The 230,686-nt window shown below is 68.1% G+C and carries 166 protein-coding genes, 5 pseudogenes and 1 riboswitch (1 of these 172 cut by a window edge); of the genes and pseudogenes, 97 read left to right on the forward strand and 74 right to left on the reverse strand.

Annotation, left to right across the window (positions count from 1 at the left end; translation table 11 throughout):
• Positions 1–110 precede the first annotated feature (110 nt).
• The 8 genes from AB0B98_RS10845 to AB0B98_RS10880 all read right to left on the reverse strand — a co-directional run bounded on the left by AB0B98_RS10845 (position 111) and on the right by AB0B98_RS10880 (position 9,328).
• A complete protein-coding gene (locus AB0B98_RS10845) occupies positions 111–800 on the reverse strand; it encodes a hypothetical protein (protein WP_357362032.1) in 690 nt (229 codons plus the stop codon).
• A gap of 313 nt (positions 801–1,113) precedes the next feature.
• The gene (locus AB0B98_RS10850) at positions 1,114–1,965 is read right to left on the reverse strand and encodes a replication-relaxation family protein (RefSeq protein ID WP_357362033.1); all 852 of its coding nucleotides are present in this window, start codon (positions 1,963–1,965) and stop codon (positions 1,114–1,116) included.
• A gap of 203 nt (positions 1,966–2,168) precedes the next feature.
• Positions 2,169–4,634, reverse strand: a complete 2,466-nt coding sequence (locus AB0B98_RS10855; RefSeq protein WP_357362035.1) for a DUF87 domain-containing protein — start codon at positions 4,632–4,634, stop codon at positions 2,169–2,171.
• Positions 4,634–6,385 (reverse strand): DUF87 domain-containing protein, encoded by a 1,752-nt coding sequence (locus tag AB0B98_RS10860; RefSeq protein ID WP_357362037.1) that lies wholly within the window; start codon positions 6,383–6,385, stop codon positions 4,634–4,636. Before AB0B98_RS10860 ends, AB0B98_RS10855 begins: the two co-directional genes overlap by 1 nt.
• On the reverse strand, positions 6,382–7,272 hold the full coding sequence (locus tag AB0B98_RS10865) for a PrgI family protein (protein WP_357362038.1): 891 nt from the start codon (positions 7,270–7,272) through the stop codon (positions 6,382–6,384). The genes AB0B98_RS10860 and AB0B98_RS10865 overlap by 4 nt, the downstream gene beginning before the upstream one ends.
• Positions 7,269–8,174, reverse strand: coding sequence for a hypothetical protein (locus tag AB0B98_RS10870; protein WP_357362040.1), 906 nt, complete (start codon positions 8,172–8,174; stop codon positions 7,269–7,271). The genes AB0B98_RS10865 and AB0B98_RS10870 overlap by 4 nt, the downstream gene beginning before the upstream one ends.
• Before the next feature lie 23 nt (positions 8,175–8,197).
• On the reverse strand, positions 8,198–8,500 hold the full coding sequence (locus AB0B98_RS10875) for a pilin (RefSeq protein WP_357362042.1): 303 nt from the start codon (positions 8,498–8,500) through the stop codon (positions 8,198–8,200).
• 633 nt (positions 8,501–9,133) lie between these two features.
• A complete protein-coding gene (locus AB0B98_RS10880) occupies positions 9,134–9,328 on the reverse strand; it encodes a hypothetical protein (RefSeq protein ID WP_357362043.1) in 195 nt (64 codons plus the stop codon).
• A gap of 277 nt (positions 9,329–9,605) precedes the next feature.
• Between AB0B98_RS10880 and AB0B98_RS10885 the strand changes: the two genes are divergently transcribed.
• Positions 9,606–9,989 carry a hypothetical protein gene (locus AB0B98_RS10885; protein WP_357362044.1) on the forward strand — a complete coding sequence of 128 codons (384 nt, stop codon included), beginning with the start codon at positions 9,606–9,608 and terminating at the stop codon, positions 9,987–9,989.
• Between the two features lie 45 nt (positions 9,990–10,034).
• Here AB0B98_RS10885 and AB0B98_RS10890 read toward each other — a convergent pair whose 3' ends face one another.
• Positions 10,035–13,991: an AAA family ATPase gene (locus tag AB0B98_RS10890; RefSeq protein ID WP_357362046.1), complete on the reverse strand. Its 3,957-nt coding sequence runs from the start codon at positions 13,989–13,991 to the stop codon at positions 10,035–10,037.
• Positions 13,992–14,208: 217 nt separating this feature from the next.
• Between AB0B98_RS10890 and AB0B98_RS10895 the strand changes: the two genes are divergently transcribed.
• Positions 14,209–14,757 (forward strand): hypothetical protein, encoded by a 549-nt coding sequence (locus AB0B98_RS10895; RefSeq protein ID WP_357362048.1) that lies wholly within the window; start codon positions 14,209–14,211, stop codon positions 14,755–14,757.
• A 1,328-nt stretch (positions 14,758–16,085) separates the two neighbouring features.
• On the opposite strand, the gene AB0B98_RS10900 is transcribed toward AB0B98_RS10895, so the two are convergent.
• Complete coding sequence (locus AB0B98_RS10900) at positions 16,086–16,859, reverse strand: hypothetical protein (RefSeq protein ID WP_357362050.1); 774 nt, start codon at positions 16,857–16,859, stop codon at positions 16,086–16,088.
• Positions 16,860–17,254: 395 nt separating this feature from the next.
• On the opposite strand from AB0B98_RS10900, the gene AB0B98_RS10905 reads away from it, so the two are divergent.
• From AB0B98_RS10905 to AB0B98_RS10940, 8 genes are all read left to right on the forward strand, one after another.
• Positions 17,255–17,713 (forward strand): hypothetical protein, encoded by a 459-nt coding sequence (locus AB0B98_RS10905; RefSeq protein ID WP_357362052.1) that lies wholly within the window; start codon positions 17,255–17,257, stop codon positions 17,711–17,713.
• Complete coding sequence (locus AB0B98_RS10910) at positions 17,706–18,548, forward strand: DNA methyltransferase (protein WP_357362054.1); 843 nt, start codon at positions 17,706–17,708, stop codon at positions 18,546–18,548. Before AB0B98_RS10905 ends, AB0B98_RS10910 begins: the two co-directional genes overlap by 8 nt.
• A 508-nt stretch (positions 18,549–19,056) precedes the next feature.
• On the forward strand, positions 19,057–20,379 hold the full coding sequence (locus tag AB0B98_RS10915; protein WP_357362056.1) for a hypothetical protein: 1,323 nt from the start codon (positions 19,057–19,059) through the stop codon (positions 20,377–20,379).
• A 166-nt stretch (positions 20,380–20,545) separates the two neighbouring features.
• Complete coding sequence (locus AB0B98_RS10920; protein WP_357362058.1) at positions 20,546–21,574, forward strand: DUF4192 domain-containing protein; 1,029 nt, start codon at positions 20,546–20,548, stop codon at positions 21,572–21,574.
• 4 nt (positions 21,575–21,578) lie between these two features.
• Complete coding sequence (locus AB0B98_RS10925; RefSeq protein ID WP_357362060.1) at positions 21,579–22,031, forward strand: hypothetical protein; 453 nt, start codon at positions 21,579–21,581, stop codon at positions 22,029–22,031.
• Between the two features lie 251 nt (positions 22,032–22,282).
• Positions 22,283–22,561, forward strand: a complete 279-nt coding sequence (locus AB0B98_RS10930) for a hypothetical protein (protein WP_357362062.1) — start codon at positions 22,283–22,285, stop codon at positions 22,559–22,561.
• A gap of 282 nt (positions 22,562–22,843) precedes the next feature.
• Positions 22,844–23,521 carry a GGDEF domain-containing protein gene (locus tag AB0B98_RS10935; protein ID WP_357362064.1) on the forward strand — a complete coding sequence of 226 codons (678 nt, stop codon included), beginning with the start codon at positions 22,844–22,846 and terminating at the stop codon, positions 23,519–23,521.
• Positions 23,518–24,813 (forward strand): hypothetical protein, encoded by a 1,296-nt coding sequence (locus AB0B98_RS10940; RefSeq protein WP_357362066.1) that lies wholly within the window; start codon positions 23,518–23,520, stop codon positions 24,811–24,813. The genes AB0B98_RS10935 and AB0B98_RS10940 overlap by 4 nt, the downstream gene beginning before the upstream one ends.
• 214 nt (positions 24,814–25,027) lie before the next feature.
• Here AB0B98_RS10940 and AB0B98_RS10945 read toward each other — a convergent pair whose 3' ends face one another.
• Positions 25,028–25,243, reverse strand: a complete 216-nt coding sequence (locus tag AB0B98_RS10945) for a hypothetical protein (RefSeq protein WP_357362068.1) — start codon at positions 25,241–25,243, stop codon at positions 25,028–25,030.
• A gap of 362 nt (positions 25,244–25,605) precedes the next feature.
• Here AB0B98_RS10945 and AB0B98_RS10950 point away from each other — a divergent pair, with 362 nt between their 5' ends.
• Complete coding sequence (locus AB0B98_RS10950; protein WP_357362070.1) at positions 25,606–25,953, forward strand: hypothetical protein; 348 nt, start codon at positions 25,606–25,608, stop codon at positions 25,951–25,953.
• A gap of 145 nt (positions 25,954–26,098) precedes the next feature.
• Here AB0B98_RS10950 and AB0B98_RS10955 read toward each other — a convergent pair whose 3' ends face one another.
• The 4 genes from AB0B98_RS10955 to AB0B98_RS10970 form a co-directional block, all read right to left on the reverse strand.
• Positions 26,099–26,632, reverse strand: a complete 534-nt coding sequence (locus tag AB0B98_RS10955; protein ID WP_357362072.1) for an AAA family ATPase — start codon at positions 26,630–26,632, stop codon at positions 26,099–26,101.
• A 374-nt stretch (positions 26,633–27,006) separates the two neighbouring features.
• Positions 27,007–27,465 carry a hypothetical protein gene (locus AB0B98_RS10960; RefSeq protein ID WP_357362074.1) on the reverse strand — a complete coding sequence of 153 codons (459 nt, stop codon included), beginning with the start codon at positions 27,463–27,465 and terminating at the stop codon, positions 27,007–27,009.
• 228 nt (positions 27,466–27,693) lie between these two features.
• Complete coding sequence (locus AB0B98_RS10965) at positions 27,694–28,401, reverse strand: SDR family oxidoreductase (protein WP_357362075.1); 708 nt, start codon at positions 28,399–28,401, stop codon at positions 27,694–27,696.
• Entirely contained in the window at positions 28,398–29,318 is a 921-nt protein-coding gene (locus AB0B98_RS10970) for a transcriptional regulator (RefSeq protein ID WP_357362077.1), read from the reverse strand. The genes AB0B98_RS10965 and AB0B98_RS10970 overlap by 4 nt, the downstream gene beginning before the upstream one ends.
• A 906-nt stretch (positions 29,319–30,224) precedes the next feature.
• Between AB0B98_RS10970 and AB0B98_RS10975 the strand changes: the two genes are divergently transcribed.
• The 10 genes from AB0B98_RS10975 to AB0B98_RS11020 all read left to right on the forward strand — a co-directional run bounded on the left by AB0B98_RS10975 (position 30,225) and on the right by AB0B98_RS11020 (position 45,244).
• Entirely contained in the window at positions 30,225–31,433 is a 1,209-nt protein-coding gene (locus tag AB0B98_RS10975) for an FAD-binding oxidoreductase (protein WP_357362079.1), read from the forward strand.
• 1,201 nt (positions 31,434–32,634) lie between these two features.
• Positions 32,635–34,080 (forward strand): APC family permease, encoded by a 1,446-nt coding sequence (locus AB0B98_RS10980; RefSeq protein WP_357362427.1) that lies wholly within the window; start codon positions 32,635–32,637, stop codon positions 34,078–34,080.
• Between the two features lie 11 nt (positions 34,081–34,091).
• Positions 34,092–35,063, forward strand: a complete 972-nt coding sequence (locus AB0B98_RS10985) for a hypothetical protein (protein WP_357362081.1) — start codon at positions 34,092–34,094, stop codon at positions 35,061–35,063.
• Positions 35,060–36,274 carry a histidine decarboxylase gene (locus tag AB0B98_RS10990; RefSeq protein ID WP_357362082.1) on the forward strand — a complete coding sequence of 405 codons (1,215 nt, stop codon included), beginning with the start codon at positions 35,060–35,062 and terminating at the stop codon, positions 36,272–36,274. Before AB0B98_RS10985 ends, AB0B98_RS10990 begins: the two co-directional genes overlap by 4 nt.
• 10 nt (positions 36,275–36,284) lie before the next feature.
• Entirely contained in the window at positions 36,285–37,055 is a 771-nt protein-coding gene (locus AB0B98_RS10995) for a methyltransferase domain-containing protein (protein ID WP_357362083.1), read from the forward strand.
• A 328-nt stretch (positions 37,056–37,383) separates the two neighbouring features.
• The gene (locus tag AB0B98_RS11000) at positions 37,384–37,518 is read left to right on the forward strand and encodes an FxLD family lanthipeptide (RefSeq protein ID WP_357362085.1); all 135 of its coding nucleotides are present in this window, start codon (positions 37,384–37,386) and stop codon (positions 37,516–37,518) included.
• A 95-nt stretch (positions 37,519–37,613) separates the two neighbouring features.
• Positions 37,614–40,661 carry a lantibiotic dehydratase gene (locus tag AB0B98_RS11005; protein ID WP_357362087.1) on the forward strand — a complete coding sequence of 1,016 codons (3,048 nt, stop codon included), beginning with the start codon at positions 37,614–37,616 and terminating at the stop codon, positions 40,659–40,661.
• A 44-nt stretch (positions 40,662–40,705) separates the two neighbouring features.
• Entirely contained in the window at positions 40,706–41,920 is a 1,215-nt protein-coding gene (locus AB0B98_RS11010) for a lanthionine synthetase C family protein (RefSeq protein WP_357362089.1), read from the forward strand.
• A 14-nt stretch (positions 41,921–41,934) separates the two neighbouring features.
• A complete protein-coding gene (gene fxlM / locus AB0B98_RS11015) occupies positions 41,935–44,022 on the forward strand; it encodes a methyltransferase, FxLD system (protein ID WP_357362090.1) in 2,088 nt (695 codons plus the stop codon).
• A 124-nt stretch (positions 44,023–44,146) separates the two neighbouring features.
• Positions 44,147–45,244 (forward strand): hypothetical protein, encoded by a 1,098-nt coding sequence (locus tag AB0B98_RS11020; RefSeq protein ID WP_357362092.1) that lies wholly within the window; start codon positions 44,147–44,149, stop codon positions 45,242–45,244.
• Here AB0B98_RS11020 and AB0B98_RS11025 read toward each other — a convergent pair.
• Positions 45,241–45,408 (reverse strand): hypothetical protein, encoded by a 168-nt coding sequence (locus AB0B98_RS11025; protein WP_357362094.1) that lies wholly within the window; start codon positions 45,406–45,408, stop codon positions 45,241–45,243. The two genes, AB0B98_RS11020 and AB0B98_RS11025, sit on opposite strands and share 4 nt — an antisense overlap.
• 341 nt (positions 45,409–45,749) lie before the next feature.
• On the opposite strand from AB0B98_RS11025, the gene AB0B98_RS11030 reads away from it, so the two are divergent.
• The 4 genes from AB0B98_RS11030 to AB0B98_RS11045 all read left to right on the forward strand — a co-directional run bounded on the left by AB0B98_RS11030 (position 45,750) and on the right by AB0B98_RS11045 (position 54,837).
• Positions 45,750–48,437: a DUF4357 domain-containing protein gene (locus AB0B98_RS11030; RefSeq protein ID WP_357362096.1), complete on the forward strand. Its 2,688-nt coding sequence runs from the start codon at positions 45,750–45,752 to the stop codon at positions 48,435–48,437.
• A 558-nt stretch (positions 48,438–48,995) separates the two neighbouring features.
• Entirely contained in the window at positions 48,996–50,573 is a 1,578-nt protein-coding gene (locus AB0B98_RS11035; RefSeq protein WP_357362098.1) for an N-6 DNA methylase, read from the forward strand.
• Positions 50,539–51,759 carry a hypothetical protein gene (locus tag AB0B98_RS11040; protein WP_357362100.1) on the forward strand — a complete coding sequence of 407 codons (1,221 nt, stop codon included), beginning with the start codon at positions 50,539–50,541 and terminating at the stop codon, positions 51,757–51,759. Before AB0B98_RS11035 ends, AB0B98_RS11040 begins: the two co-directional genes overlap by 35 nt.
• 3 nt (positions 51,760–51,762) lie before the next feature.
• Complete coding sequence (locus tag AB0B98_RS11045; protein ID WP_357362102.1) at positions 51,763–54,837, forward strand: HsdR family type I site-specific deoxyribonuclease; 3,075 nt, start codon at positions 51,763–51,765, stop codon at positions 54,835–54,837.
• Between the two features lie 272 nt (positions 54,838–55,109).
• Here AB0B98_RS11045 and AB0B98_RS11050 read toward each other — a convergent pair whose 3' ends face one another.
• Complete coding sequence (locus AB0B98_RS11050; protein WP_357362429.1) at positions 55,110–56,501, reverse strand: hypothetical protein; 1,392 nt, start codon at positions 56,499–56,501, stop codon at positions 55,110–55,112.
• Positions 56,502–56,779: 278 nt separating this feature from the next.
• Here AB0B98_RS11050 and AB0B98_RS11055 point away from each other — a divergent pair, with 278 nt between their 5' ends.
• Positions 56,780–59,350 carry a DEAD/DEAH box helicase gene (locus AB0B98_RS11055; protein ID WP_357362104.1) on the forward strand — a complete coding sequence of 857 codons (2,571 nt, stop codon included), beginning with the start codon at positions 56,780–56,782 and terminating at the stop codon, positions 59,348–59,350.
• A gap of 639 nt (positions 59,351–59,989) precedes the next feature.
• On the opposite strand, the gene AB0B98_RS11060 is transcribed toward AB0B98_RS11055, so the two are convergent.
• The 3 genes from AB0B98_RS11060 to AB0B98_RS11070 are packed head-to-tail and all read right to left on the reverse strand — an operon-like array spanning position 59,990 to position 62,186.
• Positions 59,990–61,375, reverse strand: coding sequence for a ThiF family adenylyltransferase (locus AB0B98_RS11060; RefSeq protein ID WP_357362106.1), 1,386 nt, complete (start codon positions 61,373–61,375; stop codon positions 59,990–59,992).
• Positions 61,372–61,737, reverse strand: a complete 366-nt coding sequence (locus tag AB0B98_RS11065; RefSeq protein WP_357362108.1) for a hypothetical protein — start codon at positions 61,735–61,737, stop codon at positions 61,372–61,374. Before AB0B98_RS11065 ends, AB0B98_RS11060 begins: the two co-directional genes overlap by 4 nt.
• A complete protein-coding gene (locus AB0B98_RS11070) occupies positions 61,737–62,186 on the reverse strand; it encodes a hypothetical protein (protein ID WP_357362110.1) in 450 nt (149 codons plus the stop codon). The genes AB0B98_RS11065 and AB0B98_RS11070 overlap by 1 nt, the downstream gene beginning before the upstream one ends.
• 159 nt (positions 62,187–62,345) lie before the next feature.
• On the opposite strand from AB0B98_RS11070, the gene AB0B98_RS11075 reads away from it, so the two are divergent.
• The 4 genes and pseudogenes from AB0B98_RS11075 to AB0B98_RS11090 form a co-directional block, all read left to right on the forward strand.
• On the forward strand, positions 62,346–62,855 hold the full coding sequence (locus tag AB0B98_RS11075; protein WP_357362112.1) for a helix-turn-helix transcriptional regulator: 510 nt from the start codon (positions 62,346–62,348) through the stop codon (positions 62,853–62,855).
• Positions 62,852–63,412, forward strand: a complete 561-nt coding sequence (locus AB0B98_RS11080; protein ID WP_357362114.1) for an ImmA/IrrE family metallo-endopeptidase — start codon at positions 62,852–62,854, stop codon at positions 63,410–63,412. The genes AB0B98_RS11075 and AB0B98_RS11080 overlap by 4 nt, the downstream gene beginning before the upstream one ends.
• 498 nt (positions 63,413–63,910) lie before the next feature.
• Positions 63,911–64,513, forward strand: a complete 603-nt coding sequence (locus AB0B98_RS11085; protein WP_357362116.1) for a hypothetical protein — start codon at positions 63,911–63,913, stop codon at positions 64,511–64,513.
• 220 nt (positions 64,514–64,733) lie between these two features.
• A pseudogene (locus AB0B98_RS11090) lies at positions 64,734–64,860 on the forward strand (IS481 family transposase); the annotation flags it as partial.
• Between the two features lie 38 nt (positions 64,861–64,898).
• Here the strand turns inward: AB0B98_RS11090 and AB0B98_RS11095 are convergent.
• Positions 64,899–66,683, reverse strand: coding sequence for a hypothetical protein (locus AB0B98_RS11095; RefSeq protein ID WP_357362118.1), 1,785 nt, complete (start codon positions 66,681–66,683; stop codon positions 64,899–64,901).
• A 615-nt stretch (positions 66,684–67,298) separates the two neighbouring features.
• The gene (locus AB0B98_RS11100; protein WP_357362120.1) at positions 67,299–68,339 is read right to left on the reverse strand and encodes an endonuclease/exonuclease/phosphatase family protein; all 1,041 of its coding nucleotides are present in this window, start codon (positions 68,337–68,339) and stop codon (positions 67,299–67,301) included.
• 406 nt (positions 68,340–68,745) lie between these two features.
• On the opposite strand from AB0B98_RS11100, the gene AB0B98_RS11105 reads away from it, so the two are divergent.
• Positions 68,746–69,411, forward strand: a complete 666-nt coding sequence (locus tag AB0B98_RS11105) for an HNH endonuclease family protein (RefSeq protein ID WP_357362122.1) — start codon at positions 68,746–68,748, stop codon at positions 69,409–69,411.
• A gap of 52 nt (positions 69,412–69,463) precedes the next feature.
• Here AB0B98_RS11105 and AB0B98_RS11110 read toward each other — a convergent pair whose 3' ends face one another.
• Together AB0B98_RS11110 and AB0B98_RS11115 are read right to left on the reverse strand one after the other, a co-directional pair.
• A complete protein-coding gene (locus AB0B98_RS11110) occupies positions 69,464–69,655 on the reverse strand; it encodes a hypothetical protein (RefSeq protein WP_357362124.1) in 192 nt (63 codons plus the stop codon).
• A 136-nt stretch (positions 69,656–69,791) separates the two neighbouring features.
• Complete coding sequence (locus AB0B98_RS11115; protein WP_357362126.1) at positions 69,792–70,226, reverse strand: hypothetical protein; 435 nt, start codon at positions 70,224–70,226, stop codon at positions 69,792–69,794.
• Between the two features lie 191 nt (positions 70,227–70,417).
• Here AB0B98_RS11115 and AB0B98_RS11120 point away from each other — a divergent pair, with 191 nt between their 5' ends.
• The 6 genes from AB0B98_RS11120 (at position 70,418) to AB0B98_RS11145 (ending at position 81,237) form a co-directional block, all read left to right on the forward strand.
• Entirely contained in the window at positions 70,418–70,939 is a 522-nt protein-coding gene (locus AB0B98_RS11120) for a hypothetical protein (protein ID WP_357362128.1), read from the forward strand.
• Between the two features lie 408 nt (positions 70,940–71,347).
• Positions 71,348–71,812 carry a hypothetical protein gene (locus AB0B98_RS11125; protein ID WP_357362130.1) on the forward strand — a complete coding sequence of 155 codons (465 nt, stop codon included), beginning with the start codon at positions 71,348–71,350 and terminating at the stop codon, positions 71,810–71,812.
• Positions 71,809–74,253, forward strand: coding sequence for a hypothetical protein (locus AB0B98_RS11130; RefSeq protein WP_357362132.1), 2,445 nt, complete (start codon positions 71,809–71,811; stop codon positions 74,251–74,253). The genes AB0B98_RS11125 and AB0B98_RS11130 overlap by 4 nt, the downstream gene beginning before the upstream one ends.
• 54 nt (positions 74,254–74,307) lie before the next feature.
• A complete protein-coding gene (locus AB0B98_RS11135) occupies positions 74,308–75,621 on the forward strand; it encodes an HNH endonuclease (RefSeq protein WP_357362134.1) in 1,314 nt (437 codons plus the stop codon).
• Between the two features lie 361 nt (positions 75,622–75,982).
• Positions 75,983–76,303 (forward strand): hypothetical protein, encoded by a 321-nt coding sequence (locus AB0B98_RS11140; RefSeq protein ID WP_357362136.1) that lies wholly within the window; start codon positions 75,983–75,985, stop codon positions 76,301–76,303.
• 392 nt (positions 76,304–76,695) lie between these two features.
• Positions 76,696–81,237, forward strand: a complete 4,542-nt coding sequence (locus tag AB0B98_RS11145; RefSeq protein WP_357362138.1) for a hypothetical protein — start codon at positions 76,696–76,698, stop codon at positions 81,235–81,237.
• A 54-nt stretch (positions 81,238–81,291) separates the two neighbouring features.
• On the opposite strand, the pseudogene AB0B98_RS11150 reads toward AB0B98_RS11145, so the two are convergent.
• The 3 genes and pseudogenes from AB0B98_RS11150 to AB0B98_RS11160 form a co-directional block, all read right to left on the reverse strand.
• Positions 81,292–81,658, reverse strand: a pseudogene (locus AB0B98_RS11150) (leucine zipper domain-containing protein); the annotation flags it as partial.
• 1,115 nt (positions 81,659–82,773) lie between these two features.
• Entirely contained in the window at positions 82,774–83,973 is a 1,200-nt protein-coding gene (locus tag AB0B98_RS11155; RefSeq protein ID WP_357362140.1) for a restriction endonuclease, read from the reverse strand.
• 347 nt (positions 83,974–84,320) lie between these two features.
• Positions 84,321–84,584 carry a hypothetical protein gene (locus AB0B98_RS11160; RefSeq protein ID WP_357362142.1) on the reverse strand — a complete coding sequence of 88 codons (264 nt, stop codon included), beginning with the start codon at positions 84,582–84,584 and terminating at the stop codon, positions 84,321–84,323.
• A 189-nt stretch (positions 84,585–84,773) separates the two neighbouring features.
• Between AB0B98_RS11160 and AB0B98_RS11165 the strand changes: the two genes are divergently transcribed.
• On the forward strand, positions 84,774–85,427 hold the full coding sequence (locus AB0B98_RS11165) for a DNA-binding response regulator (protein WP_357362144.1): 654 nt from the start codon (positions 84,774–84,776) through the stop codon (positions 85,425–85,427).
• Here AB0B98_RS11165 and AB0B98_RS11170 read toward each other — a convergent pair.
• From AB0B98_RS11170 to AB0B98_RS11185, 4 genes are all read right to left on the reverse strand, one after another.
• On the reverse strand, positions 85,333–88,926 hold the full coding sequence (locus AB0B98_RS11170) for an AAA family ATPase (protein ID WP_357362146.1): 3,594 nt from the start codon (positions 88,924–88,926) through the stop codon (positions 85,333–85,335). The two genes, AB0B98_RS11165 and AB0B98_RS11170, sit on opposite strands and share 95 nt — an antisense overlap.
• A gap of 32 nt (positions 88,927–88,958) precedes the next feature.
• A complete protein-coding gene (locus AB0B98_RS11175) occupies positions 88,959–89,651 on the reverse strand; it encodes a hypothetical protein (protein WP_357362148.1) in 693 nt (230 codons plus the stop codon).
• A 120-nt stretch (positions 89,652–89,771) separates the two neighbouring features.
• Complete coding sequence (locus AB0B98_RS11180) at positions 89,772–92,399, reverse strand: hypothetical protein (RefSeq protein WP_357362150.1); 2,628 nt, start codon at positions 92,397–92,399, stop codon at positions 89,772–89,774.
• Entirely contained in the window at positions 92,396–93,883 is a 1,488-nt protein-coding gene (locus tag AB0B98_RS11185; protein ID WP_357362152.1) for a hypothetical protein, read from the reverse strand. Before AB0B98_RS11185 ends, AB0B98_RS11180 begins: the two co-directional genes overlap by 4 nt.
• Before the next feature lie 2,190 nt (positions 93,884–96,073).
• Here AB0B98_RS11185 and AB0B98_RS11190 point away from each other — a divergent pair.
• Positions 96,074–96,319 (forward strand): hypothetical protein, encoded by a 246-nt coding sequence (locus AB0B98_RS11190; RefSeq protein ID WP_357362154.1) that lies wholly within the window; start codon positions 96,074–96,076, stop codon positions 96,317–96,319.
• 71 nt (positions 96,320–96,390) lie between these two features.
• A complete protein-coding gene (locus tag AB0B98_RS11195; protein WP_357362156.1) occupies positions 96,391–97,116 on the forward strand; it encodes a hypothetical protein in 726 nt (241 codons plus the stop codon).
• Positions 97,117–97,133: 17 nt separating this feature from the next.
• Here AB0B98_RS11195 and AB0B98_RS11200 read toward each other — a convergent pair whose 3' ends face one another.
• Positions 97,134–97,769, reverse strand: coding sequence for a hypothetical protein (locus AB0B98_RS11200; protein WP_357362158.1), 636 nt, complete (start codon positions 97,767–97,769; stop codon positions 97,134–97,136).
• A 66-nt stretch (positions 97,770–97,835) separates the two neighbouring features.
• Between AB0B98_RS11200 and AB0B98_RS11205 the strand changes: the two genes are divergently transcribed.
• The 5 genes from AB0B98_RS11205 (at position 97,836) to AB0B98_RS11225 (ending at position 110,670) form a co-directional block, all read left to right on the forward strand.
• Positions 97,836–98,093 (forward strand): transcriptional regulator, encoded by a 258-nt coding sequence (locus tag AB0B98_RS11205; RefSeq protein WP_357362160.1) that lies wholly within the window; start codon positions 97,836–97,838, stop codon positions 98,091–98,093.
• A 608-nt stretch (positions 98,094–98,701) separates the two neighbouring features.
• Entirely contained in the window at positions 98,702–99,004 is a 303-nt protein-coding gene (locus AB0B98_RS11210) for a hypothetical protein (RefSeq protein ID WP_357362162.1), read from the forward strand.
• Positions 99,005–99,301: 297 nt separating this feature from the next.
• Positions 99,302–102,886 (forward strand): LamG domain-containing protein, encoded by a 3,585-nt coding sequence (locus tag AB0B98_RS11215; RefSeq protein WP_357362164.1) that lies wholly within the window; start codon positions 99,302–99,304, stop codon positions 102,884–102,886.
• Between the two features lie 234 nt (positions 102,887–103,120).
• Positions 103,121–109,519 carry an RHS repeat-associated core domain-containing protein gene (locus tag AB0B98_RS11220; RefSeq protein WP_357362166.1) on the forward strand — a complete coding sequence of 2,133 codons (6,399 nt, stop codon included), beginning with the start codon at positions 103,121–103,123 and terminating at the stop codon, positions 109,517–109,519.
• 170 nt (positions 109,520–109,689) lie between these two features.
• Positions 109,690–110,670 carry a hypothetical protein gene (locus AB0B98_RS11225; protein WP_357362168.1) on the forward strand — a complete coding sequence of 327 codons (981 nt, stop codon included), beginning with the start codon at positions 109,690–109,692 and terminating at the stop codon, positions 110,668–110,670.
• Positions 110,671–111,307: 637 nt separating this feature from the next.
• On the opposite strand, the gene AB0B98_RS11230 is transcribed toward AB0B98_RS11225, so the two are convergent.
• The 3 genes and pseudogenes from AB0B98_RS11230 to AB0B98_RS11240 all read right to left on the reverse strand — a co-directional run bounded on the left by AB0B98_RS11230 (position 111,308) and on the right by AB0B98_RS11240 (position 113,918).
• A complete protein-coding gene (locus AB0B98_RS11230; protein ID WP_357362435.1) occupies positions 111,308–112,090 on the reverse strand; it encodes a hypothetical protein in 783 nt (260 codons plus the stop codon).
• A gap of 390 nt (positions 112,091–112,480) precedes the next feature.
• Positions 112,481–112,841: pseudogene (locus tag AB0B98_RS11235) on the reverse strand (transposase family protein); the annotation flags it as partial.
• Between the two features lie 726 nt (positions 112,842–113,567).
• The gene (locus tag AB0B98_RS11240) at positions 113,568–113,918 is read right to left on the reverse strand and encodes a hypothetical protein (protein ID WP_357362169.1); all 351 of its coding nucleotides are present in this window, start codon (positions 113,916–113,918) and stop codon (positions 113,568–113,570) included.
• 101 nt (positions 113,919–114,019) lie between these two features.
• Here AB0B98_RS11240 and AB0B98_RS11245 point away from each other — a divergent pair, with 101 nt between their 5' ends.
• The 3 genes from AB0B98_RS11245 (at position 114,020) to AB0B98_RS11255 (ending at position 121,196) form a co-directional block, all read left to right on the forward strand.
• Positions 114,020–116,824, forward strand: coding sequence for a hypothetical protein (locus AB0B98_RS11245; RefSeq protein ID WP_357362171.1), 2,805 nt, complete (start codon positions 114,020–114,022; stop codon positions 116,822–116,824).
• A gap of 546 nt (positions 116,825–117,370) precedes the next feature.
• Entirely contained in the window at positions 117,371–119,875 is a 2,505-nt protein-coding gene (locus tag AB0B98_RS11250; protein WP_357362173.1) for a hypothetical protein, read from the forward strand.
• A gap of 226 nt (positions 119,876–120,101) precedes the next feature.
• Positions 120,102–121,196, forward strand: coding sequence for a hypothetical protein (locus AB0B98_RS11255; RefSeq protein WP_357362175.1), 1,095 nt, complete (start codon positions 120,102–120,104; stop codon positions 121,194–121,196).
• A 455-nt stretch (positions 121,197–121,651) separates the two neighbouring features.
• On the opposite strand, the gene AB0B98_RS11260 is transcribed toward AB0B98_RS11255, so the two are convergent.
• Positions 121,652–122,407, reverse strand: a complete 756-nt coding sequence (locus AB0B98_RS11260; protein ID WP_357362177.1) for an SUMF1/EgtB/PvdO family nonheme iron enzyme — start codon at positions 122,405–122,407, stop codon at positions 121,652–121,654.
• Positions 122,408–122,734: 327 nt separating this feature from the next.
• Between AB0B98_RS11260 and AB0B98_RS11265 the strand changes: the two genes are divergently transcribed.
• Complete coding sequence (locus AB0B98_RS11265) at positions 122,735–123,109, forward strand: VOC family protein (RefSeq protein ID WP_357362179.1); 375 nt, start codon at positions 122,735–122,737, stop codon at positions 123,107–123,109.
• A gap of 228 nt (positions 123,110–123,337) precedes the next feature.
• Here the strand turns inward: AB0B98_RS11265 and AB0B98_RS11270 are convergent, their stop codons facing one another.
• Positions 123,338–123,940 carry a hypothetical protein gene (locus AB0B98_RS11270; RefSeq protein WP_357362181.1) on the reverse strand — a complete coding sequence of 201 codons (603 nt, stop codon included), beginning with the start codon at positions 123,938–123,940 and terminating at the stop codon, positions 123,338–123,340.
• A 27-nt stretch (positions 123,941–123,967) separates the two neighbouring features.
• A riboswitch (SAM riboswitch) is annotated at positions 123,968–124,088 on the reverse strand.
• A gap of 493 nt (positions 124,089–124,581) precedes the next feature.
• The gene (locus tag AB0B98_RS11275; protein WP_357362183.1) at positions 124,582–125,511 is read right to left on the reverse strand and encodes a LysR family transcriptional regulator; all 930 of its coding nucleotides are present in this window, start codon (positions 125,509–125,511) and stop codon (positions 124,582–124,584) included.
• 72 nt (positions 125,512–125,583) lie between these two features.
• On the opposite strand from AB0B98_RS11275, the gene AB0B98_RS11280 reads away from it, so the two are divergent.
• Entirely contained in the window at positions 125,584–126,537 is a 954-nt protein-coding gene (locus AB0B98_RS11280) for an EamA family transporter (RefSeq protein ID WP_357362185.1), read from the forward strand.
• 258 nt (positions 126,538–126,795) lie between these two features.
• Here AB0B98_RS11280 and AB0B98_RS11285 read toward each other — a convergent pair whose 3' ends face one another.
• The 5 genes and pseudogenes from AB0B98_RS11285 to AB0B98_RS11305 form a co-directional block, all read right to left on the reverse strand.
• Positions 126,796–129,537 (reverse strand): immunoglobulin-like domain-containing protein, encoded by a 2,742-nt coding sequence (locus AB0B98_RS11285; RefSeq protein WP_357362187.1) that lies wholly within the window; start codon positions 129,535–129,537, stop codon positions 126,796–126,798.
• Between the two features lie 655 nt (positions 129,538–130,192).
• A pseudogene (locus AB0B98_RS11290) lies at positions 130,193–130,463 on the reverse strand (transposase); the annotation flags it as partial.
• 315 nt (positions 130,464–130,778) lie between these two features.
• Positions 130,779–131,204 (reverse strand): hypothetical protein, encoded by a 426-nt coding sequence (locus AB0B98_RS11295; protein WP_357362188.1) that lies wholly within the window; start codon positions 131,202–131,204, stop codon positions 130,779–130,781.
• Positions 131,205–131,324: 120 nt separating this feature from the next.
• Positions 131,325–131,537, reverse strand: coding sequence for a DUF1737 domain-containing protein (locus tag AB0B98_RS11300; RefSeq protein WP_357362190.1), 213 nt, complete (start codon positions 131,535–131,537; stop codon positions 131,325–131,327).
• 121 nt (positions 131,538–131,658) lie between these two features.
• Positions 131,659–132,390: a hypothetical protein gene (locus AB0B98_RS11305; RefSeq protein WP_357362191.1), complete on the reverse strand. Its 732-nt coding sequence runs from the start codon at positions 132,388–132,390 to the stop codon at positions 131,659–131,661.
• Between the two features lie 349 nt (positions 132,391–132,739).
• On the opposite strand from AB0B98_RS11305, the gene AB0B98_RS11310 reads away from it, so the two are divergent.
• Entirely contained in the window at positions 132,740–132,874 is a 135-nt protein-coding gene (locus tag AB0B98_RS11310) for a hypothetical protein (protein ID WP_357362437.1), read from the forward strand.
• A gap of 53 nt (positions 132,875–132,927) precedes the next feature.
• On the opposite strand, the gene AB0B98_RS11315 is transcribed toward AB0B98_RS11310, so the two are convergent.
• Positions 132,928–133,332: a hypothetical protein gene (locus AB0B98_RS11315; RefSeq protein ID WP_357362193.1), complete on the reverse strand. Its 405-nt coding sequence runs from the start codon at positions 133,330–133,332 to the stop codon at positions 132,928–132,930.
• A gap of 315 nt (positions 133,333–133,647) precedes the next feature.
• Here AB0B98_RS11315 and AB0B98_RS11320 point away from each other — a divergent pair, with 315 nt between their 5' ends.
• The gene (locus tag AB0B98_RS11320; RefSeq protein ID WP_357362194.1) at positions 133,648–134,814 is read left to right on the forward strand and encodes a helix-turn-helix domain-containing protein; all 1,167 of its coding nucleotides are present in this window, start codon (positions 133,648–133,650) and stop codon (positions 134,812–134,814) included.
• A 312-nt stretch (positions 134,815–135,126) separates the two neighbouring features.
• Here the strand turns inward: AB0B98_RS11320 and AB0B98_RS11325 are convergent, their stop codons facing one another.
• Complete coding sequence (locus AB0B98_RS11325; RefSeq protein WP_357362196.1) at positions 135,127–135,621, reverse strand: hypothetical protein; 495 nt, start codon at positions 135,619–135,621, stop codon at positions 135,127–135,129.
• Positions 135,622–135,742: 121 nt separating this feature from the next.
• On the opposite strand from AB0B98_RS11325, the gene AB0B98_RS11330 reads away from it, so the two are divergent.
• Both AB0B98_RS11330 and AB0B98_RS11335 read left to right on the forward strand, forming a co-directional pair.
• On the forward strand, positions 135,743–136,180 hold the full coding sequence (locus tag AB0B98_RS11330) for a DUF6188 family protein (RefSeq protein ID WP_357362197.1): 438 nt from the start codon (positions 135,743–135,745) through the stop codon (positions 136,178–136,180).
• Between the two features lie 131 nt (positions 136,181–136,311).
• Positions 136,312–136,689 (forward strand): hypothetical protein, encoded by a 378-nt coding sequence (locus AB0B98_RS11335; RefSeq protein WP_357362199.1) that lies wholly within the window; start codon positions 136,312–136,314, stop codon positions 136,687–136,689.
• A 473-nt stretch (positions 136,690–137,162) separates the two neighbouring features.
• Here the strand turns inward: AB0B98_RS11335 and AB0B98_RS11340 are convergent.
• The 3 genes and pseudogenes from AB0B98_RS11340 to AB0B98_RS11350 all read right to left on the reverse strand — a co-directional run.
• Positions 137,163–137,321: pseudogene (locus AB0B98_RS11340) on the reverse strand (IS5/IS1182 family transposase); the annotation flags it as partial.
• A gap of 998 nt (positions 137,322–138,319) precedes the next feature.
• A complete protein-coding gene (locus AB0B98_RS11345; protein WP_357362201.1) occupies positions 138,320–138,808 on the reverse strand; it encodes a Scr1 family TA system antitoxin-like transcriptional regulator in 489 nt (162 codons plus the stop codon).
• A 972-nt stretch (positions 138,809–139,780) separates the two neighbouring features.
• Positions 139,781–141,028, reverse strand: coding sequence for an MFS transporter (locus AB0B98_RS11350; RefSeq protein WP_357362202.1), 1,248 nt, complete (start codon positions 141,026–141,028; stop codon positions 139,781–139,783).
• 436 nt (positions 141,029–141,464) lie between these two features.
• Here AB0B98_RS11350 and AB0B98_RS11355 point away from each other — a divergent pair, with 436 nt between their 5' ends.
• The 8 genes from AB0B98_RS11355 (at position 141,465) to AB0B98_RS11390 (ending at position 157,224) form a co-directional block, all read left to right on the forward strand.
• Complete coding sequence (locus tag AB0B98_RS11355; protein ID WP_357362204.1) at positions 141,465–142,217, forward strand: response regulator transcription factor; 753 nt, start codon at positions 141,465–141,467, stop codon at positions 142,215–142,217.
• A gap of 5 nt (positions 142,218–142,222) precedes the next feature.
• A complete protein-coding gene (locus AB0B98_RS11360) occupies positions 142,223–143,062 on the forward strand; it encodes an aminoglycoside phosphotransferase family protein (protein ID WP_357362206.1) in 840 nt (279 codons plus the stop codon).
• Positions 143,063–143,226: 164 nt separating this feature from the next.
• Positions 143,227–146,454 carry an amino acid adenylation domain-containing protein gene (locus tag AB0B98_RS11365; RefSeq protein ID WP_357362208.1) on the forward strand — a complete coding sequence of 1,076 codons (3,228 nt, stop codon included), beginning with the start codon at positions 143,227–143,229 and terminating at the stop codon, positions 146,452–146,454.
• Positions 146,447–148,702: a beta-ketoacyl synthase N-terminal-like domain-containing protein gene (locus AB0B98_RS11370; RefSeq protein ID WP_357362210.1), complete on the forward strand. Its 2,256-nt coding sequence runs from the start codon at positions 146,447–146,449 to the stop codon at positions 148,700–148,702. Before AB0B98_RS11365 ends, AB0B98_RS11370 begins: the two co-directional genes overlap by 8 nt.
• Complete coding sequence (locus tag AB0B98_RS11375; protein WP_238668638.1) at positions 148,702–148,968, forward strand: phosphopantetheine-binding protein; 267 nt, start codon at positions 148,702–148,704, stop codon at positions 148,966–148,968. Before AB0B98_RS11370 ends, AB0B98_RS11375 begins: the two co-directional genes overlap by 1 nt.
• Complete coding sequence (locus AB0B98_RS11380) at positions 148,968–152,360, forward strand: amino acid adenylation domain-containing protein (RefSeq protein WP_357362212.1); 3,393 nt, start codon at positions 148,968–148,970, stop codon at positions 152,358–152,360. Before AB0B98_RS11375 ends, AB0B98_RS11380 begins: the two co-directional genes overlap by 1 nt.
• Positions 152,357–155,239, forward strand: a complete 2,883-nt coding sequence (locus tag AB0B98_RS11385; protein ID WP_357362214.1) for a type I polyketide synthase — start codon at positions 152,357–152,359, stop codon at positions 155,237–155,239. Before AB0B98_RS11380 ends, AB0B98_RS11385 begins: the two co-directional genes overlap by 4 nt.
• Entirely contained in the window at positions 155,236–157,224 is a 1,989-nt protein-coding gene (locus AB0B98_RS11390; RefSeq protein ID WP_357362216.1) for an amino acid adenylation domain-containing protein, read from the forward strand. Before AB0B98_RS11385 ends, AB0B98_RS11390 begins: the two co-directional genes overlap by 4 nt.
• Positions 157,225–157,483: 259 nt before the next feature.
• Here AB0B98_RS11390 and AB0B98_RS11395 read toward each other — a convergent pair whose 3' ends face one another.
• The 3 genes from AB0B98_RS11395 to AB0B98_RS11405 form a co-directional block, all read right to left on the reverse strand.
• Positions 157,484–159,172 (reverse strand): hypothetical protein, encoded by a 1,689-nt coding sequence (locus tag AB0B98_RS11395; RefSeq protein ID WP_357362218.1) that lies wholly within the window; start codon positions 159,170–159,172, stop codon positions 157,484–157,486.
• A gap of 702 nt (positions 159,173–159,874) precedes the next feature.
• Entirely contained in the window at positions 159,875–161,404 is a 1,530-nt protein-coding gene (locus tag AB0B98_RS11400; RefSeq protein WP_357362220.1) for a PIN-like domain-containing protein, read from the reverse strand.
• A 376-nt stretch (positions 161,405–161,780) separates the two neighbouring features.
• Entirely contained in the window at positions 161,781–162,542 is a 762-nt protein-coding gene (locus tag AB0B98_RS11405; protein ID WP_357362223.1) for a hypothetical protein, read from the reverse strand.
• A 552-nt stretch (positions 162,543–163,094) separates the two neighbouring features.
• Between AB0B98_RS11405 and AB0B98_RS11410 the strand changes: the two genes are divergently transcribed.
• Positions 163,095–163,403, forward strand: a complete 309-nt coding sequence (locus AB0B98_RS11410) for a hypothetical protein (protein WP_357274925.1) — start codon at positions 163,095–163,097, stop codon at positions 163,401–163,403.
• Between the two features lie 285 nt (positions 163,404–163,688).
• Here AB0B98_RS11410 and zwf read toward each other — a convergent pair whose 3' ends face one another.
• Positions 163,689–165,182 (reverse strand): glucose-6-phosphate dehydrogenase, encoded by a 1,494-nt coding sequence (gene zwf / locus AB0B98_RS11415; protein WP_238668620.1) that lies wholly within the window; start codon positions 165,180–165,182, stop codon positions 163,689–163,691.
• Positions 165,183–165,516: 334 nt separating this feature from the next.
• On the opposite strand from zwf, the gene AB0B98_RS11420 reads away from it, so the two are divergent.
• A complete protein-coding gene (locus AB0B98_RS11420) occupies positions 165,517–166,050 on the forward strand; it encodes an SUKH-4 family immunity protein (protein WP_357362225.1) in 534 nt (177 codons plus the stop codon).
• A 550-nt stretch (positions 166,051–166,600) separates the two neighbouring features.
• Here the strand turns inward: AB0B98_RS11420 and AB0B98_RS11425 are convergent.
• Positions 166,601–167,560, reverse strand: a complete 960-nt coding sequence (locus AB0B98_RS11425) for an AraC family transcriptional regulator (RefSeq protein WP_357362227.1) — start codon at positions 167,558–167,560, stop codon at positions 166,601–166,603.
• Positions 167,561–167,663: 103 nt separating this feature from the next.
• On the opposite strand from AB0B98_RS11425, the gene AB0B98_RS11430 reads away from it, so the two are divergent.
• The 10 genes from AB0B98_RS11430 to AB0B98_RS11475 all read left to right on the forward strand — a co-directional run bounded on the left by AB0B98_RS11430 (position 167,664) and on the right by AB0B98_RS11475 (position 184,483).
• Positions 167,664–168,521, forward strand: a complete 858-nt coding sequence (locus AB0B98_RS11430) for an NmrA family transcriptional regulator (protein WP_357362229.1) — start codon at positions 167,664–167,666, stop codon at positions 168,519–168,521.
• Entirely contained in the window at positions 168,518–169,021 is a 504-nt protein-coding gene (locus AB0B98_RS11435; protein WP_357362231.1) for an anthrone oxygenase family protein, read from the forward strand. The genes AB0B98_RS11430 and AB0B98_RS11435 overlap by 4 nt, the downstream gene beginning before the upstream one ends.
• Positions 169,022–169,248: 227 nt before the next feature.
• A complete protein-coding gene (locus AB0B98_RS11440) occupies positions 169,249–169,788 on the forward strand; it encodes a GNAT family protein (RefSeq protein WP_357362233.1) in 540 nt (179 codons plus the stop codon).
• Positions 169,789–170,411: 623 nt separating this feature from the next.
• A complete protein-coding gene (locus AB0B98_RS11445; protein WP_357362235.1) occupies positions 170,412–173,291 on the forward strand; it encodes an AAA family ATPase in 2,880 nt (959 codons plus the stop codon).
• Positions 173,292–173,442: 151 nt separating this feature from the next.
• Positions 173,443–174,468, forward strand: coding sequence for a hypothetical protein (locus AB0B98_RS11450; protein ID WP_357362236.1), 1,026 nt, complete (start codon positions 173,443–173,445; stop codon positions 174,466–174,468).
• 151 nt (positions 174,469–174,619) lie between these two features.
• Positions 174,620–176,896: a TOMM precursor leader peptide-binding protein gene (locus tag AB0B98_RS11455; RefSeq protein WP_357362238.1), complete on the forward strand. Its 2,277-nt coding sequence runs from the start codon at positions 174,620–174,622 to the stop codon at positions 176,894–176,896.
• A gap of 80 nt (positions 176,897–176,976) precedes the next feature.
• Positions 176,977–178,440 carry a SagB family peptide dehydrogenase gene (locus AB0B98_RS11460; protein WP_357362240.1) on the forward strand — a complete coding sequence of 488 codons (1,464 nt, stop codon included), beginning with the start codon at positions 176,977–176,979 and terminating at the stop codon, positions 178,438–178,440.
• On the forward strand, positions 178,437–179,246 hold the full coding sequence (locus tag AB0B98_RS11465; protein ID WP_238643770.1) for an HlyD family efflux transporter periplasmic adaptor subunit: 810 nt from the start codon (positions 178,437–178,439) through the stop codon (positions 179,244–179,246). The genes AB0B98_RS11460 and AB0B98_RS11465 overlap by 4 nt, the downstream gene beginning before the upstream one ends.
• Positions 179,243–181,426: an NHLP family bacteriocin export ABC transporter peptidase/permease/ATPase subunit gene (locus AB0B98_RS11470; protein WP_357362242.1), complete on the forward strand. Its 2,184-nt coding sequence runs from the start codon at positions 179,243–179,245 to the stop codon at positions 181,424–181,426. The genes AB0B98_RS11465 and AB0B98_RS11470 overlap by 4 nt, the downstream gene beginning before the upstream one ends.
• 24 nt (positions 181,427–181,450) lie before the next feature.
• Positions 181,451–184,483 carry an ATP-binding cassette domain-containing protein gene (locus tag AB0B98_RS11475; RefSeq protein WP_357362244.1) on the forward strand — a complete coding sequence of 1,011 codons (3,033 nt, stop codon included), beginning with the start codon at positions 181,451–181,453 and terminating at the stop codon, positions 184,481–184,483.
• A 9-nt stretch (positions 184,484–184,492) separates the two neighbouring features.
• On the opposite strand, the gene AB0B98_RS11480 is transcribed toward AB0B98_RS11475, so the two are convergent.
• The gene (locus tag AB0B98_RS11480) at positions 184,493–185,272 is read right to left on the reverse strand and encodes a MerR family transcriptional regulator (protein ID WP_357362246.1); all 780 of its coding nucleotides are present in this window, start codon (positions 185,270–185,272) and stop codon (positions 184,493–184,495) included.
• Between the two features lie 324 nt (positions 185,273–185,596).
• On the opposite strand from AB0B98_RS11480, the gene AB0B98_RS11485 reads away from it, so the two are divergent.
• From AB0B98_RS11485 to AB0B98_RS11505, 5 genes are all read left to right on the forward strand, one after another.
• Positions 185,597–185,959: a hypothetical protein gene (locus AB0B98_RS11485; protein WP_357362248.1), complete on the forward strand. Its 363-nt coding sequence runs from the start codon at positions 185,597–185,599 to the stop codon at positions 185,957–185,959.
• 147 nt (positions 185,960–186,106) lie between these two features.
• The gene (locus AB0B98_RS11490) at positions 186,107–186,481 is read left to right on the forward strand and encodes a class IIb bacteriocin, lactobin A/cerein 7B family (RefSeq protein WP_238668604.1); all 375 of its coding nucleotides are present in this window, start codon (positions 186,107–186,109) and stop codon (positions 186,479–186,481) included.
• A gap of 27 nt (positions 186,482–186,508) precedes the next feature.
• Positions 186,509–187,675 (forward strand): YcaO-like family protein, encoded by a 1,167-nt coding sequence (locus AB0B98_RS11495; protein WP_357362250.1) that lies wholly within the window; start codon positions 186,509–186,511, stop codon positions 187,673–187,675.
• Entirely contained in the window at positions 187,668–189,065 is a 1,398-nt protein-coding gene (locus tag AB0B98_RS11500; protein ID WP_357362252.1) for a TfuA-like protein, read from the forward strand. Before AB0B98_RS11495 ends, AB0B98_RS11500 begins: the two co-directional genes overlap by 8 nt.
• A 10-nt stretch (positions 189,066–189,075) precedes the next feature.
• On the forward strand, positions 189,076–191,202 hold the full coding sequence (locus AB0B98_RS11505) for a radical SAM protein (protein ID WP_357362253.1): 2,127 nt from the start codon (positions 189,076–189,078) through the stop codon (positions 191,200–191,202).
• A 51-nt stretch (positions 191,203–191,253) separates the two neighbouring features.
• On the opposite strand, the gene AB0B98_RS11510 is transcribed toward AB0B98_RS11505, so the two are convergent.
• Positions 191,254–192,054 carry a helix-turn-helix transcriptional regulator gene (locus AB0B98_RS11510; RefSeq protein ID WP_357362255.1) on the reverse strand — a complete coding sequence of 267 codons (801 nt, stop codon included), beginning with the start codon at positions 192,052–192,054 and terminating at the stop codon, positions 191,254–191,256.
• A 94-nt stretch (positions 192,055–192,148) separates the two neighbouring features.
• Between AB0B98_RS11510 and AB0B98_RS11515 the strand changes: the two genes are divergently transcribed.
• Positions 192,149–192,625 carry a VOC family protein gene (locus tag AB0B98_RS11515; protein ID WP_357362257.1) on the forward strand — a complete coding sequence of 159 codons (477 nt, stop codon included), beginning with the start codon at positions 192,149–192,151 and terminating at the stop codon, positions 192,623–192,625.
• An 18-nt stretch (positions 192,626–192,643) separates the two neighbouring features.
• Positions 192,644–195,430, forward strand: coding sequence for an AAA family ATPase (locus tag AB0B98_RS11520; protein WP_357362259.1), 2,787 nt, complete (start codon positions 192,644–192,646; stop codon positions 195,428–195,430).
• A gap of 67 nt (positions 195,431–195,497) precedes the next feature.
• On the opposite strand, the gene AB0B98_RS11525 is transcribed toward AB0B98_RS11520, so the two are convergent.
• Entirely contained in the window at positions 195,498–196,133 is a 636-nt protein-coding gene (locus AB0B98_RS11525) for an SRPBCC family protein (RefSeq protein WP_357362261.1), read from the reverse strand.
• A complete protein-coding gene (locus tag AB0B98_RS11530) occupies positions 196,130–196,723 on the reverse strand; it encodes an SRPBCC family protein (protein WP_357362263.1) in 594 nt (197 codons plus the stop codon). Before AB0B98_RS11530 ends, AB0B98_RS11525 begins: the two co-directional genes overlap by 4 nt.
• Before the next feature lie 201 nt (positions 196,724–196,924).
• On the opposite strand from AB0B98_RS11530, the gene AB0B98_RS11535 reads away from it, so the two are divergent.
• From AB0B98_RS11535 to AB0B98_RS11580, 10 genes are all read left to right on the forward strand, one after another.
• Positions 196,925–197,686, forward strand: a complete 762-nt coding sequence (locus tag AB0B98_RS11535) for a DeoR/GlpR family DNA-binding transcription regulator (protein WP_357362265.1) — start codon at positions 196,925–196,927, stop codon at positions 197,684–197,686.
• Complete coding sequence (gene pfkB, locus AB0B98_RS11540) at positions 197,683–198,591, forward strand: 1-phosphofructokinase (RefSeq protein ID WP_357362267.1); 909 nt, start codon at positions 197,683–197,685, stop codon at positions 198,589–198,591. The genes AB0B98_RS11535 and pfkB overlap by 4 nt, the downstream gene beginning before the upstream one ends.
• Before the next feature lie 58 nt (positions 198,592–198,649).
• Positions 198,650–199,810: a PTS mannitol transporter subunit IICB gene (locus tag AB0B98_RS11545; protein WP_357362269.1), complete on the forward strand. Its 1,161-nt coding sequence runs from the start codon at positions 198,650–198,652 to the stop codon at positions 199,808–199,810.
• Between the two features lie 4 nt (positions 199,811–199,814).
• A complete protein-coding gene (locus AB0B98_RS11550; RefSeq protein ID WP_238668594.1) occupies positions 199,815–200,123 on the forward strand; it encodes a PTS lactose transporter subunit IIB in 309 nt (102 codons plus the stop codon).
• Positions 200,116–200,550 carry a PTS sugar transporter subunit IIA gene (locus tag AB0B98_RS11555; protein ID WP_357362270.1) on the forward strand — a complete coding sequence of 145 codons (435 nt, stop codon included), beginning with the start codon at positions 200,116–200,118 and terminating at the stop codon, positions 200,548–200,550. Before AB0B98_RS11550 ends, AB0B98_RS11555 begins: the two co-directional genes overlap by 8 nt.
• A complete protein-coding gene (locus tag AB0B98_RS11560; protein ID WP_357362272.1) occupies positions 200,547–201,587 on the forward strand; it encodes a zinc-dependent dehydrogenase in 1,041 nt (346 codons plus the stop codon). Before AB0B98_RS11555 ends, AB0B98_RS11560 begins: the two co-directional genes overlap by 4 nt.
• A gap of 9 nt (positions 201,588–201,596) precedes the next feature.
• Complete coding sequence (locus AB0B98_RS11565) at positions 201,597–201,872, forward strand: HPr family phosphocarrier protein (RefSeq protein WP_238668591.1); 276 nt, start codon at positions 201,597–201,599, stop codon at positions 201,870–201,872.
• Positions 201,865–203,538, forward strand: coding sequence for a phosphoenolpyruvate--protein phosphotransferase (gene ptsP, locus AB0B98_RS11570; protein ID WP_357362273.1), 1,674 nt, complete (start codon positions 201,865–201,867; stop codon positions 203,536–203,538). The genes AB0B98_RS11565 and ptsP overlap by 8 nt, the downstream gene beginning before the upstream one ends.
• A gap of 243 nt (positions 203,539–203,781) precedes the next feature.
• Complete coding sequence (locus AB0B98_RS11575; protein ID WP_357362275.1) at positions 203,782–204,765, forward strand: mechanosensitive ion channel domain-containing protein; 984 nt, start codon at positions 203,782–203,784, stop codon at positions 204,763–204,765.
• 157 nt (positions 204,766–204,922) lie between these two features.
• On the forward strand, positions 204,923–205,579 hold the full coding sequence (locus tag AB0B98_RS11580) for a DUF1345 domain-containing protein (protein WP_357275298.1): 657 nt from the start codon (positions 204,923–204,925) through the stop codon (positions 205,577–205,579).
• A gap of 61 nt (positions 205,580–205,640) precedes the next feature.
• On the opposite strand, the gene AB0B98_RS11585 is transcribed toward AB0B98_RS11580, so the two are convergent.
• From AB0B98_RS11585 to AB0B98_RS11610, 6 genes are all read right to left on the reverse strand, one after another.
• Entirely contained in the window at positions 205,641–206,489 is an 849-nt protein-coding gene (locus tag AB0B98_RS11585) for a hypothetical protein (RefSeq protein WP_357275301.1), read from the reverse strand.
• Between the two features lie 135 nt (positions 206,490–206,624).
• A complete protein-coding gene (locus AB0B98_RS11590; protein WP_357275308.1) occupies positions 206,625–207,032 on the reverse strand; it encodes a DUF2267 domain-containing protein in 408 nt (135 codons plus the stop codon).
• A 73-nt stretch (positions 207,033–207,105) separates the two neighbouring features.
• Positions 207,106–207,735 carry a TMEM175 family protein gene (locus AB0B98_RS11595; RefSeq protein WP_357275317.1) on the reverse strand — a complete coding sequence of 210 codons (630 nt, stop codon included), beginning with the start codon at positions 207,733–207,735 and terminating at the stop codon, positions 207,106–207,108.
• A gap of 195 nt (positions 207,736–207,930) precedes the next feature.
• The gene (locus AB0B98_RS11600) at positions 207,931–209,106 is read right to left on the reverse strand and encodes a zinc-dependent alcohol dehydrogenase (protein WP_357362276.1); all 1,176 of its coding nucleotides are present in this window, start codon (positions 209,104–209,106) and stop codon (positions 207,931–207,933) included.
• Positions 209,103–210,014, reverse strand: a complete 912-nt coding sequence (locus tag AB0B98_RS11605) for an SRPBCC family protein (RefSeq protein ID WP_357275338.1) — start codon at positions 210,012–210,014, stop codon at positions 209,103–209,105. Before AB0B98_RS11605 ends, AB0B98_RS11600 begins: the two co-directional genes overlap by 4 nt.
• A gap of 316 nt (positions 210,015–210,330) precedes the next feature.
• Positions 210,331–210,912: a type 1 glutamine amidotransferase domain-containing protein gene (locus AB0B98_RS11610; RefSeq protein WP_357275347.1), complete on the reverse strand. Its 582-nt coding sequence runs from the start codon at positions 210,910–210,912 to the stop codon at positions 210,331–210,333.
• Positions 210,913–211,152: 240 nt separating this feature from the next.
• Here AB0B98_RS11610 and AB0B98_RS11615 point away from each other — a divergent pair, with 240 nt between their 5' ends.
• The gene (locus tag AB0B98_RS11615) at positions 211,153–211,995 is read left to right on the forward strand and encodes an aldo/keto reductase (RefSeq protein WP_357275354.1); all 843 of its coding nucleotides are present in this window, start codon (positions 211,153–211,155) and stop codon (positions 211,993–211,995) included.
• Between the two features lie 12 nt (positions 211,996–212,007).
• Here AB0B98_RS11615 and AB0B98_RS11620 read toward each other — a convergent pair whose 3' ends face one another.
• The 8 genes from AB0B98_RS11620 to AB0B98_RS11655 form a co-directional block, all read right to left on the reverse strand.
• Complete coding sequence (locus tag AB0B98_RS11620; protein WP_357362278.1) at positions 212,008–213,132, reverse strand: hypothetical protein; 1,125 nt, start codon at positions 213,130–213,132, stop codon at positions 212,008–212,010.
• A gap of 249 nt (positions 213,133–213,381) precedes the next feature.
• A complete protein-coding gene (locus AB0B98_RS11625) occupies positions 213,382–214,641 on the reverse strand; it encodes an iron-containing alcohol dehydrogenase (RefSeq protein ID WP_357362280.1) in 1,260 nt (419 codons plus the stop codon).
• Positions 214,642–214,722: 81 nt separating this feature from the next.
• Entirely contained in the window at positions 214,723–216,183 is a 1,461-nt protein-coding gene (locus tag AB0B98_RS11630) for an NAD-dependent succinate-semialdehyde dehydrogenase (RefSeq protein WP_357362282.1), read from the reverse strand.
• 185 nt (positions 216,184–216,368) lie between these two features.
• On the reverse strand, positions 216,369–217,445 hold the full coding sequence (locus AB0B98_RS11635) for an ABC transporter ATP-binding protein (protein ID WP_357362284.1): 1,077 nt from the start codon (positions 217,443–217,445) through the stop codon (positions 216,369–216,371).
• Positions 217,445–218,512, reverse strand: a complete 1,068-nt coding sequence (locus tag AB0B98_RS11640; protein ID WP_238668583.1) for an ATP-binding cassette domain-containing protein — start codon at positions 218,510–218,512, stop codon at positions 217,445–217,447. The genes AB0B98_RS11635 and AB0B98_RS11640 overlap by 1 nt, the downstream gene beginning before the upstream one ends.
• Positions 218,512–219,423 carry a carbohydrate ABC transporter permease gene (locus AB0B98_RS11645; RefSeq protein WP_357362286.1) on the reverse strand — a complete coding sequence of 304 codons (912 nt, stop codon included), beginning with the start codon at positions 219,421–219,423 and terminating at the stop codon, positions 218,512–218,514. The genes AB0B98_RS11640 and AB0B98_RS11645 overlap by 1 nt, the downstream gene beginning before the upstream one ends.
• On the reverse strand, positions 219,423–220,322 hold the full coding sequence (locus AB0B98_RS11650) for a sugar ABC transporter permease (RefSeq protein ID WP_238668581.1): 900 nt from the start codon (positions 220,320–220,322) through the stop codon (positions 219,423–219,425). Before AB0B98_RS11650 ends, AB0B98_RS11645 begins: the two co-directional genes overlap by 1 nt.
• A gap of 47 nt (positions 220,323–220,369) precedes the next feature.
• Complete coding sequence (locus AB0B98_RS11655; RefSeq protein WP_357362288.1) at positions 220,370–221,755, reverse strand: extracellular solute-binding protein; 1,386 nt, start codon at positions 221,753–221,755, stop codon at positions 220,370–220,372.
• Between the two features lie 437 nt (positions 221,756–222,192).
• Between AB0B98_RS11655 and AB0B98_RS11660 the strand changes: the two genes are divergently transcribed.
• The 3 genes from AB0B98_RS11660 (at position 222,193) to AB0B98_RS11670 (ending at position 224,436) form a co-directional block, all read left to right on the forward strand.
• Positions 222,193–222,936, forward strand: a complete 744-nt coding sequence (locus AB0B98_RS11660; RefSeq protein ID WP_238668579.1) for a GntR family transcriptional regulator — start codon at positions 222,193–222,195, stop codon at positions 222,934–222,936.
• A gap of 89 nt (positions 222,937–223,025) precedes the next feature.
• On the forward strand, positions 223,026–223,595 hold the full coding sequence (locus tag AB0B98_RS11665; RefSeq protein WP_210781253.1) for a DJ-1/PfpI family protein: 570 nt from the start codon (positions 223,026–223,028) through the stop codon (positions 223,593–223,595).
• Between the two features lie 97 nt (positions 223,596–223,692).
• Positions 223,693–224,436 carry an alpha/beta fold hydrolase gene (locus AB0B98_RS11670; protein ID WP_357362431.1) on the forward strand — a complete coding sequence of 248 codons (744 nt, stop codon included), beginning with the start codon at positions 223,693–223,695 and terminating at the stop codon, positions 224,434–224,436.
• 112 nt (positions 224,437–224,548) lie between these two features.
• Here the strand turns inward: AB0B98_RS11670 and AB0B98_RS11675 are convergent, their stop codons facing one another.
• A complete protein-coding gene (locus AB0B98_RS11675; protein ID WP_357362290.1) occupies positions 224,549–226,120 on the reverse strand; it encodes an LPXTG cell wall anchor domain-containing protein in 1,572 nt (523 codons plus the stop codon).
• Between the two features lie 196 nt (positions 226,121–226,316).
• Between AB0B98_RS11675 and AB0B98_RS11680 the strand changes: the two genes are divergently transcribed.
• Complete coding sequence (locus AB0B98_RS11680; protein WP_357362291.1) at positions 226,317–226,658, forward strand: VOC family protein; 342 nt, start codon at positions 226,317–226,319, stop codon at positions 226,656–226,658.
• A 139-nt stretch (positions 226,659–226,797) separates the two neighbouring features.
• Positions 226,798–227,559, forward strand: a complete 762-nt coding sequence (locus tag AB0B98_RS11685; RefSeq protein ID WP_357362292.1) for a hypothetical protein — start codon at positions 226,798–226,800, stop codon at positions 227,557–227,559.
• A 71-nt stretch (positions 227,560–227,630) separates the two neighbouring features.
• Here AB0B98_RS11685 and AB0B98_RS11690 read toward each other — a convergent pair whose 3' ends face one another.
• Together AB0B98_RS11690 and AB0B98_RS11695 are read right to left on the reverse strand one after the other, a co-directional pair.
• Positions 227,631–228,314 (reverse strand): hypothetical protein, encoded by a 684-nt coding sequence (locus AB0B98_RS11690; RefSeq protein ID WP_357362294.1) that lies wholly within the window; start codon positions 228,312–228,314, stop codon positions 227,631–227,633.
• A protein-coding gene (locus AB0B98_RS11695; RefSeq protein WP_357362296.1) for a helicase-related protein crosses the window boundary here: on the reverse strand, positions 228,315–230,686 show its 3' portion. It continues 1,000 nt past the right edge of the window; 2,372 of the gene's 3,372 nt are visible here — the last part of the coding sequence; its start codon lies beyond the right edge, outside the window; its stop codon occupies positions 228,315–228,317.

The raw sequence follows: 230,686 nt of genomic DNA on the forward strand, positions 1-230,686 counted from the left end.
GGGGGCATGGTATCTTAACCCGTGCTAGTCCTTCGCCCGCGGCTGTTGTTGGGGCTCTGCCTGCGCCGGGCGGCCCGGGGCGTGCCCCCGCCCTTCGGTACTTCAGGCGGTTAGGCGATGGCGACGGCGCACAGTCGTGCGCTGGAGCGCAGGCCACGCAGGTAGGCGCAGGCTTCGTTGAGGAAGCGGAACCGGTCGGCGACGGAGTCGCTGGCCGGGGTGAGCAGGCGGCCTTCGGTGGTGATCAGCGCGTCGCCGATCAGCGCGATGCGCCAGTGCAGCCCGACGTAGGTGGCTTCGCCGGCCTGGTAGACGGACAGCTCGTACGGGTCGAAGGAGAGTGCGAGCATCGCCAGGACGCGTGGCTGTTGCTCGAAGCGGCGGCGGGCCTCGGCCACGCTGACCTTGGTCGGGTCGGCGTGGTGTTGGGCGAGGTAGTCCTCGAAGGGGCGGGCCGGACGGGTTGTTGCGCCGATGTGGGTGTTCCAGGCACGCCAGCGCAGGGCGGCGTAGTGGGAGGCTGTGGCGGCGGTGCCGGTCAGGTCGAGGCGCCCCTTGCGGCCTCCTGCGGCCATGGTGACCGCGCCGAAGCGGCGGGCGGCGTCGAGGAGGTAGTAGCCGAGGAAGCGGGTCAGCCAGCCGATGAGGCGGCGGTGGCGGACGTGGTAGCGGCGGGCGGGGGTGCCGTTGGCGTGCAGAAGATCGTTGACCTTCTCTGAGGCGGCGAACCAGTCGGTGTCCTCGCCGGGGGCGAAGCAGACGGTGATCACCGAAGCGGCGAGCGGGGTGGGCGTGGGCATGACGGGGTGCTCCCTTCGCGAAACAGAGGGCGTGGAGTGGGGATGCGCGGTGGTGCCACCGACGCGCGGCGTCTGGACCGGGAAAGCTGCCGTGCAAGGCGCGGGGCGTGGATCACGAGCCGACCGAGGGTGGGCTGTGGGTGATCCCGCTGGCGCGGGCAGATCCGAGGGGGACCAGAGGCGGCGGCGGTGCGAGCAAAGAAGAAGAAGCTGCACCGTAGCTGCGTGACCTGACAGCGCCGACGTTGTCAGGACTATCGATGATGCCTGTGAGCTGTGCTGACAGGGTCCGCCGTGTGCGTGCCAGGGTCTGTCAGGGCACGAAGACACCGTCGTCGTAGTTGGGGTTGTCCGCCACGGGCTGCCCGTGGTCGCTGGGCAGCTCGGCGAGCCGGACTCGGCCGGTGGCGTCCACCGGGAGCCAGACGGCTTCGGCCGGTTCGGCGTCGTGGGTGGCGGTCGCGACCGGTACGTCGCCGCGCTGGCCGCGCAGGAGTTGGTGAAGGTGCTCTTCGCGTTGCTCGCTGCTCAGCCAGAGCAGCACCGGGTAGCGGGGGCCGCCGCGGCGGATCAGCTGCGCGTACCGGTCGAGTTTGGCCACCACCCGGCCGAGGGGTTCGGTGCCGGTGTCGGCCTCCAGGAAGAACCCCACCGTGGCGTCGGCGACGCTCCACAGGCCGTGCCCGTCGGCGGTGATGGTGCGGAACTGCTTCGTGGTCATCGTCTCGGACCACCACCGGCCCAGCCGCGCCTGCGGGTACTGGCGAGCGTGCACGGTGAGCCGGACGAAGAACTCGTTGGCCATGAGCAGGTGGGTCAGGTTCGGGTTGGCCGAGAGCCGGTCGACGCTCTGACGGCTGGTGCGCACGGTGGGTTCGGGCCGACGGTGAGCGGCGGCCTGAAACCGGTGCCCCTGGTGGCCGAGCGTCCAGTGCCACGGATGACTACCACCCCCGGCGCGGGCGAACCGGAACCGGTCCAGCAGGCCCAGAGCGGTCAGCTCACCGAGGCGGATCTGACAGGTTCGTCGGGCGATAAACAGCGTGCGGTGAATCTGATCGGTGGTGAGGACCTGGTGGTCGTCGAGTAGCTGGAGAAGCCGACGGTCACGGCTGGTGATGTGGGGATAGATGGACAGGAGGCTGACCGATCGCGATTGCGGCATGTGGATACACCCCTGGAGAGAGAGTCCCGTAGGGAGTCTGGATGAGTTGATCTCGATTCCGGTGCTGGCGTCTGGCGGGTTGGGGCAGGTCAGGCACCTGACAGACCAGGGGCGTGGGACTCGTGTGGGGCCTCGTGTCGCGGACACCCCCAGACGAGTCCCCGGTGCTGCACCCAGCCGAGCCCCTATGCGAGCCGGAGTACTCAGCGGTCGCGGTCGGTCATGCGCCGCTTCATCGCGGTACGGGCGAGCTGCTGCATCGGCGGCTCACCACCGGTGCGGCTGTGGGCGGTAGCGCACTCCTGCCGGATCGCGGTCGCTTCACCCACCGGCGGCGCCGGCGGGTTGGTCACGAAGGTGAACGCGGGTAGCTCCCGGTTGCCGACCAGCAGCCGGGCGGCGGCGGTGTAGACGTCGAGGTGGGCGAGGTCGTGTTCGTCCAGCTCGGGTCTGGTGTGTCGGGACAAGTCCCGCGCGTCGGCGGGGTCGACGTTGAAGAACAGCTTCGTCCGAGCGTTGGCCGACACCCCGGCGGCGATGTCGTTGGGCAGTTGCGCCAGGTCCTGGTGCGCCAGGACGAGCCCGAGCCGGAACCCGCGGGCCTCGGCCAGCATGTCCCCGACGCTGCCGGGCAGCGTGAGGAAGTTGTGGCACTCATCCACGTAGAGGTTGGCGTCTTTGCGCTGGTCTTCGGGGATGCTGGCGCGGGCGATGGCGGCCTGCCAGACCCGGGCGACGATCATCGAGCCGAGGATGCGGCTGGTTTCCTCGCCGAGGATGCCTTTGGGTAGCCGGCAGAGCAGCACCCCGCCGTCGAGGACCCGGCCCATGTCGAACGACGAGTGGGCGTTACCGATCACCGATTTCACAAAGTCCCGCAGCAGGAAGGCCCGGAGCCGGGCGAGGACGGGTGCGATGACCTGGCCCCGGAACTGCTCGTTGATGCCGTCGTACCAGAGCCAGAACCCGCCGAGGCCGTCCGGGTCGTCCAGCCCATGGGTGAACCGGGCCCGGAAGTCCCGGTCCTGCAACAGTGACGGGACCAGGCTCAGGGTTGGTTTCGCGTGGCGCATCAGGGTGAGGCAAGCGACGCGCATGGTGTCGTCCATCCGGGGTCCCCACTGCCCTTGAAAGATCTTGGCGAAGATGCCGACGAGGTTGTCCACGGCCAGGTGCGGATCGCCGCCGTCATCGAGGGGGTTGAAGCAGCCGGGGTTCTCCTGGTCCGGGTCGATGATCACGATCTTCTTGGCGTAGGAGGCGGGCAGTCGGTCGAGGATGTCGGTGATCAGGTCACCGCGGGGGTCGATGACCACGGTCCCGCGCCCGGACTTGATGTCGCCGAGGATCATGTTCAGCAGCAGTGTGGACTTGCCGACGCCGGTCTTGCCGACGACGTGCACGTGCTGGCGGGCATCAGTGACAGTGAGGCCGATGCTGTGGTGGCCGATCTGTGAGCGGCCCAGCACCTTCACGCTCCGCCCGCCGGAGGGGACCTGCACGGGCGCCGGCACGGCCTTGGCCCTCGCCCGGTCGAGGCCCGGAACGGCAAGGTCTTGCGGCAGCGCGGCCAGGGCCGAAAGTTCCGGGACGGTGGCCAGGAACCCGCGCCGCAGTTGCCGTCCGGCGATCGTGGCCACCGGGTGGGGCATCTTCATCCGCCGCAGCCGGTTCGGGCCGGTGTACGCCGCGGCGGCCGAGGCGATGGTGTGCCCGAGCCCAGCGAGCCGTTCGCGGACCTGCTTGGCCCGTTCTTTGTCCACCGGTAGGCGGTCGGGGTCGGCGGCGACGGCGAACCGGACCGCGATCTCGAAGTGCGGCACCCGCACGGCCTTGTCCACGATGGTGCGGGCGTCGGCGGTGACTACCGGGTCCCGTTCGGCTGCCCGCCCCGTTGGGGTTCGTGCCGGGCTGTGCGGCCGGGACGGGCCGGGCATGAAGACTTCTAGGAGCCACAGCAGAGGTTCGATGGCCCAGCGCGTCGCACCCGAAACAGCTTGGGCGGCCATGTCGGGCCGCCCGTGGGGATGGTTGCTGGTGGTGGCCGCCGCCCGGCGGGCCGCCCGCACCCGGCGGGCGGGTGCCGGGCGGGCGAGGATCTGCACGCACGCGTGTTCGCGGTGGCGGACCTCGGCCCCGGCGGCAAGCAACGCCCGAAGCGGGTCGGTGTCGTGCTCGCTGCGCAGCGGCAGCCCGTCGGTGTGCTGCGGCCAATGCGCCCCGCCCACCTGCTCACCCACCTGGGCGGGGATCGGCACGGCGGCATCCGCGGTCGCGAGGGTCGCGGCGGGCCAGGCCGCCCGGACGGCGGCTTCGACCGCGCCGGGCGGCACGGTGCCTGGCACCCAGACCCGGATGGTCAGGGCACGGCCGGTCCAGGTGTACTCCCACCCGACGTGTGGGTACCCATACATCCTGCGTCGCCACACCGATGGTGTCAGCACGCCGGTGAGCGTTGTCCAGAACGCGGCGGCGGCCTCGGCGCTAACCTCCGGCGGTGCGGCGATGGTCAGCCACCGCGCGCCCGCCGCGAGCCGTTGGTGCCGCCAGGTGAGTAGCTGGTCGTGGCCTGACACCGCTGCGACGATCGCGGCGGCGGCGAGGAAGCCGAGCCATGGCCGGGCGATGATCCAGTGCCCGATGTCAGTAGGCCAGGTCGGGGTGGTCATCAGTCGGCCTCCCCGATCCCGGTTACGGCAAGCCTGTGCTCGGCCGCCGACCCCACCGCACGGAACGGGATCCGGCTACGACCGGCGACGAGGAGCCCCTCGCCGCGTGGTGCCGACAGCAGCAGCCGCGATTCCCCGGCGGTCAGGCCGAACGCCTCGGACACCGCGTCGATGGACTGCGTGCTCTGGCGCATCAGGACCTGCGTGGCGGCGTTGGACACCACGGCGAGGCCGAGGTCGGTCGACAGCACGTCGGCCGCGTCCTGGGTGATCACGCACAGGCCGGCGGACCGCTTCCGGGCTGCCTTGGCCATCCGGAACAGAAACCGGCTGCCTTCGCCGTCGCGCATCAGCAGCCAGGCTTCGTCCACCACGACGAGCTGCCGTCGCCGGCGGGCGGCGGTGGCGGGGGTGTCGATGCCCGACCAGATCGAGTCGAGCGCCAGCAGTGTGCCCACCGTGCGCAGCTCGTCGGGCAGGTGCCGCAGCGACCACACCACCAGGTGCCCTCGCGGGACGGTCGTGGTCGGCCCGTCGAACAGGGTGGCGAAGTTCCCGACCGTCCACGGTGTGAGTCGGGCGGCGAGCTGCCCGGCGGCCGGGTCGTCGTCGTCGGCGAGCATGTCGGCGAGGTCCCGCAGCAGCGGCGCGGGTTTCGTCCAGGTGGCCGGGTCGCCGTTGATCCCGGCGCGGGCGTAGGTGGCGGTGATAGCCCGGTCCAGGGCGGCGCGTTCGCCGGGCGGCGGTGCCGCACCGAGCATGACCGAGATCAGGGTGTGCAGGTACAGGCCGCGTCGGGTGAGGGTGTCGGCCCGGTGGTCGGCGGGCAGATCGAGCGGGTTGACCCGTACGCCCGGCTGGCCGAGCTGAACAACCGTGCCGCCAACGTGTTCGGCCAGGGGGGCGTACTCGTCTTCGGGGTCGATGACGGACACGACCGTGCCCTGATAGAGGTTCCGCAGGACCTCCAGTTTGACGAAGTACGACTTACCCGCGCCGGAGCGGGCCAGGACGACCGAGTTGTGGTTGTCCTGCGCCCACCTGTTCCAGATCACGACCCCGTTGCTGGTCGTGTTGACCCCGTACAGCAGCCCTTCGGGCGCGGCGATGGTGCCGAGGACTGGGGCGGCGAGGTCCGCCGAGGCGAGGGGGAACGCCGCCGCGAGGGCGGTGGTGTCGAGGATGCGGCGCATCCGTAGCGGGTCCACGCCGACCGGCAGAGTGGAGATCCAGCCCTGTTGGTGCCGGAACGTGGCCGGTTGCAGGTCCAGTAGGACGCTGGCTGCGGCGGATTTCACGCCCGCGGTGACGGTGCGCAGCTCATCGAGGGTCCGGGCGTGGATGGTGACGTAGATGCCGGTGTCGAAGAGCTTCGCCGCGCCGCGGGCGACCCGTTCAGCGAGGTCGGCGGCGTCGGCCGCTGCCGCCTCGACCGTGGGATCACCCAAGCGTCCCTGGTCGGCATCGAGGCGGCGTGAGGATTCGAGGCGGGCGCGCTGGCGCTTGAGCATCGGCGCGGCCAGTTGCGGCGCCACTGGGTCCAGGTGCACCGAGACGTCGACCCGTGCGGGGTAGGACAGCAGCGGGTCCAACCAGGCTGGGCCGACCTCGGCCGGATAACCGCACACCGCGTAGGTGGCGGCGTACCCGTCGCCGACCTGCACGTGCCACGGCGTGACCGACAACGCGGCGGGGGAGGGCATCGCCTCCCCGCCCGCGTCACTCGTCTTGGGCCTTTTCAACAGGTTCATGAAGTGCTCCGCAGGGTGATCGGGGTGCCGGGTACCGCACGTGGGCCAGGCACCGGCGGGGAGAACGGATCGACCGCGCCGGCGAGCGCGGCGGCGACAGCCGGCCCGTCCAGAGCTGCGGCTTCGACACCGAGCCCGGACAGCGCGCGCACCGCCGCGTCGGCCCCGAGCTCTCCGGTGACGACGGCGAGGACCTGCCGGCGCAGCGGATCGCGCTGGCTGTCGAGGTTGAGCAGGAACTCGGCGTAGTCGGCGGCGGCGGCCTGCAACGCCGGGTGCGTCAGTCGTGGTGCGTGGTCGGCAGTTGCCTGCGCGTAGACGGTCAGGTCGTGCCGCTGCGCCGCCACGACGATCTGCGCCGGCCCGGTCAGGCTGTTGAGGAACCGACCAAACCCCTCCAACAGCGCGCCCTGCTCACCGCCGGTGCGCAGGTGGATGTTCGTCGTGCCGCAGGCGATCAGGACCTTGCCGCTGCCCTCACTGGTCAGGACTCCGGTCGGGCTGACCGCCGTGACCGGAGAACGCAGCGGCGCCGGAAGGCTCGGCTGGCCGGCCACGACCGCGACCGAGCTGGCCCGAGCCCTACCCGGCGTGAGAGTGCGCGACCTGCGGCTGAGCGCGAATCCGTGCCGCAGCCACACGTCCAGCGGCAGGCCGTCACGGCGGCCGAGCGCCACCACGACCGCCACCGCGAACACGATCGCCCCGGCGACGATCCACGCCACCTGCGGCAGCAGCTGCCCGAACGTGCGGTAGACCCCGGACCCGACGAGGCCGGCAGCGCCGATAATGCCCAATTGCCGAAATGTCAGCCCGAACGCGATGCGGTCGGGCTCGTTGACGTTGGCCGGGACGACGGCGCGCGGGACGTTGTCTTCGATCGTCATCGCCCACCTCGCAAGGTGGCACGTCCAAGCCCGCCGAGCGGGAGACGGCGGGTGATGCCCTGGATGACCACTGCCCGCAGCAGAATCCCGCCGATGTTCGGCGACCCCTTGCCCGTGGCGTAGCGGCCCATCATCCCGGGGATCTTGACCGTCATCCACAGAACCACTGCGACCAGCAGTAGGTTCAACACGTCCGAGCCTGGCAGACCGATCAGGACCGGGATGCTCGCGTCCGGGTCGGTGAGCAGTTGGATGCCGGTGGAGAACGCGATGGCCTGCAGCACGGCGGTGCCGAGGCAGCCCAGCAGGCTGCGCCACCACAGGTCGGCGGTGGGTTGCGTCCAGGGCAGGCAGTAGCAGGCCAGCGCGACCGGGGCGAGCCCGGCCAGGATGACCAGCACCGCAACGCGGACGACCCAACCGGTGACGAGGGTGAACATCAGCCCGACGATCAACAGCCCGATGACCAGGGCGATGAGGGCGTTGGCAGGATCGATGAGGGCGGCGGCCACGTGAGTGCGGGCCATCGTGACCGCTTGCGTGGTCGGCGCCGCAGTGCCGACCATGGCCACCGTCAATGCGTTGGCCACATCGATGAGTACGGCGCACAGCGGGACCGCGACGTTCGACAGGATGAACGCGACGACGAGGCGTGGCACGAGTTCCTTGACGCCGTATCGGACCTCAACCGAACTGTTGGTCATCGTCACGACGCCGGCGACCAGCAGCGCGAGGACGTAGCAGGCGTTGACGACCAGGGCGCTTTTCGCGGCGATGGTCTGCACCTGCGGCAACACCGTGACGTCCGGCGACAGGAACATCGACGACGTCAGATAGGCCAGGAGCCCGCCGAGGAGGTCTTGCAGCCGATCGGCGAGCCATTCCACCAAGCCATTCATCATCCAATCGACCATGACCGCTGCCCTCAGCCGCCGATGATGCCCTGCAGCACCTGCAGGATCACGGGGGAGAGAACCGCCAACGCGTAGCCGATCAAGGCGGACTTGAAGTTGCCCTTCGCCTGCTCGACCTGGGCCGGGTCACCGCCGGCGGCCATGTAGCGGAGGCCACCGATGACCAGGAACATCGTCGCTACCAGCGCGATGATTCCCATGATCCACGCGGTGATCGAGGAGATGACGTCGTTGATGCTCTTGGGCGTCGGGGCCGGCGTCGGCGTGGGTGTGGCGGCGGCGAGGTCGGACAGAACTGACAGAGCTGTATGCATTGCGACGCTCCACAGGACTTCTGCGGGCCGCCGCGGTGGGGACCAGGGCGAAGCTTCGACTGGGCCGGTGGGGGCGCTCCTCCCTTGCTGTGGGCGAAGGGTTGCGGTGTCAGTACGCCGCGCCAGCCGTGCCGGACCATTGGCCTCACCGGATGGGAGATCCCCACCGGGCGGACATGCCATGGATGACATGCACCGCCTAGATCTCGGTTGTCAGACCGATCGAACTCGCCTGGCCCCTGTCACGACCTGACAAGACCAGTCAGCGACCCACGTAGTCCCCCTGCGACCGCTAACCGGAAAACCTGGCGCGGATCGAAACGCCAAGTGACCGTGTCGGGCCCTCGAACGAGACGGCCGTGTGCCGAGACCAGTAGGGGATCGACGTGCGGCACAAGAAGGGAGCCAAGTGAGTGCTCCGAGTGAAACTGGACGGCAGGTAGGCCGTCCTTCGGAGGGCAGCTATCCGACGCCTGCGGGATCTGACGGTCAGCGCGGGTGGTGATCCCACTTGTCAGATGCGGTGTGCGCGGCTATCCGAGGACTGGGCGCCGACACCACCGGCGTGGTGATCACACCGCAGCCCAAACCGCGCAAACGCCAGAAGTCACTGCCACCGAGCCTCATTGCCCCTTACGACACCGTCTGCAAAGGCACCTGTCGCAACGGATCCGCGTCGAGCATGTGATCGGACACCTGAAGAACTGGCGAATACTGGCCCGTTACCACGGCCGGTGCGAGCATTTCGACGCCACCATCCGCGACATCGCCAGCCTGCGATCCGACCACAACCACCGGCTGCACCGAGAACGACACCAGGCCGCTCAAGGCGTTAGCCGTAACTCAGCGCCGATGAGGCGACGGGCCCGCCCGGCAACTGTGCACGGGGTCGTTAGGAACGCGGCAGCGGCCATGGACGTGCGCGGCACGTCCCTCGCGCCGAACTGCTTCCTGCGACCAAGTGGCCTAATAACCACCACCGTACGGGTCTGTATCGCAGCGTACGGCGGCCGTACGGGGCGGCGGCGGAGCTTTCCCGACAGCTCTTCGACTCGGTGTACTCCAATTGTCCGGCGTCGCCGTGACATTCCGAAGGAGGGTGCTCATGTCTACCTCAACCCGTATCCGACGAGCGGCCGTCGCGGTCGGCCTGGCGGTCGCAGCCGCCGGTGCTGGTGTCGTGGTACCGGCCACGGCGGCCCAGGCCAGCTGGTTCGCCGCGACGACCGGCAGCAGCGGCGTGACGATCCGGGACTGCTACCACCCGACGAACCAGTCGCCGAGCACGAGCTGCACCTACGTCGCGTTCGTTCCGGCGTACACGCCGGTGCGGATCGTCTGCCAGCGCAGTGGACAAAACATCGGTGGCGACCCGGTGTGGGACTATATCGTCTGGGAAGGTGGCTCTGGCCGCCCCGAGGGGTTCGCGTCGGACTACTACATCAACACGGGCTACGCCAACTGGATCCCCGGCGTGAGCGGCTGCTGATGTCGGTTGATGGGGTGCGGGCGAACGCCCGCACCCCATCACAGTTCAACACGTGGGGCGATATGGCCAGTCAGGCACGTATTGCCGCCACTCCTGCGGCGTGATGGCGTCACCGACCGTTGCGCAGACCATCGCGGCGGCGTTGCGCGGGTCGGTGTGCCATAGCCAAGTGGTGTTGCCAGCACCGCCGGCTGCCAGCAGGTCGCCTTGGGCCTGGTAGTCCAGGGTGTATACGGCGCCAGTGGGCGCGGTAAGTGTTGCGGTGAGTTTGGGCTTGTCGGGGTCACGCACATCCCAAAGCCTTACGGTGCCATCGGTGACGGCGACCGCCAGGGTGCCGCCGTCGGGTGTGAAGACGGCGTTGTAAAGGTAGTCGGTCGGGCCCTGAAGTGGTGTACCTATCGGTGTCGGGTGTGCCGGATCAGCTAGGTCGAACAGGTGGACTGCGCTGTCGCCGCCACCCGCGGCGAGTGTTCGCCCGTCCGGGCTGAACGTTGCGAAGTATGCGTAGTGGTCCAAGGTGATAGCGGGGTTGCCAACCGAGGCAATGGCGCTGAGGTTGGAGATGTCCCACATGCGGATGGTCTTGTCGGCGCTGGCTGCGGCGAGCAGGCGGCCGTCTGGGCTGAATGCGACGCCGTAGACGTAGCCGGTGAATCCGTCGAGGGTGGCGACTAGGCGTGGGCTGGCTGGGTCGTGCAGGTCCCAGATCCGCACAGTCTCGTCGCGGCTGCCGGTAGCCAGCAGTTGGCCACTGGGATTGAAGGTCATGGCTTCTATCTGTTTGGAATGGGCCTGCAGAGGTTGGCCGACGGCGATCGCGTGAGCAGAGTCGGTGACGTTCCAGAGTTGGACCGTTCCGGAGCGGCCGTGGGCGACGGCGAGGAGGTTGCCGTCGGGCGTGTAGGACACGGAGGAGGAAAAGCCGTCCGGACTGGCTAGCGTGGTCGCAGACGGTTTCGGCCAAGTCGGATCGGTGACGTCGATGAGCGCCGTGCCGGCACTGCCCACGGCGAGTGTGCGGTCGTCGGGGCTGAACCGGGCGGCGCTGACTGTGTAGGGCATGGCCAGAACCGGGCCGGGTATCGGCCAGATGCGGGCGACGCCGTCGTTGGCGCTGGTGGCGACGGTGCGACCGTCAGGGCTGAACTTGACCGCGGTGACCGGCGCAGGATGGGGCAAGGTAGCGATGGTGCGGCTGCTGCGGATGTCGACAATGCGAACACCGAGAGCGGTGTCGGAGCTGGCGACGGCGACTTGTGCGCTGTCCGGGCTGAACGTAACGGCATTGATCCAGCTGGTGGCACCGGTGAGGGGCATGCCGAGCCGCCGTGGAGTGCGCGGGTCTGTCGTGGTCCATAGGTAGGCGGTGAAGTCCGCACTGCCTGCCGCGAGGATGTTGCCGTCGGGACTGAACGCAAGTTGGCCGACAGCCTTGGTTGGGCCATCGGCCGGGGTGGCGGCCAGGACCGGGTTGGCTGGGTTTCTGACGTCCCAGACACCGACGGATCCGGCTTCGGTACCGATGGCGAGAAACTGGTTACTGCGGTGGAAGGAGACGGACTTGCCGGCTCCGTTTCCGACGGACAGCGGCTGGCCAACGGGTGTCAAGGACCCGTTGTCCGCGACGGTCCAGATGCGGGCGGTGCCGCCGTCTTCTGCTTTGGCTGAGGCCCCTGCTGCTGCCAAGAGCCGACCGTCGGGGCTGAAAGTGACGGCGTGGGCCTTGCCGCCGAACGCGGGCACCGGTTCGCCGACGGGACGAGGACGGGTGAGATCCCGGAGGTCCCAAAGGCGGATCGTGCCATCGGCGGCGGCGGCCGCCAGCAGCAGCCCGTCGGGTGTGAATGCGAGGGCGGAGATGCGGCTTGCGGTGCCGGACGTCAGGCGGTCCAGACGGCGCGGATGCCCGTAGGTGGTTACATCCCACCGTTCAATCACGTCGTCGGCCGCCGCGACGAGCGTGCGCCCGTCGGGGCTGTACGTGATGGCCGACATGATGCGGTTGCTGTCGCCGGTGCCCATCCGGATGGCCGGCCGGACCGCAGTGGCGTCGAGCAGGCTGGAGCGTGCCTCGACGGTTGGCGCAATCTGGTACGCGGCGAGCGAGAGCTGACGAGCCAGCGATGGGTCTCGGGCGCGCAGTTGGTTAGCCCGCGTGGCGACCATCCGGGATTGAGCGTTGTTGCGTTCAACCTCGGCGGTGGTCTGCGCGTCGCGAGCGAGGTCGCGCTGTACGAGGGCTACCGCGGCGGCGACAATGGCGCACAGGAGCGAGATCGTCAAGGCCACCACTGCGGAGGTCCGGCGGCGAGAGCTGCGGAGGGTCTCGCGCATGCTCGCGCTGAGGAATTCGGCCGTGGGAGGCGGGACGTCGTCCGGGTTGGCGGCGGCCCAAGCTTTCGCGGCTGATAGGCGGGTGCCCTGAATCAGCCCGGACCTGTCGCGGTCTTCCTGACGCCATGCATCGGCCGCGGCGTCGAGCTGCTGGGCGATTACGAGTCCGTCTCTCCCTTCGGCGAGCCAGTGCCGCATTTGCGGCCATGCCGTGAGTAGCGCGTCGTGGGTGATCTCAACAGCGTCGGCATCCACCACGACGAGGCGTTGTTCGACGAAGCGGTCCAAGACATCTTCGATGTCGCTGCCGAATTTGGCGAACAATTCAGTGAGTGGCAGTCGACGGCGGGTGTCGGCGGTACCGACGTTGACCTGGACCAAGCTGAGGAACATGCGCCTTGCGAGTGCCTGCTGGAGTGGGGGCAATTCCCGGTAGACGATGTTGGCGCTTTCCGCGACGGCACCTTCCAGACCTCCCAGCGCCAGGTACGTCTCCAGTGTCAGATTCCCCTGCTGGCGCTTTTCCCAAGTGGTGTACAGCGCGTGGGATATGAGCGGAAGCGTACCGACCTCATGACCGGCGCGGCGTCCGCGGATGCCTGCGTCGCCGAGCAGCCGCTCGATCAACGCCGGTTCGACGTCGAGCTCGGCCTTCCGTGCCGGCTGGGTCAGCACCTCCCGCAGCTCGTCCTCGGTCATCGGCTCGACGGTGATCTGGCGGCCGCGGACGGCCCGGGCTAGGTCCGGGTGACTCAGCACCCGGCCATAGAAATCCGCGCGCAATCCCAGGATGACCAGCGCGCCGCCTGCCGTGCCCGCAGCGCACAACGCCGCGACGAACCGGTCGATTTCCACCTCGTCTGGACAGGCGGCGAACGTCTGCTCGAGCTGGTCGACCACGATCACGACGTGTTCGGCGTCCGCTGCCCGTGCCGACACTCGCCGCGTCAGCTCACCGCAGCGTTGTGGATCCTCCTGCAATATCCGTTCGACCTTTACGGCGTCCTCGCCGAGTTCGGTGCTGAGCGATCGGGCCAGTTCTACACAGGGGTGCTGAGTCACGGCGAGTTGCAGGACCGGCCATGCTGCGCTGCCGGGCAGCCCGCCGTCGCGCAGCGAGGCGACCAGCCCGGCGTTGACTAGCGAGGTCTTGCCCGATCCCGACGCGCCGACGACGAGCAGTATGCCCCCGCCGTCGACTCGCAGTCGCTCGGTCATGTCCAGCAACTCAGTGCGGAGCCTGTCGCGACCAAAGAACCACTCGGCATCTTCGTCGTTGAAGCTGCGCAGGCCCCGGTACGGCTCCGCCTCGCCGACGGGGCGGCCCTTGCGTGCCCGCCGCCACGCCGCCCACCACGCTTCAATTTCTTCCTGCCCTGGTACGCCGAGGAGGTTCAGGAGTCGTTCAAAGTGGATACGGCTCGCTGGCTGCGGCAAGGTACGGCCGGCGAACCAGTCCCCAAGGGTGCCGGACCTCGGCGGCGGTGCCACTCGGGGACGTGCCGTGCCATCACCGGCGTCCTCGGCGGCCCGCTCAAGCTGCGTTGCCAGTTCCCGGACTGAGTGTCCGGTCTCGCCCTTAAGCCGCCGCAGTCCGGCGACGAAGTCGTCGCGCGTCCGGATTTGGTAGGGGTCAGGGCGTTCGTGATCGACACTGCCGGTCACCACTGCTCCTCATCGAGGAAGAACAACTCCGAGTAACGGCGACGCTACCCGGGTGAGTGCGGTTGCGGACGTACGGCAGCTGTCGGGAATCCGTACGACCTTTCATTGCCGCCGCCTAGCCCGGCGATGAACAGGGCAAAGTAGACCTGGCCTGTCGCCGACTCAACACGCGACAGCTGGACGAGAGTCGATAGAACGAAGGGACTCGTGATCTTCCATGAACCGACTGAAGCGTAAAGTGATCGCCGTGGTCACGGCCATGGTGCTGGCAACGTTCGGCCTAGTGGCCGTCGCGATGCCGGCGAACGCCGCCGCCCCGTGCGGGGCCGGCAAGTTCGTCGAAAAGATCGAACGTGTCCCGTGGGACGACGATCAGTTCCAGATCGTGCTCACTCCCACCAGCGAGGCACGCTGGCACGCCGCCTTCGCGCTGGACCCGCGCGACGCTGTCGTCGAACAGTGGCACGCAATCCAGCGGTGTGTGCCCGGCCTGTACGGAGCGCTCGCCGACACCATCTGGGACCAGCTGGAGTGCCACCAGCTGAACTCGTGGATTATCTTCCCGAAGGAAGACGGGAACTGGCTGACGGGATCGACGTACGAGCTGGAGAGCTGGCGTCCGACCGTCGCCCGATGGGTCAACGGGCAGGACCTGATTGTCACCGAGTGCCTTAACCTGCTGGGCGCGGATCCGGCTGGTCCCTTCGGCAGCCCATTCCGGCCAGGCGCGGTGGACCTCCACGGCGCTTGGAGCAACATCGCCTGACCGTGCCATCGAAACCTGTAGGGCGGCGATGCACCCGACCGCGCGCCACCACACAACCCGACGACCATCCAGTCGCGGCAGGGATGAAGCCCATAGTCAGCCGCCGCATGACGTCGACAACAGGCATGCACCGCGATCATGCACCTCCACGCCGCCGGAGCTCCGCAGGAACGGCGAGCGGACGGCGCAAGCACTGCTTCACACCGTCGCCGCATGCCAGCCGAGGGGGATAGGCCGGGGCGGCGGCGACCGGGCGGGCGCAAACATCGCCGCCCGATCGCCGCCTGCCTCGCACAGGCGCAGGCCCGCCGACAGTCCGTCCAGCGTAGGCACCAGCACGTGTCAATCCGCCGAGGCCGAACAGGCTGGATCCGTACAACGCCCGGACGCTGTCGATGCAATCCGTCGCCGTGACCACTACGGCAAGGCTGGCGGGGGCCGGGCGCCTACAGTTCCGGGTGGGTGATGGACCAGGCGAATTGGCTCGGCACGGCCCTGGTTACCGACTGCAGCAAGTGTCCCGACAAGCCCGGCATGGCGGTTGCGACAGCAGCGGCAGGACGCCGTCCAGCAGGTTGGTCGCTCGTCGCCCAAGGCCCACTTCCGATGATTGCCGGGCCGCCGACATGGATTCCTGCCGCTCCGCATAAGGCCAGACATCCGCTACGGCTGCGCCGGTGACCGTTCCGCTGTACGGGCTCCGTCCGGATCGAACGTGACCACTTCCCGGTAGGTCTGAAGTCATCGACGGTTGTGAGGACACATTCGCAGCGCACCGACATGGTGATCTCGGTGCATTCGAAGGGAGTTGGATATGCGTAGAGCCGGGAACATGCTCCGTCGCGTCGCAGCATCGGCAACGCTGGTCGCGGCGCTCTCTGGCGCCGGCGTGGTTGCAGTGGCTCAGCCGGCTGCGGCGGCCGTGACTGTCTCGGGCGATGTTGTCTGCAATCAGGGCACCGGGCCTGTGGTGGGAGTCTGGATTCAGGCAGCCGGGGGATCGGGATGGGCGTCAGGCACGAGTGTCTTCAGCAAGTCAGGCGTAACGCCGCCGTGGACAGTCCATGTCGGCTGCGGCGGGTCGCCGTCGAACTGGAAGTACTCCGTCTACGGCGTGAAGAGCATTTCCTCAACGTTCGCAAACTGGGGCTGTTACCCGTTCGGGCCGCCGTTCCAAGCACCAGGTTGCTACACGCCTGCTAGCTAATTGGCGCAGCGACGCCACGCGCCCGCCGCCGAGCGGAGTCGGTTCGGCGACGGGCGTCATGGCCTCGGGCACGCGACGAGCATTGCCGCCCTGATAGTCGCTGTGCTCGGGTCTTCATCTGTTACGGCGTATCTACCGTATGAGCTTGGCCTGAGGGGCTCGGGCCGGACAGGTCGCCCCGCGTGACGGCGGCGGCTACGACCCGTTCGGCGCGGCGGCGGCGCATCCGCAGGGCTGGTCCGGTCACGCCCTTTTCGGCAGCCAGTTCCTCGATCAGGGCGTCGCCGAACCGGGTGGCGCTGATCAGTTCCGCGGCTTCGGCCGTGATCAGGCCGGCGGCGGCTGCCCGGCCGAGCAGCAGGTCCGGATGCCCGTAAGGCATTCTCGGTGAACGCGACCCGGTGGACAGGTGCAGCGGCAGTTCCTCGCCGTCGTCGGCTCTAACGATCGCGGCTCCAGCGCGCCAGGCCGCCCAGCACAGCCGCAGCCACAGTCGGGGCGGATCGAGGTCCGCACTGCGCAGAGATTGCAAGAAGCCGGCTAGGACTTCGGAGTCGACGTCGTCGGCGTGACGCGCGTAGCCGCGGCTGATCTTCGCCGCGAGGTGCGTTAGCGCGGGCAAGGCCACGCCGATCGCGCCGACGACCCAGGCCGGTCCCCATTCGCGGGCGTGGTGGGCCAGCTGCCGCCACAACTCGTCGGTGCTGTCGCTGTCGTAGCGCCCGAACATGAGCAGCTTGCGTAGCTCGTTCAGCGGCATCGTGGTGTCTGGCAGGCCCGGCACCGGCCGGGCGTCGAACACCAGCGGTGCGGGTTCGCAGGTCAGCAGATCGAAAGCTTTCTCGGCGGTGGTCAGCGCCGTGCTGGCCGTTCTCACGCGGGTGGTCGTTGCCATGGTGATGTCTCCCTTGACGGGGCCGCTTCGCCCGGTGCGAAGGCTCCGAGACCTCCGATTGGGGCAGCCCGGCCTGACAGCATGAGCGTTTGTCAGACCCGGATAGGTCGTGACCGGTCGTGTCAGGTTCGCCATTGTGTTCATCACCGCCGGCACGCTGACGTGGCTGTCAGATCGGCCCGATTGACCGGTGCTGTCAGGTCAGGGACGGGTTCGATCGGCCTGTCAGCGGCGCACTGGGGATCGTCAGTACGTCCGCCGGTTCGGGGGCCACCGCGCCCATGACCAACAGAAACCATCACCGTGCGCCGGTTCCCGTGGGGGACGTGGTGCCCGGCGACCCGCCCGTGCCGATCACTGTCTGGCCGGTCCCCGCCCCGCATGAAGGGGAGACCATGTCCAACGCGATGGGGGTGCGGTTGGTCTACAACCTCACTCACCCGTCCGACCTCATCGTCGATCTGGTCGAAGGACCGCAGTTGGCGCGCGCGATCATCGCGGCGCACCGCCGCAGTCAGCTGCAGGCGACCCGCCAGGTCGGCTGGGGCCGTGAGCCGGCGACGCTGATTGTGACTGGCTGGCCGGTTGCCGACGCCTCTGCGGTCGAGTTCTTCCTCCGCTGCCGCGTTCATCTCGTGGTGGGCGGCTGCGTGGCGGTGTTGCTGGCCCACGGCGACGTCGCCTTGCCGGTCGACGTCGTCATCGCCGCGAAGCGGGCCGGGCTGGCGTACCTGCAGCACATCGTGGCGGCCGATCGGCCGCCCCGGCGTGGTCAGCAGGCGCAGTTGGCCATCCACACCGACGTGCTGATTTTGACCCGCAGCGCGGTAGGGGGCGGGGGCGCCGATGGCTGAGAGCCTGCCGATCACTTCGCTGTGGCTGACGTGCCAGATACCCGCCCGCGACCAGCGGCGAGGCCGCTACGTCCGGGAATCCTCCAGCCATCCGGCCAAAATGTTGCCTCACCTGGCCGCGCACGCCATCAGCAAATACACCGCGCTGGGCGACGTGGTGTTTGACCCGATGTGCGGGTGCGGCACCACGTTGGTGGAGGCCATGCACGTCGGCCGGCAGGGCATTGGGATCGACATCGAGCCCTCCTACACAGCACTCGCCGAGGCCAACGTCGCCCTCGCCGCGTCGCAGGGCGCTGCCGGCACGGCCACGGTGATCACCGGGGACGCCACCAATTTGCTCGACCTGGTGCCCGCGTCTGCGGTCGGCAGGGTGAGTCTCGTGCTTACCTCGCCGCCGTACGGGCGCGGGACGCATGGACTCGTACAGACGTCGAGGACCGGTGTACGCAAGCGGGACCACCTGTATGGGGACCGGGAGCGTGGCAATCTCGCCTATGCGGGGTGGTCCCGCCTGCTCGACGGGTTCGCCTCCATCCTGTCGGCCTGCTATCAGCTGCTGCGTCCCGGCGGATTCGTCGTGATCACCTCCCGGCCGGTACGTCGGCAACGCGATGACCTGATCGACCTGCCCGGCGAGCTGCTCGCCGCCGCACGGTCAGCCGGGCTGGTCCCGGTCGAGCGCACGGCGGCGATGCTCGCCGCCGTCCACGACGGGAGGGTCGTGCACCGGGCCAGCATGTTCGGAATGATGGCGGTCCGCCGCAGCCGCGACGACGGTATCCCCGTGCACCTGGTTGCGCACGAAGACGTGCTGGTCCTCCGCCGTCCTTAGGAGCCTTACCAGGTTCAGGAGTATCGGACCTGGCAAGCCGACGCCGAAGAGGGCTTGACCAAGCCGCTGACGAGATAGCTTGTCGGGCCTCAGTCCCGTCCCGGCAAGTTCTGCTGGGTCAGCAGACCCGATACGAGGTCGCAGGTCGCGGGGCTGTCAGGTTCGGCCAGGAGGCCGTTCCTGACAGCCCCGTCGACGGCGCTCCGGGAGCGGCTAGCTTGAGGACTCTCCTTACTTTCACGTGCCTCTGATCTGACGTCTCGCGCGACGGCATCGCGCCCACCAGCAACGGTCGGCCGCCGCCGCCAGTCTCGGACCTGGCACGCACCAACCCCACGCCCTCGCCTATGCGCGACCAGGGTGCGGCTCATCCATCCCTTCAGGCGACCACCAACCGGTGGCCGCCTCCTTGCTGTCCTACGGAGGACAACATGCGTCGTCCCACCCGACACCTGACAGACGGTGAGGTCCAAGCCGACCTCCGTCACCCCACCTCGCCCGACCTCCTGTGCAGCACAATCCCGGTGGTCGTCGAACCCGCCGACGTGCAACCGGCTCACGTCATGCCCCCTGTTCAGGTGGCTGCACACGCCGGGTTGGCCACGGGCATGCCCTCGGTTTCTACCGACAGCCGGGTGGTGCAGCGATGACCGGCGGGAGCCCGGCGGACCAGGCCCGTGCTCTGCATTCCGAAACCACGGCCGCCGTCGAGCAGCGGACGGCGCTGGCCGTCGAGGCCCGCTCCGTCCTCATCGCCGCATTCCACAGCAGGCTGATTTGCCGGCCGGGATGCGAGGACGCCCTCGCGACATGGGGCCTGGATCCGCTGCCGCAACGGTGGACCATCTCCGGCGAAGCGCAGCTGTCATACACGCGGTCGCACACCAACCATGAAGAGGCCCGCCAGCAAGGGCGCTGGGGTATACCGGACGAACTACGCCAGCTGCAGCCGGCGATTGCCGTCTACCCGCAACACGTCATCCACGTGGCACGCGCACCCGGCGGCGACGCACCTGGGCGGCAGCGGTACACGATCACCGTGCAGGTCATGCTTGACACCTGGGCCACGGCGGTCCGGCAGGCGGACGCGCGCGAGATCGCTCGCACGACGATGGACACCCATCGGCGGGCGCTGGCTGAGGCCGGCATCACCCTGACCACGCCGACCTGGCAGTGCACCGATAGCCCTGACGAGGCCACACCGGACCCCGTCGGCATACATGCGCAACCCGCGGACGTCGCGGTCCAGTTAACAGACGGCGATGAGCTTGCCGCTGCGACGGCGGCGCGTGATGCTGCCGTACAGGCCCTCGCGGGCCTGCGGCGAAGCATCCGGGCTCGTGCGATTCGCGCCCTGGTCGACGACGAGTTCGGCGGCGTACACCAGCACGCGGCACAGCGAGTCAACCAGTTCCTCGTCGACCTCGGCCTCGACCCCCTGCCTCAAGCACACCACATCACGGTGACCGCCGACCTCACACTGCCGGTCGGCGACGGCACCGCCGAGGATGCCGGCGACGCCGCGCGACACAGGATGCGCGCCGCCACCACGATCAACCCGGACGAGGCACGGCCGTGGACCGCGTACGGCTGGAGCATCCCTCAGAACGCCACCGTCGATCAGGACGGATGGCGAATTCATTGGCGGCACGAGTACGAGATGTGGCTACGCGGACACGACACTCCCGCCGACGCCACCACCGCGGCCGAAGCCCTCGTCCGCGCGGACTTGACCCGGGCACTTGCCGGGACCGGCGACTACCTGGTCACGGTGACCGCCAGCGTCGAGAGCCAGGGCATCGATTTCTACCTGGACCCCGACAGCGACTGACTCGTCTGCCGCCGAATCTTTACGCCCCTGAGCAGGCGCCAACGGACTGCCTCCCACGGGCCGCCCTCGCTTGGCACCTGTTTCCGGATCGGCGCTAAGTGCGACGACTGCGCCTTCCCGCCGGCTTTCAACCCCTTTACCGACCCCCCACTGACGGGAGATCAACGTGTCGTTCCCCGACAACAAACTGACGGTTCGATCCTCAGCTGACCTAGCGACCGCAGTGCCGTATCTCATCGGCTTTCATCCCGGCGACGGCAGCATCGTCGTGATCGCCTGCCGAGACCGGCGCATCGTGTTCGCCGCCCGAGGCGACCTCCCAGCCCTCGGATCCTCCGCACATCACCTGCGCGACCTCGCCGCTCACCTCGTCCCGGTGGTGCAGCGGCAGCAGCCGATCACCGACCTCGTTATCGTCGGCTACGGCGCCGAGGGACACATCGACCCGGCACTGCGTGGCGTCGGCGACGCGTTCGCCGCCGCCGGCCTGACCGTGCGGGAACTGCTGCGGGTCACCGAGAGCCGCGTCTTCAGCCTCACCTGCGGCGATCCCGGCTGCTGCCCACCGCAGGGAACCCCCGTCGAACCCACGACCTCGCTCTTGGCCGTGCACGCGACCGTCGCCGGGCTCGTCGCGAGGCCGGACCGGGCGGCAGTGGCCAGCCGCTTCACCACAGTCGACAGCACCGGCGACGGCATCCGACACGCTACGGCGGAGGCGACCGCCCGCATGACGGCCTTGGAGAGCAGCGGCAGCGCCGCGGTGTACGAGGCCGGCCTGCATGCGGTCCGCGGCGCCTTACGACAGCACGACGACGGCAGGGGTCTCTCCGACAACGACGTGGCCTGGCTGACCGTGCTGATGACACACCGGCCCGTGCGAGACCTCGCCGTCGATCTCACTCAACCGCACGACCAGCACGTCACCTTCTGGGCCGAGGTCACCCGCCGCGCCGACGAGGCGCTCGTACCGGCGCCCGCGACCGTCCTCGCGCTCACCGCATGGCGCTGCGGCGACGGCGTGCTAGCCCTCATGGCCGTCGAACGTGCCCTGCAGATCGACCCCGACTACCAGCTCGCCGACCTGCTCCTGCAGGCCCTGCACGCCGGTCTGCCGCCCTCCGTCTACGAGCAGGCGACCACCAGCACCCAACTCAGCCCTTCGAACCCGAACACCCGTACCGAACAGGAGTAACACGGTGGATCCCATTCGCAGCATCCTGCTGTCACTCGCCCGCACCGCCGAAGAAGCCCGACTGCGCTGGCACGCCAACCGCGCCGCCCTGCGCGCCCGCGGAGAAACGCCCACCCGCAACGAGGCATTCGCCTACGACGTCCAAGCAAACCTGTGCCTGATCGCCGCGATCACCGCGGCCAACCTTCCAGCGAACTTCCGCCTCTACGACACCACGCTGTCCCGAGACCCGCTCACGGCAGCCGCGCAACTTCGCCAGGTCGCCTCCGCCTACGACCACAGCGGCCCGATCGAGGCCGCACACGAGGCCGCGCGCGTGGCCTACAAGGCGGCGTTCGCCGACCCACTCACCGCACAAGAGCAGCACTACGTCGACCTGCTCGTCGACCTGTCCGCCGCGCGACGCGACAAGATCATCGAAGTGGCGGAGGAACGCTCTCGCCGCCTGCCGCAATGAGCATCGGCGCACCTGTCGCCGGCACCCCATTCGCCCTTCGGGCCGGGGGCGCAGCAACACACGCTGCACCCTCCTCGACTGCCGCGGAGCAGACCCCGCCGGCGCCCGACAGTGTCGGCCACGGCGGGGGAGTGAGCCACGACGCAACGCACCGCCCGGCGCATCCGCCCACGTCAGCGGCCCACCGCCGCAGGACCTGCTTCGGACACAGGGCGCGCCGGGCATGGGCCGTAACCCCAGGAAAGGAACTGATGAGCCTGTACACCCTCACACCCAAGCCCGGGTTCGAGCGGTACACCATCCAGGTCGGCTGGAACCCCCACCGCACGTACGTCGCCACCGTCGTCGACTTCACCTGGGACCCGGTCACCGAACCCCACCACCAGCCCGACACCATCCAACTCGGCCGGATCGAGACGATTCTCGACCCGGCCGAGGTGCTTATAGCCGTCGCGCCCTACGCCGACATACCAGCCGACCTACCCGCCAAACTCCGCGCCGACCAGGCCGCCCACCCGGTGCGTCGCTGACACCAACTCCCAACTACTTGAGACGTCGCATTGCGCGTCAACGGCCGCAACCAACTCGCAGGCACGCGCCAACACGAGCGCTGCTGACTGAACCGCCCCGATGGCGCCTTCTCGGGAGGTGGCCGTCATCAACGATGCCGTGAGCCCGAGCGGCACGAACCCGTAACCCGGCCCGCCCAGAGGCGGGCCGCCGTCGTATCAGGACCCGGGACGCGCCGCCTGGAAACGACCGCGTCCCGGGTTCTCCATTGAAGGAGGAACCCAGTGTCCCTACCACTGATCATGATCGCCACCGCGGTGGTGGCGCTCGCTCTCGGCAGGCTCACCGCCTGGCCGACGATCCGCAGCCTCCGCACCCAACTCGCCGACGCCACCTGGTCGATGCTCCACGACCCGCTGACCGGAATGCTCAACCGCGCTGGCCTGCAAGCCGCACACGCGACCCTCGCCGAAACCGGCCCCGCACGGCCCATGATCGTCGCCCTGATCGATCTCGACGACTTCAAACGCGTCAACGACACCCACGGCCACGGCCGCGGAGACGACCTCCTCATCCAAGTCGCCGACCGCATCAGTGACATCGCCGCTCTTTACGGAGGCGCCGCCGCGCGGCTCGCCGGCGACGAATACGCCCTGCTCCTGCCGGCCCGCGCCGACGACTTGGACCGCGTCGCCGACACCATCGCCACGATCATCGCCCAACCCGTCGCGCTTCCCGCAGACGGCCGCTTCGCCACGGTCACCATCACCTCCAGCATGGGCCTGGCGCTCGTCGACACCAGCGACCCCTTCACCGAAGTGGCCCTGCACCGCGCCGACATCGCCATGTATCACGCCAAGCAGAACGGCCGGAACCGGCACGCGATCTACCAGCCGGGCATGACGATGCCGCCCGTGCAGCACCGTCGCGGACCGCGCCTGCGCGACCGGCACCAGCCGACCGACGGGGCCACGGCATGACCGCCCCGCACGAAGAGATGGCCTGCCAGATCTGCCTTTCGCCGCTGAACACCCTCGGCATGCCACCCACCTACGTGCACCCGACCCACCTCGCCACCGACGGACACGAACCAGCGCCCGTCCCGGTCAGCCGCCTCGATACCGTGCGCCGCAGCTGCGACTTCTGCGGCGACCCGTACCCCATCTGGACGCTGCAAGGCGGCGAGGCGACCGCCATCGCCATCGGCCCCACTGCAGGACTGGTCCAAGACTTCGGCGACTCCTGGGCAGCATGCGCGGCCTGCCAAACCCACATTGACGAGGGTCGCAACGACAAAGTCATCGACCGTGCGGTACGGGAACTCGGCCTCACCCACCAGCCACAGGCGCGACAGCGAATCGAGGAACTTCACCTCGCATTCCTCAACGCCCGACTCCCCGGCCGAACGCTCATCACGACGACCACCTGGCCGGCAACAACCATCGCCGCCGTAGAGCTGCCCAAGGTCCGTGACCGGCTCACCCGCTTCTACCGAGGTACCGACAACCTGCCCGCCACGCTCGGAATCACCGACACACGTCAGCAGATAGCCGCCGGCCTCGAACGATCACACCTGTACTGGATCGACAACGATTTCACCGACCTGGCTGAACACGCCGCAGTACAGCTACCCGACGTACGCATCAGCCGCGACCTCATCCCCTCGGCCGACGGAATGCTCATCTGGCCCCGGCCAGTGACACACCGCCAACTCACTGCCGCATCCTGGACCACCACCACCCACGGCCGGACAACAATCCTCTACCGCACCATCGGCGGCGGACTGCACGGCAAACCGCTGCAACGGCTACGCGAACAGGTCGGCTGGCTCGCACCGACGAGCGCAACCCACCTCCCCGAACAGCATTCGACACCCGGTGACCATCCGGCGGCAGCGCTGGTCGCGACGTGGCTGCTAATCGCCCAGCAAGCTGCAGACGTCACCGCGGCACGAGTCGACAGATCCGTCGCCAAGACCTACGCCCGCACCAATCGGCCCCTACCCGAGGTGCGCATCGTGCGGATACGCGGCCGCCGCACCAGTCCAAGGCCGGACGCCGAGAAGATGCCAGGCAACCCTGGGGACCCTCAGGCCAGTCGATCCTGGGTCTCCGGACATTGGCGCAACCAAGCCCACGGCCCTGGCCGATCGCTGCGCCGCCCCGTCTACATCCACCCCTTCCTCAGGGGTCCCGACGATGCGCCGATCAAGTTGAGCACCACCGTACGCATGCTCAGCAGCCACCATCCCAAGCCCCAAGATCGTAAGTAGATGGCGATGTCGGCGGTGGAGCGGCTTCGTCCGTCCCGCCGCCGACATCGACGCCTGCTCGTCCGAGACTGTGGGCCATCCACTAATAGGCAGGAGAAGATGGGTCATGCCCGAGGCCTTCGTAGCAGAGCCACCGTGAGCGGTGTGTGGTCGGCCGGCAGCACACATCGAACTCGTCGCACCCGGTACTCAGCCCGCAGACTGGCCGCGCTGGTCACCGGCGCAGCGCGACGCCTACAACGCCGCGCGACAGCGCGACGGAGGCCAGCAGTGGTGGCTGCTGTTCTCTGGGATCGAGGCGGGCAACGGACTCGGTCGATCGGTGGATCTGGCCCATGCGGATCGGATCGCCGTCGCCTTTACCCAGCCGTATCTGTACGCCGCCGTTACCGGCGCAGGCTTCTACGACGATGCCGGATTCTGCGGTCAATGGGACGGCCCCGTTTTGCTATCACCATTGGAACGTCTCCAGCACTGGCTACGGAACCTGCCATCGGGGCCACGGCAAGAGCCTCGATCCGCACTGGTGGCCCGACGATCTCTAGGCCCATAGAACCAGCCAGCCAGCCCGGCCCATGAAGACGATCCGTGAGGACAGAGCGCTGCGATATCGGCGACCGTACAGATGGTGAGTTGCTCGTAGCGGCACATCAGACTGTGTGCGTGTGCCCGCCCTGGCACCCCGTCAACCTCTGCGGCGGCGGGGAAAACGCGACGAGCTCGCCCGCACACTGGAACCAACCGCTGCATATAAGAATCGGCACTGCCCGCACCGCCTGCGAGAATTCGTCTGTGACCGGCATCCAGGGACTGACACCAGCGGAGTACTTCGTACTCCATGACTCCGATGGCTGCGCCACGCTACCCGAGATCCTTGCGACCTGGATGGACAACGGGAATCGGTCCCGACGCCTTGAGGAGGCCGTACCAGACCTCGCGAAAGCGATCATGTCACTAGTGCGTGGCGGCCTGGTCGAAGTGCGCCGCTTCGAACTCTGGCCGGCAGGTTGGGGCCAAGGCGTCAGGGTGACGGTGGAGGAGCTGAAGGAGGCGAGTTGCCAGGCGAGCAGCTGGTTGCCTGACGCGCAAGCCAGGTTGCTCGTCGTCGGTATCACAGAGATCGGCGGGGCCTGGCTCTGACCGGGGCTGCTCGCACCGTGCCCGATGCAGCGGTTAACACCGGCCTACAAAGGCGCGTCCGGCACCGCCGCCTGAACGCTCCGTGCTCGCTGACTATGCAATCCGGCTACCCACGGTGTAGGTCAACGCGATTCCCACGCTGACCTTAGGCCCCTGGGCTTCCCCCGGTAGCTCGTAGGACGATCTGCATGGCGGCTTGGGCGGGAGTCAGGTGCGTGGTGTCGACGACCTCGGCCTCGGCATGCAGCCACGTGCGGGCCGCCTCGTCGTAAGGCACGAGGTACCTGAGACGGAACGGCGACGGAACGGGGTGTTCTCCCTCGATACGTCTGCGAAGGGTGTCTTGATCAGCGTGGAGGACAAAGTGCCTTACCGGGATGGCGTGTTGGGCGAGGCCCGTACTGATTTCGCGCCAGTACTGCTCGACCAGGACAGTCATGGGTATTACCAAGGTGCCGCCCGTGTAGTCGAGCACGCGGCGGGCGGTGTCGACGACGAGCTGCCGCCACGGCGGCCAGTGCTGGAAGTTGTCCGTCTCTGGCAGCCCCGGCGTGATGTCCATGAGCGTCTCGCCGACCTTCTCGGCGTCGAACACCCTTGAATCCGGGATCAGTTGCTGCACGAGCGAGCTGGTCGTCGTCTTGCCCGCGCCGTGGGTGCCGTTGAGCCATACGATCACGGGACACGTTAACGCGCGTGGGCAACCGGACGATTTGCAACGGACCTGTAAGCGAGCTTCAGGCAGCGAGGCAGCAAAGAGGCAGCTCGAGCGCCGGCACTGGTCGGCCTCGAATGGCAAGCGACGAGGGCCAGCACCTGCTCGTTGACGCGTGCCACCGCCAGTTGGCAGCGGTCGACAGCGCGAGACCGCATCCCCACGGCGGGGGTCGGCTCGGTCGCCTTCGAGACGGCTGCTGACAGCAACCGCGCCGGACGCCAGGATGCTGACGAGTCCGGGCAGGACAAGCTCCGAGCTTGCAGCCGGTCCTCGGACGAGCTTGGACGGGGCGCGCAGAGCTAGTAAGGGTGTGCTCAAGCCCAATTCGGTGTGAGTCACCGGCTGCGATTCCAGAGCGAGGCGCTGGCGAGGGCCGCGAGGGTCCGGCGTTCGAGGGTGACGGCGGTATCTCTGTCAGGCGTTGAGACCCAGCTGATGTGAAGGTCTGCGTGATGGATGGCCTCTTGAGCCCAGGCGGTCGCCCTACGTGGGTGCCCTGCCTCTACCTCAGCCACTCGCTCACGTAGCCACTCGACGTCAGCGAGAGCGCGGTCGAGGGCTGCCTCGCCGAGTCCGCTAACGGCCGCCTTGCCGCGGTGGTAGACCGTGAGACGGCCCTGGATCCCCTTGCCCCGGCGCTCGCCAGCCATCTCGACATAGGCGAGCGGTCCGGTGGCCGTCTGGCGTGCCAGGTAGACGCCGGGCAACCGTGGCGCCTGCTGAATCGCTAGTTCGAAGGGCGTCCACGGGGACCAGGCAGCGAGGGCGGCGATTATGCCGAAGGCGTCTGCCATCTTCGGATGCTGCACCCTGGCCACGCGAACGAGCAAGCGGTGCGCGTGGCAGCCATCCGAGCCCGCAAGTCAGCCGGAAGTCAAGCACGGCATGCTAAAGCGATGCCTAACGAGCCTCTAGCATCAGTTCTTCTGGCACCTGCGCTCGGCTCATAGGCAATCTCATTCACGTCATGTGTTGATCACGCAGAGGTAGCTCAGTGCGGCACCGCCTACCTGGCGGTGCCGCTACCAGTCGAGTCGCCGTCGCTGGTAAAAAAGTTCCCCGGTCGGGCCGTCTGACGGCAGTGTGGCAAGCCATACGAACGTGTCCGCAGCTTCGTCGGGCGTGGAGTTCGCCTTTCCGTAGGCCAGGCGAGTGTCGACCTTTCCCGGGGACGCCGCGTTCACCAAGATGCCGTCGTCCTTGAGCTCAGCTGCGAGGATGCAGGTTAGTGCGTTCACCCCAGCCTTGGACACTCGGTAGGAGACACTTCCGGTTCCCATCTCGCCGAAGGTGCCCATGTGGCTGGTGACATTGACGATCCGGCCGTACCCGTTCTTCTTCATCTCAGGGATGGCAGCGGTACAGCAGCGCCAGGTCCCCGTGATGTTGGTGTCCAGGGTGGCTCGCACCTTCTCGATGTCGGCGCTGGCCGCTGCCTGGCCTCGGTCGATGGCGATGCCGGCGTTGTTGACGAGGATGTCTAGCCGGCCGTACTGGTAGCCCACGTCTGCCATGGCACGAGCGACGCTTGCCGGATCGGCGATATCTAGTTGCTGGCCGGAGGCGGAGAGTTCATCCGCGAGTAGCTCATCGGCGGCCCGATGTGCGGCTTCCTCGGTGCGGGCGGTGACGACCACGTGGGCGCCGGTCTCGGCTAAGCCGCGGGCGATGGCTTTGCCGAGTCCGCGATTGGAGCCGGTGACAACTGCGACCCTATTGGCCTCGCTCATGTCAGCAGACTACGCACGCGTTCATCCAACGCCCCTGCGGCGGGGTGTCGATGCGCCATGAGGCGACCATGGATGTCCAGCAAGCGGCGATGGTTGCGCACGGATCGGGTGGCGACGACATCTGGAGCAGCCTGGGCAACGAGGCCGCACGCTTGCTCGACATCTCCGAGATTCAGTACGGAATCAGCGCGCCAGATCAGATAGGTTGCGCGGTCCCGGCTGCGCTCGGCCGGTTGGAGTGCGAGGGTCTGCTGAAGCCAGTAGTCACTGGCATGGTGGCGCTGCAGGAGTAGGTAGCAGGCCGCAACCTGGGCGGCGTATTCCGCATGATCAAAGTAGCTGGCCCAGGCTGGGCTTGCTTCATCATCAGCGCGTGACATTTCTGTGTCAGCCTCTGCGAGTCGGCGCTCGCACGCTACCGATTCACCAAGCACTGCGTGTGTACGAGCCAAACGGGTAGTGAGCATCGCTCGCACGCGGGCGGGCGCGTCCTTCGCCCCAGCTCGCGCAGCATCGGCCAAACGGAGGGCCTCGGTGGGGCGTTCCGTGTCGACCCGCTGAAGGCTCATGCACTTCAGGATGTTCGCGCCTGCCGCTCGGTCGGCTGCGGAGTGGGCAGCGTGGAGGGCCGCAAACCAGTAGCGCTCGGCCGCCGCGTGGAATCCTGCATCGAAACTAGCCCAACCAGCGATCCGCCCCAACTCGGCGGCGACAACCAGCAGGCGATTGCCGGCAACCTCCGAGTAACTGCTGTGGCGCAGGAGATCCGTTACCAGCCGAAGCTCAGCGTCAACCAGTGACCGCACGCTCCCGCCGCCGAGGCTGGCATCCATGCGGCGCAGGGCCGGCAGTCGCTGTTCAAAGCAATCTAGGAGGTCTGTGTCGACGCGGCCTCCCTCAAGCGCTGCGTTGATCATCGGAGGCTCGGTTGCGAGCCACCGTTCGGCTATCGCAGCGGCTAACCCGGCCTGCATGATCAGAAACCCTCGGCGATCTAGCACTGCTGGTCCTGCAGTGTCGTCAAGCAAGGCGACTGCTCCGTTGACGGTCCAGGGCGCTGACGTGCTGATCGCGGGACCGGTAGGGAGCCAGTGGGGCCACCCGAGCGCCCTAACTGTTTGCCTATCGACGCCGAGTTCGTCGGCCAATGCGACCTGTGAATCCTCATCCGGCACCACGCCCCATCGCTCCCAGCGCCAAGCCTTCTCGCGCCGGGCTGCAGTGTTTAGACGGCGCGCGATGACATCGACGAGATCTTGTTGCGTCCAGCTTCGCTGTTCTCGAACGTAGCTCAACGGATGCACCAAGAGCTGACTCCGTGGCGATGGTGTCCGCGTCATCCTGCCTCCCGATCGTCGCCGTCACTCTAGTCCGATGCGGTCAAAGAAACGCGCTCTCAGCTGCGGAAACTGCTCAGATTCGTCATGAGACAACAGCGAGACAACAAGCTAGGCGTCGATTTGCTCTGGTCGTTCGGCTTTCCTGAACGGGCCAATCCGTTTCGGTGTCGACCGGTCGCTGTCGGTGATTGGACCGCGCAGAACCCAGGTCGCCCGGCTCGGCGGTGAGCAGGGGAGGTCCGCCCTAGAGGCGCTGGCGAGCCTCCTGCATGGAGGAGTCAAGTTGGGGCCGAGAGAGGGGTGGCTTAAAGATGCACCGGAGAAAGTGGTTTGTTCCGGCCGACGATAGGTCGTTCGATCCCGTAGGCAGCAACGTGACGCGGAATAGGGCTATCGAGGCACGGGTAAAGACGTGTGCGGAAGATCCGAAGCCCAGGCGGGTGGTGCTTAGCGTTGGCCGCCCACCCAGGACCAGCCGGCGCGATGGCTGACCTGGGGCTCTCGCTGGCGGTCGCCCTCTCCACGCATGGCCGAGCCGCCGACCACTTCTGGTCGTTCATGGAGGACCGCAGTGTGCGGCTACTCCCGCACCAGTTCGCGGCGGTGTTCTTCTCGACGCTTGGGCAGTTAGTCGCGGGTCGGGGTGATCCGGCCGGTCGGCGCGCGGCGTTGGCGGTTTTGGGTCGGATGTACCGGCGTTTTGATCTTCAGCCGTATCACGGTACGGCCGTCGCGGCGGCGTTGGTCGATACGGTGCGCCGGTTCGTGGGCGAGGGTTGGGAGCCCGAGCTGGCGGGTCAGTGGGAGGTGGGGTGTCGTCGGGCGCTTCGGCTCGCGGAGCGGGCGGCGGGGGCGTTGGGTGATGGCCCGCATGTGACGTTCGGCGTGGTGGAGGCGTGTGAAGCGGCCTCTGATGGTGTCGCGGTGTTGACTGTTCGGCCGATGCGGAGGCTTCGGTATTCGCCTGGTCAGGCGATGCCGGTGTGTACGCCTCGGTTGCCGGGGCTGTGGCGGTGGTATTCGCCGGCGAGCGTTCCGCGCCCGGATGGGCGGGTGGAGTTCCACGTTCGTGCCGTGCCGGAGGGTGTGGTTTCGCCTGTTCTGGTCGAGCGGGTGGCTCCGGGGGAGCTGTTGTGGCTGGGGCCGGCTTCCGATGTCGGGTTGTCGCTGGAGGCCGCTGGTGAGACCGATCTGCTGATGGTGGCCGGGGGTACTGGTCTTGCGCCGCTGCGGGCGCTGGTTGAGCAAGTTGCCGCGTCGCCGGGCGGGCGGCGGGTGACGTTGGTGGTGGGCGCGCGGACGCTCTTGGACCTTTACGACGCGGTGGCCTTGGACAAGCTTCAGCAGGCGTGTGGTGACCGGCTCACTGTGGTGTTGGCGTTTTCGAACGACTGTGATGTGGAGCCGGCTGCGCAGGGCGATCTGCTCAGCGTGGCCCTGGATCACTATCGGCCGGGGCAGGCGTTCTATGTCTGCGGCTCACCGCGGTTGATCGAGTCCGCACGGAAGCAGCTGCCCCTCGCGGGGGTCGCTGCAGACAGCCTGCATCTCGCTGCGACTTTTCATCGCGCGCTCGATTCAGCGCTGTGGGTGTCTCGCCAACGCTCAGAGCACGCGGCCCACCTGGGCACCGTGCTGGAGGCGGCCGGCGACGGTAGCTCGCTCGGCCAATTCGGTGGGGATGCGCCATGAGCTTGGTGGAGACGGCGGTCCGTCGCGCGACTGGCGAGGACGTTGACGCTTTGTCCTCGGTCATGGCTGACACGCTGATGGCCCAGCCCTTAGGTGTTTGGCTGGTTCCTGATGTGGCCAAGCGCGTAGTCGTTCTGCGTCGCTGGGCACGGCTTGTGCTGTTGCAAGGGCTGGAGCGCGGTCGAGTCGATACGACCGACGATCGCGCGGCGGTGGCGATGTGGTTCGCGCGGTTGGAGCCACCCCCGCCGGCTGCCGCATGGATGTACGACCTGCACAGGCTCCTCGGCCTGCACGCGGCCCGGTTCGCGCTGCTGCACGCCTGTGTCGATGGGCTGCGTCCCCACCGTCCTCATCACCAGCTCGCTCAGGTCGCGGTCCGTCCCGGGCACGGGGACGCCGCGCAGGCGTTGCTGGCCGCCCATCACCAGACCCTGGACCTTGCGGGGTTGCCGTCGTGTGCGGAGTACAGCGGCGACCAGCCCGGAGACGGACTGCTCGCGCGAGTCGATTTTCAGCCGCGCTCGCCGGTCTTGCTCGCGCCAGGAGGTCCGGCTCTGTGGCGGATGTGGCGCCCTGACCCTTGCGACGAGCAGCCCTGCGGATCGGCTGGCGGTGGGCTGCCGCGACGAGTCCGCCTGGACCGCACCGCGACTCCTTTCTTAGCCGCGTCATCCCGGCGGCACCGTCGCGTTCTCCCTGACCACCCAGTAACGCACCGAATTCATCACCTGCTGGCGGCGACGTCTCGGCCAGCGGGGCAGTTCATCACACTCTCATACCGAAGGAAGGCACTCCTCTTGCTGACCGGAGCCGCTCAGCCCACCACCGCACTGCGACCGTGCAGTCCCGCCTTGGGGCGCTGGTTGAGGTTGCCAGCACGGATCGCGACTGGCGGCACCGGTAGCGATCTCACGCTCGCAGGCGACGTGACGTCGTCGGAGTACGCGTGGGGGTATGCGATCCGGCGCGAGTGGCCCGACGGGGCTCACGACTTGTTCGGGTTCACGCCCAATACCGACACCGCGATTCGCCGGCTTCACCGCGACCGGAGCTTCTGGCGCGGCGGCCCGGTACGGCCGACGGTGGTCTACCTCGTGCCCGCCAACGCCGCTGATGTGGACGCGCATCCGGTGGATGGCTGCCGTAGGTCGGGGTGCCCGGACTCGCCGCAGCGGGGGCAGCGGTGAAGTCGGCGCAGGTGCAGGTGGGGCTCGCACGGCGGACGCTGACGCCGTTCGGGTTGTGGGTGTTTGGAGCGGCGGCGTCGGCGCCCATGGTGGTGCTCACCGGAGGCATCGTCGAGACGTACAAGACGACGCAGGTGACGGCTCTTCCTCTGACCTTCGTGGTCGTGGCGGGCACGGTCGCGCTGCTGGCGGTGGGGTACGCGGCGATGGCCCGCCAGCTCGGGCACCCGGCGGCCTACTACGCGATCCTCGCGCACGGGTTGGGCCGGAGTTGGGGTGTCGCTGCCGGCATGGTCGCGCTGGTGGCCTACAACGCGATCCAGATCAGCCTGTACGGGCTCTTCGGGGCGACGATGGCAGCCCAACTCGGCGGCACATGGTGGGTATGGGCGGGCCTCGCCCTGGTCGTCGTCGGAGTGCTCGGTGTGCGGGCGATCATGATGTCGACCCGGGTCTTGGCCGTCGTGCTGGCCGTGTCGTTGCTGATCGTCGCGGCGTTCGTCCTCGCCGGGGTGGGACAGGCGGCGGACGGGGCGGTGTCGTGGGACGGCTTTTACGCCTCGGGTTTGGCGGTCAGCGGCATCGGCGGTGCGGTCGCCTTCGGCGTAGCCGCAGTGATGGGCTTCGACGCGCCGGGGTCGCTCGTTGAGGAAGCCGTCGACCGCAGGTCGGTTGGCCGAGCCACCGTCGGCGGGGCACTCGTTCTCGGCGGGGTGTATGCCGTTGCCGCGTTCGCGATGGGGGTGGCGGTCGGCCCGGACGTCGTTGGGGAGGTGGCCGCTGATCCGGCGTCTGGGTTGCCGTTCTCGGTCCTGGCGCGCCTGGGCAGCTGGTGGGTGGCCCTCGCGAGCGTGGTGCTGATCTTCGCGATCGTCACGTCGATGCTGGCGTTCCATGCGGTGCTCGCCCGGTATGTGTTCGCCATGGCCCGGGAGAGGGTGCTGCCGGCGGGTCTTGCCCGGAGCAGTAGCGCGACGCGGGTCAGTGCGCCGCGTGGTGGGTCGTTGATGCAGACGGCTGTCGCGGTGGTGGTGGTGGGGGTGTTCGCGGTCAGCAGCGCTGACCCGGTGGCGGTGATGTTCACGTGGTTGTCGGCGTTGGGGGCGATGGGCCTGCTGTGTCTGTTGCTGGCCGCGTCGGTGGCCGCGATGACGGCACCGGCAAGCGTGCGTGGCCCGCAGGCCGGCGCGTGGGAGTGGCGGCTCGCGCCCGCCCTGGGCGTGCTCGGCGGGTCAGTGGTGCTCGCCCTGATGGTCGGCAACGCCGGGTCTCTGCTCGGTGCCGCGCCCGGATCGCTGAAACCGTTCCTGCTGCCCGTGATCCTCCTTGCCGTCGCTGTCGGGGGCGGAGTGTGGGCCGGGCATCTGCGGCAGGCCCGCCCGGAGGTCTACGCCGGCATCGGCCGTGGCACACCAAAGAAACATGCCGTTCCCGACGCCATGAACCTCTCGATCTGAGGAGGGCGATGATGAGGACTCACGCGGCTACGTCACCTGGTGGGAGGTACGGCGTCGATCCCCTGGACCCGCGCTGGCGAGCGGGCTACCCGCCGGCAGCACCACCTGCCAGTCACCCTGAGCCTGCGGTCGGGGTGCCGCCGCCCGGCTACGGCGCGGCACCTGTCCCCACCGGCTACCAGCGGCCACCCGACTCCGCCGTTCCCTCGAACCCACCCCCGGGCCCGTCCAGCTATGACCAACGCTCCGCCGACGGCGACGTGCCGGCTGACCTGCGGTGGGCGGACCTGCGCCGACAGGTCGTCTACCGGTCCAAGCGGCTGAACACCGGCCACCTTATTGAAGCCGACCAGGCATTCGGGGGGCGCAGCGCGGTCGGCCCTCACGCGCTGATGCTGTTCTTCGCCTCCGACGCCCCCAACGAGCCCCACGGCTACCGGCTGCACACCGCCCACCGCACCTGGCCACAGTCGACGGACTCCGATGTCTTGCCGCAACTGCTCGCGGATATGACCGAGGTCGCCGCGGACAACATCGCCTCCATCGGACGCCGGTGGAGTCCCCTCGGTCCAGAGGGTTCCATGGTCAACGGCGGAGACATGACCCTGCCTTCAGCTGCGTGGTACGTCGGCGTGGGTGTCAGCACCCTCGATTCGGACCAGGGCCGCTGGTACCAAGTCGCCCGGACATTGCGCGACGCCGCCGCTGCGGGCCGCTACATGTCGGCGTTCAACCTCAAGGGTCAGTGCTATGTCCTGTTGACCGACGGCACCGCCCTGCACATCGACCGCGACCCGCAGGCCCGCCTCGGCGACGACGGCGTGCGCTGCAACAAAACCCTCGACCCCAATCGAATCACGTTCCACAACCCGTACGAACATCTCACCAAGCAGGGCGACGACGAGACCCGCGACATCTGGCGGCAGCTCACCGCGCTGCACCACACCCTCACCGCGCACCTGCTCTCGGGGCGGCGGGCGTGACCGGTCATCAGAGCCTCAGCCTCGCTGACGCCGCGGACCTCAGCCGCGCGCCGATTGACGTCACGGCCGTGCTCGACCACCTGATCCAGGAGGCCGATGCCGCCGCCGCGACGAGCATCGGGTTTCCCGGCGCCGTGGACCTCGACTACGCCGAGGTCATGACCCGCCTCGGCAACCGGCTGTGGAACAACATCGGTGACCCCGCAGACCTTGGCGGAGTCGCCCACACCCGCGTGCTGGAACGGGCCGTCATCGCCTGGGTCGCCGACACCCTCGCCATGCCGCGAGACGACCGGTGGGGCTACGTCACCACCGGCGGCACCGAAGGCAACCTGTCCGCCCTGCACACCGCCCACCACCGCCACCCCACCGCCCGCATCTACTACTCGACCGCCGCCCACTACTCCATACCCAAGATCGCCCGGATGCTCGGGGCGCGCGGCGTACTGGTCAACGCCGACACGGGCGGGGAGATGGACTACGCACACCTCGCCGCCCAGGTCAGCCGCCGCCGACGCTGGCCCGCGATCGTAGTGGCCACCGCTGGCACGACCCTGACCGAAGCCGTCGACGACACCACCTCAATCGGCGCCGTCCTCGACGCGCACCAGGTAACCGGACACCTCCACGTCGACGCGGCCCTGTCCGGCATCCCCCTCGCACTCGACGGCCGGCTACGACTCGATGACGACAGCGGCATCAGCAGCATCGCCATCAGCGGCCACAAATTCCTGGGCGTGCCAACGCCCTGCGGGGTCGTCCTCATCCGTGATCACGCCCGCCACACGTTGAGCCACATCGCCTACACCGCCGCCCTCGACACCACCATCACCGGCTCCCGCTGCGGCCTGGCCGCCGCCCTGCTCTGGCACGCCATCGCCACCCACGGCCACGAAGCGCACCGCTGGCGGGCGACCCAAGCCCGCCGCCTCGCGGCTTACGCCGTCGATCAACTGAACGCCGCCGGCTGGCCGGCCTGGCGGCACCCGCACGCCTTCACCGTCGTCCTGCCCACCCCGCCCGAGCAGGTGCGCAAGAAGTGGCTACTCGCCACCGACGGAGCCACCAGCCACCTCATCTGCATGCCCGGCGTCACTCATGGCCAGGTTGACGCCTTCGTCGCCGACCTCACTGCCATCGCGCCACCGAGGCCGATCCCGCGCCCCCGGCAGCGACCGCACCACCAGACCACAACACACGAATCGTGTTAGGAGCACCGCAATGACGACCACCCACAGCGGCCAACTGCGCCCTGCCCCGCTGCGTGAACTGCTCGACCCGATCATCCGGCAGCAGCTGAACCGGCTCGATATTCAACCCGGCCAGCGCGTCCTGGAGATCGGCGCGGGCGGCGGTGAGGTCACCGCCGACCTGGCTCGCCTCGTCGGCCCTCGCGGCAGGGTCACGGCGGTCGACAAGGACACCACCTATCTCAACCCAACAGGTGTCATTGACGTTTATCAGCGGGACCTGAACGGTGACGACCTTCCGGGCGAGCCCGACAGCTTCGATGTCGTCGTGGCCCGGTGGCTGCACGGCGAGCTGCCACACCCCGCAGAGGCGCTGGAGCAGATGATCGCCCGGCTGCGTCCCGGTGGCTGGCTCGTCCTGGCCGACGTCACCGACACCCCGCCACGAGTCTTCTGGGCAACCGACGGCGACGTGTGGCTGATCCGCACCGTCATGCGACGCGTCTACCGCACCATCGCCGGACTCGACGGTGCCGGCACCTGGACGGCGGACACCCTCGCCCTGCTCGTCGTCAAGGGCATGGCGCAGGTCTGTACCCACGCGTCCACCGAGACCTGGACCGGAGGCGGTCCCGGGTGCCAGCTACTCGCCAACGTGGTCGACGACCTCCGTCCCGTCCTGACCACACCCGAAGTCACCGATGCCGACCTCGACCGGTTCGTCACGCTCATGGCCGACCCAAACGTTCTCCTGGGCTCCTACGAGGGCAGGGCTATCCACGCCCGCAAGGCAACCGAATGACATGCGCCGCACGGGGCGCGGGCAGGGTGCGATCCGTCCGGCTGAGTCTGTGGCAGACACGACGGAAATCAACCCGATCTCCTACGTCAAGAACTTGGGCCACCGGCAGGCCGCCACCTACAACCAGCTATTTCCGACCCGGGTAGTCGCCGTGCGACGACTACTCGACCGGCCGCCGCTCATCGAGAAAGGCGCGGTGGCCGGTCCCGGCCGGCGGCAGGGGTGCCCCCGTTCCCCTGCCGCCCCCGGCCTGACGCTCCGCAAAGTCCGTGCCGGTAGCTGCGGGGGCTACCTGCCCACCCATCATCCCAACTCCCTAGGAGGAACCATGAACGACCTGCTCGCCGCCAGCGACGACCCGTTCCAGCTGGACGTCCAGATCGTCACGGAGGGTCCCGTCGCCGCTGCACTGTTGGCCGACACGGACGACGGCTGCGACACCCAGAAGAACGGCGACTGCTAGTCGCTTGTCCTTGCCGGTTCCGGTGAGCGACCCGAACGTTCACCGGAACCGGCGACCCCCTGCAACCGAGCAAGTTCCCGTGTGAGGAGTGGATCGTGGTGGCGAGAAGCAGTCTGTACCGGCAGGTTGATGCCGCCACGATCCGCATCGCCGCGCACTCATGGCGAAGCGGCGGCCTGCCGTGGCCGCATCGAGGCGATGCCGCACGCATTGATGGTTGGCTGCGGGAGGCATGGAAGCTCCCCGGCGCGGCCGAAGCCGTGTGGACTGCCAGTCCTGAGTTCGCTTCCCGGGTCGAGGCGGTGTGCGCTGGCGGGACACTCGATGCCGGCCGCGGCTGGCGGATGGCTCTGGCACTGGCGCGGTACCTGGTGCGTGCTCAGCGGCGGGCAACGCCCTTTGGGTTGTTCTCGGGGGTCGCCGCGCTGCGCTTCGACCGGGCTGCCTCGGTCGTACCGTCAGGGCGCTCGGCCATCCGGGTACGGCCGGACGCGGGCTGGCTCGCGTCTCTGATCGCGCGGCTCGAAGCCGACCCGCACGTGCGCCGCAACCTGCGGTTGCAGGCAAACAACCTGGCGGTGGGACAGGGACTTCGGCTCGCGGTAGGGCGCCGGCCACATTCCTCGCTACCAGCAGATGGTGTCTCCTCGGTGAGGAACACGGCAGCCGTGCGGCTGGCCGGGTCGCTAGCCGCCGCGCCGGTGTCGTGGACGGAGTTGGTCGACAAGGTGACCGCCGCGTTCCCACGAACTCCGCGTGGGTCCGCGGACGCGCTGGTTGCCGATCTGGTCGACCACGGCGTACTGATCTCCTGCCTCCGGCCGCCGTCGACCTGCGCGGACCCGCTGCGACACATCCTGGACCAGCTCGACACCGTGCAGGATGACCACCTCAGGGAACAGCAGACCGTCGCGGCTGCACTCGAGTCGTTGTACATCGACCTGGGTGGCATCGCAGCCGGTACGACACGTCTCCGTGAGCTGGCTGACCGGATGCGTCGGGTGGCAGCGGATCCACAGCCGATCGCGGTGGATCTCCGGCTTGTGGATCAAGTCACCCTGCCGAGCCAAGTTGCTGACGAGATCGCGAGCGCTGTGGGCGTGCTGCGACGCTTGACGTCCCATCCGGGCGGTCGGCCGGAGTGGCGCACGTACCGTGCCCGGTTCGTCAACCGCTACGGCATGACAGCGATAGTGCCGCTGGCTGAAGTGCTCGATCCCCTGACTGGGCTGGGATACCCGAAACATTTCACCCGCGCGGCCGAAGCACCCCCAGCCTCGTTGTCCAGCCGTGACGAACGGCTCTTGGCACTGGCCCAGCAGGCAGTGATCGACGGTGTCCACGAGGTGAAGCTCGACGACGCAGCCGTGAAGGCCCTGGCCAACCCTGCGCTTGAAGCGGGCCACGTCAGCCCTCACGTCGATGTCACGGCAGAGATTCGCGCGGCGTCGCTGGACGCACTGGCGAAAGGGCGCTTCACGATCGCGCTGACCGGCGTTGGCCGTTCGGCGATGGCGACGAGCGGACGTTTCCTCGACGTGCTGCCCGCTCCCGAGCGGGAGCGGATGTGCGAGGAGTTCGCGCGGCTACCCGTTGCGGTGGATGGGGCCATGCAGGCGCAATTGAGCTTCCCACCACACCGTCTGCATGCGCAGAACGTACTGAATGCCCCGCTGGTCCTTCCGTGGCTGATTCCCTTGGCTGAGCATCGTCCGGCAACCGGGGACGTCGTCAGCATTGGTGATCTTGGTGTGGTCGCCGGCCGGGATCGACTGGTGTTGGTGTCGATGTCGCGGGGGCGGGTGGTCGAGCCAACGGTCGCGCACGCCGCCACCCTGCACACGATGCCGCTGCTCGGTCGGTTTCTCCTGGAGTTGCCCCGAGCGATGGACGCCCGGCTGAAACCGTTCGACTGGGGCGCGGCTTCCTGCCTGCCCTTTCGGCCCGCGCTGCGCTACGGGCGGATTTTGCTCACGGCCGCGCGGTGGCGCGTCGACCCGGCCTGCCTGCCCGCTGCGGACGCGAGCGACAGCGAATGGTTGGCAGCGTGGGAGGTAGTGCGGTCGAGGCTGCGGCTACCCGGGTGGGTGCAGGTCGGCAGCGGCGATCGGAGGCTCCGGCTCAACCTCGATCAGGCCATGGACCGGTCCCTGTTGCGTGCCCACCTGGACGCCAGTACTGAACCGATCACCGTGGTAGAGGCGGCGGGCCTTGAGGACTTCGGGTGGCTGTCCGGGCGTGCTCACGAGATCGTCGTACCGGTCGCCTCCACGGCCGAGCCCGCCGTGGCGCCGGCCGTCGTCTCCGCGCGAGGCTCGGGGCCGCCGCCCGTTCCGGCCCCGCCGATCATGCCCGGAGCAGGCGGCATCGTGTCCGCGTCGCTGGCCGTCGAGCCGCCAATGATGGAGCTGGTCTTACTCCGAGGGCTGCCAGCGCTGCTCGCCGACTGGCCCGAGCCGCCGCTGCGGTGGTTCGTTCGCCTCCGGCGTCCCACGTCGCACCTGCGACTGCGGCTGCACACCGACGACTACGGCCACGCCGCCGTACGGATCGGCCGGTGGGCCAACGCCCTTCGACGCCAGGGCCTCGCCGGAGACCTGAGCCTGGACACCTACCATCCCGAGTCAGGCCGATACGGAGACGGCCAGGTGCTGGTCGCCGCGCACGAGTTGTTCGCCGCCGACTCCACCGCAGCCTTGGCGCAGCTCAGCGCGCACCCCGAGCGTCGGGTCAACCGGCACGCCCTTACCGCCGCGAGCATGATCGACCTGGCCGCCGCGATGCTCGGCAGCCGCAACGACGCATGCGAGTGGCTGGTCGCCCACCCGGAGCAGGCCGCGCCGACACCCATCGACCGGTATCTGCTGCGCCAGGCGGTCACCCTTGACCCGACCCTCCTGCCGGAACAGGTCCAGCAGGCATGGCAGGAGCGATCCCGGGCCGCAGCCCGCTACGCCGACACACTGTCCGCCTCTCGTGGCCCACTGACTCCTGCCTCCGTGCTCACCTCGCTGCTGCACCTGCACTTCGTTCGCGCTCACGGTCCCGACGAACGTGCCGAGCAGGTCACGCATCGGCTCGCCCGCCACATCGCGCTGGCGACCGTACGCAGCCGCGTCCGCACCGCAGGAGCGTCCCGATGACTGCCGTGCCCCTCGCGAGTCCACTGCTATGGGCAGCCGAAACGATGGCCTCGTGCATTACCGACACCCTCACCCAGCCGCCCCCTCCGGACTTCACGGCGGACGACTACGGGCCACGAAGTGCCCGCTGGCACGCCCAATCCCTATCGCGAGGTGCTGCCGGTGTAGCGATCCTGCACGGCGTGCGCGCCCAGACTGGGCACGGAGGATGGGAACCGGCCTACGAGTGGCTGCGACGCGCGACCGCTGACACCCTGAACAACGGCAGCGGAGCTGGACTGTGGTTCGGTGCGCCGGCAGTCACCCACGCGCTGACCACGGCCGCGCTGCACGCCCGTCCGGCATCCCTCGTTGCGCTCGATTACTCGGTCGCGGATCTGACCAGATGGCGTTTGGCTGCTGCGGAGGCGCGCATCGCGGTATGTGCCCGGCCCACGCTGTCGGAGTTCGACCTCGTACGCGGGCTGACCGGCCTCGGAGCCCACCTGCTACGCCGCGAACCAGACGGACAACTGCTCCGGCAGGTGCTGACGTACCTGGTACGGCTCACCGACCCGGTCGACATCGACGACGAGGCCGGACGGCTCGCGCCAGGCTGGTGGAGCGCCGACCCGCCCGATCCCGACAGCCCTGCATCAGGTGGACACGCCAACTTCGGCATGGCGCACGGCATCACCGGCCCCTTGGCGCTCCTGGCGCTCGCCATGCGCCACAACATCCTGGTGCCGGGACAAGCCGAAGCAATCGACCGGATCAACACCTGGCTGGACGACTGGCGGCAGACCAGCCCAACCGGACCATGGTGGCCTGAGAGAATCACGGCAGTCGAGCTGCACGCTGGCAAGCCTGCGACACGCGGACCGGCGCGGCCGTCCTGGTGCTACGGCACCCCCGGCATAGCCCGCGCGCAACAGCTCGCTGGGATTGCCCTCGGCGACCTCGTTAGGCAGGAGACAGCGGAAGGCGCCCTGGCCCGCTGCCTGGCCGACCCCGTTCAGCTCAACCGACTTGTCGACCCATCGCTGTGCCACGGCTGGGCAGGACTCGCCGCAACGGTTTGGTACGCCACAGTTGACGCCCACACCACCAGTCTGCGCACCCACATGCCCCACGTGATGCGCCTGCTGATCCAGCACGCCACCGTCGCCACCCCGGCGCGATCCGGTCTGATCGCCGGCCACGCCGGAGTCGCTCTCACCCTGCACACCGTGGCCACCGCCACCGACATCCGCTGGGCAACCAGTCTGCTAATCCACTAGACGAGGAGACCCCCATGGACCTCGACCTCGCCTCTGACATCGCCCCACCCATCCAGGCGGTTTCGGTAAGCCGGTGGCGGCAGGTCAATCTGACCTTCGCCGACTGGCAAACCGCCGAAAAGTACGCCGCAACCCGGCTCGCACCCGCACTAACCAGCGCCGAGGACAGCGGTGTGATCACCGCCTTCTGGTTCATCCGCAAAACCGAGACGTGGCGGTTGCGGCTCCTGCCCGGCGACCGGCAAGCCAGGGTCTACGCCCTCCTCGCTGACCTCACCAGTGACGATCGCATCCGCGGCGTCAGCGAGCCCATCTACCGGCCCGAGGCATACGCGTTCGGCGGCGACCAGGCCATGACGGTCGCGCATACTTTCTTCCACGCCGACAGTCGTCACATCCTCGGCCATCTCACCGACGGCGGCGCCCACCGACGCGAACTCTCTGTCGTACTGGCTACCCGCCTCATGCGTGCCGCCGGGCTGGAGTTCGCCGAGCAAGGCGACGTCTGGCGACACCTCGCGATCCGCCGTCACCAATCCGACGCGCCAGGACCGAGCCTTCAGCTGATCGCTGCCGTGCAGCGGCTGCTCATCGCCTCCGACGACGCGCCGGGTAGCCCGCTGACAGCCACCCCCCAATGGCCGCAAGCCCACGAGCGGGCGGGCGCAGACCTCGGCTTCCTCGACCGGCACGGCGCACTGACCCGCGACCTGCGCGGGGTGCTAACCCACCACCTGCTGTTCCTCTTCAATCGGCTCGGCATCTCGGCCGCCGACGCCTGGCTCCTCGCGACGGCCGCCACGCACGTCGCCTTCCACCACTCGTCCACTGACGCCTACGACAAGCATCACCTCGCCCAGACAACAGAGAGAAGCACACACATGGTCCACTCGTCTGACGCCAAACCCGAAGCTCCCAGCGCAGCCGTGCTTCGCGAGCAGCTCGTCACCGCCTTGAAACAGCGTGGCCACATCCCCTCGGCTCCCGTCGAGCAGGCGTTTCGTAGGGTGCCCCGCGAGCAGTTCCTCCCTGGTGTCGATGTGGATACCGTCTACACCCGCCGCCAGATTGTCACGAAGCGCGACTCCAGCGGTGCCGCGCTGTCCTCCGCGTCGAGCCCCAGCCTCGTCGCGGACATGCTCGAACAACTCGGAACGCACCCCGGACATCGCGTCCTGGAGATCGGCGCGGCCACCGGCATCAACGCAGCCCTGCTGGCCGAGCTAACCACCCCCGCCGGCAAGGTCGTCACCATCGAACTCGACCAAGACCTCGCCGACGGCGCCCGCGCCGGCCTCGCCCGCGCCGGCTACACCACCGTCGACGTGATCCACGGCGACGGAGCCCTCGGCCACCCTGACACCGCGCCCTACGACCGGATCATCGTCACCGCCGGAGCATGGGACATCTCCACCGCCTGGTGGGACCAACTCGCCAACCACGGCCGCATCGTCGTACCCCTACGCGTACACGAGAGCGGGCTGACCCGATGCTTCGCCTTCGACCGCACCGACACCCACCAACTCACCAGCACCACGACACCGCTGGTCTGCGGATTCGTCCCCATGCGCGGTACCGCAGAACACACCGACTATCACGTACGCCTCGACACCGACGTGGCCCTCAAACTCGACGCCGCCGACCACCCAGACCGACAGGCGCTCAGCCGCGCCCTGAGCCAACCCCGGCACGAACGCTGGACCGGCATCGAAGTCGCCGATGCGGATCCCGTCGGCCATCTCGACCTATGGCTACTCCTGCACACCAGCACACCGTTCGGCCGTCTCGGCGTCGGCGACACTGCCCGCACCAGCGGACTGGTCACCCCCGCCTACCGGTGGGCCGGGGCCGCCATTTACCACGGCGGCACCATCGCCTACCTCGCCTTTCAACCAACCGGCGAAGGCCACCACGAAATCGGTGCCATCGCACACGGACCGGACGCCGACAAGCTCGCCGCCGAACTCACCAGCCTGGTCGACCAATGGGACGAAGCGGGCCGCCCCAACCAACCCACCGTGACCGCCCAGCCAGCAGGAACGCGACCTGCCGAGCCCGGCGACCTACAACGACCCGACACCACCTTCACCATCTCCTTCTGACGGCACACGCCGGGGCGGTGCCCAACCCCGCCCCGGCCACCCCAGGCACAAGCACCGCCAACCACCACGACCGACCGAACAGACATCGATGCCAACACGCGCCTGCGCCGTACGTAAGGACACCATGACCCTGCCCCTCGCATCCACCATCGCCGCCCGTTTCCCCCTCGTCCCCCGCAAACGACCGCCAGCAAAACCACTCGACGAACGAGTGAACCGACTCGCTGCACTCGCCGAAACCGCCCACCGGGAGCGCGACCCGGAGAAGGCGTCGATGGTTTTCAATGGAGCGGCCCTCGTCGCCTCCGACTGCGGAGACGCGGAACTCGCCCGCACCTGGTGCCATCAACACGCGAACCTCTACCTCAGCCAATCTCCGCTCAACAGGCACACCGCCCGCTTCGCCCTCGAACCCGTCATCAACCTCGCCCGCCTCCGCACCCGAGACGGCGACGGCGACGGCGCACACCGCCTGCTCACCGACCTGCACACAGCGATCGTCAGCGGCAGGCACGCCGTCATAGATGACATGGAGATATACCCCCAGCAGCTCACCGCTGATCCCTGCGAACTCCAACAAATCATCAGTTGGCTACACGGCATCCTGCTCTCCGATGGAACCCGCGCCCTCACCCTGTCCGGCCGCTGGGTCGACGCACTGGCTCACGTGCAGCACTACGACGGAATCGGCCCCACCCTGCTCGACGGGCGACAGATCGCGGTCATTGCCCACCTGATGCAGGGCGACGACGTCGAAGCCGCCGGCCTCCTCAGCCGAACAAAGGTCGAAGAGCCATGGGAGCGAACGGTGCACGACCTCCTTCAGAGTTGGCACGCAACGACGACCAGAGGCACCCCCACAACTGTTTACCCTGGCCTGACTGACCGAGCGTCGGCCGCTGCGGCGGGTAGAGGAATGTCGGTGTTCCGCGTGCGGCTCAGTCTCACGGCTTTGGACTTTTCCACCGGCTTGCCGCCGTACATCGCAGATGACCTCATCAAGCGGCTCGCGGCAGACGTGATCCGCGACGAGGATGCCAACGCGGCGCGCGATCTCCTCAACCATCCGGCCGTCGGCCCTGAGTACCAGGGGCCGCTAGGTCTATTGGTCGAGTCGAGCGGGTTGGGCCTGGGTGCCTTGCCAGATGCAGCACGGAATCCACTGTCGTTCGCCGTCGCTCTGGCGGGCGCAGCTATAAGCGGTGTTCCTGGCCCTGCCTAAGCGATGTCTCGTAAAGCGATCGCTGTCCGGTCTGGACTGCCGGTGATCATCAGGCGCGCGCGTCGGCGGTCGCAGGCCAGCATCACCACGTGGTGCGAATCGGCGTCCCCAAGCAGCGCCCGGGCTTGTTCGGTCCGAAGCCGGCGAAGAAGTTCGTCATCCACGCGCGAGGCTAAGGGACGCTTCGTAGCCTCGCGCGTCTATCCGGTGTGGATAGTCGGGCAGGATGCCCGGGTGCAGGTGATTACCGCGCGGTGATCATGCCGTACCGCAAGCCCGCCGACGGCAGCGACCTGCCCGCCTGGAAGCAAGTCCTCAACGTCGAACACCGCACCGTCCGGGCAGGAGTCGAAAACATCGGCCGACGCCGCCTCCGGCATCGCTAACCTCCACGACATCATCCTCGCCGGTTGAACACCGGCGTGATGCCGGGCAACGCCTCCACCAAGTTACGAGACGTTCCTTAGGTTCCGCGTCGTGGTCGTGAATTCCGTAAGCTGCGTGGGTGGCGATCCGCGATGACAACAACTCGGCATGGCCGTCACCCGACCGCGAGGGTTCTTCGTCGCTTGCACAGGTTAGGCTCCGCCCGCCCCAAGCCCAGGCTGTCGACGCCATCATGGCCTTCCTCAGCAGGGAGGACCCACGTCGGGCATTGGTTCAGGTGCCGGTCGGGTTCGGCAAGACGATCATTATCGCCGAGCTGTGTTCGCGCCTGATACATGCCGGGCGAGTGCGGAAGATCCTGATAGTCACCGATCTGAGGTTGGACACCGTAGCCATCTCAGACGCTCTTCGCCGTTACCACCCGGCGGGTGACCGCGGTCGTTCAGGTGAATCGCTCCACGTCGGCCAGTACGTCGGCGGTGTCTCTGTGCCGGGGAACGTCGTGGTGGCCACCAGCCAACGCCTTCTCAACCACGCGAAGGCCCAGGAAGAAGGTGACCAGGGCTCCCTGTACGAGGGTCTCGATGGGATCGACCTTGTTCTCGTCTATGAAGCCCAGCGGGCGACACTGTTCGCTCTGGCCGAGTTATCGGACGAGATATCCGCTCCCCTCATCACCTTCGGCCTCAGTGCTGATGAGCGGACGCTCGACCTGTTCGGCGGAGAGCTGCTCTGGAAGTACACCTTCGAGCAGGCACTACTTGAGGGATACAACGTTCCTCCGCGCATCTATCGCCTGAGTTCCGCGTTAGAGACGGCTACATGGAGGGCCGATCCTCCGGCGCGGATATGGAAGACGTTGACCGAGTTTCGGGCCAGACTGTTTTCGGAAGCCTTCCCGGGCCGGACAGTCGTCCCGAAGACTGTGATATTCGCGATGAGCGACGCACACGCGGATGCCGTCGTTGACGCTTGCCGGCAGATTTTTGAGCAGGGGCAAGACTTCGCAGTGAAGATCACCGCCCAAGTGGCGAATCCCCATGAGCTCCTGCACCGCTTCCGTACGGAGCGGGCGCCCCGAATCGCTGTCACGGTAGACATGTTGGCGTCAGGCGTCGACATACCCGCCGTGGAGTGTCTAGTGTTCCTCCGGCCTATCAGGTCGGAGCTGCTTTACCAGCAGATGTTGGGGCGAGGAACCCGCCTTATCACCGAAGACTCGCTGCAGGCGGTGACGCCCGATGCCACGGAGAAGGCGTTCTTCGCCGTCTTTGACGCAGTGGGGGTCACGGACGAAGGGCACTTCGCTACGGCCGACCGGGTGCCCCGGCAGGACCATCACCGTCTCACCGCGAGGCGATTGCGGTTGTCGGATCTCTTGGCCGGTGGTGTTCTCTCGGTTGGCGCGTACGTCAGGTACAAATCCCCAGGGGCCGATTCGGTCACGACGGCGGTGGTGCGTGACGACGGTTGTCTCGACTTTCTGGACGGACGAGTGTTTTCGTCTCCGTCCGCTGCGGCGTCAGCTGTGGCTGGCTATCCGGTCAACGGGTGGACTGCCTGGGTCACGGAGGAAGAGGACGCGCCTCTGGATCAGTTGCGACAGACGATGCTCAGCGCAGCGGTGGACGACCTTGACAAGTTGGCCCAGGAGTCTGCGGCCCTCCGGAACGCCACCGATGCCGAAGAGCCGGGAAGCCCTGATGAGCCGGATTCCGAGTTGGGCAGCGAGACGGAAGATCGGGTCAAGTGTCTGGCCGAGCTGCGGAGACTGCGCCGGGACGCGGATACGGGCGGGCCACACACGCTGAGTGTTCGGGAATTCATCGCTCTATGGGGCGCCCGAGGGCGCGACGCCCGTCTGATCGAAATAATCGAAACTGATCTTTCCAACCACGGTCTCGTCACGGTTCCAGACTTCCGCCTGGTCACCATAGAGGATCAGGTCACGGTCGGGTTGTCGGCCGCCGCGGCCGCCGCGCCGCCGCCCGCCGCTGCTCCTGCCATTGTGGATAGATCTTTGGCGGAGACGGTTGCAACGACGAGGATCATCGAGACGACGGAGCCTTCGAAGATGCGGCAGCGGCCGGAACGCGGTCTGGTGGTCGGCAACCTTCCCTCCGCCAGTCTTGGCGTCGAGTCGGTGAAGCCGGCGGCCACGATCGAACTGGCCATCACGACGATGATGCTTCACGACTATTCGCAGCTAGCGGTGATGTCCGGGCAGCGGGACCTGAGCGGGGCGGTTACCTGGAAGTCGATCGCCAAGGCGCGTCACCAGAAGCGAGACGCTCCTTTGTCCGCCGCCGTCATCCCGCCAGTGGAGGTGAGTTATGCGGACGACCTAATCGACGTCCTACCCAGGATCACAGCCCATGGCTTCGTCTTCGTCCGGGGGCCGCACAACACCATCTCGGGTATCGTCACCGCCAGTGATGTCGTGCAGACCTACGGGGTGATGACGTCGCCGTTCTTCATCATCGGCGAGATCGATCAGACTCTCCGTTGGATCCTTGAGGACGCCATCGAAATCGAGCAGGTCCAGGCGCTCTGTGACGCGGACGGGACACGGCAGATCGACGGCTTCTCCCGGTTGACGATGGGCGATTATCAGCGGGTACTGGAGAATCCCGACGCGTGGATGGCGCTCGGATGGCCACTGGACCGGAAGGTGTTCTCTCAGCGGCTCAGGATCATCTGCGAGATGCGGAACAACGTCATGCATTTCAACGGCGACCCTCTGCCTGATGAAAGGGTCACAATGTTGAAGAACTTTTTGTCCCTGCTCCGCGAGTACTGCCCTTGACGGCTAGTCCGTCGTCGGGCCACAGACGGCGGTCGGAACAGGCAATTTGGTGGCTCGCCCTGTCGTTGAGCGGTTACTGAAGGGGTGTGTTTCGTACTGCCGCACCCTGCCAGAAGGTCGGAGGCGGCGGTGAGAGCGGCGACGACCCAGACAGCGGCGACGACCCAGACAGCGGCGTGGAGACCGCCGAGGTCGGCGACGTACGCGTGGCACACCTGAGTCGGGGTCTACCCTGGCCTCGATCAGGTCTCCCGCGGAGCTCGACCAAACGAGCGCTGGCTGTCTACGAACGAGAAGGCGGCACCGACATGGCCCCAAGCCGCCTTCACGACGACAGCCGGCTTGGAGCAATATGAGGCTGCAACCTCGCAGCTCACGATGAGCGGCCAGCGTGCCCTACCCCTGCCCTGTGTCACGGCGAATTACAATGCGCCGCGTGTGTTCACCCGGCGGACACGCCCGGCGTGTACATACCGGGCATGCCCAAAAACGGGTGACCAGCAGGAACACTGCGATCTTCTGGTCGCCGCCCTCTCACGAGCAAGGACACCCCGACTGATGGCAGTGACACAGCAGGAGATCGAGAGCCGGTTGTGGGACGCCGCCGACGAGCTGCGCGTGGCGATGCCCGAAGCGCAATACTCCTCGGTTGTCTTCCCGCTGATGTTTTGGAAGTACCTGTCGGACACCTGGGACCACCACCACCAGGAGTTTCTTGCCGACAACAAGGAACAGCTAAACGACCTCTCCGCCGAGGAAGCCCACGAGATCGAGTATCGCGACTACCAATCGTTCGAGATCCCGTTCATTTACCCCGGCACCGTCCAGCAGCGTCGCGCCTCCTGGTCGTCCATCCTCGCCACCATTACCCAGCCTGGACTCGGCAAGCGGGTCCGCGCCTCCCTGCAAGCCATCGAGACGGCCAACCCCGACAAGTTCTCCCGCCTGTTCGGGGCCATGGCTTGGACCTCGGAAGAGGTGCTGTCGCGTGAGGTGCTGGCGGCAGTGATGCAGGCGATGGACCGCACCCCCAAAATGCACGAGGGCAACATGTCCCACGACGTGCTCGGTGGGGCATACGAGTACCTGCTGAAGCGATTCTCCGATGGGTCGGGCACCCGCGCCGGCCAGTTCTTCACCCCGCGTGAGGTCGTCGAGTTGATCGTGGAGGTCCTGGACCCCAAGGCCTTCGAATCGGTGTACGACCCGGCCTGCGGGTCGGGTGGCATGCTCATCGCCTCCGCGAACCTTTTGAAGGTCCGCGGAGGGCGTGGTTACACACTCCGTCTGTACGGGCAGGAGACCGTACCGGATACGGCGGGTGTGGCACGCATGAACCTCTTCATGCACAACCTCACCCAGTTCCAGGTCGAGGTCGGCGACACCCTGAAGGACCCCCGCTTCAAAAAGCCGGACGGGGCTATCGCGCAGTTCGATGTGATCGTCGCCAACCCGCCCTACAGCCTGAAGTGGAAGCCCTGGGCCAAGGACCCGCGCGCCATCGGCGGTGTCGCTCCGCAGTCGTCGGCGGACTGGGCGTTCGTACAGCACATGATCGCGTCGATGGACCCGAGAAGGGGGCGCGCTGGCGTCGTCTTGCCCCATGGCGTCCTCTTTCGCGGCGGCCAGGAAGCAGCCATCCGCCAGCGCGTCCTGGACGACGACCTACTCGAGGCGGTCATCGGCCTGCCTCCCAACCTCTTCTACAACACCAGCATTCCCACGGCGATCCTGGTGTTCCGTGCATTCGGCACCAAGGGCGACGGACGTCAAAAGGGCGTGCTGTTCATCGACGCCTCCAAGCGATTCGCCAAGGCCAAGAACCGTAACGTCATAACCGAGGGGGACATTGCCGATGTGGTGACCGCCTACCGTTCCGGCTTCGACGCTGTAGGCAACTCGGTAGACCCGGGCGGTAACGGTGATCTGGCCGCACGCTTCGTGCCAACGACAGAAATTGTGAAGGCTGGCTATGACCTCAACATCGGCCGCTACCTGAAGCACGCCGCCGCCGAGCAGGAAGACCTCGGCACCCTCATCGACGCCTACAACCTCGCCCGGGCAGAGCGCCAGAAGGCCGAGCAGCGTATGCTCGCAGTCCTTGCCGATTCTGGAATCAAGGGCTTCGATGAGTGAATGGCGGCAAGTTCCTGCGGGGAAGATTGCCCATCAGCGGCGAGAGATCGTCCGCCTGGAACCGGGGACCGAATACCGGACTATGGGCGTGCGGTGGTACGGCAAAGGCGCCTACGACAGAGGTGTCGTAACCACCGAGACAGTCAAGGCCAACTCCCTCTATCGGGTACGGGAGGGAGACTTTACGTTCAACCGGATCGACACCCAGCAGGGTGCATTCGATGTCGTCTCCGCTGAGCTTGATGGTGCTCTGGCGACGAATGAATTCCCCCTCTACGAGGTGAATGAAGAGGTAGCGGACGCCCGTTTCTTGCTTCTCAACTTCCAACGATCGGAAGTTCTGCAGCAGATCGGCGCCATGCGTGCAGGGTCCGAGGGGCGTGCTCGATGGAAGGAAGTTGACTTTGAGGCATGGATGGTTCCCGTGCCGCCGCTGCCGGTGCAGGAGCGGATCGTAGAGATTATCGGCTCGGTCGACGACCAGATCGCCGCACTTGCCGCGGAGGCAGGGGCGTTATCAGCAGTTCTGCGTCTCCGACGAGCCGACCTCATCACTGACGACTCGATTGAAGCCGTGAGCGCCGAGCACGCCTTCGACTTCTCTACGGGCGTGCGCCGGACACCCGACAGGGCGACCGGCCCCTACATGACGCCCTACCTGCGTTCCGCGAACGTCGGCTACGGGACACTCGACCTGTCCGACGTGCTGAAGATGAACTATGACCCTGCGGAGCGCGAGAAGTTCCGCCTTCGCTACGGCGACGTTTTGGTGTCCGAGGGAAGCGCAAGCGCGAAGGCGGTCGGGATGCCCGCGATGTGGCGGGACGAACTGCCGGCACCCGTCTGCACCCAGATGACCCTGCTCCGTCTCCGGGCGCTCGACGGAGTCTGCATCCCTGAGTTTGTCTTCCACTGGAGCATGTGGGCTTACGAGTCCGGGGCCTTCCTCGACGTCGCGGGGGGCACCAACATTAAGCACATCAGCGCCAAGCGGGCGAAGGGCATGGCCGTGCACCTGCCATCACTTGACCGCCAACGCGAGATGGCAGTGGAACTTGAAGCCATGGAGTCTGCCTTGCAGGCGACTCGCACAGAGGCCTGCCGTCTCCGTGAAGCCCGGAAGGCCCTGCTGTCCGGGCTGCTGAATCGCACCATCGCCATCGATTCTGCTGAGCTGGGGGTTTGATCCGTGGCAAAGGGCATTCGGGAGCGTGAGTTCCAGAACCTGGTGATTCAGTGGTCTCTCCCGATGGGCTGGCGTTTTACAGCGGGCAGGTCGTTGCCGCGTGAGACCACGCAGACGGTGGTCGCCGGTCAACTGCGGGACACCATCGTCCGGCTTAACCCTGGCATTATCGGCGGGTTCGACGCGGACGCAGTGGTCGAGGAGATTATCGCCACGGTCAACGCTGTCGAAGGCGGGCTTGTGCGGGCCAATGAGCAGGTGCTACGCCTACTGCGCGGGCATAAGGAGTTCCGGGACGCCGACGGCGTGTGGCACGCCTTGAAGGTCATCGACTTCGAGCATCCGACCGCCAACACGCTGGTCGTGTCGGACGAGGTGACCATCACTGTCCCCGGTAAGACCTCTCGCCGGTTCGACCTCGTGTACTGGGTCAACGGGCTGCCGCTGGTCGTGGTCGAGGTAAAGTCGCCGACCGCGAATTCTGGGTGGGCTAAGGCCGCCCGAGAGATCAACGACGTGTACGTCGCCGAGTACCCGTGGTTCTTCACCCCCAATGTTTTCGCTGTTGCCTCCGACGGTCTGAAGCTGCGTTTCGGTGCCGTTGGCGCGCCCCTGAACCTGTGGCAGCCGTTCCGGTCCACCGCCGACGACGAGGACCTGTCCGTGCAGGCTGACGTGCAGCGTTCCGTTGAGCTACTACTCAACCCGGCGACCGTCCTGGACATGCTCGCCAACTTCGCCCTGTTCGACACCGCGGGGGGTGGGGTGAACAAGAAGTACCTGCCCCGCTACCCGCAGCGGGAAGCCGCTCACCTGATCCATGAGCGAGTCCTGGCCGGCGGCCAGAAGGGCCTGATCTGGCACCACCAAGGCAGCGGGAAGACACTGCTGATGGTGTTCGCTGCCTCGCTGCTGCTGGCCGATTCCCGTAGCGATTCACCCACGATCATCTTGCTTTCGGACCGGACCGATCTCGTGCGGCAGACCTCCGGGGTGTTCACCTCCGCGATGGGGGACGCCTACTTCCACCAGCCGAAGACCAGTCAAGACTTGCGGTCCCTGCTCGCCGACGACGTGCGCGGGGTCATCTCCACGACTGTGCACAAGTTCGCCGAAGCCGGCAGGAACCTGTCGAAGCGGGACAACATCATCGTGCTGGTCGACGAGGCGCACCGTACACAGTCCGCCAAGTCGAAGTCCCTGGCCGGGCAGATGCGCGCCGCGATCCCTCGCGCGAAGTTTTTCGGCATGACCGGCACCCCTCTGCGGAACCTCGCCACCGACACCTTCGCCCTCTTCGGTGACGAGGCCGACCCGGGTCGGGTGCTACACAGGTATTCGGTGTCCCGGTCGCTGCGGGACGGGGCGACTGTTCCGGTCATGTTGGACCCGCACCCGGTGTCCTTCGAGATGAACGACCAGGAGTTGCAGGCCGAGTTCGACCAGTTCGCCGACGACTTCGACCTCGACGACCCGGACCGCGAGGCCCTATCCCGCAAGTTCGGGCGCCTGACCTCGGTGTTCGCCAACCCCGACCGCATCCACACGGTCTGCCAGGACATCGTGGACCACTACCTGACCGGTGCCTACCGCAACGGCCTCAAGGCCCAGGTCGTGGCCTATAACCGCGAGCTGGCTGTGGCATACACGGACAAGCTCAACGAGCTGCTGGCCGGCTACGAGGCGTCTCACGCGCTCGCCGAGGTAGGTAAGCACGACCGGATTACGGCCGAGGTGAACATTTCCGTCTCGGACTCCAAGGACGAAGACCCGGCCATGCGGCCGTACCGGCTCTCGGAAGCCGAGGAAGAGGGGCAGAAACGGCGGTTCCTGACCCCGGACGACCCGCTGTGCCTCCTGGTGGTGACCGCAAAGCTGATGACGGGATTCGACGCCCCCAACGAGGGCGTCCTCTACCTGGACAAGCCGCTGAAAGCCCACACCCTGTTCCAGACCATCACCCGTCCGAACCGCACCTGGGTATCCCCGACCGGGTTCGTGAAAACGTCCGGGGTGGTCGTGGACTACATCGGGCTGGCCGAAGACGTCCAACGGGCCGTCGTCGACCCCACCCCGGAAGGGTCCGGCAAGGGCGGCGGATTCGTCACCGACGTGTCCGAGCTGGTCGCCGAGTTCCGGACCACCTTCGCCCGAATCGAAGACCTTTTCGCCGACGTTGACGACCTGGACCTCACGGTCCATGGATATGAGTCCGTGCGGGCCATCAACGTTTTCCTGGATTCCAACCCCGGAGCCGCCGAGGTGTTCAGCAGGGACTACCGCCTGCTGGCCCGCCTGTACTCCCTCATCAACACGGACAAGCGGATCGCCAAGTACCGAGACGGCTTCGGGCTGTTCGGGTCCGTGTACACGACCCTGTTCAAGAAGTCCTCCGACGAGGAGCGAAAAGAACGGCTGGCCGAACTGGGACCGATGGTCCTGGAGATCATCAACGCCCACGTCCACTCCTTCGCCGTGGTCGCCTCCCAGGAGGAACCCCTCGTCCTGGACACCCAGGGCATCGCCATCCTCAAGGAGCTGATGGCCCTCGTCCGCCCCAAGCCCGGCAAGGACGACGGCGACGACAAGCAGCCCCCGTCCGCAGCGGAGATCCTGGACCGAATCAAGGCCGCGCTCGACAAGGGAGTTGAACCAGGCTCCGCGAAGTACACCGCCCTCGCGGACCGAATCAGGCTCCTGCGGGACCGCATCATCCAGAACGCCCAGGACGCCCTGGACTTCCTCTCCGAGGCCCTCCGGATCGCCCGCGCCATCGTGAACGCCGGGAAGCACCCTGAGGAACCCGTCGTCGTGGACGACGACCACGTGGGCGTCCTGTCGCGAATCATCCACGACCACGCACCCGCCGGCCTCACCATCACGGAGAGGAACCTGGCCGAGGAGATTGACCAGGTGGTCACCCGGACCCTCGCCCAGTCGTGGGACAACGCGGACGCCCGCAACCGGGGAGTCCGCCGCGCCACCGCCGCCGTCTTCCGGCGTTACATGCTGAAGCCGCTCGGGGAGCCGTACGACTCCACCGTCGCCTACATCGAAGCCCACTACCTCGTTGACTGACGAATACTCGGCGCTCGGCAGCCCCCTTGGGAAGTTCCCGGACCACGTTGGACGCCGCTCATCCCCTTGCGGTACTGCTGGACCGCGAGGCACGACGTGACCCGGCGTTCAGCGCAGAGTTCCAAGCCCGATGGGAGCGGACCAACGCGGCCGTCGCAGCCGGCCCAGACGGCCTAGCGAACTCCATCTTGGGTGATGTCAGCGGCCCGTTAGTGCAAGCACGTGACATCCACGGAGGTGTCTCGTTCGGCGGCGGCAGCGTACGCCGCTGACTATGGTTTCCGTGATCGAGGTCGGCGAGCCCTGGCTATTCGTGGTGTGCGGTCGATTCCCGCAACTACCGCGCGTCCGGCTTCGAGACTCGCGGCAATCTGTTGCCCGACAAAGTCGCTGCCACGCCCCCGACTGCCGATCCAGCCGGAGCCGAGAAGTTCGGCGAACGTCGTGTTGTTCAGATAACGGGGCACGTTTCCGAAGGTCATGCACACGCCGCCGCGCGGCCCCTGGCAAAGTGGTGAGGATAGCAGTGTCTCGAAGTGCTCCCGGCTGAGGTACATGCCGGTAATCAGTTCGATCGAGTCTTGGATCACGGTTTGGGGCGCGCATAGCTTAACCATGCATGGCGTGGAGAGTAGCCGCACGTCGTCGCTGGGATCAGTGTCGTGCTTGCGGCATTCCTCGTCGACCTGCGCCATGCGCTTGAGCTCCCCGGCCAGGTTGTGGTCTGGTCGGTATACCAGGTTGGCCTCCGGCCGCATTCGCTTGTATTGAATCATGACAAAGCTGTCGTGGGCGACGTTGTGATAAATGAGGTCAACGCCCATCTCGTGCTCGGCATCGGTGCGGTTGGCGTTGAAGATCTCCATCCTTTTGAAGCCGTCGGTGAAAGTGCGCCATCCAACTCGCTGGTCATGCAGCGGGAACCAGTCCTGAAACGGCACGCGATCAGCGTCGTGGTTGATCAGCTGGTCCTCGGTGATCTTTCCGAGCTGGAGCGGGGAATCTTCCCTAGGATCTTCCGGACTCGGTTCCGGTTCCGGATCAATTCGGAGCTTCTGATCAGGCAACGTCTGGATCGACGACAGCACCACTTCATCAGGACCTGGTTCGATCATCGAAGCGCCAGAGACACCAGCGATGAACGGGGTGCCGGCCGGCTGAGGTACGTACTGGCGCAACTCGCTACGGTCCATGCCACGCGCCATAAGCAACACGCCGGTAGCGTCCTTCTGGAGACCCTGCAGCTCCCCGGCCGTGCCTGCGGTGACACTGTCAGAGATACGACGTACGAGCCGAGCGATGACCGGCTCCAAGTCCGGTGACTCAGCGACAAGCGCGTCAAGCAGCCGTCGTCCTCGGGCTTCGATGATCGGGCCGTCCCGCGACACCGCATCGGCGAACCCGCCGAGCCTGTCTTTGATCCGGGCAACCTGGACCTGTGCGCTGGTCGCGGTGACGTCCTCGACGTCGACATTCCGTTCGTAGGTCGCGGTCTGGCGACCCCGGTGCACCAAGCCGACACCTACCACGGTCAGCTCGTTCCCGCTCTCGGCTAAGAAAACGCCGACGTGCCAGCGATTCGACTCCCAGGGAACGATCCGGTACGCGAACGATCGCATCGCCGCGCCAGGCGAAGGGCGTTCCCGGAACAGACGGTCGTACATCACCTGGCTACAGCGAAGCACCGCAACTCTCAGCACTCCGGCAATCTGCCATATCGCTACCGCCCCCCGCAGGCCTGGGCAGTCGCCTGGTTCTCCGGAAACCACCGCGACTTCGGCGTGTGAACGTCCAAGCGATCATGTGCCCGGGCGGGCTGCCGATCCAGACGTCGGAAGCGATGCCCGGGCACCTACACGACAGCCGACGCGCCCGCGACCTCGGCCGCCCACCCGGCCCACCGATAGAATCCCCGGACGGCAACCGGGGAAAAGGGGCGAGCGTGGCGTTCAAGGGCGGGGCGAACAAGGCTGTTGCGGCGGCCAACCCCGAAGCTATGTACCGCGACCTCCCACGCAGGCCCAACGCGGTGCCGGGATTATGGACTCACCAAGGGGACCTTCTACGGCGGTATGCCACTGACCACACCACAGATCCCGACCTCGCGCTGGAACTACCGACCGGTACCGGCAAGACGCTGCCCGGACTCGTAATCGCCAACTGGGTCAGGGCCACCCGAGCAGGTCGAGTTGCCTACGCCTGCCCTACCCAACAGCTCGCTTCACAGGTCGCGAAAGTGGCCGCTCGGGAGGGCGTTCCTGCCGTAACCCTCGTGGGCAGCCACGCAAGCTGGTCCATCGCGGACCGCGCGGCGTACGAGGCTGCCGACGCAGTCGCGGTGACCACCTACAACACAATCTTCAATAGCAACCCGCGCCTAGCGGTACCAGAGCTGCTCCTGTTCGACGACGCACACGCCGGAGAGCAGTACGTCGGCGAGCAGTACGCCATCCAAATCCGACGCTCGGCGAACGAGAAGGCGTACAACGATCTCCTCGACGTCCTCGCGCCGGCGATCGACGGCATCCCCTTGCAACGGCTTCGCGACTACACGCCGGATCCCGGCATGTACCGCAGCGCTCGCCTGGTCGTTCCCCTGCGCCAGCCCGAGATGGTCAGCAAGATCGACAGCGTTCTTGCCCAGCTTCCAGCGCCCTGGACATACCGATACTCCATGATCAGGGACGCTATTCCGAGCTGCCTGGCATACGTCTCCTACGGTGCCATTTTGATCCGGCCGGGCATCCCGCCCACGAGCAAGAACCCCGTCTTCACGCACGCTGCACAGCGTATTTACCTGTCCGCGACCCTGGGCAGCGGTGGAGAGCTCGAACGGGCCTTTGGACGTCCGGCGATCACGCGGGTAGCGCTACCCGACACATCGCCCACACCGAGGTCTGGTCGTAGGTTCTTCGTCTTCCCCGAGCTGGCTGAGGTCACCGATACTCAGCAACTTGCCCGGTCCGTTGTGGCAGCAGCGGGCAAGGCGCTGGTCCTCGCCCCGGATACCAGGACCGCCATCAGCACCGCGAATGACCTCGCCCAACCCGGCTGGCCCGTGCTCGGCATCAACGACGTCGAAGGCGGGATGGAGCACTTCGCCGCATTACCAAACGCCGTCTGCGGCCTCGCCGCTCGGTATGACGGGCTCGATCTTCCCGGCGACGACTGCCGCGTCGTCGTCCTGAACGGCAAACCAGACACGGACAACCTCCAAGAACGCTTCCTGTCGCAGAACGTCCGCGCAGGCGCCGCCCTGGCCGAACGCGTCCGTACGCGCGTCGTGCAAGGAGTTGGCCGTTGCACACGCGGCCCGAATGATTGGGCCGTCGTGATCGTGTTAGGTGCCGATCTGACGACGTACATGGTCAGACCAGAGATTCAACAGACTCTCGATCCCGAGCTTCAGGCGGAGATCGACTTCGGGATTCAGAACAGCCAACGGTCATCAGCCGCCGATATCCTCGACAACGTAGCGACGTTCCTGCGCCAGGACGACGCGTGGCGCACCGATGCCGAGCCGATCATCACTGAGCTGCGCAATGAGGCCACGATGACGCCTCCGCCAGCCAGCTCAGCACTAGCCGCCGCAGTCAAATGCGAGGTCGAAGCATGGTCGTTGGCCGGCATGGGCGAATGGCAGGAGGCCAGCGCCCGCGCCAACGAGGCCGCATTGGAACTGGGCAAGGGCGGCGACGCCCTACGCGGCTACCGCTCGTTCTGGCTCTATCTGGCGGCTACCTGGGCCGACCAGGCCGGAGTCACCACGGCCAACCAGGCACTTCGGCAGAACGCGGTCGCTCTTGTCGCCCAGGCCGAAGCCGCAGCCAGACCCTCGATGTGGATCCGGGAACTCGCTCCGATACCGACCGTTGGGGTGTCCGAACTCTCGTCCCCTTCCGCAACCGCAGTTGCGTCGGTCGCGACCCGACTGAGAAGCACCTCCATTCCCAAGGTCGCGGCGGTGGCCGAGGAGATGCTCGCTGCCCTCAAGGAACGCAAGCCGACCGTGTACGAGCCTGTCCTGACCAAGCTCGGCTACCTCTTGGGCGCCGAAGCGCAGAAGCCGCCGGGCTCCGGTCGATGCGATTCCACCTGGTGCTGGGACCATCACCTCTGGCTGGCAATCGACGCGAAGAGTGACCACGAGCCGTCCGGTCTCGTGCCACAGAAAGACATTCGTCAGGCCGGCGATCAACTTCGTCTGCTCAAGTCCGATCGTGCGGTCCCCGACATCCCGCCGGACAGCGCCACCGTGATCGTCTCTCCCAAACCGGCCGTTGACCCCACCGGTGCGGCAGGCGCTGAGGGCCACGTCCATGTTGTCCACCCGGACGTCGTACTCGGACTCGCGGAAGCAGCGGCACGCGCATGGGGCGACCTGATGGCTCAGCGTCCTGGTCTCGATGACAACCAACTCCGGACGCTGGTCGCCAACCACTTCAGCCAAGAGGGTCTGCTGCCTGAACAGGTGCGCGAGCGGCTCACGGCCAATCCGGTCGCCGCGCAATAATCGATGATGCCGGCGCTCACCTGCCGGCTTCTCAAAATCAGGCGTTGGCGACAGCGATGCGCCGCGCCTGGTTGCGGCCCCCGTTTACCCCCCCCGAAAACCCCTGCCAACTGTTGAACAATGGCGACAACTGTTGATCACTTTGCCTGGTCGTTTGCGCAGCTCAGCGCTAGATACTGACAGTCGATGACGAAGCCATGATCACCGGGTTCGAGGAGCGTAGGTTGTCGACTCTTGTCATCGTTACCAGTGGTCGAGCGCGAGGTGAGGTGCCGCCAGGATCGCCGATAGAGATCTACGCCAGGAATGCGACAGCGCTGCCGATGGTAACGTGCGCCGCTGGCGGGCCGGTGCGCCGACGAAGGGCTGCCCGGACTCAGCGAACGGGGCGACCACCGCGGTTCATGCCGGTCCAGGTCGCCGAGGTCAAAGCCTGGCCTGCCAATTGCCGGCCGAAACTGACACACCGCTGTCGAGGTGGAGCCGCCCGGACCGGCCGCCGAAGCCGTCGACCCGGCCATCTCGGCATCCACCATCCGGCGGATTCTTGCCCGCGATGTCCTCAACCCTGGCAGCGCCAGTCCTGGCTTTCATCCGCGACCCGCCGTTCGCCGTGAAGGCCACCTGAATGTTCGACCTTTACGCCCACACCGTGCGCTTGTCGTCAGCGAGCACCTGCCGTGCATCACCGTGCGCGGTCGCGTTCTCGTACGGGCAGAACGCGCCGCTCCTTATGGGCAAGTGCTCGAGCTGGTGGGCGGCGAGCATGTAGCGGAGCGGCGCCGATACACCCATGCCTGCGGGTGAGGCGACCAGGCTGACGAACTGGGCCAGGAGCCCGGCACTGACGGACGCGGCGAGCGCTGCGACGTTCGGACTACCTGCCCCTGTGTTGATCCCGGATTGGCGGATGTACTCGGGGTCGTCGAGGAGGCCGGCTCGATCGAGGCTGAGCTCGTTGACCCGGAGTTGCCCATTGCAGACCATGCAGGGGCGGCCGGGGACGAGTGCATGGGCTCGCCACGTACCGCCTCGCATTTCCCCGCTCGGGAGCGTATCTAGGGCGATGCCGCCGTCGATGACCGGGATGAGGTCGGCGTACGCGACGACGTTAAGGACGCCGCGCGGCCAGGGGCGGTCGACGCAGGAAAAGATGACGTCGTAGTCGAGGGCTGCGGCGAGCCCCGGCGGTGTCGTAATGCTCAGGTCATGTACCGCCACCGTGAAGTTCTGAGCAGTCGCGGCCTGTCGAGCGATACGTGCAGCGACCTCGGTCTTACGCCGCCCGAGGCGGGCATCTTCGCGCGTGGCACCGATCATGCGGTCGAGGTTGAGGTCTTCGACGACATCAATGTCCATCAAGCCAATGTGTTCAATACCCGTGGCGGCGAGGCGTGCAACCACGTCGAGTCCGACGCTGCCGACTCCGATGACGAGGACCTTGAGGCGTGCAATGCTCGCCTGGCGCCGCTCGCCCCACGCAGCAACCGTGCGGCGCTGGAAGGCGGTAGCCATCGGGCGGCGACGAGCCCTGTCGTTCCATGTCACGTTGAGCCGCTCTCCGACGACGCGCACGGATTCGGCGACGGTCGGCGCGGTTCGGTCATACCAAACACGGGCTGACCACTCCTGCTCAGCGGTGGCGAGCGTCATCCCGAGAAGAGGCATGCCGGTGATTGCCCGAGCTACGCGTTCGTACTCGGACTCGGTGGTGTGGTCGGGGCCGCTGAGCCCTTGCCAGCCGCGTGCGCCTGGGTGCGAGTGAAGAAGGACAACGCCCTCACCTCGCTCTCGCGCCTCGGTAGCGACCCGGACGACGTAGGCGCCGGTGAACTCGGCGTTGCCGTGCACGAATCGTTCGCCGTCGCGAGGCAGGACGACGTTGCGAATCAATGCAGTTGTGCGCTCCGCGCCTGTCGACCAGACGTAGGTGGCGATGCAGACATCTTCCTGGCCGTCTTCGCGAGTGAGGTGGTTGTCGAGTTCGGCTGCCACCTCTGCGGTCATGGCGATGGAGAGGTTCATGTGATTGCGTCCTTGATCACGCCGCGCACGTGTGCGAGCCAGTTGATGATGGGCGGCCGGTCGGTGCTCCAAGCGCCGATGTCACGGGAATGGCGGAGCCAGCCGTCGAGACACTCGGCGGTATCGGTGTTAGTGGTCGCGAATCGCACCGTGCTCTCGAAGTGCAGCCAGTGCGGCGGCGCGGCGGGCCATCCGGCGAGCTCGACCACGCTGACCGCCGTGGGAACTTCCGTTCCCGCGAGCGCTCCGGCCACGGCGTACACCGAGTAGACGACGGCGGACCCTTGGACCTTGGCCTGGATTCCATGGTCGGCGAGGTCGGCGATGAAGGTTGCGACCGGAGCGCTCAGTTCGGGAGACATCAGGCGACAGGGCTGCTCTGCTTGACGGAGATGAAGGTGTCGCCCTCCCGGAGGTCGAGGACCTTCTCGTCCTTGAAGACCTTCGGATCCTGCCCAGGGCGGATGCGGGCGAGGTCGTACTCGCTGGGGTTGAGACCCGCGAGGCGAAGAAGAGCTTCGGCCTCCTGATCATCGTCCTTGGTGAAGTAGCCGACCCCGTCGATCGTGAAGGTGATCTTGGCGCGCTGCTTGACGGAGATGAACGCGTCGCCGTCCTTGAGGTCGAGGACCTTGGCGTCCTTGACGACCTTCGGCTCGCCACCTGGACGAAGGCGGGCGAGGTCGTACTTTTCGGGGTCGCGCCCGGCGAGGCGAAGCAGGCTTGCCGCCTCCTGGTCGTCGTCGCGGGTCGTGTACTCCTTTCCGTCGATCGAGATCTGGAACTTCTTGTGGACGTCGGTGGCACTCATGGCCGCCTCCTCTCTGCCCGCGGTGCGAGCGGTCGCCGTGAATATCAACTGTATCAGCAAAGCGGCAGTGACGACCTTGAGGGGCACGCGGGTGTTTCACTGAAGCGTCACTCGGCGTTATGCTGCACCCATGCCTTGGACCTACCGAGCACGACGGAAATGAGCGACAAGGCCCTTCCTCGAGCCGCCGCCGGAGAGATCGAACGCCTCGACCTGGCACGTCTTGGTGCCATGCTGCGCGAACGTCGGGGTTCGCTGTCCCTCCGTCAGGCTGCCGCAGACGCCAACGTGAGCTTCAGTACGTTTTCCCGCGTTGAGGGCGGGTCACAGCCCGACCTCACGTCCTTCATGCTTCTGTGCGCGTGGCTCGGCGTACCTCCTAGCGACTTCTTCGCTCCCATCGCACCGCGCGAGCAAAGCAGCATCGACGCCGCGATCTCCCACCTGTCCTCCGATCCGCGACTCGCGCCGGCCGCCGCTGGGAAGATCGCCGACATGCTTCGCACCATGTACGACGCGCTTGCTCAGAACATCAGCGGTCAGCCGGTTGTCGCGTGCCATCTGCGTGCAGCCAGCGTCCTTCGCCCCGGAGTTCCCGAGCGCCTGAACACAATGCTGAGCACGATGAACTCGGAGCTTGAACGACTGGTGGATTCGGGAAGACTTTGACTCTCAAGCACGGGTTCAAGGCGAACGCGGAACGAACGGCCAAGCGCTATCGCCAGGAACTCTCCCTCTCGTCGGCCGATCAGCTCGACCCGCGCGCCCTCGCAGGCCATCTCAACGTGGCCATCGTCGACGCCGCAACGCTCGTGCCCCTGGCTGAACTCGAGGAACTGGAGCGCATCCAGGCGTACGCCTTCTCGGCAGCGACGTTCGAGGTGCGCGGCCGGAAGATCATCGTCGTCAACCCCATTCGCGGACACGGCCGGCAGAACAGCGACATCGCCCACGAGCTCGCCCACATCATCCTGGAACACGACCTGTCCGAGGTCCGAGAGCTCGCCGGCATGCCTTTTAGAACCTGCAAGCCGGACGAGGAAGAAGAAGCGACCGCGCTCGGCGGAACGCTCCTGCTTCCGCGCGACCTCCTCATCTCTGCCGCCCGCCGCGGGGCCAGCATCGACGCCATCGCTGAAAACTACTCAGTCACCGTGGAGATGGCCCGGTTTCGGTACAACACGACTGGCGTAGCCAAGCAGGTCGCAACGGGTCGTACACGCTGACGCGGTACACGCAGCCGAGCCCCGGGAAGCGGCGGCACTGCCGTGGCAGTGTCCCTTCGGAGTCGCCGAGCAAGACCATGGCAGCTTCCCGTAAGCGGTAGCCGAAGCGATTGGCGCAGGCCACTGGCGCTGTCCCAGGACGCGGCGACATCGGGTGGGAGGGTAGGCGCCTTGTTCCCAATCTGACAGGTGCAGCTTAAGTCCGGTTACCGGCCCGCACCGTGCTGGCGTCCCCCATTTACGCCCCGAAAACTCATGCCAACGGGTGATGACGGGTGGCAGGCGTTGATCAGCGGACAGCCTCGTCTAGGCAGGTCAGCGACCATTTGTTACGGCTAGTAACAAGCTAGGGAGGTCGATGGTCGAGGAGCGTAGGTTGTCGAGTCTTGTCAACGTTACGCAGTGGTCGGGCGAAGGGCCGGTATTGCGGCCGGTGCTAGTCGAGCAACGTGGGGCCGGGGGAGGCCGCGCGCCTGCACGCCCACGTAGGATCAACGCGTGACGGCGGCGCTCAGCTGGCTCAAGCAGGCCCTGCGGGATCTCTACGAACAGGACCGGCAGCTGTTCGACCTCGGCGTGGGTGAGACCGCGCTGTGCTTCCGCTTGGGCCATCACCTTGCCAACCGTGTGGACGGCCCGTGGGACGTCGATGCGGAGTATGACCGGGAGGGCACGGCCGCGCGCCGCAAGACCCGGAACCTGGCGGACGGCACCCACATGCGCCCCGATCTTGTGATCCATCGCAGAGGGCGGGGTGGCTGCACCAATAACCTCCTCTTCCTCGAGGTCAAGCGCTTCCGCGGGCGCGCCCTCGACAGCGAGGACGTCGACAAGGCGGCCGTTGCCGTCGAGCGCCACCATTACCAGCTCGGCGTGGCGCTGGCGTTGAGCCGAGGAGATGGTTTCGCGCCGTCCTGGTGGGTGTGGGTGCCTGACCCCAATGCCGGCGCGCTCCGTGGGGTTGGCGCTAAGCCGCTCTATGAGGGATCCGCAGTGTTCGGCCCATCGGAGATGCTCCGGATCATCTCCGGCGGGCATCCGACGGCTCTGGGCTCGCCGCCGCGGCCTTCGGCGTCATCGGCTCCGCGACCATCTCGCTGATCCTGCATGGTGCCTGTCCGACCACCAACACGCGGCCGCAACGAGAAGAAGTCGAGTATCCCTCTAATGGGACGGGTGTCGGGGCGGCCAGCTCGGGTTCCCGGTGCGCCGCCGGGCTTACGGCGTGCAGCGCGTACGGCGAGGCTCGCGCAGACGGCGGCATGACAGAGACCGCGAGGAGGGCGGCGGGACTGTGATCCGCTCGCTACCGCTCGCCTGGCTCAATCACCTCGACCGGGCCAGCGGCCGGGTAATCCGTCACTACGAGCACCCACACCCCGGCGACCTGGTCCACGTCGACATCGAGCAATTTGGGCAACATGCCGGACGGCGGCGGCCACCGTGTGTGAGACGTCCGGCGGGTCGCCGGAGTGCCTCCGTTGCATCAGCTCGCCGCAGGCGGAGAACCGGGGACAGTTTCCAAGTAGCTGGTCTGCTGCTCCACGAGTTCGTCCACGACTTGCGAGAAGGTGTCCGTTACCCACTGCGGCCTGTGCAGCTCCTCGCCCTGCCCGTGTATGAAGTGCTGGAGCGCCACCTCGGGCTGCTGGGATCTCCAGGTGCCCAGCAGGTTCCCGGCGTCGCGACCGTTGTCGGCTGCGTACTCGACCAGGCCGAGGTCGTGCAGGGAGATGACCCCCAACGCCGTCGCCCGGCTGGTCTGCAACGTCCCGTTCGCGGCCAACACCTCCTGGACCCGGCGATGGACCGCCGGGTTCCACGGGAGCCCGTCGTCCGGTGTGACGATCAAGGGCACGAAGCGGGTGCCGGGAACCAGGTTCCGGCCGGTGAGCTGCGGGAGGAATTGGGTGAGATGCCGGATGGTGGACGCCATCTGGCGGGCCTTGTTGTCGGCAAGAACGGCCGCCAGTTCCTTGTCCAGTTGGGGCACGTCTGCCTGTCCGCCGACCACGGGTTGGGAGAGCCGCCGATTGTTCGCGTCCAGCAAGATCCAAACGTCGCCGCAGTCCACGACCCAGTCGCATACCTTGGGGGTGTTCTTCTTCGTCTTCCAGGCGTGCCACATCTCGCGCTCGGAGTACACCCGCTGAAAGTGGCCGCTGGCGGGGAAGATGCGCCGCAGGACCTCCCCGATGCTGTACTCGAACTGAGAGTTGAGGCAGGACCTGAACGCCTCCTCGCGGCCGCCCTTGACTCTCTGGTCGGTGCCGCCGTCGATCTTTCGAAGGTGGTCGGCGACGTCGAACTCGGGCACCTGGCCGAACGCCCGCTCCAGCACGAAGCCGACCCGGATGACCTGTACCGAGCCGTCGGGTAGCCGGACGATGGGCCGGCGCCGGAGGGCGTTGAACTCCCACGGTTGCTCCGTGGCAGGCGGCTGTTGCGCTACCTGCTGCTGCAGGTCGTCCAGGGGTACCGAGGTGGCGTCGAGAAACAGGTTGATGGCCGCCGGGTCGATGCCGAGGCGGTCGAAGAACTCCGGGGGGAAGCGCAGGTGCTTGTGGATGTATGCCTGTACCCACAGGTGGGTGGCGACACCAAGGAACGCGTCCAGCGCGCACCCGGTAGCCTCGGCGAACAGCTCTGCCGGCTGCCCGCCGGCCCGTAGCCGCTCCTTTTCGCCGACAGCCGAGGACCAACCTTCGCGCCAGGTCACCTGGGTTCGCGCCATCAGCGGTGCCGGGCGGGCGGTCACGTTGAAGTACTGATTGGCCAGCAGCTCCGCAGCCAGAGTGGCTTCGAGGCCGCCCCACTGAGGCTCGTCGTCCTCGCGAACTTGGCCCAGTTCGTCGGCGATGCTGAGCACCGCCTGCAGCACGACGTCAAGATTGCTTAGGTCATCGCGGGCTGGCCCGGGGGAAGAATGGGCCAGGGCTTCCTTGAGCGCGACCAACAGGAGCTGCGGCGGGAGCAAACGTCGCCCGTTCGCAATCGCGGCACGTGCCCGCGATGCGGCCTCGCCAGGAAGCTGCGACGCCCACCGGGCCTCGACCTCCGCATCCGGCGCGTCCTCAAGGTCAAGGTCACGCAGCATGCAGCTGAGCAACGACAGGGCCTGCCCCACCGGCACCTGCCCCCACAGCAGTTCGCGGGAGGAGCGGTCCGTCACCGCGCCGAAGATCTCGGTACCGGTGCAGTAAGGGCGGCCCAGCAAGGACCACGAACTCCGGGTCATCAATGGGCGCCCGGGCACCCAAAGGCCACCCATGGCTGGACACCTTATTGCGGGGAAGGCGATGCGGACAACCGGGTTATCCGGAGTCTGGTGTGGCTGGCCACAAGCCCGACCCGCACCCACGAAGCGGCAGGGGAGAGGTGATTCGGACAGCGAACGAGCCCGACAGGTAGGTCGCCGTCGGGCTCGTGGACGCTTTCGGAGCGATGCTCAGGGCAGCGTGAAGGTGGCTCAGGCGAAACTCCAACGGTGATTGGGCAGGCGGCAGCATTGGCTGGCGGGGTGGTAGACGAGAGGCGGCGGCAGTTGGTGTCAGGCTAGCTATAGGCGACAGTCGATCATCATATCCTGGTCTTCGCCGGGCCATGGTGGGGTTGCGGTATCGATCGCCCCACGGAGTTGAACTCCCACGCCTCCAGTACCGTAGGTGCCCGAGGGGCTGTCCGCGTCACCGGCGGCGAAGTTGCAACATAGTGACCCTTATGTAAGTCGAGCGTCAGTCTGCTCCGTTCGGGTGCCCGTGAGGACAGCTTCCAGCCAGGCGGGGGCAAAGCGGCGTAGATCGACGTCGGCCGAGCGGGCGCAGCTGTCGACGTTGCGGCGCGTCGCTGACCGTACAGTGGCGGGGCTCCGGTGAATGGTTCAGCGTCAGCTCACGACAAGGTCGATGTATGCGGGATCGTGGTCGGACCCGTCACCGCTGATCTGGGTACGGCGCATCACATGCGCGGCGGTGACGGTGAGATCGGGGGTCGTCCAGATCTGGTCGTAGAGGGCGAAGGTGGTGACGCCCTTTGCCCGATGCCGGTGTGTCCACATGGTGGGGGACAGGTCGGCGAACTTGTCGTCGACGAGGGTCCCCTTGCGGTTGGGGCCGGCGATCGTGGTGCCCCGTTGGATGTTTTCGGTGAGGTTCGCTTGCTGCAGGGCGGCAAGGGTCTCGGCGTCAGGGGCGTCGTTGAAGTCGCCAGTGACCACAACGCGGCGGGTCAGCCGCTGCCGACGCAAAATCTTGGCGATCGCCGTGGCTTGGTCGCGGCGTCGGTCAGCAATAGCTTGTCGGGCGGCTGCGACCCCGGCGGTGGTGAGGGTGTGTTCGTCGGTGATGAAGTTGCTCTTGAGGTGGTTGACCAGCACGTGCAACGGTTTACCGTCCGGGGCGGCGATCTCGGCTTGAAGGAGGTCGCGGCCGAACACCGGTTCCCCGTCGGGGTCGGGCCAAAACCGCCAGGAGCTAATACGGGTGATCGGGTGGCGGGAGCAGAAAGCAACGTCGATGCGGCGGGGGTCGTTGCCCTCCACGACGACCCGGTAGCGGTAGTCGATGCCCAGCGGGCGCAGGTCGTCGCGGTGGAACGTGTCGAGGGCGTCTTGGTCTTCGACCTCCTGCAGGCACAGCACGTCGGCGTTCAGGGCGGCGATGCGTCGTGCGATCCACGCCCGGGCCTTCGGGTCCTTGCCCTTCACCAGTTTGCCGCGGAAGGTGCGCAGAATCCCGCTCACGTGGGTGCCGTCGGGCAGGACCACCTCGACCACTGACGGTTGCTCGCTACTCGGCCCGCCTGTTGCGTCCGGCGTAGCGTCGGTGGCGATCTCGGCGAGCAGGGGATTGGCCGCGGTCCGGGAAAGCTCCGCCTGGAACGACCAGCGGGAAAACAGGTTGTTGGCGTTGAACGTCGCGATCCTCACAGCTACCGCCCGCTTTCACTGTCCACGGATCGGCCCTTGGATGAGCTTGACGATACGGTTCACCCGCGCGAGTGGGCAGCAACTATCAGCAAGCCGCCAATCCTGGAGCCCGCCGGTCCCGCCTTGGCGACCGTCCGCGGTGTGGTCCCGATGGATGCCGCCGCACTGCTCGGCTGGCTGGGAGCCGGCAGGTCCCCGCGCTGGCGCTGGATGACGCCGAAAGTTCGATGGCGGCATCCGCAACGAAAGGCGGCACACGCCCCGCTGGGTCCGCCCAGCTCGTGCCCGCACACCGCTGAAGTGCTTCGAAGTTTCGTGGCTGCTTCTCGCCTCTTCACAAACACGCCTTTCGATGGACATGATCGTCAGAGACGGTTGCCGTCCACCCAGCGCCGAGGAGGCCCCCATGCGGGTAACCCAAGTTTCAGCCCGTTTCCCACGCGTCACGCGCCACGCCGCTGTCGTCCTCGCCGCCGTCGCCGCCCTGGTCGGCGTCAGCGCGCAGCCCGCGTCCGCCACACCCCCCGGGATCCCGTCGAAGGCGACGGCCCAGTCGCAGCTCAACGCCCTGACCGTGGCAACCCAAGGCTCGACCAGCGGCTACTCGCGGGACCTGTTCCCGCACTGGATCACGATCAGCGGTAGCTGCAACACGCGCGAGCAGGTCCTCAAGCGCGACGGCACCTCCGTCGTCGTCGACAGCGCCTGCGCTGCTACCTCGGGCCGCTGGTACAGCCCCTACGACGGCGCCACCTGGACGGCGGCCTCCGACGTGGACATTGACCACGTCGTCCCCCTCGCTGAGGCGTGGCGCTCTGGCGCCAACTCCTGGACGACGAGCCGCCGGCAGAGCTTCGCCAACGACCTCACCCGCCCGCAGCTGATCGCGGTGACGGACAACGTCAACCAGTCCAAGGGCGATCAGGACCCCTCCACCTGGCAGCCGCCTCTGGCGTCGTACCGGTGCACCTACAGCAAGATGTGGATCACCGTTAAGTACAGCTGGGGCCTGACCCTGCAGTCGTCGGAGAAGTCCGCCCTGCAGAGCATGCTCAACACCTGTAGCTCCTGAGCGCGATCCGGCTGACGGTCTGCGCCCCGAGGCGCAGACCGTCAGCCGGGTGCTAGGTCTGCTGTGGCGGCTGGCTGTCGCCGGACTGCTTGCGCCACTGGCCGCTCGCGTCGGCGGCGAGTAGACGCTTGACCATGGCGAGCGTCTCGTCCTCGGTGCCGAACTCCCATCGGAGCACCCGGCCGGTCTCGCTGTCGCCGGCACGGGCGAAGACCTTCCACCTGACCTCCCGGGTCAACCACATCCCGGCGGCCCAAACGCCCCCAGGAAGCAGATACGAGGTCCCGGTCGCATCGGATCTCGGTCGGCTGCTGTCTCACCTGGAGCCTCGCCTTCGACCGCAGGTCTGCCGATGCCGCCCTTGATCTGCAAACCAAGCTTCAAAGGCTCAATGTGTTCCCTCCCGCGTCGTGTCGCGCCGACGACCAATAGGTGTCGTCCATCCCGGGATCGGGTGTGAGCACGCGCGGGCCACGGAGCGGCCGCCGCTCTGCTCTGCACCACGCGCGCAGCTTCGCCGTTGCCTTGTTGGCCTCCCCGCACTGCTGCTCGGACAGGTAGGAGGCGAGAGCATCGAGTTGGTCCCAAGCGTCGTAGACCTGTTCGAACACCGACGGCTCCGCATCGACCAGGGTTAGGTAGCGGCAGACGGCGTGGGCAACCAATTGCTTATCTTGCCGTGGCCGCAGGCGCGGGAGTATGTCGACGTCGCCGTCGGCGCTGTAAGCGATGACAATGGCTCGCGGTGGATCGCCATCCAGATAGCGGACCGGGTTGTTATACCGGCTGCCCCTGGTGGGGTCGCCTCGCCCCATAGCGAGGCCGTCGAGGATGACGCCAACTGCGTGGCACCGCCCATGCAAGCGACGAGTACGGCTCCATCCATGGCGGTGAGCCGGGTCAGCAGGTCGGGGGAAATCAGTGTGGGCTCGACGGTGAGGGACTGCGGGGAAAGCCGAGCCGCCTCTCCGGCGGCATCGTCGGAGATGACCTAGTAGAGGTCGAAGTGGTCGTGCGTTGCTGCTCCCGGCGGCGCACCGCAGTCGACCAGGAGGCGGCGGACCTGCTGCCGTGCAGGCTGTCGACGGGCATGTGCTGGGGTGAGGTGTCGGCGCTGCCGCCCGGGGCGGTGAACGTCGCGCGGGGCACGGTGTCCATCGTGCAGGTCCTGCGGAAGGTGAACCGGCGGTGGGTGGTCGAGCCCAAGCCGAAGACGAAGCAGGGCTACCAGGAGGCGCTACTGACCGCTGCCGTGGCGCGGATGGTCGCCGAGCGGTGTGCGGCCACCAGCCGCGAGCCGGGTCGGCAGTTCGTGTTCGCGGCGCCGCGCGGCAACCACTGGCGGTACGAGGACTTCTACACGGATCGGTGGGTGGAGATCCGCGACCTGGCGCGGGAGAAGGGACTGCCGCGCCGGATGACGATGCACGGATTGTGGCATTCGCTGCTGACGTGCTGGCCACCGAGGGCGTCGATTTGGCGGCGCTGCGGACGATGGCCGGGCACGCCAGCGTGTCGACGGCGATGAACCTGTACGTGCACGCCGAGCCGGCGGCACCACGAGCCGGTGTGGCAGATCGTCGAGGGCTTCCTCGGCGTCGACGAGCTGATATTCGGCCGGTAGCGTGGCCCTCGGGCAGCAGAGGGCGGCGAGCCAGTGGGGGTGGTTCGCCGCCCGTTCAGCGAGGATGCCTTGCCGCTGTGCCGTCCACACAAGACCTCTTCAAGCATCCTCTATAGGGGACAAGATAGACCGAGGGCCTCTCGACCGATTCCTCGTCAAGCGGCTATAGCTGGTGGCGCGACGTTGAAGGCGGTCCTTCCCTCCGAACGGTTGCTCGTTCTCAGCCGGACGCAATTGCTCGACGGCGATCATCGGGTATTCATGGCTGGGCGGGGCGTTGTTGAGGGTTCGGGGTTTTGATTGGCTCGCAGCATGTTGGTCTGGATCGGGCAACGATGGAGGCTGCTGGCCGCCGGCGCGTGTGGAGTTGCCTTGGTGGCGGGCGGTGCCGTCCTCGCCCTGCGCCCGTCCGCTCCTGAACGTTTGGCCGGGCCGGGCGGCAGCCGCCAGGTCGAGTTGCATACCGGTGGGGAGCCAGGCGAGCAGCCGCGCATCGGCGCGGTTCGCGACGTTCTTGGGCGGCTGCCCGACGATCTGGCTACGGGGCGCTCTGACAGCCTCGCCGCGCCACTGACTGGCAAGGCGACTGAGCTGGCAGCGGTGTGGAGGCCGGCGGCGAAGACCGATGTCGACCCGGCCACCTGGAGGCGCACCGGCGACGTGGCCACCGTCGTGGCGACCGTAACGGCGAGTACCCACCCGGCCAAGGTGTGGCTGACCCTCAGCTTCGAATCCGGCGGCTGGCGCCTTGCAGACGTGGAACGGATGAACTCATGAGACGACTCAACGTCTTCCTGACCCTGGTCCTGCTAGGCGCGTTCACGCCAGACGTCGCCTTACCCGTTCTGGCGGAACCGGCAGGGCCGACGATGCCGGGATCGTGTGAATTCGCGCTCGGCACCAAGCTGCAGCTGCGAGATGAGCAGCGAAACGAGAAGAATCAGGTGGTCCGGCGGTCCCAGGCGGGCAGCGCGGCACTCAAGTATCACCCGGACGCGATCGGCAGCTACTCGCCCGTACTGCTGGTACACGGTTTCAATGGCTCGCCCGGGTTCAAGCACGACGGCTGGCCAAAGCCGGGCGCGTTCGACAAGCCCATCACTATGAACGCCGGCGGCGCCCCGATCGCCGATAGCCCCCGCAGCTTGGTCGGTCAGTTCCAGGCAATCCCGGGCGCCGCCGTGTTCGAGCTCGACTACCAGGACCGCAACCAGCAGTGGGTAGCCGGCACGGACAACGCCGGCACGCGAGTTGCCAAGGCGATCGACTGCCTGGCCGAAGGGTTCGGCCGCAAGGTCGTCGTGGTAGCTCACTCGATGGGCGGCCTGGCGACCCGCTGGGCGGTGACCGCGGCCGAGGGTGCCGTCGAGCGCGCAAATCGGATATCCACCGTCATCACCTTTGGGACGCCGTACACCGGGTCTGCCATCGCCGAGGCTGCCTCGACCCTACTCACAAACAACGGTGCCAGCAGAGTGGTTGCAGGCATTGCAGAAATCGTTAAGTTCTTCAACCGGCTCCTGAGTTCATGCGAAGGCAAGTCGGACGACGCCTGCGACATCGTGCGCGGCCTGCTCTCCGGCTTGGACACCCCGGCCGCCCAAGCGCTCCGCATCTCTTCCGAGCAGTTGCGGGACGCCCAGCGGTGGCCCGGGCAGATCCGAGTCTTCGCCCTAGCGGGACAGATCGAGCTGCAGGGGCGGACCTGTACGACACTGGGCTGCGTCGCCGGCACGCCCTGGAAGGTCGGTGACACGGCCGTCCTGCAGGACTCGGCGACCGCCGATGCCACCGAGCATGTCACGGTCACCTGCAAATACGTCTACAACGCCGACGTCGCCAGTTTCTACAACACGGCCAAGACTGCGCTCGGCGGGCCCTGCCAACACTCCAACCTGATGTCGGAAATCCACCTGACAAACAACGCTGTCGCGGAGGTCGCCGACGCCGTCGCGTCCGCGCTGCCGGTGTACGCCTACGTGACCGCCAAGGAGTTGGTCATCGCCCGGCACGACCACATCACACGTTCGGCCGGCGGGACGTTCCAGACCGCTCCGCGCTGGACGGTCAACGGCCGCTACACCTTCGCTGTTAGCAAGAAGAAGGAACTCGTCGTCATTGATAGCCGCGGTGGAGCGGTCCATACCATCAAATGCCGGTGTACCGCAGCCGCACCTATCGGCGACGCCGGTGCAGGCTGGGTAGACGACAAGGGCCGCCTCATGCTGGCCGACCTTGGGACGGTCGCTGACCCGCGAGTCGTGCCGGTGCGTGTTCCAACCGGCACCCGGCTGACGGAAGCACTGACCGGCACGGCGACCGAGATGCTGGTCGTTGGCCGGGTCAATGGCGGGGACAAGGCCATAATGATCAGGGTCCGGCCCGACGGGCAGACGACACTGGTCCACCAATTCCCTGAGCTGCAGGAGGTCATGGCCGCTGCCGCCGCAAACGGTCGCTTCAGCTTTGCCGTCATCGAGAGTTCCGGCGACTGCGGTCACCCAGGTCCGGTGTACCTCGCCGGCACCGACGCCGGCGCCCCCGTCGAGACCGATACCACCGCGCTCACCCCCGCCGGCAGTAACGCCGAGGTCGGCATCCAGGACGCCTGGTGGAGCGGCGACGGCAAACTCTACGCGACGCTGCACAGTTGGGTATGCGACCCATACGGCGGGGTGCCAGTCATGCCGCTCAGTCTTTGGAGGCTCGACGGCACCAAGTGGGTCAGCGTTGACGGCGGACCGGTGCGGTATGTCAGGCAGCTCAGCCGTCAGCTCAAGGCAGTGGTGCTCGAGGATGGATCGCTGTACAGCGAGGTGAACGGCGCCGGCGTAAAGATCGCAACTGGGGTTACCGGACTCGCCGCCCCGCCCTGGACCGGCGCCGTCGACCCGGCAGTGGCGCCGAGCGGCAAGCCGCGCACGAAGACTGTCGAGCCGTGCCCCACAAAGGAGCAGTTCAGGCAGCAGGCCGACAGGCAGGGTTATGCGATCTTCGAACACACGACGGTGAAATTCACCGTCTTAGGTTCGGTGGTTTGCCAGGCGGGTTGGGCATACGCTGCGGTTACTGGCTACTCGATCGACTACATCATCATGCGCTACCAGGGCGGCCAGTGGCAGTGGGCCGCCGACCCGTATTGGAAGCAGTTCGGCGAGCCAGCCGACCTGTGCGCCGCGATGCCCTCGAAGATCAAGTCAGCACTGCGCTGTCGTTAAGCTGATGTCTCCCCAGGCCATTGGGTCAGCTGTCGTTCGATGGCCGCGGTGTGCATGCGAACGACGGAGACGCTTGTTCTGCACCAACCGCTCGATCCGGAGAACCAGGACGTAGCCGAGGGGTTCGTCGTCGTCCGGTGGTCCGTGCTCCGTCGGCACTGGCCGACCGGCCGAGCCCTAGCCCGGGAGTTTCCGGGCCTCACCGAGGAGCGGTCTGACTACCGGGACGCGGGACCGGACCAGGCTCGGGTGTGTGGTCCGTACGACCAGCTGGTTGCGGCGCTCGCCGACGAGCGCTTCGCTGCCGCAGTCCGGCACCTGACCTCCGCCCTCATCACCGCGCGGACCGTGCAGGGCGCTGGGCACAGCCACCGGCTTGTCGACGAGGTGCTGGGCCGTGCGCGCCCGGCCGCCGAGTGGATCTATCCGGTGAACGACCGGACCGAGGTGTGGGGCTACGACCAGGACGTGCTGAAGATGTTTGGGAGCCTGCCAGCCGACGGCGCATACGACGACTGGCACCTCTTCTCCTGCTTCCATCAGATCCGGGCCGGGGACCGCATCTGGGTCTACGCCAGCACCCCGCACCGGTGGATCGTGGCCGCTGGGACCGCCTGGGCTGACCCGTACCTCCGCGTCGACGGCGACGGTTCGGAGTGGCGGCTGGAGATCCGCTGGGAGGTGCCGCTCACCCGTTTCTTACTCACACGCGGCGTGGCGGGGACAGACGTATTGGAGAAGGTCGTGCAGGGCGTTCGCGCCGTGCAGCCCGTAGAGGCGGACCGCCTAACCAAGATCCTGGACGAGGCCCGGGCGCCCGACCCCGAGGGACTGCCAGAGGGCCGCCGTCGGCGGCTGGCGCAGGTAACGGCCCGACAGGGACAGGCCGACTTCCGTCGTCGGCTCATCGAGGCGTACCAGGGCCGCTGTGCGATCAGCGGTTGCGGCGTGGAGGCGGCGCAACAGGCCGCGCACATCGAGCCGTACGACGGGCCGGCCACCAACCGGGTATCCAACGGCCTTCTACTCCGAGCGGACCTACACAACCTCTTCGACCAAGGGCTGCTCTGGATCGACGACTCGTACCGGGTCCAGGTTGCGGAAGGGCTCGACCACTACGGCGAGTTCGCCGGGGTCGAACTCCGGCCGACGGCGGATCCCGCGCACCCGGCCGGACCAGCGGGCGTTGGCAGCGCACCGCCGCGACCACGGCGTAGATTAACGATTCCGCAGCCGACCGACACCCGGACGGTGCGGTCGACCGCGGCGGTACTTGCGAGGGCACGCACAGGGAGCCTCCTGATCAGGGCCTGGGCAGGAATCCCCGGCAGGCATTCCAGCCGGCTTCAGGTACTGGGCGCCTCCTGAAAGCGGAGAGCCACAAAACCACCAGCGCAGTGCGGTGACTACAGTGCGCGCCCAGGGCGCACGTCTTCGCCCGCCTCGCCGGTCACGGCCTGGTGCTGATGCCGCATTGGCCGTACGCCTTCGAGCGCTCCGACGCCGCGTCCGACGCCGTAGTGGTGACGAACTGGCAGGCGGACGCCCCGGCGAAGGCGCTCGTCGACCCGTCGACCGGACCAGGCCTGGGGCCTTGTGTCGACGGGGCCACCGCGCGACGAGGACTGATGGGCCTGTCAGCAGCCGAGACGATCTACGGTCTACCCGCCACTGAGGGCAGTGACACGGAGGTGCGCCAATCAAACCGGGATGTGGATACCTGCGGCTGGTGCACCTGCCCGTTGACCGCACCGCCGAAGCCGTCCGCGACGCGCTCCTCGCCGTACTGGCGGGACTTCCCGAGGCCGCGCGCCTCACACTGACCTGGGACCAGGGCGCGGAGATGGCCCACCAACAGCAGGTTGCACCGTTGCTGCGTGACGGGGTGCTCTTCGCCCATCCCGGCCGGCCGTCGCAGCGCGGCACGAACGAGAACACCAACGGTCCGCTGCGCCAGTACCCCCCAACCGCAGGGACCCGCCGAAGCACACCGCCGCCGATCTCCGCGCCGCCGAGCAACGTCTCAACGACCGGCCTCGCAAGACGCTAGGCTGGCGCACCCCGGCCGACGTTTTCCACGCCGCTCTGGCACCCTGACGACCGTCACCGTTGCGACGACCGCTCGAATCCGACCTCCCAGATTGGTCGGTTCACGGGCCCTTGGAGGTGGTCCTGGCGTGCAGGCGACGGACTCGTCGAGTTACGTACCGCCTACTCAGGGTCTCGGTTGTCGGCAACCTCCCGGAGCAACGTGACTTGACTTCGTGGCTGCTCGCTTCGGGCTGTTCGAGAACTATTCCCACGGTGATAAGCCGCAGCGCGCGGTTCCCAGCGCGCGGGGTCTGCGCTTCGCTGCTGGTGCCTGGACCTTCATCAGGATTGGCTGACGGGTATTGGACTCCTGGCCAGGTGTCTGCTGTAGCGGTCCGGCAGAATCGTGCGGTGCCGATTGATGTCGACTTTGCCGCCATCCGCCCGTGGGGGCGCGGGCAGGATACCGGGTTCGAGGAGTTGTGCTGCCAGATCGCCCGGGCAGAGGCGCTCCGTAAGGGGCAAGCGTTCGTGCGCCTGGGTACCCCGGATGGTGGGGTCGAGGGCTACTCGATCGACGCTAGCGGTGCCGAGCACGGGCTGCAGGCCAAATTCTTCCTGGGAAGTCCGAGTACCGACCAGTGGTCGAAGATCACAGGCAGCGTGAAGACGGCGATTGAGAAGCACTCGCACCTGACCGCCATGACGGTCGCCCTTCCCAGCGACCGTGCCGATCCCAGGAAGTCAGGCGAGCAGTGGTTCATGGACAAGTGGAATCACTACGTCGAGCAGTGGAAGAACCATGTGGCGACCCTGGGGCGGACCGTCGAGTTCCACTACATGGGCAAGTCTGAAATCGTTGAAGCCTTGTCGCGAGAGGAACACGCCGGCCGGTACCGCTGGTGGTTCGAGCGGCCGCTGCTGAGCCGTACATGGCTTGCCGAACGACTGGACGAGGTCGTCGAACAGGTCGGGCCCCGCTACAACCGCAACCTGACGGTCGGCGTGCCGGCCGGTCGAAAGATCGCCAACTTCGCCCGACTTCCACAGCTGCTCGTCGACCTCGAGCAGCATGCCGCGTCCGTAATCGGCCACATCGAGCGACTCGATCCGGCCATCGACCCCGCCGTGAGCTCCAGACTGCACGAACTCGCCGCAGCGCTGCCATTGCCGCTGACCTCCGACGAGAGGCCGACCCCCGACAAGCAGGTGCCGGTCGGTCCATGGCGGCAGGCTTGGCAGGACCTGCAGACCGCGGTGCGGATGCTGTCTCCGCATCCGGACGCCGAACAGGATGGCGGGGCCGGCCGGATGCACCGAACCTTCAAGGAGCTCGCCGAGGTGAGCGCCAAGGTCATCGCGGCGTTCGACGAGGACTGGCCCGCGTACACAGCACCGGCCATGCTGCTGTGGGGTAATGCCGGCAGCGGAAAGACTCACCTGCTGTGCGACACCGCGCGGCTCGCTCTCGAACGCGGTCAGCCGGCGGTGGTGGTGCTCGGCCAGCAGCTCGGCGTCGGCAATCCCTGGTCTGAAGTCATGAAAGCACTTCGGTTCGACGGCGAGGCCGAGACCTTCCTGCAGGCGCTCAGCGCCCGCGCCGAGGCCAGCCAGCAACGCGCGCTGTTGATCATTGATGCTATCAACGAGAATAACGGCCTTCAGCTGTGGCCCAACCATCTCGCCGCCTTCCTCACAGTGGCCCGCCGTTACCCCTGGATTGGCGTCATCCTGAGCGTCCGCACGGTCGCCAAGGACATGATCCTTCCCGACCACGTCGACGAGGCTCGGTTGACCCAGGTGGAGCACAAGGGATTCGCTGAGGAGCCGGTAACCGCGGTCCGGGCATTTTTCGAGCACTACCGGCTCCCGCTGCCGGCGGCGCCGCCCTCGTTGTTCCGCGAGCTGTCCAACCCGTTGATGCTGCGACTGTTCTGCCAGGCCGCCCGACACAATGCTGGGCTGCTCGCGCGGCCGATCCCTGGGCTGTCGCGGATCATCGAAGCGATTTTTCAAGACGTTGACGCGCGCGCCCGACACCAACTAGGGACCAGCCCCTATCAGCAGATTGCACGACCGTGCTGTGAGTCCGTGGCCGGAGCGATGTCCAGGAGCCCGCGCCCAGTGCTTCCGTACGCGGAGGCGGTTGCGGCGCTTCACGCCGTTGTGCCCACGGCGCCCGGCACGCCTTATGACAAGACACCGCTCGGCGTTCTGGTCAGCGAGGGACTGCTCGCCGAAGACTTCGTCCTAGAGGAAGCCGGTCGAACTCCTTCGCGGGTGGTTCGGTTCGCCTTCGAGCGCATCAGCGATCATCTCGCCGCGGAAGTCTTACTTGCCGGCGGCTCTGACACGGCCGGCTGGTCCACGGCCGACATCGCCGACGAGATGGCCCGGCGACTGCCAGCCGCTGATCTCGACAAGAAATCAATCAAGACCTACCGGCTGCGGACGCTACTAGAATCTCTGGCCGTTGCCGCTCCAGAGCGCGTAGGTGTCGAGCTGCCGGAAATCGCCGAGGCCATGAAGCGAACCGATCCCACGCTCGATGACCGATCATTGGAGTGGGCCATCACCGAACCCTGGCTACGAGGCCTCCTGCAGCGCGAGTCGTCCAGCTTCACCGACCGTACCCGCCAGCTCCTCGCGGACCTGATCCTCGGCACGGACCTCGATGCTGCGGCCGCTCTGCCGGATCGGTTGCGCGGCGAAGCGATTAGCCGAGCGCTACTTCTCACTATCCACCCGGACCGGCCGCTTGGCCACGGCTGGCTGCACGACCTGCTTGCTCCGATGGGGATGGCGCAACGGGATCGCCTATGGACCGCGCAGATCCGCGGGTACCGGGGCTTCAGGCGAGACAGGTGGAGCCCGTACCAACCCCTGCTGGACTGGGCAAGGACTGCACCGTCGGCAGTGCTGAACGTCGACGTCGACGGCACGACCACGGTGGCCCGTCTTACCGCGGAAGCTCTGCTATGGGCCTTGCCGTCCCCGGACCGCTTCCTGCGCGACGCGGCAACCCGCGCCTTAGTGTCATTAACACCCCACGACAGCGAGGTCGTCCCCGCGTTGCTGCAGCTCGCGGCAGGAATTGACGACGGATATGTCACCGAGCGAGTGCTCGCGGTCGCGTACGCGGCAATCACTATGCGTACGGTCGAGCCCGAGCCCGTAGCAGCGGCCCTGCGGGCGTTCGTTGAGCAGGTGGGCGTTCCCGTTCATGTACTTGCGCGGGACTACGTCGCGTCAGCAGTCAACCACCTCGCCGAGGCGCTTCCCAAACACGCCGACGTCGCGTACCTGCGCGAGATCTCAATGCCGCCGTACCCGGCAATCTGGCCAGGCCAGTTGGGACTACCGGACTTCGATCAGCTAAAAGCCGAGTATCCGCGCTTCCGGGCAGACGCGGACACGATTTCGGCCGGGTCCGGTCTCGATGATGAGCGGAAGAAGGAGGCGGTCACCACCGGGTGGGGGCAGGTGATCGGATCACTCGACAAGATGGGTGACTTCCATTCGTACGTCATGCACGTCGACCGCCCGTACTGGTACAGGCTCGGCACCCAGCGCATCGATGACACCCGGGACACGCCGTTAACCGGATTTGACCCGAGCGTGCTGCCGGGATGGATATTCGCCCGGGTCCTGGAACTCGGCTGGACACCCCAAGCCTTCGGCGAGGTCGACGCCGACATCAGTCACTTCGACCGCGGACGAACGTCCCACAAGGAGGAGCGATTCGGCAAGAAGTACCAGTGGCTTGCCTGGCATGAAGCACTGGCGCGGTTATCCGGCACCCACAAGCTACGCCACCGCGACCACGGCGAGCGCGAAGCACCATACGAAGGCGCCTGGCAGCTCGACGCCCGCGACTTCGACCCGACCCACCTTCTCGACCGTCCGAGACCCATTGACGTCCGATGGTGGCGGGAGCTCTGGCAGATCCGTCCACTGACCGCCGAAGGCACCGTCACCCCAGACGTGGCGACGGACGATGGGCCTGTTTCGGTCACTGCCGCAGAAGACGCTAGCGAGCAGCGTGCGTGGTGGCTGCCGATACCTCAGGTCGTCCACCCCGCTGTGCCGCTGGACCAGGATCCCGTCGTCCACCTGTCCCTTTGGGCCACGGACCCGGCAGACCTGCCCGACCTGAGCGACTTCCTCGTGGTCGACGCCGACCTCGGCCACTGGCCCACCACCCATAGCACTCCGCGGCGGCCCGGCCGCCGCTACCGCATCCTTAGCGGGTACCGGCACCTCATCCCGCAGCGAACTGACCGCAACACCACGCACGCCGACCTGACGGCCAGCATCGACGGCGTCCTCATCCGCCGCGAGGACCTACGCGCGCTGCAGGCTTGGACCGGCGAGGAGGATCTGGACGGCTTCTCCCTCGACGTCAGCTTCACTGATGAGATGTACCTCGGCGAATGGCCGGCCGGAGCGGTCTACCGCGCCAACACGGTCGCCGACTTCCGACCCGAACGCTGGACCGACGCGATCGGCACCGACTCGCTCGGGCTCGGAGTGTCCGCGATCGTCATGACTGAACGCTACTGCTGGGAAGGCAGCATCCTCGACTGCTCGCTAGCCGCCACCCTCAACGTCCACATCCTCACCGCAGCACCCGCCGCTCTGTTCCCAGGACTGCACCACCGCAATGGCGCCGGCATCACCGTCGACGGGCAGCTCTTGCACCTCGATCCAGAGCCCTGGCCTGGCAACGACGGGGGACTTCTCATCGACGAAGCATTGCTCGCCAGCGCGCTCGAACGCGAGGGACTTGTCCTGCTCCAGATCATTCGGCAGACCAAACACGTCAACACACCCGACGGCGACCACCGCTTCGCAGGCAGCGTGACCCAAACCCGGCTCATTGGCTCTGTCGGCACGGAGCAGCTATGCGACGTCACCCGGACCCATCTTCACCCGCCCCGGCTCGACGACTAGGTGTTCTGTCCACAGAGGTTGGGGACGCGGCTGGCGGGTGGGCCGCCGAGTGCGGGTAGCTCGGTCGAGATGCGCCAGGCGGGTGACGCCCGCGCGGCGCAGGATCACGTGGCACATGGAGGCGGGCAGATCCAGGCGTCCGCCGATGCGCGCGGGTCCCCACCGTCGGCTGGTCCGTAGATGCAGCACCCGGCGTTCTACCTGGGGGCGGGTGCGGTTCGGGCTGTGGTGTGGCCGGCTGGAGCGGTCTTTCATGCCCACGGCGCCTTCGACGCGGTAGCGATCGGACGAGCGTTTCGCTGTTGTCGGGCTGACCTGGAACCGTTCCGCGGCCCGGCGCAGCGGCCACTCGTCGTCGACGACGCAGCGGGCCAGACGCAGCCCTGCCGCGTTCGGTCAGGGGTGCATTAGCGTGGGTCACGAGGACCTCCCGGCTGATGCGGAACCTTTGACAAGCTCCACCTCACCCGGAGGTCCTCACCCATTTCAAGATCTACGCCCTGCCACTAACGTCCATGGACAGAACACCTAAACACTGTCATCCGCAGCGCCGGCTGCTGCCAAGCTATCGATATCCATCCGTGTCACAGCCTCACCCTCGCCGACCTCCTACCTGCCGACGTGCGCGACGCCCTCCACGGCACCATCCGAGTCGGTCGACCTGAGTAGGGGTTGTTCGGTCGGGGAGCCGATATAGCAAGGGAGGCCGCGCGCCAGGCGGGCCGCTAAGGAGAGATGATGTTCAATAGTTCGGGAGTAATCCAGGTCTCCATTGACGGGGACTACATCGCCAGGACCGTCGGCGGGCGACGCGTCGGCATAGTTGTCGACGGCCGACCTGATCCAGAACCGTTTGAGTCAACGTTGCCCGACGCCTCCCGTCAGCTGCATCGGAGGGAGCTTGTGGGGCTTCAGGCTGGGCAGTTGGTGAGCACGTCACCGCCGGGTCTACCGCTTTGGCTGGAACCTGTCGCTGGTCCTGGCGCCGCTTAGCCGGCGCGGGCCGGCGAGGCCGGCGCGGCCACGCCAGAATTGTGCCGTGACAGGCGTGCGATGGTGTGGTCAGCACTCAATACTCGCACGGGACTCTGAGGTAGGGCCGAATCCCGCTCTATCGGATCACGGTATGACGTACAGGTCGCAAGGCGTCTGGTTGCTCAAACCGTCGGTGCCCCGGCTGCGTCACCGTACGAGATGAGACGACCGCTGACCTGAAGCGGTTTCAGCAGCTGGCAGGGTCTCGACTGGCCGTCCAGCACGATGAGATGGAGCGTCTGCGTGAGGAGGCTGCCGCCAATGGCTCTGTACCGCGGTTGCCTATCGCCGCAAGCCGAGGCTCAGGTCGGGTCCGTTCACCTGGCCGACCGAACTGTATACGCGCCGACGATCGCCAGGCTCCCACGGCCCGAGCTAACAGACGCGGTGTGACTTGCCCCCATGAGTCGCTGTGAGTGGGTGTGGGCTGCCGCCCTGGGTGGGTGCATCGAAAGGCGCGACAGGTCAGCCGGGAAGGTAACCAGGGCGTTCAAGAGGTCCTCAGTCGGCGTCGTCGAAATATCGGGGTTCTCCGTCCCAAACCAAGTAGGACCGACCGTTGTCGCCTTGATATTCGTCCCTGCCACTGTCCCTGCGGCGGCGGGCGGTGAAGGAGAGGCTTGCCGGAGGTAGTGGGCGGGACAGGTCGGGAGTCTCGGTGCCCCGCATGGGGTCGGTCGACAACCGGACGTGAACGGCGTCGAGCGGAATCAGGCGAGCAGCCGACGGCGTCTCTACAACGACGGCGGCCCATTCCCAGTTGATCATCCCGACACCGATCGAGGCGACGACGATTTTCGCGCCGTTGAGGCTCCACGATGCCGCCTGTTGACGAAGCGCGTTTGGGTCAGGCAGCAGCTCACGACACCACTCTGCGACTCGCTGCCCGTCGACAAGGTCAAGCGGGATCGAGCTGGCGTGGGCGTGAGCGAATTTCTGGGCGGAGGGCAGGAAGCTGCTGGAAGTGACGAACAGACTTCGAGCGGCCCCCTCAGCGTGAGCCACTCCGAGGATCGACGAGACCAACTGAATGTCGATCTTCTTCTTCTTGTAGCGCTTCACCTGAACGACCGAGAGTTGCTCGCCGTAGACGGGATGTGCCGTGAGGCGGATGTCGACGCCGCCATCGTTGCGTCCCTGGCCGAGCAGGGTGGTGTAGTTCTGGGCCGTGAAAACGGAGGCGCATAGCTCCTCGAAGCCCCGCCAGTGGAGATCGCCCAGTTGCTCGGGATGGAGGCCGAAGTGCTCGAAGACGGTGTGGTAGATCGCCGAGTAGTCAGGTGCCACCAGCTGTGCGTTCCACTCGAAGGCTTGGAGCGTAGTCAGCCGGTTGTGTAGTTCGACGCTCAACGGCGCGTCGTCTGGAACGCTGATCTCGTGCACGCCGAATGACCTGGTCTCGAAGTGAAGGCCGAGCGCTTCCAGCCATCCCCAGAAGCCTCCCTCGTCCTCGGCGCAAACCCGATTCTCGAGCTGATAGTGGCCGTTCAGCATGATCGCGGCTACCGGCCAGCCCGCCGGGGGGAGACTGAAAAGGTCTTGGTAGGTCGTGAAAGAGACCTGTTCCAGGCTGTCGGCCCAACCGTGCTCTGTCAGCCAGTCGCGCACCATGTCGCCTATGGCAGTAGCCAGAGCCTGCTGGCCGCCAGCGTTCAAGACGGTTAGCAGCTGCGTTGGGATGGGAGTCTCCTCACCGGCCATGGAGCGCACCCTACAAGGGGATCGATTACGGCGAAGACCTGTATGTGCGGCAGCTTCGGCGCCTGCTGCTCGTGCTCGAAATCGGAGGTCGTCCGCGCTCACCCGCTCAGACCCAGGGGTAGCTTGCGGTCCAAAATCGACGGCACTGTTGTTCAGCCTGTCTCGGCTTTCCGCATCGTGACCAGCGCGGCCGGAACCGTCGGTCTGCTCCCCGGGTCCCAGATGCCGCTGGTCCGCTAATCCAAGGAGGGGAGATCGCCGCCCCGATTGCGTGCCGCCTGAGCGACGCCGCCGCCATGATCGCTGGCATCGCACTATCGATCAACGGCGGCTGAACAGCCGGTTAATCATCCGCCTGGGTGCAGAGTTTTCTGAACCCAGAGGACCATTCCCTTGGTGAGTTCGGACAGGGGCTGAACTCGTCGGACCCTCTGCCTCCGCTGAGATTCGGTCAGCTTGCGGGCCAAGCCCTCATCCCAGTACTCCTTTATAACCTCGGCGATCAGGTCGTACAGCTCGGGTGAGGGCGGCGGTACAGGTGTCGGCAGCGGCAAACCGCTGACGTCGAAATCCTGGTGAGGTGGATCGCTGGGGTCGTCGTCGTAGACCACGGCAACTCCTCGAAGGCGTAGGTGCACCGAGCGTAAGGACATCGGCGCATGCTGAATACCGACCGATATCTGCCGTGGTCGTGCCAGGAAGTGGCAGAAACCTGACCTGCTGGTGAGTCGGCGGACCGGTGGGCGAGCACAAGTGCCTACGCTGTAGCCCGCGCGGCCGAGAAGGGAAGTCCATCACCGGTGACCGTCCATGTCGCGGTCCTCGACCCCCTGCCGATGTATAAGCAGGGAGTGGCCGCGACCCTGTCCGCGATCGGTCACATCGTTGAGACGCCTGAAGACCCGCTGGCATGGGTCCGCCGGTCTCCGGGCGCGGTCGTGCTGTTGACGTTGATCGGGCACGGCGACTGGGACCTGCTGTTCCGGCTGGGGGAGGAAATGTCACCCCCTTCGGTGATCGCTGTGGTCGAGGACGACGTCGTGGTCCTCGGCGTTCGGGCCGTGCGTGCCGGTGCCCGCTCGGTGATACCGCGCTGTGTCACCAACGAGACGTTGCGACGCACGATCGAGGCCACGCTCGACGGTCAGGCGGTCCTGCCCGCCGGGGTGGCGGTGGCGCTGGCCTCCGGCGAGGAACACTCACTTCCCCCGGCGGAACGGTTGGAGTGGCTGCGTCAGCTTGCCGAGGGAGTCACCGTGGCGCAGCTCGCCCAGCGGGCCGGGTACTCCGAGCGCGCGATGTTTCGCCTGTTACAGGCTCTGTACAAGGAGATCGGTGTACGCAGCCGCCTTGAGGCCATCATGCGGGCTCGTGATCGGGGTTGGTTGCCGAGAGCTCGTCCAGCACCGGCTGCAATGGACCCCGGGGGCGGCCGCGGAGGTCGATCCGGCTGACCAGGAACCGCAGGAGTCTGCGTAGGCCCTCGCTCTCCGGTGCCCCGGACCGTGACTCCCGGAAGGCCTGCACGGCGTCGTCGACCGGAACGTCGCGGTCGAGAACGTCATCGCACATCGCGAGTGCTCGAAAGTCACCGGCCGCGAAGTCGCGGGGATCGTGCCGGTAGCGGTCGCCGGACTCGGCGGCCAACTGCCGAAACCGCATGCTGGCGATGGCGGGGCGGCGCTGGCGCCGGGCGACCACTGCCTCGAGCGCGAGCACGACCAGCGAGTGGCCCGGGCGCCGGTAGCGTCTGACCGAGAGGATCTCCTGCGCAGCGACGCCCAGTTCGCCGTTCTCCAGGTGCACGAGACAGAGGGTCGTTCGAGCTCGGGTCAAGATGGCCGGGTCGTGCAGCTGCTGGGCCAGCTCGACCGCCTCGGCAGCACGGGCGTGTGAAGCCGTCTTGTCGCCTTCCCAGAACAACAGGTCAGCCTCGCCGTCGGCGAGCGCCGCCCGATGCCAACGGCCGGCGCTGTCGTTCGCCCAGCGCTGCGCCTCCTCGATCCACCGACGGGCGTCGGGCAGTTGGGCGAGCTCGGCATGCCAGCGGGAGAGCTTCAGGGCGAGGGTGACCCTGCGGGCCGCAGCCCGGCGGGCGGTCGGCGTGTCGGGGTAACCGTCCTCCGAGGGCAGGCGGTATGCCGTCTCGACGTGATGGATGGCTTCCGGGAACCGTCCCCAGCGCCGGTAACAGTCGGCCAGGCCCTCGAGCCCTCCCATCCGGAGGACTGGATCGCCGAGCTGCTCGGCGCCGTCGAGCACCGTCCGATAGCGCGCGAAGGCATCCTCGGCATCGTTGTCGAGCCAGGACATCGCGGCCAAGTTGGCCCCGATCCTGAGCTTCGCCACCTCGTGCCGGTCCTGTTCGGCGTGGGCGAGTGCACGCTGATAGGCAGCCCGCGCCTCGGCGAAGCGTCCGCGCGAACGGTGGATGCCGCCGATCGCACTCTCGTTGGCCATCTCGAGGTACGGGTGGCCGAGACGGCCGCGCAGCGTGTCGCGGGTGTCGAGCAGCAGGAAGGTGTTGTTTCCCTCGCGAAGCCGGTCGTGGATGTTCTCCAGCAGCTCGTACGCCGACTCGAACTCGCCCGACTCGATCAGCGCCCGCAGCTCGGCGAAGTGAACTGCAAGATCAGCCACGGATCGTGGATTCCGATTGCGCATCTCCTTGAGACGGGCCGCCACGTCGGACGACAGGTCCCGAGCACCTCCGTCCATACGCTGGAGAATCGCGTCCGCGTCGGCGTCCGTGAGCTCGTACCGGTCGCCGTCCCGCCGTACGAGCATGCTGTCGGTCAATCTCTCCAGCGCATGCAGAGTCTCCTCGTCGGCCGCATCGTCGAACAGGGCCAGAACGTGCTCCTCGGCGACCGGGATCCGAAAGGCCGCCAGCGCCTCCAGTACCCGGCGAGCCGGTGGCTCAAGGTCGTTGAGCAGCAGACTGAGCAGGGTTCCGGGCACCTCCCTCGGTGCGAGGCCGGACAACTCGTCGACCAGCGCGCGCAGCCGGACGCGGTGAAGGGACAGCACGCAGACCGCGTGGAACAGGTTGGTGAGGCGTGGGTTGCCCTGTAGTACCCGGTAGAGCTGGCCGAGCCCTTCGTCGTCGAGGCGCCGCACGCGCGAGGAGCCACCGGGGCGCTCCCGCAGCAGACCCACAAAGTGGTCGTAGTTCAGGCGCGCAATAGCGATCGGTGGTTCGGTCACGGCCCACGTGCCGTCCGACGGGGAGGTCGGCACGACGCTGGTGACCAGCACGACCGAGACACGGTGCTCTGGTCGCGCGCTCAGCGACTCGAAGGCCTCGTCCAAGGCGCCGTCAGTGAGTACGGCGCCCGGCCCCAGCAGGTGCTGTGCATTCTCGACGACGATGACGATCGTCTTGTCTCCGATCGCGTCCAGCGCCGCCTCCAATCGGGCCGACGAAGACTCACCCGGCCGCAGTTCGGCCCCCGGGGCTGTACCACCTTCGATGCACTCGATGAGGGTCTTCGTGTCCAGTAGTACCCCGCCGACGGCTGGCGTGCGGAAAACCTGGACCTGGCTGCTGTCCAGACCGCTCAGTATCCTGTTGACCAGCGTCGACTTGCCGACCCCGCGCGGCCCGACCACGACGACCACGCCGTACGGCCCGTCGACCAGCCGCTTGCGCAACGCCACCCGTGCCGGTTCGTGGAAGGCCGGGACCGCACTGCCGTCCGTCGCTCGTCGGGGACGGGAGCGCGATGCGTTGGCGTCGGCTCCCGGCAGGATGAACTCCAGGGGAAGTTGCAGCCGGTCGGTGTCCTCGATCTCGCCGCGGGGGAGGAGTTCGGTGGCGGCATGCGCGGCGAGCCAGAAAAACCACTGCCGGTCGGCCGGTGTGAGCAGTGACCGACCGGAGAGGATCAGCCCGATCGCGGTGAGACAGACGAGCCGTTGTTTCGGCCAGTCGCCCAGTAGACCGTTTGCATTCGCGTATTCGTGTTCGGCGCCGTAGATGCCGGAGATCAACCGGCGCATCTCCCGGTCGAGCTCCGAGGAGAGCTTTCCATAAGCGGTCTGCGGATGCAGCAGCGCGTCCCTTAGCGCGGTCTGGTTCACTGCCTTCTGCTCGCGTAGGCGCATCGCGATGGTGGTGCACATCAGATAGCATGGATCCCACGCCAGGAGCCCGTCGGGGCGGTATCGCGAAAGGTCGATCAGCCAGTAGTTAGGCGGATCGCCAGCCTCCGTGGCCACCAGCAGGTTTCCCGGATGCAAGTCACCGTGGGTGTGCCCGCGGAAGGGATACAGATTGACGAGGTCACCGAGCGCTCTGCGGGTGGCCAATGCGAAGGGATTGACGAGGTCCCCGTCCGGGTGACGCAGCCAGGTCTTCGGAGCAGAGACAAGGCCGGTGTAATTGTCCGCCCAGGCGTGCAGGATCCCACCCGGCTCGATCCGGTCTCCCAGCAGTTCCTTCAGGATCCGCCCGGCGGTCATCGGACCACGCGTCACCGTGTTGGCATTCCAGTCGAGGAGCAGCGACCGGATGATGGCCTTGCAGGTCGCCGCTGGATCATTGTGCTTCTCGAAGATCTTGTCGAATCCGATGGTGTTGTCGAAGCCGCCCCCCGCGACCTGCTGAAAGGTGATCCATCCGCCCCCCAGCAGAGGCTTGACGGGAAAGTTGTAGCGCACCAGATGGTCGAGCCCGAGCGGCTTGACGTGCCACTCCGCCAGCTGATTGGCTTCGAGTTCAGTGAGAGCCCGTTCCGGTGCAGTGTCCACCTTGATGATGGTTCCTTCGCTGGAGCCCGTCCTCCCCTGTGCGTACACCCCGAACATCCGGGCCGACGTGAAACCCGAGGCCGACCAGTTGACCGGGGTCAGACGGACGCCGGTGTCCTGCGCCCACGACCTGAGCGCGGCCTTCGCCGGTTCCGAATCGAGCTGGTCGAGGATCTCCTCGAACCCATGGTCGCGCTCCATCGCATCCTCCTGATGTCCGAAAGGGCGGGGGATCAGGGTTGTGGGGCGGTGATCAAGCTTTCGACGGCGGCCATGGCGGCCTGGACCGGGCGGATGAAATCGGGACGGAACTCGGAGTGCTCGTACGGGCCGATGAAGTCGGCGAGCTTTGGCGGTGTGGGGATCTCGGTGGTGCCGGACGGAATGCGCGGCATCACGGTTTCGTACTCGGTGACCAGCTCGCGTAAGTAGTCCTCGGTGGACTTCAAGGAAGGAACGAGCTCAGGTGCGCCGTGGAAGACGTTGCCCTCAGCGATCACATTGCGGATCATGAGCTCAAGGCTCAGCTGCGCGTCGAGCAGGAGTTGGAGTTGCTCGTCGTACGTGACGACCCGCAGTTTTCCGTCTCCCGCTGTGCTGTGGATCTGGGCTCGGGCGCGCAGCAAGCGGCGTGCGCGTTTGACCGCGTTATACAGCACCACCAGCTCGGCCAGGTAACGCTGGCGGGTTTCGCGGATGGCGGTCGCGCGGTCGTCGGCCAGCTTGAGTCGCTCGGCCCGATGTTCGGCCTGACGGTTGAAAGCCTGGTAAAGCAACGAGACGCCGCCACCTAGCACGACCACCAAGAGGAACTGGAGCAATGTCGTGTAGCCAGCGGTGCCGACCACTCTGGTGGCGGATTCGTGCCAGATGATCAATATCGCTGCGGCGGCCATGGCGATCAGCGCGCCTGACGCGAGCGCCAACGTGAGGCGGCGAGGCGAGGAGCCTTCGAAGCGATCGATAGTGCTGAGCTTAGCCGGAGTTTGTCGCTGCGCCGTGCACGTGGCAGTTCGGGCACGGCGGGGGCCGCCGTGCCGGTGACGTCAGGATGTCAGGGCGGCGGCGGTGGCGGCGAGGTCCACACCGAGCAGCTGGCTCAGCTCGCTCACCTGCGGGGGTGGCGTGCGCAGCGGACGACGGGTGCGGGCCCCGGAGGGGGGCCCGCCCACCGCACCGGCGACGAGGGAGAGCGGCGTACGCACGGACGACAACTCGTATACCGACCACATCGCCGTGCGCGAGTCGACCAGCAGCATGATCCGGTCGTCGCAGGCGACCAGCACCGCACGGCTTCCGGTGCAGGCCACCGCCACGGCCGCGCGGCCGCTGACCCGCCGCACCGTGGTCACCACGTCGGCGGCGGCCCGCTGCGGGTTGCCGGTGACACCGTCGACTCGCCAGACACCCTCCTTGAGGCGTACGGCCAGCCCCGCATCGGCGAACGCGGACCGCGCCTCGGCGTACGGGTCGGCCTTGGCGCCGCGCGCTAGCTCGATGGTCTCCCGCAGCGCGGATGCACCCGCCACCACAGCGAACAGGTGCCCGGCCGGCAGCAGCAGAGTCTCGGCCAGCGCGAGGTCGGTCTCGGCCACCCACTCGGCGGCGTCCCGCCAGGCCGCGGTCACCAGCGCGTCCGCGTCCTGGCTGCCGTGCAGTCGCGCGCCCTCCCGCAGGGTCGTCACTACTATGGCGAGCCACGCGTACAGGTGCGCGAAGGCTTCGGCCGGCAGCTCGTCCAGGGCGTTGTCGTCGGGCACCAGCGCCCACGCCAGCCACCGCAGATCGGTACGCCAGCCGTCGTCGCGCCACATGCCATCGGCGAGCAGCGTGAGGTACATCGACGCGGCGAGCATCCGCAGGTGCATCGGTGGCAACGACCCACGGTCGCTGTCCACCGTCGGCGTGCTGACCGCCTCCGCCCACCGGGTGGCGAAGTCCCGGTAGCGGGCCCGCTCGCTCGCGGTCCGCTGGTCGAGGAGGTTGCCGTCCGCAGAGTCGTCGCCCGTCGGCGCGATGTCGGCGTCCTCCTCGGTCGGCTCGTCCTCGCGTACGTCGTCGACGACGAAGCTCGAGCGACGGTCGCCCAGCGTCGGTGGGCGGCGCGGGAAGACGAGGCGGGACAGACCCGGTCCCAGCACGCGGTCGGAGTCCTCCAGGTAGTCCCGCCAGCGGTCGCTGTCGGTGCGGACGTCGACCCCCGGCCGGTCCGAGGGGGCCGACGGGGTGCACGGCCGGGGCGGCACGAGCGTGGTCAGCCGTTCCAGGTCGGCGGTGAACCGCGCGGCGAGCGCCGGATCGGTGAACACCTCGATCGCCTCGTAGGGCGTTCCCCGGCCGAGGCGCGGCGCGTCGTCCGCGTCCCGTACCGGTCGGCACCGGGCCGGATCGGTGACGAAGACGGCCGCCGACTCCACCCGTACGCCGCCCACGTCGACGACCGTGCGCACCGCGCCACCGGTCACCTCCGCCAGCACGAAGCGGGCCGTGGCCTGGCCGACCGGAACGACGCCCATTGCCTGCCAGGTGCCGGGCTCACCGGAGGGCGAGGTCTCCACCACCACCCGTCCGGTGACCGGGGCGGCCAGCTCCACCAGCAGCATCCCGTCGACGACGGCGCAGCCCAGCAGGACCGGTGCCGGGCTCCCCGCCACTCTCGTGCTCCCGCCCGCCCGCAGCTGGGCCATCGCCGCCTCACCCGGCTCCTCACCCTCGGGAAGGAGTGACACTGGGTGGGGTGCCAGCACGGCCAGCTCACAGTTGCCGCCGTGCTCGGTGCTGCGCAGTAGCGCCGCGGCGGTGATGTTGGCGCTCCCGGTCAGCCCGTGGGTCACCCCGGCGGGCGTCGTCCACTCGACCACCTTGCCGTGCAGCGCCGGGCCGGCCGCCAGCACCCGGAACTCGCGCTCCACCGCCGGCTCGGTCGCCCGCAGCAGTGCGCCGCCCTCGAACCGGCCGAAGGCGGGCTGCACCGCGACGCGTACCGCGTGGGGTTTCATCCGGTCGACGAGCGCGCGTACGGCCGCAGCCTGCGGGTCGTAGAACGGCGCGGCGAGGCGCAGCTCCGCCACCGCGTCGGTGGGCAGGCGACCGAGCAGCGAACCGCGCAGGTTGCCGACCACCCGGACCTGCGACCAGTCCTCATCGACCTCCACCGGGCGCATCCGCCCGGCGACTTCCCGGAGGGTCAGGGCGATCCAGCTCGGTACGGCCACCACCGTGGGCAGGTCCACCAACCAGTCCGCCACATCGTGCAGCAGTCGTGGGCCACGGCCGAGGCCGCTGCGGGCGGTGAGCCACACCTCGCCGTTGTGGCCCCAACCCGAGGCCGTCGGGTTACCGGAGCCGACTGCCACCCACACGTCGTCGTCGCCGAGCAGGACGGCCAGCTTCGGATGGAACGCGCGCCGGCAGACCGCATGGCCGTGCTGGTACGCCCGACCCGCGCGCCGCACGTCCACCGGGTCGTGCACCGCCTGCCCAGCGTCGGCCAGCACGGTTATCCGCGCGCCGAGCGCCCGGGCGGTGGGCACCGCGAACCGCTCCAGGAACCCCAGGTCGAGGGTGTACCCGGTGACCAGGAGCTCCCGCAGCCGGGCGCCGTCGAACCGATCCCGCCACCGTTCGAGCAGACTGAGCGGCGACCGGAACGACCACTGCACCTCGTCGGTCACCGTGCCACGTCCAGCAGGGCCAGTCCGAGCGGGGTAACGGGCTGGTGCACCTCCGCGGTGAGCAGCCCCAGCTGGACGGCGAGCCCGGCGAGCTGATTGATCCGCAGCCCGATATTGTCCCGGCTCTCCCGAGTGGCCGCCACGTACGCCCCACCGCGCTCGTGTAATCGGCTGGGCATCGACATCGTGCCGTCACGGTGGACGATCGCCTTGCGCAGCGCCACCCGCCGGGACTGGGCGAGCATGTCGTCGACCAGCTGGCGACCCAGGTCGCGCAGCGGCCGGTCGACGTACTCGGTGCGGCGCTGCGCCACCCACGACGGATCCAGGTAGGCCCGACGACGACCGAGGAAGTAGCGCCGAGCGGTCCCGGCGAGCAGATCCGCCCGCCGTGCGCCGAGCAGCAGCAGCGCCACCTTGGCGGTAAGCGTCTCGTCCTCCCGCAGGGCCAGTTCCGCGGGGAGCGGATCACCGCGGCCGTCCACGAGGTCGGGCAGCCCCGCCTCCAAACCGGCGACCGTGCCGGCGGGGAGCTGATCGGCGAACCAGTCGCGCAGGTGCTCCCGGGTGACCGGCCCGTTGCGGTGCACCTCGCCGACCAGGGCGGCCCAGAGGTGACGCCACGCACCCACGGAGTGGTGGCGCAGCAGGACACCCCGCCACGCCTGGGTCCGGTCGTCACCGGCGAGCACCGAGTCCTCACGCGCCGCCGCCCCGTATGCGACGGCCGTCCGGAACGCTCCCACCCAGGTCGGCGCGGCCGGGTGCAGCTGGTAGGCGCGGGCGAGGATCCGCAGGGTCGCCCGCCGGGTCTGGTCGTCGCCGGTCCAGTCGTCCGGGTCGTGCCGGCCGGCGACGGTCGCGGTCATCAGCGCGGTCAGCGCGCTGAGGTCCTCAGGCCGGCCGGCCAGCGCCGCCGGCTCCCGCACCCCGGCGTCACGTTCGGCGATCTCAAACAGCGGGGCGAACATGTCGACGATCGATGGCGGGCAGGGGTGCCGGCCGCTGCGCAGGGCGCCTCGATCCACCGTCACGGTGCCCAACTTGATGCTCGACCCGCCGTACTGCGACCAGAAACCCCAGGCCCGGGGCGAGTAGGACCGTTGGCCCTCACGGTCGGCGACGCTGAACTCGCGGCCCGGCTCCGGGGCGAGCCGGACCAGGGCGTCCACGCCGTGTGCCGGCGCCGGATCCAGACCGTCCGTGCCGGCGGCCCGGGAGATCAACGCGAGCGCCACCTCGGTCCGCCGGATCAACCACCGGCACCGCTGTTCGTCCAGGCCGGTGGCCTCCGCGTGGGCGGCCAGAGCCCAGTAGAGGGCGTAGTAGCGGGCGTAGTGGCTCAGCGTGGAGACGCCGGGGACGAGAATGTCGACACCCGCCATAACCGGTGCCTCCACGGCCAACGGGTATCGGCCGGCACGCGCCGTCAGCCCCGGCTCGCCCCAGGCCGGGCCCTCCACGGCGATCGATGGTGCGATCACGTCAGTGTCCCCTCGCTGACATCTCGCCATTGTCGCCCGTCCGGACCGCGTATCCCATCCCCCCGAGCGGGCAACCACTATGGATGGGGGACGGAGCGGCTGCCGGCGGCATCGCCGAGCTGCATGTCCGCGGATGGAGAAGGCCGCCGCTAGCATTCACCGGTCGTCCTGTTGAGGCCGACTGCGGGCAAGGCTTAACTTCGGAACCCCCTGAGATGCCAGCGAAGAAGATCCAGATCAGACGCTTTCGGCCGAAGTCAACGGGTTCCTGTTGAACGACCTCGGTGAGCGCCTCGAGGAAGTCGTCGCACCAGCCGCGGGGCAGATACAACTCCCGGTCATGACCGGTCTCTGCCCGGCCTTGACAACCGTGCCGTCGCTCCAGGTGATGTCCACGGTGTCGCTAGATTGCGCAAGCTCGAGAGTCGTACCGAGCGTAATCGGCGGTGGGGCGATGGGTCGTCTCGCCCCACCGACACGAAACCCTCGCCTACGGTATGCGAGTCGCGACGGTAGGCGCACGCTGTTCTTTGGTGACGGGACGTCCCCGATCGTGGGGGAGCGGGGGCGTGGTGGGACCCGTGATTCCTGTCGGCCAGCCCCCGTTTACCCCCCGAAAACCCCGCCGGCGGTTGACAACCAGTGACAAGAAGCGACCACTGCTCGATCCTGTCTGTGCAGCTCAGCGCTTATTTCTGCCAATCAATGACAGGATCGGGACGGTTGCGGACGGTAACAAGGGGTTTTGACAAGCAATGACAAGCCCTGAAACGAGGCTCGACATGAGGTTCTCCTGGGATCAAATCTCCTTGTTCCCAGCGCGCACCTCGTCCTAAAAGAGGGAATGCGCCCGTTGGGAAGCTTACTGCGAGCGACCTCCGGCGGCCTACGCTGCAGCCGGCCGGGGAATAGCGGGCGTCCACGGCTTGACGGAGTCATGGGCCGGCGAAGGGCTAGTTGCTGCTCGCGCCAGCGTTCGCAAGCAGTCACTTCGCTCCCTGGTCCGTGATGCTGCTGCTGCCGCCCTCGGCGTCGCACTGCCTGCTTGCGGAATTCGTTGATGGTCGACACAGCGACCTCGGCGGCGACAAGCCATCCCTCACCCTGGTCGTAGTCGGGTGCCATGTTGATCGGGATTCCGTCAACCTCGACCATGCCGTTGTCGTATGCGGTCACAGGCAGGGTGAGGGCCTGTCCTTTGTTGCGCTTGGTGGCCTGGACCTCATGGATTCCTGGATGCCCTTGATCGATGCAGGCACGGGGTCTCCTTCGGGCACGCGGGGAGCTATCCGATCAGCTGCACCTGATCCTCAATGGAACCGAGGTAACTTCATCGTCGGATTGCGGTCTCGGGGAGAGCTTGCCCCCCAAGGGTTTCATCGTTCACGTACGGTGGTCCTGTCTTCACACAGGCCAGCAGCGGGGATCGTCTGCCTGACACGTTGGGGGGCACGATGCGGCCATGGCCGAGCTCCGGGGATCGGTTGACGCTGGCGAGCCTCGATTTTCTGGGGGATCTGGATCATCTGCGGAGGCGTGTCCAGCAACTACCCCACCATCCAGGCGATGAGTCCCCCGATGCTTCTCAGCATCAGGGCGCGGACCGGTCCGACTCCGTGTGGGTCGTCGTCGACGCCCGCGGGCGGGTCACGAGCCTCGACATCAGCCGTCGTTGGCGTGAGCGCCTGGCAGTTGGAGAATTCCCGATGGCGCTGTTTGAGGCATACACCGACGCCGTGCAGAAGTCGATTGAGGCTGGCGCGCTCGGTTCGGCGCGAAGGACGCCTGGTTCGGCTGACCGCCCACGAAACTTCTTGGCCTTGCCGGAGCCCCAGTTGGGTGATGATGAGTGGCTCCGAGCCCGGTGGGCGCGACTCGACGTCATTGGAGCTGAGCTGCGCCGGCTGAGCGAGCGGGATGCCTCCCCTACCCCGCAGGAACGTCTGGTATCGGGTCCATACGGATACGTGACGTTGCGACTCCTAGGAGGCGGTCTTATAGGTATCACCGGCGAGGTCGCGCGGATCGCCAGGGCGGATGTGGACCGGATCCGCACGGATGCTCTTACCGCATTCGAGCAGGCCGCGCTTAGCGCTGATACACGGACGGAGGGTGGGCATGCCTAACATCGAGGTCCTAACCGACGCTCTTCGGGACGAGGGGGTCAGGTGGCGCAGGATGTCGGACCGGATGGCAGACGTGCAGCGGGCTGCGAGTCAGCTCGAGCTTGCTCCGACGGCATTTTTCATCGGCGATGCCAACACAGCGATTCACTTCACCGCGTACGACAGCTTCCACGCGTTCATGTTTAACGTGATTTCTGGCGCGGTCGTGGAGTTCGAGCAGATTGCTGGGGCACTTGACAGGGTGGCCAATGCATATGACCGGGCGGATGCCGTCGTCGATCTCGATTTGAATGCCATCTATCGGGCATAATTCTGGACATTGACTGTCGGGGGAGGGCATCAGCATTGGCACCTGCGGACGAATTAGAGCAAACGATTCTCATGCAGCGCGGTATGTTCATCGGCGCGTTCGAGGTGATCGAGCCTGCGGTTGGACTCCTGGTCGCGAAATTCAATGAGCTTGTCGGGGAGGTGAATCAGTCGGCCTGGCTGCTCGGGCCGGCGGCGATCTTCATGGTCAGGCGGGATTTGGGAGATCTCCGGGCTGCCCTTGAGCAGGTCATCAGCAAGGCGGAGTACGCCTTGGAGCATCAGGTTCCGGTGCTGTCGTTGATGTCGGCCAGTGTCGGCTGGCTCGCCGAGGTGAAGCGGCCAGTTTCGGATCTTTCGGTCGCGACGGTCCAACCCGACAACAGGAACTTCTCCAAGTGGATCGGGGATGCGGCAAACGCCTACAACGCTGGGGTGGCGATCCAGCGGGCGGCCGTGGACGAGGTTACGAACAAGGCCGAGTTCATCAGCAAATGGCTGTTTGATGTGGTTACAGCCAATGTCGACTACGCTATCGGACTTGCGCAAGTCGTTACGAAAGTGCTGGGCACAATCACCCAGGCGTTGGCGAACGCAGGAGGCGTGGTCACCATACCCTGGGCGATAAACATTGTGGCAAACTCGATTGGCGATATCGTGGAGGGGTCATTCAACTACTTGCTCACAATCTGGCAGCGCCTGTTTGACGCTGCAGCGATGACGCGGGACGTCGCGGGACAGATTGCGGATCACTCGAAGCTCCCAGACGGAAAGTGGCCGCAGATGGTCACCGAATGATGAATGCAGGCCGCGCGTCAGGCAGTTGGTACCAGGGTGAGTGTCCGTCGGAGCGCCTTCACCGTCTCCTGGGCCAGAAGCTCCGTGGGGACAAACTCGTCACCGCCAACGGCGAGCCAGACCTGCACGACCAGGTTGCTCTCCCGGGCCTGTGCCATGTGCTCCGCATACTTGAATCCGGGCTGTGATTGTCGGGTGTATGCCTCCGCCTCGTCCCCGATGCTTTCCAGCCCGCCCTCACGCCGCATGCTGGCGCCTTGGCGGGCTATCCCGTACAACTGCACCGCCTCTTCGACTGACGCCGGTGTCGATGCCTCGACCCGAAAATTCGCCTCGTGGCCGTCCGCCGTCTCCATCTCGAATAGACAGGCAGCACCCGGCGCCGCTGGCGGCGGGGTGGGATCCTCTCGCCGCACTGTGAGGGACAGTGCGGCGAGCGGGACCAGCTCGCGGTGCTCGCAGAGACGCAGACCAGTCGCGTTGAAGCTGCGAGCAGGTACCGGCGATTGAGTCACGGCGGGAGTGGTAGTCCCCGGAGGAGGCCCTTCGGTCTCGACCGGACCACCGTCCACGGTGCCGTCGCAGGCGGCTACAGCAGCGAGGACCGTCAGAACTGCGGCCGCCCGCCCCAGGGCTAGGGGTAACGTTGCCATCACAGAGAGGATAGCCGCAGCCGCGGTCGACCACCGTCCCTGCATTGGACTTCTATCGTGGTGACCATGTCGGCGTACGAAAGTCCCGAGAAGATCGCCCATTCCCGTATGGTCAGCGCCTCTGCTGTCCTGGAGCACCGGATCGACCTGCGCGGCTATCCCCATCGCTACCTGGCAGTGATGTCAGATCGAGGTATCGGAATACAGCAGGTGACACACGCCCTGGTTGCCGCTGAGTTGCTGGCGATGCAGGGCTGGAGACTTATGGACATATCGGAGTTCACCAGCAGCCGAATGGTATTGGCTTTCCTGCAGCGAGGGTAAGGATGCCAAACTTTGTACTCAGGCTGCGGGGTGTGCAGGTGGCGCCCTGGTGAAGCGGCAGTGCGCCTCTTGGTGGCGGTCCGGGGGCGGCGATACCCGGGTGACAATGCAAGAGTGGCGGTGCATCGTGCCCCGTTTGGCCGAGGACGACAGGCGTAAAGACAAAGTCCTCACGACGGTGCACCCCGGTTTGCCCCTGCCGTCGTCCTGTTGGCGCCCCGTCGCCTCGAACGCAAATCCACGGGGCTCGCGATCGTTGCGCCCGCCGACACATCACCGTAACGCGAACCTGACAGGCCGGATGGAGCGCCTGGCCCCGCGAGGACGGGGAGACGGCGAAATCCTGCGGGCCGTCTAGCGACGAGACTTTTCCTGAACCTCTCACAGTGCGTCCAGGTAGTCCATGGCGACCAGCGTGGGTCCCATCAATCCTGCTACCAAAATGGGCTCTGTGCTTTGCCGGCTCGGTGGCCCACGCCGAGCTGCGTCAGCGGGCACTGGTCAGATCGCTTGTGCCACTTCGGTGAACGCGGCGGCCACCCGCAGGCGCGGGTGGGACGTCCAGGTCGAGTGCGTGGTGTCCGCGTCGGATGTTCTGAACCGAAGGCGTGTCCGGTGACACCGACAATCGTCGGTGGGCTGCCCCCATCACCGTCGAGCCCAACCTCATTCCCCCGTTGGAGGACCCGGGCAAGCTGCGCATGGTTACCGCCCGTGCGCGATGCCCGATAAGGGAGCGATGGCGCGCAGGGGTCGGCTACCAGGACGCGGTCCAGCTGCTGGGCGGCGACACGGGACGCGTGGTCCGGCTACTCGACACCCTCACCGGCGCCGGCCTGATCACCCTGCTGGGACCGGTGCCCGGGGTGCTCGGCTGGCTCGATGCCAAGACTGAGCTCAGCAAGTCCTGAGGTGGGTAGCGGTTACTACCGCGACTGACGACGTCTGGTTACTTTCGGTCATCTCGATGTCGGACTGACATGCGGCTGTCCGTTTCATCCTGGCAACTTGTAACGGCTCTTTACAGCTGATCATCAAGCTTTCTACAGTTCGGCCGTTCGTCGGGCGTGATCAACGGGGGCCTTGCGGTGGTTGCTGCACATTTGCGTGTCGAGGCGGAGTCCGGCCGGCGGGTCGGGCGACGCGCCCGACAGTTCGCAGGGCCTGGGCTTAGCCGACTGATGGCGTGTCTGGGGTTGCCGGCGGCCTTGGTCATTGCCACCGCCGGGGTTGTGCTGCCGGTGGCGGACGCACCTGCTGCGGCGGCGTGTGCGACCGCGGCGCGGACGGAGACGGCAGCTGCGGCGATGGCCGCCGCATGTGACCAGGCGGTGGTGGTCGATGCATCGCGGTCTGAGTACGCGCGGGTGGTTGCGCAGCCGGACGGGCGTATGACGTTCGAGTCGGCTGTGGTGCCGCAATGGACCCGTAAGGCCGGCGAGTGGACCGACATCAACCTCGAGTTGTTCCGCGACGCCGACGGTCTGTTGCGGCCGCGGGCCTCCGCTGCCGATGTCACCTTCAGCAGCGGCGGGTCCGGTCCGCTGGTGATCGTGAAGAACGCGGCTAAGACGATGACGATGTCGTGGTCGGGCGGGAGTTTGCCGGAGCCGGCGGTGGACGGCGACTCAGCTACCTTCCCGAACGTTCTGCCAGACGTCGATCTGGTGCTGAGGGCCACGCGTGTCGGCTTCACTCACGTCTTTGTCGTCAAGTCCGCTGCGGCAGCGTCCAATCCCGCAGTGCGTCAGATCCGCTTCGACCTGGGTGGCGACGCGCAGGTGCGTCACAGCCCGAGTGGAGCCTTGAAGGCGACCGCCGGCGCGGTCGTGGTCGCCTCGGCAGAGCCTGCGGCGATGTGGGACTCGCGGCCCTCGGCGGTGGCGGCCAAAGCGATCGGAAGGAGCCAGTCGGCCGGTGACGAGCCGTCGTCCGACGTATCCGCTGGCGACGCCGCGCAGGTGGCTCCGGTGGCTGCGCAGATCACGGGCGGCGGCGACCTCCTGCTGACCCCGGACCCGGCGTTGCTGGACTCTCCGAACGCCCATTTTCCGATCTACATCGATCCGCAGTGGCGTTGGTCGGATCTGCGTAACAAGTGGGCGTACTCGACCAACAACGGGTCGTCGAACAGCGACTACAGCGTGGCGCGGGTGGGGTTGAACCCGGACACCGGCGCCATCTACCGGTCGTATTTCGAGTTCCCGACGGTGGCTGACAACAAGGTTTCGCTGAAGGGGAAATTCATCGCCGACGCGCGGGTCGAGATGAAGGTGGACCACACCCACTCGTGTGACGACACCCCGACCTGGATGTACCTGTCGCCGGCGATCGACAAGACGATGCGGGCAACCTGGTCGAAGATGAGTTTGTCGACGATGCTCGCCGCCGCGGGCAGTCACGCCAACGAGGCGGGTGGGTGCGGTGCGATCCAGCCGGACATGACGGTGCAGTTTGAGAGTTCGGCGGTGACCACCCAGCTCCGGGCGGTGGCAGGCAACAGTTGGTCAACGATAACGCTTGGGTTCAGTGCCGCCGGAGATAAGAACGGCAGCGGCGAGTCGACGCAGGACCGCTGGAAGAAGTACTTCCCGGGGAACGCCAAGCTGTTCGTCGACTATGACAGTAAGCCCGGCGCGCCGGCAGGCTTGCAGGTGGCGGGCGTGGCATGCAACAGCGGTGTGCTGATGGTCGGCACGTTCACGCCGACGTTGCGGGCGACGTTCCCGGACGCCGACTCGTGGGACTCCCTCACGGCCCACTTTGAGTGGATCGAGGTGCCAGCCGGTGGCATGGCCACGGTGACTGACACCGCTCCGACACGCAAACCGGGACCCGGCGACAAGACGGGTATCACCCCGAACACGGTGGCGACCAGCGTCGCGTTGTCCGGGTTGGTGAAGGACAAGACCTACGCGTACCGGGTGAAGAGCACCGACACGTACTTCCAGTCGGCGTGGTCGCCGTGGTGCCGTTTTGCGGTAGACAACACGAGACCTCCGGTGACAGTGACCATGGTGACGGCACCCCCCAGCCCGGGGCGCGCGGGCAGGTTCCGGATCGAGTCGTCGGACACCACGGTGGCGACGTTCACCTACGGGTGGGGCAGCGCGGGAGAGTTCTCCAAGCCAGCGCAGGGCACCAGTCCGAAGTACGTCGAAGTGGACGCGACCGCTCCGAGGTATGGCCGGAATGTGTTCAAGGCCAAGGCCATCGACGGGACCCTGAACGAGAGCAACGAGTTTGGGTTCTCATTCACGGTGGGCCACCCGTCGTCGGCCATCGCCCAGTGGGGGTTGGAGACCTATCCAGGCATCGACCAGGCGGCAGCGCTGGCGGACAAATCTGAGGTGGGCGCGAGCACGCCGTTGACTGCCACCAGCGTCGGGTGGAGTGATGACGTGCGGATGGTCGACGGGAAGACCGCGACGTTCAACGGTTCCAGCAGCCAGGCAGCATCGTCGGGGCCGGTAGTGGACACCACCAAGTCGTTCACCGTGGCGGCGTGGGTACGGCCATCGCTGATCGATACCTCCAACGACCGCAACGTGTTGGGACAAGACCCAGCGATGACCACCGATAGCACCATGGCAGGCGGGTTCTACCTGGGCGTCCGCCGCGACTCCCAGGGACCCCACTGGTCGTTCCATATGCGGAACTCGGTGGACAAGAACAGCAGCGGCGCGACGATCTACGCCCCCCCGACGCTGGGCAGCGCGGACGTCGGAAGGTGGGTGCACATCGCTGGCGTGTACGACGCCGCGGCGAAGACGATGCGCCTCTACGTCAATGGCGAGAATGCTGGCGAGACGCCACGTGCGGCCACGCCGTGGGCCGCCACGGGCCGCTTTACAGTCGGCCGCACATTCTGGGGAGCCGCGGGCAACTGGTGGGCCGGCAATATCGCCGACGTTCAGGTGTTCGACCGAGCGATCGTCGAGCACGACTTCACCGGAATGCTCAAGGATGACCCCGACTCAGGCGGGTTCGACGAGCCCGGCATGTTGACGCCGATCCAGGTTGGTGGCTGGGGATTCGAGAGCGATCCTGAAGGCGCGTGCTGGGACCCGACGATCGTGAACTCGTGTGAAGCCAAGGACATGACGGCGTGGGCGCGGTGGCTGGCCCTGTCGAAGGGCGTCGAGATCGGCACCGGGCGAGGTGGGGACGGCAGCGCCGGCCTGCATTTCGACAGCGGGCTGGATGACGACGCTGACCCGAACACACCACCTGCACCGACAACCGAATTCGGGCGCTCGGCCTACAAGCTCAATCCGATAGGCGAGGTGGCGCAGTGGCAGCCAACGCCGGTGCTGCGTACCGACCAGTCATTCACCGTGTCCGTGTGGGTACGGCTCGAGCAAACCGACGACTACCAAACTGTGATGATCCAGAACGGGACAGCCGTCAGCGGCTTCTACCTGTACTACGGCAATGACAACGGTGGCGTGTGGAAGCTCAAAATGCTCGACACCGGGGCAACGCCGGACGACGGTACCGGGGCCACGTTCGCGACGGCGCCAGCACCGAACGTCGGCGACACCTGGCAGCACCTGGTGGGTGTCCTGGACGCCGACCGTCGGCAACTCAAGCTGTATGTCAACGGCGAACACAAGACCACGACCACGCTCCGGACATCCTGGCGACCATGGCAGGCGAACGGTCCGTTGGTGGTGGGTAGGAACGGCACCTGGCACCCGCTGCAGGGCACAGTCGACGACCTCAGCCTCTATCAAGGCGCGATGACAGACGCCCAAGTCCTGGCCCTACACGAAGCCCAGGAAGCCAACTAAGCCGGCTGTAGGTGCTGTGGTGGTGGTGACCAGCCGCCAGCACAGCACCCGCAAGCATCGACCTTCGGCGGCCACGGTGGACGCCGTCCTGTTGCACCAGTCCTCTACTCGAGTGGCTCTTGGTTCCTGGGAAGGGAACACATGTTGACGGGGTCTTCTCTTCGCCGGCTGCACCGGCGAATTCTCGGTACGCCAACGCGCCGCCTGTCAGTGGCGGGGTCTCTAGCCGCCGTGATGCTGGCGTCGCTCCTGGTGGGTGTGCCCGCCGCCCAGGCCCAGCCCGACCGGCGGCCGCATCCGGCGCCGGCCGAGAAGTTGGACAACGACGGCGGGCCGGTGGCGGGTAAGGGCTGGGAGCAGCAGCGGGTGCAGTACGCGCCTGCGCCCGCGCCGGTGTGGCCGGCCGCCGGTAGCGCCCACGTGGAGCTTGGTGCGGCTGGTGCCCGTGCGGCTGGTGGCCGTGGGGCGAAGGCGGGCGATTTGCCGGTCTGGGTGGACCGCGCCGCGGGTAAGGCCGGCGAGCAGCTGGTCGCGGTCGATGTGCAAATGATGGACCGAGCGGCAGTGCCGCAGTCGTGGCGTGACGGGCTTGTCATGAAGGTGAGCACCCCGCGCGACGAAACAGCGGGCACGGCAAAGATCTCGGTGGACTACAGCAAATTCCGGTACGCCGCCGGTGGCGAGTGGGCGTCGCGGCTGAAGTTGTGGCAGGTACCCGAATGCGCGTTGTCCACCCCGGACAACCCGCGGTGCCGGTCGGTGCCACTGCACACCGCCAATGACCTCGCCGCCGGTGTCGCGACGGCGGAGGTCGCAGTGGCCGCCGCGCAGCCACCGTCGGTATCCACGACCGGCGAACGACCGTCGGGCGGTGCCGCGATCGAGCATCAGGCGGCCTCGTTCGTGGTGTTGGCCGCAGGCGCCTCGGGCAAGGACGGTGACTTCACCGCCACCAGTCTGACTGCCTCATCGACATGGTCCTCCGGCGGCTCCTCAGGCGACTTCTCATGGTCGTACCCGGTACGCACCGCGCCGGCGACCGGCCCCGCGCCGTCGGTGACGCTGGCCTACTCGTCGTCGGCAGTGGACGGCCGCTCCGAGGTAACCAACAACCAGCCCTCGTGGATCGGTGAGGGCTTCGACTACTCGCCCGGCTTCATCGAGCGCCGCTACGTGCAATGTTCCGAAGACATGAAGAACGGCGCGAACAACACCCAGCGCACCGGTGACCAGTGTTGGCGATCCGACAACGCCACCCTGAGCCTGAACGGCAGCAGTGGTGAGCTCGTGTTCCAGCCGGGTAAGGGCTGGCACTCCCGCTCCGAGGACGGCTCGAAGATTGAGAAGCTGACAGGCGCGAGCAACGGCGACAGTGGCGACTCGACCTACGGTGACGTGGGGGAGTACTGGAAGGTGACCACCACCGACGGTACGCAGTACTTCTTCGGCATGCATGCCTTGCCGGGTCAATCGGCTAAGACGAACTCGACGCTGACCATGCCAGTGTTCGGCAACCACTCGAGCGAGCCCTGCCACCAGAGCGCCTTCACCAGCTCCGACTGTGTCCAGGCGTGGCGGTGGAACCTCGACTACGTCGTGGACGTACGCGGCAACACCATGTCGCTGTGGTACGGCAAGGAAACCAACAAGTACGCCCGCAACGTCACCGACTCCGACGACGTGTCGTACGACCGGGCCGGCTACCTAACCCGTATCGACTACGGCACCTACGACCGGACCGCGGCGACGCACGGCGTCACCCAGCGCAACACCACGCCCTACGCCCAGGTGGTGTTCGACACCGACATGCGCTGCTTCTCCAACTGCGGTACCGAGGCGAGCCCAGTCAAGGACTCCTGGAAAGACACCCCCTGGGACCAGGAATGCAAAGCGTCCGCCACGTCGTGTCCGCAGCAGTACTCGCCGACCTTCTGGACAACCAAGCGTCTGAAGACGATCACCACGAAGGTCTACGACACCACCGTGCCAACTCCTGACTGGCAGAACGTGGAGTCGTGGACCCTGAACCACACATTCACCGCCACCGCAGACTCCACGCACACCGGCTTGTGGCTCGACAAGATCGACCACGCCGGGCACGTCCGCGGGACCGTCAGCCTGCCGCCGGTCACGTTCACCGCGACGACGCTGGCGAACCGGGTGTTGACCGAGCATGGCACGTCGGATAACTGGCTGCGGATCTCCGACATCAAGACCGAGACCGGCGCGATCATCCACGTCGACTACAGCGACACCGAGTGCACCGCGGCGAATACCGAGTCGCTGGCGGCGCACACGAATACGAAGCGCTGCTATCCGGTGCTGGTGCCAGATCCGGACGACCCCAATGGCGAGCGGCTGGTCACGCAGTGGTGGCACAAGTACCGTGTCGAGCACATCGCCGAGAACGATGTGCAGCTCAAGGACAGTCGGCAGGCTGACGCCACTCACACCTGGTATGAGTACGCGGGCGCGCCCGCGTGGCACTACGCTGACGACGACGGGCTGTCCAAGCCGGACCGTAAGACCTGGTCGCAGTGGCGAGGCTATGCCCAGGTCAACATCCGAGTCGGATCCGACCCGGCCACCCAGAGCTTGACCGTCACCAAGTTCATGCGGGGTATGCACGGCGATAAGGCCAGCCCGTCCGGCGGAACACGCACCGTGACTGTCCCCGCCTCCGTGGGCGCGGAATCCGTTTACGACGAGGACCAGTTCGCCGGCCAGATTCGCGAACAGGTCTTCTATAACGGGGTCGCGACCAAGCCGGTGTCGAAGACCGTGAACGTGCCGTGGCGGTCCCCGCCGACCGCCAGTCGGACGATCAACGGTGACACGGTTGAGGCGCGGTTCGTGGCCACACAGGCCACCTACTCGTCCACGGCGCTTGGTGTGGACGGGGCGCGGGGTTGGCGTACCTCGGGCCGGACGACGAGTTTCGACGACGCGTACGGCACGGTGACCTGGTCGCAAGATGATGGTGACATTGCGAAGACGGGCGACGAGAAGTGTGTCACCTACAGCTACAACCGCAATCTGAGCAAGAACCTCATGGCGGCGGTCAAGCAGACCACCTCCACGGCGTTGGCCTGCGGCAAGATTGCGGCCAGCGTCGATGACGTGATCTCCGACGTTAGGACCTACTACGACGGCGCGAGCAGCGCCGACACCACGCCAACGCTCGGTGCAGTCACCAAGACCGAACAGCTCAAGGACTGGGCGCCGGGCACGGGCACGGTCTGGCAAACGGTGTCGCAGGCCACCTACGACCCCACAGGTCGGGTGCTGACCGCCACCGACATCAAGGGCAACGTCACCGCCACCGCATACACCCCCGCGGTCGGAGGCCCAGTCACCAAGGTGACCACGACAGCCCCTGCACCGTTCAACTGGGCCTCGTCCGCGGAGACCAACCCGTACTGGGGGTCCACCACCAAAACAACCGATCCCAACGGCAAGGTGACCGCTCAGGTGCAGTACGACGCCCTGGGCCGTACCTCCAAGGTGTGGAAGCTGGGCTGGTCGAACGAAAGCAATCCGAGCAAGCCGTCAGCTCAGTACACCTATAACTTCGCGCCTAACCGGGACACCTACCCGTACGTGACCAGCCAGGTCCTGAACGCCGACGCCAATTATGTGACGTCGTACCAGATCCTCGACGGTCTGCTCCGACCCCGGCAGACGCAAACCCTGTCGATGAGTGGCAGCGGTTCCCGAGTCGTCACTGACACCCTCTACGACGAGTTTGGCCGGGCAGCCACCAGCTACGCGACGCACGCCGAACCGGGAGCCCCGGCCGGAGCTCTCTGGTGGGAGCCGGAATGGTCCGTTCCCGCCGTGACCAAGACCGAGTTCGACCGGGCGTCCCGGCCCACGGCGAGCGTCTTTCTCGCTGGCGACGGCGAAATCAACCTGGCAGAGAAGTGGCGGACCGTTACCTCAAACGAGGGTGACCTGAGCACGGTCACCCCGCCGGCCGGTGGCACTCCCACCACCACCGTGACCGACATCGAGGGCCGCACCATCGCCGTACGGCAACACAACACCCCCGCCGGCGTGACGGGCGGGTACCTGGAAAACAGGTACGAGTTCAACCGCAAGGGCCAGGCCGTCAAGAACATCGACCCGGACGGCAACGAATGGGTGTATGAGTTCGACGCCATGGGCCGGCAATGGCGGACGAAGGATCCGGACAAGGGTGTAACGACCAGCACCTATAACGACGCCAACGAGCTGGTCAAGACAGTGGATGCCCGCGGTATCGCGCTGTGGTACGTCTACGACACCCTCGGCCGGAAGAAGGAACTGCGCGACGGCGCCGCCACCGGGGCGCTGCGCGCGGAGTGGAAGTACGACACCCTGTATACCGGCCAGCCCGGGTACAAAGGCCAGCTTACCCAGACGATCCGGTACGAACCGGCCGGGTCGGCGAACGCCTACAAGTGGCAGGTCCGCAGCTTCGACGCCCGCTATCAGCCCAAGGGCTTCCACTACGTGATCCCCGCAGTCGAGGCGGGCCTGGACTCCACCTACGTCTACGGCTACGAGTACGCCGACGCCACCGGCGCACCACTGTCGATCTCCTACCCCGCCGGCGGTGGTCTGGTCGACGAGAAGATCACCACCGACTACGACGCCACCACCGGCATGCCGACGAGCATCAACACCAGCCTGACCGGCTCGGTGGGCACCATGGCCGCCGCCACCTACACCACCTTCGGTGAGCGCGACGGGTCTGTCTACAAGATGCCCAATGGTGTCTACACCCAAGACACCATCTACCGGGATGAGGCGACCCGACGGATCAAGCGCACCACCATTGAACGGCAAAACGCCGCGGGCACCGTCTCGGACCGCAACTACGACCACGACGACGCCGGAAACATCACCTCGATCGCGGACACCCCGCAGGTCGGCGTGACGGACGTTCAGTGCTTCCGCCAGGACGAACTCGGGCGACTCAAGACCGCTTGGACGCCGAAGGCGGGGGTGAGCTGCAAGACCGACCCGAGTGTGGCGAACCTCGCCGGCCCGGCACCGTACTGGCAGGACTGGACGTTCACCACCACCGGTTCCCGAGTGACCGAGACCAGCCACACCGCCACAGGGGAAACCACCCGCTCGTACGCTACGCCCACCGGGGGCCAGAACGTCGTACGCCCGCACGCAACGACCGCGATGACGACGCGAGCCTCGGGCCAAAGCGACGTGGTCAACAAGTACACCTACGACAACACAGGCAACACCACCTGCCGCCCCGCCGGCAACACCGCCAACGACTGCGCCACCGGCACCAACAGCCAAACCCTTGGCTGGAACGCCGAAGACAAACTCGCCACCGTCAACGCGGGCGGGAAGAACATCGAAACCAACGTCTACGACGCCAACGGCACCCGGCTCATCCGCCGCGACACCACCGGCATCACCCTGTACCTACCCGGCCAGGAAATCCGCCGCCAAGGCACCGTCAACACCGGCACCCGCTACTACGACTTCGCCGGCACCACCATCGCCAGCCGCACCGCAAGCTCCGCAATCAGCAACCTAAACTGGCTCTACGACGACCACCAAGGCACCCAACAAGTCGCCATCAACGCCAGCACCCAGGCCGTCACCACCCGCCGACAAGACCCCTACGGCGCACCCCGCGGAACTAACCCAACCTGGCCCAACACCAAGGGCTTCGTCGGCGGCCACAACGACCCCACCAATCTCGTAAACATCGGCGCCCGACAGTACGACCAGGCGCTTGGCCGGTTCATATCGGTTGATCCGCTTATGGATCTATCTGAACCCCAGCAATGGAACGCATACTCTTATTCAAACAACTCTCCGGTCACTTCCTCAGACCCAACCGGCCTGATCCCGACCGATTGCATCACTGTCAGCAGCTGCCCCGATTACCGACCAGGCGATGAGTTGGGAAACCGAGAGGAGAAGGCTAAAAGCCCTGACTGTTGGCCTCGATGCTCGGGCACTAAAGACAAGCGGAAGACTTCAACCTACGGGAACGGCGGAAGCGACAATGTTAATACGTTATCCCGCGGTGCCACGCTGGCAGATCAACTGATCCTGGCACCTTCACCTGACCAGCTTCGATCTAGTCTGAATGTCGCCGAGGGAAACGTATGTCGCTGGAAGATCCTGTGTAATCGCGACGACTCATACGTCCAGGCAGTGATGGCCTCGACCATTTGCGAAGAACATCCGGATTGGTGTGGCTGGTCTGCCGAAGGGCCTGGGCCGATCGTCGCTGGGGGCGAAGAGGAGGCGGGAGCCGGACGCCTGCTGCGCGCTGTTCTGCCCGGCGCGCTCAAGGCGGGGAAGAATGCAACCGGCGGGTATAAGGTCTACATGGGATACGCCGAGGATGGCACAACTTGGGTATATTCTGGTATTACGAAGCAAGGAATCCAAAAACGGCAATACCAGCATCGCAGCCTGGGTAAGAAATTCGAGATTAAGTCAATCACGCCGGGCACTGTCACCAAGGGCGAGGCTCGAGCTATCGAACAGGCATTGATTCAACGGAACAAGGGTTTGAATGAGATCAATAGCATCAGCCCTAAGCACGACTATTTTGACAAATCCGTCGAGTGGGGCGAAGCGTGGCTGCGGTCGAATAACCTGTGAGGATTACTTTGAAGAGAAAAAGGCGTGAGGGTGTGATGCATCATCGAGCGGGCTGGGTCGGCTAGGATGCGCATAGTCAGAGGGCGGTAGTTGAGGCGATGCCGGCGATGGGCGCGACGCAACTCTCCAGTTGTGGGTGGCCACACCTGGATCGTCGGATGGAGGTTTAAATGCTGGGCGGTTTCGTCACGGTCCGTACCCCGGTCGACATTAGTGCTCTGGAGCGGCAGATTACTTCCACCGTTCAGCGTGTGCAGATTGACGAAGAATTACGCGAAGATGAGTATCGGTTGCTTGACGGGTTATTTGAGCGGAAGCCCGAGTTGATGCTTCGGGTTTTTGGGTTCGACGAGGAACTTGCCACCCTGCGCTTCTTGAGATTGTTCCCTAATGTTAAAAAGTTCAGCCTCTCTGGTCTCTTTAAGGTGGCTAGCCTGGAGAACCTTTCTCTGTTGTCCGGCGACCTTATTTCGCTAGATATTGGTGAGACGAAAGCAAAGCTCGACCTGGCGCCCGCGACACGTTTTCGCGGGCTCCGGGAACTGCGAGTAGAGGGGCACATCAAGTCTCTGGACGAGCTCCTTGAGTCCGTTCCTGAATTGAAGGCACTCTCGCTCTGGCGGCTGCCATTGGACCGGGTCTCCTTGGAGGAATCTCTTCCTAGAAAAATTGAGTCTCTCGCACTCACCCTAGGATCACTTAAAAGGACTGACTGGCTTACGAATCTCGCCGACCTGCGTTATCTGGCTGTTCGGAAAGTTAGGGGGATTGATGATTTTCGCTGGTTAGCATCGCTGGGCAAGCTTGAGTACCTGTGGCTCGATGGTCTTTCAAAATTCGAGGAAGTCCCCGACCTGGCATCTAACGCCGCGCTGCTGCGGATTGATCTGACCGGCCTACGAGAGCTGCGGGCGGCTGATGCTCTAGAGCCAATTTTGCATGCGCCCGCGATTGAAGAATTGCTAGTGACTGAATCGAGACTCCCGCCTGATGCCTTTGCAGTTCTTAAGCAGAAGGAGAGTCTGCGGAGAGTCGGGGTTGGTCTCGGTAGCGACCGCCGCGACGACGAGGCGAACGCAATTCTGCAAATGGATGCACCGGAGTTTATGGGCCAATTCGCCGCTCATCGTGGTTTGATTGCGACCCTCTAGTGCGGCAGCGTCCGTTCAGGAATGAGCGGTAGTTGCCAACGGGCAGGGATTCTCCGCCGGCTTAAGCATCGGCAGCACGACGGCCGGTGAGGTGCCCGAGCGGCTCGGATGTGTCCCGCGGCCGAAGACACCGACGCGTACGTTCGCACTGGGGTCGTCATTGAGCAGGTCATGCACTGGTGGGGGAAGGCTGCGGGTGTTCGGCGAGAGTCCCCGGCATGGGTTAAGCCAGGCGTAGACGCGTTTTGCGGCGTCGACGACGAGGTAGTCCGCACGCCGGTCACCACTGTCGGTGAGGTGGGCCTGGTCGCGTGCGCGCCGACGCCGGGCGAGATCTGCCCGACGTAGTCCCAGCCGTACTCGGTGGACGAGCGCTGATGTAGCCACGCCTCGACCGCGCCGTAGGCCCGGCCAGCCGATGCTGGCCAAGACATCGGCAACGCCCTTGGAACTCACGGCACGTCTTCGCCGGCCGGTCACACCCTGGATGGTCGACCACGCCATCTGGCTTGACGAACGAACACGCTGAACACTGACCTGCCCCGTTCACCGCATCCGCAAGCGCTGAAGAGTACGCCTGCCGCCTCCAGGTGCCGTAGGCCCTCAAGCGCGTCGAGCCTTTCGGCGGAGGGCACCGCTACGAGTCCTCGAAGTCATGGTCAGCGGCCTGCTGGATAGCATACTGAACTAGGTCGTCTACGTGAGCGAGGAATTCCGCCAGCTCAGTCGCGGTTGGTAAATCTCTTCCCTGCGGATCCCCGTATCGAGCAGACGGTCGGGCCTCTAAAAGGTGCCTCATTGCCTTATACCAGTCAGGTGTACCGTTTCCGACGTGCGTATAACTGTTCAACCAAGCCTGGCGTGCGCCATGAGAGTTGCGCCCCTTGTGTATAACATTTTGCAGGGAGGCTATGGCCGTTATCGCTAGCTCGCCGGCTGCCAGTGCTGTCTCGACCGAAGGCCCAATCCGGCCTGCCGCAAGTGCCTCGCATCCAGTCGCCAGAAACTCCTGCGCTCGGTCGAGCAGTTCGGCCGCGCGGTCGCGGTTGTAACGGAAGTCGAACGCCACCATGATGCCGCTACCTGGGAGTAGGGCAAATGCGATCCATCCGGCGCTAGGCGGGACATTGGCAGGACGCAGCGCTGACACCTGCTCGACGTTTTTCGTGGTCACTGGTTCACCCGCTGCTACAGCTCCGCGTACCTTCGCTTTAGCCACCAGCTCGGCTTGATCGTTCAGCAGGACTTCCGGTGCACCGTTGGGATGGAGTATTACTACTGCCTGAGCGATCTGCTCACGAGATACATCCAGGTTGCTTCTCTCGATATGCGGCAAGATCCAAAGCGTGAACATTTGATCGATCAAGTCACCTGCACGAAGTGCAGGGTTAGCTGTCTCGGCTCGCTCCGCGTCACTCACTGCACAACCGTATGCAGCGGCAGGCCCTCGCGTCCATGATGTTTCACTCCGTCTGACATCCGCCCGTGCAGATGTCGAAAGTACGCATATCTCGCTGCTCGGGTGGGGTGGGCGCGAGGCGGCCACGGCCTGATCGTTTGTACGTTGTGGACATAACTTCAGATCTTGCGGTGGCCGCGTGTCACAGCGTAGCTGCTGGTCGGTGTGAGCGGGTGCTGGCCGAGGTGCTGGGCTGCTTCGCGGGCCGGTTGGGCCGAGTGGAACCGCGACGGGCGGCGGGACAGTTCGTGGCGGGGCTGCTGGCTGACCTTGAGGTCCACGGTGATCCTGACCCGTCGTAGGGACGCGTCGCGGGCGATCGACAGGGCGCCCCGAAGGCCGGATGGCGGCGGCCTGCACGGTCGCTTTCTCGCGGTGTGGACAGCACGCAGCTTGGTCAGGACCTTCCAGGTCTTCAGCATGGCGATGGCTCGCGCCGCGATCCCAGAGGCGGGCATGACCACAGTTGGCGGCCCGCTGACGGCCAGACAGATTCGGTCGGCGACGGTGGCGCTTGAACCGCGTGCACACGCTCCCGCCGGCTCCCTGATAGCGCTTGTCCGCGAAGGTCAGCACGTTTGGTCTGGCCAGCGCGTCGATCAGCCGGGAGTGTGGGCGGCGGTGAGGTCATGGACCACGCCGGGCGGTGCGGCCGATGCCCAGACCAGCCGCCGGCGGCATCGGCCAGGACCTGCACGTTCACTCCGCGGCGGTGGTGAGGCGGTCGGGGTCGACGAGCCCGTCGGTGAGGGACGGTCCGCTTGTGCTTGCCCGAGTAGTAGGCGTGTCCAAATCCGCTGCAACCGTCGTGCGAGTGCCCTGTGTACCGGTCGTTGCCGGACAGCATCGAGAGGGCACCGTCACGTCAGGTTCCGCTGACGGTTCCGTCGATTGCGGAAGGGCTGCCACAGATTCGGTCAGCACGCATGCCGTAAGGCGGGCGCGACACGGTGGCAGGGCCAGCGGGGGGCGATCGGACCTGACGGGGTTCCGTGTGGGACCCCCGTTTACCCCCCGAAAACTCCGCCCATTCTTTGACGAAGGGTGACAAGGAGCGATGAGCGCCTGGCGGTGTCTCCGCAGCTCAGCGACCAATGTCGGCAAGCAATGACGAACTTGGTTCGGTTACTGATGGTAACAAGGGGTTTTGACAAGTAATGACAAGCCTTGAACGAGGCTCGACATGAGGTTGTCCTGAGTTCAAGTCCCTCGTCCTCCGAGCGCATGGCCCCACGTCCGGCGTCGCGGTCTCGTGCCGCAGAAGCGGGGCGCGACGAGCTTGGCCGCAGCTGCGGACTGCAAGTTAACGGACTTCGCCGCCCAGCTTAGAGCAGTCGCGCAGGGGAGTTCACTTGCCGCCGCCGGAGTCTCGCATGTTCAGTGCGAGTGGGCTCCATTCTGCCGAACGCGTCCGTGGTGTAGCTCGGCAGGTGGTCTCTTATCCAAGGCTAACGCTCGCCGCGAGCACCTGATCGAGGCCGCAGGCGCCAGCGGCGGAGAGGCCATCAATCACGTCGAGGCCGCATTGCCTGGTCCGTTTTTCGCCCTGTCGGCATAGGCGTAGCACGACATTGATGACGTGGTTGCTCATCGCGGCGCGGGCGGTGCGGATGTCGCCGAGTTCGCGGCCAGCGGTCCCGACTGCCCTCTCACAGGCCGGCAGAGCAGCCACGGGCAGCAGTCGCGTGCTGTCGTCAAGGGCTGTGAACAGCTCCTCGAAGTGGGCCTCGTAGGCAGTTTCAGTTGCCCGTCCTCCGGGGCTGCCGCCTGCGCGCCGCTGCAGGTCCACGTGTAGGAGTGGGACATGAGGTAGTGGCAGCGGCAGCCGATACTCGTGAGGTGTCGTCAACATTTCGAGATCAACACCGGCGGCGCTGGCGAGCGCTGTCCGTGGCCATTCTGGCGGCGTCGCTGTGTGCTGTGCTGCTCGTGGTGTGGTTCATGCCGGTGCCTGCCGGGACCGATGCGGGCTCCTATCAGGCGACCGCGATCGCGGCGGTCGCGGCGATCACAGCGGCGTTGTTGGTCGTGGTGCCGGCCGTGGTCGTGGTTGCGATTCAGGCACTGTCTCAGTTCTCGTGGCGCACTGTCCGAGTGCTGGCGGACCGGCGGATGGCGGCATGGGTCGGCGTAGCGGCGGTCGTCGGTGTTTGCGTGCCGCTGGGCTTGGCTGTCAACCCCAGCGCACTCACGACCCGCGTGGCTTTCACCTGTTTCATCGGGTCGATTGTCATCGTCGGTTGGGTGACCTGGAACGGTGCTCGCCGTGCCACGCCGGAGTGGCTAGTCCGCCACGTGGCCACGAGAGTTCTACGCCTGAGCGGTCGCCGGCCTCGTGCACGGCGGGAACTCGCCGGGCGCATCACGGTGCTCGGCGACCTGGTCGGAAGCCCGCGTCTGCCGGTCCGCGAGCACCGCCTGGCCGCTGTGGCGTGGGCCGTCGGCCTGACCGTACAGGCCCGTGCTGGCGCGGACGTCGACGATGTCGCTCAGGCGGTGCGCGAGGTCGGAGCCGATCTCAGTCGCGAAACGACCCCGGACCATCGGGCGGCGATCACGGCCATCGCTGCGCTCGGTGAGCGTATGAGCTGGTCGTTGTCCATCAGTGATGCCGTCGTGGACGTCCTGTTCGACCTTGCCGTGCAGAACCGCACTGCCGGGCGGCACCAGGTCGCCGCGGAAGCGCTCGATGCTGTCGTGGACGCCGTCGGCGCGCGACTCGCCGAGATCACGCCATCGCAGCAGGTGCTCACGCTGGTGGTTCTGCCGCGCTCCTCAGCCGACCCGCGGCGAGCGCAGGCCACCAAGGCCGAGCTGCCCCCACGCTTTTCTCGCCGCCGGACGATCGTCGTACCGCCCACGTCGTCGAACCGTGATCAGCCCGTGATCGAGCGGGTCAACCAACTCACTCGTCAGCCGGTGAGTGTTGCAGACCTCGGACAACTGCTCGCCGACCTCGTTCCCGACCGAACGACCGGGCAGCGGCTGAACCGAGATGCGCCGACCCGCGGTGACCAGAGCTACGAGCTACTGGAGTCCACCGTCGACCGCATGATCGGCGTCCTGACGTCGCCCACGCCTACCTCGATTGGCTGGGCCGGCGGACACCACGAGGCCAGCGGCTTCTCCGCCGACGTGGAGCGTCTAGGCAACTTGGGTCTTCGTCTCTACACCCGCCATCGATACTCGCGATCCGACGCGATCGAGACCCATCTAGAGACGGTCGCAGCCAAAATCATCGGCACTGCTGCCGCCCCGCCGACACCGCCGGACCGCACCAAGTGGCGTAACGCCCATCTATCGCGCCGCCCCAGCCCAGGATCGATGATCGCCGCCACCCTTCAAGACCTGGCGATCGGCGCCTTCGAGGCTGGCTATGACCGGCGGGCACTGCTGACCGGTCGCCGGCTGCTCAGTCTTGCCACGACATCGGCAATTGCCGGTGATCACATGTCGACCCGTTCATACACCGAAGCGATCTACAGGTTCATCAACCGCACCACCTACCACACCGGCTCGATAGCCGTCGCAGAGCGAGGAGCACTCATCATCGCGGGACTGATCCGCGAGTCGGACGACCTGCGCCGGGCTCTGCCTACAGACGAGGCCGACCCGGACGACCCGGTCAGCCTGCTACGCGCCTTACCGTGGCAAGCGAGCGGATTCGAGTTCGTCTTGGCTGCCGCCGCCTGGCAATCCGAGCTCCGCGCCGTCGGCTGGCTCCGGGATGCCCGACCGCGCCTCCCGGACCCAACAGCGGACGAGCGCCTTCCCTCCGCCATCCGTGAGCAGGCATTTAAGGAGCTTAACCTCCAACTCGGAGGAGCCGATCCGATCTACCCAGCCTTCCTCCTGCTGACGCTCTGGGCCGACGCGGTGGTGGCACGCTTGCGCGGGGACAACCAGCCAGCCAGCAAGCTGGCATCCTATCTGGACGCGTATCTGGCCGACCATCTGGCGGAGCTTGACGACCACCACCAGGGCGAATGGTCCGAGCCCGACGAACCCTTCCCCAACGACGAGCGGGAGAATCTCGACGACGCGCCAGGGCCCCAGATCGACAGTCCCCAACTTTGGCGCATCGCCAATATGATCACCGTCTGGGCGAAGCAGCCGGAGACCAAGGCCGCGCCGGTCATACCGGCTGCCAAAGAAGGTGCGCGCCATCTGCTCAGCTTGCTCGCCGAGGCAGCTCGTACTCCCGGTTTCCAAGATTGGACGTACCACGGTGTGACCGACGCCGAGGACAGCAGCTTGGTGGTCATTCGGTACCCCGACGGAGAACGGATCCTCCTACGAGACGAGGAAGCTGGCGGCCGAGGTCTGTTCAGCTGGGGCTATTCCGGCGACGGTCCCCATACGCTGGCCGAGGCGCTGGCCACGCACGCCGCTGGTTCGCTGCTGCGTTGCACCGATTGCTTCGGCGCGAGTTCCATCGCGCGCAGCCTGATTGTCTGCGCAGCATGCGCAAACAGCGGTCACCGGCCCGGTGTCGCTAACTTCACGATGCTGCTGGTCAGCCGCGTGATCTCGTCTCTACCGCGAGAGGCCCACACCCCGTCCGCGCCGTCGAACGTGCTGTGGACGCTCACCCGAGCCGAACTCATACGATCGACGACCGGCCGTGACTCGCGCCGAACGCCCGGGCTCGCCGCACCCCCCGACGATGCCCCAGAGCCGTCGCCAGCGCCCTAAGAGACGGCGTTGACGCAGTCCCGAGTCGATGCTGGATCGGCTCTCTAGCGTCCGGATGTCAATGGATGCCTCTCTCCTGCCAGTAAGCCGGTCCACGCCGTGGTAGGCATCCCGACGACGTTGGTCGGGTCGAGGTCGTGCTGGCCGAAGGCGCTCGGGTGCAGGCGTTCCGCCACGAGGTCATCCTCGGGTGACTAGGAGGCGAGCGGTCCCGGTGTTCCTCACGACGAAGCCGTAAGCGTTCGTCCAGGTGGCACGCTGATCCAGGTGTAGGAGCCACGGCGGACCATCCCGGCGATCGAGCGGCGTGCCGGGTCGGATAGGACGGTGAGCAGTTCGGTGTAGCGGGCTCCGGCAGCCTCGGCGCGTGTCGGCGCCCGCCACGGCGATCCGAGAGTCGTTCAGGCGGGTGCACGCCTGGAAGGCTCGGCATCCGTCGGTGTCTGGGCATCAGCGCCGCTACGAGGCACCACTGAATCCCGGGCCGCCACCGAGCCGATCACCGCCGGCCTGACCCGTCGTAGCAGCACCGTTTATGGTCGCGAGGTGTCTTCTTCTGCTCCTTTGGTGACTCAGATCGGTCTTTCCGCGCCGCGGGTCGCCGTGATCTTCGATGGCGGAGTCGGCTGGCATTACTGGGCCCGATTGGTCCTGCACGTCGCCAGTAGAACGTGGGGCGGGCGCGGCTTCCTGCTCGTCCCGCACGTCGACGGCATCGTGGACCCGGTGCTATTACAGGCGGCCCGCCGGTACGATCCGGACTACGTGGTGCTGCTGGAGACCACCTTGGCCCAGATCGAGCGGGTGGCGCCGGGAAGCGTCCCGCTGACCGTCGAGGGAGCGGTCCTGGACAATGAGGCCCGGGCGCAGTTGCTGGAGCAGGTGGGTGACCACGTCGTACCGGACCCCGCCGGTGAGCGGGCACGCGAGGCGGTCGCCCGTGTCTGCTCGCCGTACCGGCGCTCGCACGAACGCGCCGACACCGAGGAGTCGATGGTGTCGCTCGGCGTCGGCGGCCTGGACAACACCTTCACGCCGTTAACCCCGCTGTCCGCGATCCCGGCGGTGGCGGGCGCCCCGTACTTGTCGGCGCCAGCGGGGTGGGACGGGCCGCTGGGGGTGCTGGTCGCGGCCGGCTGCGGCCTGTTCGACGAGCCGCAGAACGGCGCGGCGCCGCCGATTGATGAGAAGGACGAGCAGTTGCTGCTGAGCTGGCTGCTGTTCGGCGACGACCCGGCCGGCACCCGTCCTGCGGACCCGCTGCTGAAGTGGCTGCTGTCGCCGGCGAACGATGGCAACGACGGCACCGCCTTCCAGCGGACGACCTTTGGCCTGAGCCGGGTCAGCACCGGCGTCCGCCCCCGGCATCACGCCACGTTCGTCGTCGGTGATACCGCGGCAGACTTCGCTGCCGCGTACGCCCATCAGGTGCTCTATGGCGATGGCTGGTGGCTGCCCGCCGAGCTGTCCCCAGTTGGAAACAAAGAGCGTGCCGGCCGCATGCGGCACCTGCTGCACAGCAGGGTCATCACCAAAGCCGCCTTCCGTCACGGGCGGGTCACCGTCACGTCGGTGTCGGCCGGCGCCGAGACCGTGACGGCAGCGGTTGAGGCCTTGCGGGTCCCGCCGACCGGGCTCGGCGGGGACGCCGACGCCGAGCAGCGCAAACTGCTAGAAGCCGCGGTCGTGGCAGGTGACCTCGCGTTTCCGGCCGACGGCGTGACGAGCTACGCGGTGACCGCGGACCTCGACCATCCGGTCGCCATTCCGGCGATGACCGAACCGGACGGCACGATCACGATGATGTCGCCGGTGCCGGTTCCGGATGTGGCCGACCCGGGACTGCGTGACGCTCCTGGGCTGAGCTGGCAGGTGGAGGTCCGTTGCGAGGGCCCGGGTATGCCCGCCGGTCGCGGTTTGCAGGGTGCCCACCTGGCGACCGCGGATGTGGACCCGTTCCTGACCTGGATCCGCAGCGGCCGGCATGGGCCCCGGTTCGAGTCCCACCGGTACAACCTGATCGTGGCCGGCACACCGCGGCTGTCCCAGCTCGCCCGGCCTAAGCTACGGATCCTGTCGCTGCGCGAATGGGCCGGCCGGCTCGCGGTCCAGCACCAGCACTCGATCCGGGTGTCCGACGCCGGACGCCGTGCCGACGTGCTCCGGGCACTTCTCGGCGGCCGCGAGAACCTGGCTGCGACGTTCTCCGGCCCGCTTCTTGCGGTGCTCAGGGGTTTCCTGCGCAAGTCGGGAAAGAGCATCGACCGCTACCGCGGCGGGGAAGGGGCTGTCCTGCACGCGGCCGGCACCAACGACGCCGGGTACGAGGGCTACTTGACCTTCGAGGGCGTCAAGGCATTCGGCTCCCGCTCTACCGACGAGGCGGTGGCCGCTGATATCGACAGGCTGACGGGCAGCGGGCTGCTGACCCGCGGCATCATCGTCAACTGCGAGCAGTGTGGCCGCGTCGCGTTCATCAGCCTCGGCCGTGCGGGTCAGGACAACACCTGTCCGCGGTGCGGAGCCGCCAATCCGCTGACCAGTGCCCGCTGGCATCAACCCGTGAGCGGCCCGCCCTGGTACTTCGACCTGCATCCGGTCGCCCGTGACCTGCTGCGCGACCACGGCGAGGTGCCGCTGCAGCTCGCTAACTACCTCCGCAGCCGCAGCCGGCGGTACACCGACGCCGCCGAGCTCGAGCTCTGCAACAGCGCGGGGTCCCCGATCGCCGAAATCGACCTGCCCGCGTACGCCGACGGCCAGGTCGTCATAGCCGAGGCGAAGAGCAGCTCCACGCTGGGGAACAAACCGGTCAAAGAAGTGCAGAAGAAGGCGACAGCGGCCAACCTCGTGCAGGCCGACCAGCTCATCTTCGCCACCTCCGAATCGGCTTGGGAAGCCGCCAGCCTCACCGCCATCCGCACCATGGTCCGCGCGCAGCCTTGGACCGGCGGCCAGGGCCCGGCAGTGCGGATCATCACCGGTCTCGGGACGGAGAGGTGCCAGGACCGGCGCATGGACCTCGCGGACGGGGCACTCAGCGACTGGTGACCACCGCGCGGGCCCGGGCTCGGCACCTCGTCGGACGATCATCCGCGCTCGCCCGGTGAGGGGTATCCGCTGGAGGCGAGCAGCACATCGGAGGTTGCGGGCAAGGGGGGCCAGTCGATCCGTCGCGCAAGGCGTGGCGGGGGTGGCGACAGCGCCGACATTGTCGCGTGGCAGCAACGTAATGACGATGGTTACCTGGGATAGGAGTAGGGTAGGCTGCGCGCTCGTGCCGGACGTGACATTGCGGGAAGCGAGCCTTCGTCTATTGGCGTGGGATCGAGATTATCTTTGGCGAATCGGTGAAGCCTGCATCGGACGTCCGGACGCCACCACTCTTCCGCTGCTCAGCACATTGCAGCACCTTGCGCTTATCAACTACGAGGGCCGGCGCTTTTTGCAGCAGGAAGATCCGGGACAACTTCCGCATATCCCGCAGCTCGAAGCGGAGGCCGCCGCAGCGGCCAGGCACGCCAACAAGCTCTTTCTAGACACTAGCGGGTACCTCGACGGCGTCATCCGGCACTACGCGGCGATCGCGGGACAACACCACCGCGTATTCTTCCCTGCTGATCGACCACTCGGCAGCCTGTTCGACGGATTTCGTCGCGATCTAGGCGTACTCCGGTATCGCGGGCATCTCATCGCCACCACACACACGATCCATTTCAACTGCGGTCTGCCGTCTGAAGCTTTCGGGTCCCTCGACCGTATGGGGCCGCGGCTGGGTGCGATGGCAGAAGGCTTCGGCAACTTCGCGAGGGTCGATATAGCTGCATCGGCGGATGCCAGGAACTATTGGTTGGATGCGCTCAACGAAAACGACTTCTCGTTCTCCAACGTGAAGTCACACCGGTTCTACGGGGCTGCCTTCTCAGGAGATGTCGAACCTGACCTTGTGGCAGCGCTCCTATCCCTGCAGGTGGCGTGTGCAACGGTGGATCTCCTGACGGGACAGGCAACGCGTCTGCCCGACGGGACGTGGCCGATTCCCGTGCTCAAGCTGCGCTATGTCACGCTGTACCAAGTTCTAGACAGCCTCCGTCACCTGACACAAACGAGGGGAACGGTTCTGCCGGCCCTGCTTCTCCAGCAGCCCTCGGCGGAGCTGGTGCTGTCGGGGTCGGGTCGGAAGCTTCGCAACACGTTGGTGCACTACGGTTTGCGGATCAACGGCGTCTCGGTGCTTCCGGGGCAGCGTCCGTTATTCGGCATTGTTGAGTATCTGCTGGACGGCATGACCTATGGCGAGCTGAACACCTTGGTGGACGGGTTGCTGCGGGATGCCTGCGATCTGCTCAGGCAGTGGTCTCGGATTCAGTGAGCACCCGCCGGACACGATGCCTCACGACTCCCTACCGACCCCCGTTTACCCCCCGAAAACCCCCCGCCCTTAGTTGACAACCAGTGACAACTAGCGATCATCGCCTTCTCGTGTCTGAGCAGCTCAGCGACTATCCCTGATGAACAATGACAGGGCCGGTTTGATTACGGATCGTAACAAGGGGTCGTCGGTTCGAATCCGGCCGTCCCGACAGAGTTTCGGCAGGTCAGAGGCCTTGATTCACTTCGGTGGATCGGGGCCTTTTGCCGTTTCGTCTCACAATTCTGACGTACGCGCGTACTGCTGATTTTCGGGTGATCGAGTCACCCGAACAGGCCTCATTCGAGGTGCTCGGCCGGTCCCTCGGGCTGTACGGGCGGTGGGCCGACGGGCGGCGCCCCTGTTCGGCGATCGTCGGCCTGCTGCCGGCTCGAGAGAGATCCGCTAGACCACCCTCACTGGGGCGGCAGTGGTGTGGCCGGGCGTACCGCCGTGAAGTCGGCGTGCTCGTACCGGGTGGCGGAAAGCAGTAGCAGCCACTCGTCACAGCCCTGCCACGGGTAGAGGTCGGCGGCTCCGCCGCGCACAGTGCGGGGCCCGTCTCCGGTCCGCGGTCGCGCGGTCGACGGTGCGCCGTAAAACCCGGCGATCCACACGTCGGCGCAGAGCTCGTTCGCCGATCCCATCGCCACCAGCCCGAACGCGTTCTCGCCGGCGGCCGTCCGCGTCTCGTCGCCGAAATCGTCGAGAAGCTGGTCCTCGTCGGGTTTCGTGTCCCCGCGGAACGTCAGCGTGGTGGTGCCGGCTCGCGCTGCGTACTCCCACTGCGCCTCGCTGGGCAGCTGGAACGGCAACAGCTTGAGCACGTCCTCCAGGTCGCCTTCGAGCCGCGCAGTGCCGGTGTCCGCCTCGGCGTAGTCGTCTTCGTACTCGGGCAGCCAGTGCTGGACCTGCGCCACGGTCAGCGGATGCCGGGCAAGCAGGAACGGCTCGACCCGCACCTCGCGTACCGGCTGTGCGTCCTTGGCGCTGGCGAGGAACGGCTCGATGGTGTCCTCGACTCCTCCGCTGCGCTCGATCGCGCGTACCGCGTCCAGCTCCGCCTCGGACAGTCCCATCCGGAACGTGCCGCCCGGAACCTCCCGGAACACGACCCCCGACGGAACATGCCGCCATGCCGGTCGCCCGGCCACGATCTCCTCGGTCCACATGGCGGCGAACGCTAGCAGCCAATCCGTCCGGCGGTCTCTCCCGATGACCCGCAGCTCGCGCACTCATCAACCGAATGTGGCGCTTCTGACCGGCGCTATGCCGCGTTGGTGCTGATCGGCACGTCGATGACATCCCGTGCGACCACGATCCCGTCCTTGACGGCCGGTTGACTGGCAGGAGCGCGTATTCGTTCGACGCGAATTCTTCCTCAATGGGGCGGCCGCTGTCGGGGCGCGTCACGCACCGTAGCCAGAGCGGGCTAGCGTCGGCGTCCGGATCTGCCGAGATGAGCGCGCCCCAGTGGGAGCGGGCTGCACATCGTCGCTATGGTCGCTGTCGTGGAGACACTGGGCCGACTTGCCGGAGTCACGGTCGACTGCCGGGATCCGCAGCGGCTGGCTGACTTCTGGTCCGTGGTGCTTGGAGGACGCGTGACGGAGTCTCTTCCCGGCTGGCGGCGCGTCACTGTCGCCGGGGGCGGCCCGGTGCCGACATTCCAGCCGGTCCCGGAGCCCAAGGCCGGCAAGACGCGACTACACCTCGACATCGCCGTTACCGACGTTGACGAAGCGGTCGATCGGATCGGGATGTTGGGCGGGCGGTGGACAGGTGAACGGCATGACTACCAAGAGGGCGCAGTCCTCGTCATGACCGACCCGGAGGACACCGAGTTCTGCGTCGTGCAGTACTACCGGGTGTGATCTGGTTAGGCTTTCGACCGAGCATCCGAGACCTGCTGATGGCGTCGTACGCACCGTCGTCGTTGCACACTGATCACAAGCGGCCGCGAGAGTGTGGAGCCGTCGACGCACTCTTCTGCCGCTGTCTGCGCGCTGCAGGCTTGTCCGTAGCGCTCGGTAACCGCACCGACAGCGCGGCTGCTGTTCGCGATATCGGGTACCGTCAACAGCAGCCGGCTGGACTGGCGGTCAACGAGCGGTGGACAAGAATTCTTTCTGGGCCTGGCGGAGGCTGCTGAGGTCGTGGGGGACGGGCATGACGCCGTAGCGGTCGAAGGCGTCAACGCTCGCTCCAAGCGACGGCGGCGAGTATCGCTGCCACTCGGCCAGCGGCACGCTTGGGCCGACCGCGCGTAGTGGCTCGGCGAGCCGGTCGAACTCCACCTGCTGCCACTCGCGCAGCTCGTCGAAACGCCGCGCGGAGGCCACCAGCGAGGCGGCGACCTCGGTGTTCGTGGCCGTCGGTGGCTGGACCACGTCGCCGTTCATGAGCGAGTGCCGGCCCAGCGGCAGTGCGGCCCGGTGGCCGTACCATTCGCCGACGAGCTGCGAGACGTGTCGGCAGGTTTCGCAGGCCAGCCATGACCACCGGGTTCGGGTGGTCACCGTATCCCGGACGCACAACACACACAGGTCGAGGTCACCAGGGATGTCCTGGTCCTGCCACTGCTGCTCCCACTCTGGCGTACGGGGCTGGCAGCGGCACCGCTGCTCGCGTGGGGCGCCATCGCGGAGGTGCCCGCAGGTCAGGCAGACCGCGAAAGCGGCAAGGTTCAGCTCTTCGGATGGCACGGTGAACTCGCCTTCTGGTGCCCGGGGCACCCGCTCTTGCCGTACCGCAGCTTGCGGTCGGCCTGGTCTTCCCCCGGGAGCACCGTGCGCGGGTGGCGCGGTTGCCGGGTCAGCAAGCCGGGAGGCTTGGCGCTGACCGCTCTTGACGCCCTGGAAGGGTAGAGATCAGCGAGGTCGGGAGCAACCCCGGGCAATTCGCGGGGGAGACCTGAGCCGACGGCGGTGGCAGATCTATTCGTCGGCGGCGAGTCGGAGCCGGGCAAGCAGGTCGGCGACCTCCGGGTCAGTTCATGATCTGGGCCGTAGACGACGCAAAGGTCGTCGTGCAGCGGTTGCAGCTCGTTCACGTCCTCGGCGGGCTTGTCTTCGGGGACCAGCAGTATGCCGATGTTGCGGCGCAGGTCGAGAGCCGTGGGGGAGACGTCGCCGGAGGCGGCGCGTACGTGCGTCAGTACCTGCCGGAGCTGGCACGAGAGACCACCCGCAGCTGTCGATTACCGTGCACTCGACAATGCGCGGGTCCTCGCTGCTTCGCCAGGCGTTCTAACGGCTGACCGGCTCCTTCGTGGTCCGGCTGGTCCGCCGCAGGTGGCCCCCGATCGTGGCCGCATGGTCGTCGACCGGGGGTCGAAGAACGTACGTCAGGCGATGATCGGCGGAAGCTGTCCGTGGGGGAGGTCGGGCGGGCTGCTCAGCTCCGCCAGGAGGGCGTCCACCGCGGGCCGTTGCGGCGTGCCGCCGAGGGCACGGGTGACCGCGAAAATGCGTCGCTCGATGGTCGGCTCGACCAGTGGTTCTACGTGCACCCCGGGTGGCACGTGGCGTAGCGCCAGCTGCGGCACGAGCGCGGCGCCCAGCCCGGCCGCGACGAGGTCCAGCGTGAGCGCGAAGTCGACGGCACGGTGCCGGATGTCCGGCTCGAAGCCGGCGAGCCGGCAAGCGTGCAATGTGGACCGCAGGCAGGGCGTGTGCTCGGCGCTGGCGATCCATGGCAGGTCACGCAGCTCGCTCAGCCGGCCGGTGCGACGGCGCCATTCGACCGGGGTGATCAGGTGCATCGGGTCGGTGGTGACCGGATGCCGGTCCAGGTCGTCGACGAGTGGCACGGGCACGTGGTCGTACTCCTGTAGCACCACTACGTCGAGGGTGCCGGAGCGCAGGTCGAGGCGGCTCTGTTGGTCTTCGGCCTCGATCACCCGCACGTCCAGCTCTGGGTGCTTCGCCCGCGCGCGGGCGGCGGCGGGTGCTACCAGCGCGCCGGCTGCGGACGCGAACGCGCCGACCCGTACCGTGCCGCTGACCCCCTGGCGGAGCGCGGCGAGCCCGGCCACCGCCTGCTCCACCGCGTCCAGTACGTCCTTCGCGTGGTTGGCCAGCACCTGGCCGGCCGGGGTGAGGACGATTCCGCGCCCGGCCCGCTCGACCAGCTCGTGCCCGGCTTCGCGGGACAGCTGGACGAGCTGCTGTGAGACCGCCGAGGGGGTCACGTGCAGCGCCGCGGCAGCGGCGGTGACGCTGCCGCGCAGCGCGACCTCGTGCAGCACGCGCAGGCGGCGTGCGTCAAGATCCATGTAGCCACGCTACAGCAGCGATGAAGAACGTTGAACTGGTCCTTAAGTATTTTCTCGGGCAACGTGGCTGCCGTGAAAACATCGCACCGACTTCTCGCCGTGCTCGTCGCCGCCATCTGGGGCGTCAACTTCGTCGCCATCGAGCTGGGCCTGCGCGACCTGCCGCCGCTCGTGCTGACCGCGCTGCGCTTCGTCGCGGCGGCGGTGCCACTGGTCTTCCTGGTGCCGCGCCCCAGCGCCCGGCTCCGCTACGTGATCGCCTACGGGCTCGTGCTCGGCGTACTGAAGTTCGGCGCGCTGTTCACGGCGCTCGCAGCCGGCATGTCGGCCGGTCTGGCCTCGCTGGTGCTGCAGGCGCAGGCGCTGATGTCGGTGCTGCTCGCGGCGGCAGTGCTGGGCGAGCGGCCGGCGCGGGCGCAGGTGGCCGGCGTACTGGTCGGATCGGTCGGCATCGGGGTGTTGGCGATCGACAGCGGCGGCCACGCCACGGTGATCGGCTTCGTGCTGACGCTGTTCGCGGCGGCCAGCTGGGCCACGGCGAACCTGGTCATGCGGGCCAGCGGCGAGACGCGACCGCTCTCGCTGCTGGTCTGGTCGAGCCTTGTGCCGCCGTTGCCGCTGCTCGGCCTCGCCGGCGTGGTCGACGGCGGACAGGCGGTGCTGGATGCGATCACCGGCCTGTCGTGGCGCGGGCTCCTCGCCGTGGTGTACATCGCGTACGTGTCGACCCTCGTCGGCTTCGGGATCTGGAACCGGCTGATCGCCCAGTATTCGGTCGCGCGGGTGGCGCCGTTCAGCCTCCTGGTGCCGGTCTTCGGGATCAGCGCGGCGTGGCTACTGCTCGACGAGCCCGTCGGCGCGACGGAGCTTGCCGCGGCCGCCATCATCCTCGCCGGGCTGGCGCTGGTGGTCCGGCGCTCCACAGCGGACGGCAAGAACGCCACAGCCGAGAGCGAGGGCCGCAAGCTCCGAGTACGTCCCGGCCGCGGCCACCTGGTCCGCAGCTACGACACCTCCGCGCGCTGATCGGGATCCCGATGCCGGCTCACCGGTCGCCGGCATCAACGCGCACGTTCGTCGTCGTCACGGCGAAGTTGGCACGCCGCGCGGTCCGGGGGCCCCGGCATCATCAGTACGCCCACCTCGGCATCTCTCTGCTACCCGAGGCGCGCGGCCAGGGGTATGGGACCGGTCCGGTTGCTGGGCCGTGCAGCAGCGAGCGGGCGAGATCGTGAGATCTCGCCCGCTCCTTCTTGTGGCGCATCTCGGCACGCCTCGGGGTGCCTATGCTGGCTTCCGCACCGTCAACGTCTGGTAGGTGGCGGCGTGGGGCTGGTATGTCGGGTTGCCGGAGTAGGCAACGTGGACCTGGTAGGCCCCGGGCTGCAGGTCGGCGGTCTGCACTTCGACGACGGCCTTACCGGCCGCCAATGGCGCGACTTGCACCGTGCCGCCGAAGGTGACGGTGACCTCGCCGGTCGGGGTCGGAGCGTGCGGCTTCGGCCGGCCCGCCGGCTCAACAGTCACGTTCAATCGGAACGTGTCCCCGCGGACGACCGACGCCGGCTTGGCCTTCGCCTGGACCTTGACGGCGGCCGGGCCCGAGGGCACCTCGATCGACGCCGTGCCTTCCGACGCCTTCAGGTAGTCGAAGCCGAGGTATTCGGCCTTCACCGTCCGGGTACCCGCGGGCAGACCCTTCGGCAACGTGATGGTGGCCTCGCCGTCGCTCAGGTGGGCGAGCTTCGACCACGAGCCGATGCTGAACCGCACCTGACCGCCGGTCTCGAACCCGTCGGCTGCCGTGACTGTCACGGTGGCCCTGGTCGTCGGGGCCCCGCTCGCGTACGGCTCGACAGCCACCTTTGTGGTGGTCGTGACGTCACTGTTCGGGTTCCCGCGGATGTCGTTCCACTCGCGGACGGTCAGCGGGATCACGGTGCCGTGACGCGGACGGACGACACCCGCGTTGGTCATCGTGATCGCCTTGGCGTTCCAGGTCGGGGCCTCGATATTCTCGTGGCACGCGGCCTGGTAACCCCCACCGTTCGTGTACCGGTCGCCCCAGAGGTAGAACTGGCCGGGGCAGGAGGTGTCACCGGGGTTGGCCTTGAAGATGACCGGTCCCTCGTACCCCTGGTTGGCGACCCATGTCGTGCGCCCCAGAGCCGGCGCGACCATCGTCCAGTTGTTGAGGTTGCTGTCCAGGAAGTCGGTGTGCTTCTCCGAGAAGATGTCCGAGCCCTGGTTGCCGGCCTCGTTCTTGGTCACCCGGTAGTAGTAGTCACCGACCCGGATCGCGGTCGTGTCGATCCGGGACAGCGGGGCCGGGTCCTGCCAGACCTGGGGAGCGGAGAACGTCTGGAAGTCTCGCGTTGTGGCATACCACATCTGCGCGTTGCCCTGACCGGTGCGGTTCACGGGGTCGTTCCACAGCGACTGGGCCCAGAACACGACGTAGGCGCCGAGCTCCTCGACCCACAGCGACTCTGGTGCGAAGGCGTTGCCCGCGTTGTCGGGCGCGACCTTCACGTGTCGCTGAGGGGTCCAGTTGACCAGATCATGTGATTCGAACACCTCGATGTACTGGGTGTCGTTGATGGCGTATCCACCCTGGTCGTACCAGTTCAGGTCGGTGGCGATCATGTAGAACGTGTCGCCGACGGGGGAGCGGACGATGTGCGGGTCACGGAGCCCCTGGTCGCCCAGTTGGGAGATGAGTGACGGCCGACCTCCGGTCAGACCGGTCCAGTCCAGAGCGGTGTTCCCGTTGGATGTGGCGAACATGATCTGCTCGCCGTCGGCAATCCCCTCGCCCTTGAAGTACCCCATGAAATACCGCTCGTACTCCTCGGAACGTGGCATGGCGGTGATGGTCACCGGGAACGACTTCTTCCGCGAAGCCGTACCCTTGGTGATGGTCGCCGTCAGGGTGGCGGCAACATCCTTGTGGCCGAAGGCCGGGCGGGTTACCTCACCCGTCGGGGTGACGAGGCGGGTGGTCGACCTCCAGGTGATCGTGGATCCGAACTCGCCCTTGGCGGCGAGGTCGAGGTTTCCGCGTACGTCGGCGGCGCCGTTCAGGGTCAGGTCGAAGGCGTCCCGGTCGACCGCCTGCGCGTCGTCGAACTCGGCCTTCACCACGACGGGGATCGCCCGGGTGGTGACCTCCTCGGCGCCCTTGCGGACAGTCGCCGTGAGCGTGGCTGTCGCGTCGGGCTGCCCCTGCGCCGGCCGGGTGATTCTGCCGGTCACCGCGACCTTGCGTGCGCTGGCGAGGGCTGGCGGGGTGTTGACCTCGACGACGGACGGGTCCGAACTCGTCCAGGTGATGGCCGAGCCCGCCACGGAGCCCACCTTGGGCAGGACGAGGTCGCGTACGACCGCACTGGTCAGGCCGAGGTCGATGGCTGCGGCGTCGGCGCGAACGCCGTCGGAGACGGTCTTCTCCGCCAGGGCGAGCGTCTCGTCGAGACTCACTGCCCGGTCGTACACGCGGAAGTCCCGGATCGTTCCGCGGAACGAGTAGTGGCTCGACGTCTGTGAGCGACCGAGGAAGTTGCAGTTGGTCCCCGCAGCGTTCACCGACGGCGCCGTGGTCAGGTTCGTCGAGGTCGCGTGCAGCACGCCGTCGAGGTAGAGGTTGCCGGTCCAGCTCGTTCCGTCCGAGTTCAGTGACTGCGTGTAGGTGACGTGAGTCCACGCTCCCTCGCGCATGCGGACGCGGTTCTGTTGGAGGTTCGCCGGACCCACCGCGACGCGGAACCGTTGGGTGTTCGACGCGAAAATGGAGCCCTGGGCGCCGGTGTCGACGTCGCACGAGCCGGACTTGCGGCCAAGACTCCACATCTGGTGCTCGCCGACGTTCGCCGGGTCGACCCACACGTCATAGTCAACGGTGAGGTTGGACATGCCGGCGGTCATGTCGTTCGGCAGCGCCACGTATGCACCGTCGAGGGCGCTCTCGTAGGAGTCGGGGTTGAACCTGACCCCTTCGCCGGTCAAGGCCGCCTTCTCGGGATTCACGAGCGTAGCGTTCGCCGTCGCGCCCGCGCTACCCGAGTTGACCAACGTCGTCCCACTGGTCTCGTCGAGGGCGAAGTGGTGCACCAGACCATCGGTGAGCCGATCCTCGTCAGCGTGCGCGGGCGTCGCCGCGAATGAGACCGACAGAAGCGCACCCAGTGCCAGGACCGCGACACCTCTAACCTGCCGAGTCAGCCCGAGACGTGACCTTCGCTGTCGCAGTCTCAATTGATCCTCCTTGACAGGGTGCGGTTGTTTCTAACGTGGACCAGACGTGTTAACGCTAACTACGGGGTGCTGCCGGGTCAACGCAGCGCGTTGCAATCGGAGGCCACGGAGCCCGTGCTTGATTTGCCCCCACCGGTCGGGCTGTCGGGGTTCAGATGATCTGGCGGTGCGAGGTGGTGATGCGGGACGAGGTCGTCTGCGGATACACGTTGATTGACCGGGAGGTCTACCTGCCCAGGGCGTGGACCGACGACCCTGATCGGTGCGCCGCCGCCGGCATCCCGGACGTCCTGGCGGTCTCGATGAGTCACCGGGTCACCGCCCGCCCAGCCGACGGCCCGGTCCGCGCTGACGGGCTCGCCGCTGACCTACCCGCCCGAGCCTGGAACCGGCTGTCCGCCTGTGCCGGATCGAAAGGCGCCCGTGCGCGGAACTGCTTGAGTTTGGTGATACAGCGTTCGGCGGTGTTGCGCTGCATGTACCGTTCGGGGTCGATCTTCGGTGAACGGCCCTCCCTTCGAGCCCTTCTTGCGCCGGTTGGCGGCCTGGTCGGCTTTGATCGGGATGGTCGCGCCGATCCCGCGGCGGCGCAGATGACCGCGGAGCGCCTTGGACGAGTACGCCTTGTCTGCCAGCACATGACCGGGCCGGGTCCGCGGCCGTCCGACCCGCCGCCGAATCCGGATCCCCGTGAGAACGGCACGGTCATTTTGGCCGCACCGCCGTGCGAGACTCCTCGCCGCTGGACGGCCCGCTCACTACCCGCCCTCCATGGGCCTCCACAGAGGCCGCCAGCGCGTCAAGCTTTACGCCGAACCTCCTGTCCGTCGCCGAGAACAGGCACACGAGCACCACGTCGGTGCCCGCCAGCACGTAGGTCAGTGGCTCGGTCGGAGATCACCGCAGGGCACCATGCCGTCAGATGCCATACGGGCAGCTTTTCAGCTCGACAGCGCAGTGGTCGGCCGAGCCGGGGGCGCGGACAGCGGCATGAGAGTGTTCCTGATCTTGAATCAGAAACCTCGGAAGACACCATCCGCGCCCGCTGAAGTCGCAAACTCGATGTAGTCCATGTTCGCAAGCGACAGGTTGTTCTGGATCGCCTGCACCTGCTGCGGCAGTGCCCGGAACGGTCGCGCGTCGACCCCGACGTTGAGGTTGATGACCAGCACGGGGTGGTCTGGCGTGGACACAGCGACAGCATCGATCACGAACAGCACCGGGTGCCGGTACTCGTGCGGGTAGCTCGGTGGGTAGCCGGCCACGATCGTCTCTTCGTCCAGGCCGTTCAACGCGCGGTCCTCAACGAAATCTACGTCCGCGCCGAAGCCCTCCTCGGTCGGCTCCGCGATCCACTCCCTGATCCGGTTCCAGTCGGCGTCATCGGTGAAGTCCGCCCGCACCACCGGAACGCTCCACGTCCCCGGCAACTCTGCCACCGACGCAGCGTAACCGCCGAGACAGGCCCTGGCCTGGTGGCGTACACGCAGCACGCCTGCTGCCCTCAGCGCGGCCGGCGTTCGCCGGCAGCGCGCTCGTGGCGGCATGGGCGTACGTCTCTATCTGGCGCTGCCCTCGGACGCCTCGGGGCCGGCCGAGTTCGGCAGCACCAACGCTTGAGCGGCGATGACTCGTTCACCGTTGAAGGTCAGCGCCGGGGAGCCGTACAGCCGATAGCCCTGGTCGAGAAGGCCGCTGATGCGGGCGCAGAAGTCGGCATCATCGGGGCCGGTAATAAGCCGGTAGCGGAGGGGCTCAGAGAGATCTGACACCGTCGCATTGTGCCCGCCCGGCTATGCCTGAGCCCAGATGTCCCGGCTACGCCCCATCCTGACCGGCCGCGCGACCAGCGGCAGATCCGTGCATCCAGACCGATCTCTTGAAAGACGTGGTTCAGGCGGCTGACCCGAGATTCGTGGTGAGCATGGTGCTCGACCAGCCAGCCACAACGGCCAGATCGTTGATGGGTGGGATGGGCTGGCCTCCGACGGCTGCCGAGCTCCCGGACCTGAAGCGCTGCTCGATACCAGGGTTACAGGCGAGGTAGCGCTCCGCATAGTCGCAGACCAAGTCGACGCGGTCTCGGCTGGCCAGCCACTCCATCACGGTGAACGGCAGGCTGTAGTCGCCAGCGCGCGACGTTACGATTGAGCTCGGTTCGCTCGCCTCGACGAACCACGGCAAAACGGCTTCCCGCACCATCCTTACGAACCGCGTCAGCTGCGCCCGGCGCTGGGACGGTTCCGTCAGTTCAACGTCGCCGTCCTGCGCGTCACCGTACAGATGGCCATTGACGCGGCCAGACGCGTAGCCCAGCGGATGACCGCACACGACGTCACCATCTGAGGAAGGCACCACGCGGCCCGCATGCGCCAGTCTCCACTGCCGCAGCCCGGGATCCCGCACTGACACATGGGTCGAGATCTTGATTAACCTGTCAGCCCGATTATGCGAACTGGGCTGCAAGACGATTTGCTGGACCAGACCGCCAGCCTGGCGCTGCACCGACCGGACCGCCCTGAGCCAGCCAAAGCCGTCCGCCGCCAACGCGTCACCGATCCACGCTCCAGCGGCGTCGACCACGTCCCTAGGACGACGGGCCGACACCAACTCCTCGTCCACCACCGGCCAAGTGTGGACCACCAGTCGACCGACCAAGATCTTCGCCCTCAAGCACACAACGCGGCATGAGCGTGGACGTCGCCTGAGGTAGCTTCTGCCTCTGCAGCGCCGCGTACGCCGCGATATGGGCGCCTCCTTGCTCCGGGTCCGCGCCGAGGCCCCCCAGCTCGCCGACCAGCTGGGCTGGCAGTTGCAGGCGGTGCCACCCGCTTGGTGCTCGATCGTGCTGCCGTCACGTACCCCGCAGCAATTGGCCGCACACGTTGCGGAAGCCAACGCGAGAGGGCAGGAGCTCGCCCGCAGGCTGGGTGTCAAATGAGAGCCGCCGGTCGACCGGCGGAAACAGCGGTTGTTGACCTTCACACGTGACGAGGTCGGCCGCCGCGTCTGCCCGCGCGGCGCGATGACCTGGTCGGTCAACTGGGACGTGACGAACGGCAACCGCTTCGCCAACACGGTCGGCCCGTACCTGGACGCGCTGCCCTGAGACCGGCACCGCCGGCACGGATCCCGCAACGGGATCCGTGCCGGGTGGGCCGATCAGATGAACGTGAGCGAGCTGAAGAACGCCGGGTAGCAGTCGACATAGATGTCGTAGACGCCGGGCGGCACGTGCACGGGGCCCAGGGTGGCCCCGTTGGAGCACCGGGCGCTGACCGCGGTCGTCGGCTGGCCGGTGAGGGTGCAGCCCTGGAACACGATCAGCCACGGGTCGATGTACTGCCCGGCGTACGGGCAGGAGCCCGACATCACCGAGAAACCGCTGCCCTTCGCCGGTGAGGCGGCGGCCGCCGTCGACGTCGTGACGCTCAACGTGCCGGCGGAGCTCGCCGATGCCCGCTCGGCTCCGATGGCGGCGACAGCCGCGTCGCCGCTCGGCGCGGGTGCCGCGACCGCCGCGGACGGTGCGGCCATGAACGCGGCGAGCATCGCCGTCGCGGCCAACAGCAGACTGGATGCGCGGAGAATGCCGGATCGTACTCCGGCGGAGGGTCGACTACGCCATTTCATAACCAGAACCACCTCTCGATTGCTGTGCGATCTGCGGATGCCGGGGCGCGTACCTGGTCGCGCCCGACCCGGCCGGGCCGTCGTCTGACGTCCATGGCGAAGCGTTCCAGGGTGCCGGTGGCCGGGTCTTCGTGATATTGCGAGAACCGGGTCGCCGGCGTACCTCGGTTCTTGCGAATGTCCGCAAGGCTGTCCGGTCCGCGTCAACCGGGCGGCGTGGCCGGAACGCATCGATTACCGTTGACCGGCATGGGCGGTCTGTTCAGCCTGTGGCGGCAGCGAGTGGCCGACAACGCGCGCCGGGCGGTGGACGCCTACCAGGAGGAGCTGCTGGAATACCGCAACCTCGCGGTGATGCCGCGGGTGCGGTCGGAGATGCTCGATTTCGCGGTCTTCCTCCGTCAGCGCACGGTCGACCTCGCGGCGGACAGCGCGCCGTTTCACGTGCAGGATCTGGACCTGATGGCCGCGATGGGCCGCCAGCGCGGCGAGAAGGGACTCACCCTGACCGCGCAGCGGCAGGTGCTGCTCGTGCACACCCGGCTGACGCTGCGCGAGGTGTACGAGGCGGCCGGCCCGAACGACATCGCCGCGACGATGCACACGCTCGCCTGGCTGGCTCCCGCGGGACTGGCCGCCCAGGGCGCGTATACCCGGGGCTGGATCGAGGGGCAGCGGCGCGCGCTGGCGACCGTCGCCCAGGTGCGGCTGCTGACGGTGATGCTGCTGGCCGGCGACGACAGCGCGACTGAGCTGGCGCGCAGCCTGCACATGTCGGTCCCCGACCACGTCGTCGCGACGGTGGTCCGGGTGGCTGGCGGGTCGCCCGGGCCGGACCAGGCGGCGCGGGACGAGTTCGCCGGCGCGCTGCTGAAGACGCACTGGCTGCCGCTGAGCTGGCCAGAGCCGCACGAGGTTGTCGCGCTGATCCCCAGCACACCGGGCGGCCGGCAGCCGGCGGTCGAGCGCGGGCTCGCGCTGGCCCGCGACGTGGCCTCGATGACCGGGCGGCCGTGCGCGGCCGGCACCGCGCCTGGGCGGGTGCGCGCGTTCGGCGACGCGGTGGCGCTGGCCCGGCAGGTCAGCGAGGTCGCACCGGTGCGGGCCGTGCCGCGCCACGCGTACACGGTCACCGACGTCTTCGCCGAGCTGGGCGCCGCCCGGCTGGCGGAGGTCGGGCAGTGGCTCCAGGTGGTGGCGGCGCAACTCGACGCCGGCCCCGACCTGGTCGCCACGCTGGACGCCTACTACCAGCACGACATGAACCGGCTCGACACCGCGGCCGCGCTGTGCATCCACCCGCGCACGCTCGACTACCGGCTGACCCGGGTGCGCGACCTGACCGGGCTGGAGGCGGGCTCGACCCGCGGCGTACGCGTGCTGAGCACCGCCGTCGCCCGGATCCTCGCCGGCTAGATCAGCAGCCGGGTGAGCTCCATGCTCTTCATACTGATGTAGCTCAGCTTGTTACCGAAACGCATCGAAGCCTGTCGCGAGCCGATTATGCGCAGACGGTGTACGCGTACTTCAAGCGGCTGAACGAGCGGGGTGTGACCGAGCGGATCCTGACCGAGTTGCGCGAGCAGGTGCGCTTGGCGCATGGCCCGCGGCCGGAGCCGACGGCGGGATCATCGACTCGCAGAGCGTCAAGGGCGCGGACACCGTGCACCGCGCCACCGGAGCAACGTGATTTGACTTCGTGGCTGCTCGCTTCGGGCTGTTCAAGAACTATTCCCACGGTGATAAGCCACAGCGCAGGACGTGATCGACGGGAAGCCGCCACAGCGACAGGTCCCGCAGACCCGGATTGGCGTGCAGCAGCTCGGGAAGACCACGCCGGTGCTCAACGACCCTCAGTCGGCGAAGCCGACGAAACTGGGCAACCGGAGTGAGATCGAGAGGTCTGCGGGTCTCGCCGATGTCAAGGAACTCCACATCAGCGCTCAACTGATCCAACGGGGCCAGATCGGTCAGGTGCCACAGGCCCGCGACACTGAACCGGCGAACATCGGGAAACCAACGCAGGAACCGCAGCGTCGCAAGGTCGTCATCGAACCCGTAGACCCGCAGCGGGACCATCGGATGATCCACCAGGAGCGCGGCCACCGAGCGATACTCCGCCTCGATGAGCGGCTCACTGAACTGGACGACATCCGCCTGGCCCAGCCGGGCGCAGAGCTGCGCGACGTCGACCGGACTCCGCACCTCCACGACACTGCCCATCCCCAACATGATCCCGCACCACCTACCGCCCGCGGCAACCGGAACATGTTCGTGGTCTGGGCCGCCGCAGCAGATCCGGATACTCGGCGACGACCTGGAGGATCCAGGGAAGCATGGGTCCATGACCGAGCGCGTGAACCCCACCAGGCTGATCGAGCAAAGCGGTAAGTGGCTGCTACCGGTCGGCGACGGCGTCGTGACACAGCTGCGGATCGACTTTGCATTCACGCTCATAGTCGAGTCGTGGATCGAGATCCGCATCGAAACTGAGTTCTCCTACGGCACACCCGGCGCCGAAAGCCGGTTCGACCCGTCGACGTCGACAGGTCTGGCACCGTTGCTCGACCGGCACCAAGCGCAGATGACCGCCGCCGAGATCCGCAAGGACGGTCGGCTGACTCTGACCTTCGCCGACGACGCAGTCCTCGTCGTCGAGCCGGACGATCAGTACGAGGCGTTCACCGTCACGAGCATGCCGCCGCCGGGATTCCGGGGATTCCGCTTCGTCGCTGTCCCCGGCGGCGGTCTCGCCCACTGGGCAGCCGAACACAGGCAGTGATGCACACACGCCTTCACGAGCAGCGGCAGATCCATACACCGATCGTGACGGCGGTCCGTTGGTCCCCAACGCCCTAGTCGGGTTGGACTACGCCATTTGGCCGAACGGGCTCCTCCGTAGCATGGTCCGTCATGCACCGCATCGCCATCAGGCCACGCATCCAGATTCCGGTCCTAGTCGTGATCTTCGCTGTATGGACCCTGCTGGGCGTCACGTACCTCACCCCCGGGGACGTACTGGCCGATCGCGACTGGTTCGGCATCGTGCTGGGATGCCTACTCGTCACAAGCGGCCCGGCCGGGATCTGGCGTGCTCTTCGACTCGGCGTGGTAATCGGCGGCGACGGTGTCCGTGTCCGCGGCTTCGACAGCCGTGACCAGGCCACACCGTGGAGCGCGATCCAGTCGATCGACTGCGTGCAGGTCGATCTACGGGGAGGCTTGCCGCTCTACGCCCCCGTCCTCCGTCTCGGCGACGACACCATGCCGCTTTCGGCGCTCGGCTCGTAGTCACGGCAGGACGCCGAGCTCAAGGTCGAACAGCTGCGGAGCCTCAAGGCCAGCGGCGCGCGTTCCTGACCGAGACGCAGAGGCGGACGCCCGACCAGCGGCAGATGTGCGCATCCGACCAGGGCGATAAAGACAGCCCTCCACTGGAATTGCCGACGACGCTTCGCTCGCCACACACCTGCTCTGGCTTGGGGCTGCCCCGGCAGATGGAACGGCCGGAAAGAGTACGGCTCAGACTAGATCGCGCCAGAGCTCGACGCTCGCCGTCGGCTCCCACGGGGTTTCGCCTGGGCCCACTCGACCGAACTCCCGGCCGATGTAGTCGGCCAGATCCAACCCGTAGTACGAGACCTCCGGTGACAGTGAGTATGGTGACGGCACCTTCTGGCCCTGGATGGGCGGGCAGGTTCCGGATCGAGTCGTCGGACACGACGGTGGCGACGTTCACCTACGGGTGGGGCAGCGCGGGAGAGTTCGCCGTTGCGCAGGTGGGCCAGGGCCATCAGTGCCTGCTGCTGTGCGGGCAGCCTGCGCCAGCGCCCACCGAGCGCGCGGCGCCGATCGCGGATCAGCTCGGTCAGGCGGGCCAGGCTGCGTGTGGACAGCGGGATGCTGGCACGATAGGTCAGCAACGAAGCTCCTGTGCTGGGCAGTGCGTCTTGGTCGACTGCTGTCCTACCGGGAGATTCGTCCTGTTTGGAGCAGCGACACGCCGCTGAGTGCCTGCTCAGGAGCCCATGATCACGACGAAAGTGGCTCAGTGACGTTATCTCACCGTCCACCGATTCGGCCAATTGCGACCTATTAAGCATCGTCGTGCATTTGGAGGGGCCCCATTAGGGCCCCTCCAAATGCAACTAGAATGCTACTTGGCCGCCGAAAGTGGTGTCCCAGTCCCTGTAGTTGTAGATCTGCACGCGGAACCTGGTCCCATTCAGCACATCGGTGGCGATTACTTTCCACCCGGTGTCCATAAGGACAGTTTTCCAAGAATTACAAGAGCCTGTTGACAACCAGCAAACACGGACCTGCACGTTGCCCTGCTCAGGGTTGGCAAACTTGATGTTGATGTCGGTGCAACGAGAGGTTGTCGTGTAGTAGCTGGAAGCCGAAGGGAGGTATCGATCGCTGGCGGCGCCCATGGTCCGGGTGGGGAATGAGACAGCGCCGCCATAACACGTGGCGGCTGCACTCATTGGCCCACCCATTGGCTCTGCCGAGACCGGCGCCTGACCGACCAGCATGGAAACTGCAATCGCTGCAACCGAGACTCCGGCTGCAAATCGCTTCCTTAGTTTCATTCCAATTCCTCCCCGTTGGCTTCCGTAGTCAGGCCGGCGTCATCAGTTAAGTATCTGACCCGTGCCAGCCGTGACCGATGCCGTCACTTTATTAAAGATCACCACCGGTGTCAAATACTTAAATACGGCAATAGCGCTCAATTTGCTTAACTGCTAAGCCGCAGTGAACCGGCACTGTCGTGGGATTCCCCCCGTCTACAAATTCCGGTTGGAGCAATCTCACTCATGGATATGTCCCCCCGCATCGGGATTCGCTAGGTCGGCCGGCCCTCCCGTCAGCGTTGGGACGGTGCGCTTTAGGTGAAGCCGAGGGGTAACTGGTCGCTCGGTCATGCGGACACCCCTCCAAGGTGGACCTCCGCGCTGATCTTCTCGATCAACCGGCGGGACTGGTCGTGTTCCAGGGCCACCGCGTCGAGGCCAGCCCAGACCTCCTCGTACGCGGCCACCCCCGACTCCCGGTCGAGGTACAGCGCCCCGGTCAGAAACTCGCGGTAGACCACCGGCCGGTCCGGCTCGACCCGGTTGCCGGGTGGGAAGTCGAGCAGCATGATCGGGCCGGCGGTGGCGGCCCGGGGCGCCCCGGTGGTGGGGGGGCGAGGCGCGGTGGAACCCAGCGCTGTCCTGTCGGCCGGCCCCTGTTTACCCCCGAAAACCCTCGCCTGCGGTTGACAATCAGTGACAATAAGCGGCCACTGCTTGATCGCATCCGTGCAGCTGAACGCCTGTTCTTGACAATCAATGCCAAGCTTGATTTGGTTACGGATGGTAACAAGGGGTTTTGACAAGCAATGACAAGCCTGAGCGAGGCTCGACAAGAGGTTCTTCTGGGCTTAAATCTCCTTGTTCGCCGCGGCTGCCTTGGTAACTACCGCGCCGTGACGCTGGCCGCCGCCGGTAGCGGCGTCGCCGTGAGCGTGACGCCATCCGCCAGAAAACAACGGCGCGAATCGTGGCAGATCACGCACCTGATCTTGGCGTTCGGCGGTTGGCTAGGACGGGGGTTCTCAACTCCAGGAAGGATTGCGGCTCGGCAGCCAAGGCCCGGACAGCGACTCGTACTCCTCACCAGTTTCAACGGTGAGAAGGAAACTAGCTATGGAACTGGCCACCGTGCCGTGCAAGCCGGCCAGTAGCAACGGGGCAGTCGCCAGGTCCAGCGACAGCGCTGTCGCGAGTCGGACTCGCTGAGCACTAAGCTCCGGCTGGTCTCTGAGCTCGTCGCGCTCCAGGTGCCTCGCAGCGGACTCCATGGTCACCAGATCCCCGCTGCCGGAAAACTTCAGGCAGTCCCATCAGGACGGCAGCCCGATCATGACCTCCAAGGCGTTGGCAAGGCTATGGCCGATAAGGCCGGCCTGCCCTCCGCTTACCTGCAAGGCCGAGCGTCGGTGCCCACCACACGCCCCTCACCCCATGTGACACCCCGCAGGCGGCAGATCCGGATCCTCCGGGCAGCTACGAACAGGCTCCTGGGATCATGAGAGGCGTGGCCGGATTCAGTTACAAGACGTCGTGGCTGGCTGTCCGGAACCGGACCCCAGACGAGGTAGCCGATGCCCTTGGTCTACGCGACCGGGAAGTCCTCGACTGGACCACTGGCACCGACCGGGCCTACCGGCACGGCGTGTACGTGGTTGCGCCCGTGCCAGGCTGGACCTTCGCCCATGGCCGGCGGCATATGCCACCGGGTTTCGACGCGACCGAGTCGCCCTTTCCCGATTGGCTCGGGGCGCTTAGTCAGCAGCTGGGTGAAGTGCAGTTTTTCGCCAAGCTCCCGAACCACCCTCTCAGGTCGTGGAGGCCGAGGCCGTCTCGCGGACCAGCGTGACAGCGCTGCGGTTGGCGGCCGGAATGATCAGCGCCGATGCGACGAGCGCGGCGACGGCGATGCCCAGCCATCCCCAGAAGCCGAAGGCGATGACCAGGCCGGAGAGCGCCGCCGGGCCGATGATGTTCTGCGTGATCACGTGCAGGTCGAATGCCCCCAGGTACTCGCCCTGAGCGTGCTCGGGGGCGAGGCCGAACGCGAGCCCCCAACCGGAGGCGGCCTGCATCACCTCGGCCACGGAGAGGATCAGCACGGCGGCGACGATCGCCACGGACGCCAGGACCACGTTGTCGTCGAGCGCGGTCACCGCCAGGACCGCGCAGCCGCCGGCCAGCCAGTAGCCGGAGCGCCGGGCGAGCCGACCGGCGCCGTGCACGGTGTCCGCGCCCCGGCTGGCCCGTACCTGGAACAGGATGACGAACCCGGTGTTGACGATCAGCAGCAGAGGAATCAGGAAGTGCGGCAGGTCGGTGCGGTTGAGCGCCCAGAGCGGCATCGTCACCAGGATGATGCTGACGTGCGAGGCGAGGATCGTCGAGACGCCGATCACCGCGAGGAAGCGTGGGTCGCGGACTGCGGCGAAACGCTTGAAGCCCACCGGTGCGGGACGCGGCGGCACGTCGGGCAGGCGGGTGACGAGGAGCGCGGCGCCGGCCATCAACGCGGCAGTGGTGAGGGGGATCAGCACGAGCAGCCGTTGGCTGAGGGCGGCGACGGCCGCAACGCCGATACCGATGCTGAATCCAATGTTGAACACCGACCGCATCATGGCCTTGAGCTTCACCCGCTCCTCCGGGGGCACGAGGTTGCCGATGAGGGCCCCGTTGGTCGGGCCGGTACCGTACTCGAGGAAGCCGACGGTGACCACCAGCGCGAAGAAGGCGGTCGCGCTGTCGACAAGGCTGTAGAGCCCGAATCCGACCGCCAGCGCGGCGAACAGGATGACGAGCAGGCGGCGGGCGCCCACCCGGTCGGCGATCACACCGAACAGGACCGACGAGAGGAAGGCGGACAGGCCGGCGGCTGACAGGCCCAGGCCCACCTGCCGGGCGTCGAGTCCGACACGCAGCGTGAAGTAGACGACGCTGCCGCTGAGGAAGACTCCCTTGCCGATGGACTCGGCCAGTCGGATCGCGATCAGCTTCCTGCGGAGCGGGTCGGTCGGTACCAGGCCGGCGACAACGTCCGTCACTCGTGACAAGGGCATGGGTCAATCCTGGCGACGGCGGTGTCCGGCGGACAGGGCGACAGGTGTAGCGCGGACGGGACGACGTCCCGGATCGGCCGGGAATTTCTCCCGTGGACTCCGGGGTCGGCGGCACGTCGACCGCCCGTGAGAGGTCCGCTGTGGACGGCCTCGTCAGGGCCAAGACGGAAAGTCTGGTTCGGTTTTTCGATGCGTCAAAAGGCTGACCGAGCCCGTTCCCGGGATCACTTCTTGTGTTGTTCTGTTGGCCGTGAGTAGATGTTCATCACGACGCGGGGTCGGCGCTACCGCGGCGTTTCCCCGCGCGACTAAGACACCGCGGGCCGTTCGGACGGGGTGAGGTGGATAGATGGTCAGCGTTGGCTCGGTCTCGGACCTGACTCGGAACATGAGGCGGTGTCCGGAGGAAGTCACGGCGGAGTCACAACCCGACTCGGTGACGGTGGTCCTGGCCGACGCTCAGCCGGTGGTGCGCAGGGGCCTGCACGCCCTGCTGTCGCCGTCGGCTGAGGTCGCCGTGACAGGTGAGGCGTCGTCCGCGCGGGAGGCGTTGGCGCTGGCCACCGCCACACGTCCCGACGTGCTCGTTCTCGATGTCGAGCTGCCGGGGTTCCAGGCGGGGGTGACGATCCAGGAGATCAACCGGGTGTCGCCCTCGACAGCGGTGCTGGTCTTCACCGCGGTCGAGGACGAACACGCGATCCTCGCGGCCATGTGGGCGGGTGCCCGCGGCTACGTGCTCAAGAGCTGCCCGGGCGACGGCATCGTCCGGGCGATCCGGGGCCTCGCGACGGGTGAGGTCATCCTCGGCCCCAGGGTGGCCGACAAGCTCATCGGGCAACTGAGCCGGGAGCCCCGCAATCAGCAGCTCTTCCCGGAGCTGACCGTCCGCGAGCGGGAGGTGCTGGAATTGATTGCCTCGGGTATGCGCAACGTGGCGATCGCCGCGAAGCTGAATCTGTCCCCGAAAACGGTTAGCAATCATATTTCCATCATCTTCAGTAAATTGAACGTTTCTGACCGGTACGAGGCGATCGAGGTCGCCCGCCGGGCGCGGTTGGGGCGCCCCGGGCCGCCCGGCTCCCATTCACCAGTGGTGCCTGGTGGCAGCGTTCTGCTGACCGGCAGGCGTGGTGTCGTGGCACCGGGCGCGGCCGCGTACGCCGGCGCGCGGTCGGTGCGGGGGTGAGCGGGATGAGCCTGGACCTGGACGCGATCGCCAACCGACTGGAGCCACGGTTCGGCCGGGCCGCGCACCGCTGGGTGGGCACGCTGCGCCAGCGGCTCGACGACCTCGTCGAGCAGTGGGAGTTGACTCTCGGTGACCGGCTCAAGTCCGGCAATTCTTCGGTGGTGTTCCGGTGCGTGGGCCCGCTCGGCGACGCGGTGCTCAAGCTGTCCCCGGACAGCTACGCCGTGCGGGAGGAGGTGGACATGCTGCGCCAGTTCGCCTCCAGCGGGCGGGTGCCGGCGGTGCGGGAGTCGGCCAAGGGTGCCGTCCTGCTCGAAGCGATCCACCCCGGCACCCTCGTGGAGAAGATGCCGCAGCCGCCCTCACCGCGGGAGTACGCCGCCTTCCTCACCGATCTGCACGGCGCGGGCGACCCGGCTGCCGCTCCCCGTCAACTGGCGGACTGGATCGACGTGCTGTTCAACTCGGCGACGCGCCGGGGCGCCGACCTGAGCGGGTCCAAGCGGCTGCGCGACGACCTGTTCGCGGTGCCCACCGACACCGTGCTGCTGCACGGGGACCTGCACCTCGGCAACGTGCTCAACGGCGGAGGCAGGGGCCTGGTGGCGATCGACCCGATGGCGTGCGCCGGTGACCCCTGCTTCGACGCCGTGGACTACGTGCTGGAGGGTCTGGACCGCGCGGAGATGGTGCGCCGCCGCGACGAGCTGGCGAGCGCCGCCGGCATCGACGTGGACCGGCTCGACGCCTGGTGCCGGGTGACGGCCCCGATCGGCGCCACGTACGTCAGCAATCCCGTGCACTCCGCCGAGCTGGCGGCCTTCGGGCGCGGCGAGTACTGACCGGCCGAGCACCGCCCCGGTCCGACGGCAACCCGCGTCGGGCCGGGGCCGCGCCATGCCCGGGACCCGCGTCGACGTGTCGCCGACGCGACCGGGAGCTTTTCCTGGTGGGGCAGGAGAACGTGCTCTGCCGCGCGGGACGTGCCGGGGCGCACGATCGGTGCATGGTTCGTACCGGTCGTGCTTCGTTCGCCCAGGAACGCCTCTATTTCCTCGATCAGCTCCAGCCCGGAAACCCGGCGTACGTGGTGGCCTTCGCGGTGCACCTGCGCGGTGCGCTGCGACCCGAGGCCCTTCGCACGGCCCTGACCCGGGTGGTCGCCCGGCACGACGCGCTGCGCACCACGTTCGCGGTGGTCGACGGTGTCCTCACCCAGCGGGTGTCGTCGACGTCCGCTGTGGACGTCGACATCACCGCTGACGGGTGGGTCGATCGCGCCACCCAGGAGGCCCACCTGCGGACGCTCGTCGCCGAGCAGGCCCGGCAGCCCTTCGACCTCGCCGACGGCCCGGTGGTACGAGCCTTCCTGCGCTCCTGGGGCCCGGACGAGCACGGCCTCGCGGTGCTCGTGCACCACATCGCCTGCGACGGGTGGTCGGTGGGTCTGCTCCTGCGCGACCTGGCCGCCGAGTACGACGCCACTGTCGACGGGTCGGTGGCCGCCTACGACGAGCCGGCCGAGTCCTACCTGGCGTACGCCGAGCGGCAGCACGAGACGTGGCGGCGGGACAGTTCGGGCCTCGACTTCTGGCGTGCGGCGCTGGTCGACGTGCCACAACTGGCGCTGCCCACCGACTTCCCCCGCCCGAGCGTGCTCGGCACCACCGGCGCGGTGCTGCGCCGCCCGGTCGAGCCGGAACTGGTGCGGCGGCTGGGGGAGTGGGGGCGGGCGCGGGGCGTGACGCTGTTCGCGGTGACGCTCGCCGCGTACGCCTCGGTGCTGTCCCGGTACGCGCGCCAGGACGAGGTGGTCGTCGGCGTTCCGGTGGCGAACCGGATGGACGACGCCGAGGAGCGCCTGGTCGGCTGTCTGGTCAACACGCTGCCGATCCGGCTCGACGTGTCCGGCCGGCCGAGCTTCACCGAGCTGGTGGACCGGGCACGACGGACCAGCATGGCGGCCTTCGCCAACCAGGACGTGCCGTTCGAGCAGATCGTGCGGGCCACCGTGGGGGAGCGGCAGCTCAGCCACGCGCCACTGTTCCAGACCTCGCTGACGGTGCAGAACTTCCCGTTCGCGTTCCCCGAGTTCGCCGGGGTACGGCTGACCGAGGTCGACGTCGAGATCGACGTCACCAAGTTCGACCTGGGCCTGACCCTCGACGTCTCCACCGACGTGCCGTTCCTGCGCGCCGAGTACAGCACCGAGCTGTTCATGGCGGAGACCGTCGGCACGCTGCTCACGCACTACCTGATGTTCCTGCGGTCGATCGTCGACAAGGAGCAGCGGGAGCCGTCCATGGTGGACGAGGCCGAGCGGGCGCAGCTCACCGAGGGGGTGAACCCGCCGCTCGCGTCGGCGCCGGTCACGCACCCGTCGGTGCTGCGTCGCTTCGCCGACCACGCGGCGGCGACCCCGGACGCGGTGGCCGTACGCCACCGGGACGTCGAGATCACCTACGCCGAGCTGGACCGGTGGGCCAGGCGGATCGCGGCGGGCCTAGCCGACCGTGGTGTCCGCCCCGGTGTGCGCGTGGGGCTGCTGCTCGGCCGTTCACCGGCGGTCGTCGCGGCGATCCTGGGCGTGTGGAAGCTCGGCGGCGTCTACGTGCCGCTGGACCCGGACTACCCGCGCCAGCGCCTCGAACTGATCGCCGCGAACGCCGGGATGGCGGTGCTCGTGGTGGACCCGGAGACCGCAGAGGCGGCCGCGGCGCTCACCCGCGACAGCGGGACCCCCCTGGCCGACGCGCACACCCTCGACGGAATCTCCGTGCTCGAGGAGACCTTCCCCGGGCCGGACGACCCGGCGTACGTCATCTACACCTCCGGCTCGACCGGCGTACCCAAGGGGGTCCTGGTCGGGCACGGCGGCCTGGACGCGCTGAACAGCCCGACCCCGGCGGGCCTGGACGTCACGGCCGCCGACGTGTGGCTGGCGGCCAGCTCGTTCTCGTTCGACGCGTCGGTGTGGGAGATGTGGGGCGCGCTGACCACCGGCGCCCGGCTGGTCATCGCCGACCGGGTCGACCTGGTGGACCGGGAACGGCTGGCCCGGCTGGTGCGTCGCGAGGCCGTCACCGTCCTGTTCCAGACCCCGGGCGCGCTCTACCGGTTGCTGCCGCCGTACCTGCGGGCGCTCGAGGAGGACGAGACCTCCCGCATCCGCTACGTCGTCCTCGGCGGTGAGGCGCTGAGCTGGTCGCGGCTGGCGTCGCTGATCGCGGACGCGCCGGGTCTGCAAACGGTGTTCGTCAACATGTACGGCATCACCGAGGGCACCATCCACGTCACGATCTTCCAGGCGTCGGCCGCCGACGTGCCCCGGGTCCCCGAGGGTGCCATCGGCGTGCCGTTGCCGTCGGCGCGCTGCTACGTCCTCGACGAGGACCTGCGGCCGACCGGCCTCAACGTGCCCGGCGAGCTGTACTGCGGCGGCGCGCTCGTTGCGCACGGCTACCTGGACAACCCGGAGCTGACCGAGGCGCGGTTCCCGCCCGACCCGTACGGCGGCGGGGTCATGTACCGCACCGGCGACGTGGTGAAGTGGGGTCTCGACGGGAGCATGGTGTACCTCGGCCGCAACGACACGCAGGTGCAGTTGCGCGGCTACCGCGTCGAGCTGGCCGAGGTGGAGGGCGCCCTGCTCACCCACCCCGCGGTGCGGTCGTGCGCCGTGGCCGCCGAGGACGACGAACTCGTCGCGTTCGTGGTCCATGGGATCGGCCCGGACGCCGAGCACGAGCTGCGGGCGCACCTGCGCGAGACACTCCCGGCGTACATGGTGCCGTCGCGGATCCTGGCCGTGGCGACCATCCCGCTCACCGCGCACGGCAAGGTGGACCTTCTCCGCCTGCTGGCCGACAGCCGCGCGGCACGGACGGCCACCGCGCCGTCGCGGCCACCGGCCGCAGTGGTCGGCACCGGGTTGGAGGAACGGATCCGGGCCTGCTGGGTCGAGGTGCTGCGGCGGCCCGACGTCGGGCTGCACGACAACTTCTTCGACCTGGGCGGCCACAGTTTCGCGCTGATCGCGTTGCAGCAGCGGATGTCCGAGGAGGGTCTGGACGTCTCGGTGACCGACCTCTTCCGCTGCGGCACGATCGCCGGCTGCGCGGCGGCGCTCCAGCACACCGCGCCCGTCGTCGCGGACCCCAACGCGGCCCAGCGCCGCCAGGGCCGCGCGCTGCTGGCCGACCGGCGGCGCAGCGTGGGAGCCGGCCGTGACTGAGCTGGACGACAACGCCGCGGTGGCGGTGGTCGGCATGGCCATCCGGGTCCCCGGCGCCGAACGCGACCTGGACCGGTTCTGGCGACACGTCCACGACGGCGTCGACGCCGTCAGCGTCTTCACGCCCGAGCAGCTCGTCGGTTGGGGCGTACCCAAGGATCTGGTGGAACGGTCGGGCTTCGTGCCGGCCCGCGCGGTGCTCACCGACGCGGACCGCTTCGACCACCGGCTGTTCAGCTACTCACCGTCGGACAGCGCCCTGATGGACCCCCAGCAGCGGATTCTGCTGGAGTGCGCCTGGGCGGCCCTGGAGCACGCCGGCCACCCGCCGGTCGCCGCCGACGGCAACCGGGTCGGGGTGTACGTCGGCACCGGACTCAACGTCTACCTGCTGGACAACGTGTGGCCCAACGAGCGCGCGGTCGAGGCGGCCGGTGGCCTGGGCGTGATCATCGGCAGCGACAAGGACTTCGCCGCCACCCGGATCGCCTACAAGCTGAACCTTCAGGGGCCGGCGCTGACAGTGCAGACCGCCTGCTCGACGTCGCTCGTCGCGGTGCACCAGGCGACGCAGGCGCTGCTCACCTACGACGCCGACGTGGCACTGGCCGGCGCGGCCACCGTCGCCCCGCCGACCCGGCGCGGACACCTGCACGAGCCCGGCGGCATCTTCTCCGCCGACGGTCGCTGCCGCGCCTTCGACGCCGCCGCCGACGGGACGGTGCCGGGCGACGGAGCGGGCGTGGTGGTGCTCAAGCGCCTCACCGACGCGCTGCGCGACGGCGACACGGTGCACGCGGTGATCCGTGGCTCCGCGGTCAACAACGACGGCGCCCGCAAGGCCGGCTTCACCGCGCCCGGTCCGACCGGTCAAGCCGCCGTCATCGCGGCGGCGTTGGAGGTGGCCGACGTCGACCCGGACACCGTGGGCCTGGTCGAGACGCACGGCACCGGCACCGCGCTCGGCGATCCGATCGAGGTGGCGGCGCTGCGGCAGGTGTTCGACTCCGCCCGGCCCGACCGGGCGCCCTGCGCGCTGGGCGCCGTCAAGTCGGTCGTCGGACACCTGGACACCGCCGCCGGGGTGGTCGGCCTGATCAAGACGGTCCTGGCCCTGACGCACCGGACGATTCCTCCGATCGCCCACCTCCGTACGCCCAACCCGGCGATCCGACTGGACGGCTCGGTGTTCGAGCTGCCGACGACCGCCCGACCCTGGGCGCCTGTCGACGGCGTACGCCGCGCCGGGGTGAGCGCCTTCGGCATCGGCGGCACCAACGCCCACGTGGTGCTGGAGGAGGCCCCGCCAATCGCGGCCCGACCGCGCCGACACGTCCCGCAGCTCGTCCTGGTCTCCGCGAAGACCGCCGCGGTGGCGCAGGAGAGCCTGGACCGGGTGACCGCGTTCGCGGCGAAAACCGCCCCCGGGGACCTGGCCGACCTCGCGTACACACTGCGGACCGGCCGCGCCGAGCTGCCCTGGCGGGCCGCCGTCCTGACCGGCGTGACCGACGGGGTCGCCCGGCTACGAAAGGTCGACGCGACGGCTCGGGCGCGCGGGGTGGCGCTGCACCTCACCGGGGCCGGTGCGGTGACCGGCAACCGACCCAACTACGACGCCGACCCGGTGTACCGGCGGACCGTCGACGAGGGCGTCGCGCTGCTGCGTGGCCACGACCTGGACGATTCGGCCCGGGAACGCGGCGACCGGCTGCTGGCCTGCGTCGGCCTGACCCGGTCGCTGCGCAGCCGGGGCGTCACCCCGCGCGCCCTGGCCGGCGACGGCGTCGGCGCGCTGGCCGCCGCCGTCGTGGCCGGGGTGATGTCGCTCGCGGACGCGCTGGCGCTGCTGCGCCACACCGACGACCCCGGGGTACGCCTGCACCCCGCCGCTGTGCCCCTGCTCATCGACGGGCGGCCCGACGACAGCGCCTTCTGGCGGGCCGCCGCCCTTCGTCCCCCGACGTCGACGCCGCCCCCCGACGCGCCCGACCAGGTGCTCTGGATCGAGGTCGGCACCAGCGTCACCCCGCACCTGGACGCCGACCAGCCGGCACTTCCCGCCAACCGGCACGCCCGCCTGCTGGCGACCGTCGGCGCGCTGTGGCAGCTGGGTCTCACCGACGCCTGGGATCCCGTGCACGACACGGGCCGCCGCCGGCTGCCCGCCCCCACCTACCCCTTCGCGGCCACCCGGCACTACCTGGACGCACCCGGAGTCGACCCGACCACAGAGAGGCGACACTGATGCGCGACGTACACGACCGGACCTGGGTGGCCGAGTTCGAAGAGCTGTGGATGGAGGTGCTCGGCGTCGACACCGTCGACGACGACGACGACTTCTTCGACCTCGGCGGCCATTCGCTCAGCGCGCTGCGGCTGAGCACCCTGATCCGCCAGGAACTCAACCTCGCGGTGATGTTCGGCCACGTGCTGGAGAACCCCCGCTTCGCCGACCTGCGCAAGGTCGCGAGCGAGGTGCCGCTGGAGCGGACCCCGGCGGAGACCGCCTGATGGTCGCCCCCGACCTCGCCGCCTGGGCGCCGCTCGCCGCGCGGGTGCTCGGCGGCACCCCCGAACAGGTGAGCGCGGTGGCCGCCACCGAGTCGTTCGTCGCCCTGGGCGGCACCTCGCTCCAGGCCATCGCCCTCGTCGCGCTGGGCCAACGCGAGCTGCGGGCGGACGTGGACAGCGCCCGCCTGCTGTCGGCGCTGCCGCTGGCCCAGGCCCTCGCCGGCGCCGTGGACTTCGTCGACACCGCGCCACCCGTCGTCGCGCGGCGGCCGGCAGAGCGGGAGCTGCTGCCGGGTCAGCGGTCCATGCTGGCCGCGCACCTGCTGGACCAGGACGCGCCGTACCACCTGATGTTCACGGTGGAGGCGGACGGGCCCCTCGACCCGGCCCGGGTCCGGTGGGCGCTGCGCGAGCTGGCCACCCGACACGAGGCGCTGCGGACACGCTTCGTGCGCGACCCCCGCCAGGCCCGGATCGTGCTGCCCGCGCCCTACGAGCCGCGCCTGCTGCACCAGACGCTGCCCGACGACGACGCGGTACGCGCCGTGCACGACCTGTACGGCCCGGCCGCCGCCCGTCTGCTGCGCCCCTTCGCGCAGCCACCCGTGGTGTTCGTCCTGACCCGAACCGGCCGGCGCGACCTGCTCACCATGCTGGTGCACCACACGGTCAGCGACGGCTGGAGCGTCGGACTGTTCGCACGGGAGTTCGCCGAGTTCTACGCCGGGGACGGCCCGGCCGAGGCGGCCCCGTCGCCGGACTGGGTCGGCACCCGGCTCGCCGCGCAGGAGTCGTCCGGCGCGCTGGAATCCGCCCTGACCCGGGTCACCGCGCGGCTGGACGGGGCACCGTGGACGGTGACGCTCCCCACCGACCTGCCGCCGGTCGCCGAGGCCGACGGGCGGGGCGCCCGACTGCGCTTCCACCTGGACGAGACGGCGGCCGAGGCGACGACCGGGTTGGCCCGGGAGTGCGGGGTGACCGTCACGTCGGTGGCCCTGGCAGCCTGGGCGTTGACAGTGTCCCGCCGCGCCGGTCTGGACGACCTGTTGCTCGGGGTGCCGGCGGCGGGCCGGTTCGAGGCGGGCATGGACCGCCTGGTGGGCCTCTGCACCCGGGTCGTCCCGGTCCGCTGCACGGCGACTGACGACAGCACCGTCCGGGAGTTCGTCCGCGGGATCGCCGACGCCCTGGCCGCAGCGGTCGCCGACGCCGACGTGCCGTTCGAGACTGTCGTCTCCGCGCTGGGCGCCGGCACCGACCCGGGACGGAACCCCCTGGCCCAGCTCGGCTTCGCCGCCCACCACGAGCTGGTGCCCGACGAGCTGGTGGTGGGCGACCGTACCTGGCGGGTGCACGAGAGCCACTGCGGCGGCGCGGTGTTCGACGCCCTGCTCTACCTCCAGTCGTGGTCGGATCGTCCCCGGTTCGCGCTGGAATACGCGACAGCCCTGCTGACCGCCGCCGACGCCGGGGAACTGGTCGAGTCGTTCCAGGCGGCGGTGCGGGAGTTGACCGCCGACCCGGACGCGACGGTGCGGGACGTCACCACCCTCTCGGCGGGTCAGCGCGCCCGGTTGCGCGAGCTGGGCTCGGGCGGGACGTACGACACCGCCGACGACGTGTGGCACCGGTTCGCGGCGTACGCGGAGTCGGCGGGCGAGCGGTCCGCGCTCGTCGACGCGCACACCGGGCTGACGCTCACCTACCGGGACCTGCACGACGCCGCGGTCGAGCAGTCCCGTCTCCTGCACGGCCACGGGGTGCGTGCCGGCGACGCGGTTCTCCTGGAGGTGCCCCGCTCGGCCGCCGAGGCGGTAGCGGTGCTGGGCGTGCTGCGACTCGGCGCGCACTACGTGGCCGTGGACCAGCACGCAACCGCCGAGTGGCGTACCCATCTGGCGGCGACCGTCGCGGCGCGGGCCCGCCTCGGTGTGGGCGAGCCCTGGCCGGGAGTCGTCGACTGCCCGCTCGTCGGTCCGCGGACGCCCGTCGGGGCAGACCCGGTCGAGGCGGCGCCGACCGACCCGGCGCGCACCGCGTACGTCTCCTTCACATCCGGTTCGACGGGCGTGCCCAAGGGCGTCGTCGTGCCGCACCGGGCGGTGCTGCGACTGGCCGACGACCCGGGGATGTTCGCCGAGCGGCCGGGTATGCGGATGTTGCGGCTGTCCCCGCTGGCGTTCGACGCGTCCACCCTGGAGCTGCTGGTGCCCCTGGCCACCGGCGACACGGTGGTGGTCTTCCCGCCGGAGGACCCGACGCCACGCGGGCTGGCCGACGTCCTGAGCACCGCCGGGGTCACCCACGCCTGGCTCACCTCGGGCGTGTTCCACCTGGTCGCCGACCACCGTCCGGACGCGTTCGCCGGGTTGCGGCAGCTGTTCACCGGCGGGGGAGTGGTGTCACCGCCGCACGTGCGCCAGGTGTTGCGGGCCTGCCGGGGCCTGCGCCTGAGCAACGGGTACGGCCCCACCGAGAACACCACCTTCACCACCACGTACTCCGTCGAGCACGCCGACGCGACCCCGGACCCGCTGCCGATCGGCGGCCCGGTGCACGGCACCGACCTGTCCGTCGTCGACGCGTCGGGTCGTCTCGTCCCACCGGGCGCTGTCGGCGAACTGCTGGCCGGCGGCACCGGTCTGGCCGACGGGTACCTGGGCGACCCGACGAGGACGGACGCCTCCTTCGTGCGCCACGACGGGGAACGCCGTTACCGCACCGGGGACCTGGTGCGCTGGGGCACCGACGGGCAGCTGCGCTTCCTGGGCCGCAACGACCGTCAGGTGAAGATCGCCGGACACCGGGTGGAGCCGGTCGACGTCGAGCGCCGGTTGCGGGCGCAGCCGGGCGTCCGCGACGCCGTGGTCTTCCCCACCGGTGACCCGGCGAGCGGGGTACGCCTCTGCGCGGCGCTCAAACCCGACCCGGACGGCGTCGACGTGGCCGCCGTGCGCCGCGCGGTGGAGCCCGACCTGGCCCCGTACGCCCGGCCGCAGCAGTGGGTGACGGTGGCGGAGTTCCCGCTGGACCGCAACGGCAAGGTCGACCTACGGGCGTTGGGAGCGCTGGCCCAACCGGCCGCGCCGCCGGAGACCTCGGCCGCGCCGGCCCGGGTTCCCGCCGAGCGCTCGGCGTCGCTGGCCGAGTTCGAGGAGCTGGTGACGGGCGCCTGGGTGGAGGCGCTGGGCACCGACGACTTCGACGTCGACGAGGCGTTCTTCGACGTCGGCGGTGAGTCGCTGCGCCTGGCGATCGTGCGCCGGCTGCTCCAGGAGCGGCTGGCAGGCCGGACCATCCCGCTCACCGACCTCTACCGCTTCCCGACCGTCCAGACCCTGGCCCGGCATCTGCACGCACAGACCGAGAGAGCAGGCGCACCCTCATGAACGACGACATCGCGATCGTCGGCCTGGCCGGTCGGTTCCCCGGCGCTGCCGACGTCTGGGAGTACTGGTCGAACCTGGTCGCCGGAAAGACCACTGTCAGTGCGCTGACCCGGGGCGAGCTGCTGGCCGCCGGGGTGCCCGCCGACCGGCTCGACGACCCGGCGTACGTGCCGGCGCGCGGCGTCCTGGCCGACCCGGACCTGTTCGACGCGGCCTTCTTCGGCATCACTCCGAGGGAGGCGCAGACGATGGACCCGCAGCACCGGCTGCTGATGCAGACGGCATGGGCCGCGCTGGAGTCGGCGGGGCTCGCCACCGAGCGGCCGTTCGGTCGGGTCGGCGTCTTCGCCGGGGCCGGGTTCAACTACTACGCGCTGCACCACGTGTTCGCCCAGCCCGACGTCGTCGAGTCGCAGGGGCTGCTGTCGGTCGTGCTGGGCAACGAGAAGGACCACCTGGCCGCGAAGATCGCGTACCGGCTGGACCTGGGCGGACCCGCCATCACCGTGCAGACCGCCTGCTCGACGTCGCTGGTGGCGGTGCACCTGGCCTGCCAGAGCCTGCGTGGCGGCGACTCGGACGTGGCGCTCGCCGGTGGCGCCTGCGTGGCAGTGCCGCAGCAGGCCGGGTACCTCTACGAGACGAAGGGCATCATGTCGCCGGACGGCACGTGCCGGCCCTTCGACGCCGCGGCCGACGGCACCGTGCCCGGCAACGGGGTCGCCCTGGTGGTGCTCAAACGTGTCGCGGACGCCCGCCGGGACGGGGACACCGTGTACGCGGTGATCAAGGGGTCGGCGGTGAACAACGACGGTGGGATGAAGGTCGGCTACACCGCGCCGGGCATCGCCGGGCAGGTCGACGTGCTGACCCGCGCGTACGCCTCCGCCGCCGTCGACCCGGCGACAGTGGGCTACCTCGAGGCGCACGGCACCGCGACCGAGGTCGGCGACGCCATCGAGCTGGCCGCGCTGACCGAGGTGTTCCGTCGCGGCGAGCGACAATGCTCGATCGGCTCGGTCAAGGCCAACGTCGGGCACCTCGACGCCGCCGCCGGTGTCGCCGGTCTCATCAAGGCAGCGCTGGCCCTGCACTTCCGGCAGATCCCGCCGCTCGCCGGCCTGAAGCAGGCCCGGCCCGAGCTGCTGGACGGGTCCACACCGTTCACTGTGGACACCGTCGCCCGTCGGTGGGAGGCCGCCGACGGTCCGCGCCGCGCGGCGGTCAGCGCCTTCGGTCTGGGTGGCACCAACGCGCACGTGGTGCTGGAGGAGGCCGACGGCCCGATCCCGCCGGAGCCATCGGCCGCCGACGGCCCCGCCGAGCTGATCGTGCTGTCCGCGCGGACCCCGGAGGCGGTCCGCGAGGCCGCCGATCAGGTGCACGAGTACGTCCGGCAGCGCCCCGACCTGTCCCTGCGGGACGTCGCGGTGACGGCGCAGACGTACCGCCGGCACTTCCCGCACCGGTTGGCGGTGGCCGCGCGGGAGGTCCCGGCGGCGCTCGCCGGGCTGCGCCGGGCGCGGGTGCGCGCGGCGGCCCGCCGACCCCGGGTGGTCTTCCTGTTCCCCGGGCAGGGCGCCGAGTTTCCCGCCATGGCGCGGGGCCTCTACGACCACTACCCGTCGGTGCGGGCCGACCTCGACCACGGGGCGGAGCTGCTGGCCTCGGTCCTCGGGCTGGACCTGCGGGACGTTCTCGTCGACGACGACCCGCACGGTGTCGTGCACCGTACGGACGTCACCCAGCCGGCCCTGGCCCTGTACGAGGTGGCGCTCGGCCGGCTGCTGCTGTCGTGGGGCGTCCGTCCGGCGGCGATGATCGGCCACTCGGTTGGTGAGTTCCCGGCCGCCGCGCTCGCCGGTGAGCTGGCCGACGACGACATGCTGCGCCTGGTCGCCACCCGGGGCCGGCTCATGCAGGACGCCCCGAAGGGTCACCTGCTGGTCGTGCTGGCCGGGCCGCGCACCGTGGAGGAACACCTCGCGGGCCTGGACGACCTCGACATCGCCGCCCGCAACGCGCCGGAGGTGACCGTCGTGGCCGGACCGCCGGCCCCGCTCGCGGCGTTCCGCGAACGCCTGGACGCGGCCGGGGTGCCCTGTCGGGAGCTGCCCGCGCAGCGCGCCTTCCACACCCGGATGATGACCGACGCGGCCCGGCTGCTCGGCGTCGACGCCGACCGGGTGCCCCACCGGCCCCGGACCATCCCGGTGGTCAGCAGCGTCGACGGCGCGCTGCTCGACACCGGCCGGGAGCGTGCCGAGGGCTACTGGGCGGCACAGTTGCGCAGCCCGGTGCGCTACCACGACGCCCTGCTGACCGCGCTGGAGCTACCCGACCCCGTGCTCGTCGAGGTCGGTCCCGGCAGCGCGCTGACCAGCATGGCCCGGCAGACACCGCAGGGACGGGGGGTGCCCGGGTTCGCCATACAGCCGCGACCGACGACGCGGGCCGACGCCGCCGACGTCCTCGCCGGGCTCGGTGGACTGTGGACGGCCGGGGTGACGGTGGACTGGCCGGCGGTGCGCGGCGACACCCCGGCGCGACGGGTGGCGCTGCCCACGTACCCGTTCGCCCGTACCCGCCACTGGCTGGAGGCGACACCGCCACCGGCCCCGGACACCGCCGAACCGTCGCCGCCTCCCGCGGCTACCGGGGAGAGCACGGTGGTGGGCGAGATCGTGGAGCTGTGGGGCCGGTTGCTCGGCTCGCCCGACATCGGGCCGGACACCGACTTCTTCACCGTCGGCGGTGAGTCCCTGCTGTTCATCCGCATGGTCAACCAGGTGCAGCGCCACTTCGCCGTCCGCATCCCGATGGAGAAACTGTCCGCGCGACCCACGCCGCGCATCCTGGCCGAGCTGGTGACCGCATGACCGACCCCACCGACCTGGCACACGCGGCAGCGGTGACGGCCGTGCTCGCCCACCGCCTCTCCGGCGCGACGTCGGTAACGGTGCGCGGCCCGCACGGCGACCACACGCTGCGCGTGCACCCGGACACCACACCGACAGAGGTACGCGCGCAGACGCGGACACCGTCACCCGAGCTGTCCCCGGTGGACGTGGTGCTGGTGACACCCGGCCCACCGGGCAGGGCGGCGGGAACGGTGGGCCCGGTGCCGGTCTGGCTCGCCGGCGACCACTGTCATCCCACCCACCTCCAGGAACGACTGGACACCCTGAGCGGATGGCTCACCGCCCATCCCGACCGTCCGGTGCGCGAGGCGGTGCTCGTCGGTCCCCGGGAGCGGGCCACCCTGCTCGGCTTCAACCCCGCGCCGACCCCGGCCCCCCGGACACCCGTGCACGAGGCGATCTGCCGGCAGGCGGAGCGCACCCCGGACGCCGTCGCGCTGCGCGGCGGGGGACGCGACCGCAGCTACCGGGACCTGCTCGACGAGGCAGCGGCGCTGGCCGGGCGACTGCGCGCTGAGGGCGTGGGCCCCGGCTCGGTCGTCGCCCTGTGCACCGAGCGGAGCCCGGAGATGGTCGTCGCGGTGCTCGGTGTCCTGCTGGCCGGAGCGGCGTACCTGCCACTGGACCCGTCCCACCCGAGGGCCCGGCTGGACCTGATGCTCACCACCGCCGACGCCGCGCTGGCGCTCGCCGACGACGAGGGACGGGCAGCGCTCGGCACCGGCGGAGCCCCGGCCGTTCCGGTGCGACCACTGGCCGGCGCCGACCTGCCCGCCCTGCCCGTCGACTGGCGTGGCTACCGCGCGCCGCAGGAGGTGGTGGACGGCCTGTCGTACGTCATCTTCACCTCCGGGTCGACCGGGGCGCCGAAGGGTGTGCAGATGACCCATCTGTCGCTGGCCAACCGGCTGGCGTGGATGCAGGAGGAGTACCGCATCGGGCCCGATGACGTGGTGCTGCAGAAGACGCCGTACACCTTCGACGTGTCGGTGTGGGAACTGCTCTGGGCCTTCCTGGCCGGCGCGACACTGGTCACGGCCGAAGCCCAGGCGCACCGCGACCCGCAGGAGATGGCCGCCGTCATCGCGCGCGAGGCGGTGACCACAGTGCACTTCGTACCGTCGATGCTCGCCCTGTTCGTCGAGGAGCCCGGGGTCGCCGCGTGCGCAGCCCTGCGCCGGGTGATCTGTAGCGGGGAGGCCCTGCCGCCGAAGCTCGTCAACAAGCTCACCGCCACCCTGCCGACGGCGCGGGTGGACAACCTGTACGGCCCCACCGAAGCCGCCATCGACGTCACCGCCTGGCCGTGTCGCCGACCCGAACCGGACCCCACCGTCCCGATCGGCAGGCCGATCACCAACGTCACGGCATACGTGCTGGACGACGACGGTGCGCTGGCCCCGCTGGGCGTACCCGGGGAACTGGTGGTCGGCGGCGACTGCCTGGCCCGGGGGTACGCCGGACGGCCCGACCTGACCGCCGAGCGGTTCGGCACCGTGCACGTCGCCGGGCGTCCCCAGCGGGTGTACCGCACCGGCGACCTGGCCTGGTGGTCACCACAGGGGTACCTGAACTACGGCGGGCGCATCGACACGCAGGTGAAGATCCGTGGGCAGCGGGTGGAACTCGGCGAGATCGAGTCGGTGCTGAACAGTCACCCGCTCGTCGCGAACAGCGTGGTGCTGCTCCGCGACGACCTGGGTGCGGCCCCGACCCTGGTAGCGTACGTGGTGACCGAGCGGCACGCCGACGCGGGCGACGTGAGCGAGGCGGCGCTGCGGGCGTTCATGGCCGAGCAGCTTCCCGACCACATGGTGCCACTGCGCCACGTGGTGCTGCCCGAGTTGCCCGCCACCGCCAACGGCAAGGTCGACCGCAGGGCTCTGCCCGCCCCGCCGGCCCGGATCCGCCGGCCGGTACGGGTCGAGTCACCCTCGGCGTAGGGACGTCGGGAGCGGAGGAGTCCGCAACGGGTTCAAGGGATTTGGCGACGCGCTGCTCCACGGCCTGTGCGACCTGGACCGCGAGGAAGGCGTGTCCGCCCAGGTCCAGGACGTTGTCGGTGTTGCGCACCTGCTGCTGGAGCACCTCACCCACCACCGCCCAGATTTCGTCCGAGATGATCCACGGCGGCTACTCACCCCTCCTCACGTTCAGACAGAACGATCCTCGTGTCTCAAGGGCACGCCCAACATTGTTTCGTTAGGGGTTCTTGGTGTTGGCGTCGATGGTGTAAACCACGTCCGGCCCGACGTCATGGCGGGTGATGCCGGGTACGTCCGGGGCGTAGAGCAGTGGTTCGTACGGGGTGCCTTGGACCCGGTCGCGCAGCAGGACGACGCTGCGGATGCCAAGCTCGTGCAACCGATCCAAGGCCGGCTGGCTGGGGAAGGTCGCCATAACGTCGCGGATCGCCTGACGGTTGGGTGTGGTGTAGCTGGCCGCACCGTTGACCATGGTGGGAAAGCCGTCGGTCGACCACAGTAGAACGTGGAGGTCGATGCCGTCGTTGGACGGCAATACCATGATCGGAGCGTGCGCGGAGGCTAGCGCCATCGCGGCCGGTGCGGTTGGGGTTCGGGGGTGGCCCAGGTCAGGCAGGCCCTCAACTAGCACGAGAACCAGCAACGGAACGGTCAGCAGCCGCGCCGCGCTCACCGACCATTTCGGCTTGGCGTCCCTGCGAGCCACCTCGGCCAGGTGCGTAACCAGGCCGGCCGCGAGAATGGCCAGGCAGAGAGTGGGCCACAAGATCAACCGGCCTGGTGTACGGGATCCATCGAACCCGGGCACGTAGAGATAGAGCAGGCGGTAGGTCGGCCCGTTCGTGCCCAGCGCGAACAGCACTCCGACGACAGTCCCCAACAGCAGCAGAAGCCGTTGCACCGGTGACCAGCGGGATAGGAACAGGCCGACGAAGGCCAGTAGATACAGTGCATACCCGCATAGCAGCACCTTCTCAGTCGGTACGTCACCAAGAGCGGTGCGGGCGTTGTTGTGCAGGGTGCCCCAGGGCAGCGAGGACTGCGGCGCCACGAGAAGCCCGCGCATTGTTGGGGAGAAGAACGCGACGTAGTCCCAGTCCCGAGTGACATTTGGGTTGAGCTCGCGCACGTGTTGGTACGCGTACGCGAAGTATCCGGTCACCGCGGTGAAGACCAACCCGCCGATCAGATCACTGACGATCAGCCGGCGGCTGAGGCGTGGGCGGTGGATCAGCCAAGCTATCAGTGTGATCAGGCAGAGGGCGGCGAGGACGTATACGAATCCCAGCCCCACGCCGAAGCCTAGGCTGACCTGCCAGGCCGCGACCAGCCAGCCAGCGAACGCCCAACCCGGCCGGACTCGTTCGGCAAGGTAGCCGCGGGTGAACGAGAGTCCGTGGCCGCGCGCCAGCATCGCCAGGGCCAGAGTGATTCCGCCAGTGGAGAGAATATTCAAATGGCCGTCGTGGCCGTAGCGCCAGGGCGCGTAGGCGAGAGCGGCCCCGGCTACCGCGGCGGCGACCTTGTTCGCGCCGAGCTGGCGCAGGAGCGCGTAGCCGCCGAGGAAGGCGAGCGCGAAAGCCAGCACGAACAGGATGTTGTAGCGCAGCACGGCACCGACTACACCGCTGCCTATCAGCCCTGCCGGGGCATAGCCGAGCAGGCTGTCGTTCAGGGCCAGGCCGTACGTGTCGGGATAGAAAGCGTTGGTATCCCACAGGCCACGCAGGCCGTGGGTGAGAGCGTGGCCACCCCATCCCACCAGCCATGCTTGGGCCGTCGGGTCACCCACGTCACCGACGATGGTGTGGGCCGGGTCGGCGATCGGCACAGTCTTGGCGCCGGCAGTGACGATGCGAATCGCGTACGGCGGAATCAGCCAGATCATCGCGACAGCGAGGAGCACCGAACCGAGGCTCGCGTTACTCAGTTCCCGCCGATGGTCCCCACGTGTCAGCCAGTCCCTCGTGCCTCGGCCGGCGCGCGCGAGCCGGCCAGGTTGTCCAAGCTCGCTGAGGGTGACGGCTGATGTGGGGCCTCCTGCCGGTGGCTCTACCTGCGTCATCGCATCTACCCCCACTTTTGAGCCGCCGAAGTAAATCATGAGCAGGGCGGCGCATAGAGTCAAGGCATTGATCGATGTCGTTCAGGTGGCCGGGCCTTACGCTGTTTGTCAACGGCGTCTTGTCAGGCGGGAGTCGCGATCGGTGCGGCGGCGAATCGTGCCGCTGTCGGAACAGGACGCGCCACGTTGGTGCGGGCCCTCGCCCGGGTTCCGGACCCACGGGCGCCGGCGGCCGGATCCATCCGCTGCCGGGACTGCTCGCGATCGCGGCGGTGGTTTCGGGATCGAGCCGCGTCGTGGAGATCGTCGAATGGGCCTCCGACCTGCCGGAGCGGTGTGGACCGTCTCGGTGCAACCCGCGACGCGTTCACCGGTGCCCGGCGGGTGCCTGACGACAGCACCCTGTCCCGGGCACTGACCGGTATCGACGCTGACGCCCTCGATGCTGCGGTGTGCCGCTGGCTGCTCAGCCGGGTGGATGCCGTTCAGAGCGGTGCCGCTATGTCCGCGCGGTTGCGCTCCACCCGACGTGAGGGCATTGTCTCAGCCCCGTCGGTGAAAATCGACCGTCTCAGCATCGATGCGTACACCGCGCGGCCTGAAGCCGGCCGCAGCGATCGCCTTGCCGAGAGAGTTCTGCGATGAGTACCAGTAGGGGAGGTGCTTTCTGGCGGAGGGCGCCAAGGTGTCTCCGAGGATGTCTTCGATTTCAGCGAAGGTCATCGAGGTCGAGTCGGCCCTGATCGCGCTGAGGTAGTCGGCGAGCGGCCTGTACTTACCGGCTGGCTCGAACTCCACTTCCGTGTCTGATCGCGGCAATCTCGGGCCAAGGATCTCCGTGACCTCTGGGGGAATCCGTGCCGCGTAAAGCCGTCCGGGACCGCGGTACAGCGCCGTCAGCATGGGAGTTACCGCTTCAGGCAGACGCTGTTCGGCTTGCAGGCTGGCGGTGATGCGGGCGGTTGGGCGGGTGAAGCCAACCAACAGTCGGTCGTTGCTGTAGCCGCATATCGCGTAGACGGCATCGCGGCTGATGGTGCCACCCTGGCGAGCGGCCTCAAGGATAACCTCGACCAGATCTCGTCGGCTCTCAATGCGAAGCCGATCCAGCAGGTCGTCCACGGTCTCGGCGGTCCACTCTCCGACGCCCACGTCGTCCGCACCCGCATCTGTGACGTCATCGATGTCAGAGCGGCTGGTGCCGGCGTCCTTCGCGGAGTTCGGGTTCACCTGCACGTTGAGGGCGTCCGAGTGGTCGAGTAAGTCACTGGGACGCATCAGAAACAGCCTGTGTCCCGTGAGGTCGAAGAACTCTCTCGTCATCTCCTGGCGCGGTCCGATCAAGTCTCCGCCCCGTCGCCACCACCAGTCTTCCTTCTCGTCGTTGGTGACGATAACCAGGTCTAGCTGACGGGTCTTGGCCTCTTCGCATGCCTGGATGTATACGAGGAAGTCGCCTGCGGCTCCCTCCGGATTCTGATCGCTTTTCTCCGCATCCAGGTAACCGGGCGGCACCATGTCGGCTACCCGCTGCTTCCCCTCGTCGATGAGGGCAGACCAGCGGCCGTCGTCGGGGCGCGGAAGCACCTTGCCGTCGAGAAGGTCTGTCAGCCTGTGCAGGACAGGGTCCTCGTCGGTCGGTGTGGATGGGTGAACGCGATCTGGCGCGGCGCCGTCGACGGCGGTCCGCAGCTTGTCGAAGATTTGTCCCACGTCGGCGTGTAGGTGCTGCAACTGGGATTCATCCAGTGCGACCTGTTTGGACCAGCTGTCGAGGGCGCGCAGGGCTGCCTGCTGGCTCTTGTCGAGCGCGGTACGTGCATCGTTGTTTGCTTGTTCCGGGTTGCCGATCGCTTTGAGACGGTTGCGGTGAAACTCTAGAATTGCCTGATGGGGTACGACGAGTCGATCGCCGAGCTTGTCGAGAACCGCCAGTAGATCGTTCGTTGTCCGCGGGTTGTAGCGGTACAGGTTGAGAAGCACGTTGGCGTCGACTGCAACCAGCGCTGCGGTGAGCGCCTGGCGCTTCTCCGCAGTGGTCACTACCCGGTAGCCCTCGAATCCGTCGAACAAGCCGGCCATCATTGCCTTCCGCCAGGGTCCTCCGGGGCTGACCAATCTCGCAGCGTGCCGAGGTCATTGAGATTAGCGAATCGCCACGGGTCCTGGGAACTATGGAAATCCGGCGAAAGGTGGGCGGGGCCGGGGCCTCGACCACCCCCAACCCTGGCCTGCCGCTGACGAGCTGACTTGTACTTCGATCATGATTGTTTCCACCAGCCCTGGGAGGAGGAGCTGTCGTGCCGGAGTGACTACGCGACGGGCCCCGCGGGCCGCCCTTGACCCCGGAGCCTCTGCGACCCTCGGGCCGGCTATTGCCGGCAGGCCAGGAGTCTGCCGGTGGTGCACGCGCCACATCCTCACCACGGCCTCGTCGGGGCGTGCGTCGTCAATCCCCGCTTGACGTTGGGAGGGTCTTCACGATCGTCCCTGCCAAGGTCGTCGCCTTCTCTTGAGCCATGGCGGTGATTTCGGAGGCAGAGTTCTGCTTGCGAGGCCAGAGCGTGAGCGCTTCGATGCTGATCAGCATTGATCCATGTGCGAAGACCAGCCGGGCGTCGCCAGGCAGATAGTCCACACCTGCATCGATTTCCGGGTTCACTCGTTTCACCGTCGCCGTGGTTAGCCGCGCGCTCGTCGACTCGATGGTCAGCGCGCGTGACCCCCACCGGGCAGTCGCTTGGCCGATGTTGAGGCGGAACTCGTCGCTCGGGCAGCGTGCAGTTCGCGCCCTGGTCGCGGCGGCGACGGCCGCAGACGCGTCGGGCAGATGGACCACCCTGACGTCCAAGAGAGTCGTCGGGGCCTGGATGTTCTGGAAAGACGCGACGGGGTTGACCTCAAGGCCAGCGGCCCAAACTGCATCAAGCTGCAACCCGGCCCCCTTTGCCCGGTGCGGATCGGCGATCAGCAAGTCGCAGGGTTCGTACTGCGCCTCGCCGGTCTCGATCTCTCCCTGCCGGATGTTGTTGCCTACACCGGCCTGCTGGACCAGCCCGCCGATGGTCGCCATCAGCGCCTGCGGCTCGTCGGGTAGAGCCGAGCGCGTGGGGGTCACTGACGGCGGCGGTGCCGACGGGACTGGCTGTTCCACGCAGCCGGCAAGTCCCGCCAATACCAGCACGCTCGCGATGAGCGGTTTTCCGCGCATTCGATCACCCACACTCATGGATCACCCGATTCCATTCGGGCCGCAGCATACTGTTCTCCGCCTTCGGCGGCTGCCCGTGCCGTTTGGCGACGACGTGAGGGCGAAGTCGGTGCCCACACCTGTGACGGCGAGACAAAGATGTAGGCCACAGTGGTGCCGGCGAGCGATGGCGCTGGCGGCTGGTTACCACCTCGGTGACGATCGACACGGGCAAAGGCGGACGCCGGTGAACGCTGGCGGATCGTTCGGCAGCTCAGTCAGTCCGCTTCCGCAGCTAATCGACTGGTGATCGTTCCTCCACACCGAAGGCGTGTGCTCGGTACAGCGGACCCGACGGGCACCGCTCTCAGCCGGTGGTGTCGCAAGCTTGAACATTGGCCGCCGCGTGGATCGAACCCGTACCGGGAGCAGGTCTGTTCCACGATGTGCGGACTCACGGCGGAGATGGGCTTGAAGCGCGGGTGTAGCCACTTGCCCCACACCAGCCGCCAGCAGTCATGATCTCTTCACGACGAGGGCAATATGATCGGTGGCCCACGTCAAGGAGGTCAGATGGAGACATGGCGCTTCGTGGCCGCTGTCGCGATGATTTTGACCATGGGCCTCATCGGTGTCGCCCTGGCGACCAACTTTCGAGGCGTGACTGAGTGGCACATGCGCCGGTCGATGGCGACCGCGAGTGTGTTACGGCGAGTTCCGCCGTGGCGCTGGCGTCAGAATGACCAGTACGACGAGCGTCTGGCGCGTTTCGTTCTGCTGGAGCGGGCAATTGGCGTGATCTTCGCTGCGGCCAGCGTCATGTTCTTGATCGTTCTCGTTCACGGGGTCCTGTCCGGCGAGCCGATGCCGTCGAGCAAATGAGGAAGGCGACGGTCAACAGCGGTCACCTCCTGGACGTGCCGGACAGTAGGGCGACGCACCTGAGGTGGTGTGCCGGCTCAGCGCTTTGGCGGCTCCAGCGCCGGCCTCGCCGCGGAGCGCACAGACGTCGACAGGTGCCCGGCTCGGGCTCCTGAGTCGCTGCCCCGCGCAGGAGAGCCGGTCATCGACTTCGATGACCGGCCCATTGAGAGGACCGCGCTGCGCGTCAAAGGTGAGACCAAGCGATCGGGCTCAGCAGCGCGGTCCACACTCGTTCCGGCAGGGTCACGCGGAGTTGCGCCACTTGCGGCCGTTCCGGCCGATGAGCCGGTCGGCGTCGGTCGGGCCCCAGGAGGCGGCCTCGTAGGTGGGGATCGGAGAGTTGTCCTTCTTCCAGTTGTCGATGATCGGGTCGACGATGCGCCAGCACTGCTGCACCTCGTCGCTGCGGATGAACAGCGACGCGTCACCGATCAGCGCGTCCAGGAGCAGACGCTCGTACGCCTCCGGGGACTCCTCGACGAACGTCTGGTCGTAGGAGAACTCCATCGTGGCGGTGCGGACCCGGAAGGAGTGGCCCGGCACTTTGGCACCGAACCGCAGCGAGATGCCCTCGTTCGGCTGGATCCGCAGGATCAGCGCGTCAGCATCGAGGCCGGTGAGCTGGTCGGTCGGGATCGGCAGGTGCGGCGGCCGCTGGAACTGCAGTGCCACCTCGGTGAGCCGGGCCGGCAGGCGCTTGCCGGTGCGTACGTAGAAAGGCACCCCGGCCCAGCGCCAGTTGTCCACGTTGAGCCGCATCGCGGCGTAGGTCTCGGTCCGCGACAGGGGGTCGACGCCGGCCTCCTCGCGGTAGCCGGCCATCAGCTCCTCGCGGGTGCCGCCCCGGGTGTACTGTCCCCGGACCGCGGCCTCGGCGATGTCCCGGTCGGTGGGGAGCCGGATCGCCTGCAGCAGCTTGACCTTCTCGTTGCGGAGGCCCTCAGCCTCGAATGAGGCCGGTGGCTCCATCAGTGCCAGCGCGAGAACCTGAAGCACGTGGTTCTGCACGATATCCCGCATCGCGCCGGCGTCCTCGTAGAAGCCGCCGCGGCTGCCGACGCCGAGCGTCTCGGCGACGGTGATCTGCACGTGGTCGACCCAGGAGCGATCCCAGATGGGCTGGAAGATCGAGTTCGCGAAGCGCAGCGCCAGCACGTTCTGGACGGTGTCCTTGCCCAGGTAGTGATCGATACGGAAGACCTGGTGCTCGTCGAACGCGTTGTGCACCACGCCGTCGAGTTCGCGGGCCGTGACCAGGTCGCGCCCGTATGGCTTCTCGATGACCAGGCGGGAGAAGGAGCCTTCGCGTGCCTGGTTGAGCCCGACACCGGCCAGTCCGTTGATCACCGGCTCGAAGGCCCCGGCCGGGGTGGACAGATAGAAGAGCCGGTTGCCGGACGTGCCCCGCTGTGCGTCCAACTCGTCGAGGGTCTCCACGAGCCGCTTGTAGGTCTCCGGGTCGTCGTAGCCGCCGGCCACGTACCGTACGCCCCCCTGGAGCTGGCGCTTGCTGGCGAGGGTGCGTTCGCCGAGGGCGCTCTCGGCGAACTGCTCGTCGGTCATCGACGTACGGGCGACACCGACCAGCGCGAACTGGTCCGGGAGCCGCTCGTGCCGAGCCAGGCTCTCGATTGCGGGCAGCAGCTTACGCCGGGTCAGGTCACCGGAGGCACCGAAGATCACCAGTGTGGCCGGCGGGGCACTCCGCTCCTGGATGAGCTGAGATGCGTGGTCCATGGTCTGCGTTCCTCCGGGCACAAGGGGTGTGGGTTGGGGCTGTGCTGTCGTGCAGGGATTGTGCGGGCTGTGGCGGTGTTGTCCGGGGGCCACACGGCGTGGCCCGTTGGTCACGGAGCTTGAGCGTCGCATGCCGGGCTGACGGGTAGGCGATTCGGTGTGGACTGTCGGCGCACGCGGTGGTGGTACGAATGATCGTGGCCGGGCGGCCCGCGGAGGTCAACGGGCTCGCGACGGCGGCGCCGGGGACCGCCAGGGTGTCGGCCGCGGGAGCGGCCCATCGACGAGCAGGGCCGCCGGGGCGCTCGAGCTTGCCCGGACTACCCTCATCGGCGTGCCTGTCGATGATCTTCCGTTGCCTCCTGCGTTCGAAGCGGTCACGGCCTGGGCTGGTACCGGGCGGGTGGTGCGTGCTACCGAGCTGGATGTTGCGACGTGGCGGCTTCCCGAGCCGCAGAAGACCGCGCTGGTCTCCTGTGGCGTGCCGCTGATCGATGACCTCGTCAGTGCGGTGTCATTCGACGCAGAGCCAACGATGTACCGGTTGGCGAACTCCGACGATGCGCGCTGGGTGTACGGTGCCGCGCCGGGGACAGGTGAGGTGCGGATATGGTCGCCGGACGGCAGCGCCGCGTTCGTCAACTCGACGATCATCCAGTGGCTGTGTTCGCTGCACATGGTTGGTAGCTGGCTGACCAGCTCAACCGTCATCGACCGCTGGGACGAGGACGGACAGGCCGAGGAGCAAGCGCTCGCGGAGCTCGCCGACCTGTTGGGACGCATCAGGGACCTTGACCCGCCCGCGTTTGGGGACGGCGACCATACAACTCACTTCTGGCCCGGGGTGCTCGACCGGTGGCTCTACTGATTGTCAAGGCTGTGCGTCACATCCTGGACGACCCTTCGGGCTTGTCGCCGAGAGCTGCCCACTTCGTCCGCCAAGCCGCGGAGCGAACGTCGTTCGAGCTTTCGGACGGGCCCACGACGGACGAGCTCCGTACCGGTCCCGTGGGCAGCGGGCGACTACAGCCCCGGAGACCAGGACGCGATGGCCGACCTCATCGAGCACGACGTCGCGCACCCGTACGCGGTTTGGCTAGCCGGCGACGGCGCCGTGGTCTACTGCGCGGTGGGCAGTGTGGGCCCGTGACCATACCGGCGAGCTGGCCGCCCGATCCTTCCTGACTCAGGCGAGGACGTAGCTGCTCTTCTGGTGAAGCCAAGGCGTGCCGCATCATGCGGAGTACGACACGCCGGCCGAAGTGGACGCTCCTGTTGAGTGTCAAGCTCTCGGCGGGCGGACCAGGCAGGCTGAAACGGCACTATTCGCGGCCCACCCAGGTAGCGACGCAAGCCTCGTTGCCCTCGGCGTCAGCCAGTACCCACCACATCGGCGCGTGCGCCTCGGGCCGGCACGGTCATCCCACTGGAGTGAGGTCAGGCGACCCGATGGCCTGCCGGTGTTCGGCCGGGCTGAGACCGCGTACCCGTTTGAAGGCCGCGCTGAGTGCGAATGAGCTGCCGTAGCCGACCTGGCGGGCCACCGCGGCGACGGTGGCGTCCGGCTCGCGCAACAGGTCGGCGGCCAGCGCGAGCCGCCAGTTGGTGAGGTACGCCATCGGTGGCTCGCCGACCAGTTCGGTGAACCGGCGGGCCAGCACTGCCCGCGAGGTACCGGTTTCGGCCGCGAGGGTGGCCACCGTCCAGGACTTCGCCGGGTGGTCATGCAGCAGCTGCAACGCCCTGCCGACCACCGGGTCGCCGTGCGCTCGGTACCAGGCGGGCGCCGCCGCTTCCGGCCGGGAGAACCAGGCCCGGAGTACGGCGATGAGCAGTAGGTCGAGCAGCCGGTCCAGGACCACATCCTGCCCCGGCTCGTCCTTGGTCATCTCGTCGCCGAGCAGCGGGATGAGCGGGCTGTCGAGTGCCCCGGCCGGCAGCACCAGGAGATGGGGCAGGACCCTCAGCAGCCGTTGGCTGACCTCGCCCTGCAACTGGTACGTGCCACTGAGCAGCACCGCCGCCCCGTCAGCGCGTTCGCCCCACGTCCGGATACCCAGGTCCATCACTTCGCACAACTCGTCCCCGGTGGGCGTGGTGCTGTGCTCACCGGGATGAATCACTGCCTGCGGCGCTGTGGCCGGGTCGTCGGCGATCGTGTACGGCTCCGGGCCACGGATGATCGCGACATCGCCGGGGCGTAGCGGCACCGGAGCATCCCGGTCCGGCACCACCCACGCTGTGCCGCGCAGCATGGTGACAAGGGTGAGGGGCGCGCGATCCTGGATCCGTACCGACCAGGGCGGGTCGAACACCGACCGCATCAGGAACGCACCGCGCGCCCTGGGCCCGTCCAGCAGCCCCGCGAGCGCATCCATACGCTCAGGTTAGCCCTGCGACATGGGCGGCCGAGACGCCGGGACATGCGATCGAGAGTCTCGCCCATTCCCGGTGCGCTCGCCCTCGACTTGACTGGCTGACATGACGAAGACCGTAGATGAGCAGCCAATCCTCGTACTGGGCGGCACCGGCAAGACCGGCCGCCGGGTGGTGGATCGGCTCGCCACACTCGACCGGCCGGTGCGGGTCGGCTCCCGCTCCGGTGAGCCGCCGTTCGACTGGACCGACCAACGCACCTGGGCACCCGTACTCGACGGGGTTTCGTCGGTCTACCTGGTGTACTACCCGGACCTGGCCGCGCCGGACGCCCTCGCGACGATCCGCTCGTTCACCGAACAGGCGGTGTCCGGCGGCATCGAACGGTTGGTTCTGCTTTCCGGCCGGGGCGAGGAGGAGGCCAAACTCAGCGAGCAGGTGATCCAGGACTCCGGTGTGGCCTGGACGATCGTGCGGGCGAGCTGGTTCAGCCAGAACTTCAGCGAGGACTTCCTGACCGACTCGATACGCGGCGGCGAGGTGACCCTCCCGGCCGGGAACGTGCCGGAGCCGTTCGTCGACGCCCTCGACATCGCCGACATCGTGGTCGCGGCGCTGACCGACGACGGGCACGCGGGGCAGCTCTACGAGGTGACCGGCCCGCGGCTGCTCACTTTCGCCGAGGCGACCTCGGAGATCGGCGACGCGCTCGGGCGGAAGATCCGGTACCGATCGGTCTCGCTCGAGGAGTACGCCGCCGTGATGGCCGGGTACGACGTGCCGGCGGAGCTCGCGGCGGTGCTGACCGAGCTGTTCGGCAAGGTGTTGGACGGCCGCAACGCGCAGCTCGCCGATGGTGTGCAACGGGCCCTGGGCCGCAGCCCGCGCGACTTCACCGACTATGCCCGGGACGCCGCCGCCGCTGGTGCATGGAACACGTCACCCGGTGGAGTCCGGGCATGAACGCCACTGTGGCTGCCTGGTCGGCGGCGGTGACCCTGGCGGTCACGGGTGCGATCACCGGTGTCTACTACGCATTTTCGGTGGCGGTGATGCCCGGTCTGAACGCCGCCGACGCCGGCACCGCGATCCGGGCCATGACGAGCATCAACCAGAGGATCCAGAATCCGCTGTTCTTCGTCACGTTCTTCGGTCCGCTCGTCGCCGCCACGGTGACCGGAGTGTTCCTGTTGATCCTCGGGAAGCGGCCGGCGGGTGCGCTGTTCCTGTTGGCCGCGGCGGTGTACCTGGTGGGCGCGTTCATCCCGACGGTGGCCATCAACGTGCCGATGAACGAGAACCTCGACGCCGTAGGCGTGCCGACCGATCCTGCGGAGGCGGTCCGGGTGTGGGCTTCCTACTCGTCGGCCTGGACGTGGTGGAACTCGGTACGCGCCGGCGCCAGCCTGACCAGCCTGTTGCTGGCGGGTCTCGGGGTCTACCTCTCGGGCGCGTCCCGATGACGTCGCCGTCCGTGCTGGCAGGGTGGCCAGTTCTGAAAACGTGGTCAGCGTGCGAGGTGTTCATCGATGTTGGACAGGGCGGCCGGCGTCGAGCCGCTGCGTGTCACGGTGGGCACCGGCGCGGTAATGGCGGGAATGCTCGACCTGTGGTCCACACTCGACTGCAGGGCTTCCCGGCCGGGAGCACGTCGCGCGTGGAGCGCCGTACCAGCTGTTAGCGTCGTGGAATGTTTGCCACCGACCGGGTTCGACTGCGCCCGCCCACGCCCGACGACGCGCCGAACATGTTCCTTCTGCTCGGTGACCCCGAGCTGCACCTGATCACAGACGGCGAGCCATTCCTGCCGCGTCACGTCGGCCAAGTCCGGGCCCGGCTGGAGAAGCAGGTCACCGAGCCGCCCGACACTCAGGCGATGGTGTCGCTGCTGGCCGAAACCGTGGCCGACGGCGCTTTCCTCGGTGGCGGCACGTTGTGGGGGATCAACGCGTTCAATCAGTACGCCCACCTCGGCGTCGCCCTGCTACCTGAGGCGCGCGGCCAGGGGTATGGGGCCGAGGTGATCCGGCTGCTCTGCCGGTACGGCTTCCGCAACCGCAACCTACGCCGCCTGGAATTGGAGACGCTGGCCAGCAACACGGCCATGCGGCGGACCGCGGAGACGTGCGGCTTCACGCACGAAGGCACCCAGCGGGAGCGCGAGTACGACGGCGACGGCTTCGTGGACATGGTGAGATACGGTCTGCTCCGGCGAGACTGGACGCTGTAGCCGGTCGGTTCAACGTCTGGTTCTTCGCCGGGACCTTGCGCCGGGTAGCGCAGGGGGACGGGCGCTCGGCCCGTTTCCGTCGGCCGGATGCCTGCGGCTTTTCTGCGCGCGTCTCTAATGTGCTTGTTACGTCTGCATCTTGCTGCTCGCATGTTGAATATTGGCGACAGGCGACAGGTGCTGCCGGTGGGATTCCAGCCATTTTTGCCGTGGGAATCCCGTGCCGTCGGCTCATCAGGTGGGATGAACGTCGCGGCTGAAGGGTCACGGTAGGAATATGACCGCTTCGGGCGATTCACTATAGACGGCCATGATCGTGACGGTATTGAATTAGGCGCGGTCCTCCGATGATTGTCCGGATGGGCTGGCCGTACGCCCTCGTAGCCCGGCAGTGGCCTGGGGATCGTTGGCGGGTGATTTATTGGTCTTCCGGGACATCATTCCGCACTTCTGGCTACCGGTCTTTTTCTGCGGGTTGTGGTGCGATGTCGGAAAGAACTGCATCTTCGACGCCACCTGTCAAATATGGGATGGCCGCGCGGGTATGTTTCGACACTCGGCAGTGCTCCGGTAGAGTGCGACCAATTCCCATTGACTGTGCCGGAAGGCGTCTGGTCTGCGTGATGACACCTGGGCTGGAAAGCGCATCATCGAGCTTGCGCTTCGTTGGGCGACGACCACAGTTGGCACGTATCGGGACTGCCCAGGCCACCGTGCTGAGCCGTGGCTGGCAAATGGTTTGCGAGGTCGTCGGAGAGCCGGGCATCGGCAAGACCCGGTTCCTCCGCGAGGCCCTGGCGCGGTGCGACTCCACAGTCCCCTGGGCCGTCGGGACCTGTTCGCCGGATGAGCGAGGAGTCCCCTTCCATGTGTTTCGACACGCCTTCACGAAGGGGCAGTCACTCCGACGCGGGGTGCGCGCCGGGCGGCCCACTGCGGAGAGCTGGGCGGAGTCCGTCGCCGCGGTGCCAGCGGAGCCGGCGCGGGCGTCGGACGCCCGGCGGTTCCGGACCTACCAGCTGGCTCGCCGGCTGATCGCCCTGGCGGCCCGGGACGGTCTGGTGCTGGTCCTCGACGACCTGCACTGGGCGGATGCCTCCTCCACCGGTCTGATCGCCCACCTACTGCGCTATCCGGTGCCCGCCCCGCTGCTGCTCGTGCTCGTCTACCGTCCGCGGCAGATGGCGACCCCGATGCCGTTCGGGCTACCAGATCCCGACAAGCACGCCGACGCGGAGCCGACGTCACACGAGCGTATCGAACTTGGCCCTCTCAGCCTTGCCGAGGTCGCGCTCCTGCACCCCGACACCGACCAGGTGGAGCTGCGCGCCCGGTACGACCTGACCGGCGGCAACCCCGGTTACCTGGCGGTGCTGCCGAGCGACAGCACCTCGAACAGCGCAGACCCGATCCGGGAGGCACCTGGTGGCCGGCTGTCCGACGCGGCGGTGGCCGTGCTTCGCCGCGAATGGACGGACCTACCGCCGGTCGAGCTGGCCTGTCTGCGGGCCGGGGCGATCGTCGATGCGCCCTTCACCGCGGACCTGCTCGCCGAGGTTGCGCAGGTCCCGACGTCACCGGCGGTCGAGGCCTGCTGGCGGCTGGCCCGGCTCGACCTGATCCGCCGCGTCCCCGGCACTGGACGTTTCGCCTTCCGGCACCCGGTGCTGCGGATGGCGGTCGCTCAGGACACCGACACGCAGTGGCAGGTGGAGGCGTGCGCGCGGGCGCTCACGGCGCTGGTCGATCTGGGCGCGCCACCAGCGGATCGGGCCCGCTACGCGGAGCGCCTGCTCGCCCTGCCCAACGGCGGCTGGGTCGACCGCTGCGTCAACGTGCTCTGCCGGGCGGCGCAGGAGGTCCGACGCGAGACGCCGGACCTGGCCATCCGCTGGCTGCGGCTGGCGTTGCGTGCGCTGCGGCCGACGGCCGGTCTGACGCAACGTCGCCAGGACGTGTCGCTCGCGCTGGCCGAGATCACCGGGGAGGCGGGGGATCTGGCCGAGAGCAGGGCCCTGCTCCAGGAGATCGTGCCGCTGTTCCCCGCCGACCCGGAGGGACGGCGGGCGCAGGCAGTAGCTCTCTGGGCGCGCGTGGAACGTCTGCTCGGCAACTACGCGGAGGCGGCGGCCATCAGCCGGCGGGAGTTGTCCGTCCTGCCAGCCGATGCCGGACCCAGCGACGGCTACCGCCTCGCCACCGAGATCGGCGTCGCAGGCATCCTGGCCGGCCGCCCCGTGACCGGGCTGCCCGACGTGCTCAGCGGAGATCTCGGCGGCTCCGGCGCGGACCGGGCCAGCCTGCTGGCGGTGCGTAGTCTGGCCGCCGCACTCGACGGCGCACTCGACGACGCCCGGGGCTTGCTCGATGTCGGCGCGCGGATCGTCGACTCGCTGCCGGACCGGGACCTGCGGGACCATCCCGACTGCTTCACCGCACTCGGCCTGAGCGAGTTGTACCTCGAACGGCAGGCCGACGCTGTGCGGCACCTCGACCGAGGGCTGACGCTCGGCCGTGCCGCACACCGCGACGACGGACTGTGCCAACTGCTGCTCGGCCGTAGTCAGGTGGCCTACCACGGCGGGCAGCTGAACACCGCCATCGGGTTGGCCACCGAGGCGGGCATCGTCGCCAGGCGCATCGGCAGCCACCACCTGCTGAGCTTCGCCCTGGCGTTCGAGGCGGAGGCGACGGCGTGGCGTGGTGGCCTCCGCGACGACGAACGGGCGGTGGCGCTGGCCCGCAGCGCCGCCGGAATCGCCACCGACCTCGCCACCTGGTGCGGTCGTACCGCCGCGACGGCGCTGGCGACCGCGGCGCTGCTGTCGGGTGATCCGGCGACCTGCGCCGACCTGGTGCGCTCGGCCGGCGGTGACAGCCGGCTGAGCCGTCTTCAGGCGTCCCTCCGACCCAGGTGGTACGAGCTGCTCTGCGCCGCCGCGCTCGTCGCGGGCGACGTGGCCGACGCCGAGCGGCAGGCGCGACTGGCACTGGCCGAGGCGGACCAGGTCGGGCTGCCCGGGCAGCGGGGGTTCGCCGAGTCGGCGTTCGGCGAGGTGCTGCTCGCCCGCGGCGAGGTCCGGGCGGCGCTGCCGCACCTGGAGACCGCGGCCGACCTGTTCCGCGCCGGCGGGATGGTGCTACGGCGCAGCCTTGTCCTGGACTCCCTGGCTCGGGCGGCCGAAGCCGCCGACCAGGCTGGCCTGGCGGCACGGGCCCGCCGTCGGGCGCTGGAACTGGCCGGGTGGTGCGGAACGGAGCGGGTCGGCCTGCGACTGGCCCGTCCGGTCGGCCCGATCGGGGTCGCCGCCCTGACCGACCGGGAGTGGCACATCGCGCGCTTGGCGGCGACCGGGGCCACCAGCCGACTGATCGGGCGGCAGCTGAACATCAGCCCCCGGACTGTGGAGGCGCACCTGACCCGCCTCTACCGCAAGACGGGCGTCGCTTCGCGGTCGGGCCTGGTCGCCTGGGTGGCTCGGCTCGATGACACCGATCGATGACTGCGTTCCAGGCCGGATGACGTCGTTCGGTGCAAGGTCGACAGGCCGGGCAGCACGAGGCCGCGCCGCCACCGTCGTAGCCCGACAGCCGCTCACATACTCGACTGCGTCGGGCGCGATTCCCGTGCACCGGTGGTGGATGGAGGACGAGATGCTGGGCAGAAGATCCGTCAGGAGCCCGCGTACCCTCGCCGCGCCGGTGCCGGCCATGCCGTTCGCCGCCGCCACGGTGGCGCTGCTCATGCTGACCGGCTGTGGTGGTGAGCCGGTGGACGCTGCCACCCCGGCGCCGCACGGTTCGGCCACTTTCGGTCGGGACCGGGCGGCGCTCGTGCTCACCGCCTTCGACCAGGCCGACTCGGCCGCCTCGGTGGCCGGCGACGTGGAGGCGCTGCGGGCGCAGGAGGTGTCGCCCTCGCTGGACCTCAGCATCGCCGCAGTGCGTCGGGCCGCGTACAACCAGCGTCCGCAACCGTCCTTCCAGCACATCAACCCGGTCTTCGCGGTGCCGCCCGGGGAACCGTCCTGTTTCCTCGCCACGGCGACTCTCCGGTTGACCGGTTCGGAGCTGGCGCCCACCGACGTCAGCCAGTTCGTGCGGGGTGCCGACGGCCAGTGGAAGCTCAGCCACAACGTTCAGGTCACCCAACCGTCGCTGGTGGTCGCCCGGAGCATCGACGGCCGGCCGGCAACCGCGGGCGGCGCCGCCCTGGACGAGACCAGCCGTCGGGCCCTCGCCGCCGAGGTGTTCTCCCGCAGCATCGGGTCCACGACGGGCAACCGGTCCCTCGTCGTGTCGAGCCCGCTGCTCGACGGCCAGTTCGCCGGCGGTTGGGAGGTCTACGGGCAGCAGCTCGCCGGCGTCGGCGGGGCGGTGCAGCGGACGATGGACCGGGCGGAATGGTCCGACTGCGCGGTCGCGGTGCCGACCGGCACGCTCACCTTTCTGACGATCCACGCCACCGACACGCTGCGCCCGGCGCCCGGCGGCCCGGCCACCGTCCGGTTGGAGCCGCAGAGCCCGGACCTGATCGCCACCGGTCACCTCAAGGCGGTCAGCGGAAAGTCGATCCGGGTCACCCGGGTGGAGACCTTCGTGCTGCTCGTGCCGGCACAGAGCGTCGGCACATCGGTGCTGGGGCTCAACGACACCGCGCTGACAGTCACCGCCGGCTGACCCTGCCGCTGAGCGTCCTCGGCGTCGGCGACGGCAGAAACCGGTGGCATCACTCGGATGGGACGCCACCGGACCGCGACGATGACAGCAGCCGTGATCGCCGGCGGGGCCGGCGGTACCGCGGTCCGACCACGAAGCTCGGGAGGAACCCATGTGGCGTCCGCGCTTCCGATCGGACTACGTGCCGGTGCGGCTGCCCGACGGTCCGCTCGTGGTGCTGGGGGAGACCCGCAGCCTGCTCATCGACGACCCGGTCGCCGCGGACCTGGCCGACCAGCTCGACGGTGCCGCCCCGTTGGCCGACGTGGTGGCCCGGCTGGCCACCCGACACCCGGTCGCCGCCGTCGCCGCAGCCCTCGCCCGTCTGCGCGACCACGGCCTTCTGGTGTCCGGTCCGACGCACACCTCGCCAGCCGAGGCCGCCGGCTGGGACGCCCGGGGTGTGCCGCCCGACGGCGGGCGGCGGTGGATGGCCGGGGGACCTGTCACCATCGTGGACCTGGGGGCGCCCCGGGTGACCGAGACCGCCGACGCGCTGCGCGCCCTCGGGCTCGCCCCGACAGTGGTCGGGCCGGACGCACCGGACCCCGGCCCGGGCACCGCCCAGGTGCTGGTGCTGCCGTCGTCGATGCTCGACCCGCGGCTGGCGTTGCTCAACGACCGCTACCTGGCCGCCGGTCGCGCGTGGACGCTGGCCCGGCCGCACGGCAACGTCGTCTTCCTCGGCCCGCACCTCGTGCCGGGTCGCACCGGCTGCTGGGCCTGCCTGCGCCAACGGTGGCAGGAGAACGAACAGGTGAACGCCTTCCTCGACGGGCAGGACCTGGCCGGTCCGCTGCCGCAGCCCTGTCACGCGGTCCTGCCCGGACTGGCCACCATGGCGGCCGGGCTGCTGGCCGCGGAGCTCGCCGTGCTCGCCGTCCGGGGCGCGTCGCCCCGCCTCACCGGCCGGATGGTCGCCCTGGACACCAGGGACCTGAGCACGGAAGGCCACCAACTGGTACGCCAGCCGCAGTGCCCCGCCTGCGGTGACCCGGACCTCGTCCGCAAGGCCGAGCCCCGGATCGACCTGCCACCCAGCGGCACCCAGCCCAGTCGGTCCGGGGACTCCCGCCTCCGGGAACCCGCCGAGGCGTACGCCTCGCTCGTCCACCATGTCAGCCGGTATCTGGGCGTGGTGAGTCGGCTGACCCCGCTGGAGGCGACCGACAACGGCGTCACCCACACGTACTCGGCCGGGCACAACTTCGCCCAGCCCCGCCAGGTCGCCGCGCTGCGCCGCAATCTGCGCGGGCAGAGCGGCGGCAAGGGCCGCACCGACCTGCAGGCCCGGATGAGCGCGGTCGGGGAGGCGGTGGAACGCTACTGCGGGGTGTGGCGCGGCGACCGCCCGGTCCACCGGGCGACCTACCGGCAGCTCGGTCCGGACCGCGCGGTACACCTGCGGGAGCTGCTGCTCTTCTCGGAACGCCAGTACGCCGACCGGGACCGGCTCAACCGCGACCTGGGCCACCTGCACCGCATTCCCCGCCCGCTGCCTGACGACGTGGAGCTGGACTGGACCACGGGTTGGTCGCTGACCCGGCAGACACCGCGTGAGCTGCCCGCCGCGCACTGCTGGTACGGGCATCCGGAGCTGACCGGGCTGGGGGTGTGTTCGGCCGACTCGAACGGCTGCGCGGCCGGCGGCAACCTGTCCGAGGCGATCCTGCAGGGCTTCTGCGAACTCGTGGAGCGCGACAGCGTGGCCCTGTGGTGGTACCACCGATCCCGGATGCCCGGGGTGGACCTCGCCTCGTTCGGCGAGCCGTGGACGGCCGCCTGCGTCGACCATCACGCCACCGCGCTGGGCCGCGAACTGTGGGCCCTCGACCTGACCGCCGACCTGGGTGTGCCCACGTTCGCCGCGGTGTCCCGGCGGGTCGACCGGGGGCCGGAGGACGTCCTGGTCGGTTTCGGCGCGCACCTGGACGCGCGGGTCGCGCTGACCCGGGCGCTCACCGAGGTGAACCAGTTCCTGCCCGCCGTCGCCGGTCCCACCTCCGGCGGCAACCGGTACGGGGTCGACGACCCGGACACGGCGCGCTGGTTCGGCACCGTGCGGGTGGCCACCCAGCCCTGGCTGACCCCGGATCCCACCCGGCCGCGGCGCACCGCCACTGACCACCCGCCACTGACCACCGGCGACGTCGGGGACGACGTGCGCCGTTGCGTACACCGGGCGGAGCGGGCCGGCCTGGAGGTGATCGTCGTCGACCAGTCCCGTCCGGATGTCGATCTGGCGGTGGTGAAGGTCGTCGTGCCGGGCCTGCGGCACTTCTGGCGCCGGCTCGGTCCCGGCCGCCTGTGGGACGTGCCGGCCCGGCTCGGTCGGGACCCGCTGGCGGTCGACGAGACGTCGGCCAACCCGCTGAACGTCTTCTTCTAGCCGGCGCTCCCGGGGCACCGGGACCGTGGGAAGGATGTGGGGATGACCACCGTGGTGGACCCGGTCGGTCGGCGGTCGTCGTGAGCGGCTCCGTCGGCGGTCCGCCGATTCAGGAGTCGTACCGGCTGCGCCGTGACGCGGAGCTGCGGCTTGGCGAGGACGGCTCGCTGACGCTGCGGCAGACCCGCTTCCAGCTCATCCTGGAGCAACCTGGCATGGGCCGGCGGGCGCTGCTGCTGCGGCTCGCCGCCGACTGGGTCAACGACGTCGAGGTCGGCCGGCTGATCAGCGGCCTGGAGGGGGAGAACCGGGTGTTGCCCGCGCAGTTGCTGCTGCGCCGGCTGCTCGCCCACTCCTGGGTGGAGCGGCGCGTCCAGGTCGACGATCGGCCGCTGCTCGACCTGGTGCCCACCGGCCTGGGGCGAGGCAGTCTGCCGGAGAGTCGCCTGCACACCCCCGGGGTCCGCTACCGGCTCTCCCGCTTCGCCGCCCTCCAGCACGAACGGGGCATGCTGGTGGCCGCATCACCACTGAGCACCCTCGTTGTCGGCTGCGCCGACGCCGCCCTCGGCGCGGTACTGGCCGCCGCCGCCCCGGGCGTCGGACCCGAGGCGGTGGCCCGCACGCTCGGCGTGCCGCCGGACGTCGCCGGACGGGTGCTCGACGAGCTGGCCACCGCCCGGATCCTGGTCACCGACGCCGAGTTCGAGGCGGAGTGCGACGAGGCGCCGCTGGCCTACTGGTCACCGGAGGAGCTACGGCTGCATCATCGATCCCGGGCCGGGCGACACGCGCTGCCGGTGGGCGGCACCTACCGGATGCGGGGGAGCTTCGCCCCGCAACCGCTGCGCCGCCCGTACGACGGGGGCCGGGCGGTGGACCTGCCACTGCCGGACCTGGCGACGATCGCCAAGGCGGATCCCGCGTTCAGCCAGGTCGTCGCGGACCGGCGCAGCGTGCGCGAACACGAGGACGCTGCACCGCTGCCGCTGGAGCGGCTGGCGGAGTTCCTGCACCGGTCGCAGCACACCAGCGCCGTCGGCGAGGCCGGCGGGCAGGAGATCGGTCACCGGCCCTACCCGGGCGGCGGCGGCGTCTACGAGCTGGAGATCTACCCACTGGTCGCGCGCTGCGTCGGGCTCGACCCCGGGCTCTACCACTACGACGCCGTCGGGCACCGGCTGGAACCGGTCGCCGGCTGGGGACCGGCCGCGGACCGGCTGCTGGCGTACGCCCGGGCGGCCGGCGCTCTGCCCCGGCCGCCGCAGACGGTCCTGGTGGTCACCGCCCGGGTCCAGCGGCTCATGTGGAAGTACGAAGGGATGAGCTACGCCATGATTCTCAAGGACGCGGGTGTGCTGACCCAGCAGATGTATCTCGTCGCCACCGCAATGGGGTTGGCGCCGTGCGCCCTCGGCGCCGGGGACTCGCGGGCCTTCGCCGAGTTGTCCGGGCTCGACCCGCTGGTCGAGCCGAGCGTGGCCGACTTCCTGCTCGGCTCGCGCCGCGCCGCCGGTCCGGCCGCAGCGGAGGCCCGGCCATGAAGTTCCGGCGGCAGGCGCTGCGCCAGTTGGAGGCGCCCGAGCAACTGGACCGGGCGGTCCGGCTGACCACGGTGCCGAACTGGCTGGCCACCACCGCGCTGGTCATCGTCGTCGTCGCCGCGGGTGTGTGGTCGGTGCGCACTGTGGTGCCCCGGACCGTCGAGGCCGCCGGGGTGCTGATCCACTCGAACGGGATCTCGGCCCTCGACGCGCTCGACAGCGGCCAGGTCACCAAGGTGTGGGCGTCACCGCACCAGCGGGTGCCGAAGGGAACCCCCCTCTACAGCCTTCGCACGGCCGACGGCAAGGTACGGGTGGAGACCGCGCCGGGTGACGCGTACGTCGTCGCCTGGCTGGTCTCGGAGGGCGAGATCGTCACCCCGGGCACCCACCTGGCCGACCTGGAACGGCTCGACGCCGCAGGGGACGCGTTGCAGGCAGTCGTCTACGCCCCCGCCGTCGCCGCCCCGCTGCTGCAACCCGGCGTGTCCGTCGAGGTGGCTGCGGCGGCCGCGCCGCGCAACGTGTTCGGCACCCTGGCCGGTCAGGTGACCACTGTCGGCGCGTTCCCGGAGACCGAGGCCTCGCTGCGCGCCTTCCTGGGCACCGGGCCGGACGTCCGGCGACTGCTCGCCCGCGGCAGCGTGGTGCGGGTGACTGTCGCCCTGGAGCCCGACCCTGCCGCTCCGGGCGGCCTGCGCTGGACCAGGTCTCCGCCACCGTTCCAGCTCAACTCGGCCAGCGAGGTCACCGCCTGGTTCACAGTGGACCGGGAACACCCGATCGACTGGTTGCTGCGGCGATGAGCGCGCCGACGACCGCCGTCGGTGGCGCGCCGGAGCTGCCCAGGATCCGGCGTCGACGGGTCCGTACGCCCACCCTGATCCAGATGGAGGCGGTGGAGTGCGGCGCCGCCGCGCTGGGGATCCTGCTCGCGCACCACGGTCGGCACGTGCCCCTTGAGGAGTTGCGCCGGGTGTGCGGAGTGAGCCGGGACGGCTCCACAGCGGCCACCGTGCTCAAGGGCGCCCGCCGCTACGGCATGGTGGCCAAGGGCTTCCAGATGGACCTGGCCGGCCTGGCCACAGTGGCGCTGCCGGCGGTGCTGTTCTGGCGGTTCGAGCACTTCGTGGTGCTGGAAGGGCTCGGCCGTAAGGTCTTCATCAACGATCCGGCCACCGGTCCCCGTGCGGTGAGCTGGGAGGAGTTCGACGGCGCCTTCACCGGCATCGTGCTCACCATGGAGCCCGGCCCGGAGTTCCGGCCCGGCGGCACCCGCTACCGGTTGGTGCGGGCGCTGGCCGAGCGGTGGCGCGGCCCGGGCTCGGCGATCGCGCAGATGCTGCTGCTCGGCCTGCTGATCGCCGTGGTCGGTCTGACCATTCCGGTGATGGCCAAGGTCTTCGTCGACCGGGTGCTGTTGCAGGAGGATCGGGCCGCGTTCGCCGGCCTGGTGGCGGCGGTGGCGGTGGCCACCGTGCTCACCTTCCTGGCCAGCCTGCTTCAGCAACGCCTGACCGTACGCGCGGAGACGGCGCTCGCCCTCGCCAGCGCCGCGCGGTTCTTCCGACATCTGCTGCGGCTGCCGCCGACCTTCTTCGACCAGCGGCAGGCCGCCGACCTCGGCCAGCGGGTCCGCGGCAACGAGGTGGTCGCCGAGGTGCTCACCCGCCGGACGGCCACCACAGTGGTGGACACCGGCCTCGTGCTGGCGTACGGGGCTCTGCTCTGCCATTACGACCTGCTGCTCGGACTGTGCGCGGTGGTCCTCGCCGGGCTGAACGTCAGCGTGCTGCGCTATGTCGCCTCGACCCGGTCCACCGCTGTCGCCGGTCTTCAGGCGGACCGCAGCAAGCTGGTGACCACTGTGTACACCACCGTCCAGATGATCGAGACGGTGAAGGCCGGCGGTGAGGAGGAACGCGCGGTGGCCCGGTTCGCGGCGCGCCACGCCACCGTCGCCAGCCGTCAGCAGCGGCTGGGGGTGCCCACCGCGGTGCTCTCCGTCCTGCCGGCGCTCCTCGCCTCGGTGACCACCGGGGTGCTGCTGTGGTTGGGCAGCCGGCAGGTCGTGGCGGAGGCGATGAGCGTCGGGGTGCTGGTCGGCATGCAGAGCCTGGCAGTCGCGATGAACCGCCCGCTGGGCAACCTGACCGCGCTGGGCTCGCGGTTGCAGGACATGAGCGCCGACCTCAACCGGCTGCGGGACGTGGAGCGGTACCCGTTGCCGTCGGCCCAGCACCGGTCCTCCCGCCCGGTGACGCCGATGGAGGGGCACCTGCGCATCGAGGAGGTCACCTTCGGCTACAACCCGTTGGGCCGTCCACTGCTGGAGAACTTCAGCCTTGACCTGCCGCCGGGCGCCCGGGTGGCCCTCGTCGGTCGGTCGGGCAGTGGCAAGTCGACTGTCGGTCGGCTGGTCGCCGGGCTCTACCGTCCCTGGACCGGTCAGGTCACGGTGGACGGGCTTGAGCGGGCCGCAGCCGACGACGGGCTCTGGACGGCCACCGTCGCCATGGTGGACCAGGACCAACGGCTGTTCGAGGGGACGGTCCGGGACAACGTCACCATGTGGGACCTCACGGTCGCCGACGAGGACGTCGTCGGCGCGCTGACCGACGCGTGCCTCTACGACGAGGTCGCGGCCCGTCCGGGTGGCCTCGGCAGCCCGGTGCGGGAGAACGCCCGCAACTTCTCCGGTGGGCAGCGGCAGCGGCTGGAGATCGCCCGGGCGCTCGTGCGCAACCCCCGGGTGTTGGTGCTGGACGAGGCCACCAGCGCGTTGGACGCCGAGACCGAACGTCGGATCGACAGGCACCTGCGGAGGCGTGGGGCCACCTGCCTGATCGTGGCCCACCGCCTGTCCACCGTCCGCGACTGCGACCTGATCGTCGTGCTGGACGGCGGCCGGGAGGTGGAGCGCGGCACCCACGAGCAGCTCGTCGCCCGGGACGGGGCGTACGCGCGCCTGGTCCGGGACCACTGACCACGACGATCCGAGGAGACGCTGATGAGTGGCGCGGTGGAGGATGCCCCGGCCGGCGGCCTGATCGACTTCTGCTCGGACGGCGTGCGCCAGGTTTGCCGCCTGGACGGCCCGGCGGCCAGCTGGCTGGTGACCGGAGGCGAGGCCGACCTGTTCGCGGTGCGCCGGGCCGGGATGAGCCCCTCGCGTCGTCACCATGTGGCGCGGCTGCCTGCGGGTGGCCTGGTGCCGACGTCCACCGCGATCGGTGCGTGGCAGTTGATCCTGGTGCCCCTGCCCGGCACGGAGCTGCGCGGGCTGTCCCGGCGTCACCTGTCCCTGCTGGAGCGGCATGTTCGGCTCGGCCGCGCGGCGGACGACGGGGCGTCGCTGCGGGCGCGGACTGCCGCGACGGAGCTGGTCGCGGCGCTTGACCTGGTGCTGGTCACCGTCGCCGACGCGCTGCGCCGCGGGCAGGCGCCCCGGGAGGCGTCCACCCTCCGCGGACGCGAGATCATTTCGCTGGCGCAGGGGAGCGCCCTCACCTCCACCGGCGGCGCGTGGTGGCTGCGCAGCGCCGGTGGACAACTGCGACGCAACGACGGTGGCCCGGCGGAGATGTCGGGGGAGCGGGAGCTGCTGCTGGTCGCCGAGCGGGACTGGGTGGTGGCCGAGTCGCCGTGCGCTGTGGAGAGCCACGGTAGCTGGGACCTGTTGGTCAACGGTCAGCTCCGGTCCGCCGTCGACCAGCATGTGGCCCGGCTGCTGCGGATGGTGGAGACCCGGATCGAGGAGGCTGACGCGGCGTTGCTGAGCGCCGTGCAGCGGCGCCGGGAGACCGACGCGGCGGTGCTCGCCGCGGCGGCCCGACGGTCGATCGGGGTGATCGGCGCGGGTGGTGCGGTTTCGGTTCCCGACGGCGAGCCCGGCTTCGACCGGTACGGGCGGGCGGCCTCGGTGGTCCGGGTGGTCACCGAGGGGATGGGCAGCCCGATCAACGAGCCGGCTGACCGCAGCCGCGCGCCGCTGGACGACCGGGCGGCGGTGCACGCGGTGACCCGAGCGTCCAGCCTGTTCCTGCGTGAGGTGCGGCTGCCGGACCGCTGGTGGCGGCGGGACCTGGGGCCGCTGGTGGGGTGGCGGGCCGGCGATGATCCGGAGCGCGCCGTCGCGGTGCCGCTGGTGTTCCGTCGAGGCCGCTACCACCACGTCGACCCGGACACCCGGGCGTACGGTCCGATCGACGCGACGGTGGCCGCGACGTTCGCTGCCGAGGCGACCGAGGTGCAGGCGCCGCTGCCGCCGACCGCTCGGATGCGCCACCTGCTGCGGGCCGGGCTGGTCGGTGCGTCCCGCGACGTGCGGGGTCTGCTGTTCGCCGCCACCTGCGTGGCACTGCTGGGCCTGGGCGTGCCGCTGGCCACCGGCGAGGTGCTCGGCCAACTGGCCCGGCAGGGCGAGGTGAACGGCCTTGGCGGTTTCCTCGCGCTGATGCTCAGCGCCGCGGTGGTCGCGGGTCTGGTGGGGGTGGTGCAGAACCTGCGTCTGCTGCGGTTGGACGGCCGGATGCAGTCCGGCGCGCAGCTGGCGATCTGGGATCGCCTGATGCGGTTGCCGGCCCGGTTCTTCGCCGGTCGCAGCAGCGGGGAGATCGCCAACTCGATGTTGGGGATCTCGTTCGTCGGTGAGGCGCTGAGCGCGTTGCTGCCGCAGCTCGTCTCGGCGGCCGCGACCGTCGCGGTGACCCTCGGCATGCTCCTGGTGGTCGAGCCCGTGCTCGGGCTGTGGGGAGTGGGGATCGTCGTCGTCACCATGTTGACCTTCGGCGCGTTCGCCGGGCTGATCGTCAGTCAGCAACGGGCCGCGCTGCCGGCCGAGCACCGGGCGGCTGCGATGACCAACCAACTGCTCGGCGGCATCATCAAGATCAAACTGGCGGAGGCCGAAACCCGTGCCCACGCGCGCTGGTCGGAGGTCGCCGCGACGGCCCGAGCGGCGCTGCAACGGGTCCGCCAGAGTCAGGCGGGCCTGGTCGCCTTCGGCACCGTGCTGCCGGTCGCCGGCCAACTGGTCCTGTTCGCCGTGCTGATGGGGCCGATGGCCGGCCGGGTCGCGCCGGCCGACTTCTTCATCCTCAACGTGGGTTTCGCGATGCTACTGGGCGCGCTGCTGGTGCTGGTGTCGGCCGGCGTCGAAGTGATCGCGGCAGTGCCCCGGCTGGGCAGCCTGCGGGAAATCCTGCGCGCCGACCCCGAGGCGCGGCCGGACCGGGTGGACCCGGGGGAGCTGCGCGGCGAGATCGCGCTGCACCGGCTCACCTTCGCCTACCAGCCGGACGAGCCGCCGGTGCTCGTCGACATCGACCTGCACGTCCGACCGGGTGAGTTCGTCGCCATCGTCGGACCGAGCGGCTGCGGGAAGTCCACACTGCTCCGGTTGCTGCTCGGCTTTGAACGCCAGCAGCAGGGCGCAGTGCTCTACGACGGCCAGGACCTCTCCGAACTTGACGTACACGCGGTCCGCCGGCAGTGCGGAGTGGTCCTGCAGGATGGTCAGCTCTTCGCCGGCTCGGTACGCGACAACATCTGCGGCGCCGGCAGCTTCCCACTGGACCAGGTCTGGGAGGCGGCGCGGATGGCCGGCCTCGCCGATGACCTGGAGGCGCTGCCGATGGGAATGAGCACGATGGTGCCGTTCGGCGGCGGGACGCTCTCCGTCGGGCAGCGGCAGCGGGTGCTGATCGCCCGCGCGCTGGCCCCGCTACCCCGGATCATCTTCCTCGACGAGGCGACGAGCGCTCTGGACAACCGGACGCAGGAGGTGGTCAGCCGCAGCACCGCGGCCCTGGCCGCGACCCGGGTGGTCATCGCCCACCGGCTGTCCACGGTGCGTGCGGCGGACACCATCGTGGTCCTCGAGGCAGGGCGGATCGTCCAGCGGGGCAGCTTCGACGAGTTGATGGACGACACCGACGGGCTGTTCCACCGGTTGGCGCGGCGGCAACTGCTCACTGAACCGGAACGGTCCGACACCGTGCCGGAGAGCCGACAGGCGGACGGGCAGCCCGCGACAGGCTGACGACCCGGGTCACCCGTTGTCGATGACAGTGCTGTCCTCCAGGCACACGTCCGCGTCGAGGTGGTTCTCCAGCAGCTCGGCGATGTGCGCCTCCGACTGGTTCTCCACGGCGAGCCGGAACGCCTCGGTGAGCACGTTGACCACGCCCTGGGTCAGCAACAGGGTTTCCCGGTCGAGGTCGGCCCAGGACGACCGGGTGCCGCTGCGTACCAGCTCCGGAGCGAGGGTCAGCAGCCGGGCGGTGACGGCGGCGACCAGCTCGTCAGCCACCGGCCGGAGGCTGTCCAGCACCTCGCTGAGGGTCTGCAGTGCCGGCACCGTGCCCACTCGTACCCGATGCAGGTCCAGGGCGGCGCGCAGCGGGCGTGGCCGGACGGTGCGGACGGTGCCGTCGGTGGTCCGGCCGATCACGCCGTGCCGGGTCAGCGCGTGGGCCAGCGCCGGACGGTCGGCGGTCAGGCGTTGCAGCATCGCGGTGAGCCCGTCGGGCGCCTCGTCACTGGCCCGGACCCCGAGCATCGCCTCGATGGACACCAGGTTGAAACCCTGTCGTTGCAGGGCGAGGATCGCGTCCAGTCGGCGGACGTGGGAGTCGTCGTAGAGCGCGGCCCGACCGCGCCGCACCGGCGGGGGCAGCAGCCGCCGGGCCTGGTGGGCTCGGATGTTGCGCGGCGACATCCCCACCTTGCGGGCGAGCTCGTCCACGCTGTACCCGACCGGGGCGCCGGGCGTCGTCGTCACCTCGTCGATGGTCACGGTGGCCTCCGGCAGCACTCGGTGGCGGAACACGGCAACCCCGTCGAACCGCTGTCACGCTGAACGGTCCGCCGATCGCAGCGTAGGTGTGGGGACCGGGCGGGTGACAGGCGGGGAATTGCTACTTGTCCACAGTGGTGAAACTGATTAAAATCGCCGTCCGCCGCAAGTTGCTGATTCCCAATTACCCGGCTTTCGCCGCAGCGCGACCTTTTCGCGGCCACATTCGATGAAATTCCCGCTCTCTGGGCGGACCGGATCCACCGGTGACCCACGATGAAGCGAAACCGGTGGCCCGGAACTTCCCGCGCTGCCTGTCGCCCGCCGCCGGCGGCCGACCATCGAAGGGAGCAGGGTGTGACACCTGTCGATCGAGCGGTCTTCGTGGCCGCGTACAGCCGACTGGTCGCCGAAGTCTGGGCCGACCCGGCCAAGGAACAGGCGCTCGACCGGGACCCGCGAGGGTTCCTCGCCGGCTACGGGCTCCAACTGTCCGAGGACGTGCAGGTCCGGGTGGTCCGGGACGTCGCGGACGCCGATCCGGATCTGGAGGCGCAGGTCGAGTCGTGGCAGCAGGCGGGCGCCACCGGCACTTTCGTGCTCTTCGTGCCGTCGCTGCTGCCGGTGGCTCAGACGGAACTGGCCGAGGACGAACTGGACAGCGTCGTCGCTGGCCTGGACCCCAGCTGTGCCTGCTGCTGCCCGTGCTGCTGCACCTGACACCGAAGTCAGCCACCCATTAGCTGGCGCGGCAGATTCTGATGGCAGTCAGACGGAATCATTGATTGTCGAACCTCAATTTTCGTAGCGTTCTCGCCACGACGATCACCCCCCTCTTGCAGCGACCCCCGAGGAAAGGACCGAACGATGAGCAACGACGACCAGGAATATGGCGCGAGGTTCGTGACCAAGTACTCGGAACTGGTCACCGCGGTGTGGCGCAGCGACGAGGAACTGCAGCGCCTGCTCGCCGACCCGACCGGCTACGCGACGGCGGCCGGCCTGCCGGTCGCCGCCGGCTCCCGGGTCGAGGTCGACCGCGCCCAGCCCGCCACGCTCTACACCAAGGACCAGATCGTCGCCGACTGGGCCGGCACGCCCGGCCTGCACGTGCTGCACGTGCCCGAGGTGCCGCTGGTCGACCTCAACGAGCTGACCGAGGCCGAGTTGGAGACGGTCGCCGGCGGCGTGGCCCCGATCGCCGACAACAACGTCAACATCATCGCCGTCCTCATCCTCTGAGTTCCTGACCCGCAGCCGGGAGCCTCGATGACTGACACGACCGAGACCATCGCGTTCCGATCCGGCACCTACCGGACGGCCACCGTGGAGCAGACCTGGGAACGGATCAGTGGCATGCTCGACCGCTTCCGGATCACCCGGGTCGCCGACATCACCCGGCTCGACGAGATCGGCCTGCCGGTGCACGTCGCCTACCGGCCGGTGGGAGCCACCATGGCGGTGAGCGTCGGCACCGGCGCCACGGCGACGCAGGCCCGGGTCAGCGCGGTCATGGAGAGCATCGAGTCCTGGCATGCCGAGAACCTCCGGCCGGGGACCGTCGTCCGGTCCCCGGCCGAGGCGCTCGACCTGCCGTACGACGTCCGGTGGCTGCACCTGGCGGAACGCTCACCACTGACCCCTGCCGTCGAGCTCGACTGGGTTGCTGGCCGTGGGCTGGTGACCGGCGCGGAATGCCTGGTGCCCCGCGCCACCATCGAACTCGACTTCACCATCCGGCGTGGCTGGGACCGCGCCCTGTTCACACCCAGCAGCAACGGGCTGGCCACCGGGAACACCTTCGCCGAGGCCAGCCTGCACGCTCTGCTGGAGGTCATCGAACGTGACTGCATCGCCCCGTACTGCACCTCACCGTTGGCCGAGCGCACCTACGCCGACCCGGGCACCGCCACCAACGTGATGACCCGAACGGTGTACGAGGCGCTGGTGCGGGCCGGTTGCTGGGTGGAGGTCTGCGACATCACCAACGCAGTCGACGTCCCCTGCTACGCCGCCTCGATCTGGTCGGAGGACATGCCGGTCACCTTCGGCGGCTTCGGTTGCCACGTGGACCCTGAGATCGCCGTCGGTCGGGCCATGGCGGAGGCAGCGCAATCGCGGCTGGTCATGGTCTCCGGAGCCCGGGACGACATCGACGCCACCGCGTACCAGGACGTGGGCGGACCGCCGGTGCCGCCGCCCACCGTCGACCGGCCCGTCCGGCCGGTCCGCCGGGATTCGCCACCGGCGGGGGATGTGACCCAGGTGCTGCGCGAGCTGGCGTCGCGGGTGCAGCGGGTCACCGGCGTCGAGCCGTTCAGCGTCGACCTGACGCACGACGACATCGGCATTGCGGTGAGCAAGGTGTTCGCCCCCGGGCTGCGGATGTTCGACGAGCGTGCCCTCAGTACCCGACCGGGAGTGCCCCGTGACTGACGTCGTCTTCATAGGTCCGAGCCTCCCGGCCGACGAGGTCGGTCGTTTGCTGCCCGACGCTGTGGTGCTGCCGCCCGTCGCGCACGGCGACCTGCTCCGCCTGGACGTCGTTCCCGGCGACCGGGTCCTCATCATCGACGGGTTCTTCCTGCAACACCCGCCGGTCCGCCACCGGGAGATCCTCGACCTGCTCGACCGCGGCGTGACAGTGGCCGGCGCCGCCAGCATGGGCGCGCTGCGCGCCGCCGAGCTGTGGCCGTTCGGTATGCGTGGCGTGGGGGAGGTGTTCCAGCTCTACCGCGACGGGATCGTCACCGGCGACGACGAGGTGGCAGTCGTGCACGGGCCCGCCGAGGAAGACCACCGCGCGTTGAGCGTCCCGCTGGTGAACATCCGGGTCGCGCTGCGCCGCGCCGTCGCGGCCGGTGTGCTCACCGACACCGAGGCTGTGCTGCTGCTGGACATCGGCCGGGACCTGCCCTTCCGGCGGCGGTCGTACCAGGCGTTGGAGCGCACCGCGCCACCCGAGGCCGCGGCCCTGATGGGCCGGTTCCTGACCTGGCACCGGCGGGACCCCCACGACGCCAAGGGCGCCGACGCACGGATGCTGCTGTCGATGGCGGCGGACAACGCGCCCGAGCTGTGCCCGGCGAACGCCGGCGACCAGCCGCTCGACAACCTGCACACCCGCTTCCTCGACAGCTGGCGCTCGCGGTTCGCCGGAGAGTCGGTCGGCGGGCACTGGGCCAGCGACCGGGAGGCCGCCGCGGTGCTGATGCTGCTGCATCCCGAGTCGGCAACCTGGCACCGGCGGTCGGTGCTTGCCGGGCTGGCCGAGGTCGACATCGACGACCCGATGGTTGAGGAACGCGCCAGCGAGGTGGCCCGCAGACGCGGGCTGACCGGTGCGCCGCCGAGCGGATGGGACTGGCTGACCGACCGGGAACGGGGTCTCGACGACCACGAGGCGGTGCTGCGGGTGCTGGTGCGGGCGTTCGGCACCACGCCGTACCGCAGCCTGGCGCTGTGGATGGTCGCGGCACCGCTGCGAACCCCCGCGTTACTCACCGCCGCACGGCAGGTCGCGGCGACAGCGGCGTCGCTGAACGAGACGCTCGTCCCGCGTACGACGGGGCGTCGCCGCCCGGGCGCCCGGCTGCACTTCCGCACCGAGATCGTCGACGCGTGCTTCGCGAGGCTGTGGGGCTGTGCCGCCGACGGGCTGGAAGCCGCGGCGTGGGACCGGGGCTTCGTCGACCTCGCGGCGTTCCGGTACGCCGCCGAACCGTTTGTCGCCTACGTCAAGGCGTTCGGTGCCCCGCGACTGCCCGCGGTGGGCACGCGCGCGCAGGAGGACACCCTGGCCGTTTCAGCGGCCCGGGTCGGTTGAGGAGGAGTCGATGAGCGGCACCGTGAAGGCAGCACTGATCTACCCCCCGCTGACCGATCCCACCTCGGGATACCACTCCCTGAACTACCTCGACTCGTACGCCCGGGCGCAGGGGCACCGGCCGGCGGAGATCATCGACGCCAACATCGAGGCGTTCCACCACTCGTACACCCCGTCGGCGTACGAGTGGCTGAAGCGCGAGCTGTCCCGGCTTTCGACAGAGGATCTCAGCGGCCCGGACGCGCTGATGGCCCGGGCGAACCAGCTCGGCGTGCCCGACCCGGATCCGGAGCGGCTGCGTCGGTCGATCGGGGTGCTGCAGGATCCGACCCTGTTCTACGACTACCGGCACTACCAGGACGCCGTCGAGGGCGTGATCTCCTGGATGGACGCGCTCGGCGCTGTCGGGTTCCCCGGGCAGTTCCACGCCGGCTTCCGGCTGCACCCGCCGCCGATGATCTCGATCGGCTCGGTGGCCGCGCTGACCGACGAGGCGCTGCTCGCTCGGCTCAACCGGCCTTTCCTGCCCTACTACGAGGATGTGCTGATTCCACGGCTGGCCGCTGGCGGGCACCAGGTGATCGGCATCAGCGCCACCTACCAGTGGCAGTTGCCGTTCGCCCTCTGGATCGCCCGACTCGTCCGGAAGGCGTGCCCGGACGTCTTCCTCATCGCGGGTGGCACGGAGATCTCCGACGTCTGGAAGTGCGCCAGCAAACCCGAGTACGTCTTCCAGGTGCTGGCCGACTTCGACGCGATAGTGGTCGGGGAGGGGGAGAGCGCGTACACGGAGATCCTGGACGCGGTGGCGGCGGGCACGCTGCCGGCCGGGCATCCCAACGTCCGGCTGCACCCCAAGTACGGCCGCCAGCGTCAACTGCCCCTGCGCTATGAACGCCTGGCGCAGGTGCCGGTCCCGGACTTCTCCGGCCTGCCCTGGGATCTCTACCTCAGCCCGGAGCGGTTCGTCTACTATTCGCCGACCCGAGGCTGCTACTGGAACAAGTGCACGTTCTGCGACTACGGACTGAACACCGACGGTCCCACCAGCCCATGGCGGCAGGACACGGTGAGCACCATGATCGCGGACGTCACCGAGCTGTCGAAGTTCGCCAAGTTCATCTACTTCTCGGTCGACGTGCTCGCTCCCGCCACCATCCTGCGCTTCGCCGAGCAGGTCGTCGAGCGAGGGCTGGACTTCCGTTGGGGCGCCGAGATCCGGCTGGAGAAGTACTGGTCGGACGAGCGCTGCGACCTGCTGAGGCGCAGCGGCTGCGTGGCCATCTCGGTCGGTTTCGAGTCCGGTAACCAGCGCGTCCTCGACCTGATCGACAAGGGCACGAAGCCGGAACAGGCACGACGCACCATGATGGCGATGACCAAGGCGAACATCGGTGTGCAGATGATGGGCTTCACCGGCTTCCCCACCGAGACCCGCGAAGAGGCGCTGGACAGCGTCAACTTCCTGCGTGACAACCCGGACCTGTGGACCCTCGGCGGGCTCGGAGACTTCATGCTGACGCCAGGCGCCATCGTCGCCAAGGAGCCGGACCGGTTCGGCATCACCAACGTGCGGCCGGTGCAGGGATCGGACATCGTCCGGATGCTCAAGTACGACGAGCCGGTCACCGAGGCGGCGCAGGCCGAGGTCGCCCAGGCCAAGGCCGGCCTGAACCCCGGGCATTACCACCGCCCGTGGTTGGGCGCCACCGACACCCCGCACACGTTCTTCTACCACGACCGGTACGGCACCGCTGTTCGCGGCGTCCTCGCCCACGACCGGTTACGACACGACACCGACGACCAGACCGAGTTCCTCGCCAACGGCTCCTTCGTGGACCGCGACGACGAGCAGGTCTGGGAGGCGTACCGGCGAATCCGCTCCGACGAGCAGGACGGCGTCCCGGGCGACCTGCCGGCGGACCGGCACCTGTTCCGCCGGGTCGACGGTCAGGTGTTCGCCCTCAACCGCAGCAGCCGGCTGTTCCTGGATCTCTTCAGCGCGCCGCTCACCCTCGCCGAGGCGCAGCGCCGGCTCTGGATCGTCGAACCGACCGTCGCGGACCGGGTCTGGCGGACCTTCATCGGGCAGCGGCTGATCCGCCGGCATCGGCTCCCGGCCGGGCCGGGGCGGTGATCCGACCGCCGGGCGGGGGAGCCGGTTGGGAGCAGCCGGGTGCCGATGCGGTCAAACCAGTCGATCCAGCTTCTCGCCGGCGGTGGTGTCAGGCCGAGGCGTGAGGATTACCAGGCGTAGGTCGGTGTTCTGGGTGGTCAGGACGTTGGCGTCCAGCGGGATGGCGCCCACGTCGGGGTGTACGGCGGTCTTGTGCGCGCTCTCGTGATTGGCCACCGCACGGAGGGCCCAGAGGTGGCGGAATCTGTCGTTCCCGGTCATGCGCGAGACCAGTGCCGCCACGTCGGGGTCGTTCGGATAACGGGCGCTGGTGGCCCGCAGGTCGGCTACCAACGACTGCTCGAAGTAGGCGCGTTCGGTGTCGGTCTGGCGGACTCGGGGGTTTCGGGATTCGAACTGGACGATCAGGGCGTTGCGATCGTCGGCGGTGGCGTCGGCCGGGTCGCCGAAGACGGCCGCGAACAGGCGGTTCCAGTGCAGAAGCCGCCACAGGGCGTCATAGACGGCCGCGGGGGTGTCGCCGAGGTGGTCGATGACGCGGTGCAGGCTGCTGGGGATCAGCCGGGGGATCCGGTCCGGGGCCGCGGCGAAGCCGGCGAGGCGCATCAGGTGCGCCTCCTCGTCGTCGGAGAGTCGTAGCGCGCGGGCCAGGGATGCGCATACCTGTGCCGATGGTGTGGCGGCCCGGCCCTGTTCGAGGCGTGCTACGTATTCGGGGGAGATGCCGGCCATCGCTGCCAGTTCGCCGCGTCGTAGCCCGACGACGCGGCGCGGGGATGCGTTCGCGAGACCGACCGCGGCCGGGTCCGTGCGATCCCGCCAGGCCCGCAGCGCGGCTCCGAGGTCATTCATGAAACACATGATCCGCTATCGGTCTGGGACCTGGGTGGTACCAGCGGTACGCGGAACATCTGTGCCTTCCCCAGTGGTGGCTCCGCCCTTGAGGATGGGGATCATGAGCAGAGTGACCAGGATGAATCACATCGGAGTGCCGGTCAGCGATTTGGCACGCTCGGTGCGGTGGTACGAGGACGTCCTCGGCATCGCGCCGAACGGCGTGACGATCTCGGCAACGAACCCGGCGATTGGTGCGGTTGTCGAGGTTGAGAACCCGTCGATGCGGGCATCGTTCGCGCTGGCCGGAGACAACGTCCTCCTGGAACTCATCCAGTACGACAACCCGGAGCCGAGGCCCTTCACCGGGCGCAACTGCGACGTCGGAGTGATGCACCTGTGTTTCGAGGTCGACGACCTCGACGCGGCGCACCACGACTTGGTGGAGCGGGGCGTGCACGTCAACGCCGATCCGGTCGTGCTCCGGGACGGCGATGGCGTCGAAGCGGGGGTGCTGGCCGGTACGAAGATCCTTTATCTACGTGACCCCGACGGCATCCAGCTGGAACTGTTCGAGTTGCCCTCGTAGGAGCGTCGGCCGGACCCGATGGCGGTCGACCCGGTCGGTGTACCGCTGTGGATACCATCGGTCGCGCCGAACAACTGGAGGGGAGCTGGCACCGTTACCCGCCATGCGCTCGATATCAGGTCAGGGTCTTTCGTCGTCGCTCGAGCAACGGAGCTGGGCGAAATCGTTTCGGTGACGGCGCGTGCGGCACAGGGTCGTGGAGGGGCGATACTTGTTCTCGGTGACGCGGGGATCGGCAAGTCGACGCTCATCGACCAGGCCGCCGCGAGGCTCGACGGATGGCAGGTGCTGCGCGCCGGGGGAATCGAGTTCGAGAGTGAACTGCCCTACTCGGCGCTGCACCAGTTGTGTGCGCCAGTGTTCGATCATCGCGCCGGGCTGCCCGCACCGCAGCGGCGCGCGCTCGACACGGTGTTCGGGCTCTACGCCGAGGTCACGCCGACCCCGATGCTGGTCGGCTTGGCGGTTCTGGGCCTGCTGAGTGCCGCAGGCCGTCGCCGGCCGGTGTTCTGCGTGATCGACGACGTGCAGTGGATCGACGCCGGCTCGCGGCAGGTACTGGCCTTCGTCGCGGCACGCGTGGCGGCGGAGCGGGTCGCCATTGTCTTCGCTGCCCGCGACGTCGCCCCGGTGTCGGAACTCGGTCGCCTACCCGCCCTCACTCTCACCGGGCTCACCGACTCGGAGGCCCTCGCCCTGCTGCGGTCTCGGGCGCCGTTTGGGCACGAGGCGGCGATCGTGCAGCGGATCCTCGCCGAAGCTGCCGGTAATCCGCTCGCCCTGGTGGAGTTCGCCAACGATGCCGGACCGTTCGGACTACCCGGCGACGCCGGGCGCGGCACCGTGGAGCGCCGGTTCGTGAGCCGGTTCCTGCGGCTGCCGGCACCCACGCGCTCAGTTCTGGCGCTGGCCGCGGCGGAGCCGACTGGCGATCTCGTACTGCTGCGGCGCGCCATGGCGATCCAGGGACTGGACGCCGCGGACCTGGCCGCAGCCGAGGACAGCGGCCTGTTGATGACCGGCCCTCGGGTGCACTTCCGACATCCGTTGGCGCGTTCCGCCGCGTACCGGTCGACCGGGGCCGGGGCGCGACGGCATGCACATGCCGCGCTCGCCGCCGCTACGGACGTCGACGTCGAACCCGACCGGCGGGCCTGGCACCGGGCGAACGCGATCAACGGCCCGCACGAGGAGACCGCGGCAGAACTGGAGCGTTCGGCCGGACGGGCACAACGCCGCGGCGGACTCGCGGCGGTGGCCGCGTTCCTCGAACGCGCGGCCCGACTGACGCCAGGCCGGTCGCAGCAGGCACGCCGCCTGTTGGCCGCGGCTCGAGCACGGTTGGGTTCCGGCGCGCCTTCTGCCGCCCGTGAACTCGTTGACGAGGCCGAGCGTCTCCAGCCAGAGCCGGCCGACCGCAGCGCCGCGCGACTGCTGCGCGCGACGATCGACTATCACGTCGCGCGCAGCATCCCGGCGACGATCGCCCTCATCGACGCGGCCGACGGTGTGGGGCCCGACGACGCACGCGAGACATACCTGGAAGCCTTCGCGTCGCTCATGTTCAGCGTCGACGAGCCTGGGAGGTTACGGCGGCTCGCCCTGCACATCCGGGAACGGGTACCCCCGCGTCAGTCGCCACGCCCGGTCGACCTGCTGTTGCAGGCGTTGGTCGAGCAGAACCTCCGCCCGGTGGACGAGGCGATGCCCCAGATGCGCCGTGCCGTCGACGCCTTCCGGGAGCACGCCCGCACGCCGGACGCGGATCCTTGGTGGATGGAACGCGCCTGCGTGTTGAGCGTCGACCTCGGTGACAGCGATGCCATGGATGAGATCGTCGACCGTCAGGTGGAACTCGCCCGGGCGCAGGGCGCCTACGCGATCCTTCCCCACGCGCTGCGCTTTCAGGCGGTCGCCCGGACGATTGTGGGCCGCTTCGCCGAAGCGCACGTCTGCATCACCGAGGCGCGTGCGGTCGACGAGGCCGCGGGGACCTCCAACCTTGTCGGGTCCGACCTGATGCTCGCCGCGTGGAGCGGCGATGCCGACCGGTTCCGGGGGATCCGGGAGAAGCTGCGCGGCTGGGTCGGGGTGAACCCCACCGCGTTGCACTACGCGAACGCTGTGCTGTGCAACGGTAGCGGCGACCACGAGGCGGCGCTTGAGGCGATGCTGCTCGTGCGGGACCAGCACCGGCGCGGCTCGTACGCTGTCAGCGCCTTCCACCACGAGCTGGTCGAAGCCGCCGCGTACGTCGGACGTCCCGAAGAGGCCAAGGAATCTGCCGCCTGGATCGGGGATGTCGCACGGGTCAACCCGAACGCGTGGACGACTGGTGCGCATCTGTTGGCGTGTGCGCTGCTCGACGCCGGGCTCGGCGCGCAGGACCACTACCTCGAGGCGATCAGCCGGCTCGCCGGGAGCGGGATGCGGGTCCACTACGCGCGCTCCCGCCTGCTGTACGGGGAGTGGCTGCGACGAATCGGTCGCCGCACCGAGGCACGGGTGGAGCTGCGCACCGCGTACGACCTGTTTTCCACAATCGGCGCGCGCGGGTTCGCCGGCCGGGCCGCCCGCGAGCTGGAAGCCATCGGCGAGCCGAGCCTGGCCGACGACGCCGATCCGCTCGCTGGGTTGACCGCGCGGGAACTACTCGTCGCCCGCAAGGTCGCCTCTGGCGCGGGCACCAAGGAGGTTGCCGCGCTGCTCTTCGTCAGCCCGCGTACGATCGACGCCCACCTGCGCAACCTCTACCGCAAGCTGGGCATCACTTCACGCCGGCAGCTGCGCGAACTGTTCCGCTGACGGAGCTGGGCTGGTCGAGCGACGAAGGGCCCCGCCGGCACGAGACCGGCGGGACCCTTGAGTCGCGTCAGCGTCGGGCCCGCTCACACTTCCGCTCGGCGAGCGTCTTCAGCTCCGTCAGCCACGTCTCCAATCCTGCGCCGAGAGCCGCAGTGGAGAATTCAACGTCCTGCTCCACCTGCTCACCGCGCCACGTCTCCTCGGTGCGCACCAGAACCCGGCCGTCGACCTCGGTGAACGTCCACACGTGAACTCCCTCGTCGATGGTCAGTCCTGCACCGACCGCCGGCCCGCTCCACCGAAGGCATTTGTGGTGTTGGAGCTGCCGGACAGTCGACGTGACGACGAGGGTCGTGGCGGGATTCAGCGCGGTCTCGCGTACCGGTGTCGTCCATCGGAACGATGATCCGGGACGCAGTGGGCCACGATCGAGCCGCTTGCTGGAGAGGACCGGCTTCTGCCACGACGGCCACCGTTCCACGTCGGTCTGGATCTTCCAGACCGTGCGTAGCGGGGCGTCGATCACCGCCGCCGTCTTGTAGCGGATCTTCGCCGCGGTGTCGACACTTCCCCCCGCGCACCTCAGGGTTGCGCCGTCGGCGCTCCCATCATGCCTGGGATCGGCTTCAGCCGGCGCACCTGCGACGCCCACGAGGCCGGCCGCGATCACTGCCGCCACGACAGCTACCACACCATTCTTCATGAGGCGGTCGACTCCTCGGCGGTGCGCTTGAGCCGATCCAGCCACATGGTGAGGGTTGTGTCGAGACCCTCCTGGAACGGCGCGGGGTTGGCATCGACGGGCGGACCGGCGAAGGACTCCTCGGTGGACACCCGCACGCCGTCGCCGACCGGAGTGAGCGCCCAGACGTGGACGCCGAGCACGCCGTCCGGTCCGTCACCGTGTCCCTGCCACACGAGGCGTTCCTGCGGCCGTACCTGAACGATCGTCGACTCGATCTCCATGCCCGCGGCGGACCAGCGGAACACGGAGCCCGACGCGAGCGGCCCGGGTGTTTCGACGTGAGCGTAAGGGATTTCCGGCAGCCAGGCCGTCCACGCGTTGATGTCAGTGAGGATCCGCCACACGGTGTCCGCGGACGCGGTCACCGTGACGCTGTGGCGGCTGACGACCGGGGCCGACACGTCAATGTCGGCCTCGTCGGCGTCCGTAATGTTCTCCATCGGAAAAGCCTCTCTGCGCTCACTGACGTTCGAAGCGCCGGGCGTGAGCGAGCCGCTGAATGCACGCCCGGCAGAAGCGATCGTGCCAAGACTGCCGCCGGTGCACATCGGCAAAAATCACCTAGCTCGACTACCGGACCGGACCTCTGCCGCTTGAACGATGCCGTCCCACGGACGCGCTTGCACAACAGGCTGTCGTCAGGCGTCCGCCGCTCGGTGGTGTGGCTTCCTGTGGCTCATCTCTTGACTTCTCCTCCAACCGGGCGTAAACAAAGCACAAGCAAAACGAAACGGCGGTGAAACAACACCATGTACGCCGAAGAACGACAGCAGGAGATCCTCCGCATCGCCCGGGACGTGGGCCGCGTCGAGGTGGCCGGCTTGGCCGATGGGCTCAACGTGACGTCGGAGACCATCCGCCGCGATCTCACCATCCTGGAGCGGGCCGGGGTGCTGCGGCGGGTCCATGGTGGAGCGATTCCGGTCGAGCGGCTCGGCTTCGAGCCCGCGCTGGCGGCACGTGACGCGGTGCTCATCGAGGAGAAGGAGCGCATCGCCAAACTCGCCTTGAGTGAGGTGCCCGAGGAGGGCGCCATCATTCTCGACGCCGGCACCACCACCGCCCGGCTGGCGCAGCTGCTGCCGGTCGACCGGGAGCTGACCGTCGTGGTCAACTCGCCGGTCATCGCCACGACCCTCGGCACCTGTGCCAACCTCAACGTTCTGCTGTTGGGTGGACGGGTCCGCGGCAAGACCCTGGCGACCGTCGACGACTGGGCGCTGTCGCCGTTGGCGGACCTCTACGTCGACGTCGCATTCATCGGGACCAACGGCATCTCGGTCGAGCGTGGGCTGACCACGCCGGACCCGTCCGAAGCGGCGGTGAAGCGGGCGATGGTCCGTGCGGCCCGTCGCACTGTGGTGGTCGCCGACCACACCAAGCTCGGCAACGACTATCTGGCCCGCTTCGCTGAGCTGGGGGACGTCGACCTGCTCATCACCGACAGCCGTGCCGATCCCGACCTGGTCGGTGACCTGGAGTCGGCAGGCGTCCGGGTGGCACGCGCATGATCGTCACCGTCACTCTCAACCCCAGCCTCGACCGGGCCGTGGAGGTCGATTCACTCATCCGGGGCGAGGTCATCCGCGCTGCCACCGCGCACCTCGACCCCGGCGGCAAGGGCGTCAACGTATCCCGTGCCCTGCTGGCCAACGGGGTGCCGTCGGTGGCGGTGGTGCCCTCCGGCGGTGACGAGGGCAACCAGCTCATCCGCCTCCTTGAGGCGGAGGGTGTGGAGGTCCTGGCCGTGTCGATCTCCGGACGGACCCGTTCCAACATCACCCTGGCCGAGCCCGACGGCACCGTCACCAAGATCAACGAGCCTGGTCCGACAATGGGCCGCGCCGAGTTCGACGAGGTGGCCGACAGTGTGCTCGCCCGCGCTAGCGGTGCCGACTGGGTAGTGCTGTGCGGCAGCGTCCCGCCCGGCCTGCCCGCCGACGCCTACGCCCAGTTGTGCCGGAAGCTGCGTGCTGCCGGCGTCAGGGTCGCCGTCGATACCAGCGGTCCCGCCCTGCGCGAGGCCGCCCTGGCCGGGGCGACAGTGCTCAAGCCCAACCGCGACGAACTGGCCGACGTGGTCGGCACCCCGCTGAAGGACCTCGCCGATGTGGTCGATGCCGCTCAGTGCCTGCGGGCCTGGGGAGCCGACACCGTCGTGGCCAGCCTCGGCGCCGACGGCGCTGTCCTGGTCGACGCCGAAGGCGTGCGCACCGGCACCTGTCCGGTCGCCCGACCCCGTAGCACCGTCGGTGCCGGCGATGCGCTGCTCGCCGGGTTCCTCGCCGCGGGCGCGCAGGGTGCCACAGCCCTCGCCGAGGGCCTGGCCTGGGGCGCCGCCGCGGTGAGCCTGCCCGGCAGCCGGATGCCCGGCCCGGCGGACCTGTTCCGCCACGACGTCACCATCCACCCCTAGCCGGACGAGCTTTCCCCCGCGGCCGTCTGGACCGCCCCTCGATGAAGGAGATACCCCCGTGACCTCCTCTTCCTACACACCAGAGGTGAAGGGCCAGGGCCTCAGAGCCACTGTGCAACGCCTCGGCGGCTACCTGGCCGCGATGGTCATGCCCAACATCGGCGCGTTCATCGCCTGGGGCCTGATCACCGCACTGTTCATCCCGACCGGCTGGATCCCCAACGCGACACTGGCCGAACTGGTCGGCCCGATGATCAGCATCCTGCTACCGGTGCTCATCGGCTACACCGGCGGCCGGCTGGTCCACGGCCAACGCGGCGCCGTCGTGGGCGCGGTAGCGACAATGGGCCTCGTCGTCGGCGCGGACGTGCCGATGATCCTCGGCGCGATGATCATCGGGCCGCTCACGGCCTATGTCCTCAAGCTCTTCGACGGCCTGGTCGAAAACAGGGTCCGTCCCGGCTTCGAGATGCTGGTCGACAACTTCAGCGCCGGCATCATCGGCGCCGCGATGGCCATCGGAGGCGTCTACGGCATCGGCCCGGTGGTCGAGTGGCTCACCAAGCAGGCCGGCGCGGGCGTCGACTGGCTCGTCGGCAAGGACCTGCTGCCGCTGACCTCGGTGCTCGTCGAACCCGCCAAGGTGCTCTTCCTCAACAACGCCATCAACCACGGCGTGTTCGGCCCGCTGGGCATCGCCGAGGCGGCCGACAAGGGCAAGTCGATCCTGTTCATGATCGAGTCGAACCCCGGTCCCGGTCTCGGTCTGCTGCTCGCCTTCATGGTCTTCGGCCCCCGCGCGCTGCGCCCCAGCGCCCCAGCCGCGATCATCGTGCAGTTCCTCGGCGGCATTCACGAGATCTACTTCCCGTACGTGCTGATGAAGCCGAAGCTGATCCTCGCCATGATCGCCGGGGGCGCGGCCGGCGTCGGCACCTTCGTGATCACCGGTGCGGGCCTGGTCGCCACCCCCTCGCCGGGCAGCATCTTCGCCTACCTCGCGGTCACCCCCAAGGGCGGCCACTTCGGGGTCATTCTCGGCGTCGTGGTCGCCGCCGCGGTCACCTTCGCGGTCGCCTCGGCCCTGCTCGGCTTCGGGCGCGGCGAGCCCGCCGCGGACGCTGTCGGCCCTGACGAGGAGACGGCTGTCCGCCCAGAGCAAGAGGGAGCTGTCGAGCCCGACGAGACCCTCGACAAGTCGGCGAAGCAGGAGGTCTGAACAGATGCCCACAATCAACGGCACCGAGATCAGGAAAGTCGTCGTCGCCTGCGACGCCGGCATGGGCAGCAGCGTGATGCTGGCCAGCCAACTCCGGCGGCAACTGTCAAAGAACGCCGTGACTGTCGAGCACACGCCGGTCAACTCGATCCCGACGGACGCGGACGTGGTCATCTGCCATCAGGGTCTCGCCGCGCGGGCCAGGGTCAGCGCACCCGACACGGTGATCGTGCCGATCCAGGTGTTCATCGGCGACCCTGCCGTCACCAGGGTCGTGAACGCGGTGCAGCGCGGTGGTGAGCTGAGTGGCTGAGCTGCTGGCCCGTGAAGCGATCCGGCTCGACGAGCGGGCCGGATCGCGGGACGAGGCGATCCGCCGCTGCGGCGCGGTACTCGTCGAGGTCGGCGCGGTCGCCCCGGCGTACGTGGACGCGATGCTCGCCCGCGAGCAGAGCGTCTCCACCTACATCGGGGAGGGCGTCGCCATCCCGCACGGCACCCTGAGCAGCAAGGAATCGGTCCAGCGCGACGCCCTCGCGGTGCTGCGCTTCCCCGACGGCGTCGACTGGGACGGCTTCGACGTGCGGGTCTGCGTGGCCATCGCCGCAGCCGGCGACGGGCACGTGGACATCCTCGCCCAGCTCGCCTCGGTGCTGATGGACCCGGCGCAGGCGCAGCGGCTACGAGAGTCGACGAGCGCCGATGACGTGATCACTATCCTCGAAGGGAAGCCCTCGTGAAGGTCGTCCGATTCCACGCACCCGGTGACGTCCGCATCGAGGACGCGCCCGAGCCCACACCGGGGCCCACCGACGTGAAGATCCGCGTCCGCGCATGCTCCACCTGCGGCACCGACGTGAAGATCTCCCGCTTCGGCCACCACCACATCGCCCCGCCGCGCGTCATGGGCCACGAGATCGCCGGCGAGATCACCGAAGTCGGTGCCGATGTCACGGGCTGGCGGCCGGGGGACCGGGTCCAGGTCATCGCCGCCATCCCGTGCGGTACGTGCGCCGAGTGCCGGCGTGGCCGGATGACGGTGTGCCCCAACCAGGTGTCGATGGGCTACCACTTCGACGGCGGGTTCGCCGAATACGCTGTCGTGCCGCACAACGTCCTCGCCGTCGACGGGCTCAACCGGATCCCCGAGGGACTCAGCTTCGCCGAGGCGTCCGTCGCCGAGCCCCTCGCCTGCGTCCTCAACGGCCAGAACCTCGCCGGTGTGGGCGAGGGCGACGACGTGGTGGTGGTGGGCTCCGGGCCGATCGGCTGCCTGCACGTCCGCCTGGCCCGCTCGCGCGGCGCGGCCCGGGTGTTCCTCATCGACCTCAACCGCGAACGCCTCGACCTGGCCGCCAACCTGGTGCAGCCGGACGCGGCGATCTGTGGCGCCGAGACCGACGTCGTCGACGCGGTGCTCAAGCTCACCGAGGGCCGGGGCGCCGACGTCGTCATCACCGCCACGGCCGCCGGCGCCGCCCAGGAGCAGGCGGTGCAGATGACCGCGCGGCAGGGCCGGATCAGCTTCTTCGGCGGCCTGCCGAAGGACAAGCCGGTCATCTCGCTGGACTCCAACCTCGTGCACTACCGCGAACTGACCATCGTCGGTGCCAACGGCTCCAGCCCGGAGCACAACAAGGAAGCGCTGCGACTCATCGCCAACGGCTCCGTGCCGGTCGCCGACCTCATCACCCACCGTCTGCCGCTCGACCGCACCCTCGACGCCTTCGGCATCGTGGCGCGCGGCGAAGCGATCAAGGTGACGATCGAACCGTAGGAGGATCCGTTGCCCACCAGAACAGTCCTCGTCGGCTCCGCCAGCGGGCTGCACGCCCGCCCGGCGGCGCTGTTCGTCGCCGAGGCGGCGAAGCAGCCGGTGCTGGTCACCATCCGCACCAGCGACAAGAAACCCGTGCCGGCCCGCAGCATGCTCGGCGTGTTGTCGCTCGGCGCCAAGAAGGGCACCGAGGTCACACTGGAGGCCGACGGCGACGACGCGCAGGCCGCCGTCGACATCCTGGCCGACCTCCTCGAACGTGACCTGGACGCCGTCGATGCGTGAACTGCGGGGGATCGGGGCCAGCCCTGGCGGTGCGGCGGGGCCGGTCTACCGGCTGGCCCCGCCTCCGACAGTGCCGCCGTTGGCGGAGAACGTTGATCCCGAAGCCGAGAAGGCGACAGTCCGGGCCGCTGTCGTCGCCGTCGCCGCCGACCTGACCCGTCGCGCCGACACCGTCCTGGAAAAGACCGCCGCCAAGGTCCTGCGCGCGCAGGTCATGATGGCGCAGGACGAGACGCTCATCGACGCCGCTGACATCGCCATCGACGGCGGTGCCGACGCGCCGCACGCGATCACCGACGTGCTCGCCGGGCACCGGGCCGCCTTCGAAGCCGCAGGCGGGTACCTCGCCGAGCGGGTCAGCGACCTCGACGACCTGCGGGACCGCCTGGTCGCCGCGTGCCTGGGGCTGCCGATGCCGGGCGTGCCGAACCCTGGTCACCCGTACCTGCTCATCGCCCGCGACCTGGCGCCCGCCGACACCGCCGGCCTCGAACCGGCCCTGGTGCTGGGTCTGGTCACGGCCGAGGGCGGCCCGACCAGCCACACCGCGATCCTGGCCCGGACACTCGGTATCCCGGCCGTGGTCCGCTGCCCGGGCATCCTGGACGTGCCCGACGGCGCGCTGGCCACTCTCGACGGCGCGAGCGGCGTCGTGGTGGCCGGCGTCTCGGCCGAGACGGTGACCACTGTCAACGCGGACCGACTCGCGGAGATCGAACGCCGCGCCCGGTCCCGAGGCCCGGGGCGGACCGCAGACGGCCATCCCATCGCGCTACTGGCCAACATCGGATCCGCCCGCGACCTCACCGGCGAGGTGGAAGGCGTCGGCCTGTTCCGCACCGAGCTGCTCTACCTCGACCGCAGCGACCCGCCGTCGCACGAAGAACAGGTCGCCGCGTACCGCGAGGTCTTCACCGCGCTGCCCGGCCGCAAGATCGTCGTGCGCACCCTCGACGCCGGCGCCGACAAGCCGCTGCCGTTCCTGCGTCTGGCCGACGAACCCAACCCCGCGCTGGGCATCCGCGGTCTGCGGGTCGCGCGGCAGACACCCGCCGTGCTCACCACGCAGCTGGCCGCGATCGCGACGGCGGCTGCGGCGGCGGACGCCGACGTTTGGGTGATGGCGCCGATGGTCGCCACGGCGGCGGAGGCGGCCGCGTTCACTGAGTCCTGCCGCGAGCATGGCCTGCCAACCGCCGGTGTGATGATCGAGGTGCCGGCCGCGGCCCTGCGCGCCAGCCAGGTGCTGCGCCAGGTGGACTTCCTCAGCGTTGGCACCAACGACCTCAGCCAGTACACGTTCGCCGCCGACCGCATGTGTGGCGACCTCGCTGACCTGCTCGACCCGTGGCAGCCCGCGCTGATCGCGCTCCTGGCCTCCTGCGCGGCAGCCGGCGTCGAGGCGGGCAAGCCAGTTGGCGTGTGCGGAGAGTCCGCCGCGGATCCCGATTTCGCACTGGTATTGGCAGGCCTGGGCATCACCAGCCTGTCCATGGCACCCCGCAGCATCCCGGCGGTGCGCGAGTCCCTGGCCGCGCACACCCTCGACGAGTGCCGCCAGATCGCCGAGGCGGCCCTGGCCGCCCCCAGCCCGGAGGCAGCCCGGGCGGCGGCGGCCGGCGCTTCGCGTCAGCTCCGGAGCGGCGACGGCGTGTCCGTGCGGTGAGCCGGAGGGCCCGCTTCACAAGAGCTGACCGGCGCGGCGGTGGCTGTGGTGACCTTTGCCGGGTCGGGGCTGCGCGGCGCGGGATCGCTACGGTGCAGTCCCCGGTTGTTCGCCGATGTTGGCCGCGTACCACTGGACGGGGTGGCACCCTGAGTCGGTGGACTGGGCAGGGAGCCGCGGGAAGCTGACATCGGGCATTACGGTGAACAGCCTCTGATGCGTACCGCGTTGATCGTAGTAGCCGTGCTGGTTGCGGCGGTGGTTGTGGACCTGGTCTTCGGCGTGCTGATCCGCCGCATAGCCCACGGCCGTTACCGATGGCTGCTGGAGCCGCTGCGGCTGGCCTGCCGCCGCCCGGCGGCGGCGTGCCTCCTGGCCGGAGTGCTGTACTACGCGCTGCCGGCGGGGCCGGCCGGGTGGCAACGTACTCTGCGGCACACCGCCGCGATAGCCTTGGTCGCATCCGGGGCGTGGCTGGTAATCAGGGCACTGCACGTCGCCGAGTCGATAGTGTTCAACCGGCTACCGGGCGACGGGGTCGTCAGCCGGCGGATCCGGCGAGCCCGCACCCAGATCCGTCCCGTGCGGCGACTCACCGTCGCCGTGGTCACGATTGTCGCGATCGGCCTGATCCTGATCACCTTCCGGCCGGTACGCCTTTTCGGCGTCTCCGTGCTGACGTCGGCGGGAGTGGTTGGCGCATTGATCGGCCTGTCCGCCCGAACCGCGCTCGGCAACGCGTTCGCCGGTGTCCAGGTCGCCTTCGCCGACGGTCTGCACGTCGGCGACGTGCTGGTGGTGGACGGCGAGTGGGGCCGGGTCGAGGAGGTGAAGCTGACCAACGTGGTGATTCGGCTGTGGGACGAGCGGATGCTCATCCTGCCCACCACGTACTTCACCGAACGGCCGTTTCAGAACTGGACCCGCAACGAGTCCCGGGTGGTCGGCAAGGTCCAGATCCATGTCGACCACACCGCCGACCTCGACGACCTGCGCTGGGAGGCGCGTCGGCTGGTCGAGTCCTCACCGCTGTGGGATCGCGACCAGTGGGTGCTCCAGATGGTCGACTCCACCCCGCAGACGGTGGTCATCCAGGTACAGGCCTCGGCTGCCGACGGTGCCAGCGCCTGGGACCTACGCTGCGACCTGCGCGAGGGACTCGTCAGCTACCTGCGCGACCATCATCCCCAGTGGCTGCCCCGCACCCGCGGTCAGTACCAACCCTGACCGCGCTGGCCCGCGCTCACATCAGCTGGTCAGCTTCGTGCGGGTGATGGCCAGTTCGCCTTCCGCGAGCCTCTACGATTCCGGATATCGACAACCTGATCCGGTAATCGCTTCGGGTATTCCCTAGATGATCCGTTCGAGCTGAAACGCTGAACGCATGGAGCAGCAATCGGGACCAGCGGCGCGGGGACGACTGCTGTCGGTCAGGCGTGCCCTGGGGTCGTTAGCCGTCGGTGTCGTCGCAGGGACCGCCACCGCACTGGCCGGGGCGCCGGAACTGACGCCGCTGGTGATCTGGACGATCGCGGCGGGCACGATCCTCGTCTGGGTGTGGCGGGCCTGCTGGTCGGCGAGCCCAGGGCGTACCGAGCAGCTTGCCGAGGCGGAGCGGCAGTCCCGGTCCACCGATGTGGCGATCCTGATCGCGTCCGGCATCAGCCTTGTCGCCGTGGCCGAGGCGCTCATCCGCGCCTCGAACCAGCAGGACACCGAGGCTGTCACGCTGGTGATCCTCAGCGTCGTCGCGGTGGTCCTGGCGTGGGCACTCGTGAATACGGTCTTCGCATTGAAGTACGCGCGGCTCTACTACCGCTACGACGGCGGCATCGACTTCAAGCAGGAAGATCCACCGGCGTACGCCGACTTCGCGTACGTCGCCTTCACGGTCGGCATGTCCTACGCCCCGGGCGAGAACGAACCGACAAGCAACCCCGTGCGCCGGGTCGCGCTCGGGCATGCGCTGCTCTCCTACACCTTCGGAACTGGCATCCTGGCCGTCGCCGTCAACCTGGTCACCAATCTGGGCCAATCGTGACCCCCGCCCAGCACGCGGTTGCGTGACCTGGCGAACCGCCATGCCACCACGACGGACGTCATCAGCTCTGCGGCTGCTGCCCCTGCGGTCCTGCCAGCCACGTCGTGACCTGCCTCAGTGGCTGGCTGCTGTTGACGATTCTCTTCATCCGTTGCCATGCGGCGTGGGCCGGAGAAAGGCCCAGCACGCCGCCGAGGCCGTTTCCGCTGCCGCCAGCAGCCGTTCCGGTGCTCTGAGCCAGTTGCTGAGTGGTCTGTCCGAGCTGCTGGGTGGCCTGTCCGAGTTGTTGACCGACCTGCTGGGTCGCCTGCTGCAGCGTCTGCGACAGCGGCCCATTGGGCCCCAGCGCCTCCTGCGCCGTCTGCCCGACCTGGTCCACGGCCGTGTTCACCGTCTTCACCACCGACTCGACGATCTGGGGGTTGCGCTCGATTGTGCGGAGGGCGCTGTCGAGAATGCCCCGCAGCTCATCGAGCCGAACCTCGAGCATGGCCTCGGCCTCGACGCCCTTGACGTCGATCTTCACCGTGCCGAGATGGGCCTGAACTCCCACGTCCAACTGGAGTAGGCTGCCCAGCCGCGCTCGCAGAGAAACAGAGGCGTCCAGATCGTCGACCTCGACGTAGATCTGTTCGACCTTGACCTGCGGGATTTGAAGGACGACGTGCGGGTCCGACATGGTTTTGCTGCTGCGCCCGCCGGCCGGCTGAGGAAGGCCGGGCCCACTACTCGTCGGGACGACAGGGCGTTCGCCGGGCTTGGCACCTTTCGGTCCGTCGGCGGCGTCGAGGTTCTGGCCCCGACCGGCGGATTCCGCGCCTTCCTGGGCGTCGCACTGCCGATCAGCCTCCTCACGCGGATGGGTGCGCGACTCCCGTGCGCCCGTGTACCGGCTCTCCGTTTCGGCCATCCCGCACTCCTCGGGCCTCGCCTAGCATGCGGACCGGATCGAGCGCACCATCGATATGGGGCTCCGATCCTCGGCCCATCCCCTCGGACCCGGTCGCGGTCTACCCGTGCCCCGACGCACAAAACGGAGTGTGGCCTAGGTACCGATCCGGCGGGGCTGGAGCTGTCCCGACCCTGGCCCGGTCAACTGCCAGAATTCCTGCGGCAACTGGTCGACAAAGTCCCCGTACTCCTTCGCGCTGGCAGCCTCACGGAGGGTGTCCAACACGGCTCGCGCTCCGTCGGTGGCCACCTGGCGATCCACCCCTGCCCGGGACTGCACCCGTTCCAAGAATTCGGTGAGGCCGAACCGTTCCGGATCTTCGGTGGGCCTGGACACCAGGCCGCGTAGCTCCTCGGGGAGTTGCGAGGCGAGGTCCCTTGCCTGGCCGCCGGTGACCCGTCTTGCCACGGTCTCAAGCGTGGCGCGGGTGATCGGTTCCGCCTGCCCCGGCGGAACCTTGGGTCGTGCTGCCACAGACTGAATGAACTCGCTGTAGTTCACCTCGGATCCCCTCTCGAACCGGATTGCGGCGGGTACCCGCCGCCGTCGGGGTGAAACGGCGGTTCGTCCGCCCTCAGGGTGGTGGCGGAGGACGGTGGGTGATATCTCGGGTCACGCGCAACTGGTACAGGCCGGCGCTGGTGATGGCGTAGAAGACGGGCAGAAGGAGGAAGATGGCCAGGCCGATCAACGGCGCGACCAGGTAGCCGACCAAACCCGCGAGGATGTACAGGACGACCCCGGTGAGGGCACGGACCCGCTCGACGCGAAAGAAGGCGTCCTTGACCTGTTCCTTCAGCAGGTCGGGGTTCCGGGCCAGATAGTGGAAGAACGCCAGCCACGCCGCGCACAGCATCGCGCCGATCAACGCGTAGAAGGCAACGGCCACCCGCTGGTCCGTGTTGTTGTGTTCCTGCAGCGCGTCCGACACGACGATGGTCGGAAACGGCAGCAGCGCCGTGCTGAACAGCACCAAGAGGTTCACCCAGTGAAGGCCGCGATCGGCCTGCTTGATGCGGTTGAACGCCGCCTTGTGGTTGAGCCAGACGACGGCCACATACGAGTAGGACGCGAGATAGGCGATGTACGAGGGCCACTGCTCCAGAAGGCCGGACAGGAGGTGGCCAGGGGGCACGTCCGGTACCCGGAGGTCCAGGACCAGCAACGTGATGATGATGGCGAAGATGGCGTCGCTGAACGCCACCGCCCGGCTGGTGTCTGACCGGGTGCCTAGGTCTGCGTCTGGCCCGCTCATCGACTGCGCCTACCCAGGGTCGTCTGTGGCAAACGAACGGACATCCGGATCGGGAATGTCGGGCGTCCTGGGGACCGGGCGCATCCGGACCGGACGACGCATCCGGCCACCGGGCGCGTCCCGGTGGCCGGATGCGGATCGTGGTCAGGGTTTGAGGACGACCTTCTCGCAGTTGTCCTGCTTGTTCTTGAAGATCTCGTAGCCGCGCTCGGCCTGGTCGAGCGGCAGGGTGTGGGTGATGACCCGGGTCGGGTCGATCTCCCCGCGTTCGATGCGCTGCAGCAGCGGCTTCATGTAACGCTGCACGTGGCATTGACCGGTACGCAGGGTCAGCGCCCGGTTCATCCAGGCGCCCGCGGGGAACTTGTCCAGCAGACCGCCGTACACGCCGATCACCGACACGATGCCACCGCTGCGGCACGACAGGATCGCCTGCCGCAGCGCGTGCGGGCGCTCGGTCTCCGAGCGGACCGCCTGCTTGACCCGGTCGTAGGCGTGCAGGGGCGCGCTGCCGTGGGTGGCCTCCATGCCGACCGCGTCGATGCACTTGTCCGGTCCTCGCCCACCGGTCAGTTCCAGCAGCCGGGACCGCACGTCCACGTCCTCGAAGTTGACCGTTGTGTGGCCCGCCCGTTCGGCCATCTGCAGCCGGTACGGCTCCTTGTCGATGGCGATGACCTTCGCGGCACCGAGGGCTCGGGCGCTGTCCATCGCGAACTGGCCGACCGGGCCGGCGCCCCACACCGCCACCACGTCGGTGGACTGGATGTCGCACATCTCGGCACCCATGTAGCCGGTGGGCAGGATGTCGGAGAGGAACAGCACCTGCTCATCGGTCAGGTCGGACTCGATCTTCAGCGGACCGACATCGGCGAACGGCACCCGCGCGTACTGCGCTTGACCGCCCGCGAAGCCGCCGGTCAGATGCGAATAGCCGAAGATTCCGGCGACCGGGTGGCCGAACATCTTCTCCGCGATCCCGGCGTTGGGGTTGGAGTTCTCGCAGCAGGAGTACAGCTCGGCGGCGCAGGCCCCGCACGCGCCACAGGCGATCGGGAACGGCACGACGACCCGGTCCCCGACGCGCAGCCGGCCTGGGTCGACGCCCCGGCCAACCTCGATCACTTCGCCCATGAACTCGTGGCCCATGACATCGCCGTCCTGCATCGAGGGTATGTACCCGTCGACCAGGTGCAGGTCCGAGCCGCAGATGGCGGTGGAGGTGATCCGTACGATGGCGTCCCGGTCGTTGAGGATCTTCGGGTCTGGCACGTCACGGACCTTGACCTTGTTGCGGCCGGCCCAGGTGTTCGCCCTCATGCCTTCGCTCCCTTGGCCAGCTCGGAATCCGACAGCGGTTGCGCCGGACGCTGCGGGAACTCCTTGCGGGCCCGCTTGCCCCACGGGGCGCCGTCGGATCGGACCACCTGACCGGTCTCCAGCACCTGCTTGAGCCGGCGCAGGTCGTCGTCGAGCTGCTGGTGCGGTTCCTCGCCGAAATACCGGGCGACCGCCTTGCCGACCGCGCCGCCCGGGACGTCGTACGACATGACGACGTGCACCTCGGTGCTCACACCGTCCGGAGCGGGCACGAACCGGACCGTACCGGCGTTCGGCACGTCCGCGTTTCCGGTCGACCGCCACGAGATCTTCTCGCCGGGTGTCTCGTCGACGATTTCCGCATCCCACTCGACGTTCTTGCCGAACGGAGCGCTGGCGGACCAGTGGCTCGTACGGTCACCGGTGGCGCGGATCTCCTCAAGGTGTGCCATAAACGTGGGGAGGTTGTTCAGGTCGCGCCAGTACGCGTAGACCTTGGGCGGGGGTTTGCGGATGGTCGTCGTGGCGGTCAGCTCCATGGGTCCTCCTTCGCGGACACCTCGTAGCGCCCCGGCCCTCTTCGCCCGGGTCGCCTGAACGGCGGTCAGCAGGTCCACCACCGTGATCCCGACGATGGCGCTGGTGACACCGACCAGGCGACGCCGGCGATGCCCGCTCCGGCGGGCGATGGCCACCCCGAGCGAGGCCAGGTCCATCGCGTCGCCCGCGACCCGGGTCCACGCCCAGATGCTTTTTCGTCGGCTGGTCAGGAGGCCGGCCGCGTGTACCAACTCGCGCGCCCCGACCAGCGGCACCACCCTCCGCGACGTCGGGGAGTCGTCCACTCCGCTGATCCGGCGCACTGTGTCCGGTGCCGCCAGCTGTGCCACGCCCAGACCGAGGCTCACCTAGCCGAGCGATCGGCCCCGCCGCTGAATCTCGTCCTGCCTTGCCTTTACTGCCTCTCGGGTTGCTAGTTGAGTCACGGGTAGCCTCCGTATCCGGTCGCACCGTCCGCGCATTCCGGTTCACCACGGTCCGGGCGCGACCCGTAGGCGTCCGGATACCCCTCGAAAACCACCTCAACCCGCCCACCGGCCGCAGTGTGGGGGCGATTCCTGTCCCACTGCTCGGCACAACGTCACGGACGATCACCGGGCGGCGGGACAACGCCTACGCGGGCTCAGGACCGGCCTGATGCTCCCGCCCTGAGCCCGCGGTTGGTCAGGCCGTCGCCATCTGGCGGACGTTTTCGCCCTGGGCGAACACCTCGACCATCTTGGCGCAGAAAGCCGGAAGGTCGTTGGGGTTGCGGCTGGTGACCAGGCCGTTGTCGACCTGTACCTGTTGGTCCACCCAGTTCCCGCCCGCGTTGCGGATGTCGGTGCGCAGGCTCGGGAACGAGGTGACGGTCCGGCCGTTCACCATGCCGGTCTCGACCAACGACCAGGGGCCGTGGCAGATCGCCGCCACCGGCTTCTGTTGCTGGAAGAACGCGCGGACGAAGTCCATCGCCTGTGGGTTCATCCGGAGCCGGTCGGGGTTGACCGTTCCGCCCGGCAACAGGAGGGCGTCGTAGTCGGCCGCATTGGCCTCGGTCACGGTCCGGTCCACCCGATAGTGGTTGGCCGGATTGATGTCCTGGTTCATGGACTGGATCTCGCCGGAATTCAACGAGATCAGGTGGACCTCGGCGCCCGCCTGCTCCGCGGCGGCCCGGGACTGGGTGTACTCGACGTCCTCCACCCCGTCGGCGGCGAGGCAAGCGATTCTTTTGCCGGTCAGTGGCTGTTGGCTCTGCGCCATTGTGGGCGGCCTTCCCTTCGCGGCGCCGCCCCGTCGGCGGCGCATCGTTCGCTTGCGGTCGCCTTCCCGGTGTCGGGACCGGGAAACAGGTCGCCGAACGCCACTCGAGGGCGGACAAGCCCGCCGGTGCGCCCGCCGCTCAGAAGAGCCCGCGCGGAGAAAGGTCGCGCCGCGAGTGCTTCCTGTCACAGCGGGTAACGCACTCAACCCACTGGTATCCAGGTTCCCGGAAAGGTCGCCATGACTGCCCCTACCGCTTCGATCGAACTGCCGTCCGGCCAGACCATGCCCGTGCTCGGCCAGGGCACGTGGTACCTGGGTGAGCACCCCGGAAGGCGGCGGGACGAGATCGCCGCCCTACGCACCGGGCTCGACCTGGGCATGTCCATGATCGACACTGCGGAGATGTACGGTGACGGCGCCTCCGAGGAACTCGTCGGCGAGGCGATCGTCGGACGACGCGACGACGTCTTTCTGGTCGACAAGGTGCTGCCGTCCAACGCCAGCCGACAGGGAACCGTGCAGGCGTGTCGCCGCAGCCTGCAGCGACTCGGCGTCGACCACATCGACCTCTACCTCCTGCACTGGCGCGGCTCGCATCCACTCGCCGAGACGATCGAGGCGTTCGCCGAGCTCGTCGACGCCGGCGACATCGGGCAGTGGGGCGTGAGCAACTTCGATCTTTCCGACATGACCGAGCTGATGGAGGCGGGCGGGAACGACTGCGCGACCAACCAGATCCTGTACAACCTCACCCGCCGGGGTCCCGAGTACGACCTGCTGCCGTGGCTACGTGAACACCGGATCCCGGTGATGGCGTACTCGCCGATCGAGCAGGGCCGACTGCTCGGCCACCCTCAGGTCGCGGAGGTCGCCGCCCGGCACGGGGTCACGCCCGCTCAGGTGGCGCTGGCCTGGCTGCTACGGCAGGAGATGGTCGCGGCGATCCCCCGATCGTCGAGGTCGGAACACGTCCGGGAGAACGCGGAAGCGCGAGACCTGCGGCTGACCGACGAGGACGTGGCGGAACTCGACACCGCGTTCCCACCGCCGACCGGCCCGCAGCCGCTGGAGATGTTGTAGGTCCAGCGGCCGCTACCTACCGTTGTGGCTGCCGTCCTTCTCGTCCCGCCAGCCGCCTGGTTCGGGATGGTAGCCGTAAGCGGCAGCTCGGACCGTCTCCTCGTTCTCCAGCCCGGAGCCGATCGCACCGCCGACCGTGGCAAGCGAGCTGGTGATCCATGCCAGCGTCAGATAGTCGGTGACATTGACCGGCCGCCCCAGGACCTGTTCCAGCACGGATGTGTCGATCAGCAACGATCCGACGAGCACCGTTCCCACGAACAGCACCACGTAGGACACCGCAGTGGCCAAAGTGAGGGTGAGGATCGTACCCAGGTTGAACAGCCGTGCCAGCTCAGCCGGTGTCTCGCGGCTTGGTTTCTCCCACAGGTCGTGCGCGACGATCAGCCAGACCACCAATGCGGTCAGCCCGAGCAGCATGATCACGGCGAGTCGGAGTCCGCCGAGCGCATCGCCCATCTGCCAGATGGTGTCCGTCGTGAGCGCAAACGCGGCCGTGCCGAACGCGCCGACCAGCAGCTTGGACAGGCCCAGCAGGGCGCGTCCCGGGCGGTTGGCTCGCACCATTCCGGCCAACAGCCGCACCCGGCCAATCAGCCCCGAGGCGACGTAGCGCCGCTCACCGGCGTCGGCCTCGCCGACCACTCGGTGGGTGGCGGGAACGCGGCGTGTCATCTCGGCCGGTGCCCAGCCGGCCGGCGGCACCCGCTGGTCGGGAGCGTCGGTCAGCAGCCGCCTCACCAGATCCGGAACGGCCGTGCGGGCCGCGCGCAGTTGTGCCAGTCCCAGCGCGGGCAGGGAAATCATCGCAACTTGGCGCCGGACGGAGATCTGCGCGACCAGCGGCACCCGCTCGGCATGCAGCGGCAGGTCGGTCAGGCAGATTGCGAGATCCCACTGGTCGACGGTGCGCCGTCTAGCAAGATCGTCGAGCAGGGCCTCGGCGCCGCCGTCGCGGCGCGGTGCCACGTCTCCCCAGCCTTCCCGGACGGTCCACCGCACGTCCGCGCTCACCCGCTCGGTCAGCCGGTCGGCCAACTCGGTGACGAGTTGCGCGGCCACGCGGGCCGGGTGGTCCGGCGGGGTCGCCACCAGTCCGACGACGATCTCCGGACGGTGCTGTTCGCGCTGCGCCATTGGTGCTCCTCACCGGTAGCCGGGCTCGGCCGCTGACCGCGAACGGAGCGCGGCGTCACGCGCCATCGCGACAGCTCCACGGCCACCGAGGTAGTGGGAGAGTCGCCCGCCGAGAGGAGCGCCCGACGACCGGCCCGCGCAGTGCCACCGTGACGCTCTCATCGAACTGAGCGCTCGCCCCGCAGCCTAAGAGACCACCCGCCGGCGTGTAGCGGATTCATGGGAAGGCGCTCCGGTAGCTCAGCCGGTTCATCGAGACGGAGAGCGACCGCCACCATCTCCGCTCGGAGTCAGGACGTGTCGGGTCCGGTCCCCGGCCCAGGCCGCTTCGAGGATCGCGGTCAGGCTGGCGGTGTCGGTCGGGCCTGGATGGTTCTGGATCAGGCGGGTGACTCCACCGGCCATCTCCGCGAAGCGCGGGAGGTCGGCGCGTGCCACGCCGATCTCCGCCAGGGTGGGAGGGATGCCGATGTCAGCGAGGAGCCCGTCGAGCCAGGTGAGGAACGAATCCGCGGCCTCGGCATCCGAGGCGTCCGTCACGTCCAGCCCGCACACCCCGGCGAGGGTGGCCAGCCGGTCGCTGATGGCATCCCTGGCCGCGTCCAGCGCGTACGGCAGTAGCAGCCCGACGCCCAGGCCGTGCGGTGTGTGCGTCGCCGCGCCGATGGGGTACTGGAGAGCGTGCGGGGCCGCGTTGCCCGCGTGGGAAAATGCGAGCCCGGCGAGCATGGACCCATAGGACATGTCCGCGCGCGCGTCCGTGTCGCCTCCGTCTCGGACAGCACGACGCAAGCTACGGGCGATCCGCTCCGCGGCCAGGAGCGCGTAGTGGTCGGTGATCGGGTTGCGGCCGAGGAAGACCTGCTCCACCGGGTCGCGCGGCCCGTGGGCCCGGGGTCGCGCGGTGTAGCTCTCCACCGCGTGACAAAACGCGTCGATGCCGGAGTGGGCGGTGACGGTCGCCGGGCAGGTATAGGTGAGTTCGGGGTCGACGATGGCGAAGTCGGGCACGATGTGGACGCTGGAAACCCCCACCTTCAGCTCGCGGTCCGGGTCGGTCAACACCGAGACGGGTGTGAGCTCGGAGCCGGTGCCTGACGTCGTCGGGACCGCGACGAGAGGAATCGTCGGCCCCGGCACCCTCGACTCGCCGTAGAAGTCGCGCGGGGTCCCTCCGTGGCGCCGGATGACGCCGACGATCTTGGCGAGGTCGATCACGGTGCCACCCCCGATGGCGAGGATCACGTCGGCGTCCATCTCGGCGGCGACCGCGACGGCCACTGCGACATCGGCGAGTGGCACGTCTGGAGTCGCGTCGGAGAACACCTCGACGACCTCGACCTTCTCCCGCACGGCGGCCACGATCTCGGCCACGCCCGGCTGTTCCAGAAGAACCTGGTCGGTCACGATGAGGACTCGCGAGCCGCTCTCGGCCACCACCCGGGGGATGTTCTGCGCGACCCCTTCGCCCACTATCAGTTGGCGTGGTCCGCGGACGGTCTCAAGCATGTCAGTGCCTCTCCGGAACGTCGGCGTCATGGGTGCGTAGGGCGCGCTGATCCTGGGCGGGCGCCCGGAGCAGCAGTCCGGTCACGGTAGGTCGATCGCCGCGTAGGTGAGGTCGAGGTACTCGAGGATGCCCTCGTGCGACCCCTCCTTGCCGATTCCGGACTGCTTCACCCCTCCGAACGGAGCTGACGGGTCCGAAATCAGACCACGGTTGATGCCGACCATCCCCGTGTCCAGCCCCTCGGTGAACCGGAGCGCCCGTTGGAGGTCACGGGTGAAGATGTATCCGACCAGGCCGTGCTCGGTGTCGTTGGCCTTCGCCAGCACCTCGTCGTCGGACGTGAACGAGATGATCGGCGCCACCGGCCCGAAGATCTCCGCCTTCAGCATCCGCGCGTCTTCGGGTACGTCGACGAGGACCGTGGGCGGGTAGAAGTGGCCCGGCCCGTCCGGACGCTCGCCTCCCACCAGGACCCGGGCGCCGCGATCGACCGCGTCGGCGACGAGTTCGTCGATCGTGGTGACCGCGACCTCGTCGATCAACGCCCCGACGTCCACGCCGTCGTCGAGACCGTGGCCCACCGAAAGCGCGCCCATCCGCTCAGCGAAGCGCGCCGTGAACTCCTCGCGCACCGGCTCCTCGACGTAGATCCGGTTGGCCGCGATGCAGGACTCCCCGATGTTGCGCATCTTGGCCACCATGGCGCCGTCGACCGCGACGTCCAGGTCAGCGTCGGCACACACGATCAAGGCCGCGTTGCCGCCCAGTTCCATGGAGGTACGCAGTACGTTGTCCGCGGCCTGTCGGAGCAGCACGCGACCGACCTCGGTCGACCCGGTGAAGGAAAGCTTGCGGGTCCGGCTGTCGGCCAGCAGTGCGGAGACCACCGTGCCGGAACGCTTGGTGGTCAGCACGTTGACGACGCCCGGGGGTACGCCGACCTCCTCCATGATGCGGGCCAGGAACAGCATGGTGAGGGGCGTCTGCGCTGCCGGTTTGGTGATCGTCGTGCAGCCCGCAGCCAGCGCAGGAGCGATCTTGCGGGCGCCCATCGCCAACGGAAAGTTCCAGGGCGTCACGAAGACGCATGGTCCGACCGGCTTCGGCACGGTGAGGATGCGATAGCCACCTGCGGGAGCGATGCTGTAGCGCCCCTCGACGCGCACCGCCTCCTCGGCGAACCAGCGGAAGAACTCGGCGCCGTAGGCCACCTCCGCCCGAGCCTCGGCGAGCGGCTTGCCCATCTCGAGCGTTATCAGCCGGGCGACCTCCTCGGATCGCTCGGTCAGTGCCCGGTACGTCGCGGTCAACAACTCCGACCGTTTCCGCGGTGGGGTCGCCGCCCACTGCGCCATCGCCGTGCTCGCCGCGTCCAGAGCGGCGAGCCCGTCGACGACGTCGGCGTCCGCCACCTCGGCGATGGCCTTGCCGGTGGCCGGGTCCTCGACGGCAAAGGTGGCTCCGCTTGCGGCGTCGCGCCAGGCGTCGCCGATCCGGAGCCGCCGGTGCTCGGGGGCCAGGACGTCCATCGGGTCACTCATTGCGTCGCCTCCTGTGATCCTCTTGGTGATGTCCGGCATGCTTCAGCGATCGCGCTGTGCGCGTAGACGGACGGGTCACCCGCCCTCGTCGGGGGGCGAAGTTGTCGAGCGGGTCGAATGTGGCCCCGGCCCCGGCCCTGGCCCTGGCGGCGCCCCGCGCATGGTGCCGTCGCCGCCCGGCGCGGTTACCGCCCAGCCTCGGACAGCGACAGCCCGGTGTCCGCGTCGAACAGGTGCGCACGGTCCAGGTCGACGGTGACGAGCAGCCGCTCGCCCGGCGTACCGGTGACTGTGGGTCGGGCCTTGACCTTGAGGATCTCCGTCCCCACCCGGACGTCGACCACCGTGCGGTCACCGAGCGGCTCAAGCCCGTAGAGCTCCCCGGACAACGACGCGTCCCCACGCTGCTCGACGGAGAGGTCCTCCGCGCGCAGGCCCAGCAGCAGCGCCCGGCCGTCCTCAGCCGTGGTCCAGCGGGGCCTCGGCAGCGTCCAGCCGTCCGCACCGACCAGGCGATCTCCCTCGGCGCGGCAGGCGAGCAGGCTGATCGGTGGGCTCCCGACGAATCCGGCGACCCACTGGTTGGCGGGACGCTCGTACACCTCGGTCGGCGTTCCGACCTGTTGCACCTTCCCCTCCTTGAGGATCGCGACCTGGTCGGCCATGGACAGGGCCTCGACCTGATCGTTTGTCACGTACACGAAGGTCGCTCCGAGGCTCCGGTGGATGCGGGTGAGCTCGGTGCGCATCTCGACGCGGAGCTTGAGGTCGAGGTTCGTCAGCGGCTCGTCCATCAGGAACGCGCGGGGGCGACGGACCAGCGCCCGGGCCAGGGCGACCCGCTGCATCTCACCGCCCGACAACTGCGCGGGACGACGTTGCAGCAGACGTTCGATGTGCAGCAGGCTCGACATCTGCTCGACGGCGGCCGCGATCTCGCTCGCGGAACTATGGCGTGCCCGCAGCGGCGAGGCGATGTTCTCGTACACGGTGCGGCGGGGGTAGAGGGCGTAGCTCTGGAAGACCATGGCCAGGTCGCGTTCGGCCGGGGCGTCGCGGGTCGCGTCCCGCCCGTCCAGGTGCACCGACCCGGCGTCGAGCTTCTCCAGGCCGGCGATCGCCCGTAGCGTCGTCGTCTTGCCCGCCCCGGAAGGCCCGAGGACGACGAAGAACGAGCCGTCCGGCACGTCCAGCGTCACCCCGTCCAGCGCCTGGACCTTGCCGAAGGACTTGCGCAGCCCGTGTGCTGCAACGGTTCCCATCAGGCCACCAGCTCTTCCGTGCTCACGTCGTAGACCGTCGGGGTTCCGCCGGTGTGCCGCAGCCCGACCTTTGCTTCAGCGGCGAAACGAACAGTCGGTGGCATCCGGACCCGGACGTCACGTTGGCCGCCGTGGTCGACCACGTAGATGACTTCGTCGCCCAGCCACTCCACCGAGACCACCCGGGCCGGGATCGAGCCTTCCGCCTCGGGTGCGGTGACTTCCAGCGCCTCCGGCCGGACGCCTGCGACCAGGCGGCGGTCGCGTGGCAGGCCGGGCGGTGGCGGGAGAACCAGTCCGCCCTGGCTGTGCAGCTTCCCGTCGACCACCTCCACCTCGATCAGGTTCATCGGCGGAGAGCCGATGAACGCGGCGCAGAAAAGACTCGCCGGACGGTCGTAGACCTCCAGCGGGGTGCCGATCTGCTCCACGCGGCCCTTGTTGAGGATGGCGATCCGGTGACCGAGCGACATCGCCTCGACCTGGTCGTGGGTGACGTAGACCATCGTCGCGCCCAGTTCCCCCTGCAGGTGCTTGATCTCCGTGCGCATGTCCGCCCGCAGCTCCGCGTCCAGGTTGGTGAGCGGTTCGTCCATGAGGAAGGCACGCGGTCGGCGCACCAGGGCGCGGGCGAGCGCGACACGCTGCTGCTCCCCGCCGGACAGCTGGCGCGGTCGCCGGTCCAGGAGCGGGCCGAGCCGCATCAACCGGGCGGCCTCGGTGACCCGCGCGTGCACCTCCGGCTTGGGCAGTCCCTCGGCCCGCAGGGGGAACGCCAGGTTGTCGCGGGTTCGCAGATGCGGGTAGAGAGCGTAGAACTGGAACACCATGGCGATGTCGCGTTCCGCCGGCGGCAGGTCGTTGACAAGCGTGTCGCCGATGCGGATGTCGCCCGCGGTCTGCCTCTCCAGGCCGGCGATGGCCCGCAGCGTCGTCGTCTTGCCGCAACCCGAAGGGCCGAGCATCACGAACAGCTCGCCGTGGCCGATGGACAGGTCAACGTGCTCAACCGCGACTGTCCCGTCCGGGTAGCGCTTGTGCAGCGCTGTCACCTCGATGCCCGCCATCAGCGTCGCACCGCCCCGAGCGTCACACCGGCGATGAGGTGCTTGCGCACCAGGTACGCGAAGACGAGCACCGGTAGGGCGAATACCACTGAGGAGGCGGCCACGAGACCCCAGTCCGTGGTGGTGCCGCCGATCAGGCCGGCGATGGCCGGTGGGGCCGTCCGCACGCTGTCGCTGGAGGTGAGGAAGGTGGCGAACACGAACTCGTTCCACGAGAAGATGAGCGCGAAGACTGCCGTCGCGGCGATGCCGGGCACGAGCAGCGGCAGGGTGTATCGCCAGAACGCCTGCAGACGGGTGTAGCCGTCGAGCATGGCGGCATCCTCGTACTCGGCGGGCACCTCGTCGACGAACCCCTTCATCATCCAGATCGTGAACGGGACGTTGAAGGCGGCGTAGATGAGGATCAGGCCGAGTTTGTTGTCGATGAGTCCGAACTCGCGGTACATCAGGAAGATCGGGATCACGACCACCACTGGCGGCATGAAGCGGGTGGACAGGATGAAGAACAGTTGGTCCTTCTTGGCTCTCACGGCGAAGCGTGAGTAGGCCCAGGCCGCCGGGACCCCCAGCACGGTGGCCAGCAACGTGGAGACACCGGCGACCACCACCGAGTTGAAGAACGAGACGGACAAGGCGGTGCGACCACCGTCGGGGGCGACGAACACGTCCTTGAAGTGGGCCATGGTGACGTCGAAGTCGAGGAACTTGGCCGGGATGGCGTAGACGTCCCGGTTCTCCTTGATCGACGTCTCGAGCATCCACAGCACTGGAAAGAGCATCACCACGGCCAGCACGGTCAGCAGCACGACCTCCAGCACGGAGCGGCCGCGACCGCCAAGGCGGCGCGCCGGGGGAGCGTGATCCCGGGCCGGGCCTGTGGACACGGCCTCGTCGACGGAGAGGGCCATCAGTCCTCCTTGAGCTTGTTCAGGTAGCGCAGGTAGAGCTGCGTGAGGACGATGACGACGAGGACCATGAGGATCCCGTACGCCGATGCGGTTCCGGTGTTGAAGCCCAGGAACGCGACCTTGTAGATGTGGAACGACAACGTCTCGGTGGAGACGCCGGGGCCTCCGTTGGTGAGGATGTAGACGAGGTCGAACAGCCGGAAGGCCTCGATGGCCCTGAACATCACGGCAATGAGAAGCAGTGGCCACACCAGCGGAAGAGTGATGGTGCGGAATCGGAACCACTCGGACGCCCTGTCGATCGAGGCCGCCTCGTACAGGTACTTGGGAACCGCGCTGAGGCCGGCGAGTGCGATGAGCATGATGAACGGCGTCCACTGCCAGGTGTCGACAACGATCAGGGAGATCAGTGCGGTCCGCTGACGGGTGAGCCACTCCACCTGCCCCAGACCGACCGAGCCGAGCATGCTGTTGACCACGCCGAACTGCGCGTCGAGCATGAACCGCCAGAACAGCCCGACCACGACCGGCGACAGCATCATCGGAACCAGGAACAGCGTGGTCAGCACTCCTCGCCCGTGCGTGCGTCGGGAGATCAGGTAGGCGATGCCGAAACCGAGCACTGTCTGCAGGCCGACCGCGCCGACCACGTAGAGCAAGGTCGTCAGGGCCCTCGTGTGCACCTGCGCCGACGTCAGGATCGCTGTGTAGTTCCCGAACCCGATGAAGTGGGCCGGCCCGCCGCGGGTGGCCGAGTAGTCGGTGAAGGACAGGTACAACGACCACAGCAACGGGAACACCGACATGGCGAGCAACAGCAGCATCGCGGGGGAGATGAACGTGACGGCGAGCCAGCGGTCGCTCAGTCGGCGGGACCGCCCCGGGGCAGGTGGCGTCACAGACACCACCTGCCCGGGGTGGTCGGTGGTCAGAGGGGCGGGGTCTTTCACAGTCCGCCGCCACCCTTGCGGTTGCTGGAGTCGAGCACGCCCTGCTGCTCCTTGGCGATGTCGTCGAGCGCATCCTTCGGCTTCTTCGCGCCGTTGAGGGCCGCGTTCACGTTGGTGTTCTCGATGTCGACCAGGCGCGCGTACTCCGGCACGTTCCACATGTCCCGCATCCGCGGCACCGAGTCGGCGTACACCTTGTTGAACGGCCCGGCATTGAGGAACTCGGGCGACTGCAGGGCGTCCGTACGCGCTGGCACGCCGCCGGCCGCAGCCCACTTCTTCTGGATGTCAGCCTGCTCGAACCACTTCATGAAGTTCAGGGCCTCGGCCTGGTTCGCGCTGGCGGAGTAGGCCGAGACGTGCATCCCCATACCGCCGAGCGGGACCAGGTTGGTCTTCTGGCTCGGCAGGGTGGCGAAGCCCAGTTTGTCGAGAATCTGCTCCCGCGTGGTGCCGAGCGTCGACTGCTTCGGATCGAGCAGACCGCCGCTCGCGGCGATCCAGTTGAACGCGATGCATGCCTTGCCCTGGGCGACAGCCGCGTTGACCTCGTCGATGAACCAGTTGCCGGAGCCCTTGGCGGTCAGCGGCTTCATCTTGTTGACCAGGACGTCCATCGCCTCCTGGCCAGCGGCGTCGTTGAGGACACCGTCGATCTTGCGTGCCTTGGGGTCCCAGAGGTTGCCGCCGTAGACGCCGTTGACCGTGTTGTAGGTGACGGCCGCGGCGTCGGAGCCGTTTGCCTGGTGGAAAGCCAGCCCGCTGATGCCGGGGTTGTCCGCCTGGCACTTCTCGGCGGCCGAGATCATCTGGTCCCAGGTCTGCGGTGGCTTGTCGCCGATCAGGTCCTTGCGGTAGATCATCGTCCAGGTGTCGCCGAGCAGCGGCAGTCCGTACAGGCTGGCGTTCTCGTCGCGTTTGCCGGTCTCCGCTTGGGGGAACTGGCCGTAGGCGGCCAGGAGGTACGGGTTGTAGGCATTGACGTCGATGTTCGACTTGACGAAGTCGGTGAGGTCGAGAATGTTGCCGTTGGTCACGGCCTCACCGATGTGCTGCGAGTCCAGGATCGCGATGTCGAAGTCGGTCTTGCGCGCGGCGAACTGGGTGAACATCGCGTCGTGCCAGTTCGCGTTCGGCACGGTGTTGACCTTGATGGTCGCGTTCGGCCGTCCCTTCTTGTACTCCGCGTTCGCGAAGTCTTCGAGTGCCTTCGCGGGGGGCCAGTCGAACCAGATGAAGCTGAGGGTCAGCGGGTCCTTGGTGAGCTCCGGGATGGTCGCCGGTGCCTTCGGGGCGCTCGTCTTCGCGCCGTCGTCCTTGCTATCGCCACAGGCCGTCACGCTGGTGGCCACCAGCAGCATGGCCGCCGTCGCCAGCCGCACCTTTCGCCCGGGAGCGGACGTTTGTCCTATTCGCTTCGGAAACCGCATCTTCATGCCTGCTTTCTGGGTGGGAACTTCTAAGGCCTCGCTATGTGCTTCGCCGAGCAGTTGCTGGGTTGTTCAGACACGTCGCCGGGCTGTCGCGGGGACCGACCCGCGGACCGGCGTCCCGAGTACGCCGCGACGTACCCGGTCTTCACGCCGTCGAGAAGTCCTTCGGTCCAGCTGCGACCCGGTGACGAACCGAGCAGGACGTCGAGCATGCTCGTGGAGTTCCAGGTGATCGAAGTAGAGCCGTGACGGGCGGTGCCGCGATGTGCAGGATGGCGGGCGACAGTCACTTTTCCTATACGATCGAGTTGGGGCGTCAGCATGCCGCAGCGTTGTGACTGGTGTCAATAGGCTCGCGAAGGCGTAAGAAGGGACCTCACGTCACGATGGACGACGAAGCGATGATCGTGCGGGGCCGCAGGTCCGTGACGGGCGGAATGCCGCCGGGAAGATCTGGCGGCCGGCTTGCCGACGAGGTGTACGACACGCTGCTCGGACAGCTGATGTCGCTACGGATCGAGCCTGGCTCCCGCGTCACGATCGACGTCCTGGCGCGGGAGCTGGGGGTCTCACAGACACCGATCCGGGACGCTCTCAACCGCATGGAGGCAGAGGGCCTTGTCGTGCGGGTACCCCATGCCGGCTACCGCATCCCCCCGCAGATCACCCGGCACCGATTCGAGGACATGCTCGAGGTCCGCCTGCTCCTTGAGCCGGCGGCGGCCCGTAGGTCCGCCGAACGCGCATCCTCGGAGCAGGTGGCCGGACTGCGACGGATGCTGGAGGAGATGGCCGAGCTGGAGGGGGGCAGCGGGCCCATGGCCTACGGCGCCTTCGGACTACGCGACGCCGCCTTTCACGATCTCGTCGCCCTGAGCGCGGAGAACCAGGTAATCCGCGAAGCGCTCGCTCGCCTGCACAGCCACGTGCACCTCTTCCGGCTTCACCACGACACCCAGGTCACTCACCTGGCCATGGCCGAGCACGAGGAAGTTGTGGCCGCGATCGCCGCGCGTGACCCCGACGCCGCCGCCTACGCGATGCGTCGCCACATCTTGCGATCCGGCGAACGTTTCAGACGAGTGTTCGACGAGATCGAGGACGCCGGCGCAATGTCGGTAGAGGCTTGACGAGCGCGCTGGGCCCAGGAATGCTAACCCAATCCTGATCGGATCGGATTGGATCCACCTCACCCGCCCCCAGATGCGAGGAGAAGCAGGTGCCCAGAGCGCTGCTCCTGACCGGCGACGCCGCCGAGGAGCTCGACACCATGTATCCCTACTATCGCGTGCAGGAGGGCGGCTGGGACGTCGACGTCTCGTCACGGACGATGCGTGACGTGCAACTGGTCATCCACGAGTTCGACCCCAACTCCGACGCCTACGTGGAGAAGAACGGCCGCAAGCTGCCGGTCGACGTACCCTGGGCCCAGGTCGACGTCGAGCGCTATGACGCCCTCATCATTCCCGGGGGACGTGCTCCCGAGTGGATCCGGGTCGACGCCGACGTCAGGCGCATCACGGAGCACTTCTTCGCGCGCAACCTTCCCATCGCGCTGGTGTGCCACGGCGCGCAGGTACCAGCGGTGTACGGGCTGCTGAAGGGTCGGAAGACGGCGTGCTTTCCCCCCATCACCGGTGACATGGAGAACGCGGGCGCGACGGTCATCGACGCTCCCGACGTCGTGGACGGCAACCTCGTCTCCTGCCGGGGATGGCCCGACATGCCGCAGTTCGGCAGGGCGATGATGGAGCTCTTCTCGAAGTCCGTCGACCCCGCCTCGGCATGAGCACACCTGGCCTGCCCTGGTGACCGCACTTCGGACCGTCACAGTGGACGGTTCCCCCGTCCACGTCCTGGAGAGCGGCGCGGGGCCCGCGGTGCTGATGTTGCACGGCTCCGGACCCGGCACGACCGGGTCCGGAGCCTGGGCAACGACGGCGCAGGCGCTGGGCGCGTCCTGGCACCTGGTGGCCCCGGACCAGGCGGGGTTCGGCCGTACACCCATCCCGGCGGGCTCCAGGGGTGGGCTTCGGCTGTGGACGGAGCAGGCGGCGGGCCTGATGGATGCTCTCGGTATCGAGTACTACGCCGTGGTGGGTCACTCCATGGGCGGCGCCGTGGCGCTGGCCTTGGCGGCCACTCGCCCCCAGCAGGTCACCCGTGTCGTGGCGGTCTCGACGATGGGCGCCCCCGGGGCGCCGCTGTCCGCCGACCTCGACGCGGTCTGGGCCGCCCCCGCCGGCCCGCTCGGGGCACGCGACATGCTCAGTCGCCTCGTCCTCGACCAAGCGCTCGTGACCGATTCGGCCGTCGACGCCCGTGCGGCCGCGATGCGAACGGGGGAGGCCGCATTCGCGTCGTTGTTCCCTCCTCCAAGGGCACGGTGGGTCGACGACCTCACCCTCTCGGCGCAAACGCTGGCAGCGGTGCGCGCGCCCGTGCTGCTCGTTCACGGCGCCGAGGACCGGATCACCCCGATCGAGACGGCAGCCCAGCCCCTGCTCGAACACCTGACCGATGCCCGTCTGCACGTGCTCGACCGATGCGGGCACGTGCCGGCGATCGAGCACCCGCACGAGTTCAGGCAACTGCTGTCGCGCTTCCTCCGCCTCGACCGAGATCACTAGCTGCTGCGGCATGCCAGGGCGACGACCGTGCAGAGTCACGGCAGGTCATGAGACGCACAGCGGTGCCCCGACGACCTGAGGTCGACGGGGCACCGCTGGTGCAGCGAGTAGATCAGGCGACGAAGCGGTTCCTGCGGCGGCGGGTCGCCACGAAGCCCGCAGCGCCGGCGGCGAGCAGTACGCCACCGATGGCGGCGGTCAGGCCGGCCTTGGCACCCGTGATCGGCAGCGAGCCATCGGTGTCCCCGCCCCCCTGGCCGTCATCCCCGCCGGGGTTCTCGCTCCCGCCGTCAGCGCTCGCGATGATGGTGACCTTCGCGCTGTCGTTGGCAGGGTTGAGGTCCACGCCCGCGTCGAAGGTCAGCTGCACCTGGGCGGCCCGGGTGCCGGCCTCGTCGAGGCGCAGTCCGAACTCGTACCCCATCTTCTCGCCCTGCGCCAGGCGCTTGTGCTCGATGCAGTGGTACACCTTGGCGCCAAGCTTTCCGGGCACCCAGTCGCCGTGGCTCGAGCAGGTCATCGGAACCCGTACGGCCGTGACGCCACTCGGCAGCGAGAGCACGGTACGGGCCCGGAGATCCTTGGCTCCGTCAACGTTGACAGCCGCCGGGCCGTTGTTGACGTAGCCGACCTTCAACGCCACCGTGGCGCCGACCTCTCCGGTCGCGGTCGTCGGCGTCACGAGCGCCGCCACCTCAGCCCCCTGGTCACCGCTGACCTGGAGTCTCATCCCCGTACCGTTGTTCTGGTCTTTGACGTCTGTCTGCCGCGACCTGCTTTGCAGACCAACCGGCTCAAGCCTGAGCTCCCCCTCGGTGCCCTGCTGGCCAAGTCGCGCTCGGTTGAAGGACTGGAACTCGTCCCAGTCTGCCGGCGTGAACCAGCGCGCCACGCCGGAGTGACCGTTCGGGGCCGGATCGTCGGTCGGCACTGTGAAACCGAAGCTGGAGTCCAGCCGTGCGGCGCCGCCCGGCTCGATGGTGTTGGGGAACCGGCAGGCGAAGGCGTGGCGGAAGGCGTCGGCGGGGCTGTACTCACAGTTCTTGTACCGCTTCGACGGGCCGTAACCGTAGCCGCCTTCGAAGTACAGCACCACGCTGTTGACGGCCTTCTCGCCGCGGTTCGCCACTGTGAGCGGGACGTCGAGCGTGCCGCCGAGGGGGCCTGTCAGCTCGAGCCTTTGCTCGATGCCGGCGAGATCCACGCCCTCACCGATACTGACGCTCGAGTGGTAGGTGGCCGAACCGCCGCCGCTATCGGTGATGGTGAACTTGATTTCGCCCTGCTGGTCGAGGGTGGCGCTCTTCTTCGCCCGTACGACCAGGTCGACCATGGTGATGTGCGTGTAGTAGTCGTTTTCCTCCGCCACCACCTTGCAGGTGAGGATCGCACCCGACTCGGTGCAGGGGGCAGCACTGTTGGCGTCCCGCACGTCGGCGAAGCCAGCGACCTTGCTCCGGTCCACCTTCACGGTGTATTCGCCCCACTCCGAGTTGCTGGTACGGGGGCGGGCAAAGAGGTTCGATCCTTTTGCAGGGCCGCCGGGGGCGACAACCACATCTTCGGCGAAGAAATTGAGGTCCTCGACGGCAGGGGCGGCGAAGGCGGGGATGGCGGAGGCGGCGAGGAGCACGCCTACGACGCCGAACCCGGCAAGCCAGCGTCGGGCGAGTTGCTTGGGCATTACCGGGTTCCTCCGCGGGGTTGATCAATGGGGCCCGTGGAGCTTATGAGGCCGTCAGGGGCTGGTGCCGCCCCACTCGGGCGCCAGCGGCGGATATCGGCCGAACGGAGGGCCAGCATCGTCGTACGGCCGACCGCCGCACCATGGCGATCGGCATTTTTCTGATCTTCCCGGGCCGGGCACCTAGCATGGCGTCATGACCGTAGATCTGTTCGCGGGCATTCCCGTTCGCGACTACGCCGCCGCGGCGGCCTGGTACGAGCGACTCCTCGGCGCCCCGCCATCGTTCCTACCGAACGACACCGAGGCGGTGTGGGAACTCGCCGAGCACCGGTACCTGTTCATCGAGGTGCGGCCCGACCATGCCGGGCACGCCACGCACACCGTCTTCGTCAGCGACTTCGACGCCCGTATCGCCCAGATCGCCGAGCGCGGCCTGGAGCCGGCCGGGCGCGAGACCTACGACAACGGCGTCCGCAAGGCCACCTTCCGCGACCCGGACGGCAACGAGATCGGCATCGGCGGCGAGCCGGTCTGACGAAGGTCGGCGACGTCCGCAGACCCCTGTAGGGGCGACGGGCACGCAGAATACCCCGACCGGAAATCGGTCGGGGCAGTGGCGTTCGTATGATTCCAGCGCCTAGAGGACTTCGATACAGTGCCGTTCATGGTGTGCGATGGCTAGCGTCAGAGGCCGGTTCGAGTATCCCGATGGGCTGATCCCAGGAGTGTCCAAAGCGGGCGGACTTCACCAAAATCTATACAATGACGCCGGGAAGCTCGTTGACCACGGCACGTTCATCCCGGACGGTGACAGCACGGGTTCGGCAGGGCCGGGGCGAGAGTCGTCGGAATTCAAGGATCTGGTCAAGACGCTTGCTCTGGAAGCCGCCGCGAGGGCTGCCATGGCGGCCGCGCCGCATGTCGAGCGGTGGCTGGTGCAGCAGGCGCTGCCTGCTGCGAAGACCGCGTTGACCCAGCAGGCGGTGCCAGCGGTGAAGTCGACATGGAACAACCAGGCGCTCCCCGCCATGCGGTCGACGTGGAACTTTGTGTCGGGAAAACGAACCTCTCGTGGTGCCATCGCCGCCGAATCGACCCCGGAGGCGGGTCCGATCTGGGTCACGTCGACTGTGGGCGGGGAACCGTCGCCAGAACTGGTTGCGGCGCTTGAGAGCTTCAGCGCCGAGGGCAGCGAGGCGGAAGCGAGGGAGCGTTTCGTCGCGGCGATGATGGCGCAACTACTCACCGAGGACGGACGACTGTTCAACGAGGTACAGGCGAGAGTGCTGCGCAACGTCGGGGCCGAGGAACTGAACGTGGAGAGCGCGCTCGGCCCGGAGCAGGTGAGCGACAGCATCAGGCGGATGCTGGAAGAGGACCCGGCATTGATCGATGAGTTGGTGCGGGCTCTGGGACCGCGCCGAATCGAGGGGTGAGCGACTGCACTCCGCCCGGGCAATGGCGGTGCAGCCACCTACCCGGCCCGACCGCTGTGGCTTCAAGACGGTCAGCGTTGTGTGAGCGGTTCAGGCAGTGGCTTGCTGTGCACCACGACGAGTTCGCGGTTCGCCCGGGTCAGTCTTGATGTCCTTGGTCCGGGCACCGGAGCGGGTGCCGTGGCCTGCCGGGTTCTGGGCACCTGCCCGGCGGGGTCGTCTGTCGACGTGGCGGTTCGGGCAGGTGACGACGTCGAGCCAGTGCGGCGCCCGGCCTGCCGACGTGGCGGTGCCGCAGGGACCTGCAGCTTCCCTGGCTTGAACGGCGACTGGTCGGCCGGCACCGCAACCGCCCAGTCGTCGGAGGCGTGCACCACCTCTGCCCCACGCGCCGTCAGTGTTCGGCGCACCACCACGTCCGTGTCGGGTTCATGGGTGGCGTGGGGGTCGAAGAACACCTTGGCTGTCCGTGCGGCCCAGTTGATGACTGGATAGTCCCAGTCCGTGCTGTTGAGGTACCGCGTACCGATGTAGAAAGCGTGCCCGAGATCCCTGTCCGGACCAGCAAGGCCGACTCGGCCGTAGAGGGGGCCGACGCTTGCTCGCTCACCTCGCGGAACGTTGTCGACGTAACGCTCGTTCGCGGTGACGGAGATTTCCGGGTTCTTGCGGGAGAGCCGTCGCTCCAACGCCCGCAGGTAGCTGCGGTTGGTGGCGATCTCGTACGCAAGCTCCTCGTCACTGATCTTGGCCACCTACTGCACCTCCACTACGCAGACGGCCAGGTCCTCGGTACTGAGCATGGCCGTCGATCGTGCCGATATGTCCTGCAGAAGGCCCGCGTAGCGGCTGTCCTCCCGCTGCCGCTGCGCCTCGAAGAGCGGCACCATGCGCTGCCTGCCGCGGGCCCGAAGGGTGGCGACGCGTGCCTCCAATGCCTGTGCCCGCCGTTGATGGACCTGCTCGACGCTGAGTCGCCGTGATGCGAGGAACGCCTCGTTCTCGGCGGCCAAGGTGATCCGGCTCTGGATCTGCCTTCGGACCAGCAGATCACTGCTCACGTCGAGCGCGGGGAGCAGGTCGATCGAAGCGTCGAACCACGCGGGTTGCAGGCTTCCGGCTGCCACAGCCGCCATCAGCCGGTCACCCAGGTCGGCGGCGACCTTCAGGGTCCGGACGTCTACTGTGACAGTCCATATCTCGTGCAACGGCCTGACACCGTTCCAGCTGGCGATGCGCAGATGGACGAGGTAGGTGCCCGGGGCCACCTCTGCGTCGCGCGCCGACATCGTGATCGCGGAGAATCTGGTCTGCCGGTGCCCCGGTACGCCCAACGCCGCCCGTACCAACGGGTGGTTGGCCGTCAGGAGCGGCACCCCGCTTGTGCGGGACGCCTCCTGCTCCAAGGACAGTTGAATCGGCAGCTGGTGTGTCAGGTCGCTGAGGATGCGGTCCACTTCGGACCTGGTTTTTTCGCCACGCTGTGCGAGGTCGCGGACGTGGCCGGCGAGTTCGCTGTTGCCGATCACGGTCACCTGGTCACCGATGATCTGGCAGCGTCCGTCGTAGCTACCCACCCAGTCGCTCACGAGCAGGGCTAGTTCATGTTGCCCGACATACCGGCCGGATGCGAGCAGGTCGGGCTCCAGGCCCTCGATGTCGACGCCGTCACTCGAGATGAGGTGGGGTGCCGCCGACTCGATCTCGTCTGCGGCCCGTTTCTGTTCGGCGACGGCCGCCAGGAACTCCTGGGTGCGCTGCGTGCGTTGGGCTGGGGTCAGCGCGAAGTCGAGCAGGGACGACTCGACGTCGGGCCACATGCTCTCGATGATCGGTTCCAGTGCCCCGATGGCGTGTTCGAAGATGCCGATCCTGGTGAGTACTCGCTCGAGGATGTCCGACTCGATCGTCCCCGGAGTCGTGAAATTGATGATCACGACCTTCTGCTCGGTTTGGCCGATCCGGTCGATCCGACCTATGCGTTGCTCGATCTCCATGGGATTCCATGGCAGGTCGTAGTTGACCAGGACGGAGCAGAACTCGAAGTCCAGGCCCTCACTCGCGACCTTGGTAGCCACGACGATGTCGTAACCACCCGCCCGGAAATCAGCCATGACCCTGGCCCGGTCGTCCCTGCTCACCCCACCGTGCAGGACCGCGGTCCTGCACCGGCTTCGGAGATGTCGCTCGAGGTAGGACAACGTCCTACGGGAAAATGTGAAGACAAGTCCCTGCTTGCCCTGGTTGATCAGATCGTCGATCACCTGGAGGAGCCGCTCGAGCTTCGTGTCCACGTCGATGCCGGCGGCAAGCTCCCGCAGCCGAGGCGACGGTGGCAGGTCCGGACCGCGCACGGCGGCCGATGGCTTCGCCGTGGCGTTGACCTCATCGTGCACGGCTGGTGTCTGCCACGAGGTCAGAACAAGCGCAGCCGCCTCGGGGAGACAGCTGCCCGCGAGGCGGAGCGGCATCTGCATGCCGAAGTGCAGCGGGGTGTCCTTGACTCTCGCCCTCTCGATGCACCACTGCAGGTATGCCTGATAGAAGTCGCGCTCAGGCTGGGTCCAACGCACCTGGACGGGGCGCGGCTCCCGCACCGCCTTGTCCTCCTGGACCTCGATCTTGCGGGTACGGGTCACCTGGGCCGAGAGCCCGCCCAACTCGCTGCAGATTCGCTTCACCTGGACCACGTCGGTCGGCGACAGGTGGGGTCCCTTCAGGATCTCGCACAGCAGAACGAAATCGGGTCGCATGGCGATGACCCGGCCGAACGTGCTGTCGGACAGGTCCGACAGCCAGCGGCGGCGTGTGGCGTTGCTGATCGAGACGTCGAGCAGCGAACCTGTGATCCGGTTGAGGACCCTGTTGGGTTCGATCCGTTCCTGCAGGTCCGCCAGGTCCTGGAACTCGCCAGGCACCAACAGCTCAAGAAGGTTGTACAGATCGTTGTTGCGCAGGTTCACCGGAGTAGCAGAAAGGAAGACGTACGCGTCCGCCCATCGTGACAACAGCTCACCCAACGCGTGGCTCTTGGTGCTCGAGTTACGGAAGACGTGGGCCTCGTCCACGATCACCAGATCCAGCTGGAACCCCAGCTGCTCGATGTCGGCCAACCCTTTCCACGCCC

The sequence above is a fragment of the Micromonospora sp. NPDC048947 genome (assembly GCF_040649495.1).
In the GTDB taxonomy this organism is placed as follows: Bacteria; Actinomycetota; Actinomycetes; order Mycobacteriales; family Micromonosporaceae; genus Micromonospora; species Micromonospora alfalfae.

Coding starts and splice junctions, on each gene's coding strand:
- AB0B98_RS10845 (WP_357362032.1), bottom strand. CDS start 800: ATGCCCACGCCCACCCCGCTCGCCGCTTCGGTGATCACCGTCTGCTTC.
- AB0B98_RS10850 (WP_357362033.1), bottom strand. CDS start 1,965: ATGCCGCAATCGCGATCGGTCAGCCTCCTGTCCATCTATCCCCACATC.
- AB0B98_RS10855 (WP_357362035.1), bottom strand. CDS start 4,634: ATGACCACCCCGACCTGGCCTACTGACATCGGGCACTGGATCATCGCC.
- AB0B98_RS10860 (WP_357362037.1), bottom strand. CDS start 6,385: ATGAACCTGTTGAAAAGGCCCAAGACGAGTGACGCGGGCGGGGAGGCG.
- AB0B98_RS10865 (WP_357362038.1), bottom strand. CDS start 7,272: ATGACGATCGAAGACAACGTCCCGCGCGCCGTCGTCCCGGCCAACGTC.
- AB0B98_RS10870 (WP_357362040.1), bottom strand. CDS start 8,174: ATGATGAATGGCTTGGTGGAATGGCTCGCCGATCGGCTGCAAGACCTC.
- AB0B98_RS10875 (WP_357362042.1), bottom strand. CDS start 8,500: ATGCATACAGCTCTGTCAGTTCTGTCCGACCTCGCCGCCGCCACACCC.
- AB0B98_RS10885 (WP_357362044.1), top strand. CDS start 9,606: ATGTCTACCTCAACCCGTATCCGACGAGCGGCCGTCGCGGTCGGCCTG.
- AB0B98_RS10895 (WP_357362048.1), top strand. CDS start 14,209: ATGAACCGACTGAAGCGTAAAGTGATCGCCGTGGTCACGGCCATGGTG.
- AB0B98_RS10900 (WP_357362050.1), bottom strand. CDS start 16,859: ATGGCAACGACCACCCGCGTGAGAACGGCCAGCACGGCGCTGACCACC.
- AB0B98_RS10905 (WP_357362052.1), top strand. CDS start 17,255: ATGTCCAACGCGATGGGGGTGCGGTTGGTCTACAACCTCACTCACCCG.
- AB0B98_RS10910 (WP_357362054.1), top strand. CDS start 17,706: ATGGCTGAGAGCCTGCCGATCACTTCGCTGTGGCTGACGTGCCAGATA.
- AB0B98_RS10930 (WP_357362062.1), top strand. CDS start 22,283: ATGAGCCTGTACACCCTCACACCCAAGCCCGGGTTCGAGCGGTACACC.
- AB0B98_RS10935 (WP_357362064.1), top strand. CDS start 22,844: ATGATCGCCACCGCGGTGGTGGCGCTCGCTCTCGGCAGGCTCACCGCC.
- AB0B98_RS10940 (WP_357362066.1), top strand. CDS start 23,518: ATGACCGCCCCGCACGAAGAGATGGCCTGCCAGATCTGCCTTTCGCCG.
- AB0B98_RS10960 (WP_357362074.1), bottom strand. CDS start 27,465: ATGGCAGACGCCTTCGGCATAATCGCCGCCCTCGCTGCCTGGTCCCCG.
- AB0B98_RS10965 (WP_357362075.1), bottom strand. CDS start 28,401: ATGAGCGAGGCCAATAGGGTCGCAGTTGTCACCGGCTCCAATCGCGGA.
- AB0B98_RS10970 (WP_357362077.1), bottom strand. CDS start 29,318: ATGATCAACGCAGCGCTTGAGGGAGGCCGCGTCGACACAGACCTCCTA.
- AB0B98_RS10975 (WP_357362079.1), top strand. CDS start 30,225: ATGGCTGACCTGGGGCTCTCGCTGGCGGTCGCCCTCTCCACGCATGGC.
- AB0B98_RS10985 (WP_357362081.1), top strand. CDS start 34,092: ATGAGGACTCACGCGGCTACGTCACCTGGTGGGAGGTACGGCGTCGAT.
- AB0B98_RS10995 (WP_357362083.1), top strand. CDS start 36,285: ATGACGACCACCCACAGCGGCCAACTGCGCCCTGCCCCGCTGCGTGAA.
- AB0B98_RS11000 (WP_357362085.1), top strand. CDS start 37,384: ATGAACGACCTGCTCGCCGCCAGCGACGACCCGTTCCAGCTGGACGTC.
- AB0B98_RS11010 (WP_357362089.1), top strand. CDS start 40,706: ATGGCCTCGTGCATTACCGACACCCTCACCCAGCCGCCCCCTCCGGAC.
- fxlM (WP_357362090.1), top strand. CDS start 41,935: ATGGACCTCGACCTCGCCTCTGACATCGCCCCACCCATCCAGGCGGTT.
- AB0B98_RS11020 (WP_357362092.1), top strand. CDS start 44,147: ATGACCCTGCCCCTCGCATCCACCATCGCCGCCCGTTTCCCCCTCGTC.
- AB0B98_RS11035 (WP_357362098.1), top strand. CDS start 48,996: ATGGCAGTGACACAGCAGGAGATCGAGAGCCGGTTGTGGGACGCCGCC.
- AB0B98_RS11050 (WP_357362429.1), bottom strand. CDS start 56,501: ATGTACGACCGTCTGTTCCGGGAACGCCCTTCGCCTGGCGCGGCGATG.
- AB0B98_RS11060 (WP_357362106.1), bottom strand. CDS start 61,375: ATGAACCTCTCCATCGCCATGACCGCAGAGGTGGCAGCCGAACTCGAC.
- AB0B98_RS11065 (WP_357362108.1), bottom strand. CDS start 61,737: ATGTCTCCCGAACTGAGCGCTCCGGTCGCAACCTTCATCGCCGACCTC.
- AB0B98_RS11070 (WP_357362110.1), bottom strand. CDS start 62,186: ATGAGTGCCACCGACGTCCACAAGAAGTTCCAGATCTCGATCGACGGA.
- AB0B98_RS11075 (WP_357362112.1), top strand. CDS start 62,346: ATGAGCGACAAGGCCCTTCCTCGAGCCGCCGCCGGAGAGATCGAACGC.
- AB0B98_RS11095 (WP_357362118.1), bottom strand. CDS start 66,683: ATGGGTGGCCTTTGGGTGCCCGGGCGCCCATTGATGACCCGGAGTTCG.
- AB0B98_RS11105 (WP_357362122.1), top strand. CDS start 68,746: ATGCGGGTAACCCAAGTTTCAGCCCGTTTCCCACGCGTCACGCGCCAC.
- AB0B98_RS11110 (WP_357362124.1), bottom strand. CDS start 69,655: ATGTGGTTGACCCGGGAGGTCAGGTGGAAGGTCTTCGCCCGTGCCGGC.
- AB0B98_RS11115 (WP_357362126.1), bottom strand. CDS start 70,226: ATGGGGCGAGGCGACCCCACCAGGGGCAGCCGGTATAACAACCCGGTC.
- AB0B98_RS11125 (WP_357362130.1), top strand. CDS start 71,348: ATGTTGGTCTGGATCGGGCAACGATGGAGGCTGCTGGCCGCCGGCGCG.
- AB0B98_RS11130 (WP_357362132.1), top strand. CDS start 71,809: ATGAGACGACTCAACGTCTTCCTGACCCTGGTCCTGCTAGGCGCGTTC.
- AB0B98_RS11135 (WP_357362134.1), top strand. CDS start 74,308: ATGCGAACGACGGAGACGCTTGTTCTGCACCAACCGCTCGATCCGGAG.
- AB0B98_RS11155 (WP_357362140.1), bottom strand. CDS start 83,973: ATGGCCGGTGAGGAGACTCCCATCCCAACGCAGCTGCTAACCGTCTTG.
- AB0B98_RS11170 (WP_357362146.1), bottom strand. CDS start 88,926: ATGGAGCGCGACCATGGGTTCGAGGAGATCCTCGACCAGCTCGATTCG.
- AB0B98_RS11190 (WP_357362154.1), top strand. CDS start 96,074: ATGGCAGACGTGCAGCGGGCTGCGAGTCAGCTCGAGCTTGCTCCGACG.
- AB0B98_RS11195 (WP_357362156.1), top strand. CDS start 96,391: ATGCAGCGCGGTATGTTCATCGGCGCGTTCGAGGTGATCGAGCCTGCG.
- AB0B98_RS11200 (WP_357362158.1), bottom strand. CDS start 97,769: ATGGCAACGTTACCCCTAGCCCTGGGGCGGGCGGCCGCAGTTCTGACG.
- AB0B98_RS11205 (WP_357362160.1), top strand. CDS start 97,836: ATGTCGGCGTACGAAAGTCCCGAGAAGATCGCCCATTCCCGTATGGTC.
- AB0B98_RS11220 (WP_357362166.1), top strand. CDS start 103,121: ATGCTGGCGTCGCTCCTGGTGGGTGTGCCCGCCGCCCAGGCCCAGCCC.
- AB0B98_RS11225 (WP_357362168.1), top strand. CDS start 109,690: ATGCTGGGCGGTTTCGTCACGGTCCGTACCCCGGTCGACATTAGTGCT.
- AB0B98_RS11260 (WP_357362177.1), bottom strand. CDS start 122,407: ATGTGGACCGAGGAGATCGTGGCCGGGCGACCGGCATGGCGGCATGTT.
- AB0B98_RS11265 (WP_357362179.1), top strand. CDS start 122,735: ATGGTCGCTGTCGTGGAGACACTGGGCCGACTTGCCGGAGTCACGGTC.
- AB0B98_RS11275 (WP_357362183.1), bottom strand. CDS start 125,511: ATGGATCTTGACGCACGCCGCCTGCGCGTGCTGCACGAGGTCGCGCTG.
- AB0B98_RS11320 (WP_357362194.1), top strand. CDS start 133,648: ATGGGCGGTCTGTTCAGCCTGTGGCGGCAGCGAGTGGCCGACAACGCG.
- AB0B98_RS11325 (WP_357362196.1), bottom strand. CDS start 135,621: ATGGGCAGTGTCGTGGAGGTGCGGAGTCCGGTCGACGTCGCGCAGCTC.
- AB0B98_RS11330 (WP_357362197.1), top strand. CDS start 135,743: ATGACCGAGCGCGTGAACCCCACCAGGCTGATCGAGCAAAGCGGTAAG.
- AB0B98_RS11335 (WP_357362199.1), top strand. CDS start 136,312: ATGCACCGCATCGCCATCAGGCCACGCATCCAGATTCCGGTCCTAGTC.
- AB0B98_RS11350 (WP_357362202.1), bottom strand. CDS start 141,028: ATGCCCTTGTCACGAGTGACGGACGTTGTCGCCGGCCTGGTACCGACC.
- AB0B98_RS11360 (WP_357362206.1), top strand. CDS start 142,223: ATGAGCCTGGACCTGGACGCGATCGCCAACCGACTGGAGCCACGGTTC.
- AB0B98_RS11365 (WP_357362208.1), top strand. CDS start 143,227: ATGGTTCGTACCGGTCGTGCTTCGTTCGCCCAGGAACGCCTCTATTTC.
- AB0B98_RS11375 (WP_238668638.1), top strand. CDS start 148,702: ATGCGCGACGTACACGACCGGACCTGGGTGGCCGAGTTCGAAGAGCTG.
- AB0B98_RS11380 (WP_357362212.1), top strand. CDS start 148,968: ATGGTCGCCCCCGACCTCGCCGCCTGGGCGCCGCTCGCCGCGCGGGTG.
- AB0B98_RS11385 (WP_357362214.1), top strand. CDS start 152,357: ATGAACGACGACATCGCGATCGTCGGCCTGGCCGGTCGGTTCCCCGGC.
- AB0B98_RS11390 (WP_357362216.1), top strand. CDS start 155,236: ATGACCGACCCCACCGACCTGGCACACGCGGCAGCGGTGACGGCCGTG.
- AB0B98_RS11405 (WP_357362223.1), bottom strand. CDS start 162,542: ATGCGCGGAAAACCGCTCATCGCGAGCGTGCTGGTATTGGCGGGACTT.
- AB0B98_RS11410 (WP_357274925.1), top strand. CDS start 163,095: ATGGAGACATGGCGCTTCGTGGCCGCTGTCGCGATGATTTTGACCATG.
- zwf (WP_238668620.1), bottom strand. CDS start 165,182: ATGGACCACGCATCTCAGCTCATCCAGGAGCGGAGTGCCCCGCCGGCC.
- AB0B98_RS11425 (WP_357362227.1), bottom strand. CDS start 167,560: ATGGATGCGCTCGCGGGGCTGCTGGACGGGCCCAGGGCGCGCGGTGCG.
- AB0B98_RS11430 (WP_357362229.1), top strand. CDS start 167,664: ATGACGAAGACCGTAGATGAGCAGCCAATCCTCGTACTGGGCGGCACC.
- AB0B98_RS11435 (WP_357362231.1), top strand. CDS start 168,518: ATGAACGCCACTGTGGCTGCCTGGTCGGCGGCGGTGACCCTGGCGGTC.
- AB0B98_RS11440 (WP_357362233.1), top strand. CDS start 169,249: ATGTTTGCCACCGACCGGGTTCGACTGCGCCCGCCCACGCCCGACGAC.
- AB0B98_RS11445 (WP_357362235.1), top strand. CDS start 170,412: ATGACACCTGGGCTGGAAAGCGCATCATCGAGCTTGCGCTTCGTTGGG.
- AB0B98_RS11450 (WP_357362236.1), top strand. CDS start 173,443: ATGCTGGGCAGAAGATCCGTCAGGAGCCCGCGTACCCTCGCCGCGCCG.
- AB0B98_RS11455 (WP_357362238.1), top strand. CDS start 174,620: ATGTGGCGTCCGCGCTTCCGATCGGACTACGTGCCGGTGCGGCTGCCC.
- AB0B98_RS11465 (WP_238643770.1), top strand. CDS start 178,437: ATGAAGTTCCGGCGGCAGGCGCTGCGCCAGTTGGAGGCGCCCGAGCAA.
- AB0B98_RS11470 (WP_357362242.1), top strand. CDS start 179,243: ATGAGCGCGCCGACGACCGCCGTCGGTGGCGCGCCGGAGCTGCCCAGG.
- AB0B98_RS11475 (WP_357362244.1), top strand. CDS start 181,451: ATGAGTGGCGCGGTGGAGGATGCCCCGGCCGGCGGCCTGATCGACTTC.
- AB0B98_RS11490 (WP_238668604.1), top strand. CDS start 186,107: ATGAGCAACGACGACCAGGAATATGGCGCGAGGTTCGTGACCAAGTAC.
- AB0B98_RS11495 (WP_357362250.1), top strand. CDS start 186,509: ATGACTGACACGACCGAGACCATCGCGTTCCGATCCGGCACCTACCGG.
- AB0B98_RS11505 (WP_357362253.1), top strand. CDS start 189,076: ATGAGCGGCACCGTGAAGGCAGCACTGATCTACCCCCCGCTGACCGAT.
- AB0B98_RS11510 (WP_357362255.1), bottom strand. CDS start 192,054: ATGAATGACCTCGGAGCCGCGCTGCGGGCCTGGCGGGATCGCACGGAC.
- AB0B98_RS11515 (WP_357362257.1), top strand. CDS start 192,149: ATGGGGATCATGAGCAGAGTGACCAGGATGAATCACATCGGAGTGCCG.
- AB0B98_RS11520 (WP_357362259.1), top strand. CDS start 192,644: ATGGCGGTCGACCCGGTCGGTGTACCGCTGTGGATACCATCGGTCGCG.
- AB0B98_RS11525 (WP_357362261.1), bottom strand. CDS start 196,133: ATGAAGAATGGTGTGGTAGCTGTCGTGGCGGCAGTGATCGCGGCCGGC.
- AB0B98_RS11530 (WP_357362263.1), bottom strand. CDS start 196,723: ATGTGCACCGGCGGCAGTCTTGGCACGATCGCTTCTGCCGGGCGTGCA.
- AB0B98_RS11535 (WP_357362265.1), top strand. CDS start 196,925: ATGTACGCCGAAGAACGACAGCAGGAGATCCTCCGCATCGCCCGGGAC.
- pfkB (WP_357362267.1), top strand. CDS start 197,683: ATGATCGTCACCGTCACTCTCAACCCCAGCCTCGACCGGGCCGTGGAG.
- AB0B98_RS11550 (WP_238668594.1), top strand. CDS start 199,815: ATGCCCACAATCAACGGCACCGAGATCAGGAAAGTCGTCGTCGCCTGC.
- ptsP (WP_357362273.1), top strand. CDS start 201,865: ATGCGTGAACTGCGGGGGATCGGGGCCAGCCCTGGCGGTGCGGCGGGG.
- AB0B98_RS11580 (WP_357275298.1), top strand. CDS start 204,923: ATGGAGCAGCAATCGGGACCAGCGGCGCGGGGACGACTGCTGTCGGTC.
- AB0B98_RS11585 (WP_357275301.1), bottom strand. CDS start 206,489: ATGGCCGAAACGGAGAGCCGGTACACGGGCGCACGGGAGTCGCGCACC.
- AB0B98_RS11600 (WP_357362276.1), bottom strand. CDS start 209,106: ATGAGGGCGAACACCTGGGCCGGCCGCAACAAGGTCAAGGTCCGTGAC.
- AB0B98_RS11610 (WP_357275347.1), bottom strand. CDS start 210,912: ATGGCGCAGAGCCAACAGCCACTGACCGGCAAAAGAATCGCTTGCCTC.
- AB0B98_RS11615 (WP_357275354.1), top strand. CDS start 211,153: ATGACTGCCCCTACCGCTTCGATCGAACTGCCGTCCGGCCAGACCATG.
- AB0B98_RS11620 (WP_357362278.1), bottom strand. CDS start 213,132: ATGGCGCAGCGCGAACAGCACCGTCCGGAGATCGTCGTCGGACTGGTG.
- AB0B98_RS11625 (WP_357362280.1), bottom strand. CDS start 214,641: ATGCTTGAGACCGTCCGCGGACCACGCCAACTGATAGTGGGCGAAGGG.
- AB0B98_RS11630 (WP_357362282.1), bottom strand. CDS start 216,183: ATGAGTGACCCGATGGACGTCCTGGCCCCCGAGCACCGGCGGCTCCGG.
- AB0B98_RS11635 (WP_357362284.1), bottom strand. CDS start 217,445: ATGGGAACCGTTGCAGCACACGGGCTGCGCAAGTCCTTCGGCAAGGTC.
- AB0B98_RS11640 (WP_238668583.1), bottom strand. CDS start 218,512: ATGGCGGGCATCGAGGTGACAGCGCTGCACAAGCGCTACCCGGACGGG.
- AB0B98_RS11645 (WP_357362286.1), bottom strand. CDS start 219,423: ATGGCCCTCTCCGTCGACGAGGCCGTGTCCACAGGCCCGGCCCGGGAT.
- AB0B98_RS11660 (WP_238668579.1), top strand. CDS start 222,193: ATGGACGACGAAGCGATGATCGTGCGGGGCCGCAGGTCCGTGACGGGC.
- AB0B98_RS11670 (WP_357362431.1), top strand. CDS start 223,693: ATGTTGCACGGCTCCGGACCCGGCACGACCGGGTCCGGAGCCTGGGCA.
- AB0B98_RS11675 (WP_357362290.1), bottom strand. CDS start 226,120: ATGCCCAAGCAACTCGCCCGACGCTGGCTTGCCGGGTTCGGCGTCGTA.
- AB0B98_RS11680 (WP_357362291.1), top strand. CDS start 226,317: ATGACCGTAGATCTGTTCGCGGGCATTCCCGTTCGCGACTACGCCGCC.
- AB0B98_RS11685 (WP_357362292.1), top strand. CDS start 226,798: ATGGCTAGCGTCAGAGGCCGGTTCGAGTATCCCGATGGGCTGATCCCA.